Annotated in this window: 196 protein-coding genes and 1 tRNA gene (2 of these 197 running past the window's edge); 103 read left to right on the forward strand and 94 right to left on the reverse strand. The window is 61.8% G+C overall.

The features are described 5' to 3' along the window. Positions 1-375 carry the 5' portion of a methylmalonyl-CoA mutase family protein gene (locus BMY67_RS03790; RefSeq protein ID WP_092768412.1) on the reverse strand. 1,416 nt of this gene lie to the left of the window's left edge, so only the first 375 of its 1,791 coding nucleotides appear in the window; it begins with the start codon at positions 373-375; its stop codon lies beyond the left edge, outside the window. 202 nt (positions 376-577) lie between these two features. On the opposite strand from BMY67_RS03790, the gene BMY67_RS03795 reads away from it, so the two are divergent. From BMY67_RS03795 to dnaA, 4 genes are all read left to right on the forward strand, one after another. Continuing rightward, positions 578-1,834 carry an outer membrane beta-barrel protein gene (locus BMY67_RS03795; RefSeq protein WP_177189674.1) on the forward strand — a complete coding sequence of 419 codons (1,257 nt, stop codon included), beginning with the start codon at positions 578-580 and terminating at the stop codon, positions 1,832-1,834. 132 nt (positions 1,835-1,966) lie between these two features. Continuing rightward, positions 1,967-2,731 (forward strand): 5'-nucleotidase C-terminal domain-containing protein, encoded by a 765-nt coding sequence (locus tag BMY67_RS03800; RefSeq protein WP_092768416.1) that lies wholly within the window; start codon positions 1,967-1,969, stop codon positions 2,729-2,731. Positions 2,732-2,949: 218 nt separating this feature from the next. Further along, positions 2,950-3,882 (forward strand): bifunctional metallophosphatase/5'-nucleotidase, encoded by a 933-nt coding sequence (locus tag BMY67_RS03805; RefSeq protein ID WP_092769592.1) that lies wholly within the window; start codon positions 2,950-2,952, stop codon positions 3,880-3,882. A 178-nt stretch (positions 3,883-4,060) separates the two neighbouring features. After that, a complete protein-coding gene (dnaA, locus tag BMY67_RS03810; protein ID WP_092768418.1) occupies positions 4,061-5,560 on the forward strand; it encodes a chromosomal replication initiator protein DnaA in 1,500 nt (499 codons plus the stop codon). A gap of 162 nt (positions 5,561-5,722) precedes the next feature. Here the strand turns inward: dnaA and BMY67_RS03815 are convergent, their stop codons facing one another. Together BMY67_RS03815 and BMY67_RS03820 are read right to left on the reverse strand one after the other, a co-directional pair. After that, positions 5,723-6,196 carry a hypothetical protein gene (locus BMY67_RS03815; protein WP_143069685.1) on the reverse strand — a complete coding sequence of 158 codons (474 nt, stop codon included), beginning with the start codon at positions 6,194-6,196 and terminating at the stop codon, positions 5,723-5,725. 145 nt (positions 6,197-6,341) lie between these two features. Continuing rightward, positions 6,342-6,770, reverse strand: coding sequence for an OsmC family peroxiredoxin (locus BMY67_RS03820; RefSeq protein ID WP_092768422.1), 429 nt, complete (start codon positions 6,768-6,770; stop codon positions 6,342-6,344). 164 nt (positions 6,771-6,934) lie between these two features. Here BMY67_RS03820 and BMY67_RS03825 point away from each other — a divergent pair, with 164 nt between their 5' ends. The 3 genes from BMY67_RS03825 (at position 6,935) to BMY67_RS03835 (ending at position 13,485) form a co-directional block, all read left to right on the forward strand. After that, on the forward strand, positions 6,935-8,428 hold the full coding sequence (locus BMY67_RS03825; protein WP_092768424.1) for a GH3 family acyl-acid amido synthetase: 1,494 nt from the start codon (positions 6,935-6,937) through the stop codon (positions 8,426-8,428). A gap of 233 nt (positions 8,429-8,661) precedes the next feature. Next, on the forward strand, positions 8,662-11,883 hold the full coding sequence (locus BMY67_RS03830) for a SusC/RagA family TonB-linked outer membrane protein (protein WP_092768426.1): 3,222 nt from the start codon (positions 8,662-8,664) through the stop codon (positions 11,881-11,883). A 12-nt stretch (positions 11,884-11,895) separates the two neighbouring features. Next, positions 11,896-13,485, forward strand: coding sequence for a SusD/RagB family nutrient-binding outer membrane lipoprotein (locus tag BMY67_RS03835; protein ID WP_092768428.1), 1,590 nt, complete (start codon positions 11,896-11,898; stop codon positions 13,483-13,485). A 122-nt stretch (positions 13,486-13,607) separates the two neighbouring features. Here BMY67_RS03835 and prfB read toward each other — a convergent pair. The 8 genes from prfB to BMY67_RS03875 form a co-directional block, all read right to left on the reverse strand. Then, positions 13,608-14,685 (reverse strand): peptide chain release factor 2 gene (gene prfB, locus BMY67_RS03840; RefSeq protein ID WP_143069686.1). Its coding sequence is split into 2 segments (ribosomal slippage): positions 13,608-14,624 and positions 14,626-14,685, totalling 1,077 coding nucleotides; the frame shifts between segments, so codons are not numbered across the junction. 178 nt (positions 14,686-14,863) lie between these two features. Further along, positions 14,864-15,928 carry a branched-chain amino acid aminotransferase gene (locus tag BMY67_RS03845; protein ID WP_092768430.1) on the reverse strand — a complete coding sequence of 355 codons (1,065 nt, stop codon included), beginning with the start codon at positions 15,926-15,928 and terminating at the stop codon, positions 14,864-14,866. Positions 15,929-16,169: 241 nt separating this feature from the next. Next, on the reverse strand, positions 16,170-16,718 hold the full coding sequence (locus tag BMY67_RS03850; RefSeq protein WP_092768432.1) for a cob(I)yrinic acid a,c-diamide adenosyltransferase: 549 nt from the start codon (positions 16,716-16,718) through the stop codon (positions 16,170-16,172). A gap of 132 nt (positions 16,719-16,850) precedes the next feature. Further along, positions 16,851-17,570, reverse strand: coding sequence for an ABC transporter ATP-binding protein (locus BMY67_RS03855; RefSeq protein WP_092768434.1), 720 nt, complete (start codon positions 17,568-17,570; stop codon positions 16,851-16,853). Positions 17,571-17,588: 18 nt separating this feature from the next. Further along, positions 17,589-20,609 (reverse strand): hypothetical protein, encoded by a 3,021-nt coding sequence (locus tag BMY67_RS19260; protein ID WP_177189675.1) that lies wholly within the window; start codon positions 20,607-20,609, stop codon positions 17,589-17,591. A 156-nt stretch (positions 20,610-20,765) separates the two neighbouring features. Further along, positions 20,766-21,053: an Asp-tRNA(Asn)/Glu-tRNA(Gln) amidotransferase subunit GatC gene (gene gatC / locus BMY67_RS03865; RefSeq protein WP_092768438.1), complete on the reverse strand. Its 288-nt coding sequence runs from the start codon at positions 21,051-21,053 to the stop codon at positions 20,766-20,768. Positions 21,054-21,128: 75 nt separating this feature from the next. After that, complete coding sequence (locus BMY67_RS03870; protein WP_092768440.1) at positions 21,129-21,968, reverse strand: lysophospholipid acyltransferase family protein; 840 nt, start codon at positions 21,966-21,968, stop codon at positions 21,129-21,131. 59 nt (positions 21,969-22,027) lie between these two features. Beyond that, positions 22,028-22,597: an NUDIX domain-containing protein gene (locus BMY67_RS03875; RefSeq protein WP_092768442.1), complete on the reverse strand. Its 570-nt coding sequence runs from the start codon at positions 22,595-22,597 to the stop codon at positions 22,028-22,030. Positions 22,598-23,056: 459 nt separating this feature from the next. On the opposite strand from BMY67_RS03875, the gene BMY67_RS03880 reads away from it, so the two are divergent. Together BMY67_RS03880 and BMY67_RS03885 are read left to right on the forward strand one after the other, a co-directional pair. Beyond that, a complete protein-coding gene (locus tag BMY67_RS03880) occupies positions 23,057-23,320 on the forward strand; it encodes a hypothetical protein (RefSeq protein ID WP_092768444.1) in 264 nt (87 codons plus the stop codon). A 178-nt stretch (positions 23,321-23,498) separates the two neighbouring features. After that, positions 23,499-24,074 carry a ribonuclease HII gene (locus tag BMY67_RS03885; protein ID WP_092768446.1) on the forward strand — a complete coding sequence of 192 codons (576 nt, stop codon included), beginning with the start codon at positions 23,499-23,501 and terminating at the stop codon, positions 24,072-24,074. Between the two features lie 133 nt (positions 24,075-24,207). Here the strand turns inward: BMY67_RS03885 and BMY67_RS03890 are convergent, their stop codons facing one another. The 3 genes from BMY67_RS03890 to BMY67_RS03900 are packed head-to-tail and all read right to left on the reverse strand — an operon-like array spanning position 24,208 to position 26,620. Further along, positions 24,208-24,651, reverse strand: a complete 444-nt coding sequence (locus tag BMY67_RS03890) for a response regulator (RefSeq protein ID WP_092768448.1) — start codon at positions 24,649-24,651, stop codon at positions 24,208-24,210. A 28-nt stretch (positions 24,652-24,679) separates the two neighbouring features. Beyond that, positions 24,680-26,221, reverse strand: coding sequence for a sensor histidine kinase (locus tag BMY67_RS03895; RefSeq protein ID WP_092768450.1), 1,542 nt, complete (start codon positions 26,219-26,221; stop codon positions 24,680-24,682). Positions 26,222-26,257: 36 nt separating this feature from the next. Further along, positions 26,258-26,620, reverse strand: coding sequence for a CZB domain-containing protein (locus BMY67_RS03900; RefSeq protein ID WP_177189676.1), 363 nt, complete (start codon positions 26,618-26,620; stop codon positions 26,258-26,260). Between the two features lie 184 nt (positions 26,621-26,804). Between BMY67_RS03900 and gcvT the strand changes: the two genes are divergently transcribed. After that, positions 26,805-27,911: a glycine cleavage system aminomethyltransferase GcvT gene (gene gcvT / locus BMY67_RS03905; protein ID WP_092768454.1), complete on the forward strand. Its 1,107-nt coding sequence runs from the start codon at positions 26,805-26,807 to the stop codon at positions 27,909-27,911. A 117-nt stretch (positions 27,912-28,028) separates the two neighbouring features. After that, a complete protein-coding gene (locus BMY67_RS03910; RefSeq protein WP_092768456.1) occupies positions 28,029-28,778 on the forward strand; it encodes a 2-phosphosulfolactate phosphatase in 750 nt (249 codons plus the stop codon). A 157-nt stretch (positions 28,779-28,935) separates the two neighbouring features. Here the strand turns inward: BMY67_RS03910 and aceA are convergent, their stop codons facing one another. Next, entirely contained in the window at positions 28,936-30,225 is a 1,290-nt protein-coding gene (gene aceA / locus BMY67_RS03915; RefSeq protein ID WP_092768458.1) for an isocitrate lyase, read from the reverse strand. Positions 30,226-30,422: 197 nt separating this feature from the next. Then, positions 30,423-32,048, reverse strand: coding sequence for a malate synthase A (aceB, locus tag BMY67_RS03920; protein WP_092768460.1), 1,626 nt, complete (start codon positions 32,046-32,048; stop codon positions 30,423-30,425). A gap of 290 nt (positions 32,049-32,338) precedes the next feature. Here aceB and BMY67_RS03925 point away from each other — a divergent pair, with 290 nt between their 5' ends. The 5 genes from BMY67_RS03925 (at position 32,339) to mltG (ending at position 36,923) form a co-directional block, all read left to right on the forward strand. Continuing rightward, positions 32,339-33,823, forward strand: coding sequence for a helix-turn-helix domain-containing protein (locus tag BMY67_RS03925; RefSeq protein ID WP_092768462.1), 1,485 nt, complete (start codon positions 32,339-32,341; stop codon positions 33,821-33,823). A gap of 319 nt (positions 33,824-34,142) precedes the next feature. Further along, positions 34,143-34,835, forward strand: coding sequence for a carboxypeptidase-like regulatory domain-containing protein (locus BMY67_RS03930; protein ID WP_177189677.1), 693 nt, complete (start codon positions 34,143-34,145; stop codon positions 34,833-34,835). A 70-nt stretch (positions 34,836-34,905) separates the two neighbouring features. Then, on the forward strand, positions 34,906-35,328 hold the full coding sequence (locus BMY67_RS03935) for a roadblock/LC7 domain-containing protein (RefSeq protein ID WP_092768466.1): 423 nt from the start codon (positions 34,906-34,908) through the stop codon (positions 35,326-35,328). 52 nt (positions 35,329-35,380) lie between these two features. Further along, positions 35,381-35,743 (forward strand): hypothetical protein, encoded by a 363-nt coding sequence (locus BMY67_RS03940; protein ID WP_092768468.1) that lies wholly within the window; start codon positions 35,381-35,383, stop codon positions 35,741-35,743. Positions 35,744-35,888: 145 nt separating this feature from the next. Then, positions 35,889-36,923, forward strand: a complete 1,035-nt coding sequence (gene mltG / locus BMY67_RS03945) for an endolytic transglycosylase MltG (protein WP_092768470.1) — start codon at positions 35,889-35,891, stop codon at positions 36,921-36,923. A 27-nt stretch (positions 36,924-36,950) separates the two neighbouring features. Here the strand turns inward: mltG and BMY67_RS03950 are convergent, their stop codons facing one another. After that, the gene (locus tag BMY67_RS03950) at positions 36,951-38,462 is read right to left on the reverse strand and encodes a hypothetical protein (RefSeq protein WP_092768472.1); all 1,512 of its coding nucleotides are present in this window, start codon (positions 38,460-38,462) and stop codon (positions 36,951-36,953) included. Between the two features lie 89 nt (positions 38,463-38,551). Here BMY67_RS03950 and dtd point away from each other — a divergent pair, with 89 nt between their 5' ends. After that, on the forward strand, positions 38,552-38,992 hold the full coding sequence (dtd, locus tag BMY67_RS03955) for a D-aminoacyl-tRNA deacylase (protein ID WP_092768474.1): 441 nt from the start codon (positions 38,552-38,554) through the stop codon (positions 38,990-38,992). 44 nt (positions 38,993-39,036) lie between these two features. Then, complete coding sequence (locus BMY67_RS03960) at positions 39,037-39,363, forward strand: nucleotide pyrophosphohydrolase (protein ID WP_092768476.1); 327 nt, start codon at positions 39,037-39,039, stop codon at positions 39,361-39,363. A gap of 80 nt (positions 39,364-39,443) precedes the next feature. Here BMY67_RS03960 and BMY67_RS03965 read toward each other — a convergent pair whose 3' ends face one another. After that, positions 39,444-40,613 (reverse strand): ribonuclease D, encoded by a 1,170-nt coding sequence (locus tag BMY67_RS03965; protein WP_092768477.1) that lies wholly within the window; start codon positions 40,611-40,613, stop codon positions 39,444-39,446. Between the two features lie 282 nt (positions 40,614-40,895). Between BMY67_RS03965 and BMY67_RS03970 the strand changes: the two genes are divergently transcribed. Beyond that, a complete protein-coding gene (locus BMY67_RS03970; protein ID WP_092768479.1) occupies positions 40,896-43,904 on the forward strand; it encodes a SusC/RagA family TonB-linked outer membrane protein in 3,009 nt (1,002 codons plus the stop codon). Positions 43,905-43,922: 18 nt separating this feature from the next. Further along, complete coding sequence (locus tag BMY67_RS03975) at positions 43,923-45,413, forward strand: RagB/SusD family nutrient uptake outer membrane protein (RefSeq protein WP_092768481.1); 1,491 nt, start codon at positions 43,923-43,925, stop codon at positions 45,411-45,413. Positions 45,414-45,490: 77 nt separating this feature from the next. On the opposite strand, the gene BMY67_RS03980 is transcribed toward BMY67_RS03975, so the two are convergent. Further along, a complete protein-coding gene (locus BMY67_RS03980; RefSeq protein ID WP_092768483.1) occupies positions 45,491-45,970 on the reverse strand; it encodes a hypothetical protein in 480 nt (159 codons plus the stop codon). A 171-nt stretch (positions 45,971-46,141) separates the two neighbouring features. Between BMY67_RS03980 and BMY67_RS03985 the strand changes: the two genes are divergently transcribed. Further along, on the forward strand, positions 46,142-46,402 hold the full coding sequence (locus BMY67_RS03985) for a hypothetical protein (protein WP_092768485.1): 261 nt from the start codon (positions 46,142-46,144) through the stop codon (positions 46,400-46,402). A 112-nt stretch (positions 46,403-46,514) separates the two neighbouring features. On the opposite strand, the gene BMY67_RS03990 is transcribed toward BMY67_RS03985, so the two are convergent. Continuing rightward, positions 46,515-48,458 (reverse strand): CocE/NonD family hydrolase, encoded by a 1,944-nt coding sequence (locus BMY67_RS03990; protein WP_092768487.1) that lies wholly within the window; start codon positions 48,456-48,458, stop codon positions 46,515-46,517. Between the two features lie 175 nt (positions 48,459-48,633). Between BMY67_RS03990 and BMY67_RS03995 the strand changes: the two genes are divergently transcribed. Continuing rightward, positions 48,634-51,303, forward strand: a complete 2,670-nt coding sequence (locus tag BMY67_RS03995) for a M14 family metallopeptidase (RefSeq protein ID WP_092768489.1) — start codon at positions 48,634-48,636, stop codon at positions 51,301-51,303. Positions 51,304-51,426: 123 nt separating this feature from the next. On the opposite strand, the gene BMY67_RS04000 is transcribed toward BMY67_RS03995, so the two are convergent. The 4 genes from BMY67_RS04000 to BMY67_RS04015 all read right to left on the reverse strand — a co-directional run bounded on the left by BMY67_RS04000 (position 51,427) and on the right by BMY67_RS04015 (position 54,438). Then, entirely contained in the window at positions 51,427-51,801 is a 375-nt protein-coding gene (locus BMY67_RS04000) for a hypothetical protein (RefSeq protein WP_092768491.1), read from the reverse strand. Between the two features lie 137 nt (positions 51,802-51,938). Continuing rightward, on the reverse strand, positions 51,939-52,160 hold the full coding sequence (locus BMY67_RS04005) for a hypothetical protein (protein ID WP_092768493.1): 222 nt from the start codon (positions 52,158-52,160) through the stop codon (positions 51,939-51,941). 127 nt (positions 52,161-52,287) lie between these two features. Continuing rightward, positions 52,288-53,514: an S-adenosylmethionine:tRNA ribosyltransferase-isomerase gene (locus tag BMY67_RS04010; protein WP_092768495.1), complete on the reverse strand. Its 1,227-nt coding sequence runs from the start codon at positions 53,512-53,514 to the stop codon at positions 52,288-52,290. 147 nt (positions 53,515-53,661) lie between these two features. Beyond that, positions 53,662-54,438, reverse strand: a complete 777-nt coding sequence (locus BMY67_RS04015) for a class I SAM-dependent methyltransferase (protein ID WP_177189678.1) — start codon at positions 54,436-54,438, stop codon at positions 53,662-53,664. 222 nt (positions 54,439-54,660) lie between these two features. Between BMY67_RS04015 and BMY67_RS19265 the strand changes: the two genes are divergently transcribed. Further along, positions 54,661-55,263, forward strand: a complete 603-nt coding sequence (locus BMY67_RS19265; RefSeq protein ID WP_092768497.1) for a hypothetical protein — start codon at positions 54,661-54,663, stop codon at positions 55,261-55,263. A gap of 84 nt (positions 55,264-55,347) precedes the next feature. Here the strand turns inward: BMY67_RS19265 and priA are convergent, their stop codons facing one another. From priA to rpsF, 6 genes are all read right to left on the reverse strand, one after another. Then, positions 55,348-57,897 (reverse strand): replication restart helicase PriA, encoded by a 2,550-nt coding sequence (gene priA / locus BMY67_RS04025; RefSeq protein WP_092768499.1) that lies wholly within the window; start codon positions 57,895-57,897, stop codon positions 55,348-55,350. Between the two features lie 297 nt (positions 57,898-58,194). Next, positions 58,195-60,906, reverse strand: a complete 2,712-nt coding sequence (locus tag BMY67_RS19270) for a GSCFA domain-containing protein (protein ID WP_092768501.1) — start codon at positions 60,904-60,906, stop codon at positions 58,195-58,197. A gap of 309 nt (positions 60,907-61,215) precedes the next feature. Continuing rightward, entirely contained in the window at positions 61,216-62,466 is a 1,251-nt protein-coding gene (locus BMY67_RS18800) for a toxin-antitoxin system YwqK family antitoxin (RefSeq protein WP_143069687.1), read from the reverse strand. Between the two features lie 102 nt (positions 62,467-62,568). After that, positions 62,569-63,012: a 50S ribosomal protein L9 gene (rplI, locus tag BMY67_RS04035; protein ID WP_092768503.1), complete on the reverse strand. Its 444-nt coding sequence runs from the start codon at positions 63,010-63,012 to the stop codon at positions 62,569-62,571. Between the two features lie 96 nt (positions 63,013-63,108). Beyond that, complete coding sequence (gene rpsR / locus BMY67_RS04040; RefSeq protein ID WP_019947036.1) at positions 63,109-63,360, reverse strand: 30S ribosomal protein S18; 252 nt, start codon at positions 63,358-63,360, stop codon at positions 63,109-63,111. Between the two features lie 10 nt (positions 63,361-63,370). After that, on the reverse strand, positions 63,371-63,742 hold the full coding sequence (gene rpsF, locus BMY67_RS04045; protein WP_092768505.1) for a 30S ribosomal protein S6: 372 nt from the start codon (positions 63,740-63,742) through the stop codon (positions 63,371-63,373). Between the two features lie 388 nt (positions 63,743-64,130). Here rpsF and BMY67_RS04050 point away from each other — a divergent pair, with 388 nt between their 5' ends. The 19 genes from BMY67_RS04050 to BMY67_RS04140 all read left to right on the forward strand — a co-directional run bounded on the left by BMY67_RS04050 (position 64,131) and on the right by BMY67_RS04140 (position 89,987). After that, positions 64,131-65,486 (forward strand): cytochrome c3 family protein, encoded by a 1,356-nt coding sequence (locus BMY67_RS04050; protein WP_245744868.1) that lies wholly within the window; start codon positions 64,131-64,133, stop codon positions 65,484-65,486. 164 nt (positions 65,487-65,650) lie between these two features. Further along, the gene (locus BMY67_RS04055) at positions 65,651-68,680 is read left to right on the forward strand and encodes a TAT-variant-translocated molybdopterin oxidoreductase (protein WP_092768507.1); all 3,030 of its coding nucleotides are present in this window, start codon (positions 65,651-65,653) and stop codon (positions 68,678-68,680) included. A gap of 112 nt (positions 68,681-68,792) precedes the next feature. Next, the gene (nrfD, locus tag BMY67_RS04060) at positions 68,793-70,247 is read left to right on the forward strand and encodes an NrfD/PsrC family molybdoenzyme membrane anchor subunit (RefSeq protein ID WP_245744869.1); all 1,455 of its coding nucleotides are present in this window, start codon (positions 68,793-68,795) and stop codon (positions 70,245-70,247) included. Further along, on the forward strand, positions 70,240-70,764 hold the full coding sequence (locus tag BMY67_RS04065) for a DUF3341 domain-containing protein (RefSeq protein WP_092768510.1): 525 nt from the start codon (positions 70,240-70,242) through the stop codon (positions 70,762-70,764). Before nrfD ends, BMY67_RS04065 begins: the two co-directional genes overlap by 8 nt. Before the next feature lie 2 nt (positions 70,765-70,766). After that, entirely contained in the window at positions 70,767-71,507 is a 741-nt protein-coding gene (locus tag BMY67_RS04070; RefSeq protein ID WP_245744870.1) for a c-type cytochrome, read from the forward strand. Between the two features lie 9 nt (positions 71,508-71,516). Further along, entirely contained in the window at positions 71,517-72,845 is a 1,329-nt protein-coding gene (locus tag BMY67_RS04075; protein ID WP_317040320.1) for a quinol:cytochrome C oxidoreductase, read from the forward strand. 95 nt (positions 72,846-72,940) lie between these two features. Continuing rightward, on the forward strand, positions 72,941-74,017 hold the full coding sequence (locus tag BMY67_RS04080) for a cytochrome c oxidase subunit II (RefSeq protein ID WP_092768514.1): 1,077 nt from the start codon (positions 72,941-72,943) through the stop codon (positions 74,015-74,017). 24 nt (positions 74,018-74,041) lie between these two features. After that, on the forward strand, positions 74,042-75,892 hold the full coding sequence (locus tag BMY67_RS04085; protein WP_245744871.1) for a cytochrome c oxidase subunit I: 1,851 nt from the start codon (positions 74,042-74,044) through the stop codon (positions 75,890-75,892). A 267-nt stretch (positions 75,893-76,159) separates the two neighbouring features. Beyond that, complete coding sequence (locus tag BMY67_RS04090) at positions 76,160-77,242, forward strand: COX15/CtaA family protein (protein WP_092768516.1); 1,083 nt, start codon at positions 76,160-76,162, stop codon at positions 77,240-77,242. Positions 77,243-77,299: 57 nt separating this feature from the next. Then, the gene (cyoE, locus tag BMY67_RS04095; RefSeq protein ID WP_092768518.1) at positions 77,300-78,151 is read left to right on the forward strand and encodes a heme o synthase; all 852 of its coding nucleotides are present in this window, start codon (positions 77,300-77,302) and stop codon (positions 78,149-78,151) included. Between the two features lie 161 nt (positions 78,152-78,312). Next, positions 78,313-78,900: a cytochrome c oxidase subunit 3 gene (locus BMY67_RS04100; RefSeq protein WP_092768520.1), complete on the forward strand. Its 588-nt coding sequence runs from the start codon at positions 78,313-78,315 to the stop codon at positions 78,898-78,900. A gap of 25 nt (positions 78,901-78,925) precedes the next feature. After that, on the forward strand, positions 78,926-79,699 hold the full coding sequence (locus BMY67_RS04105; RefSeq protein ID WP_092768522.1) for a cytochrome c oxidase subunit 3: 774 nt from the start codon (positions 78,926-78,928) through the stop codon (positions 79,697-79,699). Positions 79,700-79,771: 72 nt separating this feature from the next. Continuing rightward, the gene (locus BMY67_RS04110) at positions 79,772-80,101 is read left to right on the forward strand and encodes a cytochrome C oxidase subunit IV family protein (RefSeq protein WP_092768524.1); all 330 of its coding nucleotides are present in this window, start codon (positions 79,772-79,774) and stop codon (positions 80,099-80,101) included. Positions 80,102-80,104: 3 nt separating this feature from the next. After that, positions 80,105-80,761 (forward strand): SCO family protein, encoded by a 657-nt coding sequence (locus BMY67_RS04115; RefSeq protein ID WP_092768526.1) that lies wholly within the window; start codon positions 80,105-80,107, stop codon positions 80,759-80,761. Beyond that, complete coding sequence (locus BMY67_RS04120) at positions 80,748-81,305, forward strand: DUF420 domain-containing protein (RefSeq protein ID WP_092768528.1); 558 nt, start codon at positions 80,748-80,750, stop codon at positions 81,303-81,305. Before BMY67_RS04115 ends, BMY67_RS04120 begins: the two co-directional genes overlap by 14 nt. Positions 81,306-81,376: 71 nt before the next feature. Beyond that, positions 81,377-81,652, forward strand: a complete 276-nt coding sequence (locus BMY67_RS04125) for a hypothetical protein (RefSeq protein WP_092768530.1) — start codon at positions 81,377-81,379, stop codon at positions 81,650-81,652. Then, positions 81,639-82,052, forward strand: a complete 414-nt coding sequence (locus BMY67_RS04130; RefSeq protein WP_245744872.1) for a DUF983 domain-containing protein — start codon at positions 81,639-81,641, stop codon at positions 82,050-82,052. The genes BMY67_RS04125 and BMY67_RS04130 overlap by 14 nt, the downstream gene beginning before the upstream one ends. A 119-nt stretch (positions 82,053-82,171) precedes the next feature. After that, complete coding sequence (locus BMY67_RS04135) at positions 82,172-85,921, forward strand: sensor histidine kinase (RefSeq protein ID WP_143069688.1); 3,750 nt, start codon at positions 82,172-82,174, stop codon at positions 85,919-85,921. A 175-nt stretch (positions 85,922-86,096) separates the two neighbouring features. Further along, on the forward strand, positions 86,097-89,987 hold the full coding sequence (locus tag BMY67_RS04140; RefSeq protein WP_092768534.1) for a hypothetical protein: 3,891 nt from the start codon (positions 86,097-86,099) through the stop codon (positions 89,985-89,987). 541 nt (positions 89,988-90,528) lie between these two features. On the opposite strand, the gene BMY67_RS04145 is transcribed toward BMY67_RS04140, so the two are convergent. Beyond that, complete coding sequence (locus BMY67_RS04145; protein WP_092768536.1) at positions 90,529-92,625, reverse strand: beta-N-acetylhexosaminidase; 2,097 nt, start codon at positions 92,623-92,625, stop codon at positions 90,529-90,531. Between the two features lie 145 nt (positions 92,626-92,770). Here BMY67_RS04145 and BMY67_RS04150 point away from each other — a divergent pair, with 145 nt between their 5' ends. After that, the gene (locus BMY67_RS04150; protein ID WP_143069690.1) at positions 92,771-94,564 is read left to right on the forward strand and encodes a hypothetical protein; all 1,794 of its coding nucleotides are present in this window, start codon (positions 92,771-92,773) and stop codon (positions 94,562-94,564) included. Between the two features lie 178 nt (positions 94,565-94,742). On the opposite strand, the gene BMY67_RS04155 is transcribed toward BMY67_RS04150, so the two are convergent. The 6 genes from BMY67_RS04155 to BMY67_RS04180 all read right to left on the reverse strand — a co-directional run bounded on the left by BMY67_RS04155 (position 94,743) and on the right by BMY67_RS04180 (position 101,981). Then, positions 94,743-96,095, reverse strand: coding sequence for a DUF58 domain-containing protein (locus tag BMY67_RS04155; protein ID WP_092768542.1), 1,353 nt, complete (start codon positions 96,093-96,095; stop codon positions 94,743-94,745). Positions 96,096-96,292: 197 nt separating this feature from the next. After that, positions 96,293-97,408 (reverse strand): AAA family ATPase, encoded by a 1,116-nt coding sequence (locus tag BMY67_RS04160; RefSeq protein WP_262490341.1) that lies wholly within the window; start codon positions 97,406-97,408, stop codon positions 96,293-96,295. A gap of 147 nt (positions 97,409-97,555) precedes the next feature. Continuing rightward, positions 97,556-98,851, reverse strand: coding sequence for a DUF4350 domain-containing protein (locus BMY67_RS04165; RefSeq protein WP_143069691.1), 1,296 nt, complete (start codon positions 98,849-98,851; stop codon positions 97,556-97,558). A 138-nt stretch (positions 98,852-98,989) separates the two neighbouring features. Beyond that, entirely contained in the window at positions 98,990-99,832 is an 843-nt protein-coding gene (locus tag BMY67_RS04170; protein WP_177189679.1) for a DUF4129 domain-containing protein, read from the reverse strand. A gap of 85 nt (positions 99,833-99,917) precedes the next feature. Beyond that, a complete protein-coding gene (locus tag BMY67_RS04175) occupies positions 99,918-100,943 on the reverse strand; it encodes a hypothetical protein (protein ID WP_092768551.1) in 1,026 nt (341 codons plus the stop codon). 87 nt (positions 100,944-101,030) lie between these two features. After that, positions 101,031-101,981 (reverse strand): stage II sporulation protein M, encoded by a 951-nt coding sequence (locus tag BMY67_RS04180; protein WP_092768554.1) that lies wholly within the window; start codon positions 101,979-101,981, stop codon positions 101,031-101,033. Positions 101,982-102,076: 95 nt separating this feature from the next. Between BMY67_RS04180 and BMY67_RS04185 the strand changes: the two genes are divergently transcribed. After that, positions 102,077-102,814, forward strand: a complete 738-nt coding sequence (locus tag BMY67_RS04185; protein WP_092768557.1) for an RDD family protein — start codon at positions 102,077-102,079, stop codon at positions 102,812-102,814. A gap of 215 nt (positions 102,815-103,029) precedes the next feature. Here BMY67_RS04185 and BMY67_RS04190 read toward each other — a convergent pair whose 3' ends face one another. The 3 genes from BMY67_RS04190 to BMY67_RS04200 form a co-directional block, all read right to left on the reverse strand. Continuing rightward, positions 103,030-105,066 carry a DUF4394 domain-containing protein gene (locus BMY67_RS04190; protein ID WP_092768560.1) on the reverse strand — a complete coding sequence of 679 codons (2,037 nt, stop codon included), beginning with the start codon at positions 105,064-105,066 and terminating at the stop codon, positions 103,030-103,032. A 255-nt stretch (positions 105,067-105,321) separates the two neighbouring features. After that, entirely contained in the window at positions 105,322-106,554 is a 1,233-nt protein-coding gene (locus BMY67_RS04195; RefSeq protein WP_092768563.1) for a DUF4394 domain-containing protein, read from the reverse strand. A gap of 168 nt (positions 106,555-106,722) precedes the next feature. After that, positions 106,723-108,366, reverse strand: coding sequence for a bifunctional GNAT family N-acetyltransferase/carbon-nitrogen hydrolase family protein (locus BMY67_RS04200; RefSeq protein WP_245744874.1), 1,644 nt, complete (start codon positions 108,364-108,366; stop codon positions 106,723-106,725). Positions 108,367-108,547: 181 nt separating this feature from the next. On the opposite strand from BMY67_RS04200, the gene BMY67_RS04205 reads away from it, so the two are divergent. Continuing rightward, on the forward strand, positions 108,548-109,021 hold the full coding sequence (locus BMY67_RS04205) for a hypothetical protein (RefSeq protein WP_092768569.1): 474 nt from the start codon (positions 108,548-108,550) through the stop codon (positions 109,019-109,021). A gap of 320 nt (positions 109,022-109,341) precedes the next feature. Here the strand turns inward: BMY67_RS04205 and BMY67_RS04210 are convergent, their stop codons facing one another. The 9 genes from BMY67_RS04210 to BMY67_RS04250 form a co-directional block, all read right to left on the reverse strand. Continuing rightward, positions 109,342-109,998, reverse strand: a complete 657-nt coding sequence (locus BMY67_RS04210; protein ID WP_092768572.1) for a 3-oxoacid CoA-transferase subunit B — start codon at positions 109,996-109,998, stop codon at positions 109,342-109,344. 58 nt (positions 109,999-110,056) lie between these two features. Beyond that, a complete protein-coding gene (locus tag BMY67_RS04215; RefSeq protein ID WP_092769607.1) occupies positions 110,057-110,395 on the reverse strand; it encodes a four helix bundle protein in 339 nt (112 codons plus the stop codon). A gap of 105 nt (positions 110,396-110,500) precedes the next feature. Further along, positions 110,501-111,196, reverse strand: a complete 696-nt coding sequence (locus BMY67_RS04220) for a CoA transferase subunit A (protein ID WP_092768575.1) — start codon at positions 111,194-111,196, stop codon at positions 110,501-110,503. A 147-nt stretch (positions 111,197-111,343) separates the two neighbouring features. Next, complete coding sequence (locus tag BMY67_RS04225; RefSeq protein WP_092768578.1) at positions 111,344-112,288, reverse strand: bifunctional riboflavin kinase/FAD synthetase; 945 nt, start codon at positions 112,286-112,288, stop codon at positions 111,344-111,346. A gap of 66 nt (positions 112,289-112,354) precedes the next feature. Next, a complete protein-coding gene (gene truB / locus BMY67_RS04230; protein WP_317040321.1) occupies positions 112,355-113,227 on the reverse strand; it encodes a tRNA pseudouridine(55) synthase TruB in 873 nt (290 codons plus the stop codon). Next, positions 113,224-114,030, reverse strand: a complete 807-nt coding sequence (locus tag BMY67_RS04235) for an undecaprenyl-diphosphate phosphatase (protein ID WP_092768581.1) — start codon at positions 114,028-114,030, stop codon at positions 113,224-113,226. The genes truB and BMY67_RS04235 overlap by 4 nt, the downstream gene beginning before the upstream one ends. A gap of 161 nt (positions 114,031-114,191) precedes the next feature. Then, positions 114,192-114,521 (reverse strand): DUF3098 domain-containing protein, encoded by a 330-nt coding sequence (locus BMY67_RS04240; RefSeq protein ID WP_092768584.1) that lies wholly within the window; start codon positions 114,519-114,521, stop codon positions 114,192-114,194. A gap of 149 nt (positions 114,522-114,670) precedes the next feature. After that, positions 114,671-115,558, reverse strand: coding sequence for a cell division protein FtsX (locus tag BMY67_RS04245; protein ID WP_092768587.1), 888 nt, complete (start codon positions 115,556-115,558; stop codon positions 114,671-114,673). Positions 115,559-115,771: 213 nt separating this feature from the next. Continuing rightward, a complete protein-coding gene (locus BMY67_RS04250; protein ID WP_092768590.1) occupies positions 115,772-120,379 on the reverse strand; it encodes a translocation/assembly module TamB domain-containing protein in 4,608 nt (1,535 codons plus the stop codon). A 137-nt stretch (positions 120,380-120,516) separates the two neighbouring features. Here BMY67_RS04250 and tsaD point away from each other — a divergent pair, with 137 nt between their 5' ends. The 6 genes from tsaD to BMY67_RS04280 all read left to right on the forward strand — a co-directional run bounded on the left by tsaD (position 120,517) and on the right by BMY67_RS04280 (position 125,471). Further along, complete coding sequence (gene tsaD, locus BMY67_RS04255) at positions 120,517-121,518, forward strand: tRNA (adenosine(37)-N6)-threonylcarbamoyltransferase complex transferase subunit TsaD (protein WP_092768593.1); 1,002 nt, start codon at positions 120,517-120,519, stop codon at positions 121,516-121,518. A gap of 171 nt (positions 121,519-121,689) precedes the next feature. Continuing rightward, positions 121,690-122,100, forward strand: coding sequence for a thioesterase family protein (locus BMY67_RS04260; RefSeq protein ID WP_092768596.1), 411 nt, complete (start codon positions 121,690-121,692; stop codon positions 122,098-122,100). Positions 122,101-122,196: 96 nt separating this feature from the next. Continuing rightward, the gene (gene smpB / locus BMY67_RS04265) at positions 122,197-122,661 is read left to right on the forward strand and encodes an SsrA-binding protein SmpB (protein ID WP_092768599.1); all 465 of its coding nucleotides are present in this window, start codon (positions 122,197-122,199) and stop codon (positions 122,659-122,661) included. 184 nt (positions 122,662-122,845) lie between these two features. Beyond that, positions 122,846-123,832 carry a CgeB family protein gene (locus tag BMY67_RS04270; RefSeq protein ID WP_092768602.1) on the forward strand — a complete coding sequence of 329 codons (987 nt, stop codon included), beginning with the start codon at positions 122,846-122,848 and terminating at the stop codon, positions 123,830-123,832. Positions 123,833-123,909: 77 nt separating this feature from the next. Further along, positions 123,910-124,716, forward strand: a complete 807-nt coding sequence (locus tag BMY67_RS04275) for a C40 family peptidase (protein ID WP_245744877.1) — start codon at positions 123,910-123,912, stop codon at positions 124,714-124,716. Between the two features lie 260 nt (positions 124,717-124,976). Further along, positions 124,977-125,471, forward strand: coding sequence for an HNH endonuclease (locus BMY67_RS04280; protein ID WP_019947081.1), 495 nt, complete (start codon positions 124,977-124,979; stop codon positions 125,469-125,471). Positions 125,472-125,630: 159 nt separating this feature from the next. Here BMY67_RS04280 and BMY67_RS04285 read toward each other — a convergent pair whose 3' ends face one another. Beyond that, entirely contained in the window at positions 125,631-126,497 is an 867-nt protein-coding gene (locus tag BMY67_RS04285) for an alpha/beta fold hydrolase (RefSeq protein ID WP_092768605.1), read from the reverse strand. A 148-nt stretch (positions 126,498-126,645) separates the two neighbouring features. On the opposite strand from BMY67_RS04285, the gene BMY67_RS04290 reads away from it, so the two are divergent. Then, positions 126,646-127,947 (forward strand): DUF3298 and DUF4163 domain-containing protein, encoded by a 1,302-nt coding sequence (locus tag BMY67_RS04290; RefSeq protein WP_092768608.1) that lies wholly within the window; start codon positions 126,646-126,648, stop codon positions 127,945-127,947. 317 nt (positions 127,948-128,264) lie between these two features. Next, positions 128,265-129,329, forward strand: a complete 1,065-nt coding sequence (locus tag BMY67_RS04295; protein ID WP_092768611.1) for a fatty acid desaturase family protein — start codon at positions 128,265-128,267, stop codon at positions 129,327-129,329. 361 nt (positions 129,330-129,690) lie between these two features. Here the strand turns inward: BMY67_RS04295 and BMY67_RS04300 are convergent, their stop codons facing one another. Beyond that, positions 129,691-130,614 (reverse strand): DUF58 domain-containing protein, encoded by a 924-nt coding sequence (locus tag BMY67_RS04300; RefSeq protein WP_092768614.1) that lies wholly within the window; start codon positions 130,612-130,614, stop codon positions 129,691-129,693. A 317-nt stretch (positions 130,615-130,931) separates the two neighbouring features. Here BMY67_RS04300 and BMY67_RS04305 point away from each other — a divergent pair, with 317 nt between their 5' ends. The 5 genes from BMY67_RS04305 (at position 130,932) to BMY67_RS04325 (ending at position 133,427) form a co-directional block, all read left to right on the forward strand. Continuing rightward, complete coding sequence (locus BMY67_RS04305; RefSeq protein ID WP_092768617.1) at positions 130,932-131,273, forward strand: DUF3276 family protein; 342 nt, start codon at positions 130,932-130,934, stop codon at positions 131,271-131,273. A 225-nt stretch (positions 131,274-131,498) separates the two neighbouring features. Further along, positions 131,499-132,596 carry a redox-regulated ATPase YchF gene (gene ychF / locus BMY67_RS04310; protein ID WP_092768620.1) on the forward strand — a complete coding sequence of 366 codons (1,098 nt, stop codon included), beginning with the start codon at positions 131,499-131,501 and terminating at the stop codon, positions 132,594-132,596. A 134-nt stretch (positions 132,597-132,730) separates the two neighbouring features. After that, on the forward strand, positions 132,731-132,940 hold the full coding sequence (locus BMY67_RS04315) for a zinc ribbon domain-containing protein YjdM (protein WP_019947089.1): 210 nt from the start codon (positions 132,731-132,733) through the stop codon (positions 132,938-132,940). A gap of 12 nt (positions 132,941-132,952) precedes the next feature. Continuing rightward, positions 132,953-133,210, forward strand: coding sequence for a hypothetical protein (locus BMY67_RS04320; RefSeq protein ID WP_092768623.1), 258 nt, complete (start codon positions 132,953-132,955; stop codon positions 133,208-133,210). A gap of 25 nt (positions 133,211-133,235) precedes the next feature. After that, positions 133,236-133,427, forward strand: coding sequence for a hypothetical protein (locus BMY67_RS04325; protein WP_092768626.1), 192 nt, complete (start codon positions 133,236-133,238; stop codon positions 133,425-133,427). A gap of 166 nt (positions 133,428-133,593) precedes the next feature. On the opposite strand, the gene BMY67_RS04330 is transcribed toward BMY67_RS04325, so the two are convergent. The 4 genes from BMY67_RS04330 to BMY67_RS04345 form a co-directional block, all read right to left on the reverse strand. After that, the gene (locus BMY67_RS04330) at positions 133,594-134,208 is read right to left on the reverse strand and encodes a DNA-3-methyladenine glycosylase family protein (protein WP_092768629.1); all 615 of its coding nucleotides are present in this window, start codon (positions 134,206-134,208) and stop codon (positions 133,594-133,596) included. Between the two features lie 22 nt (positions 134,209-134,230). Further along, positions 134,231-134,893 (reverse strand): metallophosphoesterase, encoded by a 663-nt coding sequence (locus BMY67_RS04335; protein WP_092768632.1) that lies wholly within the window; start codon positions 134,891-134,893, stop codon positions 134,231-134,233. Between the two features lie 94 nt (positions 134,894-134,987). Further along, positions 134,988-136,250: a cation:proton antiporter gene (locus BMY67_RS04340; RefSeq protein WP_092768635.1), complete on the reverse strand. Its 1,263-nt coding sequence runs from the start codon at positions 136,248-136,250 to the stop codon at positions 134,988-134,990. Positions 136,251-136,427: 177 nt separating this feature from the next. Continuing rightward, complete coding sequence (locus BMY67_RS04345) at positions 136,428-137,453, reverse strand: threonine aldolase family protein (RefSeq protein ID WP_092768638.1); 1,026 nt, start codon at positions 137,451-137,453, stop codon at positions 136,428-136,430. 101 nt (positions 137,454-137,554) lie between these two features. On the opposite strand from BMY67_RS04345, the gene BMY67_RS19275 reads away from it, so the two are divergent. Beyond that, positions 137,555-137,725, forward strand: coding sequence for a hypothetical protein (locus tag BMY67_RS19275; RefSeq protein WP_177189680.1), 171 nt, complete (start codon positions 137,555-137,557; stop codon positions 137,723-137,725). Positions 137,726-137,869: 144 nt separating this feature from the next. Here the strand turns inward: BMY67_RS19275 and BMY67_RS04350 are convergent, their stop codons facing one another. Then, positions 137,870-138,373 carry a metallophosphoesterase family protein gene (locus BMY67_RS04350; RefSeq protein ID WP_092768641.1) on the reverse strand — a complete coding sequence of 168 codons (504 nt, stop codon included), beginning with the start codon at positions 138,371-138,373 and terminating at the stop codon, positions 137,870-137,872. 264 nt (positions 138,374-138,637) lie between these two features. Between BMY67_RS04350 and BMY67_RS04355 the strand changes: the two genes are divergently transcribed. Then, positions 138,638-139,339, forward strand: a complete 702-nt coding sequence (locus BMY67_RS04355) for an NUDIX hydrolase (RefSeq protein WP_092768644.1) — start codon at positions 138,638-138,640, stop codon at positions 139,337-139,339. Positions 139,340-139,355: 16 nt separating this feature from the next. Next, entirely contained in the window at positions 139,356-139,841 is a 486-nt protein-coding gene (locus tag BMY67_RS04360) for a hypothetical protein (RefSeq protein WP_092768647.1), read from the forward strand. 100 nt (positions 139,842-139,941) lie between these two features. Here the strand turns inward: BMY67_RS04360 and coaD are convergent, their stop codons facing one another. From coaD to BMY67_RS04375, 3 genes are all read right to left on the reverse strand, one after another. Beyond that, complete coding sequence (gene coaD / locus BMY67_RS04365) at positions 139,942-140,400, reverse strand: pantetheine-phosphate adenylyltransferase (RefSeq protein ID WP_092768650.1); 459 nt, start codon at positions 140,398-140,400, stop codon at positions 139,942-139,944. A gap of 143 nt (positions 140,401-140,543) precedes the next feature. Beyond that, complete coding sequence (locus tag BMY67_RS04370; RefSeq protein ID WP_143069692.1) at positions 140,544-141,431, reverse strand: DUF3822 family protein; 888 nt, start codon at positions 141,429-141,431, stop codon at positions 140,544-140,546. 88 nt (positions 141,432-141,519) lie between these two features. Continuing rightward, a complete protein-coding gene (locus BMY67_RS04375) occupies positions 141,520-142,026 on the reverse strand; it encodes an NUDIX domain-containing protein (protein ID WP_092768656.1) in 507 nt (168 codons plus the stop codon). Between the two features lie 113 nt (positions 142,027-142,139). Between BMY67_RS04375 and BMY67_RS04380 the strand changes: the two genes are divergently transcribed. The 3 genes from BMY67_RS04380 (at position 142,140) to BMY67_RS04390 (ending at position 144,871) form a co-directional block, all read left to right on the forward strand. Further along, positions 142,140-142,592, forward strand: a complete 453-nt coding sequence (locus BMY67_RS04380; protein WP_092768659.1) for a PaaI family thioesterase — start codon at positions 142,140-142,142, stop codon at positions 142,590-142,592. A gap of 182 nt (positions 142,593-142,774) precedes the next feature. After that, complete coding sequence (locus BMY67_RS04385) at positions 142,775-144,199, forward strand: ATP-dependent DNA helicase (protein ID WP_092768662.1); 1,425 nt, start codon at positions 142,775-142,777, stop codon at positions 144,197-144,199. Between the two features lie 138 nt (positions 144,200-144,337). Next, entirely contained in the window at positions 144,338-144,871 is a 534-nt protein-coding gene (locus BMY67_RS04390; protein WP_092768664.1) for a DUF1573 domain-containing protein, read from the forward strand. A 124-nt stretch (positions 144,872-144,995) separates the two neighbouring features. On the opposite strand, the gene BMY67_RS04395 is transcribed toward BMY67_RS04390, so the two are convergent. Together BMY67_RS04395 and BMY67_RS04400 are read right to left on the reverse strand one after the other, a co-directional pair. Next, the gene (locus tag BMY67_RS04395) at positions 144,996-145,373 is read right to left on the reverse strand and encodes a DUF423 domain-containing protein (RefSeq protein WP_092768667.1); all 378 of its coding nucleotides are present in this window, start codon (positions 145,371-145,373) and stop codon (positions 144,996-144,998) included. A gap of 157 nt (positions 145,374-145,530) precedes the next feature. After that, positions 145,531-146,196 carry a YggS family pyridoxal phosphate-dependent enzyme gene (locus BMY67_RS04400; RefSeq protein ID WP_092768670.1) on the reverse strand — a complete coding sequence of 222 codons (666 nt, stop codon included), beginning with the start codon at positions 146,194-146,196 and terminating at the stop codon, positions 145,531-145,533. A 173-nt stretch (positions 146,197-146,369) separates the two neighbouring features. On the opposite strand from BMY67_RS04400, the gene BMY67_RS04405 reads away from it, so the two are divergent. From BMY67_RS04405 to cphA, 4 genes are all read left to right on the forward strand, one after another. Continuing rightward, positions 146,370-146,873, forward strand: a complete 504-nt coding sequence (locus BMY67_RS04405; protein WP_177189681.1) for a carboxypeptidase-like regulatory domain-containing protein — start codon at positions 146,370-146,372, stop codon at positions 146,871-146,873. Between the two features lie 162 nt (positions 146,874-147,035). Then, positions 147,036-148,853, forward strand: coding sequence for a 30S ribosomal protein S1 (gene rpsA, locus BMY67_RS04410; RefSeq protein ID WP_092768676.1), 1,818 nt, complete (start codon positions 147,036-147,038; stop codon positions 148,851-148,853). 300 nt (positions 148,854-149,153) lie between these two features. After that, a tRNA-Cys gene (locus BMY67_RS04415) sits at positions 149,154-149,224 on the forward strand. Positions 149,225-149,452: 228 nt separating this feature from the next. Continuing rightward, positions 149,453-152,089 carry a cyanophycin synthetase gene (cphA, locus tag BMY67_RS04420; RefSeq protein WP_092768679.1) on the forward strand — a complete coding sequence of 879 codons (2,637 nt, stop codon included), beginning with the start codon at positions 149,453-149,455 and terminating at the stop codon, positions 152,087-152,089. Between the two features lie 149 nt (positions 152,090-152,238). Here cphA and BMY67_RS04425 read toward each other — a convergent pair whose 3' ends face one another. Next, the gene (locus tag BMY67_RS04425) at positions 152,239-153,186 is read right to left on the reverse strand and encodes a hypothetical protein (RefSeq protein ID WP_092768682.1); all 948 of its coding nucleotides are present in this window, start codon (positions 153,184-153,186) and stop codon (positions 152,239-152,241) included. An 85-nt stretch (positions 153,187-153,271) separates the two neighbouring features. Here BMY67_RS04425 and BMY67_RS04430 point away from each other — a divergent pair, with 85 nt between their 5' ends. Both BMY67_RS04430 and kdsA read left to right on the forward strand, forming a co-directional pair. Then, positions 153,272-153,925 carry a methyltransferase domain-containing protein gene (locus BMY67_RS04430; RefSeq protein WP_317040322.1) on the forward strand — a complete coding sequence of 218 codons (654 nt, stop codon included), beginning with the start codon at positions 153,272-153,274 and terminating at the stop codon, positions 153,923-153,925. A 54-nt stretch (positions 153,926-153,979) separates the two neighbouring features. Then, positions 153,980-154,804 (forward strand): 3-deoxy-8-phosphooctulonate synthase, encoded by an 825-nt coding sequence (kdsA, locus tag BMY67_RS04435; protein WP_092768688.1) that lies wholly within the window; start codon positions 153,980-153,982, stop codon positions 154,802-154,804. Between the two features lie 89 nt (positions 154,805-154,893). On the opposite strand, the gene BMY67_RS04440 is transcribed toward kdsA, so the two are convergent. Next, on the reverse strand, positions 154,894-155,727 hold the full coding sequence (locus BMY67_RS04440; RefSeq protein WP_092768691.1) for an O-methyltransferase: 834 nt from the start codon (positions 155,725-155,727) through the stop codon (positions 154,894-154,896). Between the two features lie 97 nt (positions 155,728-155,824). Further along, entirely contained in the window at positions 155,825-156,211 is a 387-nt protein-coding gene (apaG, locus tag BMY67_RS04445; protein ID WP_092768694.1) for a Co2+/Mg2+ efflux protein ApaG, read from the reverse strand. Positions 156,212-156,333: 122 nt separating this feature from the next. Between apaG and BMY67_RS04450 the strand changes: the two genes are divergently transcribed. Beyond that, entirely contained in the window at positions 156,334-156,999 is a 666-nt protein-coding gene (locus BMY67_RS04450; RefSeq protein WP_092768697.1) for a uracil-DNA glycosylase, read from the forward strand. Between the two features lie 196 nt (positions 157,000-157,195). On the opposite strand, the gene lepB is transcribed toward BMY67_RS04450, so the two are convergent. From lepB to BMY67_RS04480, 6 genes are all read right to left on the reverse strand, one after another. Further along, entirely contained in the window at positions 157,196-158,407 is a 1,212-nt protein-coding gene (gene lepB / locus BMY67_RS04455) for a signal peptidase I (protein ID WP_092769611.1), read from the reverse strand. A gap of 171 nt (positions 158,408-158,578) precedes the next feature. Then, positions 158,579-159,298 carry a 4-hydroxy-tetrahydrodipicolinate reductase gene (dapB, locus tag BMY67_RS04460; RefSeq protein ID WP_092768700.1) on the reverse strand — a complete coding sequence of 240 codons (720 nt, stop codon included), beginning with the start codon at positions 159,296-159,298 and terminating at the stop codon, positions 158,579-158,581. A gap of 160 nt (positions 159,299-159,458) precedes the next feature. Next, positions 159,459-160,094, reverse strand: coding sequence for a DUF5683 domain-containing protein (locus BMY67_RS04465; RefSeq protein ID WP_092768703.1), 636 nt, complete (start codon positions 160,092-160,094; stop codon positions 159,459-159,461). 109 nt (positions 160,095-160,203) lie between these two features. Next, complete coding sequence (locus BMY67_RS04470) at positions 160,204-161,145, reverse strand: ParB/RepB/Spo0J family partition protein (protein ID WP_177189682.1); 942 nt, start codon at positions 161,143-161,145, stop codon at positions 160,204-160,206. A gap of 212 nt (positions 161,146-161,357) precedes the next feature. Beyond that, the gene (locus BMY67_RS04475) at positions 161,358-161,768 is read right to left on the reverse strand and encodes a hypothetical protein (protein WP_092768705.1); all 411 of its coding nucleotides are present in this window, start codon (positions 161,766-161,768) and stop codon (positions 161,358-161,360) included. Between the two features lie 141 nt (positions 161,769-161,909). Beyond that, positions 161,910-162,725: a ParA family protein gene (locus BMY67_RS04480; RefSeq protein ID WP_092768708.1), complete on the reverse strand. Its 816-nt coding sequence runs from the start codon at positions 162,723-162,725 to the stop codon at positions 161,910-161,912. Positions 162,726-162,934: 209 nt separating this feature from the next. On the opposite strand from BMY67_RS04480, the gene BMY67_RS04485 reads away from it, so the two are divergent. Further along, positions 162,935-164,584, forward strand: a complete 1,650-nt coding sequence (locus BMY67_RS04485; protein ID WP_245744879.1) for an ABC transporter substrate-binding protein — start codon at positions 162,935-162,937, stop codon at positions 164,582-164,584. Between the two features lie 167 nt (positions 164,585-164,751). Here BMY67_RS04485 and BMY67_RS04490 read toward each other — a convergent pair whose 3' ends face one another. Further along, positions 164,752-165,471: a 3-ketoacyl-ACP reductase gene (locus BMY67_RS04490; protein ID WP_092768714.1), complete on the reverse strand. Its 720-nt coding sequence runs from the start codon at positions 165,469-165,471 to the stop codon at positions 164,752-164,754. Positions 165,472-165,689: 218 nt separating this feature from the next. Between BMY67_RS04490 and BMY67_RS04495 the strand changes: the two genes are divergently transcribed. Both BMY67_RS04495 and BMY67_RS04500 read left to right on the forward strand, forming a co-directional pair. Continuing rightward, positions 165,690-167,543, forward strand: a complete 1,854-nt coding sequence (locus BMY67_RS04495) for a DUF885 domain-containing protein (protein WP_092768717.1) — start codon at positions 165,690-165,692, stop codon at positions 167,541-167,543. Positions 167,544-167,880: 337 nt separating this feature from the next. Continuing rightward, complete coding sequence (locus BMY67_RS04500) at positions 167,881-168,390, forward strand: DUF4126 family protein (RefSeq protein ID WP_092768720.1); 510 nt, start codon at positions 167,881-167,883, stop codon at positions 168,388-168,390. Positions 168,391-168,538: 148 nt separating this feature from the next. Here BMY67_RS04500 and BMY67_RS04505 read toward each other — a convergent pair whose 3' ends face one another. After that, positions 168,539-168,856 carry a hypothetical protein gene (locus tag BMY67_RS04505; RefSeq protein ID WP_092768723.1) on the reverse strand — a complete coding sequence of 106 codons (318 nt, stop codon included), beginning with the start codon at positions 168,854-168,856 and terminating at the stop codon, positions 168,539-168,541. Between the two features lie 94 nt (positions 168,857-168,950). Here BMY67_RS04505 and BMY67_RS04510 point away from each other — a divergent pair, with 94 nt between their 5' ends. From BMY67_RS04510 to BMY67_RS04525, 4 genes are all read left to right on the forward strand, one after another. Then, entirely contained in the window at positions 168,951-169,661 is a 711-nt protein-coding gene (locus tag BMY67_RS04510) for a Dph6-related ATP pyrophosphatase (RefSeq protein ID WP_245744881.1), read from the forward strand. 227 nt (positions 169,662-169,888) lie between these two features. Continuing rightward, a complete protein-coding gene (locus tag BMY67_RS04515; protein WP_092768729.1) occupies positions 169,889-170,281 on the forward strand; it encodes a thiol-disulfide oxidoreductase DCC family protein in 393 nt (130 codons plus the stop codon). A gap of 203 nt (positions 170,282-170,484) precedes the next feature. Continuing rightward, a complete protein-coding gene (locus BMY67_RS04520; protein ID WP_092768732.1) occupies positions 170,485-171,495 on the forward strand; it encodes a zinc-binding dehydrogenase in 1,011 nt (336 codons plus the stop codon). A 104-nt stretch (positions 171,496-171,599) separates the two neighbouring features. Next, positions 171,600-171,887 (forward strand): hypothetical protein, encoded by a 288-nt coding sequence (locus tag BMY67_RS04525; protein ID WP_092768735.1) that lies wholly within the window; start codon positions 171,600-171,602, stop codon positions 171,885-171,887. Between the two features lie 103 nt (positions 171,888-171,990). Here BMY67_RS04525 and BMY67_RS04530 read toward each other — a convergent pair whose 3' ends face one another. Further along, entirely contained in the window at positions 171,991-173,403 is a 1,413-nt protein-coding gene (locus BMY67_RS04530; RefSeq protein ID WP_092768738.1) for an FAD/NAD(P)-binding protein, read from the reverse strand. Positions 173,404-173,533: 130 nt separating this feature from the next. Beyond that, positions 173,534-174,499 carry an ADP-glyceromanno-heptose 6-epimerase gene (gene rfaD / locus BMY67_RS04535; RefSeq protein WP_092768741.1) on the reverse strand — a complete coding sequence of 322 codons (966 nt, stop codon included), beginning with the start codon at positions 174,497-174,499 and terminating at the stop codon, positions 173,534-173,536. A 121-nt stretch (positions 174,500-174,620) separates the two neighbouring features. On the opposite strand from rfaD, the gene BMY67_RS04540 reads away from it, so the two are divergent. The 6 genes from BMY67_RS04540 (at position 174,621) to BMY67_RS04565 (ending at position 180,821) form a co-directional block, all read left to right on the forward strand. Next, positions 174,621-175,550: an ABC transporter substrate-binding protein gene (locus tag BMY67_RS04540; protein ID WP_092768744.1), complete on the forward strand. Its 930-nt coding sequence runs from the start codon at positions 174,621-174,623 to the stop codon at positions 175,548-175,550. Continuing rightward, a complete protein-coding gene (locus BMY67_RS04545) occupies positions 175,547-176,548 on the forward strand; it encodes a FecCD family ABC transporter permease (RefSeq protein ID WP_092768747.1) in 1,002 nt (333 codons plus the stop codon). Before BMY67_RS04540 ends, BMY67_RS04545 begins: the two co-directional genes overlap by 4 nt. 132 nt (positions 176,549-176,680) lie before the next feature. Then, positions 176,681-177,100: a 6-pyruvoyl trahydropterin synthase family protein gene (locus tag BMY67_RS04550; RefSeq protein WP_092768749.1), complete on the forward strand. Its 420-nt coding sequence runs from the start codon at positions 176,681-176,683 to the stop codon at positions 177,098-177,100. 210 nt (positions 177,101-177,310) lie between these two features. Then, the gene (gene lpxB / locus BMY67_RS04555) at positions 177,311-178,420 is read left to right on the forward strand and encodes a lipid-A-disaccharide synthase (RefSeq protein ID WP_092768752.1); all 1,110 of its coding nucleotides are present in this window, start codon (positions 177,311-177,313) and stop codon (positions 178,418-178,420) included. A 207-nt stretch (positions 178,421-178,627) separates the two neighbouring features. Then, on the forward strand, positions 178,628-179,425 hold the full coding sequence (locus tag BMY67_RS04560; RefSeq protein WP_177189684.1) for a class I SAM-dependent methyltransferase: 798 nt from the start codon (positions 178,628-178,630) through the stop codon (positions 179,423-179,425). A 169-nt stretch (positions 179,426-179,594) separates the two neighbouring features. After that, entirely contained in the window at positions 179,595-180,821 is a 1,227-nt protein-coding gene (locus BMY67_RS04565) for an O-antigen ligase family protein (RefSeq protein WP_143069693.1), read from the forward strand. Positions 180,822-181,111: 290 nt separating this feature from the next. On the opposite strand, the gene BMY67_RS04570 is transcribed toward BMY67_RS04565, so the two are convergent. Both BMY67_RS04570 and BMY67_RS04575 read right to left on the reverse strand, forming a co-directional pair. Next, the gene (locus tag BMY67_RS04570) at positions 181,112-183,097 is read right to left on the reverse strand and encodes a hypothetical protein (RefSeq protein WP_177189685.1); all 1,986 of its coding nucleotides are present in this window, start codon (positions 183,095-183,097) and stop codon (positions 181,112-181,114) included. Between the two features lie 111 nt (positions 183,098-183,208). Continuing rightward, positions 183,209-183,781 (reverse strand): hypothetical protein, encoded by a 573-nt coding sequence (locus tag BMY67_RS04575; protein ID WP_092768765.1) that lies wholly within the window; start codon positions 183,779-183,781, stop codon positions 183,209-183,211. A 195-nt stretch (positions 183,782-183,976) separates the two neighbouring features. Here BMY67_RS04575 and BMY67_RS04580 point away from each other — a divergent pair, with 195 nt between their 5' ends. Together BMY67_RS04580 and BMY67_RS04585 are read left to right on the forward strand one after the other, a co-directional pair. Then, positions 183,977-184,975 carry a DUF6624 domain-containing protein gene (locus BMY67_RS04580; protein ID WP_092768768.1) on the forward strand — a complete coding sequence of 333 codons (999 nt, stop codon included), beginning with the start codon at positions 183,977-183,979 and terminating at the stop codon, positions 184,973-184,975. A 7-nt stretch (positions 184,976-184,982) separates the two neighbouring features. Then, positions 184,983-185,168, forward strand: coding sequence for an energy transducer TonB (locus BMY67_RS04585; RefSeq protein ID WP_177189686.1), 186 nt, complete (start codon positions 184,983-184,985; stop codon positions 185,166-185,168). Between the two features lie 43 nt (positions 185,169-185,211). Here the strand turns inward: BMY67_RS04585 and BMY67_RS04590 are convergent, their stop codons facing one another. Then, a complete protein-coding gene (locus BMY67_RS04590; RefSeq protein WP_092769615.1) occupies positions 185,212-185,877 on the reverse strand; it encodes a YiiX family permuted papain-like enzyme in 666 nt (221 codons plus the stop codon). A gap of 232 nt (positions 185,878-186,109) precedes the next feature. Next, positions 186,110-186,859 (reverse strand): 3-oxoacyl-[acyl-carrier-protein] reductase, encoded by a 750-nt coding sequence (gene fabG / locus BMY67_RS04595; protein ID WP_092738985.1) that lies wholly within the window; start codon positions 186,857-186,859, stop codon positions 186,110-186,112. A gap of 132 nt (positions 186,860-186,991) precedes the next feature. Here fabG and BMY67_RS04600 point away from each other — a divergent pair, with 132 nt between their 5' ends. Beyond that, positions 186,992-188,224 (forward strand): geranylgeranyl reductase family protein, encoded by a 1,233-nt coding sequence (locus tag BMY67_RS04600; RefSeq protein ID WP_092768774.1) that lies wholly within the window; start codon positions 186,992-186,994, stop codon positions 188,222-188,224. 184 nt (positions 188,225-188,408) lie between these two features. On the opposite strand, the gene BMY67_RS04605 is transcribed toward BMY67_RS04600, so the two are convergent. Next, complete coding sequence (locus tag BMY67_RS04605) at positions 188,409-189,125, reverse strand: tetratricopeptide repeat protein (RefSeq protein WP_092768777.1); 717 nt, start codon at positions 189,123-189,125, stop codon at positions 188,409-188,411. A 228-nt stretch (positions 189,126-189,353) separates the two neighbouring features. On the opposite strand from BMY67_RS04605, the gene lpdA reads away from it, so the two are divergent. Both lpdA and BMY67_RS04615 read left to right on the forward strand, forming a co-directional pair. Continuing rightward, a complete protein-coding gene (lpdA, locus tag BMY67_RS04610; RefSeq protein WP_092768780.1) occupies positions 189,354-190,748 on the forward strand; it encodes a dihydrolipoyl dehydrogenase in 1,395 nt (464 codons plus the stop codon). A gap of 104 nt (positions 190,749-190,852) precedes the next feature. Further along, complete coding sequence (locus BMY67_RS04615; RefSeq protein WP_092768783.1) at positions 190,853-191,065, forward strand: hypothetical protein; 213 nt, start codon at positions 190,853-190,855, stop codon at positions 191,063-191,065. Between the two features lie 6 nt (positions 191,066-191,071). On the opposite strand, the gene BMY67_RS04620 is transcribed toward BMY67_RS04615, so the two are convergent. From BMY67_RS04620 to argB, 4 genes are all read right to left on the reverse strand, one after another. Further along, positions 191,072-191,602, reverse strand: coding sequence for a TetR/AcrR family transcriptional regulator (locus tag BMY67_RS04620; RefSeq protein ID WP_092768786.1), 531 nt, complete (start codon positions 191,600-191,602; stop codon positions 191,072-191,074). A gap of 581 nt (positions 191,603-192,183) precedes the next feature. Next, positions 192,184-193,500, reverse strand: coding sequence for an argininosuccinate lyase (gene argH, locus BMY67_RS04625; RefSeq protein WP_092768789.1), 1,317 nt, complete (start codon positions 193,498-193,500; stop codon positions 192,184-192,186). 179 nt (positions 193,501-193,679) lie between these two features. Next, on the reverse strand, positions 193,680-194,774 hold the full coding sequence (locus BMY67_RS04630) for a M20 family metallo-hydrolase (protein WP_092768792.1): 1,095 nt from the start codon (positions 194,772-194,774) through the stop codon (positions 193,680-193,682). Further along, entirely contained in the window at positions 194,762-195,544 is a 783-nt protein-coding gene (gene argB / locus BMY67_RS04635) for an acetylglutamate kinase (protein WP_092768795.1), read from the reverse strand. The genes BMY67_RS04630 and argB overlap by 13 nt, the downstream gene beginning before the upstream one ends. 554 nt (positions 195,545-196,098) lie before the next feature. Here argB and BMY67_RS04640 point away from each other — a divergent pair. The 8 genes from BMY67_RS04640 to BMY67_RS19710 all read left to right on the forward strand — a co-directional run bounded on the left by BMY67_RS04640 (position 196,099) and on the right by BMY67_RS19710 (position 204,635). Then, the gene (locus BMY67_RS04640; RefSeq protein ID WP_092768798.1) at positions 196,099-196,668 is read left to right on the forward strand and encodes a hypothetical protein; all 570 of its coding nucleotides are present in this window, start codon (positions 196,099-196,101) and stop codon (positions 196,666-196,668) included. Between the two features lie 154 nt (positions 196,669-196,822). Continuing rightward, on the forward strand, positions 196,823-198,013 hold the full coding sequence (gene argG, locus BMY67_RS04645) for an argininosuccinate synthase (RefSeq protein WP_092768801.1): 1,191 nt from the start codon (positions 196,823-196,825) through the stop codon (positions 198,011-198,013). Between the two features lie 16 nt (positions 198,014-198,029). After that, a complete protein-coding gene (argC, locus tag BMY67_RS04650) occupies positions 198,030-199,019 on the forward strand; it encodes an N-acetyl-gamma-glutamyl-phosphate reductase (protein ID WP_092768804.1) in 990 nt (329 codons plus the stop codon). Positions 199,020-199,102: 83 nt separating this feature from the next. Then, complete coding sequence (locus BMY67_RS18815) at positions 199,103-199,654, forward strand: hypothetical protein (protein WP_143069697.1); 552 nt, start codon at positions 199,103-199,105, stop codon at positions 199,652-199,654. 34 nt (positions 199,655-199,688) lie between these two features. Then, positions 199,689-200,810, forward strand: a complete 1,122-nt coding sequence (locus BMY67_RS04655; protein WP_092768807.1) for an aspartate aminotransferase family protein — start codon at positions 199,689-199,691, stop codon at positions 200,808-200,810. 281 nt (positions 200,811-201,091) lie between these two features. Beyond that, positions 201,092-202,036 carry a Rossmann-fold NAD(P)-binding domain-containing protein gene (locus BMY67_RS04660; RefSeq protein WP_092768810.1) on the forward strand — a complete coding sequence of 315 codons (945 nt, stop codon included), beginning with the start codon at positions 201,092-201,094 and terminating at the stop codon, positions 202,034-202,036. Positions 202,037-202,147: 111 nt separating this feature from the next. Then, the gene (locus BMY67_RS04665) at positions 202,148-202,450 is read left to right on the forward strand and encodes a hypothetical protein (RefSeq protein ID WP_092768813.1); all 303 of its coding nucleotides are present in this window, start codon (positions 202,148-202,150) and stop codon (positions 202,448-202,450) included. Between the two features lie 379 nt (positions 202,451-202,829). After that, positions 202,830-204,635 carry a glycoside hydrolase family 10-like protein gene (locus tag BMY67_RS19710; protein WP_092768816.1) on the forward strand — a complete coding sequence of 602 codons (1,806 nt, stop codon included), beginning with the start codon at positions 202,830-202,832 and terminating at the stop codon, positions 204,633-204,635. Between the two features lie 325 nt (positions 204,636-204,960). Here BMY67_RS19710 and BMY67_RS04675 read toward each other — a convergent pair whose 3' ends face one another. From BMY67_RS04675 to BMY67_RS04685, 3 genes are all read right to left on the reverse strand, one after another. Further along, positions 204,961-206,253 (reverse strand): hypothetical protein, encoded by a 1,293-nt coding sequence (locus tag BMY67_RS04675; RefSeq protein ID WP_143069698.1) that lies wholly within the window; start codon positions 206,251-206,253, stop codon positions 204,961-204,963. A gap of 86 nt (positions 206,254-206,339) precedes the next feature. After that, entirely contained in the window at positions 206,340-207,929 is a 1,590-nt protein-coding gene (locus BMY67_RS04680; protein ID WP_092768822.1) for a SusD/RagB family nutrient-binding outer membrane lipoprotein, read from the reverse strand. Between the two features lie 106 nt (positions 207,930-208,035). Further along, positions 208,036-211,188, reverse strand: coding sequence for a SusC/RagA family TonB-linked outer membrane protein (locus tag BMY67_RS04685; RefSeq protein WP_092768825.1), 3,153 nt, complete (start codon positions 211,186-211,188; stop codon positions 208,036-208,038). Positions 211,189-211,440: 252 nt separating this feature from the next. Between BMY67_RS04685 and nagB the strand changes: the two genes are divergently transcribed. After that, positions 211,441-213,366: a glucosamine-6-phosphate deaminase gene (gene nagB / locus BMY67_RS04690; protein ID WP_092768828.1), complete on the forward strand. Its 1,926-nt coding sequence runs from the start codon at positions 211,441-211,443 to the stop codon at positions 213,364-213,366. 206 nt (positions 213,367-213,572) lie between these two features. Next, entirely contained in the window at positions 213,573-214,703 is a 1,131-nt protein-coding gene (locus BMY67_RS04695) for an acyltransferase family protein (RefSeq protein ID WP_092768831.1), read from the forward strand. 33 nt (positions 214,704-214,736) lie between these two features. Here the strand turns inward: BMY67_RS04695 and BMY67_RS04700 are convergent, their stop codons facing one another. Next, a complete protein-coding gene (locus BMY67_RS04700) occupies positions 214,737-216,374 on the reverse strand; it encodes a 3-(methylthio)propionyl-CoA ligase (protein WP_092768834.1) in 1,638 nt (545 codons plus the stop codon). 145 nt (positions 216,375-216,519) lie between these two features. Next, a complete protein-coding gene (locus tag BMY67_RS04705; RefSeq protein WP_092768837.1) occupies positions 216,520-219,606 on the reverse strand; it encodes a serine hydrolase domain-containing protein in 3,087 nt (1,028 codons plus the stop codon). Between the two features lie 101 nt (positions 219,607-219,707). Here BMY67_RS04705 and BMY67_RS19280 point away from each other — a divergent pair, with 101 nt between their 5' ends. Continuing rightward, positions 219,708-219,848 (forward strand): hypothetical protein, encoded by a 141-nt coding sequence (locus BMY67_RS19280; protein WP_177189687.1) that lies wholly within the window; start codon positions 219,708-219,710, stop codon positions 219,846-219,848. 147 nt (positions 219,849-219,995) lie between these two features. On the opposite strand, the gene BMY67_RS04710 is transcribed toward BMY67_RS19280, so the two are convergent. After that, positions 219,996-221,228 (reverse strand): carboxypeptidase-like regulatory domain-containing protein, encoded by a 1,233-nt coding sequence (locus tag BMY67_RS04710; protein WP_177189688.1) that lies wholly within the window; start codon positions 221,226-221,228, stop codon positions 219,996-219,998. Between the two features lie 291 nt (positions 221,229-221,519). On the opposite strand from BMY67_RS04710, the gene BMY67_RS04715 reads away from it, so the two are divergent. Further along, positions 221,520-222,269 carry a superoxide dismutase gene (locus tag BMY67_RS04715; RefSeq protein ID WP_092768843.1) on the forward strand — a complete coding sequence of 250 codons (750 nt, stop codon included), beginning with the start codon at positions 221,520-221,522 and terminating at the stop codon, positions 222,267-222,269. A gap of 89 nt (positions 222,270-222,358) precedes the next feature. On the opposite strand, the gene BMY67_RS04720 is transcribed toward BMY67_RS04715, so the two are convergent. The 3 genes from BMY67_RS04720 to BMY67_RS04730 all read right to left on the reverse strand — a co-directional run bounded on the left by BMY67_RS04720 (position 222,359) and on the right by BMY67_RS04730 (position 226,823). Continuing rightward, positions 222,359-222,862 carry a DUF6438 domain-containing protein gene (locus tag BMY67_RS04720; protein WP_092768846.1) on the reverse strand — a complete coding sequence of 168 codons (504 nt, stop codon included), beginning with the start codon at positions 222,860-222,862 and terminating at the stop codon, positions 222,359-222,361. A gap of 138 nt (positions 222,863-223,000) precedes the next feature. Next, a complete protein-coding gene (gene yidC, locus BMY67_RS04725) occupies positions 223,001-224,905 on the reverse strand; it encodes a membrane protein insertase YidC (protein ID WP_092768849.1) in 1,905 nt (634 codons plus the stop codon). A gap of 271 nt (positions 224,906-225,176) precedes the next feature. Beyond that, positions 225,177-226,823 carry a CTP synthase gene (locus BMY67_RS04730; protein ID WP_092768852.1) on the reverse strand — a complete coding sequence of 549 codons (1,647 nt, stop codon included), beginning with the start codon at positions 226,821-226,823 and terminating at the stop codon, positions 225,177-225,179. A 170-nt stretch (positions 226,824-226,993) separates the two neighbouring features. Here BMY67_RS04730 and BMY67_RS04735 point away from each other — a divergent pair, with 170 nt between their 5' ends. Continuing rightward, a complete protein-coding gene (locus BMY67_RS04735; RefSeq protein ID WP_092768855.1) occupies positions 226,994-227,992 on the forward strand; it encodes a hypothetical protein in 999 nt (332 codons plus the stop codon). Positions 227,993-228,061: 69 nt separating this feature from the next. On the opposite strand, the gene BMY67_RS04740 is transcribed toward BMY67_RS04735, so the two are convergent. Together BMY67_RS04740 and BMY67_RS04745 are read right to left on the reverse strand one after the other, a co-directional pair. Further along, a complete protein-coding gene (locus BMY67_RS04740; RefSeq protein WP_092768858.1) occupies positions 228,062-228,718 on the reverse strand; it encodes a hypothetical protein in 657 nt (218 codons plus the stop codon). A 261-nt stretch (positions 228,719-228,979) separates the two neighbouring features. Continuing rightward, positions 228,980-230,368 carry a dicarboxylate/amino acid:cation symporter gene (locus tag BMY67_RS04745; RefSeq protein WP_245744887.1) on the reverse strand — a complete coding sequence of 463 codons (1,389 nt, stop codon included), beginning with the start codon at positions 230,366-230,368 and terminating at the stop codon, positions 228,980-228,982. A gap of 210 nt (positions 230,369-230,578) precedes the next feature. On the opposite strand from BMY67_RS04745, the gene BMY67_RS04750 reads away from it, so the two are divergent. After that, positions 230,579-230,686, forward strand: partial view of a dipeptide epimerase gene (locus BMY67_RS04750; RefSeq protein WP_177189689.1) — the start only. The gene runs 906 nt beyond the window's last position; 108 of the gene's 1,014 nt are visible here — the first part of the coding sequence; it begins with the start codon at positions 230,579-230,581; its stop codon lies beyond the right edge, outside the window.

A 230,686-nucleotide genomic window follows, 5' to 3' on the forward strand; every position in this document is an offset into this window, starting at 1 on the left:
CTGTTGGGCCAGGTAGTCTACGTCGAACTCATCGGCCTGTGCCAGCACAAAGTGGGCGCCCTCGGCCCCAAGCTGTAGTGCGGTGGCGGCCCTATCAATGGCCTCGTGGCCGCGGCTGGCGGCCGGCACCGCGTAGGTGGGCACGTTGCGCCAGGTACCAGCGGGCCGCAGCAGCGGAGCCGGTGCGCCGCCCAGCTGCCCCAGGGCCTCCTGGTGGTAAAAAGGCTCCACTGCGAAGCCGTCGGGCGTTGGCCAGCGCAGCGTAGCCGGGTCCTGGCCCTTCAGGTCGCGGGTCAGGCGCGCCTGCCACTGGGCGGTGGTCAGGGGCTGAAATTCGGGAAAGGAAACCGGCACGGGTTGCGGCGAATCGGCCATGAGGCAGCGGGGTGGGGTGGGAAATAAAGCACCCGAAGGCGCGGGTTAAAGATAGGGGGTAGGGGCCGGAAAATGGGTTTGGCGGTGGCAAATGCCCGCAGTATCTTGCCGCGTTTCGCGGCCGGCTTCGGCTGGTACTACCCATTTATTCGTCGTTTTATTTCTGCCCTGAATGCCGAAAAAATTACTCCTGCTCGCCTTAGTGAGTGTTTCCTGCGCGGCTTCGGCCCAAACCAATTTCCGGCCCGGCTTCGTGCTGACTCCCGCCGGCGACACGCTCCGCGGCGAAGTGGATGCCCGCGGCGCCATCCGCAATGCGCGCCTGGCCCGTTTCCGCGCGGCCCCCGACGCGGCCATTGTGGAGTACCAGCCCCGGCAGCTGCGTGGCTACGGCTTTGTAGGCGACCGGCTTTACCAGGCCGAAACCGTGCTGCTGGCCGATTCGGTGCCGCGCCTGGGCCAGCCCTATACCCTGCCCGATACGCTGGCCCGGCACTCGTTTCTGGAGGTTGTGGTGCGCGGCGAACTGAGCCTGCTGTACCTGCGCGACGAGCGTAGCTTCGAGCATTACTACGTGCAGCTGTCCGGTCAGCCTCCGCAGGAGCTGGTGCAGAAAATTTCGTTCGTTTCAACCAGCACGGGCACTGCCGGGGGCACGGCCGTGCGCCACAAGTCGGACGACTACCGCCGCACGCTGGCCGCCTCCACCCAGCGCTGCCTGGCCGTTCAGCCGGCCATAACCAAAGTCAGCCTGGACCTCAACAGCCTGAGCCGCGTGGTAGCACAATACAACGAGTGCGTGGGCAGCGCCATCATCAAGCCGGCACCTGCCACCCGCCGCAACCACGTGCAGCTGGGCCTTGTGGCAGGCGCCGAAACCAGCCGCCTGACCCTGAACGATAATTTTTTTGGCCGCGACCGAACCCTGAAAACCACCAGCAACCAGGTGAGTCCGGTAGTGGGTCTGGCCCTCAACTTCCGGCTGTCCGGCATCAACAAGGCCCTTTCGGCCCGGCTCGAAGCTTTCTACGAGTCGCAGGACTACCTGGCGCGCCAGGCCCTGGCCACGCCCGGTTTTTACCAGGAATACCGGGTGAAGATGACCAGCATCCGGGTGCCGCTACTGGTGCGCTACACGTACCCGCGCGGCGCCATCCGCCCCTTTGCGCAGGTGGGCTACGGCTTCGCCCAACTGCTCAGAAACGATAATGAAGGCCGGCAGACGCGCACGCCTGCTGTGGCCGGCTACCAGGATGGGGACTGGAAACAGCTGGTGGTGCCACGCAAACTGGAGCAGGGCGTTATTGGCAGCATCGGGGTATCAACTGCCCGGGCCAACCAGCGCAACATGGCGGCCGAGCTGCGCTACGAACGGTCAGACGGCTTCAGCGACTCGTTCGACTTTGGCAGCCGCGTCAACCGGTTCTACCTGCTGCTCAGCTACGACCTGACCAAGTAGCCCAACCGGTTTGCACCACGGCTGGTAGCGAAGGCAGATGCCTTTCCGCCACCGGCCGTTTCGCGTCTGTCCCCGACGATTCCGGCCCCATTGGCGTACCTTTGGGGCCGGCTTTTCTTTTGCTGACTCCCCATGCGTACTCTTCGTTCTTCTATTGCGGCCCTGGGCCTGCTGGCTGCCGTGGCACTCACTCCGGCCTGCCAGCGGGCCGTTTACCAGCCCCAGGCCCGGCTGGCGCCCGTTACGGCCCAGCCCGTCGGCAAATCCATCCCCGACGATGCCCGCGCCACGGCCACCATCGTGCCCTACCGCGAGAAAGTAGTGTCGCAGATGATGACCGTGCTCGGCAACGCGCCAGTGGCCCTGACCAAGAACTCGGGCGAGTCGCTGCTGTCTAACTTCGTGGCCGATTTGCAGCGCACCGAAGCCAGCAAGGCGCTGGGGCGGCCCATTCCGCTGGGCGTGATGACCAACGGCGGCCTGCGGGCCCCCATTCCGGCCGGACCCGTGACGGTGGGCACGGTGTTCGAGCTGATGCCGTTTGAAAATCAGCTGGTCGTGCTCGACGCGCCCGGCCCCGTGGTGCAGCAGCTCTTCGACTACGCGGCCCGCACTAAAATGGCCGTTTCGGGCGCTACGTTCACGGTTACGCCCGAGGGCAAACCCAGCGCCATCCTCATTGGCGGCCAGCCCTTCGACGCCTCCCGCAACTACCCGATTGCCATTTCCGACTACCTGGCCGGCGGCGGCGACGCCATGGCCTTCTTCAAGCCGCTCAAGCCCGAAGGCACCGGCGTGCTGCTGCGCAATGCCATCATGGACTACATCAAACAGCAAACCGCCCAGGGCAAGCCTGTTCAAGCTGCCATCGAAGGACGCGTAAAGCTGAGCCAGTAACCAACGCGCTGGTTTTTGCCCACTGGCTGCGCTGGCGCTGCTGCCGTAATTAGCTGCCCGGCAGGCAACGGCCAACAGCAAAACGCCCGTCCGCTGGAGGGCCGTGAGGTGTCGGATGCCATTCCAGGCACCACCCGCAAAGCCTTTCGGTTCTCTTCTTGTTCTTTATATGCTGACTCCCGAATCAGCGTAATCACCCTAATCAACGAAAATCAGTGATTAACCGGCGCGAATTTCTGAAGTACACCGGCCTGGGCGTAGCCTCGCTGGGCGTGATGGGCGCGGCCTCGGTACCGGCGCTGGCCGGCACCGACGATAAAGCGGTGCGCCTGACCATTCTGCACACCAACGATATGCACTCGCGCATTGAGCCGTTTCCGGACAATGCGGCGCAGTGGGCCGGCATGGGCGGCATGGCCCGGCGCGCCGCCCTCATTGCGCAGGTGCGCCAACAGGAGCCCAACGTGCTGCTGCTCGATTCGGGCGACATCTGGCAGGGCACGCCGTACTTCAACTTCTTTCAGGGCGAGCTGGAGTTCAAGCTGATGAGCCAGATGGCCTACGACGCCAGCACCCTGGGCAACCACGACTTCGATAACGGCCTGGAGGGCCTGCACAAGCAGCTGCCCCACGCCACGTTCCCCTTCCTGAGCGCCAACTACGATTTCACCGGCACGGTACTGGCCGGCCGCTTTCAGCCATATAAAGTGTTCGAAAAGCAGGGTGTGCGCATCGGCGTATTCGGCGTAGGCATTGAAATGGCCGGACTGGTGGAAGACAAGAACTTCGGCGCCACCAAGTACCTCGACCCCGTAGCCGTGGCTCGCGACATGGTAACGCGCCTGCGCGGGGCCGAACGTTGCGATATGGTGATCTGCCTCTCGCACCTGGGCTATAAGTACCAGGGCGACAAAATCGACGACTGTAAGCTGGCGGCCCAGGTGGCCGGCATCGATCTGATACTGGGCGGCCACACCCACACGTTCCTGGACAAGCCCGAGCCCGTGGCCGGCCCCAATGGCCACACTACGCTCATCAACCAGGTTGGCTGGTCGGGCATCAATCTGGGCCGCATCGACTACGCGTTTGCCCGCAAATCGCGTCGGCCTACGGTGGCCGCTACGGTGGTGCTTCCGGTTTCGGCGGCGTAGCGCAGGGGCGGGATGACGGATGTGTTAAAATGGAATGAAATACAAGACCACCAAGGGTTTTTTGTCTCCTGAGTTTTCCACATTTTTGTCTCCCTCTAAAAAAAAGGCGGTGTTGCAGCGCCCAATATATCTGCCCTGTTCTCACCCGCACCCCCGTTGCTTTTGCCCTGCTTAGTTGATGTCGAAGGATTGCCATACGGTCTGGGCTAATTGTCTTCGCGTCATCAAATCAACGATTGGTGAGCAGAGCTACCGCACATGGTTTCAGCCCATTGTGCCGGTGCAGCTGCATAATAATGTGCTCCTGATTCAGGTGCCGAGCACGTATTTCTACGAGTTTCTGGAGGAGCACTACGTCGAGGAGCTCAAGCGCGCCATTCATCAGGAGCTGGGCCTGGAAGGGCGGCTGGAGTACAGCATCGTGGTAGACCAGGGCAATGCCCAGCAGAAGCCGCGCACCCTCAACCTGCCCACTGCCCACCGCGCCGCCGGCCCGGTCGCCTCCACAACGGCCGCGGCCGCCTCGCTGGCCCAAAGCGCCCAGACGTCCTCGGCCCGTAACACGGCCGCCGCCTCCGTGCGGCCCGCGCCGGCCCCCAACATCCTGCGCAACCCTTTCGAGGCCAGCAAAAGCATCGACCGCGACTACCTGAAGTCGCAGCTCAACGCCACCTACACCTTCGAAAACTACATCGAAGGCGACTGTAACCGCCTCTCGCGCTCGGCCGGGCTGGCCGTGGCCAACAAGCCGGGCACCACCAGCTTCAATCCGCTCATGATTTATGGCGGCGTGGGTTTGGGCAAAACCCATCTGGTGCAGGCCATCGGCAACCACATCAAGGCCACCAACGCCGACAAGTTCGTGCTCTACGTGTCGGCCGAGAAGTTCACCAACCAGTTCATTGAAAGCCTGCGCTCCAACCAGGTCCAGGATTTCGCCAACTTCTACCTGCTGGTCGATATTCTGATTCTCGACGACGTGCAGTTTCTGTCGGGCAAGGACAAAACGCAGGAGATGTTCTTCCACATCTTCAACCACCTGCACCAGGCCGGCAAGCAGATTGTGATGACCTCCGACCGCCCCCCGCGCGATTTGGTAGGCCTCGAAGACCGGCTGCTCTCCCGTTTTAAGTGGGGCCTGACGGCTGATTTGCAGAGTCCCGACTTCGAGACGCGCATGGCCATCATCCAGAACAAGATGCAGCAGGACGGCATCGATATTCCGCCGCAGGTGGTGGAGTACCTGGCCCACTCGGTGAACACCAACGTGCGCGAGCTGGAAGGCGTGCTGATTTCGCTGGTGGCTCAGAGCAGCCTCAACCGCCGCGAAATCGACCTCGAAATGGCCAAGCAGGCCCTGCGCCACATTATTGAGGAAGTGGAAGCCGAGGTCAACCTCGACTTCATCCAGAAAACCTGCGCCGAGTATTTCAGCGTGCCGCTGGAGCTGCTCAAGGCCAAAACCCGCAAAAAGGAGGTGGTAACGGCCCGGCAGGTGGCCATGTACTTCGCCAAGGAGCACACCAGCCACTCGCTCAAAAGTATCGGCCACCACTTCGGCGGCCGCGACCACAGCACCGTCATCCACTCGGTGCAAACCGTTTCCGACCTCATCGACTCCGATAAGTCGTTCCGCTCCACCATCGTAGAGCTGCGCAAGAAGTTTGCCGGCCGGTGAGTTCTGGAAAGCTGCAAGCCTCAAGCGACAAGCGGCAAGTCTGACGGCCTGTTACCCTCAATAAAACAATCGACTCAGTTACGATAACAAGGTCATTGTTTTAACAGGATAACAGGCCGTCAGACTTGCCGCTTGTCGCTTGAGGCTTGCAGCTTCCAAGAATCAATCCCTCAGCGGGATGTTGTGTTTGGCGGCGAAGGCCTGTACCTGGTCGCGCATGAGGCGGCGGCGTTTCAGGCCCCGTATCTGGCGCAGGCTCAGGGAGTGCGAATTGCCGTCGGTCAGGCGCAGGCGCAGCTGCTGGCCGCCCAGCTCCAGGGCGCTGATGGTTTCGGCAGCAAAGGCCTGCTTGGCTTTAAACAGTCCTTCCTTGTGCACAATGTAGCCGGGCGTAAACTCCAGATAGCTCTGGGTACCGAAAATGGGCGCGTTGTGCACCAGCACGTAGCCCAGGTACACAAGGCTGAATACCAGAAACACGTAGTGCAGGAAGTACATGTCGGTGGCCCCCGCATCGGTTACAATCAGCGAAACCGTGTAGGCCACCCACATCAAACCCAGAAAAATCTGACCCCAGAAGGGAATGCGCTGCGTATTGGCGGGCCGAAGACGGACTCGGGTAGAATTAGGGTTCATAGGGGGCGGGAGAGAGCCAAAAGAAGCGGTAAAAGTAAGGAGTTGTTTTCAGTTGCCCGGCTTGCTACTGCCCAACGTGCGGCCGCCGGCCGTCGGGAACAAGAGCCCGACGGCCGGCGGCCGCAGAAAAAACGGTTGCTCAGCGCTACTTCAGCTTCGCCGCGGCCAGCTCCATTTCGGGCACCGCCTTCAGCAGCTGCGACATGGGGCAGTTCTCCTTCGCCTTCTCGGCGTACTGCTGAAACTCCTCGGGCGAGAGGCCTGCCACTTCGCCCTCGGTGCTGAGGCTGATTTTAACGACTTTCGGCACTTCGCCCGAGGTATCCAGCGTAACCTTCGACTCGGTTTTAATCTGCTTAACCTGCTTGCCGTCCTTGGTGAGGATGCTGGTCAGGAACATGGTGAAGCAGCCGGCGTGGGCCGCGCCGATCAGCTCTTCGGGGTTGGTGCCCTTCTCGCCCTTGAAGCGGGCCCCCGTCGAGTAAGGGGCTTTCACGGTCCCGCTTTGGGTGGTTATTTCGCCGCTGCCTTTGATGTCGCCGTTCCAGACGGCTGTTCCGCGTTGGTTGATCATGGGTGGTGGGGTTGATAGTGGTAATTACAGGTTGGTAGCTCAGCATACGCGGGCCGGCGGCGAAAGGATAGTCCGTAGCGCCGCTGCTCTTATATATAAGGACGGCGGGTATCTTTGGCTAACTGCCCCCGCTAGCCTGCAGTTTATCTACTTAATCTCCATGTATGGGTCTGAAAGCTACTCTGAGCCGGCCACTGGCCGCCTACATCGTCCGCCAGTACGCCCGCTGGCAGCACGACCCCATCGGCACCCAGCAGCGGGTGCTGCGGGGGCTGCTGGCCCAGGGTGCCCGCACCAGTTTCGGCCGCGCCCACGACCTGGCCGCTGCCCGCACCGCCCCCGACCTGGCCGCCCGCGTGCCCGTGCGCGACTACGAGGCACTGCGGCCCTGGTTCGAGCGGATGAAAACCGGCGAGGCCGACGTGCTCTGGCCCGGCCGGCCGCTGTACCTGGCCAAAACCAGCGGCACCACCAGCGGCGCCAAGTACATCCCGCTCACCCGCGCCAGCATCCCCAACCACCTCAACGGCGCCCGCGACGCGCTGCTGCATTACGTGCAGCGCACCGGTAAAAGTCGGTTTCTCGACGGTAAGCTGATGTTTCTGTCGGGTTCGCCGGCGCTCGAAACGCTCAACGGCATTCACGTCGGCCGGCTCTCGGGCATCGTCAACCACCACGTGCCGGCCTACCTGCGCCGCAACCAGCTGCCCAGCTACGCCACCAACTGCATCGACGACTGGGAGCAGAAGCTGGACCGGATTGTGGATGAAACCCTGCCCGCCCCGATGACGCTCATTTCGGGCATCCCGCCCTGGGTGCAGATGTATTTCGACCGCGTGGTGGCCCGCACCGGCCGGCCGGTAGGGGAGGTGTTTCCCGATTTCGACCTGTTCGTGTACGGCGGCGTCAACTTCGAGCCCTACCGCCGCAAGCTGTTCGATACCATCGGCCGGCCCGTGGATAGCCTGGAGCTGTTTCCGGCCTCCGAAGGCTTCCTGGCGTTCCAGGACGAGCCCGGCAACCCCGGCCTGCTGCTGCTGCTCGATGCCGGTATCTTCTATGAGTTTGTGCCCGCCGAGCGGTTCTTCGAGCCCAACCCGCCCCGCCTCACGCTGGCCGACGTGGAGCTCGACCGGCAGTACGCCGTGGTGCTCACCAGCAACGCCGGCCTGTGGGGCTACAGCCTCGGCGACACCGTGCGCTTCGTGAGCCGCTATCCGTTTCGGGTGGTAGTTACGGGCCGCATCAAGCACTTTCTGTCGGCTTTCGGCGAGCACGTTATTGGCGAGGAAGTGGAGCAGAGTCTGCGCGAGGCCCTGGGGGCCCATCCCGAAGCCGAAGTAACCGAATTCACGGTAGCCCCCCTGGTCAGCACCGACCCGGCCACGCCCTCGCGCCACGAGTGGCTGATCGAGTTTGCGCGTCCGCCCCACAGCTCTGGCGCCTTTGCTGCCGCGCTCGATGCCGGCCTGCAGCGGCGCAACACCTATTATAACGACTTGCGCACGGGCAATATTCTGGCTTCCCTGCAGCTTACCGAACTGCCCGCCGGGGCTTTCCAGCGCTATATGAAGGGCGTGGGGAAGCTGGGTGGGCAAAACAAGGTGCCCCGCCTGAGCAACGACCGCACCCTGGCAGCCGGCCTGACGAGCGTCTAAAGCTTCAGTAATGGCTGAAAAGAAGTTCTGCTACCAGTTTTTGACTGGTTTTCAGGACAAAATGCGCCTATATAGCGGTTCATTTGCAGCATATTTGATGTTAATTGCAATAAATGTTGCGGTAGTTCCTTACTTTTAGCGGAAAGATGGGGCATTGACTGCTTTTTTAGAAGTTAGAAGTTAGTCTTACCTTGTCGCCCAGTTCAAAATCCACCAAACTCTTTTTCACTCACATGCGGAAAGTTTTATTAACTGCGGCTCTGCTCGCGCCCGTCCTGTTGCAGCAGGCGGCCGCTCAGAACCGGCAAATCTCCGGGCGGGTTACCGACCGCGCTACCGGCCAGGGTCTGCCCGGTGTTACGGTGTTGGTTAAGGGTACTACCACTGGCGTATCCACCAACGCCGATGGTACCTACACCATCAGCGCCCCTTCTACTGCAACCGCACTCACGTTCTCCTCTATCGGTTTCGTAGGGGTTGAGCGTCCTATCGGTACGGCTTCTACCATCGACATCGGCCTCTCTACGGATGCCAAGCAGCTGGGTGAAGTAGTCGTAACCGGTGCCCTTGGCATTCAGCGCCAGGAGCAGCAGGTAGGTTACGCCACCGCTACGCTCGACACCAAGGAACTCACGCAGGCTCGCCCGACCAACGTCGTCAACGGTCTGACTGGTAAAGTATCCGGTCTGCAGATCCAGAACGTGAACAACGGTGTGAACCCGAATCCCCGCGTAACGCTGCGTGGTACCCGTTCGCTGCTCGGCAACAACGAGGCCCTGATTGTAGTGGACGGTGTGATTTCGACCAACGATGTGTTGGGTACGCTGAACTCAGATGACGTAGCGTCGATTTCGGTACTGAAAGGTGCTAACGCTGCTGCCCTCTATGGTTCGCAGGCTTCCAACGGTGCTCTGATCATCACCACCAAAAAAGGCTCGAACACCAACCGGGTTACGATTTCGCAGACCTCGCAGTTTGAGTCTATTTCGTTCCTGCCGAAGTTCCAGGACAAGTTTGGCAACGGCGCAAACACGTATACCAATACGCTGCCCGATTTCACGGCCGACAACTCCATCGATAACGATTACAACACGAAGTACCAGAGCTTCGAAAACCAGCAGTACGGTCCTCGCTACGACGGTTCGCTTCGCCCCTTCGGCGAAAAGCTGGCCGACGGTAGCATCCAGATGATCACCTTCGAGTCGCGGCTGGACGAAAAGCGTAAGTTCTTCAACAATGCTTACCAGGCCCAGAACGGTATTTCGTTCGCCGGTGGGGATGAGAAGACCAAGTTCTACGCCTCGTATCAGAACGTTCATAACAACGGTATTGTCCCCAAGGACAAGTACGACCGGAACAGCTTCCGCTTCAACGCTTCGCGGGAGCTTGGCCGCCTGACGGCTGGTTTCAATGTTTCGTACGTGCAGCAGCGTACGGACATTACGACCAACGATGCCCAGGCTAACTCGGTGTATTGGAACATTTTCAATACGACGGCAATGTCGCCTATTACCTCGTACAAAGATTGGCAGAACAACAAGTTCGCCAACCCGAACGGGTACTACAACGCCTACTACTACAACCCGTACTTCATCATCGACACGTACCGGACCAATGATGCCAAGAACACCATTCTTGGTAACCTGGACCTCACGTACAAGGTGACGGACTGGCTGAAGCTGAACTACCGGATTGGTACGACTTCTACCGACCAATCGAGCCTCATCTCCCAGAACAAGTTCAACTTCAACCCCTATATCCAGGCGCTCAACACCAACAAGAGCGGTGCGGGTCTGACGGGTGCCGTGACCGATATCAGCAGCAACCTGACCCGTATCAACTCGGATCTGTTTGCCAGCATGGATAAAACCTTCGGCGACGTTTCGGTGCAGGCAATTGTTGGTAACAACGTGCAGCAGCTAACCAGCCGTTTTAACTCGGTGGGCTCAACTGCTCTGGCTGTACCCGACCTGTTTAACCTGGGCAACCGTATCGGCAACCTGACGGGTGCCAACGCCACGGCTAAGTCGCGTCTGTACGCATTCTACGCCGACCTGACCCTGGGCTACCAGGACTTCCTGTACGTCCACGGCTCGGGCCGCTACGACAACACGTCGGTGCTCGATGCTAACAACCGCAGCTTCTTCTACCCAGGCGTTGACGTTTCGTTCATCTTCACCAATGTAGCGCCTGCTCTGAAGGATCTTGCCTTCCTCGACTACGGTAAAATCCGGGGTGGTATCTCTAAAGTGAGCCAGATCAACCTGGCAGGCAGTGGCCCCGGTGTGTATGACACGGGTGGTGCTTACCGCCTGGCTTCTACCTACTCGCTGGGTACAGGCTTCCCCTTCGGTTCGCTGGCTTCTTTCCAGGCCAACAACGGCCTAGTGCAGCCGGGTCTGAAGCCGGAAGAAACGGTTTCGATTGAAACCGGTCTGGAACTCAGCTTCCTGCAGCGTCGGGTATCGGGTGCCGTTACTTACTACAGCCAGAAGAGTAACAACCAGACTATTCCTACCAGCATCTCGAGCACGACCGGCTACACCAGCCTGTTGCTGAACGCGGGTGAGGTGCAGAACAAAGGCGTTGAAGTTGACCTGAACCTCGTGCCAGTTCGCCTCGAAAACGGTGTTACCTTCACTATCGGTGGTAACTTCAACTACAACCAGAACAAGGTTATTTCCTTGCCTCCAGGTCTGGATCAGTTGAACCTGTCGACGGGTGGTAACGCCCAGTTGTACGCCATCAAAGGCCAGCCTTATCCTATTCTGCGCGGTACTTACTACCAGCGTACGGAGGATGGCCAGATCAAAATGACCAAGGTGAAGGATCCGTTCACCGGTGAAGACCGTTACTTCCCGCTACGGGCTGCCGACAGCAAGGCGTTTGGTAACACGCAGCCTAAGTACCGTTATGGCTTCAACAGCAGCCTGACTGTGAAAGGGTTCACGCTGGCTGGCCAGGCTGAACTGCGCACCGGTTACGTTGTGTACAACTCCATTGGTGAGGACCTCGACTTCACGGGTGGTGGCGAGCGGAGCGTAAAGTACGACCGTCAGGACTTCGTGTATCCTAATTCGGCTATCCTGGGTGCCGATGGCAAAACTTACGAGCCCAACACCTCCGGCCTGACCCCCGGTGGCAGCGAGTTCTGGTCGAGCACTGCCTACAACCGCGGTGTCGCTGAGAACTACGTTACTTCAGGCAAATTCTTCAAAATCCGTGAGCTGACCCTGGGCTATGCCCTGCCAGCTTCTATGGTTTCGAAGGTGGGCTTTGTGAAGGGAGCTACGCTCAATATTTTCGGCCGTAACCTGTTCACGTGGGTACCGAAAGAGAATATCTACACCGACCCCGAGTTCAGCTTCTCGAATAGCAACGCTATTGGTATCAACACCAACCTGCAGACGCCTCCAACCCGTCTCTACGGCGCTACTATCACCGCAACTTTCTAATTTTCTGCAGCAATGAAAATACCATTCAAGATGCTGGCAGCGGTGGCTATGGCTACTGCCGCTACTGGCTGCTCGTCGTTCCTCGATGTGAACGACAACCCGAATAGCCCGACTACAATAACGCCCGATAACATTCTGGCACAGGCGCTTACTACTACTGCCTCCCTCTATACTGGCGGTAACCCCAGCTTCAACCACTACGGCAGCTTTGTAGCTGGCTACTGGGGCCGCTCGGGTGTGGTAAACGGTTATCAGGAAGAGACGACCATTAACTACACCAATACCTTCCAGCAGGCGTTGTTCAACAACACCTACGACAACCTGAATGATTACAACATCATTCAGACGAAGGGAATGGCTGATGGCTATCCTAATCACGCGGCAATAGCCCGGATTATGAAGACCTACCAGTTTCTGTTGCTGGTTGACGAGTACGGCGATATTCCTTATACGCAGGCTCTGCAGGGAGCTGCCGTAACCACGCCGGTTTACGACAAAGCTGCCGACATTTACAAAGATCTGCTTGTCCAGTTGAGCGGTGCCATTTCCGACATCAACGCAGTTGATCCGAACGCTCTGACAGTAGGCAACGAAGATGTCGTGTTCAAGGGCGACATGAAGAAGTGGAAGCAGTTTGCTAACAGCCTCAAGCTGCGCATTCTGCTCCGCCAGTCGCAAACTGAAGCTGGTGGAACTGCCAGTGCTGATGTAAAATCGCAATTGGCTGCTCTGCAGAGCGCTCCTGACGGCTTTATTGCCCAGGACGTAGTTGTGCAGCCAGTGTACGCTCAGGCGGCTGGCCAGCAGAATCCGTTCTACAACCGCTATGGCCTTACGGCTGCCGGTACCAATGCTACGGAGTTGCTGTACCAGATTCCGACCAAGTACATCATAGCCGTGTATGAGAACAACAAGGACCCCCGCGTTGCCCAACTTTATAAGCTGGGGTTGAGAAATGACAGCATTAAGTACATCGGTACCAAGTTTGGGGAGCGTAGCCCTCCTGGCTTCTCGGCTACTCAAATAGCTTCGCGCTTCCTGCCCAGCGGCGGTCTGCTGAAAGGTCCTAGCGCTCCTACGGTGCTTATGCTGCTCTCGGAGCACCTACTCTCTAAAGCAGAGGCGGAAACCCGCGGTTTGTTCACGGCTGATGCTGTTACCGCTGAGAAGGACTACAAAGACGGCATAAAGGCTTCCTTCCTGTACTTCTACCGCCCGGCTGGTGGTGCTATTATTACTCTGGCTGACGCTACGGATGCTACCCCTGGCGTAAAAGAGTACAACCAGTACATCGCCGCCAACCTGACCAACCCTAAGGTTGACTACAAACTGGCGCCTACAAAGCCTGGTCTTGGTAAGCAGGAAGTAATTATTTTCCAGAAGTACCTGGCGCTGAACTCGGTAGGTAGCATTGAGGCTTGGGATGATTACCGTCGCACGGGACTGCCTAAGTTCGACGCTTCTACGCAGTCGCAGTCGCCACGGGCTGATAAGCTGCCGACCCGCTTGCTGTACCCACTTTCGGAAAGCAGCACCAACCAGGCCAACGTACCTGTCGGTGTTGACCAGTACACCAAGATTTTCTGGGACGTAGTAGACTAACCGATTTCGGTATAGTCAGACTAAAAAAAGGGCTACCCAAATTGGGTAGCCCTTTTTATTTGGCCTCATAGCAGCGGGATTTTGAGGATAATATAATCCCGCAGTAAGGGAGAACTACGGGACTAGCTCTGCATCAGATACCCCTTGATGAACTCCTCCAGGTCGCCATCTAGCACGTTCTGCACGTCGGTGCGCTCGATACCGGTGCGCAGGTCCTTGATGAGCTTGTAGGGGTGGAGCACGTAGTTGCGGATCTGAGAGCCGAAGTCAATGCGCTTCTTGCCGGCTTCCACTACGTCGCGGGCGGCATTGCGCTTGTCCATCTCAATCTGGTAGAGGCGCGACTTGAGCATGCGCAGGGCGTGCTCCTTGTTCATGAGCTGGCTGCGCTCAATCTGCACGGCGATAATGATACCGGACGGGGCGTGGGTGAGGCGCACGGCGGTTTCCACCTTGTTCACGTTCTGGCCGCCGGCCCCGCCGGCCCGGAACGTGTCCCAGCTGATGTCGGCGGGGTTGATTTCGATATTAATGGTATCGTCAATCACCGGGTAGGCGAACACCGAGGCGAACGAGGTGTGGCGGCGGCCGCTGCTGTCGAAGGGCGACATGCGCACGAGCCGGTGTACCCCGATTTCGCTTTTCAGGTAGCCGTAGGCAAACTGGCCGTCGATTTCGAGTGAGGCCGACTTGATGCCGGCGCCCTCGCCGGGCTGGTAGCTGAGCTGCCGCACGGTGAAGCCCTGCTTTTCGCCCCACATGATGTACATGCGCATGAGCATTTCGGCCCAGTCCTGGCTTTCAGTACCGCCGGCACCGGGGTTGATGTCGATGACGGCCGAAAGCTGGTCTTCCTCGTCGGAAAGCATGCGCTTGAACTCCAGGCGCTCCACCGACTGCTCGGCGGCGGCAAACTCGCGCTGCATCTCGGCCTCGGGCACATCGCCTTCGCGGTGGAACTCGTAGAGCACCTCCACGTCATCGACCTGCTTTTCCACGGCCTCGTAGTCGTCGGTCCAGACCTTGATGCCCTTTAGCTCGCGCATGGTGGCTTCAGCCTGTTTCGAGTCGTCCCAGAAGCCGGCTGCCGTGGTCTGGGCCTCGATTTCTTCTACTTGTTTTTTGCGGGCATCGTAGTCAAAGATACCTCCTCAGGGCCTCAGCGCGGCCCTTCAATTCCTTCACCTGGTCGTGGGTCATAGGAAAAAAATGTGCGTTCTGAAATAGGAAAACCGCCGGCACAGTGGCTGGGCGAAAGGTAAAGGTCGTGAAAATACCACCGCTGAACGCAACAGAGCCGGTCCTGGCCCAAAAGCCAGCGACCGGCTCTGCACCGGAGTAGCCCCCGCCAGGGAGCTACACGAAAAGCGGACGGTGGCTATACGCGCACCATCCAGCCGTGCGGGTCAGGCGCATCGCCCTTGCGGATGGCGGCCAGCGCGGCAGTGGCGCGGCGCGAAAAGGCGTCGGCGGGCGGCGTGGGCAGCTCAAAATCTTCGCCCTGGTAGCCGATGGTGGCGATGGTGGCAATGGTGGCGGCCGTGCCTACGCCGAAGGCTTCCTGCAGGGTGCCGTTGCGCTGGGCTTCGAGGATTTCCAGGGCCGATACCTTGCGCTCCTCTACCGGCATGCCCCAGTCGCGGGCCAGCTGCAGCACGCTGCGGCGGGTGATGCCGTCGAGGATGGAGCTGCTCAGGGCGGGCGTAACCAGGCGGCCGTCGATGATGAAAATGGCGTTCATCGTGCCCGATTCCTCCACGTACTTGTGCTCGGAGGCATCGGTCCAGATAAGCTGGTTGTAGCCTTCCTGCTGACCCAGCTTGGTGGGGTACATGGCCGCGCCGTAGTTGCCGGCGTTTTTGGCCGCGCCCGCGCCGCCCTCGGCCGAGCGTACGTAGTGCTCCTCGAACCGCACGCGCAACGGCTTGGCGTAATACAGGCCCACCGGGCAGGTTATCACCATGAAGCGGTACGACTCGGAAGGCCGCACACCCAGCATGGCGTCGGTGGCGAACATGAAGGGCCGGATGTAGAGGGCGCTGCCGGGGTCGGTGGGCACCCAGCCGCTGTCGAGGCGGATGAGCTGCAGCAGCCCCTGCATGAAGACTTCTTCGGGCAGCTCGGGCATGCACATGCGGCGGGCCGAAGCGTTGAAGCGGTGGAAGTTGTCGAGGGGGCGGAACAGGGCCACTTCGCCGTCCTGGTTCTTGTAGGCCTTCATGCCCTCAAAAATCGACTGGCCGTAGTGAATGGCCGAGTTGGCCGGACTCACCGTCATGTCGGCGTAGGGCACGATGCGCGGCTCCTGCCACTGGCCGTCGTGGTAATCAACAACCAGCATGTGGTCGGCGAAAGTCTTGCCGAATTCGAGCTGGGCGAAGTCGATGCCGGGCAGGCGGGGCGCCGTGGTGCGCTGGGTGGAAATAGTCAGGGTATCGAGCATGAGGGTGGGATGGATGGGTAGGTGGGGAGAAGAAGCCGGCCGGCCCGCTGGCAAAAGCGAGGAACAGTGCCCGGTGCTGCCTGGCGCAGACCGGCCGTGAAAGTGCGGCGGACCGCCGGTAGCTATAGACGCCAGCCACTTATCGGCTGGCAGTAAATACGAAGGCGCGGCCAGCGGAGTTGAAGATGCGGGTTTCCGGCGTTGCTGCCGAACGTCCGTTAGCCATTGTGGGTTCGCGCAACTACATGCGCGGCTCCCACTTCACTTCCTCGGCTCCCAACTCGTGGGCCATCTGGCGGCTGAGCACGAACAGGTAATCGGAAAGGCGGTTGAGGTACATAATGACCAACTCGGCCACAAACTCGTCTTCGTTGAGATGGATAACCAGCCGCTCGGCCCGGCGGCACACGCAGCGGGCCAGGTGGGCAAACGACACCGACTGGTGGCCGCCGGGCAGCACGAACACCCGCAGCTCGGGCAGGGTCTCGTTCATGCGGTCCATTTCCTGCTCCAGCAGCGCCACATCTTCGGCGTGCAGGTCCGGAATCTTCATCTTCGACTTCTCGGGGTCGGAGGCCAGCGAGGCGCCCACCGTGAACAGGCGGTCCTGGATTTCCTTGAGCAACGACCGGCGCGCCTCATTTACCGGCTGGTCGCGCACGAGGCCGATGTAGGAATTCAGCTCATCGACGGTACCGTAGCACTCGATACGCAGGCTGGATTTGGGCACCCGCGTGCCGCCGATAAGCGAGGTAAGGCCTTTGTCGCCGGTTTTGGTATAGATTTTCATGGGTGGAGGTTGGTGGGTATGGAGGTAAGGAGGTGAGGGGGTAAAAGGTTTACTATCCTTCGCTCCGCAGACGCCGAATAAAGGATAACAAGGAATTTGCCTCCTCCCCTCAGCGCCCCATCGCCCCAAAAATCACCCCTTCGCCAACTGGCCCGAAACCACGTTCTCGTTCACTTCATCCGACTCCACCAGGCCGTCGCGCAGGCGCACGATGCGATGGGCGTGCATGGCAATATCCTCTTCGTGGGTTACCATGATGATGGTGTTGCCGCGGGCATACAGGGCCTCGAACAGCTCCATGATTTCGTGGCTGGTGCGGGTATCGAGGGCGCCGGTGGGTTCGTCGGCCAGAATGATGCTGGGGTTGTTGACCAGGGCGCGGGCAATGGCTACGCGCTGGCGCTGACCACCCGAAAGCTCGTTGGGCTTGTGCATGGCCCGCTCGGCCAGGCCCACGCTGCGCAGCGCCTCGCGGGCCATTTCGTGCCGCTCGCTCTTGCCGTAGCCGGCATAAATGAGGGGCAGAGCCACGTTATCGAGGGAGGTGGCGCGAGGCAGCAGGTTGAAGCTCTGGAACACGAAGCCGATTTCGCGGTTGCGCACGTCGGCCAGCTGGTTGTCGCTCATGTTGCTCACGTCGTGGCCGTTGAGCACGTAGCTGCCGCCCGAGGGCGTGTCGAGGCAGCCGATAATGTTCATGAGCGTAGACTTGCCCGAGCCCGAGGGGCCCATGAAGGCCACGTACTCGCCCCGCTGAATGGTGATGGAAACCGATTGCAGAGCGTGGATTTCCTCGGCCCCCATGCGGTACATCTTGGAAATATCGTCGGTCTGGATAATGGGAGGCTGCATAGAACGAGGGGCTACAGGTTAGTTCCAGGAGGCCTTACGGGCCGCCAGGGCCGCGTCGTACTCCTTGCGAAAGGTACCATAATCCGCTGCCGAAAGCAACGTGCCGAGGCGGTAGAGCGGCGCCTGGGCGTATTCCACCAGGCCCACCGGTACGGCCGCCAGCACGTAGGCCTTCAGCAGCGGCACCGATTGGGGGTTGTACTCGACGCCGCGCAGCAGCACGTCGTAGGCCGCCGGAAACTCTTCGCGCCGGGCATGGAAGGCCGCGGCGGCTACCAGGCCGTTTTCGACGAACGGGGCCTGCTGCACCAGTTGGGCGTAGAGGCGGCCGGCTTCGGCGGGCTGCTTAGCGGCCTCGGCCAGCGCTGCCCGGAAGTACAGCCGCTGGTAGGTGTCGAAGCCGGTAAAAGTGCCCTTCTGCACCAACTCGCGCAGCTGGGGCCACTGCCGGCCGCGTGCGTATAGCTCGCCCCGCAGCACGTTCCAGGCCGAAGCCCCCGCCGCCCCAACGGGTGGCGCCACGCGGGTCAGCGCCGCTCGCACGGCATCCAGCTGGCCGGCCTCCAGGGCGCGGGGCAGCTGGGCCAGCAAGGCAGTGGCTTGCAGCGGCGCAGCCGTTACAGAAACGGCCGCCGGCAGCAGGTCTGATGCCGGCAGCTCGTCGCCGCGCAGCACCAGGTACTGCGTTTTTACCGAGTCCGGGGCCTGAGCGTAGGTGGTGCGCAGCTCGGGCTGCAGCGCGGCCTGCAGCAGCCGAGCGGCCGCCCCGGCCGGCCCCCGGCCCACCACTTGCCGGGCCGAATCGGGCTGGCCGCTCAGCGCCAGGGCATAGGAAAGGGGGAGTACAGCCGAGGAGGCACCATTTTCGCGGGCCTCCTGGAGGCGGGCGGCGGCGGGAGCGGGCAGGCCCTGGTCGAGCAGCCACAGGCCCTGCAACTGCTGGTAGTAGGCCGCGCCCGCCCCCGAGCCGCTGGCCAACGGCAACAGGGCCTGCTGGGCGGCCACGGGCCGGCCGCCGTAGTGCTGAGTGAAGGCCCGCAGCAGCGTCAGCTGGTCGAGGAAGGGGGCGTTGGCGGGGTTGGCAGCCAGGGCGGGCAGCAGCGCCAGCAGCATGGTGTCGTGGCGGGCGGCGCGGCTCAGGGCATTGTGGTAAAGCCGGGCAAAGCGGGCATCATCGAGCGACTGGGTGGTATCGGGCAGCGGCATGGCGGCCGGCGCGTGGCCCGTGAGCTGGGCCAGCAGCAGGGCGTTGGCCTGGAAAGCAGGGGCATCGGCCGGGGCGTCTTTGGCCAGTTCGGCGGCTCCGGCCCAGTCCTGCTGCCGGATGCGGTAGGCCAGTTCGTTGGCGGCCAGCATGGGGTTGTTGGGCTCGGCAGCAGCGGCGCGGGCACGGTAACGGGCCACCGAGTCGGTGAGGGTGGAGCGGGAGTAGAGCTGGGCCAGGTCGGCGTTGAGGGCGGCGTTGGCCGGGTTGGCTTTCAGGCCATCCTGCAGAACGGCCAGGCGGTCGAAAAAGTCCTGGGACTCGTTGTAGAGGGCGGCCAGGCGCAGCGAAATGCGGGGCGAAGGCCGCCGCTCCAGCGCCCGGCGCAGAATGTTGATTTCGTTCTGGCGCTGCAGCCGGAAGCGGTAAAGCGCCGCCCGGCCCAGGCTGGCCTTGTGGTTGTGCTGGTCGAGCACGTCGCTTTCGGCGTAGTAGCGCTCGGCCAGCAGGGCCCGCGACATATCGTCGGGCGTCAGCTCGCTTTCCAGCCGGGCCAAATCACCCAGGTTATTGAAGGAGCCGGCCTGCACCTGGTCGAGCACGAAGAAATTGTTGCGCATGCTCACGCCCACCACGGCCACAATGCCCAGCGCATACATGGCGTAGAACGGAAACCGCCGGGGCTGAAACACCACCCGGTGCACGGCCTTCTTCTGGCGTAGCAGCGGCCCGAAATTCAGCAGCACATAAACCAGAAACGCTCCGCCCACGCCCAGCAGGGCCAGCGCCGTAAAGTCGCGGCCGGCCTGCAGCAGCGGGTCGTTGGCGGTGGCCAGGGCGTAACCGAGCGTACCGGTGGCCAGCAGCGTGAGCACCAGCAGCAGCGTGGCGGCCGCGCCCGGCGGCACCCCATCGGGCAGCGCCGCGGCCCGGCGCTCCTGGCCCAGCCAGGCCACTACCACCGCCGGCAGCAGCAGCAGGTAGGGGTCGAGGTAAAGGCCGGGCAGCACCAGCAGCTGGTTTTGGTTGAGATAGTAAAGCAGCAGGGCGCCCAAGTACAGGAGGCTGGCCAGCAGGAAGGGCCACAAGCCGTAGCGGCCGGCGGGCGTATCGGCCTGGGTGTTCAGCCACAGCAAGCCGTGTACGTTCTCGAAGGCCACCCACAGCACCAGCAGGGCAAATGCCACCGCGCCGGCCGTGGTGAAGTAGGCGCTCAGGTGCAGGGCCGTGTAGTCGGCCGGGTTGGGGTTGCGCAGAAACAGCAGCAGCCCCAGCCCCGTTACCAGCGCGGCAAAAGTGCCCAGCCGGGTGGTAAACGGTACCTCGGGCCGGAAAGCGTGGAAGTAGTAGGCCGGACCCACCAGCAGCGCCAGGCTCAGCAGCAGCACATACTGCCGGCCAACCACAAAGACGCCCAGCAAATCGGCATTGAGCGACATGAGCAGGAAGATGACCAGCGCCATGGCTGCCACAAAATACAGCCGGCTCAGGGGGCTGACGGCCGCCAGAAAGTAGGCCAGCGCCACGCCCAGCAGCGCCACCAGCCCCAGCGCCGCCCCGGGCCGCAGAAACGGGCCGGCCACGTCGTAGGTCTGGGTAACGAGGTAGCCGTTGGCCTGCACTGGCAGCCGCGCCAGCCCCACGGCCACCTCGGCCACGGTCGTGGGCACGGGCGTCAGCTGGGCCACGGGCCGCAGGGGCAGCACCGCATCGGTGGCCGTGAAGTAGTGCCAGCCGGCCAGCCCCACGGCCAGCGCGGCGCACAGAGCCAGCAGGAGCAATGGCCAGGGCCAGCGGCGGGTGGTAGGGGAGGCAGGAGAAACGGGCGAAGTCAAGCGGGGCGGGGGAGTGAATGAAGTTTTGAAACGTCATGCAGAGCGAAGCGAAGCATCTCGCGTGCTGACGTTGCGGTTACGTTGGCAACGTCAGCGCGCGAGATGCTTCGCTTCGCTCTGCATGACGTTTTTTTAGCTAACAGCTAACAGTGGCTTCTACTCCAGCACCTTCGGCACCCGGAAATAGTCGGAATCCTTGCGTGGGGCGTTGCTCAGGCCGGCCGCGTGGCTGACCGTGTTGTGGGCCTCATCGGGGCGCAGCACGTTGATTTCCTGGCTCAGGTGCACCAGCGGCTCCACATCGGTCGTATCGAGCTGGCGGAGCTGGTCCACCCAGTCGAGGATTTTGTTCAGGTCGCCGAGCACCTGCTGCTCGTTGGCGGGGTCGAATTCGAGGCGGGCCAGGTGGGCCAGGCCGCGCAGAGTAGCCAGGTCGGTGCTCATGGGAGCGGGGAGTTCAGAGGTGAAAAAAGCAGTTGATAGCCGCAAGATACGGCCCCCCGGCCGGTTGCGCCCGGCCTACCCCACCGGCTCGGGCCGGGTTGCCGGTACGGTGGGTTGCCCCAGCGGGGCCGCCACCGGCCGCCGCCAGCTGCCGGGGCCCGGTACGCCGCCGGCTTCGGGCCGCAGGCCGCTGGCAATCACGTCGAACACGCGCTGCTGCAGGGCCGGCGCATCGGCGGCCGTGAGGCCCGTAGTGCTGATGGGGGCGTGCACGATGATGGCCAGCCGGGCCCAGCGCACCCGCAAGCCGCCCACATCGGGCAGAAAGTGATGGTTGAGCGGCATGGTGATGGGCACGATGGGCACGCCCGCGGCAATGGCCAGCTGGAAGGCACCCTCCTTGAACGGCTCCAGCTGCTGGCCGGGATGGGCCGAAATCTGCCCTTCCGGAAAGATGATAACCGAGCGGCCGGCGGCCAGCTCCTGCCGGGCCCGCACCATCGAGCGGCCCCGGCTCACGGCACTGTTGCGGTCGACGGTAATGTAGGTGCGGCCGAAAATAGGGCCCCAGAGCGGAATTTTGGCCAGGGAGCTTTTGCCCAGCACGTTGGGCCCGCCGGGCAGGGTGCGAAACAGCAGCGGAATATCAATCAGGGAGCTATGGTTGGCCAGATACAGGCAGGGCTGGCCAGGGGGCACCGTTTCGGCGGCCCGCACGGTTTCCACCGGCACCCCCCACAGTAGAATAAAAAACCGCGACCAGGCTTTGTTAAGGCTGCGCAGGTAGGGCCGGCCGGCCGGCCAGCGGCTCAGGGCCCACTGCAGCGGGTACGTAACCACGAAGGGCGCCGCAAACCAGAACGTAGCCCAGCTGGTATAAAGGCGCTGACCGATATAACGAAGCAAGTGCATCATGGCCGCAAAATTACGCCGTAAAAATGAGCAGCGGATTAAGCGAGGAATCCCAGGGCGGCCTACACGCCCAGCAGGCGCCCCGCTTTGAGCAGGCCGGCTACGCTCACGGCGTCGGTGATGCGGCCGTCCATTACGAGTTGCACGGCGTCGGCCAGCGGGAGCTTCCAGAGGCGCAGGTCCTCGGTTTCTTCGGGCTCCGTTTCGCCCTGCTCCAGCTCCTGGGCCAGAAACACGAAGCCTTCCTCATCGGTCACCGAGTTGGAGGTGTGCAGGCGCATGATGTTGGTCCAGCGGCGGGCGAGCAGGCCGGTTTCCTCGCGCAGCTCGCGCTGGGCCGATTCGAGCACGTCGAGCTCGACCGGGCCGCCGCCCATCGGAATTTCCCAGCTGTACTCGCTTAAGGGGTAGCGGTACTGGCCCACCAGCCAAGTGTTGCCCTCAGCATCGACCGGCACAATGCCCAGGGCCTTGTTTTTCATCGTGACCACGCCGTAGATGCCGGGCGTGCCGGCGGGCGTAGTCACCTGGTCTTCGCGCACCCGAATCCAGGGGTTCTGGTACTTGATTTCGGAGGCCTGCACCTGCCAGGGGTTGTGGGTTTCGTCGAAATCGGTGGCAGCGTCGGCCATAGGAGGGGGGAGTGAGCTGGAAGCAGAAAGGGGGCAAAGATACGACGAAGGCAAAACCGCCGGCCCCGGCAAAACCTTCGCCGGGTAAAAGCGCGCATTGAGCGGGTGAAACTTTCTGTTGGGCCAAAAAATCCACTTGCCCCACCTGGTTCGTATACTTTTGACCTACTAATTATTCAGCGCTGGTAAGGTTTATGGAAAGGAAGGCTCTTACCGCGTAGTATTGGCATCATGGCAGCAATTAGTAGGGTGGATGAATTAACAAGCTGCCAGCCAGTATGACCGAAAAGGCCGCTACCCAGGGTAGCGGCTTTTTTATTGCCCGAATTTTCCGCCCAAGTAGCGGCCGGGGCCGGGCCAGCCGGGCCGTGGGCTGGCCGCCGGGGCCAACCCCGCGCCAAAGCGGTGCGTAGTCTACTACTGCCGGCCGTCCACATTCCGCCCGGCACCTTTCTTACAATGGCTAATCAACCCAACAAGCAGCCCGATAACAAGCAGAACGATAAGTCGCTCCAGGAAGGCGACCCGCTATTCAACCTCAAGCACGCCGAAGCCGAGTCGGCGCTGGCCGAGAAAAACGGCGGCCTGGGCCCCGTAACCAATGTGTACATGACGGAAGCCGAGGAATCCGACATCGACAACGGCCCCCGCGACAGCCAGGGCACCCGCCGCGGCGAGCAGGACCCCGCCCGCGAAGGCTCCAACGCCGGCACCCACCAGTAGATTTTTCGAACCCAGTTAGCACAACATTAGCGCTTAACGCCTGGCGTTCCGCCTGATGAAAGCAGGACCTTATTCTGCTATATGACCACCAAGGTGGCCGTATAGCAGAATAAGGTCCTTTTCTTTGCCAAGATAACGCGCCGACCAAGCGCCAACCTCTAAGCGCTAACTGCTGAAAATGCTACTGGTTTCCTACACTGGCGAGCCGCTCGAAGCCGGACTCGACGAGGCCGGGCGGGGCTGCCTGGCCGGCCCCGTTTTTGCGGCCGCCGTGCTGCTGCCGCCCGATTTCCGGTCGGAGTTTCTCAACGACTCCAAGCAGCTCACGACCCGGCGGCGCGAGTTGGTGCGCACCGAAATATGCCGCGAAGCCGTGGCCTGGGCCGTGGCGGAGGCCTCGGTGGCCGAAATAACCAGCCTCAATATTGCCCAGGCCAGCTACCTGGCCATGCACCGCGCCGCCGACCAGCTCCGGCCCGCACCCACCCACCTGCTCGTCGATGGCAACCGGTTCCGGCCGCACGTCGCGCTGCCCCACACCTGCATCGTGGGCGGCGACGGCCTCTACCGCGCCATTGCGGCGGCCTCGGTGCTGGCCAAAACCTTCCGCGATGACCGGATGCGGGAGCTGGCGGCCGCTTACCCAGCCTACGGCTGGGAGCAGAACGCCGGCTACCCCACCGCCGCCCACCGCGCCGCCATTCGCGAGCACGGCCCCACCGAACACCACCGCATGGGGTTCCGGCTGCTGTAGCGCTTTGCAGCGTATTATCCTGATTATGTTGCGCTTGGAACAAGGACGAAGGACCTATCCGGAAGCTATTCCCTTTTGAGGTTAGCTTCTGGATAGGTCCTTCGCAAGTTCAGGATGACGGGCTTTTAAGCGCTTAGCTTTTCAACTTCAGCAAATCCAGAAACAGGCTGAAACCGTCGACCGTGGTGCCGCCTTCGCCAAAGGTATCGAAGCTCAGGGGCTTGATGATGTAGCCGCTCACGGCCAGCTGCTGGGCCTTGAGGCGGTCGGTTTCGAGGTCGGAGGTGGTGGTGATGAACACGTTCAGGTCCTGGAATTCGGGGTCGGCGCGCAGAATTTCGAGCAGCTCCAGGCCGTTCATGCGGGGCATGTTCAGGTCGAGCATCACCACGCTGGGGGCCGGAATGCGGGTCTGGCCGTTTTCGCCCTTGAGCAGGTCGAGGGCCTCGCGGCCGTTGCGGGCCACGTGCAACGGCACGTTCACGTTGTTTTTGCGCAACTCGCGCTGCACGTTCATGATGTCGAGCTGGTCGTCTTCGACAAGCAGAATGGTTGGTTGCGGGGAGGAGAGGGGCATGGTGGGCAGAGCAGGTGAGGGCGGTGAGTTACTCGGCTATACGGACAACCGGCTCCGAAGGGCGCGCCAGCCGGGCCGATACATGTTTGGGCCAGGTGAAAATGAAGCTGGCCCCGGCTCCTTCGGCCGACTCGACACGGATGGTGCCGCCGCGGCGCTCCACGATCTTTTTGACGATGGCCAGGCCCACGCCGGTGCTTTCCAGCGTGTCGCGCTCGGTCAGGGTCTGGAAGATGATGAAAATCCGCTCGTGGTATTCGGGCGCAATACCCGGGCCATTGTCGGTTACCGAAAAAGTGTAGAAGTCGGATGTCTCGACGCAGCCGATGGACACGTGGGCGTGGGCCGGGTCGTGGTGGTACTTGGCGGCGTTGCTGATGAGGTTGGTGAACACCTGTTCGAGCTGCACCCGGTTGGTATGCAGCGTGGGCAGATAAAACGGCAGCTCCACCTCGAAACCGGCCGGCAGCTCCAGCGAGTCGATGATTTCGCGCAGCAGCTGGCGCACGAATACGGCCTCGTCGGCCTGGGGCGTGCGGCCCACCCGGGCCAGGTCGAGGATGCCGGTAATCAGGTGCTCCATGCGCCGCACCCGCGTGCGCATCAGCACCAGAAACTCGCGGATGTGCTCGGGTACATCCTGGCCCAGATCCTCCTCAATCCAGCGCGAAGCCGTTTCGATGCCCCGCAGCGGCGCTTTCAAGTCGTGCGATACCACGTAGGCAAACTGGTCGAGCTCCTGGTTGCGGCGCTCCAGCTGCCGGATGGTGGTATTGATGGTGTCGGTCATGGTGTTGAGCGAGGTGGCCAGCTTGGTCAGCTCGTCCTGCTCGGTGTCCGGAATGTGGGTGGCGTAGTCGCCGCCGGCAATGCGCTGGGCCTGCACCACCATGCCGCCAATGCGCCGCGAAAACTGCCGCACCAGGTAGGCCGCGTACAGCAGCCCCAGCGCAATGGTGGCCAGCGTAACGCCCACCGAGAGCACGCGGGTTTCGCGGATGCTTTTCTGCAGGCGCAGGCGCTGCTGGTAGCGGGTCTGGGCCTCGGCCCGGTCGAACTCGGCAAACAGCGCCCGAATCTGCTCCATGAGCACCTTGCCCGTGAGGTCGGAGGCCAGGTTGGCGTGCTCCAGGCCGTTGATGCCAACCTGCTCGGGGTTGCGGCGCAGGGCTTCGCGCTTTTCACTGATCAGCAGGTGCGAGTAGGAGTCCCACTGCTCGAACAGCCGCTGCGACTGCCGCAGCCGGTTGAACTGCTGCCCGGCCACCGGCATCTCGTTGCGCAGGCTGGCAAAACGGCCCAGCAGGTTGCGCTCCCCCTCGTAGTAGGGCACCAGCAGCACTTCGTTGTTGAGCAGCAGGTAGCCCCGGAAGCCGGCTTCCATGTCGATGATGTTGCGCAGCAGCGAGGTGGCCTCGTTGGTGATGCGCTGGGAGTTGGCCACCCGCTGCGAGTTGCGCAGCACGGCCCGCGAAAGCTGGTAGTTGAGAAATACCACGGCCGCGAACAGCGCCGAAATTGTCAGAAACCCTGCAAAGAGCTTGGTGGAGAGCTTAAGCTTGAGTTTCATAAGGTCGTAAGAAAAGGGAATAGGGTATCCGGCGGCTTACTTGGCCCGCAGCCGGGCTTCGATGGTGGTCAGCAGGGCCACAATATCGTCGGCGAGCTTGTTGATGTGGCCCAGCCCGCTGGTGGCCGCGTCCGACTGGCCGGCCAGGTGCAGGTCCATCAGGCGGCCGCCCTCGGTATGGATGAGCCGGTGCAGGCGGTCGAGCTCGTGGGTTTCGGGCAGGTGGCCGTAGGCGGGCAGGGCGCGCTCGGTTATCCAGTGGCCCATGGCACACTGCTCGGGGTCGCGGATGGGGCCCTGGGCCGTGTCGCTGCCGTAGAGGAAGGAGCGCAGCTTGGATTTAAAGAGCAGGTGCCGGATGCGGGCCGCGTCGAATTCTTGCTTGAGGTCGTCGGTCATGAAAAAAGAGGCCGGCAGAGGACAGATTGCCGGTGCAATGCACCCGCAGCCGGGGCCGGCCTGAGCCAAAGATAGGCAAGGAACTGCGGACCAGCCGGCCATAATTGGCTACTTTCGCCCCACCATCGGCCGGCCCCGGCAAGCCCGTTGCGGCCGGCCCGTTTCACCTTCCCACCTCACTTCCATGTCCGACACGCTCAAAACCGTTCCGCTCAACGACGTTCACCAGCAGCTCGGGGCCAAAATGGTGCCCTTCGCCGGCTACAACATGCCCGTGCGCTACTCCTCCGACCTCGATGAGCACCACACCGTGCGCCGGGCCGTGGGCATGTTCGACGTCTCGCACATGGGCGAGTTCCGGGTGCGCGGCCCCAAAGCCCTCGACCTGATTCAGCGCGTAGCCAGCAACGACGCCAGCAAGCTCGTGCCCGGCAAGGCCCAGTACAGCTGCCTGCCCAACCAGACCGGCGGCGTGGTCGACGACCTGCTGATTTACATGCTGGCCGACGAGGACTACCTGCTCGTCGTCAACGCCTCCAACATCGAGAAGGACTGGAACTGGATTCAGCAGTTCAACACCGAGGGCGCCGATATGCAGAACGTGTCGGACGAGCTGAGTTTGTTCGCGGTGCAGGGCCCCAAGGCCACCGCCGCCCTCCAGGGCCTCACCGACACCGACCTGAGTGCTATTCCCTACTACTCGTTTGTGCAGGGCACTTTCGCCGGCGCGCCCGACGTTATTATTTCGGCTACCGGCTATACCGGCGCGGGTGGCTTCGAGCTGTACGTGCCCAATGCTCACGCCAAGCAGGTGTGGGATGCCGTGATGGAAGCCGGCCAGCCCTACGGCCTTAAGCCCATCGGCCTGGGCGCCCGCGACACGCTGCGCCTCGAAATGGGCTACTGCCTCTACGGCAACGACATCACCGACGAAACCTCGCCCCTGGAAGCCGGCCTGGGCTGGATTACCAAGTTCACCAAGGACTTCACCAACTCCGAAAACCTGAAGGCCGAGAAAGCCGCCGGCGTACAGCGCAAGCTCGTGGGCTTCCTGATGGATGGCGCCGGCATCCCGCGCAGCCACTACCCGCTGGTAAACGAGGCCGGCGAGGTTATCGGCGAAGTCACCAGCGGCACCCAGTCGCCGAGCCTGAGCAAGGGCGTGGGCCTGGGCTACGTGCAAACCGCCCTGGCTGCCCCTGGCACCCCGATTTTCGTGCAGGTGCGCGGCAAAAACCTGCCCGCCACGGTGGTCAAGCTGCCGTTTGTGCCGGGCACGGAGGAGGCGTAGATGTTAATTATGAATTTTGGATTATGAATTTTGAATTGGCACAGATAGCGCAGCATATCCACGGTCCGCCCACACTAATTCAAAATTCATAATCCAAAATTCATAATTCTAAAAACCATGCCCTCCCTCGATATCTGCTTTTCCCCCGAGCTGCTGCCGCTCTATAACCTGCAAGGCAAAGTGGCGGTGGTGGTTGATGTGCTGCGGGCCACCTCCAGCATCGTTACGGCGCTGGCGGCGGGCGTTACGCACGTGGTGCCGTTCAGCGAGCTGGACGAGTGCCGGGCCCAGGCCGCGCTCGGCTACCTGACGGCCGCCGAGCGCGACGGCCGCCAGGCCGAGGGCGTGGATTTGGGCAACTCGCCCTTTGGCTACCTCGATGGCCAGGTGGCCGTAGCGGGCCGGGCCGTGGCCCTCACCACCACCAACGGCACCCGCGCCCTGCACCTGTCGGCCGCCGCCGATGAAATCGTGGTAGGCGCCTTCCTGAACCTGGGGGCCGTAGCCGACCACCTGCGCCGCCTGAACCAGGACGTGGTGGTCGTCTGCGCCGGCTGGAAGGGCCTGTTCTGCCTCGAAGACACGCTGTTCGGCGGGGCCCTGGCCGCCCGCCTGCAAGCCGATTTCGACACCACCAGCTCCGACGCCACCCTGGCCGCTCTCGACCTCTGGGCCGCCGCCGAACCCGACCTGGCCGGTTACCTGCTCCGCTCGGCCCACGTGCGCCGCCTCAACTCCCTCGAAGCCCACCAGGACATGGCCTTCTGCATCCGTCAGGATGAATACGACCTGGTACCAGTGTTCAAAAACGGCCAGATCACGGATGAGCACGGATTTCAGCGGATCACGGATGAGCACGGATTTTAGCGGATTTCACGGATTTTGTAGACGGTGTGGTCGGCGCGGCTAGCACGTTCGATTAGCCGTGCATCCACAAAAACACAAAGGCCACCTCAACTGAGGTGGCCTTTTTCAATCGTCTACAAAATCCGTGAAATCCGCTAAAATCCGTGCTCATCCGTGATCAGTGATTATTGAATTGCGCCTCCTCGGTGCTGCCGACCAGGGCGCCGGTGCTGGCGAGGCCGGCGGTTACTACGTTCTGCACGGCGTCGAAGTAGCCGGTGCCCACGAAGCTCTGGTGCTTGACGGCCCTGAAGCCCTTCTTCTGGAGGGCAAACTCGCGCTCCTGCAACTCCGAGTAGCCCGCCATGCCCCGCTCGCGGTAGGCCACGGCCAGCTCGAACATGCTGGTGTTGAGGGCGTGGAAACCGGCCAGGGTGATGAACTGGAACTTGTAGCCCATGGCGGCCAGCTCCTCGCGGTAGGTTTCCATTTCGGCTACGCTGAGCTTGGCGGCCCAGTTGAACGAGGGCGAGCAGTTGTAGGCCAGCAGCTTGCCCGGGAACCGGGCGTGGATGGCCTGGGCGAACTGGCGGGCCTGCTCCAGGTCGGGGTGCGAGGTTTCCATCCAGATGAGGTCGGCGTAGGGGGCGTAGGCCAGGCCGCGGGCAATGCCGGCCTCCAGGCCGCAGCGTACCCGGAAAAAGCCCTCCGAGGTGCGCTCGGCCTCTTCGAGCACAAAGGGACGGTCGCGCGGGTCGATGTCGGAGGTGAGCAGGTCGGCGGCGTCGGCGTCGGTGCGGGCCACTACCAGCGTGGGCACGCCCAGCACGTCGGCGGCCAGGCGGGCGGCTACCAGCTTGTTGATGGCTTCCTGGGTGGGCACGAGCACCTTGCCGCCGAGGTGGCCGCACTTCTTGGCTGAGGACAGCTGGTCTTCAAAATGCACACCAGCAGCGCCGGCCTCAATCATCATCTTCATCAGCTCAAAGGCGTTCAGGTTGCCCCCGAAACCGGCCTCGGCATCGGCCACAATGGGCACCAGCCAATGCACGTCGCCCTCGCCCGATACGCTCTGAATCTGGTCGGCGCGCAGCAGGGCGTTGTTGATGCGGCGCACCACGGCCGGCACCGAGTCGGCGGGGTAGAGGCTCTGGTCGGGGTACATCTGGCCCGAGTTGTTGGCATCGGCCGCCACCTGCCAGCCCGATAGGTATATGGCGTTGAGGCCGGCCTGCACCTCCTGTACGGCCTGGTTGCCGGTGAGGGCCCCCAGCCCGGCCACGTACTGCTCGGAGTGCAGCAGCTGCCACAGCCGCTCGGCGCCGTTGCGGGCCAGCGAGTACTCAATGGTCACCGAGCCGCGCAGCTTGAGCACGTCCTCGGCGGTGTAGGGCCGGACGATGCCTTGCCAGCGCGAATTCGTGTCCCAATCCTGTTCAATGGCGGAAATGCGTTGCTGCTTATTCATGGCGGTAGGGGTTGAGGAAAGTGAAAAGTATGGGCAAAGCGAGGCCGGATGGGGCAAAAGCAGTGTTTTGCCCCGGGGAGGGAAACCCGGAAAAGTTGAAGGGAAAGTTGCCCGGCGTAGGGGCGGGGCTTGCCCCCGCCCGCCGTTGGACGGTCCGATTGTGAATCGTTCAACGGCGGGCGGGGCAAGCCCCGCCCCTACGCCAGCTGCTCGTAGGCCGGCAGGGTCAGGAACTCGATGAACTGCTCGCTCATCACCAGCCGGTCGAAGAGCCGGGCGGCTTCGAGGTACTTGCCGCCGGCGTAGGCCGCGTCGCCGATTTCCTGGCGGATGGCTTCGAGCTGGGCCGGCAGTAGCTCGCGATACAGCGCCGTGGTGAGGGCGCGGCCGTCGGCCAGCTGGGTGCCGGGCGTGTGCAGCCACTGCCACACCTGGGCCCGCGAAATTTCGGCGGTGGCGGCGTCTTCCATCAGGTTATGAATCGGCACGCAGCCGTTGCCCCGCAGCCACGATTCGAGGTAGCGCACGGCCACATCGAGGTTGACGCGCAGGCCGGCTTCGGTGATGTCGCCGGTGGGGGCCGCTACCAGGTCCTGGGCCGTTACCTGCACATCGTCGCGCTTGTTGTCGATCTGGTTGGGCTGGGGCATCAGCTCGTCGAACACGGCCAGCGCTACCGGCACCAGGCCGGGGTGGGCCACCCAGGTGCCGTCGTGGCCGGCGCGGGCCTCGCGCACCTTGTCCTGGCGGACTTTCTCCAGGGCCAGCTCGTTGGCTTCGGGGTCGTTTTTGATGGGAATCTGGGCCGCCATGCCGCCCATGGCGTGCACGCCGCGGCGGTGGCAGGTTTGCACCACCAGCTGCGAATAGGCGCTCATGAAGGGCACCGTCATGGTCACGGCGGCGCGGTCGGGCAGGCGGTGCTCGGCGCCGAGGCCCAGCCGCTTGATGTAGCTGAAAATATAGTCCCAGCGGCCGCAGTTGAGGCCTGCCGAGTGCTCGCGCAGCTCCCACAGAATCTCGTGCAGCTCGAAAGCCGCCGGCAGCGTCTCAATCAGCACCGTGGCCTTGATGGTGCATTTGGGCAGTTTCAAGGACCATTGCGCGAAGCCGAACACGTCGTTCCAGAGGCGGGCTTCGAGGTGGCTCTCCAGTTTGGGCAGGTAGAAGTAGGGGGCCGTGCCGCGGGCGCACAGCTCGTGGGCGTTGTGGAAGAAGTAGAGGCCGAAATCGAGCAGCGAGCCGCTGACCGGCTCGCCGTCCACGAGCACGTGCTTTTCGAGCAGGTGCCAGCCGCGGGGGCGCACCATGAGCACGGCGGTTTGCTCGTTGAGCTTGTACTCTTTCTGGGGCGTGCTGATGGAGATGGTGCGGCGCACGGCGTCGCGCAGGTTGCGCTGGCCATCCACCACGTTGGCCCAGGTGGGGGCCGTCGAGTCTTCGAGGTCGGCCATGAACACCTTGGCGCCCGAGTTGAGGGCGTTGATAATCATTTTGCGCTCGGTAGGGCCGGTTATTTCCACCCGCCGGTCGAGCAGGTCGGCGGGCAGCGGGGCCACGGTCCAAGGCTTTTCGCGCAGCAGCCTGGTTTCGGGCAGAAAATCAAAGGCCTCGCCGGCGGCCAGCCGCTGCTGCCGCTCCTGGCGCCGCAGCAGCAGCGCCCGGCGGGTGGGCTCGAAGCGGCGGTGCAGCTCGGCCACGAAGGCCAGGGCCGAGGGCGTCAGGATTTCGGCGTAGGCGGGCGAGTATTCGCCCGTTACCCGCACCCGCTCGGGGGTGCGGTAGGTGGGGGCCAGGGTCTGGGGCTCGGCGAAAGGCGACATGCACGACGGGGTTGAAGTAGACGATAGGAAAGCTGCCCGGGGGCAGTGCATCAAATGTAGAAAAGCGAATTTTATCAAACAAGCGAAAATTCGCTAATTTTTCTGATGCCTCACAAAACCGTAGATTTGCGGTCTTGCAGCCCGTAAATCCGTGGCGAAGCCAACATGAACAACCGCTTCCAACAAGCCCGGAGCTGCTCGCTCCAGCCATCGGGCCCCGGTCAGGCACCATTCGCGCCGCCAGGCTCCGCACCATCAACTCACCACCTCACCATTTCACCACCTCACCTATGCTGAGCCACGGCCAGGTTGTTCGCTTGATTTTTGGCCTGAAGCTGCGCGAACTGCGGCAGGAGCGGGGCCTGACGCCCGCCGAGATGGCGCGGGCCTGCGATGTGTCGGTGTCTTACCTCAACGAGATTGAGAAGGGCAAAAAGTACCCCAAGGCCGACAAGATTCTGAGTTTGAGCAAGGTGCTGGGCGTGAGCTACGACCAGCTCGTGTCGCTGACGCTGAGCCGGCGGCTGGAGCCTATTTCGGAGCTGCTCCAGTCGGATTTGCTCAAGGAGTTTCCGCTGGAGATGTTCGGGCTCGACCCGCTGCGCATCGTGGAGCTGATTGCCAACGCGCCGGCCAAGATGAATGCCTTCATCAGCACGCTGTTTGAAATCGCGCGCAACTACGAGATGCGCCAGGAAAACTTCTTCCTGGCCGCGCTGCGCTCCTTTCAGGAGATGCACGACAACTACTTCGAGGAGCTGGAGCAGGACGCCCGCACTTTTGTAGTGGAGCACGGCCTGACCGCCGCGCCCTTCGACCGGAGCGGGCTGGAGCGGGTGCTCACCGAAAAATACGGCTACACGCTCGATAGGAGCGGACTGGCCGAGTACGCCCACCTGGGGCGGCTGCGGTCGGTGTTTCAGCCCAAGCCGCGGCGGCTGCTGCTGCGGCCCGGCCTGAGCGGGGCGCAGGAGGGCTTCGTGCTGGGCCGCGAGGTGGCCTTCAACTACCTGGGCCTCAAAGACCGGCCCTACGTGAATGCCTCGTTTCCTGTGCGCTCCTTTGAGGAGGTGCTCAACAACTTCAAGGCCTCCTACTTCGCCGGGGCCCTGCTCATGGACGAGGAAACGCTGGTGCGCGACCTGACAGCCCTGTTCGCGGCCCCCACCTGGGAGCCGGCCGCGCTGCTGGCCCTGCTCACGCGCTACGACGTGTCGCCGGAGATGTTCATGCAGCGAATCACCAACCTGCTGCCGCGCCATTTCGGGCTGCAAAGCCTGTTTTTCCTGCGCTTCGACCAGGCCAACGCCTCGGCCGACTACCGCCTGACCAAGGAGCTGCACCTCTCGCGCCTGCACAACCCCCACGGCAACGAGCTGCACGAGCACTACTGCCGCCGCTGGATTTCGGTGCGCCTGCTGGCCGAGCTGCGCCAGCAGCCCCCGGCCGCCGAAGGCCCCGCCTACACGCTCGGGGCCCAACGCTCGCGCTACCCCAACGGCGACGAGTACCTGTGCCTGACGCTGGCGCGGGCCGGCACCGTCACCGAGCCGGCCGTGAGCGTTACGGTAGGCCTGCTCTGCGACGAGACGCTGAGCCAGAAAATCCGCTTCGTAACCGACCCCACCATCATCACCAAGGAAGTAAACGAAACCTGCGAGCGGTGCACCATTCCCGACTGCGAAGTGCGCGCCGCCGCCCCGCTGGAAGTGGAGCGGCGCCAGCGCCAGCAGGAGCTACAGGCTGCCGTAGCGGCGCTGGTGAACGAGGCCTGAACGGCCAGCCGGGCCGACGGGAATAGCGCGCTGAGTGATGGCTGCCTGTGAAGCTCGTCCGTAGCGCATAAATGCGCTTATATCTGGCAGAATAGCAGGGCGATAAGGAGCGAAAAGCCTGCAAAAAGGGCTGAAAAGGGCGAAATTGCTTCAACGGGGAGGAACAGCCGTTGGCCGCGGGATAGGGGAAGTCTGTCGAAAATCTGTAGGACCCGCCTACCCGGTCGAGTAATATTGTATTGGCATAATGATAAAAGCAGCGGGCCTGGCCACTGCTTCAGGCTGCCCTTGCTTACCCTTTACGCTTTACCCTGTACGCATGCCGCTTACCACACACCCCTTCCATCCGGCCACCAACGAACTGCTGCCCACTCACCGCGACGCGTATCTGCGCGGCGACTTGTCGGGCAAGAATACCGAGCTGGTTGATGCTTATCTAAAGGCCAACCCCAAGTACGGTGATGCCGCATTCCAGCGGTTTTATACCATGAAGATGGAAGGCCACCAGGTGCGGCCGGTTGGCTGGCTGCAGCAGCAGTTCGAGCTGATCCGGACCGAGCCGGCCCGGTTCCGCAAGCGCGCCGGCAGCATTGCCCTGGTGGGCCTGCTGATTGGCGGCGCCGTGTTTGCCGGCACCAACCTGCCTACCGAAAATCTGCCTACCGATAACCTGCCTACCGAAGTACCGACTACCCTCGACGCGGCAGTTGCTCCGGTTGGGGCTGAAGCCGCCGTGGCCTTCACCACCCTGCGCGGCCGCATTCTGGACGAGAATGGCCACCCGCTGATTGGCGCCACCGTACTCGATAAACTAAACAAGCGCGGCGCGAGCACCGATGCCAACGGCAACTACGCGCTGCTGGTGCCGGCCAACCGCGCCTCGGAGCTGCAGTACGGCTACGCCGGCTACAGCGAGGAAGAGGTAGCCGTGCGGGGCCGCGTCGGCACCCACAACGTAACGCTGCTGCCGCGTGCCAAAGAGCAGGCCAAGCGCCGCTGGTGGCTTTTCTAAGCCTGCCGGTATTGGCTGGCAGGCTCAACTGTCGAAAAGGCAGAAAAACCTGCCCCATTCCCCTGGGTTCATGAACTTCCCCTTTTTCAACCGGCTACAGGTCCGGAAAATTACGGTAGCCGTGCCCGACGAGGCCGGCCGGCAGGCCAGCACCATCCTGGAAGGGCTGCTGCGGGAGCTGCCGGAGTTGCTGATGAGCTGCGTAGTGGATGTGCAATCGGGTAAAATCATTGCTTCCTACACCACCCACAACAGCTACAACCCCAACCACGTCAGTCTGCGCTACGCCCGGGCTTTGCGCTCTATGCAGGAAGCGCTGGCCCGCAGGGCCTGGCCCGGTGGCCCCCTGACCGATGTTTCGGTTTTGCTCGACGAGCAGCTACACCTGCTGTATCCGCTTGCCAACGGGCAGCGCTACTGCCTGCTGGTCGTGAGCACCACCGACGCTAACCTGGGCCTGGCCAAGGACATCATGCGCCGGTGCGTGGAGTAAGCACCTCCTTTTTTGAATCAACTTTTTTTCAACCTCATTATCATAGTACCTAATGTCAACTGCTAAAGACACCGTTCAGGGCATTATGGCCGAGCTGCCCACGCTGCTGGCCGTAGCCGTAGTGGAAACCGAAACCGGTATGCCCCTGGCCTCGCACGCCAACATTGCCGATTTCGACATTGAAACGGCCGCCGCTTACAACACCGAAGTGGTAAAGGCCAAGCTAAAAGCCATTCAGGCCCTGAAGCTGAACCAGACCGTGCAGGACATCCTGCTCACGCTCACCGACCAGCTGCACCTGCTCAAGCTGTCGGCCGACGGCTCGAAGTTCATCTACCTGGCCGTGAACTCGCGCGACACCAACCTGGCCCAGGCCCGCCAGATCATGAAGGCGCACTCGGCCTCGCTCAACTAAGGCTGCCGACTTCAACGAAGTCTGAAAGTCCTGCCGCCCACTGGGGAGGCAGGACTTCTTTGTTCGCCCCAGGCCGACGTGGCCCAGTGCAAATACTGTTTCTTTGCACTGCAATCCGCCATAACCTCGCTCTCACTTCTGCACTTTGCGCAAAACCTGGCTTATCGTTCTGTTGACCTGCAGCCTGCTGATTCTGGCCGGGCTGGGCGCCGCGTGGTGGCTGCTGCAGCGGCCCAACGTGCGCGAGTCGGCCTTCGGGCCGGCCTACCTGTACATTGCTACGGGGGCTGATTATGAGGCGGTGCTCGATTCGTTGCGCCACTACGAGCTGCTGCAGGACGAGCAGACGTTTGACCGGGTAGCCCGCTGGCAGAACTACCCCGCGCAGGTGCGGCCGGGGCGCTACCAGCTGCGGCCCGGCATGGGCAACCGCGCCCTGGTGCAAATGCTGGCCCGCGGCGAGCAGGACACGGTGGCCTTCACGCTCAACGCTTTCAAGTACAAGCCCCAGCTGGCCCGGCAGCTGGCCCGCGCCTTCGAGGCCGACTCGGCGAGCCTGCGCCGCCTGCTGAACGACAACGCCTACCTGCAGCGCCGCTACCAGCTCGATACCACCACCGTGCTCACGCTGTTTCTGCCGGGGCCTTACCACCTGCTCTGGAACTCCTCGGCCCCGCAGCTGCTCGACTCGGCCGCCGCCACCCACGCCCGGTTCTGGACGCCCGAGCGGCGCCGCCGGGCCGATTCGCTGGGCCTCTCGCCCACCCAGGTGCACGTGCTGGCCAGCATCGTGCAGCGCGAAACGGCCAAGCCCACCGACAAACCGATTATTGCCGGCGCCTACCTCAACCGCCTGCGCAAAGGCATGCGTCTGCAGGCCGACCCCACGCTGCTCTGGGCCATCGGCAACTTCGGCGTGAAGCGCGTGCTCAACAAGGACAAGCTGGTGGATTCGCCCTACAACACCTACAAGCACAAAGGCCTGCCGCCCGGCCCCATCACGTCGGCCAACCGCCAGAGCCTCGACGCCGTACTGCGCCCCACCCGCCACAATTACGTGTTCTTCGTCGCCCGCCCCGACGGCAGCGGCTTCTCCGACTTCGCCGAAACCTACGCCGAACACCTGCGCAACGCCCGCCGCTACCAGCGCCGCCTGGACAGCCTGGGCGTAAAGCGGTGAGGTTAGGAGTAAGTACCGCTCACCATCTCACCTTATACCATACACCCGCAGTTGGGCCGTGTCCTGGCGGGCCTGCTGTTGCCGGTGCAGGGTTTGCTCGTAGCTGAGGCCGGTGAACTCGGAGTGCTCCAGGAAGAGTAGGGGGGAGGTGAGGGCCGGCTCGGGCCAGGCGGCCAATGGCGGGCGGCGGCGCAGCGAGTCGAACTGCTGCACGTTGGTTACGCGCCAATAAGTATCGAGCAGCACGTAGCGGTAGCCCCGGCGGGCCAGGGCAGGCAGGGCAGCCTCGCGCGTTACTGATTGCACTGTATCGGGGTAGAAGGAAGTGAGGCCCAGGCCTACCGTGCTGGCGACGGGCCCGCCGCCATGGGCCGTGAGCCACGCGGCCACGGCCGGGTAGCTGGTGGGCCGGATGTAGGCGTACACTTCGCGCTGCAGCCGGTAGAAGTTGCCCGCCAGCGCCGCCAGCAACAGCGCGGCGAGTAGTGGGGCAGGCAGACGCCGGCCGCGCCAGGGCCGTGCCAGCATCAGCAGGCCCAGCGTGTACCAGAGCCCGTAGGCCCACAGCAGGCCCCGCGGCGCTTTTAGCAGCAGCGACATGCCCGCCAGCAGGCACCAGCCCCACACGGCCAGGTACAACTCGAAGGGCAGCGCCTGGCCCCGCCGAAGCCGCCCGGCCCGCCACTGCAGCCAAAGCAGCCCCAGCGGCCCCAGCAGCCCTACCCACACCAGCCACGACTCGAAATCGAGCAGGAAGCGGAAGTAGTACAGCAGGTCGGGGTGCAGGTTGGCGGTGCGGCCGGCGGCATTGGCGGCTCCCGGAAACAGCACGCTGTAGTACACGGCTCCCCAGGTGTACCAGGGCAAGCCCGCCAGCCAGCCTACCGCGCTTAGCAGGGTGAAAGGCGCGGCCAGCAGCAGAATCACCCGCCACCAATGGCCCCGCCGCCAGAGCAGGCCGTCGGCCTGCCACCATTCCAGCACGGCCAGAATAGGGAGCGTGAGCAGGAATTTGTAGTTGAAGCTCAGCCCCAGCAGCAGCCAGAGCGTGGCCCGGTAGAGGGTGGCCGGGCCGGGCTGCTGCAGCCGCCGGTAGTAGGCGGCCTGCAGCCCGGCAAAGCACAGCAGGCTGCCGGCGCTCATCGTGAAGTCGCGGCCGCCGAACGTAAGGAAGGTGGCCGAACCCATCAGCAGCGTGAGCAGACCGGTTTGCCAGCCCGGCAGCCGGGTTTCGCGGGCCACAAAGGCCGCCAGCATCCCTATCGGTACCAGCGCCAGCAGGGCGTTGAGTACCAGAAACACCCGATAATCAGCGGTGAGCCAGGCCACCGGGGCGTAGAGCAGCATGAACAGCGGGCTGGCGTGCCGAAACAGGTGGCGCAGGTCGCCGGCCGCTACCTCCTGCACAATCTGCCAGTTGCGCACCGAGTCGAAATCGGGCAGGGCCATTTGGGTGAGGCCGTGCAGGCGCACCGGCACCAGCAGCAGGAGCGCGAAGGCGAGGTAAAGAGCCGGCGAAATGGTGGATTTGCTGTTCAACTGGCGCTGGTTGGGGCAAGACGCGTAAAAGTACGCCAGATGCGCAATGACCAGCGTACTTTTACTCACCACTCACCACTCACCACTCCATGCGCCTAGTACTTCAGCGCGTCCGCCACGCCCGCGTTACCGTGGAGGGCCGCGTTACCGGCCATATTGGCCCCGGCCTGCTCGTGCTGGCCGGTTTCGCCCCCGACGACGACGCGGCCATCCTCGACCGGCTGGCCCGCAAAATGGTGCAGCTGCGCATTTTTGCCGACGACGAGGGCAAGATGAACCGCTCGGTGCAGGACGTGGGTGGTGAGGTGCTGGTTGTGAGCCAGTTTACGCTGCTGGCCGACACGCGCAAGGGCAACCGCCCGAGCTACATCGGAGCGGCTCCGCCGCCGCTGGCCGTGCCCCTCTACGAGCAGTTTGTGGTCCTAGTGGCCGGGTTGCTGGGCCGACCCGTAGCTACCGGCGAGTTTGGGGCCGATATGCAGGTAGAGCTGCTCAACGACGGCCCGGTAACCATGGTACTCGACAGCTAGCATAAGCCAAATTTCCCTCTATCACCCCGCAAACTCACTAATCCATGACTATCGAAGAAGCCCAGCAAACCGTAGATGCGTGGATTAAGACTACCGGCGTGCGGTACTTCAACGAGCTGACCAACATGGCCATGCTCACGGAGGAAGTGGGCGAGGTAGCCCGCATCATTGCCCGGCAGTACGGCGAGCAGTCGTTCAAGGAATCCGACAAAGACAAGGTGCTGGCCGACGAGCTGGCCGACGTGCTGTTCGTGGTCATCTGCCTGGCCAACCAAACCGGCATCGACCTCACCGCCGCCCTGCACCGCAACCTGGCCAAGAAAACCCAGCGCGACGCCACCCGGCACAAGAACAACGAGAAGTTGAAATAAGCAGTAAACAGCCTGTCATTCTGAGCGGAGCGAAGAATGACAGACGGTTTATAGCCTCGCTGTCTCACAGGTTTATCAACTCACCGCTCAAACGGCCCGGCTACGCGTGCAAAGTCCAGGTTGTGCTTCTGGGCGGTTTCGGCGAGCAGCTGGTGCTGCCAGGGGCGCAACACCTGGTCGGCGCCCTGCTCGATGATGTCGGTGATGAGACGGTTGCTGAGCACGAGGTTGGCCATGATGGGGCTATGGTCGGCGGCAACGTTGGTTTTGAGCGTGGTCAGCAGGGCTTCGCGGGCGTCGGCCTCGGCGGCTTTGGCCCCGCTCAGGCGGCGGCGCGAGGGGAAGCCGCGGCGGTCGGCGGGCAGGGGCGGCTCGGGGGCGCGGTCTTCCTGGCTCAGGGCCACGAGGCGGTCGGCGAAGGTGCCGCGCTTGAGCTCGGGGTGCAGGCCGTTGGCGTTGCGCAGGTGGCCGGTGCTCGTAACGGGTAGGCGCGTGAGCTCGGCCAGCCGGTCGTTGCTGGCAATCATGTACGAGGGCCGGTCGATGTGGCGGGCTACCTCATCGCGTAGCAGAAACAGGTCGCGGAACAGCGGCAGCTCATCGGACTGAATGCGGTATTTGCCCGCCAGGCGCATGTAGGGCCGCTCGTCGCGAGTGTAGCGCACGGCTTCGAGAGCCTCGTTTTCCTGCTCGGCCCAGGCCGTGCGGCCCAGGGCGGCCAGCTTGGCGCTGAGCCGGTCGGTGAGCTCAAACAAATACAGCACGTCGTTGGCCGCGTACTGCTTCTGCGCTTCGGTGAGCGGGCGCTTGAGCCAGTTCGATTTCTGCTCGCCCTTATCCACTTCCAGCCCCAGCTCTTCCTGAATCAGGCGGCCCAGTGAGATGTTGTTGTCGGCCTCGGCCAGCAGCGTGTGCTGCACGCTGGTATCCACAATGTTGCGCACGTGTACGCCGTAGAGCTCATCGAGCAGCAGAATGTCGGACTTGCAGCTGTGGAACACCGTCGTAATGGCCGGGTCGCGCAGCACGCCCCAGAGCGGTTCCAGGTCCTGGGCCTCGTTTTCGAGCTCCAGGGGGTCAATCAGGTAAACAGTGTGGCCGTCGAACACCTGAATCAGGGCCAGGTGGCGGCCGTAGCGGTGGCGCATGTCGTCGAACTCCAGGTCGAGGGCAATGCGGGGGCTTTGGTGGAGTACGCGGGCGGCTTCGGCCACGGCCGCCGCGTCCGTGATAAACTGAATATCGGGCATTAAGTAAGCAGCAAAAATGACAGCCCGCACCAGTTGGCGGGCCCTGGTAGTAAAGGTAAGAATTGGGGGATAAAGGCCCTGTCAAATAAGAAAATTGATGAATAGTTGCATAACTCGTAGTTGCCGTTGCAAATTGTAGAATCGTAGCAAGCCGATATACTTCGTGGGGCTATTGCAGTGGTCCTGTTTTACGGTTCGTTTAGCGGGTCTAGTTTCCGCTCCTGCTTAACCGGCGGCTTGTTTTTTTTCACTCCAGCCAGATTCTGCAAAGAGTCATCATGTATGAAAAAAAACTATTTACTGCCCCTCGCGGGTAGTCTGCTGATGGCCACCACGGCTTTCGGCCAAACCCGCACCGTAAACGGGCGCATAACCGATGCCTCCGGGGCCGGGCTGCCGGGCGTTACGGTGCTGGAGCAGGGTACTACCAATGGTACCAGCTCGGGCGTGGATGGCAGCTTCTCGCTGGCCGTGCAGCCCGGCGCAACGCTGGTGATAAGCTCTATCGGCTTCGATAGCCAGACCATTGTGGTGGGCAGCCGCAGCAGCCTCGACGTCAGCCTGAAAAGCAACGCCACGCAACTATCGGAAGCGGTGGTAGTGGGGTACGGAACCCAGGCCAAGGCCGAGCTGACGGGGGCGGTAACGCAGCTGTCTGCCCGCGACGTGGAAAACCAGCCGGTGGTTAGCTTCGAGCAGGCCATCCAGGGGCGTACGCCGGGTGTGGCCATCAGCCAGGGCTCGGGCAAGCTGGGCGCGGGCGTGCAGATCCGGGTGCGCGGCTCGGCCTCGGTAACGGCCTCCAACCAGCCGCTGTACGTGATTGACAACATCCCCGTCACGTCGCAGGACGACTCGCAGGCCAACGGCGACCCGGTGAACCCGATTGCCGACCTCAACCCCAACGACATCGAGAGCATCACGATTCTGAAGGACGCCGCCTCGTCGGCCATCTACGGTTCGCGGGCTTCGAATGGCGTTATTCTGATTACTACCAAGCAGGGCCGCCAGGGCAAAACCAAGGTGAACGTGGGCTACTACGTGGGCACCAGCACGCCCACCCGCCAGCGCAAATTCCTGAACTCGGCGCAGTACAAAGAGCTGTTCAGCGAAGCCATTACCAACGTGGGGCTGGTAGGGCCCGACCCCAACACCCAGTACCCGGATGTGGCCAGCGTGTTTGCCGACTACGGCGGCATCGATTTCAATGCGCCCTACGATACGAACTGGGGCGACCAGGCCTTCCGCGACCATGGCGCGGTGAGCCAGTACGATGTGAGCGTGAGCGGTGGCGACGCCAAAACGCGCTTCTACCTCAGCGGGACGTTCAACGATCAGAAGGGCATCATCATCGGCAACCGCTACCGCCGCGGCAGCCTGCGCCTCAACCTCGACCACAGTATTTCGGAAAAGGTGAAAGTGGGCGTCAACCTCTCGCTGACCCGCTCGGTAAACGACCGGACGTCGGACGACAATGCCTTCTCGAACCCGCTGCAGCTCAACGCCCTGCCGCCCCTGCAACCCGTCTACGACCCCGATACCCGCGAGCTGAACACCAACACGCTCTACTACAACAACCTGCTCGACCAGTCGTTGGGCAGCAACCGGGCCGGCAACTACCGCTCGTTCAACAATGTGTTCCTCAACTGGCAACCAGTGAAGGGCCTGGTACTGCGCACGGAGGTCGGCAGCGACTTTCTGAACCTGAACGAAGACCTGGTGCGCGGCGCCGGCACCCAGGACGGCGGCGCTACCGGCTTTGCCTACAACGCCCAGACCCAGACGGTCAACTACACCACCAACAACACGGCAAACTATACCTACACGCTCAACGAAAACCACCGGTTCGAGGCCCTGGCCGGCTACTCTTACCAGCGCTCCGATACCAAGCTGACGGCCGCTGAAGGGCGGGGCTTTCCTACCTCGGAGTTTACGCGCATTGCCAGTGCGGCCGTGAAAACCGGGGGCAACCAGTCGTTCGGGACGGGCTTTTCGTTTAGCTCCTTCTTTGGGCGGCTCAACTACAGCTTCCTCAACAAGTTCCTGCTCTCGGGTAGCGTCCGGCGCGATGGTTCGTCGCGCTTCGGAGCCAACAACAAGTACGGCGTGTTTGGCGCCGGCTCGGTAGGCTACGTGCTGACTGAGGAAAGCTTCCTCAAAGACAACGCCGTGCTTAGTCTCCTGAAGGTGCGCGCCAGCTACGGGCAGACCGGCAACGCCGAAATCGGCAACTTCTCGTCCCGCTCCCTGTTTGGCGCCCTGCCCTACGCCGACCAGTCGGGTACGGGCCCGAGCAACGTGCTGGGCAACCCCGATCTGACCTGGGAGACCACCAAGCAGGCCGATATCGGCCTGGACTATGCGCTGTTTAATAACCGTATTTCGGGCGAGTTCGACATCTACGAGAAGAAAACCACCGGTCTGCTGCTCAACCGGCAGGTACCCTACACCGGCGGCTACAGCATTATCACCGAAAACACGGGTAAGCTGCGCAACCGGGGCCTGGAGTTTTCGATAAACGGCCGCATTCTGGAGGGGCCCGTGGTGTGGACTGTAGGCGGCAACATCTCCTTCAACCGCAACGAAATTACCAGCCTGCCTCAGCCTATTATTCCGGGGGGCAATACGCTCAGCCAGGTGCGCCAGGGCGAGCCCATTGGCGTATTCTGGGGTAAGAAGTATGCCGGCGTAGACCCCGAAAACGGCGACGCCCTCTACTACAACGCCGATGGCAGCACAACCAACAGCTACGCCGCCGCGCCCAACCAGAAACTGGGCAACCCCAACCCTAAGTATACGGGCGGCGTGAACACGACAGCCTCCTTCAAAGGCTTCGATTTAAGCGCCCTCGGGCAGTTTACCTACGGCAACGACCTGTACAACGGCGCCGGCGTTTACCAGTCGGTGAACGGCGACTTCCTCGACAACCAGACCGTGGATCAGCTGCAGCGCTGGCAGAAGAAAGGCGACGTTACCAGTGTGCCCCAGGCCCGTTTCCTGGAAAGCAATGGTACCGGAACCTCGTCGCGCTGGATTCAGAGTGGCTCGTTTTTCCGCATCAAAAACATCACCCTGGGCTACAACCTGCCGGCTTCCCTGGCAAAGCGCGGCTTTCTGCAAACGGCCCGCGTGTACGTAACGGCTCAGAACCTGGCCACCTTCACCAACTATACCGGCTACGACCCCGAGGTAATTTCGGGTCTGTACAACCAAAATACGGTGCTCGGCCACGATTTCTACACGCCGCCGCTGGCGAAGACGTTCCTGGTAGGCGTAAACCTGGGCCTGTAATCTTTGACTTCTGCTGATATGAAAAAGACACTATTGTGGCCTGCCGTCCTGCTTCTGGGACTCAGCCAGGGCCTGACCAGCTGCAAAGATTCGCTGGAGATTCAGCCCCAACAAGGTATCGACTCAAGTGTGGCCCTGACCACGCCCGAAAAAGTGGGAGGAGCCGTGGTCGGCATCTACGCCAAACTCGACGACCCCCGCCTCTACGGCACCGACCTGATTTTGCTGCCCGAGCTGATTGGCGGCGACGGGTATATATTCTGGCAGGGCTCGTTCCAGAACTACCGCCAGATTGCCAACCGCACCCAGAATTCGCTGCTTTCCAACGCGGCCCTGGTGTGGGCCCGCGCCTATGAGGCCATCAACCAGGCCAACCTGGTAATTGATGCCCTGCCGGTGGTAACGGATGAAGAGCTGCGGGCCCAATATGAGGGCGAAGCGCTGTTCATTCGGGGCGACATGTATTTCGAGCTGGTGCGCCTGTATGCCCAGCAATACAAGGCTGGTGGAGGAAACACCCAGCCGGGCGTGCCCATCAATCTGGTGCCCAACCGTACGCTGGAAGAGGCTACTGTGAACCTGCCCCGGGCGTCGGTGGAGGAGGTATACCAGCAGGTAATTGCTGATCTGAAGGCCGCTGCCGACAAGCTGCCCGCCACCAACGGCACGCGCGCCACCAAGTACACGGCCCAGGCCCTGCTGGCGCGGGTGTATCTGCAGCAAGGCAACTACCCCCAGGCACTGAGCTACGCCGATGGCGTTATCAAGTCCAGCAATAAATCGTTGGCGGGCTCGGTGGCCTCGGTATTCGCCAACCGCAACGGCTCGGAAACGCTGTTCGAGATTCAGCAGAACGACCAGAACAACGCCGGCTCGGCCAACGACGGCCTGGCCACCTATTTCGCCAGCGACGGGGGCCTGGGCCGGGGCGATGTGCAGATACTGCCGGCCTTTGCCAACCGCTACGGCCCCACCGATGCCCGCGGCACCGATAACCTGCCCGCTTCAGCCACCAAAAAGCTTATCTATAAGGGCGACGGCGCCCGGCCCGGCCGCCTGCGCACGCTTAAATACCGCGCCTATGGCCAGAATATTCCGGTTATCCGGCTGGCCGAGATGTACCTGATCCGGGCCGAAACAAATAAGCGGTTGGGCAGCACAGTCGGGGCTACGCCCTGGCAAGATGTAAATACTATTCGTCTCCGCTCTCAGGCCGATACCCTTAATCCTGAAAAGATAACGGTAGGAGATAAGAAGGTGAATAATCCGCTTTTTGGAACGGTTACCGTCCAGGATGTGCTCAATGAGCGGCAACTGGAGCTGGCTTTCGAGGGTTTCCATATTTACGACCTCAAGCGCACCAATGCCGTTATTGTGCCCGCTCAGCCAGCTACCGACGACGAGCCGGCCGTACCCGCCGTACTCAGCTCCGATCCGCTGCTGATACTGCCTATTCCGCAGCACGATATCAACATCAACCCCAACCTGGCTCAGAACCCGGGCTACTAGCCTTGCTGAGTTATATGGCACACTAAAAAGCCCGTTCCGGTGTCGGAACGGGCTTTTTGCTTGTTGAGGTAGTCCGGTTATTCGTCATCGTCATCTTCGTCCCGACTGAAATCCAGCGTTGGAACCAGCTGAAGCGCTTCCTCGATAACGTCGTCCATAAGGCGTTGGGTGTCGGCGTCGAGGGTGCGCTCGAACAGGTGCAGCACCTGCTCGCCGTCTTCGTTTACGTAGAGGTTGGCGTAGAGGCGGTCGAAGGTGGTGGCGCCCTTCTGCATGGCCTTGTCGATGCCGGCTACGGAGGGGGCCTGTAGCGCGTTTTTCAGTACGTCGAGCACCTGGCGGGCTTCGTCCATGTCGCCCAGCTCGGCCAGCAGCCGCAGCAGCGCCAGCGCCACGCCCAGCCGCACCCGCTCGAAGCGGTAGGCCAGGTCGGCGGGAGCGGCCTGCCCGAAGGCGTGGTAGGCCTCGCGGGTGGTGGGGGTGAGGTAGCGGTCGGCGGCGGCTGGGTCGGCGGCAAAGGCCAGTTCGAGCAGGCGTTGGTAAGGAGAGGCGGGCATCGGAAGTAGGGGCTGCGCCGGAGCGGTGCGGGCCGGCAGTTCAGGCAGAATAAGGGAACCTTAGCCCGCGAAGGTACGATTACAGAAGCGGCAGTAGTCAAAAAGCCGGCGGGCCGGTTATCTTAGCGGATTCCCGCTCGTTCCGTTCAACCCCGCACTTGTAGCTCGATCATGACGCACAAAGAAAAATGGCTGGCCTTCGCCCCGGCCGGCCTCCTCACAATTGGTCTGGGTACCTGCCTGGTGCAGTGGGCCGCCGACAAAAAACGCCGCCGCGAATCGACCGCCGAATGGGTTTCGGCCGGTACGGCGGCCCTGCTCGTTGTAAACGCCGGCATCAGCCTGTTCGGCCGTGGCGTAGTCGAAAAAGTCAAGCACGACCTGCGCCACCAAATCCCCGAGCCTGACTACGGCAACATCGGCAGGCTGTGAGTTAGTATTGAGTAGTGGGTATTGCGTAATGAGATGACGTTTAACGGTGCCATATAAGGGCTATACCGTTAAACGTCATCTCATTACGCAATACCCACTACTCAATACTAACCTAAAGCACCCGCACTTTCAGCTGCGAGGCCTTTTGGGGCGAGTGGTAGAGGCGGTGGGTAGCCGTCTGGAAATCCTTTTCGTCGGCTTCGTTGATGTTGGGCACAAAGGTCTGGGGGTTGCGGTCGACCATCGGGAACCAGCTGCTTTGCACCTGCACCATCAGGCGGTGGCCCTTACGGAAGGTGTGGCACAGGTCCTGCACCGTGAAGGGCACGGCCGTTACCTGGTTCGGCACGAAGGCCTCGGGCTGGCTGAAGCTGTTGCGGAACCGACCGCGCATCACCTCCGAGCGCACCATCTGCTGGTAGCCGCCCAGCTTCACCGCGGGGTTCAGGCGCGGGTTGTCGGGCGTATCGTTGGGGTACACATCGATGATTTTCACCACCCAGTCGGCGTCGGTGCCGGTGGTAGCCACTTGCAGCAGGGCCTCGATGGGGCCGGCCAGGGTCAGGTCGTCGGTCAGCACGTCGGTTTGGTAGGTGAGCACGTCGGGGCGGCGGCTGGCGAAGCGCTGGTCGTCGGTCATGTACTCGCGGGTCATGCCCGTGGCCATGCCCTCGTTCGACGGCACCGGGTGGGCCGGGTCGCTCAGGTACTGGTCGAATTCGGCGCTGCCGGACGCAGTTGGCGCCTCAAAGCCGAGTTTGCCGTCGGCCTGGAAGTACATCGTACGCTCCCGGGCTTGCTTGGGCGGCCAGGCGTCGAAGGTGCGCCACTGGTTGGTGCCGCCCTCAAACACGGTGGCCTCGGGCACGTTGGGCTTCTTGTTGTCCTTGAGGTAGGCCTTGAAAAACGGCGCCTCAATTTCCTTCTGGTAATACAGCGAGGGCGACTCGCCGTAGGTCACGTTGCCCACCAGCTCGCCGGTGCCGCGGGCCCAGCCGCCGTGCACCCAAGGCCCCATCACCAGACCGTTCTGCATGCCCGGGTTCTGCTGCTCGATGCTCTTGTAGATGTTGAGCGCCCCGAACAAATCTTCGGCGTCGTTGAAGCCGCCCACGGTGAGCACGGCGGTTTGCTTGTTCAGGTTTTTGAGGTGGGGCCGCAGGTTGCGGGCCTGCCAGAACTCGTCGTAGTTGGGGTGGGCCATCATCTCGTTCCAGAACGCCACCTGGCCCTTGTAGTAGCGGGCATCGGCATTCTTGAGCGGGCCCAGCTTCATAAAAAAGTCGTAGCCGTCGGGCGTGCCGTGCTTGAAGCCGGGGTTGCCGGTGGGCGTGGGCGCGGGCCGGGGCAGGCCGAACGAGGCCAGAAAGTTGAAGGCGTGGGGCAGAAAGAAGGCACCGTTGTGGTGGAAATCGTCCCAGAACCAGTCGGCAATCGGGGCCTGGGGTGAGGAGGCCTTGAGGGCCGAATGGCGGCTGAGCAGGCCGGTGGCGGTATAGAAACCGGGGTAGCTGATGCCCCACTGGCCCACCCGGCCGTTGTTCCTGGGGCCCTTCTTCACCAGCCACTCGATGGTATCAAACGTATCGGTGCCCTCGTCAATATCGTTTTTGCCTTTGGGGTTGTCCTTCTCGGGCCGCATATCCACGAACGTGCCCTCCGACATGTAGCGGCCGCGCACGTCCTGGTAGGCGAAAATGTAGCCCTCGCGCATCATCGTGGAGCTGGGACCGAGGCTCTTCTTGTACTTGCCCGCGCCGTAGGGCCCCACCGCGTAAGGCGTACGATTGAGCATAATGGGGTAGCGCACCTTGTCGGCGTCGTTGGGCGCGTACACGATGGTGTAGAGCTTCACGCCGTCGCGCATGGGTATCTGGTACTCGGTTTTGGTGTAGTGCTGCTGGATATAGAGCGTATCGGCCAGCACCTGGGCCATCTGCTGCTTGTCGGCGTCGGAAGGCAGTGGGTACGAGACCGGCTGCTGGGCCTGGGCCGCGAAACAGCCGGCCGAGAGCAGCGCCGCCAGTACGGCGGGGCGGAGGTAGGAGTGGGGCATGGTGGGTGGAATTTGGTGGATAAGGTAGGAGCAGGTGGATTGGTAGCTGGCTTTTCAGCCACTGATCTGTAGTGAAAGATGCTGCTTAGCGGCCAATGTTGCGCCGCTGGCCTGCTCAAATATGCTTTCTTTGAGCCACAATCCCTTCGCCCTCCCGCTTTACTTCCGCTGCCTGATGAAAAACGCTACCCTGCGCATCCTAAGCCTGTTGCTACTGGGGCTAATGTCCTGCTTCAGCGCCCTGGCCCAAACGCCGACTCCGGCCACCGCGGCCTTTCCCAACCCGCTGACCGGCCCGGCCGATGGCCCGCTGCTAACGCCCGCCCAGTTTCTGGGTTATGAGCTGGGCGCCCGCTTCACGCCCCACGCCGAGCTGCTGCGCTACGTGGCCCACGTGGCGGCCCACAGCCCCGGCCAGATGCGGCTGGAGCGCTACGGCAGCACCTACGAAAACCGCCCGCTGGAGCTGGTCTACATTGCCTCAGCTGCCAACCTAGCGCGCCTCGACGATATCCGGCGCGACAACCTGCGGCTGGCGGGCCTCGAAACCGGGGCCGTGAAAGGCGCTACGCCGGCCGTGGTCTGGCTCAGCTACAACGTGCACGGCAACGAGGCGGTGTCGTCGGAGGCCGTGATGCAGGTGCTCTACGACCTGGCTGACCCGGCTAACACTACGGCGCAGGGCTATCTGCAGAATCTGGTCGTCATCATCGACCCCTGCGTGAACCCCGACGGACGCGACCGGTACGCGCAGTGGTACAACCGCGTGGCCAACCAGCAGCCCAACGCCTCGCCCCTGAGCTGGGAGCACCGGGAGCCCTGGCCCGGCGGCCGCTACAACCACTATTACTTCGACCTCAACCGCGACTGGGCCTGGCAGACCCAGCAGGAAAGCCGCCAGCGCATTGCCGTTTACAACCAGTGGCTGCCCCAGGTGCACGCCGACTTCCACGAGATGGGCCCCAACAACCCCTACTACTTCTCGCCCGCCGCCAAGCCCTTCCACGCCGACCTTACAGCCTGGCAGCGGCAGTTTCAGGACATCATCGGCGACTACAACCGCCGGGTGTTCGATAAGAACAACTGGCTCTACTTCACCCGCGAAACCTACGACTTGTTCGCGCCCTTCTACGGCGACACCTGGCCCAGCTTCAACGGCGCCATTGGCGTAACCTACGAGCAGGGCGGCGGCGGCGTGGCCGGCATTGCCTACGTCAAATCCGACGGCGACACGCTCACCCTGAGCCAGCGCATTGCCCACCACCACGCCACCAGCCTGGCCACGCTGCAGGCCGCCGCCGCGCGCCACCAGGACCTGACCCGCGAGTTCCGCAAGTTCTACGACGACGCCCGCACCAAGCCTAAGGGCGAGTACAAGTCGTACGTGCTGGCCGGCTCCTCCGACCCCGGCCAGGTGCGGGCCCTCACGCAGTACCTCGACCGCCAGCAAATCAGCTACGGTTTTGCCGCCAAGCGCAGCCGCCAGGCCGGCTACAACTACGCCACTGGCAAAACCGAAACCGTGCAAATCGAGCCCCAGGACGTGGTCATTAGCATGTACCAGCCCAAATCGACGCTCGTGAAAGTGCTGTTCGAGCCCCAGGCCCAGCTCGAAGACTCGCTCACCTACGACCTCACCGCCTGGTCCTTGCCCTACGCCTTCGGGCTGAACGGCTACGCGCTGAAGGGGCAGTTGTCAGTTGCCAATTCAGTTGTCAGTGGACAGTTGTCAGTTGTCAGTGAGAATAACCGGAACAAACTGACAACCAATAACCGACAACCAACAACTGACAACCAGCAACTGACAACCAACAATGCGCCCTACGCCTACCTGGCCCGCTGGAACAACTTACAGGATGTGCGCTTCCTGAGCCGGCTGTTGCAGCAGGGCGTGAAGCTGCGGGTGGCCGAGGAGCCGTTTGAAACCGAAGGCCAGAAGTACGGCCGCGGCACGCTCATCATTGCCCGCACTGGCAACGAGCGGCTGGGGGCCCGCCTCGATCAGCTGGTGCGCGCCCAAGCCGATTCGGCGGGCGTGCTGGTGCAGGCGGTGCAGTCGGGGCTCTCCACCACCGGCGGCGACCTGGGCTCGCGCTCGGTGCGGCCCCTCAAAATGCCCAACGTAGCCGTGCTGGCCGGGCCGGGCGTCGATGCCACGGCCTTTGGCGAAGTCTGGCATTTCTTCGAGCAGCAGGTAGGCTACCCCGTCACGGTGCTCGGCACCGATTATTTCGGCAGCGTGCCGCTCAGCAAGTTTGACGTGCTCATCCTGCCCGATGGCCGCTACGACGACGTGCTGAACGAGAAAACGCTGGCTTCCGTGAAAACCTGGGTACGCGCCGGTGGCCACCTCATTGCCCTCGAAGGCGCCTCGCGTTTCCTGGCCGGCCAGAAGGACCTGCTGCTCAAAACCAAGCCCTCCGCCGACTCGACGGCCACCGCCGCGGCCCGCAAAAAAGACCCCTACACGGCTCTGCGCCGCTATGCCGACGCCGAGCGTGAGAGCATCGGCGAGCGGGTGCAGGGCAGCGTGTTCCGGGTTCAGCTTGATAATACGCACCCGCTGGCCTTTGGCTACGGCAACACGTACTTTGCCCTGCTCCGCGAGGTGCCCAATTACAAGTTCCTGCCCGAGGGCGGCTGGAACGTGGGCGTGCTCAAAAAGGACAGCTACGCCGCCGGTTTCGCCGGCCGCCGCACCCGCCTCGGCCTCACCGATACCTTCGTGCTCGGTACCCAGGACCTGGGCCGTGGCCAAATCGTGTATCTGGCCGACAATCCACTGTTCCGGGCTTTCTGGCAGGGCGGTAAGCTGCTGTTCGGCAACGCCGTGTTCATCCTCTGATCAGTGGTTTTCGCCGGCTGGTTGCGCTGCAGCTTCGCCGTCCTCTGGTTCGCTGATTGTGGGCGTAAAAAAAGAGCTTGCCTTCTGGGCAAGCTCTTTTTTGTGTGAAATGCTGGAGCCAATTTAGTTGACGACGTCTACGGCTTTGTTTTTGACGGCTTTACCGGCCTTTTTCGTGGCGCGGGCGGCCTTTTTAGCGGCGCGGGCCGTCTTCTTTGCGGCTTTCGTGGCGAAGTTGCCGGTTGCCTGAGCGCCGGTTTCTACGGCGTCGCCGGTTGCGCGGGCACCCTTCTTCACGGCGTGGCCGGTTTTCTCAGCGCCGGTTTCCACGGCGTTGCCGGTTACCTGCGCGGCGTGCTCGGTGCCTTCCTTGGCGTCGTGGATGACTTCACCGGCTTTGGTGCGGTCTTCGGTGGTGGTAGTGGTTTGGGTGGTCTGGGCAGAAGCGGCGGCCGTGGTGAAAGCAAAGGCGGCGGCTAGCAGAAATATCTTTTTCATGATCGAAAGTCAAAAAGGAAAGCGAATGTAGTTGGGGCCTTATACGGTAGAATGCGGAAAGCAGCGGGAAAGTGCCCGCATAAAAAAGTGCCGCTCCTCTTCCTGAAAAGAGAAGCGGCACTTCCGGCCTCGTGGGGCTACATCGCCGCCCGCTTGCTGCTGTGCATCTTGTGAGCCATGTGGGCTGTGTGGGCCTTAGGAGCCGCCTTGGTAGTGCGGGTTTCCTTTTGGGTCGTTTTCAAAGTGCCGTCGGTAGCCTTTTCGGTCTTCTTCTCGGCTTTGGTTTCAGTTTTCACTCCCTGGGCGAAAGCCGGAGCGCAAACGATGGCCAGCGCGGCCACAATTGCCAGATTTTTCATGAGATGAGAAGGTTGAAATGGAAGAAATTACTATTCCAAAGATGCCATCTCATCGGTGAAGATGCGGTGAGCATTTCCGCTCCTTCCACCACTTATTTGTACATAATTCTGACTGTTAGTCAGTTGCTTACGGCAGCAGCAGCGACGAGTCGCCGTAGCTGAGGAAGCGGTAGTCGTGGGCCAGCGCGTGGTCGTACACGCGCCGCCAGTCGGGCCCGAGCAGGGCCGCTACCAGCAGCAGCAGGGTGCTTTCGGGCTGGTGGAAATTGGTGATGAGCCCGCGCACCACCCGGAAGCGGTAGCCGGGCGCAATCAGCAGCTGGGTGGTAGCGTGCAGCGTGTCGGAGCCGGTAAGCGCCAGCTGGTCGAGCAGCGCCGCCAGGGCCTGCGGGGTTGATACTTCTGCCCCGGTCTCGTAGGGCTGCCACTGGCTTACGTGCCAGCTGGGCAGCCGCGCCGGCTGCTGCACCAGCGCCGCGCCCAGCCAGTACAGGCTTTCGAGCGTGCGCAGGCTGGTAGTGCCCACTGGAATAAGCGGGTGCCCTTCCGCCAGGTGCGCCAGCAGCCGCCGCAGCGTGTCGGCCGTCACGCTGAACGGCTCGCCGTGCATGGGGTGGTCGGCCATCTGCTCGGCCTTTACCGGTTGAAACGTACCCGCGCCCACGTGCAGCGTTACGCGGGCGGCGGCGGTGCGGCGCTCGGCCAGCTCGGCCAGCACGGCTTCCGAAAAATGCAGCCCGGCCGTAGGAGCCGCCACGGCACCCTCGTGGGCGGCGTACACCGTTTGGTAGCGCACGGCGTCCACGTCGGTATCGGGGCGGTTGAGGTAGGGCGGCAGGGGCAGGTGGCCAGCGCCGCGCAGCACTTCGGCAAACGGCAGCTCGGCCGGCTCCCAAATAAAGGCAATCAGGGCGTAGCCGTCGTGCTGCTCGGTGCGCTCGGCGTGCAGGGTGGCTGGCTGGCCATTGGCCTCAAAGTCCAGCGTTACAGGGCCATCCTTCCAGCGGCGGCCATTGCCCACCAGGCATTTCCAGACGCAGGCGCCCGTTTGCTGCATGGCCGGCTCAATGGCCCGGTGCGGCGCCACCGGCTCCAGGCAAAACAGCTCGACCATGCCGCCCGTGGGCCGCCTAGCAAACAGCCGCGCCCGCACCACTTTGGTATCGTTGAACACTAGCAGGCTGTTTTCGGGCAGCAGCGCGGGCAGGTCGCGAAACGTTCGGTCGCCCAGCAGCCCCTGCTGATACACCAGCAGCTTCGACTGGTCGCGGTTGGTCAGCGGCTCGGGGGCAATGCGCTCGGGCGGCAGCTGGTAGGTGAAATCGTGAATGGAAAGCCGGCGCGGGTCAGTCATGGTGTTTGAGCTACAAGCCGCAAGCTACAAGCTGCAAGCTTTTTTGACGCCCTGGCAATCCATAAAACAGCCAAATAAGGCATAATAGCAGGAGTATGCTCCTGGAACATACTTGCAGTTTGTGGCTTGCAGCTGGCAGCTCAAAAATCACTTTTGAAAAAACAGCAAATGCTGCTGGGGCAGGGTTTCGACCGAGTCGGTGAGGCGCAGGCCCACGGCGGCCATTTCGCGGCGGGCCTGGGCTACGCTCATCTTGTGGATGCGCTTGATGGGTACGTTGGGGTCTTCGGCCCGGTACTCAACCAGGGCCAGCCGGCCGGTGGGCGAGAGGGCCTGCCGGATGGCGCGGGCCATTTCGCGCGGGTAGTCGAACTCGTGGTAGGCATCCACAATGAGCACCAGATCGACCTGACCAGCGGGCAGATTAGGGTTTTGGGTGGTGCCGCGCACCGGAATGACGTTGTTGGCCCCGAGCTTCGTTTTGGTTTCGCGCAGGCTGGCCAGCATTTCGGGCTGAATATCGACGGCCAGCACCTTGCCCTGGGGCACCAGTGGGCTCATCTTGAAGGTGAAGTAGCCCGTGCCGGCCCCGATATCGGCCACTACGTCGGTGGGCTTGAGCTTCAGCTCGCGCAGCAGCTGCTCGGTCCCTTCCTCGCTCGACCTCGCCGAGCGGTCGAGCCAGGCGGCCCCTTCGTGGCCCATTACGTGGGCAATCTGGCGGCCCAAGTAGTATTTGCCGATGCCGTTGAGGTCTTGGGGGGCGCGGCGCTCGTAGCCGCTGCTATCGGGCGCGGCGGCCCGGCGCTGCTCGGTAAGCTGGGCCGTGGTACCCTCGCTCATCGACTGGGTACAGGCGCCAGCCGCCAGCAACAGAGCTCCCAGCGCGCCGAGAGGCAGGAAAAGTCTTATTTGGTTGACCATAATCAGAAGGCAAATAACGGACTTGCGGCTAACAAAAAGCCCGGCGGAACGGTTCGGGGCGGCCCCAATTGCCAGCCGGTAGCGGCAGTAAGGCCCTGACTGGCTGGACCAAGTCGCGCCACTGCCGCGGGCAATTCAACAGTTTGTCTGGTTTTATAGGCTTATTTTATAATTTAGCCCGTACAAATTGCTATCACATCTTTCACTTTTCTTTCTTTCCTTATGAAACACCTGTCCAATCTGTTGCGCAAACTCACCGCGGTAGCGGCAGTAGGTATTGCCCTAACGAGCTGCAACCGCGCCGAGTATGCGATGCTGCCCAAAACGGGCGCTTCGGCCTACCATGGCACCCAGCGTGCTACCATCATCAAGCCCGCTCCGGCTGCTGAGGTGGCTGTAGCGCCGCAGGTTGCTCCTGAGGCCGTAGCTGCGCCCGAAGTTGTTGCTGCACCTGTGGCCGCCCCGGCTGCTAAGCCCGTAGCAGTTGCCAAAGCTGCCCCCGCTACGGCTAAGGCTGCTCCGGTAACTGCCGCTACTCCCGCCAAGGCCCCGAAAGCAAGCTTCATGCAGAAGGCGCTGGTGCAGAAAATTGCCAAGAAGGCCGATAAGCTGGCTGCTAAAGCGCAGTTGAACAAGGGCTCGGAAACGGCCGCCGCCAACCGCCTCGAAGGCAAGCTACGGCAGGGAGTTATTCTGCTGCTGGCCGGCCTGCTGATTGAGGTGCTGGGTGCCATCACCGGTATCGGCATCATCTACGTGCTGGGTGCCATTGTTGCCCTCATCGGCGTCGTGCTCATCATCCTCTACCTGCTCGACGAAATCTAAGCATCATCACTTCAATGCAAAACGCCCCGGTTGCCAGTTGGCAGCCGGGGCGTTTTGCGTTGGAGTGATGATGCTATGTGTGTTCTACATCGGGTCCACGTCGGCGGCCAGGCGCACCTGCTTGAACTCCTTCTGGTCGCGCACTACGTCGAGGGCAGCCATAATATCGGCCTTGGCGGCTTTGAGCACGGTGTGTTCGCGGCTGAGCTTAACGGTTATTTCCTGGAGGTAAAAGTTGCGGATGCGGAAGATGTAGGGCGCCTCGGGGCCCAGCACGGCCTCGCGGCCCAGCCGGTCGACCAACTCCTGGGTCAGCAGCAGCGCCGCCCGCTCGCCCACCGTCACGTCGACGTGCTTTACGGTAAGGCGGATGATGCGCATGAAGGGCGGGTAGCCGTGCTCCCGGCGCTGCGTTATTTCGTACTCGTAGAACTCCAGATAGTCGTTGCGCATCACCTTGTCGAAGATGACCTGCTCGGGGTCGGCCGTCTGGATAATCACGCGGCCCTTCTTGCCCTTGCGGCCCGCCCGCCCGCTCACCTGCACAAACATCTGGAAGGCCCGCTCGTGGGCCCGGAAGTCGGGATAGTGAATAATAGAATCGGCATTGATAATGCCCACCAGGCTCACGTTGGCGAAGTCGAGGCCCTTGGTGACCATCTGGGTGCCCACCAGAATGTTGGTTTTCTGCTGCTCGAAGTCGGAAATAATCTGCTGGTACGAGTTCTTGGCGCGGGTCGTGTCGAGGTCCATGCGCTGCACCTGGGCGGCGGGCAGCATCACTTTCAGGTCGTCTTCGATTTTCTCGGTGCCGAAGCCCACGGTTTTCACGTTGCGCGAGCCGCAGGCCGGGCACTGGGTGGGCATCCGGTCGTGGTGGCCGCAGTAGTGGCAGCGCAGCTCGTGGGCCTGCTTGTGGTAGCTCAGGCTCACGGCGCAGTTGGTGCACTTGGGAATCCAGCCGCAGTCGAGGCAGTTGATGAACGGGGCGTAGCCACGGCGGTTCTGGAACAGAATTACCTGCTCCTGCTGGGCCAGCTTGCTCTCCATTTCAGCCATCAGTTCGGGCGTGAAGTGGTTGAGCATGGTTTTCTGCTCCCGGCTCTTACGGGTGTCCACGAGCACGATTTCGGGCAGGCCGGCCTCGCCGAAGCGCTTGGTGAGGCTCACCAGCCCGTAGCGGCCGGCTCGCGCCTGGTAGTAGGTTTCCACGGCCGGGGTGGCCGAGCCGAGCAGGGTTTTGGAACCCTGGAAGTGGGCCATCATCAGGGCCACCTCGCGGGCGTTGTAGCGCGGGGCCGGGTCGTACTGCTTGTAGCTGCTCTCGTGCTCCTCGTCTACAATCGTGAGGGCCAGGTTATCGAACGGCAGAAACACGGCCGAGCGCACGCCCACTACCACCTGAAACCGGCCCGAGAGTACCCCGTTCCACACTTCCACCCGCTCGTTGTCGGAGAATTTGGAGTGGTACACGCCCAGCCGCGAGCCGAACACCCGCATAAGCCGCGTCACAATCTGGGCCGTGAGGGCAATTTCGGGCAGCAGGTAGAGCACCTGCCCGCCGCCATCCAGCGCCTGCTTGATCAGGTCGATGTAGATTTCGGTTTTGCCCGCACCCGTTACGCCGTGCAGCAGCACGATATCCTTGGCCTGGAACTCGCGCATCACCGCGTCGCGGGCCTCCACCTGCGTGTCGGTCAGCGTGAAGTGCATGTTGGCCTCGGCGTCATCCTCATCCAATGGGAAGCGCGACACAATCTGGTCGAACTGCTCCAGGATGCCGTTTTTGATGAGCGTGTTGACGGCGGAAGGCGACAGGTGCGGGGCCGAGGTGAGAGCCGCCTTGTCCATGCCGCGATGGTTGGCGTGCTCGTTCTGGTACACCGGCACCCGCTGCAAATAGCGCATCACCACATCGAGCTGCTTGGCCTTGCTGGCCAGCTGCCCGAACAGCTCCTCCAGCGCCGCCTCGGCCACGTAGCGGTGCGCCAGCCGCACTTTCTTCACCACCTTGGGCGCGTACTTGTCCTTGAGGTGCTCAAACAAAAACACCACGTCCTTCTGCATCAAGGACTTGATGTATTTGTGGAACGAGGCAATGCCCAGCACCTCGCCCACCTCGGTAAACGTCAGCGACTTGCCTTCCTCCTGGCCCGAACTCAGCGCATCCACCACCTTCTGCTCCTGCTCGCCGAGCGGGTAGGGGTGGGTATCGGGCTCGAAGGCCGGATGCAGCTGAACCCGGCTCTCGGAAGAAAGCTTGAGGGCCGAGGGTAAGGCCGCGTTAATGACCTCGCCCAGGGTGCAGAGGTAGTACTCGGCAATCCAGGCAAACAGCTTCAGCTGGGGCTGGGTCACAACGGGCGCGTCGTCGATAAACTCCAGGATGTACTTGGCCTGGTAGGCGGCGGGCGGCGTCTGGTGCACGGCCGCTACAATGCAGCTCAGCGTGCGCTTGGCCCCAAACTGCACCAGCACCCGGCCCCCAATCACCACCTGGTCGTTCAGCTCGAACGGCACGCGGTAGGTGTAGAGGCGGGGCAGCGGCAGGGGCAGAATAACGTCGGCAAACAGCGTGACGCGGTCGGCCGCTGCTTCCGGCGCGGGCTGCACAAAATCAAACGAAAGACTCAACAGAAGGCAAAAACAGAAAGAAGAACACCAACCGACGGGCGGCAGCCAACGGCGGCGGTACAGTTAGTAAAGATACAGCACCGGCCGCCCCCGCGGAAACCAAACCCCCAAATTCCGGCCGCCGCTACCGTCGAGCCAGTTGCTGGGGTGGCGGCGGAATATCCGGTTGGGCCCGCCAACACCAGCGCAGCGTCCGGAGGCAAGCGGCCGCAGCAGTGCACGGTACCGCACGGATTGCGTTGCCGATCCAGTTCGCTTTAAAAACGAAACCCAGCCGGCTGGGCTGGGTTTCGTTTTCTAGTTGTCTTCCGGAGTTTCGGCCCCGGCCTTTTTGGCTGGTTTGGCCGCCGCCCTGCTCCGCGGCTTGGTCGGTGCCTTGGCCGGAGCCGCTGGAGCCTCCGACGCTGCCTCGGTATCGGTAGCAGCCGGTTTCGCAGCCGGTTTAGCTTTGGCCGGCGCTTTTTTAGCGGCGGGTTTTGCCTTCGCCTTTGGGGCGGGCTTGGCAGCCTCCGGTGCCTGAGCATCCGGCGTAGCAGCCGAAGCCGGCGCTGAAACGGCTGTTGGAGCTACAGCAGCGGCTTTTTCGGGCTTGGCGGCAGCCTTGGCCTTTGCGGGTGCTTTGGCTGCTGCTTTGGGCTTGGCCGCCGGCTTGCGGGCCGGCGCTTTGGCCGGCTCGGTCAAGGCAGTGGTAGATGGTTCGCTGGCGGCTTCCGTGGTTACCGCAACCGTGGCAGCAGCAGAGTCAGCAACCGCGGGCTTGGCCGCCGGCTTGCGGCGGGCCGGTTTGGCGGGAACTGCTTTCGTTGCTGCCGGTTCGGCAGCGGCTGGGGCAACCGGGAGGGCTTCGGCAGGTGCCGGAGCAGTTGCCGCCGCCGGCTCGTCTATCGGTTCCTGGTTGGTTTGGGCTTTTGATGGCCGCTTTCTGGCAGCCGGTTTTCTGTCAGCAGTGGCGGGGGGAGTTGTAGCGGCCGGTACAACCGTAGCCGCCGGGGTTGCCACAACCGGAGTCGGCAGCACTGCCTCTGTAGTAGCCGAAGGAGCGACAGCAGCTGCCTCCTGCGGTACCGGGGCGGCCTCGGTAGATGGGGTTATCGTTTCGGCGTCAACCGCGAACAGCGGCTGGCGACCGGGGCGGCCACCGTAGCGCGGGGCCTGCTCGCGCTTGCTGCCCCGGCGGTTGTTGCGGCTGCGGCGGGCTTCCGGCGTCGCTTCGTCCGCTTCCGGGGTGACCTGCTCGGCTTCGTCGGTGCTGGCTGGCGTGGCCGGGGTGCTGGCGGCCGTGGGCTGAGGCCGTGGCTGACGCAACTGGGCCTCCGTTACGTAAACCACTTCCGATGCCGGCTCATCGTCGGAGTCGGCAATATCAGTCGGCGCAGCGGGCCGCGCTTCATCGGGCAACGGCGCGGGCGCAGTGGCCACGGCGCTGGTTTCGGGCTGACCTTCGGAGCCGCTCTGCTCGGCGGCGAGGCGGGCGTGCTTGCGCTTGGTGCGCTTGGCGCCACCCCGCGAGCGGCGCTTCTTGCGCCGGGCCGCTTCCTCGGCCGTTTCCGGCTCGCCCGATGCCTCGTTTTCGGCACTTTCGTCGCTGTCATCTTCCGTCTCGTCGGTCAGGTCGGTAACGGTAGGCGAGTAGGCATGGTCGTAGGCCGAGTCGCCCGACACAGTCGTTTCGTCCGTATCGGTGTCTTCCGTTTCCGGTTCCGTGTCTTCGGCATCCTCCACCAGCAGGCCGGCCCCGGGCCGGATAAGGCTGGCCTGGGAGGTAAGCCGGGTTTTGGCAAATACCGCCCGGTTGATCTCCTTCTTCCCGTCCGGCTTCCTGCCCGCGTCCTGCTTGGGTGCGGCCGGCTCCGTAGCGGCCACAGCGTCCTGCTTGGGAGCAGCCGATTCCGTAGCGGCCACGGCCACCTGCGCGGCGGCTACGGGCTGCGCTTCGTCCAGCGCGGCCTGGTCGTCGAACGAGCCAATATCAATGCGCTCCTCACCGTCATCGTAAACCTCTTCCTCCACCGGAGCTGTGCTCCTGGGGTCGGGCAGGTTGGCCAGCTCGCGCTCTACGTGCAGCAGCTCCATGCGGACATCGGCCGTGCCGCCGAGCTTGCGCAGGCGCTCCAGGGTGCTTTCGAGGAAGGCGCGATGCTCGGGCGCCGCCGGGTGCAGCGGCTTATGGCCCAGGTTCTGGCGGATACCTTCCCACTCCTTCTTGAAGCGGCCGAAAGCGGCGTCGAAGTAGGTGCGGGTAAACTTCTCCCACACGTAGTTCTCGCCCGTTTCCGAGAGGTGCAGCATGTCGGAGGCGTAGAAGCGGTAGTCGCGCAAGTCGTCCATCAGCAGCTCGTAGGCCGGGAAGTACGTTACGTCGGGCAGCAGCTCGCTCAGGTAGTGGCAGGCCACGCGCAGCATGGCCTTGCTGGCCGAGTTGAGCACCAGCGTGTCCTTGAGGTGGCGCACCGGGCTTACCGTGAGCACAAACCGCAGCTTGGGGTTGATGCGCCGCAGATACGCATGGGTTTCGGCCACGGCCGCAATTATCTCGTCGGCCGTCAGCAGCTCCTTATCGAACTGGTCGGCCGGAATTTTATGGCAGTTGCTCACCAGCTCGCCGGTTTCGCGCAGGCGGTAAGCGTAGGCCGAGCCCAGCGTGAGCACCACCACATCGGCCGTGGCCAGAAACACGCCCACCTCGCGGGTGAGCTGCTGAATGTGTTGCAGCAGCTCGACCGGCGAATCGGCCCCGATTTCGGCGTGCAGGTCGTAGCTCTGCCAGCGGCCGCGGGCCTCCACCAGATGCTGCTGCCAGTCCATATCCTCGCCGGCCGCCGCGCGCAGCAGCTTGCAGGCCGAAAGGGGGTTGAACACGGTGCCAAACGGATTGACCAGCGTCGCGACCTTGAACTCGGTCAGGCGCACGCCGATGGAATCCGAAAAACAGGACCCCAGCGTGAGCACCCGGGCCGAAGGCGGAAGCTGGTGGGGGAGGGGCGTAAGCGGGATTTCAGTACGAAACATTGGGCTGGATAGGGCCCCGGAGTGGGCCGGCGGGCGGCAGACAACCAACCAAACGGCCCGCGCCCGGCCAAACGGGCCGGTCAGCGGGGCGCATCACTGATAACAGGACGCGGCTCAGTTGCTGCTTTGAAGATGGGAGAGAAACGCCGCCGGCCGCCCCGGAAAGGCAGCCGACTCAGCGGTTTTACGAACAAAGGTCGTAATAAGTGCTGCAGTATACGGCACGGCCAACAAAGAAAACGCCCGGCTGCCAAAGCAAACAATGCAAAAGCACATTGCGTCCTAGGCGGCTATCGGGGCTGCGAGGTATCAGGGGCGTCCACCAAGGTTAGTGGGGTAACCCTGGCGATGTTCCTCTGCCGGGGCGCCAGCAGCAGAAGGCGTGGTTGCCATTGTACGTAATTCTACCAGCACATTACCGCTTTTATTGAAAACTAATACGATAAATCCTCCTGCTACATAGTTACTCTGATAAGTGGCAGGAGTCCAGTGGGGCATTGCTTTAACTGCCTCCAGGACAACGCTTCTCAATGCAACGTCACTGCTAGTGGCTTCTTTAATATTTCCCGCTGAGTCAAGCTCACATCGCACTACAGTTTCAGATGGTAACCGCTGATACCAAGGCTGGCCGGAATAACGGGCTAGGCTGCGTCGTAGTTTCGCTGCATACTCAGGAAGCGATAATGGATTGGTTGGAAACCGTAGCCCGGCCATTAACTTTTGCTGCTGCTCAAAGTGCTGGCGGGTTTCGCAGGACAACCCTATGTCAAATATGTCAGCGAATTTGCTTGGGCTTTCCAATGCAAACACCATACGTGGGGCAGTTAATGCTGCATTACCATAAACCGGTTTAGTTGCCAGCCGCCCACTGCGAAATTTACCCTCTACAAAATTTTCGATGGTGAAGGGCTTTCTATTGTGCCGCTGCAAACTCTGCCACTGGCCGTTTGGCACACCATTCACTATTTCGCCCTGAAAAATAAGGTTATTGGTATTACGTTTCACCTTGCCCCCGGGCAAAGTTGTGTAAGAAGAGGCCAGCGTGCCTTCCCAGCTACCATTACCGTTGGCTACTCTCTGAGTCCCGGTAGAATCCCAGTAAGATTCTATTCGTAAGTGACCATCCGGCGAGAACTGCACCACTTGCCGAAGCTGTGCGTTATCATACCAGTAACGCCACTCTCCGGTCGGATTGCCTGCAACAAGCTGCCCGCGCAGTTCCATCGCGCCGTTGGCGTGAAATTGCTCTATAAGGCCGTTTGACCGGGCATTTTCATACTGCAGACGCATCGCTAAATGGCCGGTGTCCATCCAATAGTCAAGCACCTGGCCCTTGAAGTCACCGTCAGCCGTCAGACGGGTGTGGCGACGGATGCTAGCGCATTGGGGAGGGGTAAGTATATAATTCGTATCGTAGTATAGTATAACACTATCATCCTTTATTATACGGTAGCAATCTTTCAATTCTGCGCTTGTATACAATACAGGGGTTGACTTCAGATGCTGAGTCTTGGCTACAAAAGGTAGTGTAAGCAATAAAAGCAGTAGGGTAGAGCGCATACAGGCAAAAGCACGACGATTGGAGCCGGGAAGATAAACAAAACGCCCGGCTGCCAAAGCAACCGGGCGTTTCGTGGGCCTTGATGGGGTTTCTGCGGCAGCTTACTCAGCTACTACGTTGAAGCGAATCTTGTGCTTCACCTCGCGGTGCAGGTCGGCCGAAGCAGTGTACTCGCCTACCGACGTGGGGTCGGAGTCGAACGAGAGACGCTTGCGGTCTACCTCGATGCCCTTCGCCTTAAGGGCGTCGGACAGCTGTAGCGTGGTCACGCGGCCGAAAATCTTGCCGCTTTCGCCCACCTTGGCCGGAATGTCCAGTACCATGTCACCGATCTGGTCGGCCAGGCCCTGAGCATCGCCTTTCACCTTGTCAGCTTTGTGGGCTGCCTGGCGGACGTTTTCAGCTACGATTTTCTTGTTGGTTTTGTCGGCCAGTACGGCCAGGCCCTGGGGCATCAGGTAATTGCGGCCGTAGCCGGGCTTTACCGTCACGAGGTCGTTCTTGTAGCCGAGGCCCTTAACGTCGTCTTTGAGAAATACTTCCATGTCTTTTTTGAGTTGCTAGTTGTTAGTTGTCAGTTGTTAGATTCACAAGGCCTGCTTCAGCTAACAACTGACAACTAACAACTAAATATCAACAACTTATTTCAACGAGTCGGTTACGTAGGGCATCAGGGCCAGGTGGCGCGCCTTGGCAACGGCCTGGGCTACTTTACGCTGGAACTTGAGGCTGGTGCCGGTGATGCGACGGGGCAGAATGCGGCCCTGCTCGTTGACGAACTTCAGCAGGAAGTTCGGGTCTTTGTAGTCGACGTACTTGATGCCGGCCTTCTGGAAGCGGCAGTACTTCTTACGGGCGTCCTGCTTGTGCAGACGCTCGTTGGCGAGACTCATTTTACGTTGCTTAGCCAACTGCTTCGGACGTTTTAGGTTTGGGTTGATTCATTTCGCCTTTGCGACGACGGCCCGCGTACTCTACGGCGAACTTGTCGAGCACCGTGGTGAGGAAGCGGATAACGCGCTCATCGCGACGGAAGGCCAACTCCAGCACATCGACGATGTTGCCTTCGCCGGTGAACTCCACGAGGAAATAATACCCGGTGTTTTTTTTCTCGATCGGGTAGGCCAGCTTTTTCAGGCCCCACGATTCAAGGTTGATGATGTCGGCGCTATTTTCCTTAAGCACCTGCGAGAACTTCTCGACCGTCTCTTGCACCTGGCTCTCGTTCAACACGGGAGTCAGAATGAAGACCGTCTCGTAATTTCTTACTGCCATTACGACGGGGTGGAATGTGATGTGAAAAAATAAATGAGGTGCAAAGGTACGTTTTTATACCACAATAACCACCTATATAAAAGGGCTTTGCCTTAAAAGATTTGCGGCCTGCTATTTTGATGGAGCCTGCCCAAACCTTCTCCTTATAGTATAGGTTTTTCAACCGGAGAAAATTAGGCCTGGCGCAGCAGAGAGCCGCCAGCGCCGAACGATACGAGTAATAGCGCTTTAGGCCCTGCCGAAGCAGGGTAAAGGCGCATTTAGAATGAATCTAAGCTTGTTAGCAGGGGCGAAAATTAGCCTGTTCAGGTTTGTCGTCTGGCTTTCCCAAGCTACATTTGTGCCCTTGAAGCACCCCCGCGTTTCTTTTTTTTAGCTAATCTGTGCGATGGATAGCATCCGACTACGTTCCCTTCCCCGCCTCTTTCTCGCTCTGCTTCTGTTCTTTGTTAGCTTTGGCTATGCCACGGCCCAGGGAGAACAGCCAGCTGCCGGTGAGGTAGGCACTTCTAAAAACCCCAGCGAGGCCGGCGTAACGCCCGGTGGCGTAGCTGCTGCGGCTCCGGCCGCCGCCGCTGGCACCACCACCGGCGACCCCGCCGCCATTGCCGCCGGCGATGCGCTGTTCAAGTCCAACTGCGCCCAGTGCCACGCCGTCCATGAGGTGGTAGTAGGCCCGGCGCTGGCGGGCGTCAGCAAAAAGCACAACATGCCCTGGCTGATTTCCTGGATCAAGAACTCCAGCAAAATGGTAGCCAGCGGCGATGCGGAGGCCGTGAAAATCTTCAACGAGTACCAGAAGCAGCAGATGCCCAGCTTCCAGCTCTCGGATGCTGAAATCACCTCAATCATTGCTTACGTTGATGCTGAAACGGCCAAGCCTGCCGGTACTCCTACTGGTCTGACAGCTGATTCGGGCGGCAACACCGTCGTAGACGGCACGGCTGCGGCCAACGGCGACTCGGGCAGCGCCATGAACATCCTGCTGATTGTGCTGGTGGTGGTGCTGATTGTGCTGGTAGTAACGCTGGTGATTATCGCCAACATCATGAAGGATGTGCTGCGCGGCCGCAAGGACCTCGACGGCCGCGACCGGGAGCAGATCGAAGAGCGTTTCGACTACAGCCGCATCTACAAGTCGACGGCCGTGCGCGGCATCGTAGGCACCGTGTTCGTGCTGGCCGTGCTCTACGAAACCATTCAGGGTGCCATGGGCGTCGGCCTGAGCCAGGGCTACCAGCCTACCCAGCCCATTGCCTTCTCGCACAAGCTGCACGCCGGCGAAAACCAGATCAACTGTGCCTACTGCCACACTTCGGTGTACAAGGGCAAATCGGCCAACATTCCGTCGCCTAACATCTGCATGAACTGCCACTCGCAGATCAAGACGGAGTCGCCGGAAATCAAGAAAATCTACCGCGCCATCGAGCGCAAGCAGCCCATCCAGTGGGTGCGGATTCACAACATTCCGGACCTGGCCTACTTCAACCACTCCCAGCACACCCAGGTGGCTGGCCTAGAGTGCCAGACCTGCCACGGTCCGATTGAGAACATGGAAGTAGTGTACCAGTACTCGGCCCTGACCATGGGCTGGTGCATCAACTGCCACCGCGAGACGCCCCTCAATACTAAGGGCAACGGCTACTACGACAACCTCGTGAAGCTGCACGACTCGAAGAACGGCGCCGTACCCTTCACGGTATCGTCGAACGGCGGCACTGAGTGCTCGAAGTGCCACTACTAAGGGTTTAAGCGCCTGGGCTGTTCGGGTTTCTGTTTAGAAGTCTGCTCCCCGGCTGCGCTAGCCGACCAACACATAACTTCCCAAGTCAAGACAAGCACCATCCTGCGGACTGAAGGGCGTCGAATCCAAGACCCCGCCTCCGCAAGAGCCCAAGCCCCCAACAAATGCAAGAGTCGCCTAAGTACTGGAAGGGAATTGAGGAGCTGGAAAACTCACCGGAGTTCATCAAGAACGCCATGACGGAGTTTGCCGACTTCATGCCGGTAAAGGAAACGTATGGTTCGACGGACGCTTCGGTGGCCCCGCGCCGCGACTTTCTGAAGCTCATGGGCTTCGGACTGGCCGCCGCTACGCTGGCCAGCTGCGAGGCGCCCATTAAGAAGGCCATTCCCTACCTCAACAAGCCCGAAGAAGTTGATCCCAGCATCGCCAACTTCTACGCCTCCACGTTCTTCAACGGCCAGGATTACAACAGCGTACTGGTAAAAACCCGCGAGGGCCGGCCAATCAAGCTCGAGGGTAACCCGGAGTCGCCCATCACCCGTGGAGGCCTCTCGGCCCGCGCCCAGGCTTCGGTGCTGAGCCTCTACGACAATGCCCGCCTGCAGTTCTTCACCAAGAAGGGCCAGCGCATTGCCACCGACCAGCTCGACCAGGAAGTACGCGCCGCGCTGGCCGGTGCCGGCCGCGTGGCTATCGTGTCGCCGACCATCATCAGCCCCTCGACCAAGAAAGTCATCAACGAGTTTGCCACCCGCTTCGGTGGGGCCGAGCACGTGATGTACGATGTGAATTCGAGCTCGGCGCTGCTGCGCGCCAATGGCGGCGTACTGCCGGCCTACGATTTCAGCAAGGCCGATGTGATTGTGGGCCTCGATGCCGACTTCCTGGGTACCTGGATTTCGCCGGTTGAGTTTGCCCGCCAGTACGTGGAAAACCGCAAGGTGTCGCGCGAAAAGCGCACCATGTCGAAGCACTACCAGTTCGAAACCAACCTCTCGCTGACCGGCTCCAACGCCGACGTGCGCGAGTCGCTGAAGCCCTCGGCTATGGGCGCGGCTACGGCCGACCTGTATAACGCCGTAGTAGGAGGGGGCGCTGCCCCGGCTTCCAAGAAGCTGGCCGAAGCCGCTGCCGCGCTGCGTCAGGCCGGTTCGCGCGGCCTCGTCGTATCGGGCATTAACGACCCCGGTATTCAGACGCTGGTAGCCGCCATCAACAAGCAGCTGGGCTCAGCCGCCGTTGATACGGCTAACCCTTCGTTTGTCCGCCAGGGCGACGACGCCCGCATGGCCCGTCTGATCAAGGACATCGTCGGCGGCCAGATTGGCGCGGTGGTTTTCTACAACGCCAACCCCGTATACGACCACCCAATGGGGGCCGAGCTAGGCAAGGCGCTGGCGACCGGCAAGGTGAAAACGAGCATCTCGCTCAATGACCGCCTCGACGAAACCGGCAAACTCTGCCTGTACGCCGCTCCCGACCACCACTTCCTGGAATCGTGGAACGACTACGAGCCCAAGCGCGGCTACCTGAGCCTGGCTCAGCCGGTGATTACGCCGCTGTTCGCCACCCGCCAGGCGCAGGATTCGCTCCTGACCTGGGCTGGTAACCCCACTACTTACTACAACTACCTGCGCCAGCAGTGGCAGGGAGTACTGGGCAGCGCCGGCTTCGTGAAGGCCTGGGACAAGGCCGTGCACGACGGCGTAGCCCGCGGCTCGGCTCTGCCCGCCCCGGCCGCGCAGCTCGAACCTGCCATGGATGTGAACAGCGCCATGAGCGCCGTCCGCGCCAACAAGGGCGGTGGCATCGAGCTGGCCATTTACGAGAAAGTGGGTCTTGGCAACGGCACTCAGGCCAACAACCCCTGGCTGCAGGAACTGCCCGACCCGATTTCGAAGGCTACCTGGGGCAACTACGTAACTGTAACCCGTGCCTACGCCATCGAGCAGAAGCTGGAGCAGGGCGACGTTGTGAAAGTGACGGCCAATGGCCAGAGCATTCAGCTGCCCGTCCTGATTCAACCCGGCCAGGCCGCCGGTACCATTGGCATTGCCCTGGGCTACGGCCGCGAGGCGGCCGGCAAAGTGGCCGACCAGATTGGTGCCAACGTGCTGCCGCTGGCTACCATGCGCAACGGTGCCATCAGCTACACCACTGCGGTGCAGATTGAGAAGACCGGCACCCAGTCGCCAATTGCCCAGACCCAGACCCACCATACCATCATGGACCGGGAAGAGGTAGTGCAGGTGGCTTCGCTTAAAGAGTACCAGGCCGACCCCAAGAAGGTAACAGAGTACGTAAAGATCCTCACCCCTGAAGGCCTGGAAGCACCCCAGAAGGTGTCGCTGTGGCAGGATTACGAGTACAAGAACCACCACTGGGGCATGGCCATCGACCTCAACTCCTGCATCGGCTGCGGCTCGTGCGTAGTTGGTTGTCAGGCCGAGAACAACGTGGCCGTAGTAGGCAAGCAGGAAGTGATCAACCGCCGCGAGATGCACTGGATGCGGATTGACCGCTACTACAGCTCCGATGCCACCCGCGAGGATTTCGAAACCAAGGGCAAGCTCGACACCTACGCGGCCATGGAAGATCCGTCGGCCAACCCGTCGGTGGTGTTCCAGCCCCTCATGTGCCAGCACTGTAACCACGCGCCCTGCGAAACGGTGTGCCCGGTACTGGCCACTACCCACAGCTCGGAAGGTCTCAACCAGATGACCTACAACCGTTGCGTGGGTACCCGCTACTGCGCCAACAACTGCCCTTACAAGGTGCGTCGCTTCAACTGGTTCTCGTACTACTCCAACGAGAAGTTCGAAACCGTGAACGGCCACATGTTCACCGATCTGGGCCGCATGGTCCTCAACCCCGATGTAACGGTACGGGCCCGCGGCGTGATGGAGAAGTGCTCCATGTGCGTGCAGCGGATTCAGCTCGGCAAGCTCGAGGCCAAGAAGGAAAAGCGTCGTCCGAAGGATGGCGAAATCGTCTCGGCCTGCGCGCAGTCGTGCCCCACCCAGGCCATCGTGTTCGGCGATATGCGCGACCCCGAGTCGCGCCTCTCGCAGCTGTTGCGCCGCGAGGATGGTGAGCGGGCTTTCCATGCCCTGAGCTCCATCAACGTGCAGCCCAACATCACGTACCTGACCAAGATCCGCAACACGGACCAACTTGATTTCAACGTTTAATCTCGGTGCTTAGCTTGTTGGGGATTTAGGGAGTTGGTTTTTAGCGCCAGTTCGCCCGCCACGAAGCCAAGTCCCCGAGTCCCTGAAGCCCCAACAACCAAATTCAACCACTATGCAGCACGTATCACCTGTACGGGAGCCGCTCGTTACCGGGGGGAAAACGTACCACGACGTTACCCAGGACGTGTGCCGCCAGGTAGAAGCCGCCCCGAATATTCGGTGGATGGCCGCCCTGAGCGTCGCCCTTCTCCTCCTCGGCGTCTTCTTCTATTCCGTTTACCGCACGCTGTGGTACGGCATCGGCGAATGGGGCCTTAACAAAACCATCGGCTGGGCCTGGGACATCACCAACTTCGTGTGGTGGGTGGGTATCGGTCACGCCGGCACCCTGATTTCGGCCGTACTGCTGCTGTTCCGTCAGAAGTGGCGGACCTCCATCAACCGCGCCGCCGAAGCCATGACCATCTTCGCCGTAATCTGTGCGGCTATGTTTCCGGTACTGCACATGGGTCGTCCGTGGCTGGCCTACTGGGTATTCCCGCTGCAGAACACGTTTGGCTCGCTGTGGGTGAACTTCAACTCGCCGCTGCTCTGGGACGTGTTCGCCATCTCGACCTACTTCACCGTGTCGCTGGTGTTCTGGTACACGGGTCTGGTACCCGACTTCGCTACCATCCGCGACCGGGCGAAGGGGCCCATTGCCAAAGTAGCCTACTCGATGCTCAGCATGGGCTGGAAAGGCTCGGCCAAGCACTGGAGCCGCTACGAAACGGTTTCGCTGATTCTGGCCGGTGTTTCGACGCCGCTGGTACTGTCGGTACACACCATCGTATCGATGGACTTTGCTACCTCGGTTGTACCGGGCTGGCACACCACCATCTTCCCGCCCTACTTCGTGGCCGGTGCTATCTTCTCGGGCTTCGCCATGGTACTGACGCTGATGCTCATTACCCGGGTTGTGTTCAAGCTGGAAGACTACATCACCATCGAGCACATCGCCCTCATGAATAAAATCATGATGATCACGGGCTCGATTGTAGGTGTGGCTTACATCACCGAGTTCTTCATCGCCTGGTATTCGCAGGTAGAATACGAGTCGTACGCCTTTATCAACCGCGCTACCGGTCCTTACTGGTGGGCTTACGCGGCCATGATGACCTGCAACGTAATTACGCCGCAGCTGGTGTGGTTCCGCCGGGTGCGCTACAGCATCCCGCTCACGTTCATCCTCTCGATTATCGTGAACATCGGTATGTGGTTCGAGCGTTTCGTAATTATCGTAACCTCGCTGCACCGCGACTACCTGCCCTCCTCGTGGGCCATGTTCTCGCCGACTATCATCGACATCGGCATTTACGTGGGTACGATAGGCCTGTTCTTCACCCTGTTCCTGCTGTTTGCCAAGTTCTTCCCGGTTATCAACATGGCCGAAGTGAAGGCAGTGCTCAAGTACACGGTCGACAACGGCCCGACCTACACCGGTCACGACCCGCACCACGCCCCTCAACCCGTAACCACTCACGGAGTGCCTGCCTCGGCCCCGGTAAACTACGATAAGCATGACTAAGCGCTTCGCTCTCGGTATTTTCGACGACGAGGACGTGCTGCTGCACGCCGTGGAAAACGTACGGGAAGCCGGCGTTAAAATCTACGAAGTCTTCACCCCGTTCCCCATCCACGGCATCGACGATGCTATGGGCATTGAACGGTCGCGCCTGCCTATTGCCGCCTTCTTCTTCGGCCTGACGGGTCTGGCTTTCGCCCTCTGGCTACAGATCTACACGCTGGGCTTCGACTGGCCGATGATTATCGGCGGCAAGCCGCACATTGCGCTGCCAGCCTTTATCCCGGTAGCCTTCGAACTGACCGTGCTCTTCTGCTGCCACGGCATGGTCATTACCTTCTACGCCATCAGCAAACTCTACCCGCGCTGGAAAACGCCAGTGCTGGATGTGCGCTCGACCGACGACAAGTTCGTGATGGCCATTGAGGTAAACGAGAACACCGATATGAACAAGCTCACGCAGATTCTGCGCGAGAACGGCGCATCGGAGGTCAACCAAAAAGAAATGTCCAAGTTCTAATGATGCACTCGCTGAAAATATCGCTGCAGGCGTCGGCGGTGCTGCTGGCCGCAACGCTGGCTACCGGCTGTAATCAAGCCAACGATCCGGGCCTGGAGTACGCTCCTGAGATGTACTCGTCTATCCCTTATGAGCCGCTGAGCCAGGTTGGTGCCAATCACATCAACCCAATGGGCATCAACGAGCGCACTCCGGCCGTAGGCACCATCCCGCGCGGCAAGCTGGCCTATTACACCCACATCGCCAAAGATGATGTGGCTACCGCCGAGGCTACCCTGAAGAATCCTTACGCCTACACCAAGGCGCATCTGGAGGAAGGCAAGGTACTTTACTCGCGCAACTGCCAGCACTGCCACGGTGAGCAGGGCGACGGTCAGGGCCCGGTAGGTATCAAGTTCAAGGGTGTGCCCAACTATTCGGCTGGCGCTTATAAAAACCAGAACGACGGTCACATTGTCCATGTAATTCAGTGGGGCCGTAACCGCATGATGCCGCACGGCTCGCAGGTGAACCCCGAGGAGCGCTGGAAGATTGCCATGTATGTGCGGGCATTGCAGCTCGGCAAGGGCCCCGATGGGCTGGCAGATATGGTGCAGGTTGGCAGCGCCAACGCCAACGTGCCCACGGCCGACTCGACTATGACGTCGGGACAGATGAAAACGAACCCTACCAAGGCTGGCTCAAACGAAATGTCGAAGAACCCCGGTGCGGGCGACCCGGCACGGAACGGCGAAGCTATTTAACCCCCTGCTATGGCAACTCTGACGCATCAGGAAAGCGTTACGGCGGAATACCTGGAGGTAACACCGGGCGCCCGTAAGACCTTTATGCTTATTATCATTGCCGGCGTAGCCGTGCTGATTCTGGGCGTTATCCTCTCGATGCTGGGCATCGGGAGCCACCATGAGGCGGCCGAAGGCGCTGCAGCTGCCCATGGTGCGGCTGCGGCCCACGGTGGTGCGGAGCACCATGGCAGCGCGCCCTGGCTCAAGCGTATTATTATCAGCCTGTGGCACAATAACGTGTTCTTCACGGGCGTGTCGGCTATTGGCACCGTGTTCATGGCCATCCAGTACGTGGCCTACGCGGGTTGGTCGGTAGTCGTGAAGCGCATCAACGAAGCCCTGAGCGCCTGGCTGATTCCTGGTCTGGTAATCATGCTGGTTGCTTTTGGCCTCAACTTCCTCAACCACGACCTGTTCCACTGGACCCTACCCGGGATCATGGAAAAGGGTAACGCTAACTACGACGCCATTGTCGCCGGTAAGTCGGGCTTTCTGAACATTCCGTTCTACCTGATTCGCACGGTTCTGTACCTGGGCCTGTGGATTTTCTTCACCAAGCGCCTGCGCGACCTGTCGCTGGCCGAGGACCTGCAGGGCGGCACCACGTTCTTCCACAAGAGCATCAATGTGTCGGCTGCTTTCCTGGTGGTTTACGCCGTAACCTCGTCGATGGCGGCCTGGGACTGGGTGATGTCGGTTGACGTGCACTGGTTCTCGACTATGTTTGGCTGGTACGTATTCGCCTCGTGGTGGGTATCGGGTATCGCGGCCGTTACGCTGTGTGCTATCCTGCTCAAGCAGGCCGGCTACCTGCCGCTGCTCAAGCCCGACCACCTGCACGACCTCGGCAAGTTCATGTTCGGCTTCAGCATTTTCTGGACCTACGTATGGTTCTCGCAGTTCATGCTGATCTGGTACGCCAACCTTCCCGAAGAAGCTGTGTACTTCAACCAGCGTCTGGGCGGCTTCAACGGGCAGTACACCTGGCTGTTCTTCGCCAACCTGGCTATCAACTTCGTCTTCCCCTTCCTGGTGATGATGACCCGCGATGCCAAGCGCCAGATGATCATGCTCAAAATCGTGAGCATCGCCATTCTGGTAGGCCACTGGTCCGACTTTTATTTGATGTTCATGCCCGGAACGATGAAGGGCGATAACGGGTTTATTATCGAGATTGGTATCGCGTTGATTTTCCTCGGTTGCTTCCTGATTTTGATGACCAAGCGCCTGGCGCAGGCTTCGCTGACTCCGGTACATCATCCCTTCCTCGACGAGAGCGTTCATCATACTACCTAATTTCAGATTTGAGTACTAAGAAGTGAGAAGTTAGACCTGACGGGATAACGAACCCTCACCTCTCATATCTCACCTCTCACTTCTAGATTTCGCTAATGACTACTCTGAGCATTATTCTGGTTCTGGCGTTGTTGCTGGTCGTATTCGGCCTGTTGTTTCGCCTCCAGATTCTGACTTCCATCTTCTCGGGCAGCTCTAATCGGGAAGTTGGCGTCAGCAACCGCGTGAATGCCATTCTGTGCCTGGTTTTCCTGGTAGTAGGTGGCGCTTGGTTTGCCTGGTCGTTCGTTGAGAACTTCGACAAGATGAACCCGCCGATTGCCTCCGTGCACGGCTTGGCCACCGACAAAATGTTCTGGGGTTCCATGAGCATCTTGGGTGTTGCCTTCGTGCTGACGCAGGTGCTGCTGTTCTGGTACTCCTACAAGTACCAGCACAAGGACAACCGCCGGGCTTTCTTCTTCCCGCACAACAACAAGATTGAGATTATCTGGACCCTGATTCCGGCCATCGTAATGGCGGCCCTGGTGTTTGCCGGCTGGAAAGAGTGGAGCCGCATCACCGGCCCCGCCCCAAAGGATGCAGTAGTGCTGGAGATAATGGGCAAGCAGTTCAACTGGCTGGTTCGTTACCCCGGCCGCGACCAGAAGCTGGGCATGGTTAACTACCGCCTGATTGATGCCACCAACGAGTTCGGGTTCGATCTAAGCGACCAGAACGGCATTGATGATTTCACGGCCGGCGAAATCCACATCCCTAAGGGCCACCCGGTGCTGTTGCGCATTCGTTCGCGCGACGTATTGCACGCGGTGTACATGCCTCACTTCCGGGTACAGATGTACGCCGTACCGGGCATGCCGACCAAGTTCTGGTTCACGCCTACCAAGACGACCGATGAGATGCGCGCCCAGACGGGCAACCCCGCTTTCAACTACGAGCTGGCCTGCAACCAGATCTGCGGCCGTGGTCACTTCGCCATGAAGATGAACATCATCGTGGATGAGCCGGACGATTACGTAGCCTGGTTTGCCAAGCAGGAGTCCTTCTCGTCGCAGAACCCGGAAGTATTGGCCAGCTTCAAACAGAAGTCGAATAAATTGGTTGAGAAAGCACCGGTCGCTCCGGGAGCCGCTGCGGTGGTGACTCCTACTGCTGCCAAGGCTTCGCTTTAAACATTTTTACTGCACGTTTTACCTATGGCAGCTAACTTTCCCACGCAAGAGCAGGTGCAGGGTGGCATCGGGGCAACCGAACCGGGCCACGACCACGCGCACCATGACGAGCACCACGAGCAGGGTTTCCTGTCGAAATACGTATTCAGCACCGACCACAAAGTAATTGCCAAGCAGTTCCTGATTTCGGGTATCTTCTGGGCTATTATCGGCGGCACGCTCTCCAGCCTGTTCCGTCTGCAACTGGGCTGGCCCGAGTCGACTCTGGAGTGGCTCACGCCGCTGCTGGGCAAATGGATTGAGGCAGGTAAGCTGAACCCCGAATTCTATCTGGCTCTGGTTACTATGCACGGCACTATCATGGTGTTCTTCGTGCTGACGGCCGGCCTGTCGGGTACGTTCTCCAACTTCCTGATTCCGCTGCAAATTGGCGCCCGCGACATGGCTTCGGGCTTCATGAACATGCTCTCGTACTGGTTCTTCTTTGTTTCCAGCGTGATTATGTTCGCCTCGCTGTTCCTGGAAACCGGACCTGCCGCTGCTGGCTGGACAATCTACCCGCCGCTGTCGGCACTACCCCAGGCCATTCCGGGCTCGGGTGCTGGCCAGACGCTCTGGCTGGTTTCGCTGGCACTGTTCATTGTTTCGCAGTTGCTGGGCGGTGTAAACTACATCACCACGGTTATCAACCTGCGTACCCAGGGCATGAGCATGAGCAAGCTCCCGCTCACCATCTGGGCCTTCTTCCTGACGGCGGTACTGGGTCTGCTCTCGTTTCCGGTGCTGTTCTCGGCTGCCCTGCTGCTGATCTTCGACCGTTCTTTCGGTACGTCGTTCTTCCTTTCCGATATCTACATTGCCGGTCAGGCCCTGCCTAACACCGGTGGTTCGCCCATCCTGTTCCAGCACTTGTTCTGGTTCCTGGGTCACCCCGAGGTATACATCGTGATTCTGCCCGCTATGGGTATGGTGTCGGAAATTCTGGCTACCAACGCCCGTAAGCCTATCTTCGGCTACCGCGCCATGATTGGCTCGCTGCTCGGCATCTCGCTGCTTTCGTTCGTTGTGTGGGCTCACCACATGTTCGTAACCGGCATGAACCCCTTCCTTGGTTCGGTGTTCATGTTCCTGACGCTAATTATTGCCGTGCCTTCGGCAGTGAAGACTTTCAACTGGCTGGCTACAATCTGGCGCGGTAACATCCGCTTTACCACGGCCATGCTGTTCTCCATTGGCTTCGTATCGTTGTTCATTGCCGGTGGCCTGACGGGTATCGTGCTTGGTAACGCCGCCCTCGATATCCAGCTGCACAACACCTACTTCGTAGTAGCTCACTTCCACTTGGTAATGGGTTCGTCGGCTTTCTTTGGCCTGTGGGCTGGTGTTTACCACTGGTTCCCGAAGATGTTCGGGCGCATGATGGACGAGAAGCTGGGCTACCTGCACTTCTGGCTGACCTTCATCGGGGTGTACCTGGTGTTCCTGCCGATGCACTACGTAGGTATTGCCGGCTTCCCCCGCCGCTACTACGCCTGGACTGGTTTCGATACCTTCAGCCAGTTCGCTGACCTGAACAAATTTATCTCGGTAGCTGCCATTGTGGCCTTCCTGGGTCAGTTTATCTTCATCTTCAACTTCTTCTACAGCATCTGGCGCGGCCGTCGGGCCACCGAGAACCCCTGGAACTCGAACACGCTGGAGTGGACGACGCCGGTAATCCCCGGCCACGGCAACTGGCCCGGCGACATTCCGGCCGTACACCGCTGGCCTTACGATTACAGCAAGCCCGGTGCCGAGCAGGACTTCATCCCGCAGAACGTACCCTACTCGCAGACGCAGTCGTCTAACCTGCCCTACGAGAAGGAAATGGAATAGTCGCCGTTTGGCGCAAGCACACAGGAGCAGGCCGCCGTACCAACGGCGGCCTGTTTTTTTGCTCCTCAGCAAGCAAGAGCCACTTCGCTATAAGAGGCTTAATAAGGTAGTTTTGAGGAAGCAATCTGCCGTTTTAATGGTTGTACAAGCAGGGGAGGAGTACCGGGGAAATTGCCCTGCATAGCGGGGTAGTTATCCGGTTGGAATCCGCACCTGCGCTCATCAAAGCTGGGCATCAATGGCCAGCCGCCAACAGTTTCTGAACTCATGGTAATTCCAGCTTTCGTTCGCCGCTTTCGGTTCGTGGGTATTCTGACCGTTGCGGCCGTTTACGTCCTGATTCTGATTGGCGGTATTGTGCGCAGTACCGGCTCCGGTATGGGCTGCCCCGACTGGCCCAAGTGTTTCGGTACCTGGGTACCGCCCACCAACGTCAGCCAGCTACCAGCTAACTACAAGGAAATTTACACGGCCCAGCGCGTTGCCAAGAACAAGAAGCTGGCAACCAAGCTCGAGAGCCTGGGTTTCCACCAGGTGGCGGGCGACATTTTCGCTCACCCTTCGCAGTACATCGAAACCGATTTCAACCCGGTAAAAACCTGGATTGAGTACGTCAACCGTTTGGTGGGCGCGCTGATTGGGGTGTTTGTTTTTGCTACGGTGCTCTTCGCCTTGCCGTACTGGCGGCGCGACCGGCCGGTGTTCTGGCTGGCGCTGGCCTCGTTTCTGCTCACCGGCGTGCAGGGCTGGCTGGGCTCGTTGGTGGTTTCCACCAACCTGCTGCCCATTATGGTAACGGTGCACATGGGGCTGGCCCTCGTGATTGTGGGGCTGTTGCTGTACGCCGTTATTCGCTCGCAGCGGCCCGGGGGCGTGGCCGAGGAGTGGGTGCGGCCTGTGCCGGGCCTGAAGCTGGTGCTGGCCGTAGCGGTGCTGTTTACCTTTGTTCAGATTGTGCTGGGCACGCAGGTGCGCGAGGAAGTGGACTTGCTGGCCTCCGCCAGCCACTACCTCGGCCGGGCTGGCTGGATAGATCAGCTGGGGCTCACCTTCAAGGTGCACCGCTCGTTTTCTATCCTGATACTGCTGCTGAACGCTTACCTCGTGTACCGGCTGTATACGCTGCCCTCGCGGGGGCTGCACCGCTTAGCTATGGCCATTATAGTGCTGATAGGGGCCGAGATTGTGGCGGGCATCACGCTGGCTTATTTCGCCTTCCCGGCCTTCGCCCAACCCATTCACCTTACCCTGGCCACCGTGCTGTTCGGGGCGCAGTTTCAGGCCCTGGTAGTGTATAACCGGGCCACGAAGATGCAGCCGCAGGCGGCTACTCCGGCCGTTGTTGCGTAACTTTGCAGCCCCGTTGGGCGGCGGTTCTTTGCCGCGTATTCTGTTTTTCTCCCGTTAATGAGTAAGGCTAAGGCGTACTTCCAGTTGATTAAGTTCCGGCTGGCCCTCACGGTGGCTTTCTCCAGCGCCATTGGCTACCTGCTGGGGGCCAACGAGCTGCACTGGGGGCGGGCGCTGCTGGTGATGTTGGGCGGGCTGGCCGTTACGGGAGCCGCTAACACCATCAACCAGATTTTTGAAATCGACCTCGACCGCCAGATGAAGCGTACGGCCGAGCGGCCGCTGCCTCTGGGAATCCTCAGTCCGCTCGAAGCCTGGGGTTTTACGTTCGTGCTGGGTGGGGCCGGGCTGGCGCTGCTGGCGCTGCTGTTCAACCCGCTGTCGGCGGCCCTGGCGCTGCTGTCGCTGATCCTGTACGGGTTTGTGTACACGCCGCTTAAAACCATTTCGCCTATTTGCGTGGCCGTGGGCGCCATTCCGGGCGGCCTGCCGCCGCTGATTGGCTGGGTGGCCGCTACCGGCTTCCTGGGTTTGCAGGGCTGGATTCTGTTCGGCATTCAGTTTATGTGGCAGTTCCCGCACTTCTGGGCTATTGCCTGGGTGCTGGATGATGACTACAAGAAGGCTGGTTTCAAGATGCTGCCCTCGCCCGGCAAGAAGGATCTGCGCACCGCCTTCCAGATAATGACCTACACGCTGGTGCTTATTCCGCTCAGCCTGCTGCCTTTCTACTTCGGCATGACCGGCACCGTGTACCCCATGGTGGCGGCCGTGTGCGGGGTGCTGTTCCTGATGCAGACGTTCTACCTGATGCGGACTGTGAGCAAAAAAGCCGCCATGAGCATCATGTTCGGCTCCTTCCTGTATCTGCCCATCGTCCAGATTGCGCTGGTGCTCGATAAAATGTAATTCCTGCTTAAGAAGTGAGATTTGAAACATAAGAAGTGAGACAAAAGGCCTCTCGCTTATGTTAAAAACCAGTACGCTCCCGGTCCGGCAACGCCAGCATAGCATGGCCGGCAAGGAGCGTCCGTCTCACTTCTCCTATCTCACTTCTCATTCCTAAAAATATGCTTGCTAACGAAGCCTTGAATACCAAGGAGCCGGCCACCGGAATACATCCGACCCGGTTTCTGCTCATGCTGATGATGGTCAGCATTTTCATGATTTTTGCCGCCTACACCAGTGCCTACATTGTGCGGCGCAACGAGGGCAACTGGCTTGAGTTCGATTTGCCGGCCGGTTTCCTCTACACCACCATTCTGCTGGTACTAAGCTCGGCCACGGTGCAGTGGGCCTGGCTGGCCGCGCGCCGCAACGACCTGCGGCAGGTGCGGCTGGCGCTGGTGCTCACCTTCGGGCTGGGCCTGGCATTTCTGGTGGGCCAGTGGCTGCTGTGGGGCCAGCTGATCGACCAGCGCGTGTTTTTTGCGGGCACCGATTCCAACCCTTCCGGCTCATTTCTGTATGTATTAACCGGAGTGCACGGTTTTCACCTGATTACCGGGCTTATCTTTCTGCTGATTGTGGTGCGGAAAAGCTTTAAGTATCAGGTGCATTCCCGCGAAATGCTCTCTATTGGTAACGTTACTATCTACTGGCACTTCCTGGGCGTACTTTGGTTGTACCTGTATTTGTTCTTACTTTTGAACCACTAGATTGTTGTAAAATCCCCCGCACGCTATGTCCACCATTTCCCCGACGACGCAGGCAATCCCCGACTCCGCCCTGGACAAGCCGCGCACCGGCACCTGGGACGGCGGCAACGAGCCCCTGAATGCCAGCTATGGTAAGCTGATGATGTGGTTCTTCCTGCTGTCGGACGCCTTCACGTTCGCTGCCTTCCTGACCACTTACGGCCTCATTCGCCACAAGTACCTGGCCTACACCGGCTCGGCCGAGGCGTTCAAGTTTTCGACGGCCTACTGGCCCATTCCGGAGAAGGTATTCAACTCCTTCCCTGGCCTGCATGGCGTCGATCTGCCGCTGGCTTTCGTGGCCCTGATGACGATGATTCTCATCTTCTCGTCGGTAACGATGGTACTGGCCGTAGAAGCCGGTCAGCGCTTCGACAAGCAGGATGTGCAGAAATGGCTGCTCTGGACGATTCTGTTCGGTACCATTTTCGTAAGCTGCCAGGCCTGGGAGTGGAGCCACTTCATCACCGGCACCGATGAGGGCACGCTGATGAACGACGGCACGGTGTTCCATGGCGCCAACCTAGCCGTGAACCAGTACGGACCGGTGCTGTTTGCCGACCTGTTCTTTTTTATCACCGGTTTCCACGGCACGCACGTATTCTCGGGCATCTGCCTGCTGATCTACTGCTTCATTGCCACCACCAACGGCACGTTCGAGAAGCGCGGCCACTACGAGATGGTGGAAAAGATTGGCCTGTACTGGCACTTTGTGGATCTGGTGTGGGTGTTCGTCTTCACCTTCTTCTACTTGGTTTAATTTTCCTGACCCGGTCGCCGACTGGTACCCTTAGGGACTACCAGTCGGCGGCCGCGTTTTTCCTCTCTACTCATGGCTAACCACACCACCCAACTACCGGCCCATCCCGGCGAGATTCCGAAGCCCAACACGGCCTGGATCTGGAAAACCTTCTGGGTTATTACGGCCATTACGGCGCTGGAATTCCTGATTGCCTTCACGATGCCTTCGAGCACGTTCCGCAATTCGATTTTCATCATCCTGACCATCTTCAAGGCCTTCTTCATTGTGGCCGAGTTCATGCACCTCAAGCATGAAACCAAGGGGCTGATCTGGACGATTATGATTCCGATGGGCCTGCTGATCTGGCTGCTGGTGGCTCTTATTACCGAAGGCAACGCCATCCATAGCGCCATCTTCTAACTCATGCGGCCCCAACAAGTTCTGCTGTTGGGCCTGATGTTGCTGGTACCGGTCCTGGCTTTTCTGTTTCTGAAAAGCTTCGGCACCAACCGTTACGCGCTGCCTTTTTACTTGCCCGAACGCGTCGATTCGACGTTGGTGGCCGGAAAATGGCAGCGCGATACTGTTTTCCACCAACTCGGCTCGTTTCAGCTGCGCGAGGGCGCGGGCGGCCGCGAAGTGTCGGAGCAGGAACTGCGGGCCCAGGGGCTGTACGTGCTGAGCACGCTGCCGCCAAACTGCCCCCCACAGTGCCAGCGCCAGACGGCCCAGCTGGTCCGGGTGCAGGAGAAGTTCCGGCAGGAGGCCCGGGTGCGGCTGGCCTCAGTACTCATCAGCCCCGACTCGGTGACGGCCGCCGCTGGCTATGCCGAGCAGGCGGGCGCCATTGCCGGCAAATGGTTTTTTCTGACCGGAAACGAAAGCGCGGTGACGCGGTTGTTAGAGCAGGAGCTGCGTCTGCCGTCCTTCGCGGCGGCGGCCGGCGCTTATCCCCTGGTAGTGCAGCTCGTCGACCGCGACGGGTATGTGCGCGGCCGCTACGACGGAACCAGTGAGCGGGATATGAACCGGCTCATCACCGAAATCGACGTATTACTGTATATCTATGACCACCCCTGACCCTGTTGTTAACCCTGCCGGTACGGCCAAGTACAAGCTGCTGGCCGCGGTATTGGGCGCCGCGGTGCCCCTGGCTGTGGCGGGGCTGTACTACTTTCCCGGTGTCTTTACCATTCCGGGCCTGAATGTAAAGGCCCTGCCCGCCGTGAATGCCGTGCTTAACTCGCTCACGGCCGTATGCCTGATGCTGGGCTACTACTTCATCCGGCGCAAGCAGGTGGCCCGGCACCGCGCCATGATGGGACTGGCGTTTCTGCTGGGCTCGTTGTTTCTGGTGTCGTACGTGGCGTACCACTCGCAGGTCGCCAGCGTTAGTTTCGGGGGCCAGGGGCTGATTCGGGGAGTCTACTTCTTCCTATTGCTGACCCACATTGTACTGGCCGCCGTTACCGTGGGTTTGGTGCTGTTTACGCTGTATTTCGCCCTTACCGAGCAGTTTCAGAAGCACCGCCGCATTGCCCGCTGGACCTATCCGGTGTGGTTGTACGTATCGGTAACGGGCGTGATAGTGTACCTCATGATTTCGCCCTACTACACCTCGTAGAAGTTGCCGCGGCCGAACCTTCGGGGCCCGGTTTGCGGTTATCAAGAAAACCCGCTTAACCCCTTTTCGCCATGAAAAAACTTGCCATAACGGGGCTACTTGCCCTGCTCGTAACCCTGCTGCTGAGCGTGCTGGTACCGGAACCCGCCCAGGCCCAGTGCACGCTGTGCAAAACCCAGCTGGTAGCAGGGGGTAAGGACAAGGACAGCTACGACACGACCGGCCTCAACAAGGGCATCGTGTACCTGATGACCATTCCGTACATTCTGATTGGCAGCGTGGGCTTTTTCTGGTACCGCCACACGCATCAGCAGAAAAAGAAAAAGGCGGCTGATGACCGACTCTAGCACATACCCCGCTCCGGCCGGCTCGACGCTGATGGGCATTCTGCAGCAGCGCTGCCCGCGCTGCCGCCGGGGCCCGCTGTTCACGCACTCGGCGCTCAACCTGGCGCATTTCACCGAAATGCCAACCAACTGCCCGGTATGCAACCAGGTTTACGAGCCCGAGCCGGGCTTTTACTGGGGCGCCATGTACATCAGTTTCGGCTTCTCGACGGGCATGATGCTGGTTATTGGCTTTCTGGTGTACCACCTGCTCGGCGACCCCGATACGTGGGTGTACGTAACGGCCGTAGCCGTTATAGCCGTGCTGATGACGCCCTTCAACCTGCGCTACTCCCGCACCCTGATGATTTACACGTTTGGCGGGGTGGATTACGACCCCCGCTACGCCGCCGGTACCTGATACTTTGGGCAGGGTAGGACACCCGTTTAAGCAACTGAAAAAAGCGCCGCCTTCGGGTGGCGCTTTTTTTGGCCCCAAGGTTGTAGGTTTACAGTAGCGCCTCACTAGCGGCCTTTTGTTTGAAACTTCGTCGTCATTTTCCGCTTCTGCTGTTGCTGCTGGGTTTGCAGTGCTTCGTGGCGGCTTACGTGAGCAACCGCTTTGGCCAAGACCCGCAGGTGGTACTGCGGACGTCGGCGTCGCGCCTGCAGGAGGTGCTGATGGAGGCCGAGTTCACCGGGGAGCGGGAATCGACTGATATGCTGCAGCGGCTGGCCACCGGCCGCGTGGATTTCCGCAGCCTGACGAGCCACACCACGTACCCGACCTTTGTGTTCCGGGGCGAGGAGCTGCTCTACTGGTCCGACCACTCCGTGCGCCCCGATGTGGAGCAGGCCACCCAGCGCTACCACGAGCGGCTGCTGGAAACCCGCTTCGGCCGGTTTCTGGTGCTGCGCCACGCCGAGGGCCCCTACGTGCTGCTGACCTACATTCCGCTCGAAATCAGCTACGGCATCAGCAACCGCTACCTGCGCGACGGCAACGGCCAGGGCATTTTTCAGGGCCAGAATGTGCGGCTGGTGGTGGAGAGAACCGACACCGGCCGGCCCCGGCTTGTATCGAACGAGGGCAACTACCTGTTTTCGGTGGAAAGCCTGCAGGCCGACGCCATTACGGGCAAATACCTGCCGCTGGGGCTGCTGCTGCTGGGCGTGGGCAGCTACGTGGCGGCCTGGCTGCTGTGGGCCCGCCGCCGGTTTGCCCGCGGCCACGCCCTGGCCGGGGTGCTGCTGGTGCTGCTGCCGCTGCTGGCCCTGCGCGGGGCGATGCTGCAGCTGGGCCTGCCTTTCTCCCTGCTCGAATTCCGCCTCTTCGACCCGCGGGTGTACGCCGCCTCCTGGTTGTCGCCCTCCCTCGGCGACCTGCTGCTGAACGCGCTGCTGCTGGCCTTGGCAGCCTGGTACGGGCTGCGGCTGTTCCGGCGCTACGGGCTGCCGCGCCGGGTGCAGCGGCTGCGGCGCTGGCCGCTGCGCATGGCGCTGGGGGCCGGCGTCGTGCTCAGCTTCTACGCGCTGCTGGAGCTGCTCTACGATTTCTACACCAGCAGCTTCAGCAACTCCCAACTGCTGCTCGACATCACCCAGGACATCCAGGTGAGTCCGTTTAAGGTGCTGCTGGGGCTGGCCATTGTGCTGCATACCGGCAGCTACGCGGTGGGCTTTTACCTGCTAGCGCAGCTGTTCGTGCGGGTGGTACGGCCTTCTACCCGCTACCTGGGCGCGGGGCTGTTGCTGCTGTCGGCCGTCGGGTTTCTGACGGCGGGGCTGGGCTGGCATCAGGTGCATTTTACGCTGCTGGGGCTCACGCTGGCCTTTTTTCTGGGGCTGCGGGTTACGGGGCTGGGGTCGGCCGCGGCGGCAGCACTGCCCTACCAGCTCTACCTGTTTGTGTTTGTGCTGCTGGGCCTGAGCTCGGCCGTGGGCGCGCTGGCCCTCTACGAGCATTTCAACCGCCAGCTGACCCTCAACAAGCAAAGCCTGGCCAGCAACCTGCTCACCGACAACGACCTGCAGGGCGAGTACCTGCTGGTGGAGCGCGGCCGCGAAATGGCCCGCGACCCGGTGCTGCGCACCATGCTGGCCAGCCCCTTCGTCAACCTCGACCTCATCAAGCAGAAGGTGGTGAAATACTACCTGCGCGACTACTTCGACAAGTACGAGGTGCGGGTGCTGCTGTTCCGGCCCGAGGGGCGGGGCGTGGCTATTGGGGGCAACCTGCAAACCACCCGCGACTACCTGCTGCGCAACGCCAGCCCCACCGACTACCCCAACATTTACTTGGTGCGCGACGGCAGCCGCGCTTTTAACTCGCGGCGCTACGTGGCCTTTATTGCCGTGCCCGCGCCCGAGGCCGAGCAGGGCAGCAGCACCATTGCCCTGGAACTGACGCTGAAAAAGCTGACGGCCAACAGCGTGGTACCCGAACTGCTGGTCGATCAGAAGTTCTTTCAGCCCCAGCTGGGTACCGACCTGAGCTACGCGGGCTTCGAGAAGGGCCAGCTGGTGTACAGCGAGGGCGACTTCGACTACATCAACGAGCTGCTGCCCCGCTTCTTCGACGACCCGCGCCTGTACTCCGCCGGCCTGTCAATCAATGGCTACCACCACTTGGCCGTGCGCAGCGCCGGCAACACCGACCGCCTGGTCGTGGTGACGACGGCTACGTACTCGTTTGCCGACTGGCTGGCCAACTTCTCGTTTCTGTTTCTGCTCTACAGCTTCTGCTGGCTGCTGCTGATGGGGGCCGTGCTGCTGGCCCGGGGCCGGTACCGCTCCATGCTGCGCACCAATTTCAGCACCAAAATTCAGGTGTTTCTGAACCTGGGCGTGCTCGTGCCGCTGGTGGTGGTGAGTGCCGCCATTGCCGGGCAGGTAACCAACTCCTACAAGCGCGACCTGCTGCGCTCCTACCTGCGGCGGGGCCAGGCCGTGCAGGAAAACCTGCTCAAGAACCGGGCGCTGCTGGCCGAAGATGCCAACCGGGCCGACCTCGTGGAGCTGGCCGAAAACGTGTCGGCCCTTACCGAAACCGACCTTAACCTCTACGATGCCCACGGTGAGCTGCTCGTTAGTAGCCAGCCGACCATTTTTGAGGCCAGCCTGCTGAGTACGCTCATGAACCCGCGGGCCATTACGGAGCTCAGCGAGGACGGGCAGCCGCGCGCCCTGCTCACGGAGCGGGCCGGCACGCTTTCGTTTAACGCGCTGTACCTGCCGCTGCGGGCCAGTGCGGTGCAAAGTGGCCGGCCCGGCCCGGTGCTGGGCTACGTGGGTATTCCGTTTTTCGATTCGGAAAAGGACCTCGACAACAAGCTGACCGAGCTGGTGAGCACCGTGCTCAACATCTTCACGCTGATGTTTATTCTGTTCCTGGGGCTGGCCTTCGTGGCCTCCCGGCTGCTCACCGAGCCGCTTAAGCTGCTCACCGAAAAGCTGCGCCAGACCACCCTGACGGGCCAGAACGAAATGCTGGCCTACGAGTCGGAGGACGAAATCGGGCTGCTGGTGCGCGAGTACAACCACATGCTGCTCAAGCTCGATGAGAGCAAGGAGGAGCTGGCCATTCAGGAAAAGGAGGCGGCCTGGCGCGAAATGGCCCGGCAGGTGGCCCACGAAATCAAGAACCCGCTCACGCCCATGAAGCTGAGCCTGCAGTTTCTGCAGCGCGCCATCCAGGACCAGCGCCCCAACCTGGAGGAGCTGCTCACCAAAGTATCACAGACGCTCATCACCCAGATCGACGTGCTGACCGATATTGCCACCTCGTTCAGCAACTTCACCAACCTGCCCGCCATGCGGCCCGAGCGGCTCGATGTGGTGCCCATTTTGCGCCGCTGCGTGCACCTGCACCAGAGCCGGCCGGGTGGTGGCGGCATCCGCCTGGCGCTTCCCCCCGCTATGGCCCCCGACCAGTACGTGGTATTTGCCGACGAAAGCCTGCTGGTGCGAACTTTCAACAACTTGCTTATCAACGCCCTGCAAGCGGTGCCTGAAGGCCGCGTGCCCGAAGTAGTGGCCATCCTGGAACCCCTGGGCGACGAGCCGGGCCAGGGCCGGGTGCGCATCTGCATTGCCGATAACGGCACCGGCATTCCGGCCGAGGTGCAGCCCCAGATATTCGTGCCCAACTTCACCACCAAAGAAACCGGCTCGGGCATCGGGCTGGCCGTGGCCCGCCGCGGCATCGAAAGTGCCGGCGGCCACATCTGGTTTGAAACCGAGGAGGGTGTGGGCACCCGCTTCTACATCGAGCTGCCGCTGGCGGGGTGATTCCGAATTGGAAATTAAAAGTGAAAAATTGAAATAGGGGTGATTGAAGGCGGGCCGGTGCTTTTGCAACGGAGAAAGGAATCCGGCGCGGCGCCGGATTTTATCCGGAGCAGCAGACGTTGCGGCTGAACCTGGCGTTGAGGAAAGGTCGAAAAAATGATTTCCGCTGGAATGGATGACGTTTAAGTTTTCGCTTTTACTTTTTAACCTGCTGCTGCTGTTGCTGCCGGCGGCTGCGTGGGCCCAGCAGCGGCCCGCGCCCGCCGCCGATGCGCCGCCCAGCACCCGCCGCTGCGTGTGGGTGCGGCTGGCGGTGGGGCAGGACACTACGCTTTTCAGCCTGCCCGATACGCTGACGGTGGTGCCGGCCTCGGTGAGTTTGAACGGCCGCTCGGTGGCCTACAACCCCGCCACCAACCAGTACCGCTATGTGCGGCCCAGCTCGCGCTTCCCCAGCCCCGAGCCCGGCCGGCCCGATATTGTGCTGCCGCCCGCCGGGCCCGACTCGGTGCGGGTGTGCTACCGGGTGCTGCCGCTGCGGCTGGCCGAGCCGCGCTTCCGGCGGCCCCGCAGCCTGCTCGACACGCTGCAGCTGTGGCAGCGGCCCGCGTTCGGAGAGCAGGATTTCTCGGTGAAGGAGCAGATTCTGAGCACGCCGGGCATCAACAAAACGGGCAACCTGTCCAGGGGCATCTCGTTCGGCAACGCCCAGAACGTGTTCGTCAACTCCTCGCTCAATTTGCAGCTCGAAGGCAAGCTCACCGACAACATCGACCTGACGGCGGCCATTTCCGACCAGAACGTGCCCTTCCAGCCCGAGGGCAACACCCAGCAGCTGCAGGAGTTCGACCGCATCTACATCACCCTGACCAACCCGCGCTGGAGCCTGACGGCCGGCGACGTGGTGCTGCGCAACAAGCCCGATTACTTCCTGCGCTACTACAAAAACATCCAGGGCGGCGCCGGCGAGGTGAATTTCGGGCAGTTGCCGGCCGGCGGTTTCGGGGGCGGGGCCGGGGCGGGCATCAGCAACCAGCAGCTGTTTCAGTACCCCAACGCGGCGGGCGGCAGCACGGGCACGTTCATCACTACTTCGCCCACCATTGCCCCAGCGGCCGGCTCGGGCCAGCAGCCCGGCCCCGGCACCACCCCCGACCCCTACGGGCCCACCGGCACTTCGGGTGGCGCGCTCACGCCCAACGGCCTCGGGCCCAACGCCAGCCAAAGCGTAACCACCCGCCGGCCCCCCGGGGCACGGGCGCCGCTGCTGTCGGTGGCGAAAGGGGAGGTCTTTGCTACCACTTCGGTGGCGGCGGGCGGGGCCAAGGGCAAGTTTGCCAGCATTGATATTGCGCCGCTCGAAAACGTGCAGGGCCCGTACCGGCTGCGCGGGCCCAACGGCGAGCAGTTCATCATTGTGCTGGCCAACTCCGAGCGCGTGTACCTCGATGGCCGGCTGCTGGTGCGCGGCTTCGATGCCGATTACATTATCGACTACAACCAGGCCGAGCTCACGTTTTCGCCCCGGCACCTCATCACCAGCAACACCCGCATCAAGGTCGATTACGAGTACTCCGACTTCAACTACGCCCGCTCGCTGGTGCAGGCCAGCCACTACCAGCAGCTGGGCCGCCTGCAGGTGCACGCCAATTTCTACCGCGAAGCCGACAACCCTGACAACTCGCCCAACCTCACCCTGAACGACGGCCAGAAGGCCCTGCTGCGCCGCAGCGGCAACGTGAGCCGCGTAACGGCCCCCGGCGACACGCTCGTGCCCTACGACCGGCGCCAGATTCAGTACCGCCGCGAAACCCTGCCCGACCCCGCCACCGGCCTGCCCACCCCCGTGTTCGTGTACCCGCCGCTCGATACGCTCAGCCTGGTGTACAACGTGCAGTTTACCAACCTGGGGCCGGGCCGGGGCTCCTACAACCTGGGCACCACGCCCGGCGAGGCCAACGCCAACGGCCGGGTGTACACCTTCGTGGGCACCGGCCGGGGCGCCTACGAGCCGGTGCGGGTGCTGCCCACGCCGCTTAAAAAGCAGCTCATCACGGCCGGGGCCAGCTACGCCCTCGACTCGACGGCCACCGTGTTCGTTGATGTGGCTTCGTCGGAGCTGGAGTTGAACCGCTTTGCCGCCGACGGGGCCACCGGCCAGGCTATGCGCGTGGGCTACGTGGTGCAGAACCGCCCCGTGAACCTGCCGGGCCTTGCCGGCTACCGGCTGCGCAGCCACGTCGATTACGAGTACACCAGCCGCCGCTTCACGCCCATCGACCGCTACCGCGACATCGAGTTCGACCGCAACTGGAGCACCGATAACACGCTCATCAGCAACAACCAGACACCCCGCGAGGAGAATATCTTCAATGCCGGAATCGGGCTGATTAAGGACGCCGACAACGCCCTGGGCTACCGCCTGAGCCGCCGCTACCGGGCCGGCGAGGTAAGCGGGGTGCAGCACTGGCTTGATGCGGCCCGGCAGTTTGGCCGGGTGCAGCTGCGGGGCAATCTGTTTTTGCTGAACTCGCAGGCCGGCCGGCGCGCGTCGGACTGGGCGCGGGGCGAAGCCTCGGCCCGCTACGTAGGCGGGGCCCTGGAGCCCGGCTACGCCTACCGCTTCGATAAAAACCGCGTGGCCCGGCCCGAGGGCGACTCGCTTACCTCGGCCAACTACTACGACGAGCACGCCCTGTTCGTGCAGAGCCGCGATACGGCCCGCCTCCGTTTCCGGGCCGATTACAGCTTCCGCCGCGACCAGACGCCCAACGCCGAACGCACCGGCCTGCGCGAGCGGGGCCGGGCCCACACCTGGCAGGCCACCCTCAACGCGCACCTGAGCGCCACCCAGGACCTCAATATTCTGGCTACCTACCGCGACCTGAGCGCCCGCGACACCACCGGCCAGACCCGCCCCGGCGCGCCCGCCCCCGGCTTCGTGCGCGACCGGACCGTGCTGGGCAAACTCGACTGGAACGCCAGCTTCTGGCAGAATACCCTGCGCTCGGAGCTGAGCTACGCCGTGGCTACCGGCCGCGAATTGCGCCGCGACTTCGCCTACCTGGCCGTGCCCAACGGCCAGGGCACCCACTACTGGAACGATTTGAACGGCAACAGCCGCCAGGAGAAAAACGAGTTTTTCGAGGCCCAGACGCCCGACGCGCAGTTCCGTACCTACATCAAGGTGTTCCTGCCCACCGACGACTACCTGCCCGCCTTCACCAACCGTTTCAGCTACCGCCTCACGCTCTCGGCCCCCCGCGAGTGGCGCGAGGCCACCGGCTGGCGGCAGCTGCTGGGCCGCTTCAGCACGCTCACCACCGTCACGCTCGACCGCAAAAGCACCGAAAACACGCTCAACGCCCGCCTCAACCCCTTCGCCTTCCAAACCGCCGATTCGCTGCTGCTGAGCCTGAACAAGCTGCTGCGCAACACGCTCTACTTCAACCGCTCGAATCCCATCTTCGGGGCCGAATTCACGGTGCAGCAAACCCAGCAGAAGGTGCTGCTGACCCAGGGCTTCGACACCCGCAACCTGGCCAGCCAGAACCTGCTGCTGCGCCGCACGCTGGCCCAGTCGTTTACGGGCCGGCTCAACGGTACCCGCGCCATCCGCGAAAACCAGTCCAGCTACCTGGAAACGCGTAATTTCCGGGTCGAGCAGTACGAGGTAGCGCCCGAAGTAAGCTACCAGCCGTCCACCGTCTGGCGCTTCACCACCACCTACCTGTTCACCACCAAGCGCAACCTGGCCGGCGCCGACGTGGGCACAAAGGGCACTTTCCACGAGCTGGGCCTCGAAACCCGCATCAGCCAGGTGGGCAAGCGCACGCTCTCGGCCACCGGGCGCTACGTGGGGGTGGGCTTCGCGGGAGACCAGAGCAGCCTCGTAGGCCTGGAAATCCTCAATGCCCTGCGCCCCGGCACCAACTTCACCTGGAACCTGAATCTGGAGCAGCGCCTGAGCAACGGCCTCAACATCACGCTGGCCTACGACGGCCGCAAACCTCAGGGCCTGGCCCCCATCCACACCGGCCGCATGCAGGTAGCGGTGCTGTTTTAGCAGCCAGTATAGCATTGTCAGCTTCTCGAACTAATTCAATTTTTCGGCTAAATAGTTCAAGAATTACATAGTCTTTTGTTATCTGAAATGTATGTTATTGTATTTTTCCGGCTAAATATACGACTGTAAAACCTACTATAATGGATGCGAAATACATAAGCAAAAAATCTGTCTTTTTGTAACTTGAATCGAGTTTTGCATTTAGTATTAAATATCTTTTACTTGAAATGAAGTACTTAAAGAGAAATATATAAGAAGTGCATATGCTGATACCGAACATAAAAATAAAGAACAAAATACCTGGGTCTTCTTTCTTGAATATAAGAGATGTTATAATCGTTAGAATACCCACTAAAATAACGCTCACTATCGTCGTTAGAAGTGTTAAAGCTCCCTTAGCTGTCAATAGTTTGTCTGGCCTTGCTCTTAGGTCAACAGCAGTTAAAGCATGTACATATAACTCATCTAATGCTTTCATGACTATCTACTGCAAATCAAGTTGAGGAATATTGCGAATTGCGAAAATGCTATAATCTATAAATCACTTCAACTCTACCAACCGCCGGATAGCCGGCAGCACGGCCAGTTCCGTCTGGCCGGCGGGCTTGTTTAGCGCATCCAACTGCTTCAATGCGCTGGCCTGCCACTCGGCGTCGGGCTTCTGCTGTTTTTTGAGCAACGCCAGCCGCTCCAGGCCCAGAGCGGCGACGGCGCTTAGGGTGGCCGAGAGCGGGGCATACTCGGTGAGGCTGGGGGAGGAGCCCAGTCGCGGAATCAGCCGGGAGTGGTTGGCCTGCCAGGTTTGCAACTGCTGGCGCATGGCTAGGGCAGTTCGGCGGCTGTCACCGACTAAGAAGATGGGCCCATAAGAGTCAGACTTTGCATATATGGTCAGGCTATCCACCATACAGTTGAAGTCGCGGGCCACGTCTGATTCGGCCGGGGCGGCATCGACGAGGCGGTTGAGGGGGGTGCCGGGTGTGTAGGTGAAGCCCTGGAAGTGGCGTTTGTACTCCTTGACGGGCTCCAGCACCTGGGCCAGCGTGCGCAACGGGGCCACATCGGTGGGGCCGGCCAGTTGGCGCAGCAGCTGTTCGGGGGCGCTACGGTGCTGCAGCCCCAGCCCCTCCAACTGCCGCGACACGATGGCCAGGCGGCGGTACATATCGGCGGAGTTGTTCACGTCGCGGGCCGACCACAGCCGCTCGGCCACAGCCGCGGCGCGGGGCCAGATGCGCGAATCGACAATCACGCTGTCGGCAAACTCGCTCCACATGGTGGCCTCGCCGCCCAGAATCAGCTTTTGCTGCGCCGGGGTCAGCGGGTTGTCGGCGGGCAGCGGGTCGGTACCGTAGGCGTTGGCGGCCGACAGGTACAGGTCGAGGTAGTAGCCGTTGGACAGGATGGCGCGGTTGCCCGCTTTGGCCGCATCGTAGAGGCCCTTTTTACCCCGCCAGCTCTGGATGATGGCGTTTTTGGGCAGGCCCGGACCCAGGATTTCGTCCCAGCCCACCATCTGCTTGTTGTACTTGGTGAGGATGCTGAGCACCCGGCGGTTGAAATAGGTCTGCAGCGCGTGCTTGTCGAGGGTTTTGCCATCCGGCTTCAGCATCTTTTTCGCCTTGGCGAAAGCCATGATGCGCGGGTTGCCCCGCCACTGCCGCCCGTCGTTTTCGTCGCCACCAATGTGGAAGTAGGGGTCGGGAAACAGGGCCGTCATCTCGCCAAACAGCGTATCGAGCAGCTTATAAGTGGTTTCCTTGGTGGGGTCGAAAGCGACGTTGGCCAGCCGCCAGCTCTGGTACACGGTTTTGTACAGTGTGTCGCCGGAGGCCAGAATGGGGTAGGCGGCCTGCCAGGCAATGGTGTGGCCGGGCACGTCGAATTCGGGCACCACCCGAATGCCGCGGGCGGCGGCGTAGCGCAGCACCTCGCGCACCTGCGCCTGGGTGTAGTACTGCCCGCTCACCTCGTGCAGCCGGGGCAGGGTTTTGCTTTCCACCCGAAAGCCCTGGTCGTCGGAGAGGTGCCAGTGCAGCACGTTGAGCTTGGTGGCGGCCATGGCATCGAGGTTGCGCTTGATGACGCTCACGGGCATAAAGTGCCGGGCCGCGTCAATCAGCAGCCCCCGCCAGGCAAAGCGCGGCTGGTCCTGAATATCGACTTCGGACAGCACCAGATGGCGGCCGGCCGCTTGGGGCAGCTGCTCCAGCGTGGCCAGGGCCCGCAGCACGCCCAGGCTGGTAGGCGCGTCGATGGTGACCCCGGTAGGCGTTACGCGCAGGCTGTAGCGCTCCTCATCGAACTGCTCGGGCCGCCCCACCTTGCCGTAGTTGATTTGCAGGGGCAGTACAGGAGTCGACTTTGCGCTTGCCTGCACCCCCATGCGGGCCAGCGTGCGGGTGACGGCGGCGGTCGTAACTGAGTCGGGCGGCCCCTGAAACAGCGGCCGCAACACCGTTTTGGGCTTCAGCGTGGCCGTACCCCAGCGGACCGTGGTAGGCACGGGCAGCAGGTTGCGGGTGTCGGCCGTAGCGGCGGGCTGGGCCAGTACGGCGGAGGTGGCCAGCAGCAGGGCCGCCGCCAGCAGGGCCGAAAACCGGCGGAGCAGCGCCGTCAGGTGAGGTATACGTAGCATTATAAAGGGGCAACAGGTGGAATGGCAAGGTACGCACGAGTGCCCAACGGTGTAGTGTATGTCTGGAGTTGCGCAGGGCGAAATCTGCACCAGGGAAAACTGCTGCTGCCCGGCCCGATTCTTTTCCCGGTTGTATTTTCAGGCCATGAAATCTGTTTCCTGGTGGGCCTGGATTGCGTGCGTGGCCCTGATTGTGGGCTGGGGCTGGTGGTATTACCCGCCGGCCCAGCCCCACCAGTCGCGGGTGCTGCAGTGGGATGCGGCCGGTTATTACCTCTACCTGCCGGCCATTTTCGTGCACCACGACCTGCGCGACCTTAACTTCCGCCACCAGCTCGTGCGCGACTACGCGCCCTCGGGCTCCGGCTTCGATTCGGCCTTCCCGCACCCCAGCGGCCATATGGTGCTCAAGTACCCTGCCGGTCTGGCCCTGCAGGAGCTGCCGTTTTTTCTGGTGGCCCACGCCCTGGCCGAGCCGCTGGGGTACGCCCCCGACGGCTATTCGGACCCCTACCAGCTGGCCATGAAGCTGGCGGCGCTGCTGGTGGCCATCCTAAGCCTGTGGCTGGTGCGCCGGGCACTGCTGCCGCGCTTCGGCGAGTGGGCCACGGCCGGCACCCTCCTGATTCTGGTGCTGGGTACCAACTACCTCAACTACAGCGCCGGCCAGGGCTCCCTCACGCACAACTGGCTGTTTGGCTGGTACGCGGCGCTGCTGCTGCTCACGCCCGCCTACTACGACCGTCCCACGGCGGGCCGGGCGGCCGCTATCGGGGCAATTATCGGGCTGATGACGCTCACGCGGCCCACCGAGCTGCTGGCCGTGCTGCTGCCGCTGCTGTGGGGGCTACGCTGGTCGCGGGCCGGCCTGCGGGCGCAGCTCGGGTTTTGGCAGCAGCATGCCGGGCACCTGCTGCTGGCCGCGGCCCTCGGGGCGGCAGTGCTTAGCATTCAGCCTTTGTACTGGTACTACGCCAGCGGCCAGTGGGTGGTGTACAGCTACCAGGAGCAGGGGTTTAGCTGGCTGAAACCCCATCTGTTCGACGGCATTTTCAGCTTCCGCAGCGGCTGGCTGATGTACTCGCCCCTGCTGATTACGGCCCTGGTGGGCTTCGGGCCGTTGCGCCGGCAGCAGCCCGCGGCGTTCTGGCCCATGCTGGTGTTTATGGGGCTGTTCGTGTATGTGGCCTTTGCCTGGGACGAGTGGACCTACGGCGGCAGCCTGGGCCAGCGGGCCATGGTGCAGACCTACGCCGTGCTGGCCTGGCCGCTGGCCGCCGCCCTGCGCTGGCTGCTGGCCCGGCCGGTGTGGGCCGCCCTCTACGGGGTGCTGGCCGTGCTGGGCTGCGCCTACGGCTTCTGGCTAAGCCAAATGGCGCAGGGAGGCGGTCTGCTGGCGGCCGGCGAGATGACGCGCACCTACCTCTGGCGCATCCTGTTCCGCTACCAGGTGCCGCTCGAAACCCGGCTGCTGCTCGACAGCAACTCCGACTTCACCGGCACGCCCCGCAACCTGCGCGTACTCTGGCAGCAGGATTTCGAGCAGCAGCCCGCCGCTACCTGCGGTACGCCGGCGCTGGCGGGCAACTGCTCGCTGCACCTGGATGCCGCCCACCCCAGCAGCTCCGAACACCGCCTGCCCGTCCGGCCCGGTACGTTCACCTGGCTGCGCGCCTCGGCCCTGGCCGGTGCCCCCGACTACGAGTGGGATGTTGGCCGGATGACCCAGTACGTGGTTCGTTTCTGGGACGGCCCCACCATCGTAAAAGAGCGCACCGTGCGCCTGCAACGGGCGCTGGAGCCCAACTTGTCCCGCACCCTAAGCTTCACCATCCGCCCCCCGCGCCAGCCCTTCGACCACGTTTCCATCGTGTTCCTCTACTACGGCACCACCACCAACCTGCGGCTCGATAACGCCCGGCTGGAAGCGTTCGACTGATCACGGATGAGCACGGATTTTAGCGGATTTCACGGATTTTGTAGACCATCAAAAAAGCCACCTCAGATGAGGTGGCTTTTTGATGAGGTAGCTTTTTTGGTATGTGATAAACCGAAAGCGGATAACCGGACCAGCTACAAAATCCGTGAAATCCGCTAAAATCCGTGCTCATCCGTGCTCAGATGAGCCCCCGGGCCTTGAACTCCAGGTATTTGTTGATGGTGTTGGCCGTGAGGTGCTGGGGGGCGGTGAGCAGGGAGTGGATGCCGTACTGGTTCAGCTCGCGCACGATTTGCCGTTTTTCCTGGGCAAATTTCTCGGCTACGGTCTGGTTGTACACGTCCTGCGTGGTGGTGGCGGGGGCCGTCAGGTAGGCGTTCAGCTCGGTGTTTTCGAAGAACACAACCAGCAGCAGGTGGCTTTTGGCCAATCGGCGCAGGTAGGGCAGCTGGCGCTGCATGCCGTAGAGCGTCTCGAAGTTGGTAAACAGAATCAGGAGGCTGCGCTGGCGGATCTGGTGGCGCACCGTAAGGTAGAGCCGCTCGTAATCGGTTTCGAGGTACTTGGTTTTCTGCCGGTACAGCACCTCCAGCAGCTTGCGCAGCTGCCCGCTGCGGCGGTCGGCGGCCACCATGGCGCCGGGCTGGTGCGAGAAGGTGATGAGCCCGGCCTTGTCGTGCTTGATAAGGGCAATGTTGCTGACGACCAGCGTGGCGTTGATGGCGTAGTCGAGCAAACTCAGGCCCTCGAAGGGCATGCGCATCACCCGGCCCTTATCAATCAGGCAGTATACCTGCTGGGCGCGCTCGTCCTGGTAGTGGTTCACGGCCAGCGCGTCGGCGGCGCCGGGCGTAGTGGCGCGGCGGGCCGTGGCCTTCCAGTTGATGCGGCGCGGGTCGTCGCCGGGCACGTAGGGCCGAATCTGGTCGAACTCCAGGCTCTGGCCCACCCGCCGAATACGTTTCACGCCCACTTCCGTGAGGCGGTTGCTGGCGGCCAGCAGCTCGTACTGGCGCATCTGCAAAAACGACGGGTACACCGGCACCATGCGGTTTTCATCGAACCGGAACCGCCGCCGCACCAGCCCCAGCGGCGAGGCGGCGTATACGTTCAGGGCCCCAAACTCGTACTCGCCCCGCTTGGTAGGCCGCAGCTGGTAGCGAATCACGCTGGTCTCACCCGGCCGCACCACGGCCCGAAACAGCACGTCGCGGCGCTGAAACTGGTGGGGCACCTCGTCAATCGTCTCGGTGCGTAGCGGAAAGCGGTAGCGGTTTTCGAGGTACACGGCCACGTCGTTGTCGGAGCCGTTGGCCAGCTTGTCGCCCAGCACTCGCCGCCCGAACACGTTGCCGCCGGTGCCATACAGCAGGGCCACATCGAGCAGGGTCAGCAGCCCCAGCAGGGCCAGCAGCAGCTGCAGCGGCACCAGCCAGGCCGGCAGGAAAAACGCCACAGTCAGCCCGATAACCAGCGCCGTAAGGGCCAGGAAGAAGCGGCGAGTCAGGAAGAAGCTGCGCAAAATGGGCATGATTAGAAACTAGAGCCAGAAGCTAGTTCCCCTCCTTGGAAAGGAGGGGCTAGGGGTGGTTGATGCTGCCAGAACGATGCTGTGGCAAGTTGTTCAACCAAACAACATCAGCAACGAGCCAACCACCCCAGCCGCCGCTTTGCGGCGGCGTCCCCTCCTCAGTTGAAGAGGGGAGTGAAGTTCAGGCAGTTTCCCGCCTATCTCGGAACATCCACGCTCTGCAGAATCTGCTTTACCACGTCGTCCGGGGTGCCGCCTTCCATCTCGCGCTCGGGCGTGAGCTGGATGCGGTGGCGCAGCACCACGGGGGCCAGGTACTGGATGTCTTCGGGCGTGATGAAGTCGCGGCCGCGCAGGGCGGCCAGGGCCTTGGCGCCGTTGAGCAGGGCCAGCGAGGCGCGGGGCGAGGCGCCCAGGTACAGGCCCTTGTGGGCGCGGGTCTGGCCCACGAGGCGGGCAATGTACTCCAGCAGCTTGGGCTCGACGTGCTGCCGGCCCACCTGCTCGCGCAGCTGCCGCAACTCGTCGGCCGATACGACGGGCTTTACGGCCTCCAGCGGGGTGCCGCCGAAACCGGCGTGGTGGCCCTGCAGAATGGCTATTTCCTCCTCCACCGTGGGGTAGCCCACGCTCAGCTTGAACAGGAACCGGTCGAGCTGGGCCTCGGGCAGCCTGTAGGTGCCCTCCTGCTCGATGGGGTTCTGGGTGGCCAGCACCACGAACGGCGCGGGCAGCGGGTAGCGGACGCCATCCTGGGTTATCTGCCGCTCCTCCATCACCTCAAACAGCGCCGACTGCGTTTTGGCCGGAGCCCGGTTGATTTCATCAATCAGCACCACGCTGGCGAAGATGGGGCCGGGCCGGAACTCAAACTCGCCCTTCTGGGGCCGGAATACCGAGGTGCCCAGCACGTCGGAGGGCATGAGGTCGGGCGTGAACTGCAGGCGGCTGAACGGGACGCTGAGGGTGCGGGCGAGCAGCTTGGCAGTAAGCGTTTTGGCCACGCCCGGCACGCCTTCGAGCAGCACGTGGCCGTCGGCCAGCAGGGCCGTGAGCAACAGCTCGGCCAGGTCGCGCTGGCCCACAATCACCTTGCCCAGCTCGGCCCGGATGGCATCGGCGTGGCGGCTCAGGGCACTCAGGTCGGTACGCGGGGTGAAGGCATCAGACGAGGTTCCGGAAATGGCCGTAGCCGCTGTGCCCACCGAGGCAGGCGTTGCGGCGGGGCTTTCGGCGGCGAGGGGCAGGCTGTCGGAAGTCGGAACCGGAGCGTTCGGTTGCTCAGCAGAATCCATGTGGAAGTTATTCTCCATATTGAGGCTTGATTGGCAAAGTGAGGACTTTATAATCTTAATCTGTTTACTTAATTATTGTATTGAAAAGGGTAATAAATCGTTGTAAAAAACATTATTGGAATAGTTATAAAGAAGAAAAATACAATTTTAGCTGATAGTGCAATTCTAGGCAGACTGCTTCCGGAACCGGCTGATGGCCCGGCTCAGCGCCAGGAGCTCCTCGTCGGAAACCTGGGGGGCGGTGAGGGTGCGGTTCATGCGGCGGACCAGCTCATCGAGCTCGGGGCGCGGTACGCCGGCTTTCTGGGCCAGCCGTTCGCGGGTGGGTTCGTCGCTCAGGTCGAGGCCCGGCTCGTGGTAGCGGGTGCGCAGGAAGTCCTGAAACAGCCCGATTTTCTTCTCGGCAATCAGCGCGTGGTTGCTGCCCTGCTGGTAGAGGCTGGCCACGGTGCTCGTGAACAGCAGCGTGGTGTTGGGCAGCGGCCGGATGATGGGAATGATGCGCTGCCTCCGCCGGGCCTCAAACAGCACAAACAGCGCCAGCCCCGCCAGCCCGACCCACAGGGCCCAGCGCAGCGGCTCGTGCGCCGCCAACACCCGCAACAACGACTGCTCGCCCAGCGGCCCCTGCTTCTGGTACTCGTCCCAGAACACCGGCTGGCCCGCCGGCAGCCCCGACAGCACCGCGAAGGCGAAGCCCGCCGTGGCCGGCCGCAGCAGCCGCAGGTTGCTGAAGGCAGCCGGCGTCGAGCTCAGCAGGATTTCGCCCCGGCCCACCGGCACGCGCACCAGCACCGGCCGGCGGCGGGCGTCGTGGGCCAGCACCGTAGCCCGGCTGCCAGTGGTGGCCTTAAAAAAGTACGCTACCTCGGCAGCCGGAAACCGGTAAGCTTTGGCCGCCCCGGCCGGCGGGTTTACCAGCGTAAGCGTAGTAGTGCGGGCCCGGGCACTTCCGCCCGCCGGCAGCCCGCCGCGCCGTAGCCGCCGCAACAACAGCAGGCTATCCAGCTCCAGCACCGGGCGCAGCTGCAGGTGCAGCGAGTCGAGCAGCGCGCCGCCAATGTTTTCGGCCGTTATCAGCACGTGGCTGCCGCGGGCCACGTAGCGCAGCAGCGCATCCTGGTCGAGGGGCGAGCAGAAGAAGCCGTCGTTGATGAACAGGTAGCTGGCCCGCCCGGGGCGCAGGGCGGGTGCGTCGCGGCCGATGGTGGTGTCGGGGTTTACATCGACCCCCAGGCCGGGCAGGAGCTGGTTGGCAATGGGCAGGCGTACGGTGCTGATGGGCTGGCCCGGAAACAGGGTCGGCAGCTGGTCGTAGAGCGCGTAGGTGCCGTAGGGAATTTTGTCGCGGTTGATGAACGTGGGGCGCCAGTCGGTAGGCTCCGGCCGGAAGTACTCCACTGCCACAAACGCCACGAACAGCGCCACCAACCCCAGCAGTAAAGCACGAAAACGAGTCATTTATTTGAGCTGTTAGCTGACAGCTTTTAGCCGTTAGCTTTTGTTCTGGTAGGCGAATGAGAAGTCAGGCGTGAAGAAAATGTACTCCTCTGTATAAAAGGATAGTGATTCAGTCGCCTAAAAATGCCAGAGAAGCTGTCAGCTAGTGGCTAACAGCCTGGAGGAAACCTGCCCGATAAAGCTCAACTGCTGCTCGCGCAGCTCCGGATACTGGCCGGCAGCCAGCGGCAGCTCGCCGTACCAGACGTATTCGAACTGCCGGGTGAGGGCGCGGAAATCAGGGGCCAGGCGCGTGCCGGCCAGCTCGCGCAGGTAGTCGTGGTTGGTTTTGTCGGGCTGCCACTGAATCAGGTTGCGGTCGGTGAGGTGGCGCAGGGTTTGCAGGTAGCCCAGGCGCAGGGCCAGACGGTAGTTGCCGGCCTGCTCGGCGCGTGCCAGCTCGGTCGCGAAATCAATGCCGCGAATGTCCTCGGTCAGCGCTTCGTAGGGGAGGGGGAGGGCCCGGCCGCGCCGGCCCAGCAGCCCCGTAACATCCAGCCGCAACAGACGCAGCAGCACGTAGCCGAAAGCGGCCGCAAACAGGGCGTACACCACGTAGCGGCCCCGGGTTTCGTAGGTTTCCCCCGAAAACAGCCCCGCTATCCGCCGCCATAGCTCCTGCCAGAATCGCGACCACAGGCTGTCGGAGGCGCTGCTGGGCTCGGGCTCCACATACTGAAACTCGGGCTGACGGCGCAGCTCGGCCAGCCGCGCGGCCGCCGGCTGCCGCAGCGTGCCGGCCGGGGCCGTATCGGCCCGCAGGCGCACGTAGCGCGGCGCGGCCGATACGGCCAGCGAGTCGGGGGCGGGCGGCAGCACCGGCGAGCGGGGCGCCGCCGGGCCCTGGGCGTAGCCGCCGCCCGCTGCCAGCAACAGCGCCAAGCCCAGCAGCCCGGGCAGCGGGGCGGGGCAGGAGCGGCGCAGGAGGCAGGGCTGGGGCATAAGTAAGGAAGAGCCGGCGCTAAACGCGCCGCTAGCGGCCTGATTAAGCGGGCGGCGACGAAACGGACCGCAAAGGCCGGTAAGGCTAGTACTCGCCCTCGTCATCGGGGCGCAAGGCCTGGGGGGCCAGTACAGGAGCCGGCTCGCCGATGGCATCGACCATCAGGCGGGTGCCGGTGCCATCGTGGCGCTCGACCAGGTTGAAGTACTGGAAGCTGAGGGCAATGAGAATGAACGGGTAATAAATCAGCGTAATCAGGCTCTGCAGAATAGAATATACAATCATCAGCACCCGCATAGATCCGGAATCCAACTCGCCGCCCATCATCCCGGCAAAGGGCAGGCCCAGCGCCGACAGCAGGGCGATGGACAGGAGCAGAATCAGGTACATAATGAACGTAATCACCATCAGCAGCCCGAACGTAGACCACCACTTGCCCCACGCCAGCCGGAAGCTGCGGGTGAGGCTGCCGAAGAAGCCCCGCCGCTCCCGCAGCCACACAATAAAATACAGGCTCAGCGGCACAATAGAGTAGAACATGGCGAAATAGAGCAACAGGACGAGGGGAAAGATAACCCAGGGAGACGAGCTCATCATTGACCCCAACCCGAAGAGTACGCCCCCGATAACCATGCTTCCTACCATAAACAGGAACCCCAGCCCAATAAACGAGCCCACCATGCCCAAGAACCGGGATTTCACCACCTCCCAGACCTCACCGGCCGTCACCGGCTCGTCGGTGGTGCGGTCGGCCTGCAGCACTACGTAGCCAAACACTACCAGATGCACCACCGCAAACAGCAGAATTCCCGAGAGCATCGTCAGCCAGAAAGTCGACGAGGTGAACACGTCCGGTACGATTGCACTGTTTAAGGTGCTGTCGGCGCTGGTGCGCTGTTTAAATACGCTCATCGTGCTCAGCATCTGGCCCTGCAGCACGCTGGTGCCAATGCCCGTGAGCAGCGCCAGTGGCAGCACCAGCAGCACCAGCACCCGCACCAGCGGCGTGGCGTGCGCCCGGATGAAATCGAAGGTGGCTTCCATTTTCTGGCTGAAGTCGCGGCGACGCAGAAAATCGGTGGGCCGGTTGAAGGCAAGGTGACGGCGCATAGGTTTTTGAGCTGATAGCTATTAGCTGCTGGCTGTTAGCTTTTTACGTTTGGTGATGGATGCAATGGAGTCGGTTTCGTTTTCCAGCTAACAGCTAACAGCTCGTCGCGAAAGCCACCAGGGGTAAGCCACGAAGTAGCCCAGGATGAAGGTAGCGGAGGTGCCGATGATGCTCAGGCTGGCGTAGAGCGGCATTTCGGTGTGGCGCGTCACGAAGCCTTCGAGGAAGCCGGCTACGATAAACACCGGCACCAGCGCCAGCACCAGCTTCATGCCGTCGCGGGCGCCACGGCGCAGCGAGTCGCGGCGCGAGTAGGTGCCCGGAAACAGCAGGCTTTGGGCCATAATAGCCCCGGCCCCGCCGGCCAGCACGATGGCCGAAATTTCGAGCGTGCCATGAATCCAGATGGTGAGCACCGAGGGCAGCAGCAGGCCTTTCTGGTGGAAGAAGAACTGAAAGGCCCCCAGCATCACGCCGTTGCGAAACAGCATAAAGAACGTGAACAGCCCCGCCGTAATGCCCCCGGCAAAGGCATACAGCGCCACCCGCACGTTGTTGAGCGTGATTTGCAGGAACATCAGGCTCTCGTCGGTGCCCTTGTAGATGGCCATGGGGTCGCCCTTTTCAATGTTGGCCAGCGTCCGGTTCACGTAGTCGTCGCCGAGTACCACGCGCACAAACGAGTCGTCGTAGGCCGCCGAAAGCGCCCCGATGAAGCAGGTAATCAGGAAGAAAACCAGCGTGGCCAGCAGCACCCGGTGGTGGCGAATAAGGATGAAGGGCAGCTCGCGGAGCCAGAAATCGGCGAAGCGGCCGGCCTCCTGCTTTTTGTTTTTATAGAGCGACTGGTGTAGCTTGCCCGCCAGCGCGTTCAGGTAGGCCGTAGTGGCCGACTCGGGGTAAAAGGTGCGGGCGTAGGCCAGGTCGTCGGTCAGCTCCACGTAGCGCCGGGCCAGCTCGTCGGGGCCGGCGGGCGGCTGGGCTTCGTAGCGTTGCCAGCGGGCTTCGTTGAGCCGCAGAAAGACCGTTTCGCGCATTACTTGTTCTGCTTGAAGAATAGGCAGACCCGGTCCGCCGGGCTAAATATACACGATTCCTGTGGGCCGTTGCGGCTCTTTTTTTACGCTTTTTTATGAGTACGATCCGCATCCAGACCACCCAGAACGTGGTGCTCGAATACGAGGCCGCCAGCGTGGGCGACCGGGTGCTGGCCCAGGTGCTCGATGTGCTGGTGATGATTCTGTGGGCGGCGGTGGTCAGCTTCCTGATTTCGGAGGCAACCAACTCGGGCGATGAGCGGCAGATTGCTTCCTACGTGCTGATTGGTATTCCGCTACTCATCTACCATCCGCTGTGCGAAATATTCTTTAATGGCCAGAGCCTGGGCAAGCAGGCCCGCAAAATCAAAGTCACCCGCCTCGACGGCACCCGCCCCAGCCTCGGCGACTACGCGTTGCGCTGGCTGATTGGCCTGTTTGAAATCGGGATGACCATGGGCTCGGTAGCCCTGGTAGCCACCCTGTTCAACGGCCGCGGCCAGCGCCTCGGCGACATGGCCGCCGGCACCACCGTCGTGAGCCTGCGGCCGCGCGCCCCCGATGTGCACACGCTTACGGCCGAAACCCAGGTGCCGGCCGGCTATCAGCCCGTCTTCCAGCAGGCCCGCGAGCTGTCCGACCACGACGCGCGCCTCATCCGCCAGCTGTTCCGGCAGGCCGGCGCCCAGGGCGACTATGCGCTGCTCAAAGAGCTGGCCGGCAAGGTCAAATCCGTCACCACCATCACCACCGACCTGCCCGACGAGCCCTTCATCCGCACCGTGCTGCGCGACCACGCCTACTTCGCCGCCCAGGAAAGTCCGCACGGCTAGCGGCGGTGATGGGGTGAATGCGTGAAAAGCAACCGTATTGCCAGCGACGCGCAACGCAATCCGGGGAAGCAAATCACCCTCATCTACGCGAAAAGCCCCTGACGCCAGCACGGACGTCAGGGGCTTTTCGCGTAGATGAGCTTATGGTTTGGGAGGAACATCATTGCGCGTAACGCAAAGCAACGACGTTCCTTTTCACCCATTCATCAAGGCATTTACTGAACCATGATGCGCTGCACGCCGGCCAGCTGGCCATCAACGAGCAGGCGCAGCAGGTAGATGCCGGCGTGGCGGTTGGCGGGCTCCCAGCTCAGCGTGTGGGGGCCAACCGCCCGGTTGCCCAGGCTCCGGCGCTCCACGGTGCGGCCCAGCGCGTCGGTCAGTACCAACTCGGCGGCGCCGGCGCTCGGCAGCCGGAAGCTCACTTCGGCCCGGCCCGCTACCGGGTTCGGGAACAGCAGGAAGCCGGTGGCAATGGCCGGGTTGCGGGTGCCGGTAGCCACGCCCGCGCCGGCTGCAATGGCCAGGTCGCGCACGGTCAGGCCCAGGCCAATCTGGCGGGGGCCGGTGGCCGCGCCGGTGGTCAGGTTGAGGTTGTAGAGGCTGGAGCTGGCCGATGTGCCGGTGGTTGCCACCAGGTAGGCCGTGTTGGTGCCCTCGGCGGTGCTGTAAATGTCCATGTCCACGTTCGGACCGGCCACTACGGTCACGCCCGAGGTGCCCACGGTAGCCAGCGTGCCGGCATTGGCGGGATTCTGGTTGGCTACAATGTTCAGGACCTCATCGTAGGCATAGAGCTGGGTGGTGCGGGTGGTGGTATTGGGCGGGTTGCCCGGACCGCTGTAGCTGTTGGTGTAGGCTACCGAGCCAATGGCCGGGGTGGCCGCGGCGTTGGCGTCGCCTGTTGCATAGGCCAGGGTGCCATCAATGATGGGGGCGGCGGCTCCGTCGTTGGGGTTAAGGCGGAAGTTGGCGCGGTTCACGCCCTCCACCCGAATCCGGTCGACGGTGGGGTTGAAATCAAAGGCCACGCTGCCCGTTCCCAGTGGCAGGTCCAGGTTGGTGGTGCCGCTGAGGTTGGTGGCCACGCCGGTGGTGGCGTTGATGGTGTAGAGCTGGCCGGTTTGGGTGGTGGCATTGTAGCCCAGCGCGTACAGGGCATTGTTGAGGGGCCGCACATCCATGCCCACCAGCGTCTGGCCGGTGGCCACACCCGTCACGCTCACCGAAGTACGGATGGTGCCGGGCAAATCGGTATCAAAGGAGAGCAGGTTGCCGCCGGCCAGCGCGTAGGCCAGGTTGCCGGTAATGGGGGCCAGCGTAGCGGGCCGCACAATCTGCAGGGCAATATCGGTAACGGCTACCAGCGGACCGGTACCCACGTTGCCCGCCAACGTGGCGGCGCCACTCGTCAGGTTTACCGTGTAGAGCTTGGTGGTGGCCGAGAAAGTCGCCACGTTGATTTCCGCCACCGTCAGATACGTTGTCTGAACGCCGTTGGTAGGGTTGAGGTAGATATCGAGGTCGGAAACGGTGGTGGCACCGCTCGTTGTAACGCCCAGCGGCCCCACGGTTACCAGCTTGCCTTCGTTGGGCGGGTCCTGCTTTACGAGGCGGTTATTGGCCTCATCGAGCCCGTAGAGCGTGGTAGCGGTGGTGCCGATGTAGCTGTTGGTGTAGGCCGAGGAGCCCACGCCGGGCGTCTGGCCGAAGTTGGCGTCGCCAGCGGCGTAGGCCAGCCGGCCGTCGGTGGCAGCCAGCGCACCGTCGTTGGGGTTGAGGCGGAAATCGGCGCCGTTGCCCGCCGTCACCCGAATCCGGTCAACGGTTGGGTTGAAGTCGAAGCCGATGCGGTTGAGGTCGGTGCCCAGATCGAGGGTAATGGCCGGTCCGGCGGGCGTTGCTACGGCCGTGGTGCGGCTGAGGCGGTACACCTGGGCCTGGGTGCCGGTGGCGTTGTAGCCCAGCCCGAACAGCTCGCCGGTATTGGGCCGGAAATCAATGCCCACCAGGTTCTGGCCAGCCGTGATGCCCGTAACCGGCAGGTTGGTGAGGAAAACCCCTGGGGCTGTCATGTCAAATGTCACCAGGCTGGTTGTCAGGCTGCCAGTTGGGCTGGCGGTCAGCGATAGGCCGAAGGCGGTGGTGGTAACGGTTTGGGCGGCCACCGGACCGGCGGCCAGCAGGCCCAGGGCGGCCAGCAACAGGCCATTGCGCCGACCCTGGGGCCGGAGAGTAGAGAAGGAGTGCATACGCGGGTAAAGGTTGGTGAATGGAGTGGACTGAAAAGCCTGCGGAACGGCCCGCCGCTTTTTTCACCTACGTGCCCGCGCGTGGCAGAGGATTGAGGGACCATGCTATTTAATCCGGCTTTAATCTAAACTCAGCGTCCGGCCCCTTTTTCAGCCAACCAGCCCCAAATTATGTTCTTCCCGATGAACTGAAAACCACAAAAGCCGCCCGCCATTAAATTGGCAGACGGCTTTTATGGTATGCCACCCGGCGCCTTACTCAACCACCATGCGCTGCACGCCGGCCAGTTGGCCGTCAACAAGCAGGCGGAGCAGGTAAATGCCGGCGCGATGGCTGGCGGGGGTCCAGTTGAGCGAGTGTGCCCCGACCGCCCGGTTGCCCAGGCTATGGCGCTCCACGGTGCGGCCCAGTGCGTCGGTCAGCACCAGCTCGGTGGCACCGGCGCCGGGCAGGCGGAAGCTAACCTGGGCCCGGTCGGTTACCGGGTTCGGGAACAGGCTGAAGCTGGTGGCAACGGCCGGGTTGCGGGTACCGGTAGCCACCCCAACGGGCTGAATGGCCAGCGCGATATCCGTTAAAACGGCCTTTGTACCCGTAATTACCCGGCCAATGATCGTACGTGTGCCAGTGGCTAAATCGAAAATCAAAATATGAGTTGTAAAATTGGCAAAGTCAGGGTCCGAAATACACATATATGCCGTATTCGCGCCGGAAATAGGGTCAGTGTAGATGTCCAGGTCGGCGGACGAGGAAGTGAAGATGTAAGGGCCTGTCCCGACGGTGCGTAACGTACCGGTGCTTGTAGTAGGCTGGACAGCTATTGTGGTGTATCCAGGGATGGGTTCGTCGAGGTGATAAAGCCTGACACCAGGGTAGCTCTGGTCGTTGATGTAGGCCGACGAGCCCACAAATGGCTGGTGCCCCGCATTAGGGTCGTCCGCAGCGTAAGCCAACGAACTGCCTGCGTCAGTAAGCAGTTTAAGGCCGTTTTCGCTGGAAAAGAAGAGGGCAGTTCCATTACTACCCGTTACCCGAATCATATTGTCCGAAGAAAAATCGAACCCAATACGGTTACGGTCGGACCCTAAGTCAATTTTTTGTACTGGCCCAACCATCGTGGCGGCAGCCGTGGTGGGGTCGAGGCGGTAGAGTTGAGCCTCCTGCCGGGTAGCATCATAGCCCAGTGCAAACAGTTGGCCACCCAGCGCTGCTAAAGCCCCTGTTGCGGGGCGCGAGTCGAGCCCTGCCAGAAACTGGCCGCTGGCAACCCCGGTAACCGGCCGGTTGAACGTGACTTTACTGTAGGCGACTGGGTCCGGCTGGCCCAGTTCGAAGGCTATCAGTACGGTTTTATCGTCTCCATAATCGGAGCCCAGCCCGTATACTTTTGTCTGGGCCTGAGCGGCCGCGGCTGTCAGGCCCAACACCAGGGCGCCTAATAGCCCGGCCCGGCTTGGTAGCAATTGTCGAATAAAAGTAGGAAGCATACACTTGACTAAAAAGGGTGGAAGAAGGAACCGGAGAGCCTGCTGTACCGGCTATAAACAATGGCGTAACTGACTGGAAATGTACAATTAAAAAAACCGCCTGCCAATTGCTTGACAGGCGGTTTGCTTCGAAGGTTGCGCGGGCCGAAAAGTAATTCGGCTCCAACGTTATGCCACCGTAATGGGTGGGTGCAGAGCCGAGGTTTTGGGGGCGCGCTCTTCGCCCTGGCTCAGCAGAGCATCGTCGCGCTCGGTTTTCTTCACCCAGCTCACCGAGTACAGGTCCTTGCGCCGGTCGCGCAGGTTGCGCACGGCTCCGCTGGTGTTTAGGTCCTTCAGCAAATCCAGGTTGAGGTCGGCAATGAGCGTCATCTCGGTGTTGGGCGTCGCTTCGGCCACAATGGAGTCGTGGGGGAAGGCGAAGTCGGAAGGGCTGAACACGGCGCTTTGCGAGTACTGAATGTCCATGTTCTCGACGCGGGGCAGGTTGCCCACCGAGCCGGTAATGGCCACGTAGCACTCGTTTTCGATGGCCCGGGCCTGGGCGCACAGCCGCACGCGCTGGTAGGCGTTCTTGGTGTCGGTCCAGAAGGGTACGAACAGGATTTTCATACCCTCGTCGCTCAGCATGCGGCTCAGCTCGGGGAACTCCACGTCGTAGCAGATGAGGATGCCGATTTTGCCGAAGTCGGTGTCGAAGCAGCGCAGCTGGTTGCCGCCGCGCATACCCCAGTAGCTGGCCTCGTCGGGCGTAACGTGCAGCTTGTACTGCTCGTCCACAGTGCCGTCGCGCCGGCACAGATAGCTCACGTTGTGCAGCTTGCCGTCCTCGTAAAGCGGCATCGAGCCGGCAATGATGTTGATATTGTAGCTCACGGCCAGTTCCATCATCTTGATTTTGATGGGCTCGGTGAAGGCCGACATCGAGCGGATGGCCACCGAGGGCGACTCCTCGTTGGTGAGAGCCATCATGGGCGCGTTGAAGAACTCGGGGAACAGCACACAGTCGGACTTGTAGCCCGACACGGTATCGACGAAGAACTCCATCTGCTGGAAAAAGTCCTCCAGGTCTTTGGTGGCGCGCATCTGCCACTGCACAATGCCAATGCGCACGTTGGATTTCTGGTTGCCGATGAGCTTGTCGGTTTCCTCCTCGTGGTACACGTTAATCCACTCCAGCAGCGTGGCGTAGGCCTTGCTCTCGGAGTCATAAGGCAAATAGCCGCGGATGATTTTGCGGACGTAGAAGTCGTTGGCCAGCTGGAAGGTGAGGATGGGGTCGGTGAGCTCCTTGTTACGCACCATCTCCACGTACTTGGCGGGCGTCATCTCGTTGGCGTAGTTGCTGTAGCCCGGAATCCGGCCGCCAGCCACCATGGCCCGCAGGTTCAGGTTTTCGCACAGCTCCTTGCGGGCATCGTAGAGGCGGCGGCCCAGGCGCAGGCTGCGGTATTCGGGGTCCACGAATACGTCCACGCCATACAGTGTGTCGCCGTCGGAGTCGTGGGTTTCGAACTTGCCGTTGCCGGTAATCTTGGCGTAGGTGTGTTTGTCGCCGAACTTGCTGTACTCCACGATAATGGCCAGGGCAGCGGCTACGATTTTGCCGTTGTCCTCGATGCAGATCTGGCCCTCCGGGAATTTGCGAACCAGGGCATTGTACTCGTCCTGGGCCCAGGAGCCCTCCATGTTGGAGTACACCTTGTCCATGATGGTTTTCACCTCCTTGAAGTCGGCCCGGCGCAACGTGCGCAGCACCAGTTTGTGGGAAGGTTCGGGCGTAGGCGTAACCAGTTCGGGATGCGCCGGCATCCCGGGTAAGGTATTCTTTTTGGCGGCTTTACCGCCGGATTTTCCGTGTGAACTCGCGGGCATATACTCAGTTTAATGATGCAGTAGAAACTATACAAAGGTACGGAAGCAGCGGCGAGGGGTTGGCGGGGCCACGAAACCATGGCCCGACTCCCTCCCTCGCCGTGCGTACCTTTGCCCCATGCCGCTGCCCTCGGAACGCCGTTTGCAAACCCTGGCCGCCGTGCTCGCAGACCCGCAGCGGTTTCCGGCCACGGCCTGGCTGTGCGCGCCGCCCCAGCTGCTGGGCTGGGCGCCCGAGAGCCCCGCGGCCGTGCTCATCACCGCCGCCCCCGGCCAAGTGGTGCCCTGCCCGCCCGGCCTGGCGCGCCTGCTGTTCATGGATGAAGTGCAGCTACTCATGGAGCGCCTGACGCGGCAAGTACCGGGCGCCACCGCCGAGCTACGCGTGCAAACCCTCTACCGCTACAAAACCCAGCACGAGTTTCCCGCCCTCACCAGCCACCCCGACGAGCTGGCCGCCCACCTGGCCGCCGCCGTAAAAGCCGGCTCCCTGCCCGCTCCCGAAGCCCTGGCCCACTTCCAGAAGTGCTTCTCCCACTTCACCCTCGAAGCCGCCCGCCACATCCTGGCCCAGGCGATGCTAAGAATTTAAGCTGTTAGCTGAAGAAACGTCATTCTGAGTGCAGCGAAGAATCTCGCGTGCTGACGTTAGGTTACCTACAACATCAGCACGCGAGATTCTTCGCTGCACTCAGAATGACGTTTCTTCAGCTAACAGCTAACAGCTAACAGCTAACAGCTAACAGCTAACTGAACTGACAGGCTAATTTGGTGTACAGAACGTCATTCAGAGCGCAGCGAAGAATCTCGCTCGAACAGACGTTGGACGAATTCAGGCGAGATTCTTCGCTGCGCTCTGAATGACGTTCCGCATACCAATTTATCTTGTCAATTCAGCTAACAGCTAACAGCTCAGATAGCCATTTCCGGCACTCCCCCTTCGGGAACAACCAGCTTGCCGGCGGTGGCGGCCTGGATTTGCTCCACGCTCACGCCGGGCGCCCGCTCGCGGAGCACGAAGCCCTCGGGCGTCACGTCGAGCACGGCCAGCTCGGTTACGATTTTCTTCACGCAGCGCAGGCCGGTGATGGGCAGCGTACAGGCGGGCAGTAGCTTGCTGGCGCCATCGCGGGAAGTGTGCTGCATGGCCACGATGATATTCTTGGCCGAAGCCACCAGGTCCATGGCGCCGCCCATGCCCTTCACCATCTTGCCCGGAATCTTCCAGTTGGCAATGTCGCCGTTTTCCGACACCTCCATGGCCCCCAGAATGGTCAGGTCCACGTGCTCGCCCCGGATCATGCCGAACGAGTCGGCCGAGCTGAACAGGCTGGAGCCGGGCAGCGTGGTGACGGTCTGCTTGCCGGCGTTGATGAGGTCGGCATCCACTTCGTCATCAGTAGGGAAGGGGCCCATGCCCAGCAGCCCGTTCTCGCTTTGCAGCTCCACGTTGATGCCTTCGGGGATATAGTTGGCCACCAGCGTCGGGATGCCGATGCCGAGGTTGACGTACGAGTTGTTTTCTACTTCCTGCGCAATGCGCCGGGCAATACCGTGTTTGTCGAGCATGGGGTAGGGCTTAGGAACTTAGGTCTTAGGGCTTAGGCCGGCAGACGTTTTTTTAGAGTTACAATGAACTGAGTAAGCATTTTCCGGATTTCCGTGAGCTCCTGCGCAATTGGCCGCCATTCCTGGTCAGACAGATCTGCAACTCATGCGATAAGAGCAACTGATAATCCAGTTCACTGGCTGAACCAGATGCAATAGTGAGAAAACGAGCCAGCTCCGCGTCGGAATTGCGGCCGCAGCCTTCCGCAATATTGGTTGGGATAGAAGCCGCCGCCCGCCGCATCTGGCTAACAAGGCCGAATAATTCTTCCCGAGGGAAGTTCTTTGTCAGCCCATACAACTGCAGCGTGAGTTGGTGACTGCGTTGCCAGATTTGCAAGGAACGGTAGTCTAGCATGAGGCAGGAGCCATGGCTTAGAGACCAGGGGTTCAGGTAGTAGGCCTTAGAAGCCAAGGAGGAAAATAGAAGTGCAAAAAAGCCTAATCCCTAAAACCTAAGTCCCTAAGACCTAACTGTTCTTTGTTCGATGCGCTTCTCGTAGTTCTTGCCTTCGAAAATGCGTTGCACGAAGATGCCGGGGGTGTGGATATGGTTGGGGTCCAGCTCGCCGGCGGGCACCAGCTCCTCTACTTCGGCCACCGTTATTTTGCCGGCCGTGGCCATCATGGGGTTGAAGTTGCGGGCCGTGCCCTTGAAGATGAGGTTACCGGCGGTGTCGCCGCGCCAGGCCTTTACAAAGGCGAAATCGGCGTGCAGGGCGTGTTCGAGCAGGTACATCTTGCCGTTGAACTCGCGGCTTTCTTTGCCCTCGCCTACCTCCGTGCCGTAGCCGGCCGGCGTGTAGAAGGCCGGAATGCCCGCGCCGCCGGCCCGGCACCGCTCGGCCAGCGTGCCCTGCGGAATCAGCTCCACTTCCAGCTCGCCGGCCAGCAGCTGGCGCTCAAACTCGGCGTTTTCGCCCACGTAGCTGGCAATCATCTTGCGTACCTGCCGGGTCTGGAGCAGCAGCCCGATGCCAAAATCATCGACGCCGGCGTTGTTGCTGATGCAGGTCAGGTTCTTCGCGCCCCGGCGCAGGATTTCCTGGATGGAGTTCTCGGGAATGCCGCAGAGGCCGAAGCCGCCGAGCATGAGCGTCATGCCGTCGGTGAGGCCCTCCAGGGCCGCCTGGGGGCCGCTTACTGTTTTGTTGATCATAGAGGTGGGTGGAATTTGGATTGGCAAGGTAGCATTTCCCGCAGAGGTGCGCAGAAGGACTCGCGGAGGCCCGCAAAGCTGTTCTGATATCGTTGAACGGCTCTGCGGACCTCCGCGAGTCCTTCTGCGCACCTCTGCGGGAAATGATTACAGCGCCGCCCGTGCTGCTTCGGCATCCTGGGCCAGCTGGGCCTTCAGGGCGTCGAGGCCGTCGAATTTCTGCTCGTCGCGCAGGCGGGCCACGAACTCCACGGTCAGGGGCTGGTCGTACAGGTCGCCTTCGAAGCCGAGTAAATGCGCTTCTACGGTCTGGGCCAGATTGCCGGCCACGGTGGGGCGCACGCCGATGTTGAGCATGGCGGGCCAGGTTTCGCCGGCCGCGGTGGTGGCGCGCACGGCGTACACGCCCCGGGCCGGCACCAGTTTCAGCTTTTCGGGGCACTCGATGTTGGCCGTGGGCCAGCCGATAGTGCGGCCCAACTGCCGGCCCTTTACTACAGTGCCCGTGAAGGGGTAGTCGTAGCCCAGGTAGCGGTTGGCAGTATCCACGTCGCCGGCCTCCAGGGCCCGGCGGATGCGGGTGCTGCTCACGCCCACCGCGTCCACGTCCTCACGCGGAATCTCCTCCACGCTCATGCCGTAGCGGCCCGAATGCGCGCGCAGGTACTCGAAACCGCCCTCGCGGTTGCGCCCAAAACGGTGGTCGTAGCCGATAACAAGCTTGCTGGTGCCCACCGTATCGAGCAGAATGCGCTGAATAAACTCCTCCGACGACCAGGACGCAAACTCGCGGGTGAACGGGATAATGAGCAGGTAATCGACTCCGAATTCGGCCAGCTTGGCGGCCCGCTCGTCGAGGGTATTGAGCAGGTAGAGGTCGAGCGGCTCGGGGTGGGAGGGCGGCGGGGCCAGCACCAAGCGCGGGTGGGGCCAGTAGGTGATAACCACCGCCGGGCCGCCGCTGGCCCGCGCCACCTCGCTGAGCCGCGCCAGAATCTGCTGGTGGCCCACGTGCACGCCATCAAAGGTGCCGCTGGTCACCACGGCGTTGCCGAGGTAAGGAAACTGGGCCGGGTCGTGAATTACCTCCATTTAATCACTGATTCGCACTGATTTTATTGATTACGCTGGTTCCTGCCAGAGAGGCGAAAGTACCAATTAAGCTTCAGTCGAACCTGGTTCAGCGGCGGGCGGATTGTTCGAATCGGAGCTGGTAGCTGAATCGGTGGGTGGGGCGGCGTGCGTGTTCTGAAAGTACTCCAGGCCGGTGCGGCGCTCGGGGCGGGGCTGCCGCTCGCGGCGGGGCGGCCTTACTTCGCGGCCCGCCGACTGTTCGCCCTCGGGGCGGGGCGGGCGCAGGGCCTCAATCCGGGCCATGGTGAGGGCATCTTCCAGGCGGTACTCGCCGATGCGGGTGCGCACGAGCTTGGTCAGGTGGGCGCCGCAGTGCAGGGCCGCGCCCAGGTCGCGGGCCAGGCTCCGGATGTAGGTGCCCTTGGAGCAGGCGATGCGGAAATCGATTTCGGGCAATTCCACGCGCGTCAGCTCAAACTCGGCAATGGTTACCTGCTTGCTTTTGATAACGGCCTCCTCGCCGCGGCGCGCCACCTCGTAGGCCCGTTCGCCGTTCACCTTCACGGCCGAATACAGCGGAGGCGTCTGGGTGATTTCGCCCACGAACTGCGCCACGGCGGCCCGGATGTCGGCCTCCGTGAGGTGCTCGTAGGGCCGCTCGGCATCCACGGGCGTTTCCAGGTCGAAGCTCGGCGTTGTCTGGCCCAGGCGGAACGTGCCGGTGTATTCCTTCTGCTGGGCCTGAATCAGGTCAATCTGCTTGGTTTTCTTGCCGGTGCACAGAATCAGCAGGCCGGTGGCCAGCGGGTCGAGGGTGCCGGCGTGGCCGATTTTACGGATGCGCAGCGCGTTTTTTACCTTGCGCACCACGTCAAACGACGACCAGGTGAGCGGCTTATCCACGAGCAGCACCTCGCCGGTTTCAAAATCAAAATCGGCCAACGTTTTCTCGCTCATATCAACTGTAAATCAATGCCCAGGCCAATCATTACCAGCAGAATGCCGCCCACGATGATGCGGTAGATGCCGAAAGCGCGGAACCCGAACTTGGTAACGAAGCCAATGAAGAGCCGGATGGCCAGCAGCGCCACCACGAAGGCCACCACGTTGCCGAACAGAATCAGCTTGACTTCGGCCCCGGTGAGGCGGCCGCCGTCCTGGTAAAAATCGAGCAGGTCTTTGGCGGCGGCAGCGGCCATAGTAGGCATGGCCAGGAAGAAGGCAAACTCGGCGGCGGCCTTGCGGGTGAGTTTCTGGGTGAGGCCGCCGATGATGGTGGCCGCCGAGCGGCTGACGCCCGGCACCACGGCCAGGCACTGGAACACGCCAATCACGAGGGCCTGCCGGAAGCTGGGCATGGTAACCGGGTGGCCGCCTTCCTCGGTGCTTTCCTGCGGAAACCACTTATCAACGAACATCAGCACAATGCCGCCCAGCAGCAGCATCAGCCCCACGGTCGTCACCGACTCCAGCAGAATGTCGATGTATTTTTTGAGCGTGAGGCCCACCACCACCACCGGCAGAAAGGCCACCAGCAGCTTGAGGTAGAAATCGAAGCTCTGCAGGAAGCGGCGCCAGTAAATAACGAGCACCGACAGAATGGCGCCGAGCTGAATAACAACCAGGTAGAGCTTGGTGAAGGCAGTAGCCGGAATGCCCATCAGGGCCGAGGCAATAATCATGTGCCCGGTGCTGGAAACCGGCAGAAATTCGGTCAGGCCTTCGACGATAGCCAGAATCAGGGCGTGCCAGTAGGTCATTTCAGGGGCTGAAAACGGGGTTGGGGGGCAAAAGTACGGTCATCCTGACGAAGAAAGGGCCTTATCATGCCAGAACAGTCGTCGCGACGACCGGTGCCAGCATCATAAGGCCCTTCGCCGGCCGGCGCCGGATGAGGGAAAAGCAGGATTCGAATGCCCGGCTACCGCTTGTAGGTAGGAGCCGTGGGGGCCGCAGGCGCAACGGGCGCGGTGGTGGCGGGCGGCACGGGCTGCGAGGGTACGGTGGTTACCGTGGCTTCGTCGCGGGCCACGGCGGCGGTGGCGCCGGGGCGGGCCATAATGGCCCAGAACTCGATCAGAAAGCCCACAGCCAGCAGAATCGGGCCCAGCGTAATGCCCAGAAATCCTTCGCCGTACTGTTCGGAGTCGAGCGTCATGGTGATAAAGCCGGCGGCCAGCACGGCCAGCCCGATAAACATAAGGCGGTAGTTGCGCGGCCCGAAGGCGAAACGGGGAGTAGTCGGTTCCATAGAAGCAAAGGTAGCGGAGTTGCGGCAAGCCGCCGCCGAAATTCAACCAATGAGGGTTTTGAGGGAACGAAGCGGGGGCTGGGGGGAAGCACTGTCGTCCTGAACGGCGCGAAGGACGACAGTACTTCCCCCCAGCCCTCATTATCCAGCTAATACAGCTCATCCAGCGACATGCCGGTGTATTTGCGCACGGCGCGCCACGAGCTCAGAAAGCCAATGCCCATACCCAGCACCACCAGCAGAATCCCCAGCGCGGCAAACAGACGGTTATCTTCGAGCAGGCGCAGCTCGTTGAGCTGCAGGTAAGCGTATTGCATGAGCGCGGCCAGCAGCAAACCCGCCAGAATACCACTCACCAGGCCCTGCCACACCGCCCGGCGCAGAAAGGGCCATTGAATGAAGCTGGGCGTAGCGCCTACCAGCTGCATGCTGCGGATAAGGAACCGCTGGGAAAACAGGGCCAACTTGATGGTGTTGTTAATGAGTACCACCACCACAAACGTGAGGATGGCCGCAAAGCCCAGCAGCACGAGGCTCACGGTGCGCAGGTTCTCGTTCACCGACGTAATCAGGCTCTCCACGTAATCCACCTCGAACACGCCCGGCATCTGACCCAACTCCTTTTTAATGCGGCTCAGGTTTTTGGTATCGGCGTAGTCGGCGTTGAGCTTGAGCAGGTAGGCGTCGCGCAGGGGGTTGTCGCCCAGAAACTGCTGGAAATCCTCGCCGGTCTGGTCGATGAGCTGGCGCGCGCCTTCTTCCTTGGAGAGAAAGCGCACCTGGGGCTCGTTGTTTTTGCGGGCCACGTAGGGCTTGCGGGCCAGGTCCTGCTGCAGCTGCAGCAGCTGGGTTTCGGGCAGGTCGCGCTGCAGGTATACCTGCATCTCCAGGTTCTCCTTCACCAGCGTCGACACCTTGTGGGCATGGATCAGCAGCAGTCCGAACAAGCCCACCACCAGCAGCGCCAGCGTAATGCTGAACACCACCATCAGGTGCGGATAACTACCGAGCTTCTTTTTGCGGGTGGGCTGCTTCACGAGGTGAGATGGTGAAATGGTGAGATGGTGAGTTGCCGTGTTGGCGGGCGCCTCACCCCCTAGCCCCTTCTCCGAAAAAAGAGAGGGGGGACTAGTTTTTAGATTTTTAGCGCTAGATGAAAGCTAGGATACTAGATACAAAGTTAGAAACTAGTTCCCCCTCTCCTTTTCGGAGAGGGGACTAGGGGGTGAGGCGCCCGCCAGCACGGCAACTCACAGCACCGTGCGCGGGTCGTTATCGACCTGTAGCTCGCGGGCTTTGCGGGCGTCCCGGTCGCGGCGGCTCAGGCGCTTGCGGGCAAACAGCTCGCGGAAAGTGTCGAACTGCTCGGTGTGCAGCAGCGAAATGCCGGCGCGGGCCTGGTTTACGCCCTGGCTCAGGCCCGTGAAGTCGCGCGGGGTGGTTTCGTAGCGCAGCTTGGCCCGGAACTTTCCGTCGGGCCGCAGGTAGTATTCCAGGCTCAGGTCGCCGATAACCGAGTTCTGGCCCGAGCCCACCGGCACGCCGCCGGGGGTGGTGCCCGAAGTGGTGTTGCTGCCGAAGCTGCCGTCGCGGGTGATGCGCAGGCGGCCGTTGAGGAAGGAGTAGCTCAGCCGCAGCTGCAGGGCCGCCAAATCGTCGGCCGAGAGGCCGTTGATGTTGAAGCTGATTTCCAGATTGGGGTCAATCTGCGAGGTAAGCAGCCCGAGCTGGGTGCTCAGAATCTGGCCCAGGCTGTTGCCCAACGCATTGTTGCCACCCTCCAGGCGGGTAACGGCCAGCGAGCCGGGGGGCGTGAGCTGCCGGAACACCACCAGGCTGAATACCTGCCGGTTCAGCTCCTGCTCGTCGTTGCGGATGGCCGACAGGAAGGGCGCCAAATCGCCTTCCAGCGATGAGGGAATGTCGTTGAATTCGAGGTTGAGCTTGATAATGGGCTGCAGAATGGGCCCGGTCAGGTTCATGACGGCCGTAACGGGCACCTGGGAGGTGTTGGGGTTAGTGCCGGCGGTCTGGAACAGCACGGGGGCCAGGCTGGTGCGCTGGGTGTAGGTGGCCGTCACGTTCAGCTCGCCGGCCAGCGGGTCGCCGTTCCAGGCAATGGTGCCGCCGGGCCGCACCACGAACTCCTTGTTTACCAGCCCCTGCAGCGTGAAGTTGTAGGCACCGCGCACAATCTCAATCTGCCCGTACATGTTGAAGTCGCCGCGGGTGTCGATGTTAAGCCGCAACTGGCCGGTAGCGGTGCCCCGCATAATGTCGCCGGTGCTTTCATCGAGCAGCAGCTCCACGTAGGCATCGGGCGTGATGTCGAGGTTCATGTTCAGCCGCAGACCCGACAAATCGACCTTGCCGGTGGTTTCGCCCTTGGGGTTGCGGGCCGCCAGCGCCGCCCGGGCCGAGTCGGAGAGGTTGCGGTTGACAAACTTGATGTAGCTGGCCTGCTCCGCTTTGGCGGCGTTATCAAACGGCAGCGACATGCGCGTGCCGGCCTCGCTGCGGGCCGTTACGTTCACGAACAGGTTGTCGGCCGGGCCGCGCACCACGGCCGTACCGGTGGCGTAGGCCTGCCCGAAGTACAGCTCGTTGTCGCGGCGGGTGGTATTGAGCACCTGCAGCCGGCGGAACGAGGCGCTCAGATCCAGCCGCGTATCCTGAAAGCCGCGCTCGTAAATGTTGCCGTTGATGACGCCCGTATTGCCCTGCAGGTCGCGCACCGTGATGTTCTGGAGGGCAATGCGGTCTTCCAGAAACCGGATGCGGTCGGCGAAGGTGTAGGTGGTGTTCAGGTAGATAAACGTAAGCTGCCCGTCCGACACGTCAATGTTGCCGGTGAGCACCGGGGCCGCAAACAGCCCGCCCACCCGCAGCGTACCCACGCCGGTGCCGCTCACATCTTTAAACAGCGTATTGAGGAAGGGCTCGGCCAGTTTTATCGGGGTTTTTTCCAGCACCCCGTTCAGGTTGAGCTGCTGGGTGTCGGAGCCGGGCGCGATGTAGCCCGTTACGGCCAGCACCCGGCGGGCGTCGCGGGCCACATTGAGGTTTACATTGAGCCGGTCGAGGGTGTTGTCCCAGTCGCCGCGGCCCTGCACGTCGCCAATCAGCGTCTGGTCCAGCGTCAGCGAATCCACCTTCAGCGTCGAGTTGATAACCAGCGGGCCGTACACGCCGCTGATGGTGCCCAGCGCATTCACCCGGCCCCCGAATTTCTGGTTGCCGGTGAGGCCGTTGAGGGTGGCCAGCTCGAAGTTGGTGACCGTAAGGGCCAGCGGCCTGGTGGGGTTCTGCGACACGAAGCCCTGGGCACTCACGCTCTGCTCGCCGTTGCTGAGCGTTACGTTCTGGAAGTCCAGCTCGCGCCCGCCACCCGAAATAATGAGCGAGTTATCGGGCGCAATCGTCCAGTTCTTGCCCAGCAGGTTCACGCCCGACTGCCGGAAAATGATTTTCACGGCATCCTCCAAAAACACCAGCGCCCCGTTTATCTGGGCTTTGTTGGTGGTGCCGGTCTGGGCCAGCGAGGTCGAGAAGTTGATTTTCTCCTGGTCCCACACGCCTTCCACGTAGAAGTTCTCGGTGTCGCCGAGCCCCGGCAGCCGCTGCCGCTCCGACGTGACACCGGCCTGGGCCAGGATTTCGGGCTGGTAGGGCAGCTTGGAGGTGGTCAGGTCGATGTTGGCGTCGAACACCTGCACGCTGTCGTACTGCACGCTGGCCACTTTTCCGCCCAGCTGGAAAATGGAGGTTTGCCCGTTGCGGAACGAGCCGTCGATGTGGGTGGAATCGGCAATGGTAAGCTGCGGCACAAACAGGTGCAGCACCGGGTTGGGCCGCTTGAGGTAGAGGTTGAGGCCAATCTGGTAGTCGGGCAGCGGCTGCTGGCGCTTGCGGCGGTAGTAGGCGGCAATGGCCTCGTCGTTGCTTTCGAAGTTGAGCCGGTACTCGTGCACCAGCGTCTTCACGTCGCGGATGACGGTAGTGGGCGTGAAGTCGCCGGCCAGGCGCAGGTTGAGCACTTCCGAGCGCACCTGCACCCGCCGCTCGCCCGCCTCCAGCTGGCTCAGCACATCGAGCGTGTCGATGGCCACGGTGCGGCCCGCGTAGCCCACTTTCGAGTTGCGCAGCCGGGCGTAGCCCAGCAGCGCGTCGAGGCGCAGGCCCTGGAACTTCACGTCGGCGGTGGTGGCGATAGTGACGCTTTCGTTGGTGAGGCCCAGGGCCCGCAGATCGGCTTTCTGCACCCGGGCCCGCAAATCGAAGGCCTGCTCGCGGGGCCGCAGGTTGATAGTGCCGTCGGCATCAAACTGCAGATTGGGGTCGTTGGCCGCGATTTTGCCCGTAAACGAGCGGCGGCTGAACACGCCGTTGGTGGTGATGTTGCGGTAGCGGTAGCCGTTGAGCCAGATGCTCTGCACGTTGGCGTTGGCCGTGAGGCGCAGGCTGCTGGCCTCGAAGCCCACGCCCTGCACCTGCCCGTTGAAGGCCACGTCGCGCACTACGCTTTCGTCGCCGAGCAGCTTGCCCAGCTGGAAGCCGCTGGTGCGCAGCTTGCCCTCGTAGGTTGAGTAGCGCGGGTTGTCCTTGAGCTTGATGTTGACGTCGGATACCACGTTGCCCAGAGCGGTCTGGAACGAGCCGTTGGCCACAAAGTCGTTGTAGAAACCCAGGAACTGGCCCTGCAGCTTCACCGTGCCCAGCCGCTGCACGTAGGGCCAGCCCTGGTCGGGGATGTAGCGCCGCAGGTCGGGGCCGCGCAGCACCGAGGGCTGCAGGCGCATCACAATAAAGCTTTCCTTGAAATTGGGCAGCCCCTCCACGTTGATGTCGCCGCGCACCTGCGTGCCCTGGCCGTAGCGGATATCGAGGTTTTTGGTGGTGAAGTTGCGCACGTAGCCCTTCGCCTGGCCCGAAATGAGCACGGTTTCGTGCAGGTCGCGCACGCTGGGCTGGGGCGCGAACTTGGCAATGTCGTCGGAGTAAATCCGGCTGGGCTGCAGCCGGGCAATAACTTTCACCGAGTCGTTGAAATCGGTGAAGTTGAGGAAGCGCCGGAACTCAAACCGCAGGTAGTCATGAATTTTACTGTCCTGCACCCGCAGCATCAGCTTATCAAACTCCCAGAACTTGTCGGCGTAGGTCATGTTGGCCGTCAGCTCGCGCAGGCGGGTGCCGGAAGGCGTATCCACGGTGCGCAGGCCGCTGATGTTGGCGTGGATGGAGTCGCCCCGCAGCCAGAGCTGGTCGGCATCGGCGTAGATGCTGTCGAGCTGCATGTGGGCGTAATCCATGGTGCGGCCGTACTCCGGAATGCGCGGCACGTCCTGGCGCTCCAGCACGAACTGCCCGTTGCGCAGGCTCAGGGCCTGAATCTGGAAGTCGAACGGCTTGCTGACCTTGGTGGTATCGGACGGCCCCAGCAGCCGCTTGACCGAGCTGATAAACTGGTCGAGGGTGGTGGAGTCGGGGTTGTTTTTATAGGTGACCAGATGAAAGCGCGGTTCCTCCAGCGTGAGCCGGCCCACGTGCAGGTGGCTGGGGTCGAAGATGCTGAAGAGCTTGATATCGGCATCGGCCCGGCCGATGTTGAACAGCTCGTTGCCACGCTTGTCGAGCACCCGCACCCCTTCGAGCAGCACCCGCGAGAAGGGCCGCACGTCCACCCGGTTCACCAGCACCTGCTGGCCGAGCTTTTCGGTGAGCACCCGCGCCGCCCGCTGGGCCAGGTTGGTTTGCACGCTGGGCACCCGCAGGGCCACCAGCGCGCCCACCACGGCCAGCACCAGCAGCAGCAGCAGGCCAAACAGCACTTTGAGAATAATAGACAGAAACCGGGGCACGGGACAAAGATAGGAGCTAGAAGCCAGGAGTTAGGAGCTAGAATTGGATAGGAACGACGTAGGGCTGGCCTGCTTCGTTGTAATTTTGCCACCAGCCAATTCGAACTTCTGGCTTCTATCTCCTAACTTCTCACAACATGACCATCCTCGCCATCGAATCTTCCTGCGACGATACCTCGGCCGCCGTGCTCATCGACGGGCAGATGCGTTCCAACGTGGTAGCCACCCAGAAAGTACACGAGCAGTACGGCGGCGTAGTGCCCGAGCTGGCCTCGCGCGCCCACCAGCAGCACCTGGTGCCGGTGGTAGAGGCGGCGCTCCGGCAAGCAGGCATCCGCAAAACCGACCTCGACGCGGTAGCCTTTACCCAGGGGCCGGGGCTGCTGGGCTCGCTCCTGGTGGGGGGCATGTTCGCCAAAACCCTGGCCCTGGCCCTGGGCAAGCCCCTGATTGCCGTCAACCACATGCGGGCCCACATTCTGGCGCATTTTATTGAGGAGCCCCGGCCCGAGTTTCCGTTTCTGTGCCTCACCGTGAGCGGCGGCCACACCCAGCTGGTGGTAGTGCGGAGCGCGCTGGAGATGGAAATCATCGGCCAGACCATCGACGACGCGGCCGGCGAGGCCTTCGACAAAACGGCCAAGCTGCTCGGCCTGCCCTATCCCGGCGGCCCCCACCTCGACAAGCTGGCCCGCCAGGGCGACCCGCTGCGCTTCCCGTTTCCGGTCGGCACCATGCCGGGCTACGATTTCAGCTTCAGCGGCCTGAAAACGGCGGTGCTCTATTTCATCCGCAAGGAAACGGCCAAAAACCCCGACTTCGTGGAGCAGAACCTGGCCGACCTCTGCGCCAGCATCCAGCACACCATCATCCAGACGCTGCTGCGCCAGCTGCGCCGCGCCGCCGCCGACCAGCACCTGACCCAGATTGCCCTGGCCGGCGGCGTAGCCGCCAACTCGGGTTTGCGCCAGGCCCTGCAGGACGAAGCCGCCGCCCAGAACTGGCAGGTGTTCATCCCTGCCTTCCAGTACTGCACCGACAACGCCGCCATGGTGGCCCGCACCGCCCAGTTCCAATACGAAGCCGGCGACTTCGCCACCCAGCTCGTCAGCTCCGACCCACGCCTGAAGCTGGGGTAAATCGAGTTGCCAGTTGTTAGTTGCCAGTTGTCAGTGGGAACGTCATGCTGAGCGTAGTCGAAGCATCTCTACCGCTTCGTTGCAGCCGACAGAGTTAGTGTTGCGGTAGAGATGCTTCGACTACGCGCTGAATGACGTTCCCACTGACAACTGGCAACTGACAACTAAAAAATGACCAACCCCTTCCGGCCCGGCGATGAGCAGACGTACCAGCTGACCGTGACGGCGGCTGATTTTGCGGTGCTCAACGGCCAGCTGATTCATCCGGTGCTCAGCACGTTTGCGCTGGGGCAGGCGCTGGAGTGGACCAGCCGGCAGTTTGTGGAGCAGATGCTGGAAGCGGGGGAGGAGGGCATCGGCACGCTGCTGACGGTGGAGCACCGCGGCCCGGCCTTCGAGGGCGAAACCGTGGAATTTAGGGCTATTTTTGAGCAGCTCAACGGCGCCGAGCTGCTGTGTCGCGTAGAAGCCCGGGTGGGTGCGCGGCTGGTGGCCACGGGCCGCACCGGCCAGCGCATCGTCAGCCGCGAAAAGCTGCTGGCCAGGTTCCGGGAGCTGCGGGGCGGAGCCAAAGGCGCGTAACCCGCGTCCGCTCCTCCTCAGTTGGCGGGAATAGCCGCCCAGTTTCGGCAAAACGATAATCAGCGAAATCAGCGCAAAAATCAGCGCCAATCAGTGATGAAGGAAGAAAAAGTCAAGCACATCAATATCCAGAACCGCCGCGCCCGGTTCGAGTATGCCTTTCTGGTTAACTACACCGCGGGTCTGGTCCTGAAGGGCACCGAAATTAAGAGCATCCGCGACGGCAGCGTGCAGCTCGGCGACGGGTTCTGCGTGTTCCACCCCGACGGCAGCCTCTGGGCCCACAACATCACTATTGCCCAGTATACCGAGGGCACCTACAACAACCACGAGCCCACCCGCGCCCGCAAGCTGCTGCTCAACAAGCGCGAACTCAAGCAGCTGGCCGCCAAAAACCAGGAGCAGGGCCTCACCATCGTGCCCGTGCGCCTGTTCGTGAGCGACCGGGGCTTTGCCAAGCTCGAAATTGCGCTGGCCAAAGGCAAGAAGCTCTACGACAAGCGCGACGACCTTAAGGCCAAAGACCAGAAGCGCGAAATGGACCGCGCCCGCGACTATTAAGCACGCCTTGCCCCTGATTTTTTTGAGTGCGCCGATTTCCTGATTGGTAATTGAGGCAGCCTTTTTTAAGCGGGTTGATTTGATATAGCCGCGCAAGTAAGGGCTTGTGCGCTGGCAGCGTGTACTTTTGACGCCGGATGACGCCCGCATCTGCGTCATCCATCATCTGCGCCATCTGTGATTTATGAAGTTTCTGCTTTCGATTCCGGCCTACACCCGCACCAACCCCATGACGCACTTTGCCGCCACGGCCCTGCGCCTGATGGGGCACGAGGTGGTGGCGTTCAACTACGAGCGCGAAAACCAGCTGGAGCGCATGCGGGAAAAGCTGGGCAAGGCAAAATTCCACGCCTATAAAAACCGGCAGCTGCTGGAGCTGGCCGACGAGGTGAAGCCCGACGTTTTCTTCACCGTGTACGGCCGCTACCACGATGCTGCCACGCTGCGCGAGCTGAAGCGCCGGGGCCTGCCCACCATCTGCTGGTGGCTCGATGATCCTATTTCGCTGGCCCACAAGTATATTCCGCTCGAAGAGTACGACTTCTTTTTTTCCAACAGCCACGGTACCCAGGCCGTGTACCGGCACTACCACGCCCGCGAGCCGCACTACCTGCCCGTCGCCGTCGACCCGGCCATTCATCGGCCCCTGGAGGGTGTGGAGCAGCAGTACGACATTGTGTTTGCCGGCGACTGGCACCCGGTGCGCGAGCGGGTGCTGCTGGAGCTGGCCCGCCACCACCGCCTCACGATTATCGGGCCCTGGCAGCGGAACCTGGCGAAAAACTCGCCGCTGCGGGAGCATTTCCTGCGTTTCGGCTACTTCACGCCGGCCGAAATGGCGCTGCTCTTTAACCAGGCGCGCATCGTGCTCAATGTGCACCAGTGGTATCAGCGCTGGCCCTACGGCATCAATCCGCGGCTGTTCGAGGCCAGCGGCTGCCGCGCCTTTCAGCTCAGCGACAACAAAACTGAAATTGCCGATTTGTACGTGCCAAGCGAGGAAATCGGGCTGTATGAGGATGCGGCCGAGTTGCCCGAGCTGTGCGCCCACTACCTGGCCAACCCGGCCGAGCGCAACCGCATTGCCGCCAACGCCTACGCCCGCACAATGCGCGACCACACCTACGTGCACCGCATGACCCACATGCTCCAGGTTTGCGGTTTAAGCTGAACAGGGCGCCCAGCCCGCCGCCAGCCGGCCCTGTGCAACGTCAAACTCACCATCTCACCATTTCACCACCTCACCTCTTGAACCACGGAATTTGTGCCCTGAGCGCCGTGCCGGTACGGGCGGAGGCCACCGATAAGGCCGAAATCGTTACCCAGCTTATTTTTGGGGAGTGCTACTCGGTGCTGCTCGTGCAGGGCAACTGGCAGCAGGTACGCCTGGCCGCCGACCAGTACGTGGGCTGGATGGACACCAAGCAGCACCGCCCCGTATCGGCCGACTACTTCCGGCGCTGGCAGGCCGAAGACCACCCGCGCACCCTCGACGTGGTGCAGATGGTGAGCGACGACAGCACTAAAATGCCCGTCACGCTGGGCACCCGGCTGCCATTTTTCGATGGCATGACGCTGCAGCTGGGCGAGCAGGCCTACTTCTACAACGGGGCGGCCACCAACCCGCGCAACGGCCACGGCCCTCAGGGCCCCGCCGAGGTGCGCCTGCGCCTGCTCCAGAAAATGGCCCTGCAATACCTGAAAGCGCCCTATCTGTGGGGTGGCAAAACCCTGTTCGGCATCGACTGCTCGGGCCTCGTGCAGCAGCTCTACGGGCTGGTGGGCGTGCAGCTGCCGCGCGATGCCCACCAGCAGATTGAAGTGGGCCAGCCGGTGCATTTCGTGGCCCAGACCCGCCCCGGCGACCTGGCCTTCTTCGACAACGCCGAGGGCCGCATTGTGCACGTGGGCCTGCTGCTGGAAGACCAGCAAATTCTGCATGCCAGCGGCGAGGTGCGCATCGACCCGCTCGACCACAACGGCATCTTCCGCCGCGACCAGCAGCGCTACAGCCACAAGCTGCGCCTGATCAAGCGCATCCTGAGCGAGGAGTAGATAGGAAGAACAGGGTAGATAACCGTCATTCTGAGCGAAGCGGAGCGTAGTCGAAGCATCTCGCGTGCCACGGTTATTCCTGATGACAGGGTTACTATGGCACGCGAGATGCTTCGACTACGCTCCGTTTCGCTCAGAATGACACGTTCTTCTCAACCGCTTTCTATTTCACCGTCTGCAACCAGAACCTTCGCCCGCTTGTTAATGCGCTTAGAATCATCTAGCTTTCTGGCAGAGTAGGTTCTTTTTCTTCGCGCTGTATGGACCACAAAGTGCTTGTACTAAACGGCGACTACACGGCCATTACGCTGTGCAGCGTCCAGAAAGCTTTCGTGCTGCTCTACCTCGAAAAGGCCGAGCTCATTGCCAAATCGGAGCACGGCGTGCTGCGCACCGTGAGCCGCTCGTACCCCAAGCCCAGCATCATCCGGCTGCAGCGCTACGTGCGCGTGCCCTACAAGGGCATTGCCCTGAGCCGCCACAACGTGATGAAGCGCGACAATTTCGAGTGCCAGTACTGCGGCTCGACCAAAAACCTGACGCTCGACCACGTGATACCCCGAAGTAGGGGTGGCGATTCGAGCTGGAGCAACCTACTCACGGCCTGCTCGCGCTGCAACCACGCCAAGGGCCACCACACGCCCCAGGAGGCCGGCCTCACCATCCGGCAGCAGCCCAAAAAGCCCACCCTCACCGGCTTCCTCAAACTCAGCGCCGGTACCCTCGACCAAAACTGGCATCCCTACCTACAATAAAACCCGGCAGCCTTGCGGCTACCGGGTTTTTTAGTGATTAACGGGTAGTACTTAGGGAGCCCCGGCTTTGCTGGCAAAAACAGCCGTCCTGTCAAATCCGGCCGGATTATGCTTTGGCTTTTGGCCCCAGCAATAGCCGTTCTCGTCTCCTACCACTCCCTAATACCTGTCGGCCGTTTTCTGAATGTCGCCGCCGTGCACGAAGGTGATTAGGTCGCGGTTGAGGCGTTCTTTTTCGGGAATGAACAGGCCATGCGGGGCGCCTGCATACTCGATGAACTCGGCATGGGGCACGAAATGCGTCATCCGCTCGCCGCTTACTTTCGGCGGCACCAGTGCGTCGTCGCCGCCGTGGATAACCAGCGTGGGCACCTGAATGGTGGTCAGGTCCTGGCGGAAATCGGTTTCCGACCAGGCGCGGACGCTCAGGATGGTGGCCCGCGGGTCGGCAATTTCGCACATGTGCTGGGTCCATTCGAGGGCGGCTTCGCTGACGGGGTTTCGCAGCAGGCCCACGCCGTAGAAGTTCTTGCCAAAGCTTTGGAGGAAATCGAACCGGTCGTCTTCCAGGCCGTCCACCATCTTGTCGAAGGTTTCCCGGTCGACGCCTTCGGGATTGTCGGCAGTTTTGAGCAGGAAGGGGGTAACGGCCGACACGAAAGCCACGCGGCTGACGCGGGCGCCGCCGTGGCGGCCCATGTAGCGGGCCACTTCGCCGCCGCCCATCGAAAAGCCCACCAGCGTCACGTCCTGCAAATCGAGCTGGTCGAGAATGGCCTTTAGGTCGTCGGCGTAGGTGTCGTAGTCGTGGCCCTCGAAGGGTTTGCTGGAGTTGCCGAAGCCGCGGCGCGTGTAGGCCACCACCCGGAAACCCTGCTCGGTGAGGGCCGTGAGCTGGTACTCCCACATTTTGTAGGTGGCCGGCCAGCCGTGGATGAGCACCACCGGTTTGCCCTGGCCGTGGTCGATGTAGTCGAGCTTGATGTCGTTGCCATGGGCGTCCTGCCCCGTAATGATGTGGTTCATAGGAAAGTGCGTTGAGAAGGAAAAGGAGCCGAAAAGGCCGGTCAGAATCGTGTCTGTACATACGCAGGGCGAAGCTGAACCGGTGAAATAATGCCAAGAAAATACACGGCCCCGGGCGAGTGCCGGCAATCTGTTTTCTTTGTAGACTATGAACGACCTTTCCCGCTTTCGTCCTTCCTCGCTGCTGCGGCAGCTGCCCGCTCCGCTGGCCCTCGGCCTGCTGCTGCTGAGCGCCTGTAATTCCGGCACCGAGCAATCGGGGGCAACTACCGATACTGCCGTTGCCGCGCCCGAGCCCACCAACGACACCGGCTCGTGGTACCGGCAGTACCGCGGCCTGCTGCCCGGCACCACCGACAGCGTAACGCTGCACCTGCAGCGCCTGGGTTCCGAGCCCGGCGCCGCCACCCCGGGCCGTATTGTGGGCTTCTACGCCGGCCGCGACGGCCACCCCTACGAGCTGGGCGGCGACACCGGCAGCCAGGGCGACAGCCTGAACCTGAGTGACCTAGCCAAAGGCCTGGCCGCCGCCGTAGCCAGCGGCAACGGCGCCGCCGCCGACGACGAGGACGAGCCCCTCGAAACCGGCCCCGAATGGCTGCTAAAGGAAGAAGCCAACCAGCTGGTGGGTACCCACAAGGGCCAGCCCGTGCGGCTGCGGCAGCTGCGGCCGGCCCAGGGCATCCGCTTCGCCGCCCGCAACTTTGTGGCCGATGTGGTGCCCCGTCCTGATCATCCCGAAGACAGCATCCGCGGGCACCGCGTGATGCACGCGCTGGTACCGTTTATGGCGCCCAACCAGGAGGTGCTGGCGGCCAACATCCTGCGCGGCCTGCACGGCGACACGCTCGATACCGCCCCCGTTCCGGCCCTCGATTCCATCTGGCACGAGCAGCTGCGGGCCTTCACCAAAGACTACCGCTCCGACGCGGCTCCGCTGCTGGCGGCCGCGGCCAAGGACAAGACCAAGGAGTATCGCCCCATCGAAACCCTGGCCTACGAGCAGGAGGTGAACACCTACGTGCTCTGGAACGAGGGTAACCTGCTGAGCATGGGCTTCTTCGGCTACGATTATTCGGGCGGCGCCCACGGCATTTACGGCACCTACGTGCAGAGCTACGACACGCGCACCGGCAAGTCGTTGCGCTACGACGACATTTTCCTGGCCAGTGCCAAGCCGAAGCTGGAGAAGCTGCTGGGCCAGTACGCCCGCCCGAGCCTGGGGCTGGGAGCCAACGAGCCGCTCTCGAAAACCCTGCTGGTGAAAACGCTGCCCGTAACCCGCAACGTGTACCTGACCAGCGGCGGCGCCGTTTTCGTGTACCTGCCCTACGAAATTGCCGCCTACGTATATGGGCAGATCAGCATATTCGTGCCGTTCTCTGAAATGCAGGGCCTGCTCAAACCGGGCCTGCCAGTGGGCGAAACCCGGGCCGTAGCCGCCCGCTAGTTCCTTTACCGGCAAACCGCGCAAGTCCGCGGCCCTCCGACCCGGGCAGCAGCCGGCCCCCGCGCCGGAGTTGCCTCGTCTGGAGGGCCGCGGCCTTCGGCGTTGCGGCTCTTGCTGTTTGTGCCGGGTGGCGGCGGAGCGTTGTGTAAAATACCGGGCTTTACCGGCCGAATGGCAACAAGCGCGGGGCTTGGCTGTATCTTTGTAGAGCTGGCCGTAGCCCCTGGGTGTCCCGGTCCAATCCGGCGTAACTGCCCTTCGCCAATCGGCTGGTTGCCGGCTTGGCAGCTTATTTCCTCCTCCCCATTCCCCCCCTCATGCACGCCCCCAAATTTGCGGCTTCCCGCTCCTTTCATCAGGAGCTGAAGCGGCGCACGGCCGCCTATTTTGCCGAGGCCGGCAAAACTACTACCGGTGGCAAGTCCCTGTTTTTTAAGGCGCTGCTGCTTACCAGCGCCTTTGTGGGTGTTTACCTGCACCTAGTGTTCTGGACGCCGCCGGCGCTCATCGGCATGCTCGAAGCAGTAGTGCTGGGCCTGCTGGGCGCGGCCATCGGCTTCAACGTGATGCACGACGGCGCCCACGGCTCGTTCAGCAAGCGCAAGTGGATGAATCAGTTCGCCTCCTTCACGCTCAACGTGCTGGGTGGCAATTCCTTCATGTGGAATGCCAAGCACAACCTCATCCACCACATGTACACCAATGTGGAGGGGGTTGATGACGACCTCGATGCCCAGCCCTGGCTGCGCCTGAGCCCCGAGCAGCCCCGCCGGCTGCTGCACCGCTTCCAGCACCTGTACTTCTGGTTCTTCTACGCGCTGCTGTTCATCGCCTGGATTTTCTTCATGGATTACCAGAAGTACTTCAAGGGTAAAATCGGCGACATAGCCATCAAGAAAATGACGGCTTCCGACGAGGGCGTGTTCTGGGGCTTCAAGGCGCTGCACCTGATTCTGTTCGTCGTCCTGCCCATCTGGACGGTTGGTTTCGTGGGCTGGCTGGTGGGCTTCCTGCTTTTTGCCGCAGTAGCCGGTTTCACGCTCAGCATTGTGTTCCAGCTGGCCCACACCGTCGAGCAGACCTCCTTCGTGGTGCCCCACGAAACCACCCGCAAAATCGAGGACGAGTGGGCCATCCACCAGATTCGGACCACCGCCAACTTCGCCACCGACAGCAAGCTCATCAGCTGGCTGGTGGGCGGGCTCAACTTCCAGGTTGAGCACCACCTGTTCCCCAACATCTCCCACGTGCACTACCCGGCCCTCAACAAAATCATCCGCCAGATGTGTACCGAGTTTAACGTCGAATATAACGAGTACCCCAAGATGCGCTACGCCGTAGCCTCGCACGTAGCCCACCTGCGCGAGTTGGGCCGGCGGTAGTGTTTTGATTTCAGGAAATTGTAGGGGCATCCGCTCCTGTTGTCGGCGCTGGAGCGCTGACGGCAGGAGCGGATGCCTCTTCAGTTACAGGCTGGGAAACTGTCCGTCTGGCGGCCCGCTCGGCTGCATACCGCTCGTCATCTTCCCGCTCCCGACGGCGACTTTCCGGTAGAACTACCAGTATGACAAGTAGCGTGGAAAGAAGCGGCAGAACCACAGCCGGCACTACCCACCACCACGTCCGGTTATAGGCTCGGGCAATGTAAATAGTGGTTAACGTTGAAAACAACCACCCGGCTTTCAGCATGTATATTTCCATCGGCAGGAGGAAATTTGCAATTGGAAGAACACCTGCAAAAACCTACCCCCGCACCTTGCCGCGCTTTACCAGGTAGGCGTGCAGCACTTTGTCGAACGGCTCGCGGATATCGACTGGCACGAAGTCGATTTTGTACTGGCCGCAGCGCAGGGCCAGCTCCTGCTCGTAGTGGCGCATGGCGGCCTGGTACTGCTCGCGCACCTGGTTGGGCTGCAGCTTCAGGGTCTGGCCGGTTTCGAGGTCTTCGAACAGGTAGGGGCGGTCCTGGAAGTTGAAATCGGCTTCGGTGGCGCGGTCCATCACGTGAAACAGCAGCACCTCGTGGTGCTGGTGGCGCAGGTGCTGCAGGGCGGCCAGGGTTTCGTCCTGCTCGGCGGGCGCCCGGCCGAGCATGTCGGAAAACAGGACCACCAACGAGCGTTTCGGGATTTGCTGGGCGATGGCATGGATGACGCCCGCCACGTTGGTGCCCGCCCGCCCGGGGCTGGCGGGCCGCTCCAGCAGCTGTTGCAGCGTGAGCAGCAGCGTGTGGCGGTGGGTGCTGGTCGAGCGCACCGGCGTCTGCAGCTCCACGGTATCGGCAAACGTGACGAGGCCCACGGCGTCGCGCTGCTTTTGCAGCAGCGTGGTGAGGGCCGCCGCGCACAGCACCGCAAACAGCAGCTTGTCGTGGCCGGGGGCGGGGTAGTACATGCTCGGGCTCACGTCGAGCAGCAGGTGGCAGCGCAGGTTGGTTTCCTCCTCGTAGCGCTTCACAAACAGCTTATCGGTGCGGGCAAACACCTTCCAGTCGAGGTGGCGGGTGCTTTCGCCGGGGTTGTAGAGGCGGTGCTCCGAAAATTCGACCGAGAAGCCGTGGTAGGGCGACTGGTGCAGGCCCGTAATAAAGCCCTCCACCAGCTGGCGGGCCAGAAATTCGAGGTTGGTAAAGGAGCGGACGGCGGCTAAATCGAGCGGTTGGGCCATAGCAGAAAGGGCAGGAGCAGGATGCAAGGCAAGGTACGGCCGAATCGGGTGCAACGGGAGCGGCAGCCGCGCGGCGAAACGGCCGGCGCGGGGACGAGGGCAGCCGGCCTACTCAATATAATCTTGTTTTCGCAGCGCGCCGACGTTGGATGACGTTCTGGAAAAAGCCGGTAGAATTCAATATAACGTCTCTTTTTTGAATTCCTGTCCCACAATTGGAAAATTACGGTCCTAAAACTTCCTAATATTGCGGTAACTCCGTATTTTGCGTTCAACTTCAATCATCTTGGAAAAACCAAACTTTAACGGATAGGCCAGTGGAAGACCGCTACGAACAGGAAGAAATTTACTCCCAACGCATTAAAGCCGGCAAGCGCACGTACTTTTTCGACGTGAAGGCCACGCGGGGGCAGGATTACTACCTCACCATCACGGAGAGCAAGCGCCGCCTGCGCGACGACGACACTTTCTCCTACGAGAAACACAAGATTTTCCTGTACAAGGAAGATTTCCTCAAGTTTGTCGATGCCCTGCAGGATGCAGTGGACTACGTGCGCGAGGAGCTGCTGACGGCCGAGGAAGTGGCCGAGCTCGACCGCCCGCGCCCCGCCTACGACGAGCGCGACGGCCGCGACAACCGCCCCGACGCCACTTACTAACCGCTCCCCTAAAGCCGCGCCTACCGAAACAAGCTTTACCCATTGCCCGCTTACCGCAGCGCGTGCCCGGCCTTGGCCGCGGCACGCGCTGCCGGTTTATGGCCGCCTCGTTTGGCCCGGCCCATACATTCCCCCAAAAAGCCCCGTACCTTTGCCCCCGAATTGCCGTTCGGCCTGCCCGTCCAATTCCAAATTCTTACTTCTCCATTCTTTAACGTACAGACCATGGGTCTCCGCTGCGGTATCGTCGGCCTGCCGAATGTTGGCAAATCCACGCTTTTCAACGCCCTTTCCAACGCCAAAGCCGAATCGGCCAACTACCCGTTCTGCACCATCGAGCCCAACGTGGGCGTGATTACGGTGCCCGACGAGCGGCTGCAGATTCTGGAGGAGCTGGTGAACCCCAAGCGGGTGCTGCCTACCATCATCGAGTTCGTGGATATTGCCGGCCTCGTGAAAGGCGCTTCCAAGGGTGAGGGCCTGGGCAATAAATTCCTGGCCAACATCCGCGAGGTCGATGCTATCATCCACGTGGTGCGCTGCTTCGACGACCCCAACATCGTGCACGTGGCCGGCGGCGTCGATCCGGTGTTCGATAAGGACGTGATTGATACCGAGCTGCAGATCAAGGACCTGGAGAGTATCGATAAGAAGCTGGCCAAGTCGGAGCGCTCGGCCAAGAGTGGCGATGCGGCTGCCAAGAAGGAAGTGGTGGTGCTGCAGAAGTTCAAGGACGCTTTGGAGGCCGGCCAGAACGCCCGCGCCCTCGACGCCACGCCCGAAGAGCTGGAGGCCGTGGCCGATTTGCAACTGCTCACCATCAAGCCCGTGATTTACGTGGCCAACGTGGACGAGGGCAGCATCCAGAACGGCAACGCCCACGTGGCCGCCCTGCAGGCCCACGTGGCCCAGGAAGGCGCCGAGGTGGTGCTGGTGTCGGCCGCCATCGAGTCGCAGATTGCCGAGATGGAGGACCCCGAGGAAAAGGAAATGTTCCTGGGCGAGTACGGCCTCACCGAGTCGGGCCTTAACCGCCTCATCCGCGCCTCCTACTCGCTGCTCAACCTGATTACCTACTTCACGGCCGGCGTGCAGGAAGTACGCGCCTGGACCGTGCACCGCGGCGACAAAGCTCCCGCCGCCGCCGGCGTCATCCACTCCGACTTCGAGAAGGGCTTCATCCGCGCCGAAGTCATCAAGCTGCCCGACTACCAGCAGTATAAAACCGAAGCCAAAATCAAGGAAGCCGGTAAAATGGCCGTCGAAGGCAAGGAGTACGTGGTGCAGGACGGCGACATCATGCACTTCCGCTTCAACGTCTGATCACAGATGTTGCAGATAATTGGATGCCGCAGATTGCGGTAGGCCTTATATCAAATGGGGTGGTGCCACGAATCGCCCGCAGGGCTTTGTGGCACCACTATCGTTATTACACATCCAGCTCAACAGTTAATTCCATGGACGTAAAGGACAGCAACGGCAACCTGCTCGCCGAGGGCGACTCGGTGACCCTGATCAAGGATTTGAAGGTGAAGGGCTCCTCGCTCACGCTCAAGCGCGGCACGGTGGTCAAAAACATCCGCCTCACCAACAGTCCCGCCGAAATTGAAGGCCGGGCCGGCGGCAGCACCATGGTGCTGAAAACCGAGTTCCTGAAGAAGGCCTAACGGCCCCGCGCCATGCCGCTGTGGTTTTGCCGCGTGTGCGGCCTGGATTACGACGAGTCGCCCTGGGGGCCCGATGAGCATACGCCCGACCATACGCTATGCGGCTGCTGCGGGGCCGAGTTCGGGTATCATGATGCCACGCCCGCCAGCGCCCGGCAGTTTCGGGCGCAGTGGCTGGCTTCCGGTGCCGGTTGGTTCTACCCCAACCTGCGGCCTGCTAGCTGGCAGCCCGCCGAACAGCTGGCCCAGATTCCGGTTGCTTATCAATAAGCCATAATTACCGCCCCGCTTCCTCATGGGAATTATTGATAACCTGCTGTTTGCCCTGCCCGTCTGCCTGCTTTCGGCGGTGATTACCGTCTACATTGCCCACATGTACGGGCGGCGGTTCTGGCCCTGGCTGCTGTTCGGCTTCTTCGTGCCGCTGCTCTCCACCTTCATTGCCATTGGCCTTGGCATCCGCGACGCCCGCCGCAATGGTGAATAGTCGGTGACTTGGTGAACTAGGAATACACAAGAACGTCATTCAGAGCGCAGCGAAGAATCTCGCGTGCCATGGTAACCCTGTCGTCAGGAATTACTGTGGCACGCGAGATTCTTCGCTGCGCTCTGAATGACGTTCTTGCGTATTCCTAGTTCACCAAGTCATCACTTCACTCCAACGACTGCCATAGGTACTTACTGGCCAGGGTGCGGTAGGGGCGCCAAGGCTCGGCCAGTTCCGTCAGGCGGCGCAGCAGGGCGCGGCCGGTTTCCTCGAGGCCGTAGTGGCGGCGCATGGCGTTCTGGATGCCCAGGTCGCCTTCGGGGAATACGTCGGGCATATCCAGCGCGAACATGCACAGCATCTGGGCCGTCCAGCGGCCCACGCCTTTTATTTGGGTGAGGTGTTGGGTCAGCTCTTCCTCGTTGAGCTGGCTGAGGTGGGCGTGGTCGAGCTCATCGCGCAGGGCGAAATCGGCAATGGCGCGCAGATAGCCGGCTTTTTGATGCGAGAGGCCAGCCGTGCGCAGTTCCTCATCGGAAAACGCCAGCAGCGCCGCCGGTTCGGGGTAGCCCTCGGGGCCGAACAGGGCTTGAAACTTGCGCCAGATGGCCGCCGCCGCCTTGGTGGAAATCTGCTGGCTCACGATGGCCCGCAGCAGGCCCAGGTACAGGTCTTCGTGGGCGGCCGGGGCAATGGGTCGGCCGGCATCAATCAGGCGGGCCAGCACCGGGTCGGTGGCGCGCAGGTGGCGCAGGGCGGCTTCGGTAGCGGGGGTAGGCATAGGGCAAAAACGTAGGCAGAGACTAATCCAGGTCGATATCGAGCGGCGAAGTGGGCACCGCGAATTCGGCCAGCACTTCGCCGGCCGCCGAGAGGCGCACCCCCGTCAGGCCCCGGTTCAGGTAGGCCCCGGTATCGACGTACAACGCGTTGGCCAGCGGGTCGAGCAGGATTTCGCCGTCCGGCGTGGGCGTGTGGCCCACCACCTGCCGCCGGTCCGCCAGGTTCAGCAGCGGCCCGCGCCGCCACAGCACACCGTCGTAGTCGTCGGGCTCCAGGGGCGTGGGCGTATCGGCAAAGCCGGCGTGGCTGATGACCAGATGGTCGTTGGCCCAGAACAGCGGGCGCTCGTGCAGCCAGGCCAGGTGCTCGCGCAGCATCTTGGGCCGGCCCCGGTACTGGTCGGCGGTGGCCTGGCCGCCCCAGCTCAGCCAGGCGCGGTGCGGACCCTGCGGGCCGTAGTGGCGCAGCATGGAGTGCTCGTGGTTGCCCAGCAGAAACACCGTGCGCCCAGGATGCGCGGCCTCCAGCTCGCGGGCCAGCGCTACGCACTCGGGTATGCCATGGCCCCGGTCTACCAGGTCGCCCACCTGCACCAGCAGCTCGTGCTGCGGCCGCCAATGCCGCAGCACTGCCCGAAAGGTGTGGTAGCACCCGTGCACATCACCGATGACGAATAGATCCATCTTTTTTGAGCTGTTAGCGGAGAGCCATTAGCTGATAGCTTCTCCGTTGAACGAAAGCTGTCAGCTAATGGCTCTCCGCTAACAGCTTCTCAACTCAATGCATTCCCGGCTCGGCTTCGGTGCTGAGGCCGAGTTTCTTAACCAGCGGCCCGATAGTGAGGCCCTGCACGATGATGCTGAAGACGACCACTACGTAGGTAATGCCCACAATCAGGTCGCGGGGCATGGTGGGAGGCAGCGACAGGGCCAAGGCCACCGAAATACCGCCCCGCAGGCCGCCCCAGCTTAGTACGCGCAGGGTGGGGGCGTTAAACGTTGTGTAGCGGCGCAGGAAGCTTAGCGGCAGGGCCACCGATACGAACCGGGCCAGCAGCGTGAGCACAATGGCGGCGGCCCCAACCAGCAGCACAGCATTGCTGATATCGAGCACCAGCATTTCGAGGCCAATGAGCACGAACAGCACCGCGTTCAGGATTTCATCCAGCATCTCCCAGAACTTGTCGAGGTACTCGCGCGTCAGGTCCGACATGCCCTTCTCGCGGCCCTTGTCGCCCACAATCAGGCCCGCCACCACAATGGCCAGCGGCCCCGACGTGTGCCAGGCCGAGGCCAGCGCCGTGCCGCCCATCACCAGGGCCAGCGTTATGAGCACCTCTACTTTGTAGTTATCAATGGTGCGCAGGGCCCAGTACGCGGCGTAGCCCAGCCCCACGCCCAGCAGAATACCGCCCAGCGCCTCGCGCAGAAACAGCTCGCCGATAAAGGCCGGGGTGGCCTTGTCGGTACCGTACACGGCAATTTCATAGAGGCTGATGAACACGACCACCGCAATGCCATCATTGAAAAGCGACTCGCCGACAATCTTGATTTCCAGGCTCTTGCTGATGCGGGCCTGCTTGAGAATGCCCATAACGGCAATGGGGTCAGTGGGCGAAATCAACGCCCCAAACAGCAGGCAATAGATGTAGGGCGTATCGAAGCCCATCAGCGGCAGCAGGTAGAAAATGCCCGTAGCCACGAGCAGCGTCGAGAGCAGCGTGCCCACCACGGCCATGGTGCCCACGGCCCAACGCTCGTTGCCCAGCGTGCGCACATCTACGTGCAGGGCGCCGGCAAACAGCAAAAAGCTCAGCATCACATCCATGAGCACATCATGAAAGTCGATGTTGCGCACGAGTTCGCTGGCGCTCATCACCCAGGGTACCCCCAGCCGCCCCAGGGCAATGGCCACCAGCGAGGAAACCAGGGCCAGAACCATCAGGCCAATGGTAGCGGGCAGGCGCAGGAAGCGGTGATTGATGTAGCCGAAAGCTGCCGCTATTACCAATAGCAGCGTCAGGGTATTATATAATTCCATGCGGTGGAAAAGGGAGGAAGAGGGTAGTAAATGACGTGAATTCAGAATAAATAGGCGAGGCAGTGCCGAGCTGTAGAGCAGCAGTTGATAAATCGCAGCTGATAAAAGTGCGTCATTCTGGGCATGCTGCGCTTAGAGCAGCATGCTCAGAATGACGTTTCTTCACTACTCACTACTCTACAGTTCAGCCAGCGCCGCTTCTACCCGTGTCAGCATGGCGTCGTCGATGTCGAGGTGGGTTACGAAGCGAATCAGCTGGGGGCCGAAGGAGGAAGCGCGGATGCCGCGCTGCTCCAGGTGGGCCAGAAACTGCTCGGCGGGCAGGGTGTCGGCGAGGCGGAAGATGACGAGGTTGGTTTCGACGGGCAGCACCTGCGTTACGTAGGGGCGGGCGGCCAGCGCCTGGGCCAGCTGTTGGGCGCGGCGGTGGTCGTCGGCGAGGCGCGCCACGTGGTGTTCGAGGGCGTAGAGGCCGGCCGCGGCCAGGTAGCCGGCCTGCCGCATGCCGCCGCCCATCACCTTGCGGATGCGCTTGCACTTCTCGACAAACGCCCTGGAGCCCAGTAGCACCGAGCCCACCGGCGCACCCAGGCCCTTGCTCAGGCACACCGAAATAGTGTCGAACAGGCGGCCGTACTCGCGACCGTCCTGGCCGGTGGCCACCAGCGCATTGAACACCCGGGCGCCATCCAGGTGCAGGGGCAGGTGGTGGCGGCGGGCTACGTCGGCCAGCGCTTCCAGTTCGGGCAGAGCGTAGCAGCTGCCGCCGCCGCGGTTGTGGGTGTTTTCGAGCGAAATAAGGCGGGTAATGGGGTAATGCACGTTTTCGGGCCGGATGGCGGCTTCCACCTGCGTGGCCGTCAGGCGGCCCCGGTCGCCGGGCAGCAGGGCCACCGAAGCGCCCGAGTGGAAGGCAATGCCGCCCACTTCCCACAGATAAATGTGCGAAGTCTGCTCGCAGATTACCTCGCTCATGGGCTCGGTGTGGGCCTTGATGGCCACCTGGTTGGTCATGGTGCCGGAGGGGCAGAACAGGCCGGCCTCGAGGCCGAAGCGGGCGGCCGTTTCGGCCTCCAGGGCCCGCACAGTGGGGTCTTCGCCGTACACGTCGTCGCCGACGGGGGCGCGGAACATGGCCTCCAGCATGGCCGGGGTAGGGCGGGTAACGGTGTCGGAGCGCAGGTCGATGGGGGGCTGGGTCATGGGAGGTAGAAAGGGTAAAATCGGAGAAAGGTTTTCGGGTGTCAAATTTAGTCGTTACTTTTGCCCCTCAATTACCGAAAGACTTAACCGACCCGGAAAAAATGAGCGTTACCCGTCTGAAGCGGAAGCACCGCAAGAACATTGCCCGCGCCAACAACAAGCAGCGCATCATCAAGCAACTCCTCCTGACCCCCGTTCTCAAGAACGTGGACCTCGACGAGCTGAAGTCGCGCTTCGGCCAGAGCGAAGCCAAAACCGAAGCCGCCGCCTAAACCGCGCCGCCGTTGGCTGCCCGTATCCCGGCGTCGGTGGGTTTGCACGCCAGCTTTATCAAAGTGCCTTCTCTGTTCTAGAGAAGGCACTTTTTGCTTGTTGGGACTGCCAGCAAGCCCCAGCCCCCGGAGGGGCAGTGCGCCTCACTCGGCCCCGCGGGGGCCCAGCTCCACGGCCCGCAATTGCTGCACTTTGCCGGCTTCTACCTCAAACAGCAGCAGGGTGCGCACCTTATGAAACCCGTGGCGGCCGGCCGCGCCGGGGTTCAGGTGCAGCAGGCGCCGGGTCTTGTCGGGCATCACCTTGAGAATATGCGAGTGGCCGCTGATAAACAAACCCGGCCGGTGCTGCTCGATGAGGGCGCGGCCGGCGGGGCTGTAGTGGCCGGGGTAGCCGCCAATATGCGTTATAAGCACTTGCAGGCCCTCCAGCTCGAAGCTTTGCACCAGCGGCTGGCTCAGGCGCACGTCGCGGCCGTCGATGTTGCCGTACACGCCCCGCAGCGGCGCCAGCTTCTCCAGCTGCTCCACTACGGCCGCGTTGCCGAAGTCGCCGCCGTGCCAGATTTCGTCGCAGCCGCGCAGGTGGTGCAGAATCCGGTCGTCGAGGTAGCCGTGAGTGTCGGAGAGCAGGCCGATTTTTTTCATGGAGCGAAGGTAAAAGGTGAAATGGTGATATAGTGAGCTGGTGAGTTTGACGTTCCGGGGGCCTGATTGCGCCACCTGCGCCGGTAGGGCCCCGGAACGTCAAACTCACTATTTCACCAGCTCACTATCTCACCTTTTGTCGAACCCAACCGGCAACTTCGCGTATCTTGCCCGGCCCGGCCGCCTTTTCGTTTCCGGAGAAATATGCTGTGCTTTGCAGCCAGACGCTTTCGTTTTCATTTGCCTCCTGCTCACCCCGCCGCGATGAACGTTTTCATCAACGACATTCCGCTGATTATTAAAAAAAACAGCGAAAAGATTTACAAGCACAAGTACGACCTGATTCTGAATCCGGAAGACGAATTCTCGTCCAAGGACCTGATTGGCGACGTGCTGGTGCGCGACGTAACCGATGGGTTCGTCGACCGGCTGCTGCGGCTGATGGAGGTGAAAAAGCTTAAAAAGCTGACTTCCCTCACCCTGCTGGCCCGTAAGAAGAAACGCCTCATCCTGCACCTCAAAGACCAGTTCCGCATCGTGAAAGCGGCCGGCGGCCTGGTCGAGAAGGATGGCATGGTGCTCATGATTTTCCGCCTCGGTAAGTGGGACCTGCCCAAGGGCAAGCTCAAGAAGGACGAGGACCCGGCCCTGGGGGCGGTGCGCGAAGTGGAGGAGGAGTGCAATGTGAAGATTGAGCTGGGCGAGAAGCTGCCCAGCACCTGGCACTCTTACGCCTACAACGGCAACAAAATCCTCAAAAAAACGAACTGGTATATCATGCGCTGCCTCGACGACACGCTCATGAAGCCCCAGGCCGAGGAGTACATCGAGGAAGTGCGCTGGATGACGCCCCAGGAGGCCTTGGCCGTGCTCGACAACTCCTACGCCAGCATTGCGCTGGTTATGCGCCATTACCTCAGCAAAATGGCCGGCCAGACTTCGCCCAGCCCCGAAAAAACCTCTTAGCCTTAAGCTTTTGCCCATGCGCCCGAACCTGTACTTTGCCTTGGCCCTTCTGACGGCTCTCACCAGTGCCTGCAGCGGCTCGCAGATGGCCGGCGGCGAAAAAAGTGGCCCCTCGACCGGCACCACCGAAGCCGGCCGCAACGCCACCGTCGACGTGCCGGCCCTGGTGGGCCGCAACATTGATCAGCTGCGCCGTACTATGGGCGCCCCCAAGGAAACCCGCGAGCAGGCCATCGGCCTGGAGCCCACCGCTGCCCAGATGAAGGCCACCAAGGGCCAGGATTGGATTAATACCTTCGAGCGCAACGGCACCACGCTGGTGGTAACCTTCGACGCCAGCACCCGCAAAGTGCGCGACATTGTACTGCTCGGCAGCGACGAGGATACGCTGCTGCGCGAGGCCAACCTAAGCCTGACTTCGCCCGAATACCTGGTGCTGCCCGTCATGAGCCCCGGCAACAGCACCGAGCTCATCGGCATGCGCGTGGTAGCCCGGCGTTAATTTCTGAATATCAAGGAGAAAACGTAAAAAGTGAAAGCCGTTCAGTTTGCCCATTAGGGTAGCTGAACGGCTTTCACTTTTTACGTTTTCTCCTTGATATTCAAGGTTTAGGCAGGGTGTAGGGCACGAAATCATCAACGTTGCCGCCGAAGCGGTGAATTTCGCGGATGATGGTGCTGCTGATGGCCGCCAGGGTGGGGGAGGTGATGAGGAACACGGTTTCGAGGGCCGGGTTGAGGTGGCGGTTGGCCTGCGCAATGGTGTTCTCGTACTCGAAGTCGGTGGTGTTGCGCAGGCCGCGTAGCAGAAACCGGGCATCTACCTCGCGGGCAAAATCGGCCGTCAGGCCCTGGTACTCCCGCACCGATACCCGCGGCTCGTCGTGGAATACGCCCTCAATCAGCTCTGTCATCCGCTCCACGGGCAGGTAGCGCTGCTTGCTGCTGTTGTTGCCAATGGCAATGATAACCTGATCGAACAGCGCCGTACCCCGCCGCACCACATCGAGGTGGCCGTTGGTAAACGGGTCGAAGGAACCGGGAAACAGGGCGATGCGCATAAGGCGGTGATTTGGTGAGTGGTGAGATGGGGATTTGATGTTCGAAAAGCCTTCTTGGTGCGTAAGCGGCGCGAATTAAATCAAAGCTGCCAGCCGCGCACATCGCGCAGTCAGGCTTCCTGGACATCAACTCCCTATCTCACCTACTCGCAGAGATGCAGGGCGAACAGCTCGAAGTAGCGGTACTCGAACAGGTCGTTGAGGCGGTAGCTGTAGCCCAGGTCGAAGGGGCGGTTGCCGAAGCGCAGGTGGCGGATGTACTTGCGCAGAATCGTGAACAGCTCCGAGTCGTGCATCAAATCACCCCAGATAACTACCGGGTCCTGGTCGGGGTCGAGCTGCAGCTCCTGCATCACCAGAATCACGTAGTAAATGAGGTCTTCGGGGGTGCTGAAGGGGTACACGTTGCACAGGCGGGGCTGCTTGCCCTGCATTACGAGTACCGTAAGCTGGCCGGGGCCGATGCTGAGGTAGATGCGGCTGGCCCCGCTGGCCTCGCTCTGCTGCACCACGCCCTGCAGCAGGGGAGTGGTGCCGTGCACCAGCCGGCCCGCGGGGTACGTGTGCCCGAACCAGTCCGTCAGGTCGCGGTCGGCGGCAAACAGGCTCACGATATCCAGCCCGCTGTGCGCATAGGCGTGCACCGACTCGCGGCCGGGGTTCAGGGCGTGATGCAGGCTCAGGTAAGCCGTTTCGTCGCCGGGGCGGAACAGGGCGGCGGGCAGTAGCGTGAAGGCGCGGTTGTGCACCGCCAGGCGTACGCGGTGCCAGCCACTGCGGCCCAGCAGGTCGTGCTCGGCAGCCAGCGCCGCCAGCTGCTGCGCGTAGCTGAGGCCGGCCTCGGGGGCAGCATACTCTTCGAGGGCCAGAAACTTATTGCGCCGCGCATCGGCCACGCCCAGGCGCAGGCTGGCCGGGCCCGCCGTGATATACAGGTTGTAGGCCGCTAGCTGCTCGGGGTCCAGCGTTTCGTCGCGCAGGCGGTGCAGGGCCGCCGGGGCCAGAGAAGCGGGAGCAACAGAAGACAGCATGAGCAGCAATAAAGAAAAGAGAAGCTAAAAAGGCCCGGCGCGCCGTTCAGGCAACGTTCCGGCCCTTAAAGGTACAAAGGGCCGGGTTTTACTGAAACCGGATTTGCGGAATGAACACATCGTCGGGGCTGATGAGGTCGCGTAGCACCGGATGTACCTGCCGCGGCAACAGCAGCCCCAGCTGCCGCGGGCTCACGAACTCCAGGTGGGTCAGCAGCTGCTCATCGGGGCCGTGCTCGGGGTCGCGGCCGAGGCGGGGCACGGCGGCGGCATCGAGCGGGAGCACCTCGAAGAACAGCTCCAGCGCCTGTAGCCCCGGCCCCTGGTACTCGTGCAGGTGCAGAAACCGGCCTACCGTTACGGCCAGACCGGTTTCTTCGGCAAACTCGCGCTGCAGGCCCTGGTGCAGGGTTTCGCCAAACTGCCAGCCCCCACCGGGCGGCGACCAGAACGGCAGCCCGTCGGGCAGCAGGCCCCGGTGGGCCGTGAGCAGCAGCGCGCCCTCGCGCATCAGCAGGCCGCACACCCGTACCCGGGCCCGGCCGGCGTAGGCCTCCAGCAGTTCGGTGGGCGGGGTAGAAGAAAGTGCACTCATAGAACGGGCAAAGCTACAGTACGCGGGGTAAACGCATCTGCCCACCCAATATTTCGCCCGCCCTTCACCACCGCCGCCGCCGCGCAACCCGCCGAAACCCCCAACTTTGCTCCATGAACCCGACGACGACCCCCGACGCTCCCAATTCTCCCGAGCCCCTCGAAGCCCTGCAAAGGCGCATCCGCCGCAAGCTGGTCCGCCAGCACTTCATGCACCACATCGGCGCCGACCTCACCCTGATTGAACCCGGCCGCATCGAGGCCGAATTGGTGCTCGAAAAGCAGCACCAGCAGCACACCGGCTTCGCCCACGGCGGCCTGGTAGCCACGATGGCCGACTTAGTTGCCGGTTTCGCAGCCGTTACGCTGGTGCCCGATGGCACGGGCGTGGTGACGGTGGAGCTCAAAACCAGCTACCTGCACCCCGGCATTGGCCAGCGCCTGCGGGCCGTGGGCTGGGTGCTCAAAGCCGGCCGCCGCCTGCACTTCTGCGAGTCGGAGGTATGGTGCGACGACAAGTTGATTGCTAAGGCCACCGCGACAATGGCCGTGGTAGAGCCGCATTAGCAGTTCGTAGCCCGACGTAGGGGCGGGGCTTGCCCCCGCCCGCCGTTGGCACCGTGTAAACCATTCCGTTTAACGGAGGGCGCGGGGCGGGTGTCCGCACCATTTCAACGACAGTCGTTTAACGGCGGGCGGGGGCAAGCCCCGCCCCTACGTCGGGCTGTAATAAGGTATCTTTGTAGAGTATGCTAAGTGTCAGAACTCCGTCCGTCCGCGACTATTTTCCCTTTGAGCCCACTCAGGACCAGGCCGCCCTGTTTCAACAGCTTGATGGGTTTTTGAAGGACGATTTACCGGGCCGCAAGGCGTTTGTGCTGCGGGGCTACGCCGGCACCGGCAAAACCACCGTGGTAAGCGCCCTCGTGCAGTGGCTGCACCAGATGGGCCGCAAATACGTGCTGATGGCCCCTACCGGCCGCGCCGCTAAGGTGATGGGCACCTACTCGGGCGTGGCGGCCAGCACCATCCACAAAAAAATCTACCGCCAGACCAGCGGCCAGCCGACCCAGGGCCTCACCTTCCAGCGCCAGCCCAACCGCGCCCAGGATACGCTGTTTATTGTCGATGAGGCCTCGATGATTTCCGACGAAAAAGCCTTCGGCTCGACCGGCCTGCTCGACGATTTGATGAGCTATGTGTTTGAAAAAACGTCGAACCGCCTGCTGCTCATCGGCGACACGGCCCAGCTGCCGCCGGTGGGCCAGCTGCTCAGCCCCGCCCTCGACCCCGACCTGCTGCGCGACCGGTTCCGGGCCGAAGTGGGCTCGGTGGAGCTGCGCCAGGTGATGCGCCAGGCCGAGAAATCGGGCATCCTGATGAACGCCACCGTGCTGCGCGAGGAGCTGCGCCAGGATAATCCTAACATCCAGTTCTTCACCAAAGGCTACCCCGATATCTTTTCGATGGGCACCGATAAGCTCGAAGATGGCCTGCGCTGGGCCTACAAACACTTCGGCTACGAGAACAGCACCATCATCTGCCGCTCCAACAAAAACGCCAACCAGTACAACCAGTACATCCGCCGCATCCTGTTCGAGGCCGAAGACGAGATTGAGTCGGGCGACTACCTGATGGTGGTGCGCAACAACTACTACTGGCTGCCGCGCGACTCCGATATCGGCTTCCTGGCCAACGGCGACTTCGTGCAGGTGGTTAAAATCATCCGGCTCACCGAGGAGTTCGGCTTCCGCTTCGCCGATGCCCGCGTGCGCCTCGTGGATTACCCCGACGAGCCCGACCTGGAAGTAAAGCTGCTGCTCGACACCCTGCACACCGAAAGCCCCGGCCTGCCCGCCGACCGCAATAAGGCCCTTTATGAGGCCATCAGCGAAGATTACAACCACCTCACCACCAAGAAGGAGAAGAGCGCTGCCCTGCGCAAAGACCCCTTTCTGAACGCGCTGCAAGTCAAGTTCGCCTACGCCCTCACCTGCCACAAAGCCCAGGGTGGCCAGTGGCAGGCCGTTTTCGTCGACCACGGCTACCTGAAGGAGGACATGGTGAACTCCGAATTCGCCCGCTGGCTCTACACGGCCGTCACCCGCTCGTCGGAAAAGCTGTTTCTGCTCAACTTCAACCAGAAGCTGCTCGGCGACCCGGCCGAAGAGTAAGGACGGGCTCCGCCTTCTCCCGATGAACTCCACGGCCCGTTGTGCGCGTTAGGCGGGGGCCAGATTGGCCCGAAACTTGGCAGGTTGCGCTCCGGTAGAATCTTTCGTACTTTTAACTGTCATTTACTCACTTGTCTTATGAAAAATGTTCTTTTCCTGGCTCTGTCGCTGTCGGTGATGGGCCTGAGCGCGCAGGCGCAATCCGTGAAGCCGGCCAATGCCCAGGCAAAAGTGGCGGGTCCGCAAATTCAGTTTGAGGAAAGCAAGTACGAGTTCGGCGCCGTGCCAACTGGTGCCGTGGTCGACCACACCTTCAAGTTCAAGAACGTGGGCACCCAGCCGCTGGTTATTTCCAACATCGGTGTTACCTGCGGCTGCACCACTCCTGAGTGGACGCGCGAGCCCATTATGCCCGGTAGGTCGGGTACGGTAGTGGCTAAGTTCAACACGGCCGGCAAGTACGGCATGCAGAACAAGGTGCTCACCATCGAGTCGAACTCGGTAGGCGGCAACGCCATGGTGGCGCTGGTAGGCGACGTGAAGGAAGCCGGCGCTGCTGTTCAGGCCGCGCCCGCCAATGCGGCCGAGTCGGCTGTGAATCAGGCGGCTCCCGATGGCAAGCAAAAAATGAAAATGGACGACAGCAAGATCAAGGTAAAGAAGAAGTCGTAAGGCTGCTTTGACTGAACAGAAAAAGGCGCTTCCCTGCAAAGGAAAGCGCCTTTTTTATGGTCATTAGTAACTATCAGAACAACAGCTGTCAGCTAAAAGCCAATAGCTAACAGCTTGCCAAAACCTACAGCTGCCGGGCGGCCAGCAGCAGCATAATCCAGCCGGCAATGAAGAGCACGCCGCCAATGGGCGTAACGGCGCCGAGCTTGGTGATGCCCGTCAGGCAGAGCACGTAGAGCGAGCCACTGAAGATGATAATGCCGCCCAGCCACAGCCAGGCCACGGTGCCCAGGCTCTTCAGCTCCGGCCGCAGCACTAGCAGCACCCCAATACCCAGCAACGCCAGCGTATGGAAGAATTGGTAGCGCACGGCCGTTTCAAACGTCTCGAAGCGCCCGGAAGCTTCCAGCATTTTGCGCAGCCCGTGCGCCGCAAAGGCTCCGATGCCCACGCTCAAAGCGCCCAGCAGCGCCGCCAGTTGAAGGATGATTTTAGCAGTCATGTTGGTTGGTTTTTGGCTGACGTTCGATAGGAAAAGGTTCGGAAAAAGCCTGTCATCCTGAGCGGAGCGAAGGACCTTATCACGCCTGAACAGGTCGTTGTGGCGTGATAAGGTCCTTCGCTCCGCTTAGGATGACAGATGGACTCATAACTAACACCTAGCGGCGCCCAAAAATAGCGCTGCCCACCCGAACCAGGGTGCTACCCTCGCGCAAAGCCAGCGGGTAATCGGCGCTCATGCCCATCGAAACTTCTTTAAATGCAGGCTCATCGGCAAAATACAGGCTTTTGAGCTTGTCGAAGTAGCCCCGCAGCTGCCGGAACTCGCGGCGCACCTGGTCCTCGTCGTCGGTGTTGGTGGCAATGCCCATGACGCCGGTCAGGCGCACGTGGCGCAGGGCGCGGTACGCCTCGGAGCGCAGGATGTCCTCGGCTTCGGCCAGCGTGAGGCCGGTTTTGGTATCCTCGTCAGCAATATGAAACTGGAGCAGCCCTTCAATTACCCGGTCGTGCTTGGCGGCCTGCTTCTCCATTTCGAGCAGCAGCTTCAGGCTGTCCACACTCTGAACGGTGTGCACGAAGCCGGCAATGTACTTGACCTTGTTGGTTTGCAGCTGCCCGATGAGGTGCCACTGCACGTCGGCGGGCAGCTGGGGCTGCTTGTCGGCCATTTCCTGGGCCCGGTTCTCGCCGAACAGGCGCCCGCCGGCGTCGTAGGCTTCCTGTAGCAAGGCTACGGGGTGGGTTTTGGTAACGGCCACCAGCCGGGCGTTGGTGCCGGCCAAGGTTGCTTCGATGCGGTGGAGGTTTTCAGCAATAGACATGCGGGCAAGTTCGGGGTTTCGGTGGGAAAGGGCGCTGGGGCGGTCCGGGGGGTATTCTGAGCGCAACTGCTTCATAAGCAACCAGAGAAGTGGCGAATCGGTTGAGAACGTGGGTTAACAGCTCTAAAATTATTTGTTTAGATTGGGCTATGGAAAGACGTCATACTACCCAGTTGAAGACGCTGTTTATCATAGTATTGCTTTGTGTTTGGGGGCAGAACGCTTCGGCGCAACAAGGCACAATTGAGGGCGTCTTATTTAACAAAGCCGAGCAAACAGGCTTTGGAGGCAGAGCGACGGTACTGTTACCCGAGTTAAAAAACGGTGCTACTTCGGACGAGAATGGTAGCTTCCGTATTCTTAATATACCTGCTGGCACTTACCAGCTAAAAGTAGAATGCATCGGATATCAGGACACAACATTTCAAGTGAACGTGGTTGCTGATGAGGTTACGGCACTTAATGTTAATTTCCCGATAGGTTGTCACGTCCTAAATCATAAAGGAAAAACTTGTCCCTACTGCCACAAGAGCGACGAAGCTATTCCAGTGGTATATGGTATGCCAGATGAGCGAACCTTGCGGCGGGCGAAAGCAGGCAAATTGAAGCTAGCAGGCTGTAATATGACTGGTTGCGACCCAAAATGGTACTGCAAACGCGACGAAAAGAAATTCTGATAATTCCTGTCTAAAAGCAGTTCGCAACTCTGCCTCAAACTCCGTATCTTTGCGGCCCTGCCAGGGTGGCAGGCCGGCGCTTTAGCGTTGGGTATCAAGCAAAAACGCGTTCCGGGGGTGGGCCCTGCGCCGGACGTGTACATAAGGGCCACTGCAACCATCATGGCAGAATTAGTTGACAATTTCGACTGGGACAACGTAGACGCCAGCGGCTTCGGAGGTAACTATACCGCTGAGCAGCGCGCCGAAATGGAAGAGATGTACAGCGGTACACTCACCACCGTTCAGGAAGAAGAAGTAGTAACCGGCACCGTAGTTGGTATGACCGACCGCGACGTGATCCTGAACATCGGCTTCAAGTCCGATGGTCTGGTGCCCCTGTCCGAATTCCGCGACCTGCCCGACCTGAAGGCCGGCGACACCGTCGAGGTATTCATCGAGGAGCAGGAAAACGCCAACGGCCAGCTTATCCTGAGCCGCAAGAAAGCCAAAATCAAGCAGGCCTGGAAAGCCATCTACGACGCACTGGAGAACGATTCCGTACTCGAAGGCGTGGTAAAGCGTCGCACCAAAGGCGGCCTGATCATGGACCTCGACGGCGTAGAAGCCTTCCTGCCCGGCTCGCAGATTGACGTGAAGCCGATTCGCGACTTCGACATCTATGTGGGTCGCCGCATGGAAGTGAAAGTGGTGAAAATCAACGCCGCTTTCGACAACGTGGTGGTATCGCATAAGGTGCTCATCGAGAAAGACCTCGAGAAGCAGCGCGAAGCCATCCTCAACAACCTGGAGAAAGGCCAGATCCTGGAGGGCGTTATCAAGAACATGACCAACTTCGGCGTGTTCATCGACCTCGGCGGTGTCGACGGTCTGCTGCACATCACCGACATCTCGTGGGGCCGCATCGCCCACCCGAGCGAAGTATTGCAGCTCGACCAGAAGCTCAACATCGTGGTGCTCGACTTCGACGAAGCCAAGAAGCGTATCAGCCTCGGCCTGAAGCAGCTGACCCCACATCCGTGGGATTCGCTGCCCGAGGACATGGGCGTGGGCACCAAGGTGAAGGGCCGCATCGTGAACGTAGCCGACTACGGCGCGTTTATGGAAATCATCCCCGGCGTAGAGGGCCTGATCCACGTGTCGGAAATGAGCTGGAGCCAGCACCTGCGCAACCCGCAGGACTTCATCAAGCAGGGTGACGTAGTAGAGGCGCAGATTCTGACCCTCGACCGCGAAGACCGCAAGATGAGCCTCGGCATCAAGCAGCTCAGCGAAGACCCCTGGACCCGTGGCGACTTCGCCGACAAGTACGCCATCGGCAGCAAGCACAACGGCCTGGTGCGTAACCTCACCAACTTCGGCCTGTTCGTGGAGCTGGAAGAGGGTGTCGACGGCCTCGTACACGTTTCCGACCTGTCGTGGACCAAGAAGATCAAGCACCCCTCCGAAATGGTGAAGGTGGGCGACCGTCTGGACGTGGTAGTACTGGAGCTGGACGTGAGCAACCGCCGCCTGGCCCTGGGCCACAAGCAGCTGGAGGAAAACCCCTGGGATACGTTCCAGACGGTGTTCACCCCCGGTTCGGTACACACCGCTACCATCATCGACAAGAACGACCGCGGCGCGGTGCTCGAGTTGCCCTACGGCATCGAAGGCTTCGCTTACCCCAAGTCGCTCCAGAAGGAGGATGGCTCGATGGCTGAGAACGGTGAGTCGCTCGAATTCCGTGTGATTGAGTTCTCGAAGGACGACCGTCGCGTAGTTCTTTCGCACCAGGCCGTGTACAACAAGCAGGCGGAAGAGGAAGGCCGTTCGGCTAAGTTCGCCAAGAAGAAGCCGTCGGCTACCGGCGCTGCTGCTTCGCAGGGCGAAGGCAAGCTGAGCGACATGAAGAAGACCACCCCGGCCGAGAAATCGACCCTTGGTGACCTCGACGCCCTGTCGGCTCTGCGCGACAAGATGATGGACAACGAGTCGTAAGCCAACCCGGCTTATGGCAAGTAAAAGAGGCCCCGGCGCAAGTCGGGGCCTCTTTTTTTGCTTCTGGCGAAGTACTGTCATTCCGAGCGAAGCGAAGAATCTCGCTCGCAATCGGTGAGTCGCTACAACAACTGCGCGCGAGATTCTTCGCTTCGCTCGGAATGACGTTCTTCCTCGTCACTAATTCCCAAAAAGAAGCCGCACGGCCCCAACGACTTACCAGCGTTCAGGCCGAAAAAGCAGCTCAGGCTTTGGCCTGCTTCGGATAAAGGCGTATGTTTGCATCCTCAAAGCCCCTATGGTGACGTGACCGAGCGGCTAGGTAGAGGTCTGCAAAACCTCCTACGGCGGTTCGAATCCGCCCGTCACCTCTGTTCTGAGTTATTGCCCGAACCCCGGTTGATTTGTTTCAATCGGGGTTTTTTGCGTCGAAATAAATCTGGCCGCCGGAGCCCGCCGGAAGTTGGAAGTTGAGGCTTTGCGGGCTTAAATTGTACGGGATTTAGCGGCCCTGTCGTGGTTGAACCGTGCTTTATCCCTACATTCCGTTTCCGCGTAGCCCGCGTCCCTGACCCGTATTTCCTCTTCTCTCTTCCTTTATGAAAATTGTGAACCTGCGCACTATGCGCGGCCCCAGCTTCTGGTCTGTTAAGCATTACCGTCTGATTGTAATGAAGGTGGATCTGGAGGAGCTGGCCGATAAATGGTCGAGCAGCATTCCGGCGCTGGCCGAGCAGCTACCCCAGCTGCTGCCCCGGCTGACCGATGCGCCCCCCTCCGACGCCGACAAGGCCATCCTGAAGAAACCCCCGCTCACGGCTGCTTTGCTGAGCGATGGGGAGCCGCTGGGCTACGTGATTCAGCACGTGGCGCTGGCGCTGCAGCGGACCGCTGGTATGCCCGTGTTCTGGGGCAAGTCGTATCCGGCCGAGCACGAGCCGGGCGTGGAGTTCGTGGTATTTGCCTACCAGGAGGAGCGGGCCGGCCGCGTGGCCGCCGAGGCCGCCGTGCAGCTCGTCGACGACCTCTGCCAGGGCCGGCCGGTGAACATCGAGCGCACCATTGAGGAGCTGCACGAAATCCGGGAAGAGGAGTTCTTCGGGCCCAGCACCTGGAGCATTGTGTCGGAGGCGGCCTCGCGCAACATTCCGTACATCCAGCTCAAAAACAGCAATATTATTCAGCTGGGCTACGGCGTCAACCAGAAGCGCATCTGGGCCACCACCTCCAGCTACACCAGCCACGCCGGCGTGGAGGTGGCCGGCAATAAAAACCGCACCAAGGCCATGCTCGACGGGGCCGGCGTGCCGGTGCCCAACGGCACCACCGTGTATTCGGAGGACGAGCTGCGCGAGGCCATCGAGGAGCTGGGCTTCCCCATCGTCACCAAGCCGCTCAACGGCAACCACGGCCGCGGCGCCACCATCGGCATTAAGAGCTGGGCCGAGGCCGTGGATGGCTTCCAGGCCGCCCGCGAGCATTCGCGGGCCGTTATCGTGGAGCAGCTGGTGCAGGGGCACGATTTCCGGATGCTGGTGGTGAATGGCAAGCTGATTGCCGCCGCCAAGCGCACCCCGGCGGCCGTAACCGGCGACGGCCAGCACACCGTGCAGGAGTTGATTGACCTCGTGAATCAGGACCCGCGCCGCGGCGTGGGCCACGAAAAGGTGCTCACCAGCATCAAGGCCGACCAGCACACCCAGGATTTGCTGCTCACTCACGGCCTGACGCTGGAGTCGGTACTGCCCGAAGGCCAGGAGCTATACCTGAAAACGACGGCCAACATCAGCACCGGCGGCACGGCCACCGATGTAACCGACCTCGTGCACCCCTACAACGTGCTGATGGCTGAGCGCGTGGCCGGCATCGTGGGCCTCGACATCTGCGGCATCGATTTGTTGACCTCCGACATTGCCATTCCGCTCAACGAAACCCGTGGCGCGGTTATCGAGGTAAACGCCGCCCCCGGTTTCCGCATGCACATTTCGCCCACCCAGGGCCTGGCCCGCAACGTGGCTGCCCCGGTTATCGACATGCTGTTTCCGGCCGGCAGCAAGGCCCGGATTCCGATTTTTGCCGTTACCGGCACCAACGGCAAAACCACCACCACGCTGCTGCTGGCCCATATTGTGGCCTCCAAGGGCTATAAGGTAGGCCACACCACCACCAACGGTATCTACATCCAGGGCGTGCAGCTGCAAAGCGGCGACTGCACCGGTGGCCAGAGCGCCGAGTTCGTGCTCAAGGACCCCACGGTGAACTTCGCGGTGCTCGAAACGGCCCGCGGTGGCATGCTGCGCTCGGGCCTGGGCTTCCATACCTGCGACGTGGCCGTGGTTACCAACGTAGCCGCCGACCACTTGGGCCTGCGCGACATTTACACCGTGGAAGACATGGCGGCCGTGAAGGGCGTGCTGCCGCGCACGGTGCGCAAAAACGGCTGGGCCGTGCTCAACGCCGACGACGACCTGGTGTACGCCATGCGCGAAAAGCTCGACTGCCGGGTGGCACTCTTCAGCATGGACGAGCACAGCCCCCGTATCCGCGAGCACGCCGAGCACGGCGGCCTGGCGGCCGTGTACGAGGAGGGCTACATTTCCATCTACAAGAACAGCTACAAGCTGCGCATCGACCGGGCCGCCGAGTTCCCGGTTACCTTCGGCGGACGGGCGACCTTCAACATCGAAAACGCTATGGCCGCTGCCCTGGCCTGCTACTGCTACGGCTTCGATAAGGACGAAATCAAGCAGGCGCTGCGCACGTTTGTGCCTTCGAGCGTGAAAACGCCGGGCCGCATGAACGTGTACAAATTCCCGCAGTTCGAAGTGATTGTGGACTACGCCCACAATGCCCACGGCATGGAGAAGTTCGCCCAGTTCCTCGACGCCACCGAAGCCACCCACAAGGTAGGCGTGATTTCGGGCCTCGGCGACCGGCGCGACGAAGACACGCTGGCCTTCGCCCGCATCGTGGGCCGGGTGTTCGATGAGGTGATCCTGCGCCAGGACCGCGACCTGCGCGGCAAAACGGCCCAGGAACTCAAGGACCTGATGACCGAGGGCCTGCGCCTCGACGCCCCCGATATCCCCATCACCTACATCGAAAACGAGATGGATGCCATGGATCACGTGCTGCAAACTGCCCGCCCCGGCTCGCTCATCGCCATGTTCACCGAGGACATCAAATCGACGCTCCAGAAGCTCGACGAATTCGAATCACTGATTAGCGCTGATTAATCGTGATTACGCTGATTTTTACGTTCTACGACTGAATGCACAAAAAAAGAGCCGCTCCTATCAGGAGCGGCTCTTTTTTTGTGAACGGATTCTGATTACCGAACATAGAAATCAGTGTAATCACGATTAATCAGCGCTAATCAGTGATTTTATTTGAGCGTGAAGGTCGTCTTGCCGATCAGCACGCCGCCCTCGTAGAGCTCGACGGTGTGGAGGCCGGTTTTGTAGGGGGCTCCTTTGGCGTACACGAACTGCACGGGCTGGCGGGTGTTATCGTACACGAGGTCCTGCTTGGCGGTGTAGAAGGCCTCCGAGCCGTCAATCATGAACGTGCCGCCGCCGGTGCTCAGGTTGTAGAGCGCGGCACCATCGGGCTCAATCAGGCGCATCATGATTTCCTTGGTTTCCTTGGGCGACACGTCGTTGCGGCCCAGGTTGAAGGTTACCTTAATTTTCTCGACGCGCTTGGCTTTGAACTCGTTGTCGGAGTCTTCCTTCTCCTTTTCGCGGCTGTTGATAACGCCCACGCGGATGTTCTCGGCCTGCAGGCGCGAGGCCACGGCCACTTTCTGGCTCAGCTCCTGGTTGGAGCGCACCACCGACGAAATGGTGTCGGTCAGCTTGTTCTGGCGCTCCTTGAGGGTGGTAGTTTCGGTGTAAAGCGCTTCGTTATCGGCCTTGAGCTGGGCAATTTCTTCGTCTTTCTTGCGCAGCTGGGTTTCGAAGTTGGCGGCCCGCTGCTTGAAGCGACGCTGCTCGGCCACGCTGAAGCTGCTGGCGCGGAAGGAGCGAAGCTTGAGCAGGTCGGAGTTGATCTGGGCCAACTTGGCCACCAGCGAGTCGTTGGCCAGGCCCATGCCCTGCACTTCCTGGCTCTGGCGCTCGTAATCGGCCTTCAGCGACTCGTACTGCTTGATCTGGTCTTCCAGCTTGGCATCCTTGCTGACCACATCAGCCTGCAGTTTTTCATTCTGCTGGCTCTTCTGCTGATTCATGTAAAACAGAAACCCGTTGATGCCCAATAGCACCAGAATGAGGGCCCCAATGAGCAGCAGGCGGTTGTTGTTCTTTGGTTCGGGGCTCTGATCTTGTTCCATACAGAAGGGGTTTTGGTGGAGGTCCGGACAGTCCGGACACGGTAGTACCTTTGGGCAAAAATAACGGAGTTTGCCACCCCGGCAAGTGCCGAAGGTACAACCCCGCCACGAAATGCAGCCCGTCCCGCCCCTCGACACCACTTACTGGCAGCAGCGCTACGAAATCGGCCAGACCGGCTGGGACACGGGCGCTATAACGCCGCCGTTGCGCGATTATTTCAACCAGCTGGGTTTGCCCGACTCGCGCCGCATCCTCATTCCGGGGGCCGGCCGCGGCTACGAGGCCGAATACCTGCACCGCGCCGGCTGGCCCAACGTGCTGGTAGCCGACCTGGCCCCGGCCGCGCTGGAGGCTTTGCAAACCCGCGTCCCCGGCTTCCCGGCGGCCCATCTGCTGCTGGCCGATTTCTTCGCCCTGGCGCCCACCCCGCCCTTCGACCTCATCGTGGAACAGACCTTCTTCTGCGCCCTCGACCCCACGTTGCGGCCGGCCTACGCCCGTCAGTGCGCCCGGCTGCTGCGGCCCGGCGGTACGCTTATGGGCCTGCTCTTCGATACCGAGTTTTCGCAGCCCGGCCCGCCCTTCGGCGGCTCGCGCGCCGAGTACCGCGCTTACTTCGAGCCCTACTTCGATTTCGTGCATTTCGATACGGCTACCAACTCGCTGCCGCCCCGCCAGGGCCGGGAGCTGTTTATCTGTTTGAAACGGAAGGCCGTGTTGGCTCAGGATGACAGATAAGCCAGCTTCAAGCTCATTCAGACCTCATTCCAGTCTCTTAACAACCCGATCCTCATGCTAGACGCCCTCGCCAATGTGCTGCCGCACTTCCGTAATACCAATTCCGGTCAGTTTTTTCTGATGGCCGGCCCCTGCGTGATTGAGGGCGAGGACATGGCCCTGCGCATTGCCGAGCGCATCCGGCACCTCACCGACAAGCTCCAGATTCCGTTCATCTTTAAGGGCTCGTATCGCAAGGCCAACCGCTCGCGTCTTGACTCCTACACCGGTATTGGCGACGAAAAGGCCCTGCGCATCCTCCAAAAAGTAGGCCGCGAAATCGGCGTGCCCACCGTCACCGACATCCACGAGTCGGATGAGGCTGCTATGGCCGCCGAGTACGTCGATGTGCTGCAGATTCCGGCGTTTCTGTGCCGGCAGACCGATTTGCTGGTAGCCGCCGCCCGCACCGGTAAGGTGGTGAACGTAAAGAAAGGCCAGTTTCTGAACGGCGAAGCCATGCAGTTTGCGGTGGACAAAGTGCGCCAGTCGGGCAACGACAACGTGCTGCTCACCGACCGGGGCAACTCGTTCGGCTACTCCGATCTGGTAGTCGATTTCCGCAACCTGCCCGCCATGCGCGAATTTGGTGTGCCCGTAATTATGGATGTCACGCACTCGTTGCAGCGGCCCAACCAGAGCAGCGGCGTAACCGGCGGCCAGCCGGCGCTCATCGAAACTATTGCCAAAGCCGCCATTGCCGTGGGCGCCGACGGCCTGTTCATCGAAACCCACCCCACCCCCGCCACGGCCAAATCCGACGGCGCCAACATGCTCCCGCTCGACCAGCTGGAAGATCTTTTGGTGAAGTTGACCCGGGTGCGCGAGGCAATTCGTTGAGTTGTCAGTTGCTAGTTGTCAGTTGTCAGTTGTCAGTTGTCAGAACTGCCTGACAACTGACAACTAGCAACTGACAACTGACAACTAAATCACGCCCCAAACACGCGGCTTAGCTCCAGCAGCTTATCCAGCGGGTTATCGAAGCGTAGGGTGAAATGCTGGCGGGGCAGGCTGGGCCGGAAGAATACCAGGCCGATGTAGAACAGGTCGATAGTGAGCCTAACATCCGGGTGCCGGCGGATAACCTCCCAGGCCTGCTCCATTTCCCGCGACCAGTGGATATCGTCGAGCACGAACACGCTGTCGGGGGTGCGGTGGGCATTGAGCTGCTCGAAGTAGCGCAACGTGGGCTCGTAGCGGTGGTTGCCGTCGAAGAAGGCGAAATCGACGGGAGTAGGCAGGGCCGCCAGGGCAGGGGCGAGGGTGTCGTCGAGGTTGCCTTCGACGAGCTCGACGTTGCTGGCGCCCACGGCCCCGAAGGTCTGGCGGGCGACGGCGGCCGTGGCGGGGCAACCCTCGAAGGTGAGCACCCGGGCCCGCGAGTCGGCCCGGGCGAGGTAGGCGGTGGTGAGGCCCAGGGAGGTGCCCAGCTCCACGATGGTGCGGGGGCCGAAGTGGTTGACGAGCCGGAACAGCAGTTGCCCCAGCTGCGGGGGCTTGGCGGCGGTGCGGGCAATGTCGCGCAGGCGGCGCAGGCGGCCCGCCCCGGCCACCCGCGAGCCGGCCCCGAAGTCGCGCACCGTAATGGCGGTAGCATCGGCGAGTAAGGCGGCCCGGCGGGCCTCTACAGCCTCATAGGCCGCAAACCGGCCCGAGTGGTTGACTACGTGCGCGTACAGCCCGAACACGAAAGGCGAATGCAGCCCGTGGGCATTGCCCGAGCGCCCCAGGAAACGGAGGTAGCTAAGAATCTGGAAAAGCAAAACGCAGTTGCGGGAAAGGAGGGTTGAAGCCGGAAAGGTAGAAACAAAAAAGCCGCCCGAAGGCGGCTGTAAGCAACTCAAAACGTAACCTGCCCCGCTAATTCAGGCGGTAGGGCACGATGAGGGTGAACTCGGGAATCTCCACGTCGAACTCGCTGCCGTCCATTACGCGCTCCATCTGGTAGGTGCCGCTCATCTTGCCCACGCCCGATTTCAGGTTGCAGCCCGACACGTACTGGTGCGACTCGCCGGGTTCGAGCACCGGTTGCTGACCCACTACGCCTTCGCCTTCTACTTCGCGCACCACGCCGTTGGCATCCGAGATAAACCAGTGGCGGCGCAGCAGCTTCACGGTATATTCGCTGTTGTTGCGAATATCAATTTTGTAGGCAAAAACGTAATGCTCCTGACCCGGGCTCGAATAGTCGGGCAAATAGTTCGTAGTAACGCTGACGGTTACGCCCTGAGTGGTGGTCGTATTCATAACGGCGGAGTTCCAAAAGAGAAAAAAGCTAACAGCAGGGGCCCGGGTTTGGTTTACTTCCTGGACTTTACGCGGGCCGGGTTGCCAATGTCGTCTCAAACTAACAAATAATCTTGGTTCCTATGTCGGTTAAGATGGAAGAAAGCTGGCGGCAAGCGCTGGCTCCCGAATTCGAGAAGCCTTATTTCCAACACCTGATTGCCTTTGTGAAGGGCGAATACGCCACGGCCGAGGTGTTTCCGCCCGGTCCACAGATTTTTCATGCCTTCGAGGCCTGCCCGTTCGATGAGCTGAAAGTAGTGATTCTGGGCCAGGACCCCTACCACGGCCGCGGCCAGGCCCACGGGCTGAGCTTCTCGGTGGCCGAGGGTGTGCGCACCCCGCCTTCCCTCCAGAATATTTTCAAAGAGCTGGCCACCGACCTGCCCGACACGGCCCCGGCCCCCAACGGCAACCTCGACCGGTGGGCCCAGCAGGGGGTGCTGCTGCTCAACGCCACGCTCACGGTGCGCGCCAAGGAGCCCGCCAGCCACCAGAAAAAAGGCTGGGAGCAGTTCACCGACGCCGTTATCCAAACCATTTCCGACCAGAAAGAACACGTTGTGTTCATCCTCTGGGGCGCCTCAGCCCAGAAAAAGGGCGAAATCATCGACGCCCGCAAGCACTTGGTCCTTAAAGCCGCTCACCCCTCGCCCTACGCCGCCGACCGGGGCTTCTTCGGAAGCCGCCCCTTCAGCCAGACCAACGCCTACCTGGAGCAGCACAACGAGGCCCCGATTAATTGGTAAATCACAGATGGTGCAGATGAAAAGGATGCCGCAGATGATGTGCAATGGCAGATTTGCTCGTTGTTGAGAGGCGAGGATTAAAAACACCAACGCCAGCCCGGATAGGCTGGCGTTGGTGTTTTCAGAAGCCTGCAAAGTCACTCAGTAGTTGCTGAACGTCATCTGTGGCATCCTTTTCATCTGCAACATCTGTGATCTAGTGGACCAGGTTGAACAGGCGGTTCCAGCGGATTTTGCTCAGGAAGCTGCCGTTGGGGTCGACCGACATCCAGATGAGCACGGCCTTGCCCACGATGTGGTCTTTGGGCACGAAGCCCCAGAAGCGCGAATCCAGCGAGTTGTGGCGGTTGTCGCCCATCATGAAGTAGTAGTCCTGCTTGAAGGTATAGCTCGTGAGCGGCTGCCCGTTCTGCAGAATCCGGCCCGCGCCATCGACGGTGATGCCCTCGTTGTGCTCGTAGCGGGTGATAATTTTCAGGTATTGGGGCGTGTTCTGGGCCGTCAGCTGCACGGTCTGGCCTTCCTTAGGAATCTGCAGGGGGCCGTAGTTGTCCTTGTTCCAAGTAGGGTAGGGCGGGTTCTGCAGGGCCTGGCTGTAGGGGTAGTCGGGGTTGTTGGGGAACACCTCCTGGCCCTCGCGCTGGCCCACGGGCGTTTGCAGGTTGATGATGCCCTTCACGTAGGGCTGCTGCTTGAAGTAGGCATAAGCCGCCGGGGTCATGCTGATGAGGTAGCCGGGGCCGTATTCGGCGCTGTTTTCCTGGTAGGGCATGCCGTCGGGCGTGTTGTACTCCACAATGCCGTGCTCCTTGAAGGCCGTCATCAGGTCGTCGTTGGCCTGGGGCACCTGCAGGTAGTAGCTGCTCTGCATCTCGGGGAAATTCTCGGCGGGCTTCCCATTGATGAACACCTGGCTCTGGCGCACCTCCAGCACGTCGCCGGCAATGCCGATGCAGCGCTTGATGTAGTTGGTGCGCAGGTCGGCGGGGTGCTCGGCCTCGAAGGGCACGTTGAACACCACCACGTCGTTGTTTTTCACTTCCGAAAAGCCCGGCAGCCGGTAGCTAGGCAGCTGAATGGCATCGGAGTAGCTTTTCAGGTTGGTCCCCCAGATGGTCTGGTGCGTGAGCGGCACCTGCAGTGGCGTCTGGGGCGTGCGCGGGCCGTAGTGCAGCTTACTCACGAACAGGTAGTCGCCCACCAGCAGCGTGTGCTCCATGCTGGGCGTCGGGATGGTGTAGGCCTCAAACGTGGCCCAGCGGATGAGCGTGGCCGCAATAACGGCGAACAGAATAGCGTCGCCCCACTCCCGTACGGGGCCCTTGCGCTTCTTGGGCACGGGCGCGCCGGCCGGAGGCGTACCCGCCGGATTCTTTTCGAGGTATTTCTCCCAGGATTGTACTGCCATGATGCAAATGAGCCAGAAAAAGCGCAATTACCGGCCAGAACCGGGGCGCTGCGGTTTAAACGTTGGAAGATGCGAAATAATGCGCGAACTGTGATTTGGCGGTTTGGTGATTTGGCGAATGGCAGAACGATCAACCAATTCATTGAGTCGCTAAATCATCAAACCACCAAATCACAGCCCCAACAAATCCTTCATGCCAAATACGCCCTGGCGGCCGGGCAGCCACTCGGCGGCCAGCAGCGCGCCCTGCACAAATCCTTCGCGGGTGTGGGCTTCGTGTTTCAGCTCGATGGTGTCGGCGGAGCAGGAGTAAGTAACGAGGTGGGTGCCGATAACCGCGCCCTCGCGCTCCGAGAGCACCGCCAGCTCGTGGGCCTCGGTGGTGGCTTCGTTGCGCCAGGTGGTTTTGCCGGGGAAGTGGCGCAGAATGCCTTCGGCCACCGTCAGGGCCGTGCCGCTGGGCTGGTCGACCTTCTGGGTGTGGTGGATTTCGCGCACCTGCACATCGTAGCCGCCGAACTGGTGCATTTTGGCCGCCATGTACTCGCTGAAGTGGAAAAACAGGTTCACGCCCACGCTGTAGTTGGAGGCGTAGAACAGCGGCGTGCCGGTTTGCTGGCTCAGGGCCCGGGCCTCGCCAAAATGGTGCAGCCAGCCCGTCGAGCCGCACACCACCGGCAGGCCGGCCCGCAGGCACGCCGCCACGTTCTGGAAGGCCGCGTCGGGGTGGGTGAACTCGATGGCTACATCTACCTGGGCGGGCGTGAAATCGGTGATGCTGGCGCCGGGCCGCGAAGGGTCGACGATGCCGGCAATCTGGTGGCCGCGGGCCCGGGCCTGGGCTTCGATGGCCCGGCCCATTTTGCCGTAGCCAATCAGGAGAATATTCATGTTGTGGAAGAAGCTAGGCGTTAGAAGCTAGTAGATAGGAGGTAATGGGGGAGAATGTGATGGGGTGGGAGGTAATGAGGTCGGTTCAGAAGCTCAGTCAGGTAAAAGCACCGGCAGAACAGTATCCCCATTCTAACTCCTGGCTCCTGGCTCCTAACTTCTATCTGACAGACAGCGTGAGGGCCAGGCCGGCGCGCGGGGCTTGGCCCGGAGTGGGCAGCAGGGCCGGGTCGAGGCGCAGGCTCAGGTCGTCGCTGATGTCGAAGTTGCGCAGGTGGGCATCTACCAGCGCATCGAGAATGGTAATGCCGTACACCACGGCCGTATAGGCGATAAACGTGTCGCGGTTGCGGCGGTAGAAGTTGATGCCCCGCTGTACGTTGGCTTCGCTGGTTTCCTGCCGCACATCCTTGCCACTCAGCTCGCCGAGTTTTTTGCCAGCAATCAGCTCGTTCTTGCCATCCACGTATTCGCGGTAGAGGGTCTGGTAGTGGTATAAGCCGTAGCCCACGCCGCCCAGCCCGCCATACACCAGCGGCAGCTTCCAGTAGCGGTGGTTGTACACCTGGCCCGCGCCGGGCAGCGCCAGCGCCAGCAGCGCCGCCTTCTGAGGCCGCGTAACGCGCATGCCCAGCAGCCGCTCCGTGCGCCGCGTCGAGTCGGCCGTAACTGGCCGACTGGCTACCTGCACCGAGTCGGTGCCGGCCGTAACCACCTGGGCCGAGGCCACCGACGGGGCCAGGCCAGCCAGCGGCAGGCTTAGGGCGAGAAGCAGGGAATAGCGGAAATCAGGCATACAAACAGAGCAGGAAAAGGCCGCGCGGGCCAGTGGAAAACCGGACCAATAGGGCCGGCTCCTGAGCAACGCGCCGTGCCGGGGCCTTGGTATAAACTACCCGCCGCGGCTAGGAGGGCTGCAGAATGTGCAAAATGCGCTGCATATCCTCCACCGAGTCGAAGGCAATCTTGATTTCGCCCCGGCCCTGGGGCCCCGGCTTCACCATCACCCGGCTGCCAAAGCGCTCCGACAGGTGCCGCTCGGTGCGCTTGATTTCGGCCACCGGCACCACCGGCTCGGTCGGATTTGTGGTTTTCTTCTCGGTTTCGCCCCCCGCGCCGCCGCGTACCAGCTGCTCCACCTTGCGCACCGACAGCTCCTCGGCCACAATGCGGCGGAACAGGGCCAGCTGCTGGTCCATGCTCTCGATGCTGATGAGGGCGCGGGCGTGGCCCATGCTGATAACCGTGTCGCGCAGGCCAATCTGAATATCGGGCGGCAGCTTGAGCAGGCGCAGATAGTTGGTAACAGTCGAGCGGTTTTTGCCCACCCGCTCGCCCAACTCCTCCTGCTTGAGGTTGCACTCGCTCACCAGGCGCTGGTAGCTGAGGGCAATTTCGATGGCGTTGAGGTTTTCGCGCTGAATGTTCTCAATCAGGGCCATTTCCAGCATCTGCTGGTCGTCGGCCTTGCGGATGTAGGCCGGAATGGCATCGAGGCCCGCCAGCTTGGAGGCCTGCAGGCGCCGCTCGCCCGAAATGAGCTGGTAGGAGTTGGTGCCCGTCTGGCGCAGCGTAACAGGCTGAATGATGCCCTGCACGCGGATGCTTTCGGCCAGCTCCTGCAGCGCATCCTGGTCGAAGTGGGTGCGGGGCTGGTAGGGGTTGGCCTGGATGTGTCCGACCGGAATCAGGCCAATCGAGTTGACGGGGTGGGGCACGAGGCCCAGCCGCTCGCTCTTCTTCTCGTAGCTGCCTTCAATCAGGGCGTTCAGGCCGCGGCCCAGGCCACCTACCCGGCGCTTGGGAGTTGCCGCGGCAGCGTTTTTCTCTTCGTTTTTTTCAGACATACCAGCAAGCCGCCCTCACCCAATAGCACGGAGCAAAAGCGGGAGTCAAAAATACACAAACAAGCGGGAAGCCGGGATAAAAATGTTCCACGCGAAGAGAAAAACCGTGAAACACGCGGCCACGAGCCACTTACCCCGCAAAATTTGCCGGCCGCTACGGTCGAGGTTGCAACCCAGCCAGGAGAAAAACCGCCCGCCGGTGCGGCCCGGGGCTACGGCTGCCCGAAGGGCCGGCGCTTAAAGCTGACGTTGCTCTGCAAATCCTTCTCGTACACGGCCAGGCACTTAGCCTGGAGCTCGGGCGCGAAGGGCACCGGCCCGGGTTGCAGCGCCCGGGGTGCGGGGCCGGCGGCGGAGAAGAAATACACCCGGGTGTTGCCGTACTTAGTGTGCGGCATGTACTCGCCGTACTGCTGCATCTCGGCCCAGCGAACGGTGTCGGCCACCGTAACGGCATAGATGCGCTGCACCGGGCCGGTGTTGTTCTCGTTGCGGTACAGTGCCACTTCGGTAAAGTCCCCATCGAGGTCCTGGGGGCCGGGCTGCGTCAGCGCATCAAACACGAACCACAGCAGGAGCAGGGCGGTGGCCGCGCCCAGCAGGTATTTTATGCGTGGCTGCATGCTTGTAAAGCTTAATGGTTTCTGTTTTCTGAGGCGGGTTGTAGGGGCGGGGCTTGCCCCCGCCCGCCGTTCACGCCGTGTCAACGGATTCGTTCAACGGCGGGCGGGGGCAAGCCCCGCCCCTACAATTTCGTGCGTTTCCTACGCCGCGGCGTCTTCCGGCTCCTCGTTGCCGGTGCCGTTGAGCACCTCGATGTTCTTTTCCACGATTTCGCGGGCCAGGTTGAGGTAGCTGATGCTGCCCTTGCTTTCGGCGTCGTGCAGAATGACCGGGATGCCGAAGCTGGGCGACTCGCTCAGCTTCACGTTGCGCGGGATGATGGTGTCGAACACCAACTGCTGAAAGTGCAGCTTTACTTCCTCGACCACCTGATTGCTCAGGCGCAGCCGCACGTCGTACATCGTGAGCAGGATGCCCTCGATTTCCAGCTCCTCATTCAGGCGGCTCTGGATGATTTTGACGGTGTTCAGCAGCTTGCCCAGGCCCTCCAGCGCAAAATACTCGCACTGCACCGGAATGATAACCGAGTGCGCGGCCGTGAGGGCATTAACCGTAATCAGGCCCAGCGAGGGCGAGCAGTCGATGATGATGAAGTCGTAGAGCTCGGCCAGCGGGCGCAGCGCGTCCTTCATCTTCTCCTCCCGGTTGGGCAGGTTGATCATCTCCACCTCGGCGCCCACCAAATCGATGTGCGAGGGCATCAGGTCGAGGTGGGGCAGAATGTTGGTGGGCAGGATGATATCCTGGGCATTGATGCCGTCCACCATGCACTCGTAGATGCTGTTGCTGATGTCTTTGGGGTCGAAGCCCACGCCGGAGGTGGCGTTGGCCTGCGGGTCGGCGTCTACCAGCAGGGTCCGATATTCCAAAGCGGCCAGCGAGGCAGCGAGGTTGATCGAGGAAGTGGTTTTGCCCACGCCGCCCTTCTGGTTGGCTACGGCAATGATTTTGCCCATGAGGTCGAAATAAAGCTGTTAGCTGATGGCTGCTAGCTGTTAGCTTAGTTCAGGTAGCGGCGGCCGGATTGGCGCAACGCGGGAAAGCGGCGCCGAAGCAAATCCCGGCCGGGAAGATACCTTTGGCAAATATACACGGTTTGATGGTTACCCTGCTTCCAATTCTGCCCCGCGCCGCGGGATTTGTGCGTTTTCAGCGGCTCAGGCCGTTGCTGCTGGTCCTGCCGCTGCTGCTGGGGCTGGGCGCCTGCACTGGCCCCGGCACCACCACCGATGAGCGCCGGGTGTTCCGCTACAACCAGCCCGAAAGCCTCACCTCCCTCGACCCGGCCTTCGCCCGCAACCAGGCCAATACCTGGGCTACCACCCAGTTGTACAACGGGTTAGTGGAGCTCGACGACAGCCTGCGCCCCGGCCCCGGCCTGGCCCGGCGCTACGAAATTGCGCCCGACGGCAAAACCTACACCTTCCGGCTGCGCTCCGACGCCCGCTTCCACGACAACGCCGTGTTTGCCGGCGGCCAAGGCCGCCGCGTAACGGCCCACGATTTCGTCTACAGCTTCCGGCGCCTGCTCGATGGGGCCACCGCCAGCCCCGGCGGCTGGATTTTCCGGGGCAAGGTGCTGGAGCAGGCCGGCGGCGAGCCCTCGGATACCTGCTTCGTGGCCGTGAACGACTCCACGCTGCGCATTCACCTGAAAGAGCCGTTCATCCCGTTCCTGGGTATCCTGACCATGCCCTACGCCTACGTGGTGCCCCGCGAAGCCGTGCGCAAGTGGGGCAAAGACTTCCGGGCCCATCCGGTGGGCACCGGCCCGTTTATGTTCAAGGAGTGGGACGAAGGCAACGCCATCATCTACCACCGCAACCCCAACTACTGGAAGAAGGACGCGCAGGGCCGCCGGCTGCCCTACCTCGACGCGGTGCAGATTACCTTCATTCAGGACCGCAAAACCGAGTTCCTGACCTTTATGCAGGGCAAGCTCGACTTTCTGAGCGGTATCCGCGCCGGCTCGCGCGACCTGATTATGTACCCCGACGGCACGGTGCGCGAGGATTTCCGGGGCAAGTTCCGGCTCCAGAAAGTGCCCTACCTCAACACCGAGTACATCGGCATGCAGCAGGACCTGACCAACCTGCGCGGCGACAATCTGGCCACCGGCCGCGCCTTGCAGGACCTACGGGTGCGGCAGGCGCTCAACTACGCCCTCAACAAGCCCGAGCTGCTGGCCTACTTCCTCAACAACGTGGGCCGGCCGGGCAATTCGGGCTTCGTGCCGGCCTCGCTGCCCTCGTTCAGCGCCGCCAAAGTGCCCGGCTACAGCTATGAGTTGGCCAAGGCCCGGAAGCTGCTGGCGGCGGCCGGCTACGGCCCAGGCAAGCCGCTGCGCCTGCGCCTGAACACCGTGGCCGAAACCAAGGAGCTGTGCGAGTACTACCAGAAAAAGTGGGCCGAGGTGGGCGTGCTGGTCGATATCGACGTGAACCAGGGCGCCGCCCACGGAGAAATGATTGACAACGGCCGCGCCGCCTTCTTCACCCGCAGCTGGCTGGGCGACTACCCCGACGCCGAAAACTACCTGGCCCTGTTCTACAGCCCCAACTTCGCGCCCGCCGGCCCCAACAAAACCCACTTCAAAAACGCCGCCTACGACCGCCTCTACCAGCAGGCCAAACTCGAACAGAACGACACCCGGCGCTACGCCCTCTACCAGGCCATGGACCGTATCATCGTGGCCGAATGCCCCGTTATTGCGGTGTACTACGATGAAGTGGTGCGCCTGACCCAGAACAACGTGCAGGGCCTCACGCCCAACCCCATGAACCAGCTGGTACTGGAAAAAGTAAGTAAGAATTAGGAATTACGTCCTCCCGTAGCGCCTCACCCCCTAGCCCCCTCTCCGAAAAGGAGAGGGGGAACTAGCTTTTAGTCTTCTAGCAATAGATCAGCCACCACTAGGCTAAAAATTAGTATCTAGTTCCCCCTCTGCTCTTCGGAGATGGGGCTAGGGGGTGAGGCACCCTCCTAGGGATTCGTGCTCCACATGCTGGCTTCCTTGATGAAGATGCGGCGGTTGAGGCGCAGCTGGCTGATGACGATTTCGGCCAGGTCTTCGGGCTGCATCACTTTCTCGGGGTTGCCGTCGGTGAGGTTATTGGTGGTGGCCAGCTCGGTGGCCACGGTGCTGGGCGTGAGGGCCGACACGCGGATGTTCTGCTTGCGCACTTCCTGCATCAGCGCCTCGGTGAGGCCCATTAGGCCGAACTTGGAGGCGCTGTAGGCGCTGGAGCCGGCCGAGGCCCGCAGGCCCGAGGTAGAAGCCACGTTGATAATGTCGCCGGTCTGGCGCTGCTGCATCTGGGGCAGCACGGCGCGGGTCACGTAGTAAGTGCCCAGCAGGTTCACCTGAATGATGTGCTCCCAGTCGGCGGGCTCCATGTCCATGAACTTGCCGAAAGTGCCGATGCCGGCGTTGTTGATGAGGATATCGATGCTGCCCAGCTGCTCCAGGGCCTGGGCCACGGCGGCGTCCACGGCGGCGCGGTCGGCCACATCGGCCGTTACCACCACGGCGGGCGGGCCGCCGGCGGTTTCAATTTCGTGGGCCACGGTTTGCAGGTCGGTTTCGGTGCGGGCCAGCAGGGCCACGCGCACGCCCTGGGCGGCCAAGGCCAGCGCAATGGCGCGCCCGATGCCTTTGCCCGCGCCCGTTACCAGGGCCGTTTTGCCGGTTAAGTCTTCCATAAGAGTTGCGGTTGGTTGAGTGAGGCTTTATAACTCAGGCGGCCGGCAAAGGTTGACTTAGCCCTATAGTTCTGCTTCAAAACGTGCTTACCTTTCCGCAGCAAAAAAGGCTTGTCTAGTGGGTGATTCAGGGTAGCACTACCCCGCCCACCGAGCCTCCGAAGGGGCGCCTACGAAATCCGTGCAATCCGCTGAAATCCGTGCTAATCCGTGATCCGATGAAGAACCTTATCCTCCCCGCACTGCTGGCCGCCGCGCTGCTGAGCGGCTGCGACCAGCAGCAAAAAGCCGCCGACGAATCGGCCGCTTACACCGCGCCCAACCTGAAAAACGTAAAGGATATCAACAAGCTGTTTGACTACTACTGGGAGGAAAATTCCCGGCTGTTTCCGTTGGAAGCTACCACCCAGGGCGACAACCGTTTCAACGACCAGCTGCCCAACGACGGTACCCGGGCCTTCCGGGAGCAGCTGCGCGCCTTCTACCAGAAATACCTCGACGGCCTGCACCAGTTCAAGCGCGAAAAGCTGTCGGTGAACGACAAAACCAGCTACGATATGCTGGAGTACGACCTGCAAAACAAGCTCGAAGGCCTCAAGCTCAATACCTGGATGATGCCGTTCCAGCAGTTCTGGGGCCTGCCGCTGAGCATGGGCCAGTACGGCTCGGGCGAGGGTGTGCAGCCCTTTAAAACGGCGCAGGACTACGACAACTGGCTGGGCCGGGTGCACGGTTTTACGGCCTGGACCGATACGGCCATTGCCAACTTCCGGCAGGGCATGGCCGCCGGCGTGGTGCTGCCCCGGGCGCTGGTGCTGAAAATGATTCCGCAGATGCGGGCCATGGAAACCAAGGACCCCACCCAGAGCCTGTTCTACGGCCCCATCAAAAAACTGCCCGCTAACCTGCCCGCCGCCGACAAGCAGCGCCTCACGGCCGCTTACCAGACGGCCATTCTCACGGAGCTGGTGCCGGCCTACAAGAAGCTGGGCGACTTCCTCGAAACCGAATACTTGCCCAAAGCCCGCGCCAGCACCGGTATTTCGGCCATTCCGGGCGGCCCGGAAATGTACCGCTACCTGGTAAAGACGTGGACGACCACCGACAAAACCCCGGAAGAAATCTACCAGACCGGCCTGGCAGAAGTGGCCCGCATTCGGGGGGAAATGGAAAAGGTGAAGCAGCAGGTAGGGTTCAAGGGCGACCTGAAGGCCTTCTTCGCGAGCCTCAAAACCGACCCTAAGCTAATGCCCTACAAAACGCCTGAGGAGGTGCTCGATGGGTTTCGGGCCATTCAGGCCAAAATGGAGCCCAACCTGAAAACCATGTTCGGCCGGGTGCCCAAAACGCCGTTCGAAATCCGGCAGACCGAGGATTTTCGCGCCGCCTCCGCCTCGGCCGAGTACAACCAGGGCTCCCCCGACGGCTCGCGGCCCGGTGTGTTCTACCTCCCGATTCTCGACGCCACCAAGTTCAACATCACCTCGGGCATGGAGTCGCTGTTTCTGCACGAGGCCATTCCGGGCCACCACTACCAGATTTCCTTGCAGCAGGAAAACACCGAACTGCCCAGGTTCCGGCGCTTTGCCTGGTACGGGGCCATGGGCGAAGGCTGGGCGCTGTACGCCGAAAGCCTGGGCAAGGAGCTGGGCCTCTACACCGACCCTTACCAGTACATGGGCTCGCTGGGCGACGAGATGCACCGCGCCGTGCGCCTGGTGGTAGACGTGGGCATGCACACCAAGAACCTGACCCGCGAGCAGGCCATCAGGTACATGATGGCCAACGAAGCCATCAGCGAAGACGGGGCCACGGCCGAAATTGAGCGCTACATGGCTATCCCGGGGCAGGCGCTGAGCTACAAAATCGGGGCGCTTAAAATCCGGGAGCTGCGCCAGAAGTACGAGCAGCAGCTGGGCGGCAATGCCCACCGCCTGCGCGAAGAGTACGCCGGCCAGAACCGCGCCCATTTCAGTCTGAGCGACTTCCATGATGAGCTGCTGCGCGACGGGGTGATGCCGCTGGCCGTGCTGGAGCGCAAAATGGACACCTGGGCGGCGAATGAGAAATGAGGTTTTGAGAAGCTAGATGAACTGACAGGCTAATTTGGTGTACAGAACGTCATTCAGAGCGCAGCGAAGAATCTCGCTCGAACAGCCGTTGGACGAATTCAGGCGAGATTCTTCGCTGCGCTCTGAATGACGTTCCGCATACCAATTTACCTTGTCAATTCAGCTAGCAGTTAGAAGATAGAAGCGGCCGTCGGCCGTGCTGGGCCGGCCCCAAGAGCTGTTTCGTTGAAATGCTTCGTTGTTACGGCCGGTTTTGCGTAGAAAGGTTTTTCGGCGAAGTAGAGCGGCAGACGTTTGCTTCTATCTACTAGCTCCTAACTTCTAGCTTCTTTATATCATGACCAAATACCAATGGCAAACCATCGGGCTGGGCACGCTGGCGGGTTTCCGCAGCATGACGGCCCCGGCGCTGCTGAGCAGCAACCTGCTTACCTATCACCCCAAAGCCCTGGCCGGCTCGCCGCTGCGCTACCTGCAAAAAAACTGGGTGGCCCAGGGCCTCAAGCTGCTGGCCGCCGGCGAAATGGTGGGCGACAAACTGCCCGCCACTCCCGACCGCATTGCGGCCCCGGTGCTGCTGGGTCGGATGGTATCGGGGGGCCTGGTGGGCGCCACCATTTTCCGTATCAACCACGATAAAACCCTCAACGGGGCCGTTTTAGGCGGTTTGGCCGCTATTGCGGGTACTTACCTAAGCTTCTTCCTGCGCAAGCAGGCAACCCAGGAATCGGGCCTGCCGAGCGCAGTAACCGGCGGCTTCGAGGATGCCCTGACAGTGGGCATGGGCCTGGCCCTGACCAAGGGCACCGACGTCGGCAAGCCCCAACCCCGCGCCTGGGATTTATAAGCGGCCGCCTACCGCTACTGTTCTTCAACTCAAATGCCCCGCCGGATAGTCCGGTGGGGCATTTAAGTTACTAGTGGCGGAAAGGAGAGCGGATAGGTAGGGCGGTAGAGCCGGAAAAATCCGGTAAGCGGGTGCGGCCGGGCCGCGGTTAGTTTTCGCGGGTCGTGGACTTGGCTTCGTCGTTGGTCTGGGGCATCGAACCGGTAGGCGAGGTGCCGGCAGCGGCCTCTACAGCCGAGTTCGTAGACGTTTTCTGGTCGGCGGCCGAGCCTTTGCCGATGGGCGTGTAGGCATTCTGGCTCTGGCTCACGCTGTCGAGGTCGGTATCGGCGGCGGTGGCTTCGGGGCCGTTGGTGAAATCCTGGCTGAACTGGGGCTCCTTGCCGGGGCCGTTATCGTAGTCGCAGGCGGTAGTGAGGCCGAGGCCCAGGGTGGCAAGCAGGCAGAAAGAAAACAGGCGGTTCATAGGACGTAAGGTCAGGGGAAGAAAGTAAGAAGCGGCTACCCCCGGCAAACGTGCCGCATGGGCCCGGGGTTGCATTGGGCCGTACCTTCGCCCGATGGCAATTCCGACGCTGATGAACTGGAGCGGGGGCAAAGATTCGGCCCTGGCGCTCTACCACGCCCTGCGCGACCCCACCCTGCATATAACCGATCTGCTCACGAGTGTAAACGCCCACCACGGCCGCGTTTCCATGCACGGGGTGCGCACGGCGCTGCTCGAAGCCCAGGCCCGGCGCATCGGCCTGCCCCTGACGCAGCTGCTGCTGCCCGAAACCCCCGACATGGCCGCCTACGAGCAGCTGATGCGCGCCACGCTGGCCCCGCTGCTGGCGCGGGGCGTCGCGCGGTCGGTATTCGGCGACATTCATCTGGAAGATTTGCGCCGCTACCGCGAGCAGCAGCTGGCCGCGCTGGGCCTGGAAGCCGTTTTTCCGCTCTGGCAGCGGCCCAACGCCGAGGTGCTGGCCGAGTACCTGGCGCTGGGCTTCCGGGCCGTGGTGGTGTGCATCAACGAGCGGCACCTCGACCGCAGCTTCTGCGGCCGCGAGCTGAACCAGGAGTTTCTGCGCGACCTGCCGCCCGGCGTCGACTCGTGCGGCGAAAACGGCGAATACCACTCCTTCGTGTACGACGCACCCTACTTCAGCAGCCCCCTTGCAGTGCAGCGCGGCGAGCAGGTGCGCCGCACCTACCCGGCCCCGGCCGGCAGCGGGGCCCCAGAAGCCGCCTTCTGGTTCCAGGATTTGTTGTTAACCGAGAACACATAGCTATTAGCTGACAGCTTCCGTTCATTCAGCTAACAGCTATACTCATTACAAGGTGGTTAGCGGGAACGGGGTAGAGACACAATATTCTGTGTCTCCTCGTTGAACGGCTACGCTGGAACCGTCAAGGCATATCGTTCAACAACGAGACGCAAAATGTTGTGTCTCTACAAAAGCCCTGATTTTCGCCAACCAATCTGCAACGACTATAGCAGCTGAAAGCTCAGAATATGGTGATTCTCTTTGATGGCGTTTGTAACCTGTGCAACGGCTTTGTGCAGTTTGTTATCCGGCACGATGCGGCCGGGCAGTTCCGGTTTGCCGCGTTGCAGTCGGCGGCGGGGCAGGAGTTGCTGCGGGCCCACCGGCTGCCCGCGCCTCCCGAGCCCGACTCGGTGGTACTGCTGGCCGACGGCCGGGCCTACACCCATTCGGCGGCGGCGCTGGAGATTCTGGCCCGGCTGGGCGGGCGCTGGACCGCATTGGCCCGGGCCGGCCGTTGGTTTCCGCGCCCCCTGCGCGACGCCGTGTACCGCCTCATCGCTCGCCACCGCTACCGCTGGTTTGGCCGCCAGGAAAGCTGCTGGCTGCCCACCCCGGCGCTGCAAAGCCGGTTTCTGTAGCTGATCCGTAGAAAAGAACGCCATGCTGAGCCCCGCAAAGCATCTCGCGTGCTGACATTGCGGCTAAGTTGATCAGCCAGCAGTAGAGATACTTCGACTCCGCTCCGGTGCGCTCAGCATGACGCCCGTATTTTTACTCACTACTCACTACTCACTACTCACTACTCACTACTCACCATCTCACCATCTCACCATCTCACCTCATGCAAGCTCTCGTTCTTTCTGGTATCAACCAGCCCGTAACCCTGCAAAATGTGCCTACGCCCACGCCCGGTGCCGGGCAGGTGCTGGTGCAGCTGCACGCCGCTGCCCTCAACCACCGCGACGTCTGGATTCAGAAGGGCCAGTATGCCGGCCTCAAATTCCCCATCATCCTCGGTTCTGATGGCGCCGGCACAGTAACGGCCCTGGGCGAGGGCGCGCCCGCAAGCCTGCTGCACCAGGCCGTGCTCATCAACGCGGGCCAGGGCTGGGGTTCCGACTCCCGCGCCCAGGGCCGCGACTTCCGGATTCTGGGGCTTCCCGACGATGGGACGTTTGCCGAGTACGTGGCCGTGCCGGCCGCGGCCGTACGGGCCAAACCGGCGCACCTGAGCTTCGAGCAGGCCGCCACCCTGCCATTGGGAGGCCTCACGGCCTACCGGGCCGCCTTCACGCGGGGGCAGGTGCAGGCCGGCGAGCGGGTGCTTATCAGTGGCGTGGGCGGTGGCGTGGCGCTGCTGGCCCTGCAGATGGTGGTAGCCGCCGGTGCCGAAGCCTGGGTAACGTCGGGCTCGGAAGAAAAAATTGCCCGGGCCGTGAAGCTGGGCGCCAAGGGCGGCATCAGCTACAAAACCGAAAAGTGGCCCGCTACGCTTACCAAGCAGGCCGGCGGTGGCTTCGACCTTATCATCGACAGCGCGGCCGGCCCCGGCTTCAACGACCTGATTGACGCCGCGGCCCCCGGCGGCCGCATCGTGTTCTACGGCGCCACCCAGGGCGACGTGCCCGAGCTGGCCGCCCGCAAGGTGTTCTGGAAGCAACTTTCGCTGCTGGGCTCCACCATGGGCACCGAGCAGGATTTCGCCGATATGGTCGACCTGGTGGAGCAGCACCAGCTGGTGCCGGTGGTTGACGAAACCTTCGCGCTGGCCGAGGGCGAGCAGGCCCTGCGCCGCATGGACGAGGGCGTGCAGTTCGGCAAAATCGTGCTAAAAATAAAGGCCGCTAAGTAGCGGCTGAATGTATCTTTACGGCCGGAAATAACGTCTATGGAAGGAATTAAATAGCTGCTAATTTAGTTAGCTTTACATCCGCTAACCACGAAGTTTTCTGCCCTATGAAGATGCCCGCCGAATACCTCGCCTGCCCGGTTTTTGAGCTGACCTACCCAACCGGTGAAGCTGCCGAATCGGTGCCGGTAGTGGCCTACACCGATGCGCTGCAGGCCGTAGAAGCTGCCCTGGCTGATGCCGAGAAATACAAGTACCTGCTCATGCGGGCCCTGCGCCGTAGCACCCCGGTTGCGGCCCAGCAGTATCCCGAGCTGCCCACGCTGCCCTTCCCCGAGCCCGGCACCGATACCCGCGTGCTGCCCCTCTACCCGCCCAGCGAGCTGGCGGCCTGAGGTAGCTGCCCGGATGCAGTAATTCACGGGTTTCAGCCATGAAAAGCCCCGCTCCCTATCGGTTAGGAGGCGGGGCTTTTTGCGGATGAAGATTAATGGGACGCTACACCCTGGCGTGCTCCAGCTGCCGCAGCCGCTGGCCCAGCAGCCGCGCCAGCGTTACGGCCTGGGCGCGTAGCTCGGGCACGGCCGTCGACTCGAAGTAGGCGGGGCGGCGGCTGGGGCCCAGGGTGAATAGTATTTCGGAGGGCTGACCATCTGCGTCGAGCAGGGCGCCGTCGGCATCAGTCAGCATGCCCAAACCCAGCGGATCGGGCACCAGCTGGCCGGCTTCGCGCAGCTGCACTACCAGCGGCTCCTGAATGCGGCTGTAGTTAAGCAGCGGGCCGGTGCAGGTGATGACGTGCCGGGCTGTAATCGGCTGATCGGGGTAGCCGGCGCGGCTTACCGTTACCAGCAAATCCTCGTCGGCCGGCACAATTTCGCGCGCCCGGCCTCGCAGCTGCTGCACCCGCCCCGAAGCCAGCAGCTGCTGAATAATTGCGGCGTTGCCGGGGGGGCTGCGGTGGCGCAGCACCGACCAGATGCCGGCCAGATGCCGCAAAAACCGCGACTGCTCGGCCAGCGGCCAGCCGGCCCAGATGCGCGGCAGATCGGGGCGGAGCGAGTCGAGCACGGGCTGCCAGGGCAGGCCCTGCGCCCGGGCAGCCGCCACGTGCCGGCGCACGACGCGCAGCACCGCACCCACGCTGGCCAGGCCGGCCAGCTCGGGGGCCCAGAAACTGGGGTAGGCGCGCGCGCCGGGCACAGCGGCAGTGGGCCAGCGGCCGTGCTGCGAAACCACCGTCAGGCGGCCCTGGTGGCCATCGGCCCGCAGGCCCAGCAGCACATCCACGGCCGTCAGGCCCGAGCCGAGCAGCAGCACATCATCGGTGGGCTTGATGCTCGATAGCGCCCCGGCGGCCCAGGGGCTGCCATGGTAGCCGGGGTGGCTGACGTAGTCGTGGGGCAGGGGCGTGGGCACGGCGGGCGGGAAATTGCCCAGTGCCAGCACCACCAGATCGGAGCGGAGAAGCTGGCCGTTGCGCAGCCGCACGACGGCACCCGGCCCGCTGGGGTCGGGCTCCACGCTCAGGGCCGACGAATTGTGCCACTGGCAGGTCATGCCATTCATGGCGGGCCACTCCAGCACCTGGCCCACCAGCTGCTGCAGGTAGCGGCCGTAGCTCTGGCGGGTGCAGAAACCATCCTGGCAATCCTGCTCAGCTCCGGTAATGCGCAGCCAGTTCTCGAAGTGGTCGGGCTGCTCGGGGAAGGCACTCAGGGCCTTGGCGGGCACATTCAGCAGGTACTCCGACCGCCGGGCAGTATAGGCCAGGCCCGGGCCCGGCGCGGGCCGGGGCTCCACCAAATGCACGTCGCAGTGAAAGGGTTGCCCCGGCAGCTGGGCCAGTTGTACGGCCAGCATGGAGCCCGAAAATCCGCCCCCAATGATTGTAATGCTCCTGCGCTGCATGGCCCGATTGTTTAGGAGCTTTTAAGATAGTACTCTCGCCGGAATGTTTGGTAGAAAAAGTCTGGCGGCCATTGATAAGCGCCAGAAACGGTGGTGATTCACAAGCCGGCCACCAGCGGCCGGCTTGTGCTTAATAGTAGGTGCCGGGCACCAGGTAGTTGCGCACGTAGTCGTTGATGCCGTCTTCGAGGCGGGTAAAGGGCCGCTCGTAGCCGATGCCGCGCAGCTTGCTCATATCGGCCTGCGTGAAATACTGGTAGGTGTCGCGGATGTCTTCGGGCGTGTCGCGGAAGTGGATATCGGCGGTGCGGTCGAGGGCGGCGAAGGTGCTCAGCGTGAGGTCGAGGAAGGTGCGGGCCTCGCCGGTGCCCAGGTTGTAGATGCCCGAGGCGCGGCGGGTCTGCATCAGAAACATGCACACGTCCACCACATCCTTCACGTACACGAAGTCGCGCTGCTGCTCACCGTCGGCAAAGTCGGGGTTGTGCGAGCGGAACAGCGTCATCGAGCCCGTTTCCTGAATCTGGCGGAAGGCGTGCAGAATCACGGAAGCCATGCGGCCCTTATGGTACTCGTTGGGGCCGTACACGTTGAAAAACTTCAGTCCGGCCCAGAAAAACGGCTTCTCCGGCTGCTGCACGGCCCAGTTGTCAAAGTCGTTCTTCGACTCGCCGTAGGGGTTGAGCGGGCGCAGCAGCGGCAGCAGCACGTCGTCGTCGGAGTAGCCCAGCGTACCCGAGCCGTAGGTGGCGGCCGACGAGGCGTACACCAATGGCAGCTGGTAGCGGCAGCAGGCCAGCCACATCTGCTTGGAGTACTCCAGGTTGAGGATGTTGAGCAGGTCGCGGTTGGTTTCGGTGGTGTCGGTGCGGGCGCCGAGGTGGAAAATAAACTCCACGTCGGCGTGGTGGGCATCGAGCCAGGGAAAAAACTCTTCGCGGTCAACGTACTCGGTCAGGTGCTTGCCCGAGAGGTTGAGCAGCTTCCGCTCGTTGGTGAAGTTATCGACCACCACGATTTCGTTGAAATTGGCGGCATTGAGGCGGGCGACGAGGGCACTGGCAATAAAGCCGGCCGCTCCGGTAACGACGATCATAAGGTAGAGTGTTTAGGTCCAAAAGTAACCAGCAGACCGCGAATGGCCGGCAAATGGCGGGGGCCGGCGGAAGATAGCAGGTAGAGAACGGGCATCCTGCGCAGCGGTTACCTTTGCGCCCATGCTCCGCCATTTCGTCTGCCGCTTCGCCGGCCTCAGCCTGCTGCCCCTGCTGCTGGCCACCTGCCGCCCCGATACGTCCGAAACCACCGCTCCGCCCACGGCGGCAGCTGCCACCCAGCAGCTGCACGACGATCTGGGCCGTTCCCTGACTGTGCCGGCCAACCCGCGCCGCATCATGGCCCTGGCGGCTTCCATGACGGAAATGCTCTTCGCCGTGGCCGATACGGCGACCATCGTGGCCCGCACCCAGGTCTGCGACTACCCGGCGGCCGCGCTGCGCAAACCCGTCGTCAACAGCTACCCACTCGATCTGGAGCGCCTCGTAGCCCTCCGGCCCGATATCGTGTTCACAACCACCGGCATCACCTCCGAGGCCGATGCCCAACGGCTGCAGGAGCTGGGTATTCCGGTCTATTATCAGCAGTACGAGAAGGTGGAGGATATTTTCCGGGGCCTCACCGACCTGGGCCGCATTCTGGGCCGCGTGCCTCAGGCCCGGCAGCTGGTCGATTCGCTGCGGGGCGAGCTGCGGACGCTGGAGGCGCTGCCCAAACCGTCGCCGGCCCCCACGGTGCTGGCCATCACCTGGACCGACCCGATTTACGTGTACGGCCAGAACACGCTGTTCACGGATAAAATCCGGCTGGCCGGCGGGCAGAACGCGGTAACGGAGCAGTTCGCCCAGCCTTACCCGGCTCTCACCCGCGAATACATCCTCAAGCTCAACCCCAAGGTGCTGCTCGGCGGCTCGTTCGGCAAGCTCGATAGCACCTTTTTTCGCCTTTACCCCGAACTCAAACGCATCAAAGCCTACCAGACCCGCCGCATTTACGACCCCGCCGGCGACCTGATGGCCCGCCCCGGCCCGCGTGTAGTGGAGGGAGTTCGGGACCTGCGGCGGCTCATCTGGGCGCCGCCCGCACCATGAGCCGCCCCGCGCTGCCCTACATTCTGGCCAGCCTGCTGCTGACCGTGGGCCTGCTGGCTGTGGGTCTGCGGGTGGGCAGCTACGAAACCGACTACGCCCTGATTGGTCGGGCGCTACTGCACTACGACGCCCGCGACCCGGCCCAGCTGGTGCTGCTGGAGCTGCGGCTGCCGCGGCTGCTGCTGGCGCTGCTGGCCGGCGCGGGGCTGGCCCTGAGCGGCTACGTAATGCAGGCCATGGTAAACAACCCACTGGCCGACCCTTACCTGCTCGGCACGGCCTCGGGCGGGGCGCTGGGCGCCAGCCTTACCTTCCTGTTTCTGCCGGGCCTCACCCTATTCGGCCTGTACGCGCCTCCGCTGGCGGCCCTGCTCGGGGCGCTGGGCGTTACGCTGGTGGTGGTGGTGATTGGCAGCCGCCGGGGCCGGGTGGTGCCCACGCTGCTGCTGCTGGCCGGCGTGGCCATGGGTTCGTTGGTGACGGCCGTGGGCGGGCTGCTCACGTTTCTGGCCGCCACCGAAGAAAAGCTGCGCACCATCACGTTCTGGTCGCTGGGCGGATTCGAGCGGGCCAGTTGGGCTACGCTGCCTTACCCGGCCGCGGCCGTAGTGCTGGGCCTGGGGGCACTGGCGCTGCTGCGCCCCCGCCTGAATCTGCTGCTGCTGGGCGAGGAGCGGGCCACGGCCCTGGGCCTGCCGGTGGCCCAAACGCGCTGGCTGCTGCTGCTTATTGCCTCGGGCCTGACCGGGGCCGTGGTAGCGCTGTGCGGGCCCATTGGGTTTGTGGGGCTGGTGGTGCCGCACATTACGCGCTGGCTGCTGGGCACGGTAGGAGGGGGCAATATGCTGTTCTGCGCGCTGCTGGGCGGCAATTTCCTGGTGCTCTGCGACCTGCTGGCCCGGGTGCTCTACCCGCCGGCCGGCCTGCCCGTGGGCCTGGTCACGGCCCTGTTCGGCGTACCGTTCTTCGTATATTTGCTGCGCAAACAAGGAACTTAGGGGCTTAGGGATGTAGGGACTTAGAGACGGTTTGACGGTGTATTTCCGCTCCAAAATCCATCTGCTCAGGCCCCACATTCTTATTTAGAACATCATCTAGGGCCCTAAGCCCTAAGTACCTAAAACCTACAAATGATTTACATCAGCCGCCAGGAACACTTCAACGCCGCCCACAAGCTCCATAATCCCAAGTGGAGCGACGAGCGTAACGCGGAAGTGTTCGGCCCCTGCGCCAACGTCAACTGGCACGGCCACAACTACGACCTCATCGTGACGGTGAAGGGCCGCCCCGACCCGGATACCGGCTTCGTCATCGACCTCAAGCAGCTCAGCACCCTCATCCGCACCCACGTTATCGACCAGGTCGACCACAAAAACCTGAACCTCGACGTGCCCTTTATGGCCGGCCAGCTGGCCAGCACCGAGAATCTGGTGGTGGCTTTCTGGAAAATACTGGCCCCCGAAATCGAAGCCATTTCCCCGGGCCGCCTGCACTCGCTCAAGCTCTACGAAACGCCCCGCAACTTCGTAGAATACTTTGGGGAGGAATAATTATGAATTATGAATTATGAATTATGAATTATGAATTATGAATTATGAATTATGAATTATGAATTATGAATTATGAATTATGAATTATGAATGCACTTTTCTGAAAGCTGAAGAAACGAAAACGAATTATGAAGCTGAATAATGGATGGAACGGCGCAACCTGCCTGGTCCAATTCATAATTCATAATTCATAATTCATAATTCCAAAGAATGAAGTACTACCTGATAGCGGGCGAGCGGTCCGGGGATTTTCATGCTTCCAGCCTGATGCAGGAGTTGCGCCGGCAGGACCCGGAGGCCGAGTTTCGCTTCTGGGGCGGCGACCTGATGCAGGCCGAGGGCGGCGAAATGGTGCGCCACTATCAAGAAATGGCCGTCATGGGCTTCTGGGAGACTGCTACCAGCGTGCTCAAGTTCCGCGGCTACCTCAAGCAGGCCCAGCGCGACCTGCTGGCCTGGCAGCCCGACGTAGTGATTCTGGTCGATTACGCCGGCTTCAACATGCGGGTGGCCAAGTTTGCCAAAGCCGCCGGCCTGAAGGTGTTCTATTACATCTCGCCTAAAATCTGGGCCTGGAACCAGGGCCGGGTCCACCAGGTAAAAAAGGTGGTCGACCGCATGTTCGTCATTCTGCCTTTCGAAAAGGAATTCTACCAGGGATTCGATTACAAAGTCGACTACATCGGCAACCCCATTGCCGACAGCGTGGGCGAGCACCAGAAATCGGCCGATTTCTACCTGCGCAACCAACTCGACCCCGAGCGCCCTATTATTGCGGTGCTGCCCGGCTCGCGCAAGCAGGAAATCGAGGAAATGCTCTACGAGATGCTGGCCATCCTGCCGCCCTTCCTCGACTACCAGTTCATTGTGGCCGGCGTCGATAACCTCGACCGCGGTTACTACGCCCACTTCGAGCGCAACAACGTGCGTATCCTTTTCGACCAGACCTATGACCTGCTGGCCCACGCCACGGCCGCCCTGGTTACCAGCGGCACGGCCACCCTCGAAACGGCCCTGTTCCGGGTGCCGCAGGTGGTGTGCTACCGCACCAGCGCTGTATCGTACGCCATTGGCAAGGCCGTTATCAAGGTGCCCTACATTTCGCTGGTAAACCTGATTGCGGGCAAGGAAGTCGTGAAGGAGCTTATTCAGAGCGACTTCAACTCCCGCAACCTGGTGGTGGAGCTGAAGAAAATCACCGCCGACGAGGAGTTCATTGCCCGGCAAAAGGCCGGCTACGAGGAGCTATGGGAAAAGCTGGGCCAGCAGAAATCGGCCGAGAAGGCCGCGGCCCTGATGGTGGGCTACCTGCAAGGCTAGCGTTGCCTGTATAGCCTACGGCCCGTACGTACCAGGGACTTGAAGAGGCATTGTCCTTACTTCTACTAACCCAACGCGCCTTGGCCGGGAAATTTCAAGTACCATCTCAGCTATGTTGTATTATACCGCTTAATTCTTTCCTAGATGATTCGCTTTTCGGCTCCTTTTTTTTCCGGTAGTAAGAACATAAAAGATCTGCTGCCCGCTATGTTGCGCCGTCGAAAGTCGGAGTGGGTTGGGAAAGCTATTCTGGATGTGCCCGCTGGCAACGGTGATACCTCGCACCTGCTGCTGGAATTAGGAGCCGAGGTAACGGCTTCGGACCTATACCCGGAGTTCTTTCGCTATCCTAATATTTCCTGTGTGAAGGCAAACCTAAATGGCACTTTGCCCTTTGCGGCGGCCAGCTTCGATGTAGTCATCTGCCAGGAAGGTATCGAGCACATGCCGAACCAATTGCATTTGTTTCAGGAAATGAACCGGGTGCTGCGGCCTGGCGGACGGGCCATTATCACCACGCCAAACTACTCCAACCTGCGTACCCGCTTAAGCTACTTGCTGTTAGAAAGTGAGGCCTACCGGCTGATGGCTCCTAACGAGGTAGATTCGGTCTGGGCCTCGGAGCAGGCCCAGACGATCGACGATGTGTATTTGGGGCACATCTTTTTCGCCAACGTAACCAAGCAACGGGTGCTGGCTGCACTCTCCGGCCTGCACATCGTCGAAGTTCACCCGACCCGGGTGAATTACACGTCGCTGCTGCTACTGCCTTTTTATTATCCCTGGATGCGGCTGGCCGGCTGGCTGGCTCGTCGGCGGGGATTACGGCGGAAGCCTTCTACGCCCAAGCGGGCCGCGGCGTACGCCGAACTGGCGCAACTCAACCAAAGCCTAACCGTGCTCACGGGTGGGCACCTAATAGTGGAGTATGAAAAATGCGCGGAGGCCCCTGAAGTGGTAGCTGGGCTGAGAGGAAACCTCGACTTGGCAACGGCTAAAACCTAAGATAGGAAGTTTTCCGGCCTCATTCTCGGAAACCCCGGGGCCAATTGCCGCCATTCAGCATTGGTATTACAGGCAATGCCACACCTGCTGCTTACGCTCGTAGCCATTTGCAAACGCCCTAACCTACGTTCCTTTGCTTCTATCGGCGCAGTACTATCATTCCGGCCGTTTGTCGCAGCATTTATTGTGGCTGGCCTCACTTGCGGGAGTCGTAGGGCTGCTGTCTGCTAGGGCCTTGGTGGCACTCAGCCCCCTAGTAGGAGTGCTGGCGGTGCTGGCTAACCCGAACCTGCGCCACGATATTAAAAACTACCTGCGCAATGCGGCCGCTATGCGGGCCGCGGCTTTAGTTGGGTTCTTACTGGTAAGCGGCGTTTACACCAGCGAATGGGCCGTGTGGCGTCACGAGCTATTTCGGAGCCTGACGTGGCTGGGCGTGCCGCTGGCCTTCGCCGTGGCTACGCCTCTGTCGGCAGCGCAACGCCTGAGCGTAGGCCTGGCCTTCGTTGGCGGCACGGCACTGGTAGCCCTGGCCACGCTGGCCCAGTACTTTGCCGACCCAGCCGGTGCTAATGCCGCCATCAGCATTGGCCAGAACATGCAGGCCATCACGCGCATTTTTCATGTTCATTTTGGGCTGATGCTGTCGCAGAGTTTCTTCTGGGGGCTACTGCTGGTGCGTCACCCTCTGGCCCGGGTCTGGATGAAGGCCCTGATGCTGCTGGCTAGTATTGTGGCGGCTCTTACATTGCATATTCTCGCCTACCGTACCGGGCTGCTGGTGTTTTACACTGGGCTGGTGGCCTACACCGTGTGGCTGCTGCTGCGAGGAAGCGTAGTACTAGGAATCGGGCTGGTGCTGCTGTTGGGTATGGCACCTTTGGGCGCATATTATACCTTGGATTCAGTACGTGACCGAGTAGCTTCTACGCACTATGACATCGAGCAGTATCAATACGAGAAAGATATCAATACTTACTCCCTGTCACGCCGGCTGGTGGCCGTAAAAACGGCCAAAAATATTATTCAACAGCATTGGCTGCTAGGGGTGGGGCCCGCCGATGCTGCTGCGGCTATGAAGAGACAGTATAGCTGGCGGGATTTTGGTTTACGACCTGAAAACTTAGTGTACGTGCACAACGAGTACCTCAGTGCGATGTTGGGTGGGGGCCTGGTAGGGCTGAGTATTTTGCTTGCTATTCTCTGCTGGCCCCTCACGCAGGCTGTGCTACGGCGTAATCCCTACGTTTGCTTTTTCATTCTGACCCAAGCCACTGTAATGATGGTCGCCGATATTCTAAGCCTACAAATTGGCCTGAACCTCTTCGTTTTCGGTTACGGTTTCCTGGTGGTAGCAAACGAACGCAATGTCAAGCTAACGTCTTCTCCCACCTGACGATACCATTCTGCCTGCCAGGTATTCGTTTCCTGAATTTACCGTCTGGCTACTACTGCTAAACAAAGGCCGGCTACGACGAAATCTGGGAAAAGCTGGGCCAGCAGAAATCGGCCGAGAAGACGGCGGCCCTGATGGTGGGTTACCTGCGCGAGCCGAAGACGGCGTAGTAAACCCTGCACGTTAGTGAGCTCCCGACACTATTTGGGCCACTCAATGGAATTTGCCTTAAACTAAAACGGGCAAGTGGCTTCCCCGAAATTTCAGGGAAGCCACTTGCCCGTTTTAGTTTACGACGACTTGTCAGCCAGAGCCAATTCGAGCATGTAGGCCACCGAACTGCTGTAGCCGTTGGTATTGGCGAGCAGTGTGGTAAGGTCGGCGCGGGCGGCTTTGCGCCAGGGAGCGTGCTGGCTCAGGTGGCCCAGCAGCACCACGGCCCACTGTCGGCCTAGTTCGGTAGCTTGGTCGTCTTGGGCTATCTGCACCAGTACGCTTCGCAGCCGGCTGATGAGAGAGGCGGGCAGGGGCGCGAGCAAAGCCAGCAGAGCGGTCCGCCCCACCGGGTCGTCTTCGCCCCGGCCCACAGTTTTCAACATGTCTTCCAAGTGCCGCCGCACCTCGTGCGAGTGCTTATTCATCTCAAAGAGGTTGTATTCCTCCCAACGCGCCGCCAGCGCTTCCTGCTTCTCAAACCCCGTTACCAGATACTCCACAAATGCCTCTGCCGATCCAAAATACGCGGTGGCTCCGCGCTTGGTAAATCCCAGGCGCGAGCCCGGGTCGTTGGGAGTGCCATAGTACCAGCTGGTCAGTTTGTTGAAAACCTCCTTCTGAATTTTAGGGGGAGCATCGCCCACCTGCACAATGTCGCGCAGAAACTGATGCAGCCGTAACCGCTCGGCGTGGGGCGCCGCCGCGAGCCAGTACGTAACCATGTTTAGCAGACCAGGACAGGCTCCTTCGGGGGCGGTGCGCAGGTTATCGAAAAGCAGCTGCATAGGCAGGGCCTGTTGCTCCAGCAAGGCCCGGAGTGCCGGCAGCTTATCAAACAGGAACAGGTCACGCTCAATCAGGTCCTGGGCCAGCTCCCGAACATCGCCGGGCGGCAGTGCAGGCCAGCCAAGGATAGAGTTGATGTAGGAGCAGTCCTGCCCAAACCTGTATGTGCTGGGGTCGGCTACCGTCTCGCGTAGTAATTCGCGGGCATCGCCGGGCTCCAAGTTGAGCACCCGCATATTTTGCAGCGCCCCCCGCAGCTCTTCCGACAGGTCGGTGCGCCGCCGCAGCGGCTGCAGAAAGGGCCGGAGTCGCAGGTGCGGCAGCCCGCGGCGCAGCATAAGGCTGAACAGCGTGACCAGCCGTTGGTCGTCGAATTCTGCTAATAGAGGGCCCAGTTCAAATTCCTGATCTGTTTTCAGCAGCACCAGGGCCGCGGCAAACTGCCGGCGGGGGCTGCGCAAGGCCGCGTGCAACGGGTCGGGTAGGGCCGCTGCCAAGGCCACTCCAAAGGCCAGGTCGTCGTCGCCGGTGGTCAGCGCCTCGGCCGGAATGGGTTCGGATTGCCGGCCCCAAGCCGTGGCCAGCAACGCGAGCCCTACCGCCGCTTCGAGCGGCAGCTGATCCTTTATCGCGTAAAGGGCGGAGCGGAGCTCAGTATCATAAACTCGAAAATGCAGGTTGGCCAGAAAGTGCCAATGGCTCATAACCAGGGCTGCTTCCAGGCGCAGGGCTGCATCGTCCAGCGTCAGGGCCGCGTGCGCCAGCTCAATATCAGGGTGGTAAGCCTCGTCGTAGGCAGTTGGCTCCAGGGCCCAGATGCGCAGGCGGGCCAGCGCGGCCAGCGTCCGGGTTCTACTGAAGGGCGAGTTGAGGCGAGTTTCAAGTAGCTTTTCGGCCTCGGTAGTGCCTTGGTGCGGCGGTAGCTGCAGGGCCTGCAGCTGGTCGTCGGGCAGAGGCAGCAGGGGTAGCAGGTGCGCTTCGAGTGCCTGGGCCCAGCCCCGCTGCCGGAGTTGGCTTTCGGCCCGCACGAGGTCGTCGATATGGCGCTCGATTATTATTGCGTGGCGCTGGTAGAGGCGGTTGAAATGGTCGGCCTGCTCGGCAGGCATGGCCGCCAGCCGCTCGGGTATCACAAACTGGTCAGAGCCCAGATGCTTGAGCCAGCGGGCGGCTCCGTACCGCTCGTCGGGCACTAGGCCGGCCCCACACTGGCGGCAGTAATTGCCCTCGGGCGTTAGTTCGGTGCACCAATGGCAGCGTTTTTCGCGGCGCACAGCGTGGCCACAGCGGCCGCACAGGTCGCCGGGTTTCCAGTCGGGGGGCTGTACCTGACTGCAATTCTCACAAGTAGCACGCATTATATTCCGGGCTTCAGCTGCTTAACATCAGATGCGGGCCCGGCGGACGCGACCCCACATCTGGTCTTTGTCTTCGGCCGTAGCTTCGGCCAGCCGGCGCGGAATATCATCCTTGGCCAACCCGTCGCGGCGTAGCAGCAGGGCCAGGGGCAGTTCGGCTACCGGCACGAAAACGGCCCCGCAGTTGCGGCAGCGGCGCCCGGGGCCGCTGGCCCCGCACCAGAAGCACTGCTCTATTGGTTCGGCCTGCCGGCCGCAGTTCACGCACAGGTCGCCGGGGGTGTAGTCTTTGGGCTGCTTGTAGTTGCAGCTGGCGCAAAACACGGCATCGGAAGAGTCCACGTTGATGGTCGGGGTCACCACCGCAGTCGGTATTGGGGCTTCGGTGGCTACGGCCGTTGGCACGGCCCACTCCAGTACCCGCGTGGCCACGGCCGGATCGAGTTCGGGCAGCAGTTCGAGCAGCGTGAGCACGGTGCCCACTTCGGCGAAACTGGCGCGGCTGCTAACGCCCATTCCGACCAGGCTGGTGAGTTGGTCGTCAGTCAGGCCTTTGGCCTTGAGAATGTTGCGTTCTAGTAGGGTGAAATCGGAATCCATAAACAAGATAAATACTAGGTGGAAGATCAGAAAGGTAGGTAAAAGCAGGTCAGCAGCAGATGCCATCTTTCAGCTAAAATTGGCCGGAGCCATGGCAGCGGGCTTGGCATTTAAAGTTTGTCGTTGCGGGTGAAATGGGAGCGCCCTATCTTGTTGACCACTTGCTGGTTCAAGCGGCTGTGTAATTACTCGTTTATGAAGGCTTTCTATCTGCTTTTGGCCCTGGCCCTGCCGGCCGCGCCTACGGCTACGGCGCAAGGCCTGGCTTCATCAACAAGCCTGAAAAATACTCCGCCGCACTCCCCCAAAACTACCAACGAGCTGTACCGGGCGGCGGAAGAAGCGGCCCGGCGCAACGAGCCACGACTAGCGCTTCGACAGTTGAAGCAGGCCGTAGCCAGCGGGTATATCAAGGCCGGGAGTATCGAAGAAAACCCCATTTTCGCGCCGTTGCACAACCAAAGCGCTTGGCCCCGCCTGCTCAACCAGGCCCGCGTCCGCCAGCAGCAGCACGAGGCGACTTTCGACCCCCAGCTGCTGGCGCTGATTAAAAAAATCCACTACCAGGACCAACACTACCGCAGGATAGCCACGGCGGCCGAGCGGCAGTACGGCGTGGATTCGCCCCAGGCCCAAGCGGCTGACCGCGAACAGAGTAAGCTTGACCCCCAGCTTATCCGGCAAGTCGACAGCCTGATTGCTATTCACGGCTACCCTGGGAAAAGGCTGGTGGGTGGTTACCAAACTGATGTAGCCTTTTTCGTTATACAGCACAATCCCGATGAAAAGTATCTGCCGCTGCTTACTGCTGCCGCTGAGAAAGGTGATATCAGGCCATCGGAGCTAGCCATCTTCACCGACCGCATCAGGGCACGGAAAGGAGAAAAACAGATTTATGGCTCCCAATTAGGGCCGGCCGTGAAGGGCAAGTACACGCTCGACCCCATCGAAGACGAACCCAACGTAAACGGGCGGCGGGCGGCGGTGGGTTTGGAGCCGCTGGAAGACTACTTGAGCAAATACTACAACATAGCCTACCAGGTGCCCACCGCCACCCATAACCCCAACCCGCCCGAACTTTACACCCAGCCCCACACCGACAAGTCGCCGGTGGAGCCCATTGGCGGCTACGAAGCCATCTATGCCCGCCTGCAATACCCGGCCGAAGCCACGCCAGAAAAACATCAGCGGTAAGATTACGGTGCAACTTACCATCGACCCCCAGGGGGTGCCGCAGAACGTAGCCGTGGTGCAGGGCCTCGGGGCCGGCTGCGACGAAGAAGCCCTGCGCGTTATGCATGCCGCCCGCTTCACCAACACCAGTGGCCAGGACCATGAGATTCGGATGCGGCTCCCGTTTCCGTACGTGGCGGCGGCGGGAAAGTAAGCCGTTTTGGTTGGGTGGCCCCAGTAGTCACCCGACCTGCTTGCTACCGCACCGTTACCAGCTCCGGGCTTTCCAGCATCCGGACGGGCGAAATCGCCCGCTCATTCAGCGGCAGCTGCCTGCCGTACCGCTCGCGCATTTTGGCCTGCACGGCCGGGTGAGAGAGGTCGAACTCGCGGAGCCGCTGGAGCTGGCCGATTTCGCGGCCAGTGGCCTGCTGGTACATCTTCCAGATGAGTTCTGAACAATAGATGCGCTCATCCGACCAGCCGAAATACAGGTCGTAGTCGCGGCCCCGGTACTGCTCGCCGGCAGCCCGCAACTTGCGCAGTACGGGCGGCGTGAGCACCGTTACGGCGTCGCGCAGGCGCTTTACCACGAACTGCCCGTCTTTTCCCCGGGCCACCCAGGCCGCCAGAGACGTTTCGCTCACCGGCTGCACGGCCTCGAACACGCGCCACTCGCCGTTTTTTTGAAACAGGATGCCGCAATGGCTGTAGGCCGAGTGCGTAGCCAGTTGAATAGCTTTACTCTGGGCGGATTGGGACGTCTGGAAAATCAGGTCGCCATCGTGCAGCCGGGGAATGATGGTCGCTACAGTTTGGGTCGCAGCTTCAGTAGTTTGATAACGCTTAAAATGGCGCGCGGCGCGTGGGTAAGCGGCCACCGCAAGGGCGAATAGCAAGGACAGCAGTAACACTCGGCGCATGGTGGTTTGGATAAAAGTGAAGAACGGGCAAGTGAAATCCGGCAAATTTTACAAGCTTACTCCTCAGTATCGGCGCAATAGTTAGGGGTTTTTGCTTTAAAGGCGGCTATCAATCTCACACTACTGATAGGGGCTTTCAGCCGTGATTCAAATGCTCGAAGTCGCCGCTAAAAAGTAAACCCGATGCCGGCCTCACGGCCAACATCGGGCAAAAAACCAGGCTAACACTCGCTTACGTCAGCATGCCGCCATCCACCTGCAACACCTGGCCCGTGATGTAGGCCGAGTCGTCGGAGGCCAAGAAGGCGGTGGCTTTGGCTACGTCTTCGGGGGTGCCGCCGCGGCGCAGCGGGATGGCCTTACGCCACTCATCGACCTGCTTGGCGTCGAGGGCGTCGGTCATTTCGGTTTCGATGAAGCCGGGGGCCACCGCGTTGCAGCGGATGTTGCGCGAGCCCAGCTCCAGGGCCACCGATTTGGTGAAACCGATGATGCCGGCCTTGGAGGCCGCGTAGTTGGCCTGCCCCGCGTTGCCTTTCACGCCCACCACCGACGACATATTGATGATGCTGCCGGCCTTGGCCCGCATCATGGGCTTGGTGGCGGCCTTGGTCAGGTTGAACACCGACTTCAGGTTCACGGCCATTACCTGGTCCCACTGCTGCTCGCTCATGCGCATCAGCAGCCCGTCCTGCGTAATGCCGGCGTTGTTCACCAGAATATCGAGCTTGCCGAACTCGGCCACTACGTCTTCCACTAGCTTTTCGGCCTCAGCATATACTGAAGCGTCGGAGCGGAAGCCTTTCACCTTGGTGCCCGAGGCGGCCAATTCTTGTTCCAGCTGCTGGCCTTTCTCCACGCTGGAGAGGTAGGTGAAAGCCACCTGGGCGCCCTGCTGGGCAAAATACGCGGCAATAGCGCGGCCAATTCCTTTAGATGCGCCCGTAATCAGGGCCACTTTTCCGTCGAGCAGTTTTGTCATTTGTTTGGAGCTACAAGCTTTAAGCTGCAAGCTACAAGCTTTGCCGTATTTGAACTGAAGGTTGCCGGCTGTAAGCTACTGCCAGAACCTAAGCTTGCAGCTTGTAGCTTGCAGCTTGAAGCTTTATTAAAAATGACCATCTGCATTCTCGGGGCGGGGCCGGGCGGGGCCACGGCGGCCCTGCACCTGGCCCGTGCCGGCCACCGCTGCCTGCTGCTCGACCGCGCCACCTTCCCGCGCGACAAAGTGTGCGGCGACGCGCTCAGCGGCAAGGTGCTCAGTGAGTTGCGCCGCATTGATGAGGCGTTGCCTGCTAAACTGGCCGCCGAACCCGCCCAGCTGCCCAGCTGGGGCATCGATTTCTACGCCCCCAACGGCCGCCGGCTGGCCGTGCCCTTCAAGCCCCACTACAACCCGGCCACCGACCGCGCCGCCGGCCACATCAGCAAGCGCATTGATTTCGATAATTTCCTCATCGAAGAAGTGCGCCGGCGGCCCGAAATCGACTTCCGCGAAAACACCGATGTGGCCGCCCACGAGCAGCTGCCCGACGGCCGCTGGCGCCTGCTGGGGCCCGATAAGCAGGAAATTGCCACCGCCGACGTGCTGCTGGTGGCCAACGGGGCCCAGTCGAACTTTGCCCGGGTGGTGGGCGGGCACGTGCTGGAGCCGGCCCACCACTGCGCCGGCCTGCGCGCCTACTACCGCGGCGTAACCGGCCTGCACCCCGACAACTTCATCGAGCTGCACTTCATTAAGGAGTTTCTGCCCGGCTACCTCTGGATTTTTCCGCTGCCCGACGGCCAGGCCAACGTGGGCGTGGGCATGCTCTCCGAAGCCGTAGCCAAGAAAAAAGTAAAGCTGCGCGAGCGGCTCGACGAAATCTTGCGCACCCACCCGGCCCTGAAGGGCCGCTTTGCCACCGCCGAGCGGCTGGGACCGGTGCGCGGCTTCGGGCTACCGCTGGGCTCGAAGCGCCGCCCGCTCTCGGGCCCGAGCTACCTGCTGCTCGGCGACGCCGGCTCGCTTATCGACCCGTTTTCGGGCGAGGGTATCAGCCACGCCATGGTGTCGGGCCGCCACGCCGCCGACTGGGCCGCCCGGGCCGTGGCGGCCCGCAACTTCACGCCGGAGTTTCTGAAGGGCTACGATGCGGCCGTGTACAACCGGCTGTGGCAGGAGCTACGCCTGAGCCGGGCTATGCAGTGCCTGCTAGGCTACCCCTGGCTGTTCAACTTCATTGCCAACCGCGCCGCCAACAACCCCACCCTGGCCGAAACCATCAGCAACATGTTCCTGGATTTAGACCTGCGCGAGCGGCTGCGCCAACCCAGCTTCTACCTGAAACTGCTGCTGGGAAAATAGGGGAGGAAGTAAAGGGTGCAGAGGTGATAGTGTAAGAAGGTTGTTATTCAGAGCGGAGCGAAGAATCTCGCGTGCCATAGTAACCCTGTTATCAGGAATTACTATGGCACGCGAGATTCTTCGCTCCGCTCAGAATGACAGGTGCTTTTTACCTCATCACCCCATCACCTCCTGCCCTCATCACCTACTTATCCTTATTACCCACATAGCGGCGCAGGCTTTTTTCGGCGGCGGGGTTGAGCTGGGCGGCTTTTTCGAGGTCGATGCGGGCTTCTTTAAACTTGTTGATCGACGCGTAGCTGATGCCGCGGTACTCGTAGGCGTCGGCGTAGTTGGGGTCGAGGGCAATGGCCTTGGTGAAGTCGGGAATGGCTGAGCGGTAATTAAATATCTGCATCTTGGCCGAGCCCCGGCCGAAGAACGCGTCGCGGTCCTGCGGGTTGTACTTGGTGGCCTTGCCGAAGTCCAGAATGGCGCCGCTGTAATCCTTGGTTTCCAGGCGGTTCAGGCCCCGGTTGTAGTATACGTTGCTGTTGGTGGGCTCCAGCTGAATGGCCGCATTATAGTCGACCATGGCCGCTTTGTAGTCTTTCAGCTCGCTTTTGGCCCGGGCCCGCATCAGCAGGGCCTCCACGTTGCGGGGTTCGGCTTCCAGCGTGGCGTCGGCCAATTTAATGTCCTTGCGGTGGTCGGGGGCCGTTTTGCGGGCCGCCGGATCGATGTAGGCCGAGGAGCCGGACGATGAGGGTACACTGGCGCCCGCGTCGGTTTCGGCAGTGGTACCGCGGGCCGAAGGACGCTCGATGTCGGCGGTGCTGCTGCGGGCACAGGCGCCGGCCAGCAGCAAAGTGGTACCGGCAAGTAGGGAGAGGAAGTGTGCTTTCATGAAAAAGTGATGCATAGCGGGTGGAAATGGCCACGCTAACCGGCAGGCTAAAGTGGCGGCGCGCCTTTGTACGGCCGCCGCCGCCAAAGGGGCAAAGACGGGGCCGTAATTTTGAGCCGTCCATTTCAGGCTCTCTTACAAAGCACCCCGCGCCCGACTGCCCCGCCCTGCCTATCTTTGCCCGGCCGGCCGCGGGCGTTGCCCGGGGGCAGGTTCTTCTTTTACTCTTCAACCGAACACAATATGGCATTGCAATACGACCTGGTCGTTATCGGCAGCGGCCCGGGCGGCTACGTAGCCGCCATCCGGGCCTCGCAGCTGGGCTTGAAAGTAGCCGTGATTGAGCGCGAGTCGCTGGGCGGCATCTGCCTTAACTGGGGCTGCATCCCGACCAAAGCCCTGCTCAAGAGCGCCCAGGTATTCGAGTACCTCAACCACGCCGCCGACTACGGCCTGAGCGCCGAAAACGTGAGCTACGACTTCGGAGCCGTTATTCAGCGCAGCCGGGGCGTGGCCGATGGCATGAGCAAGGGCATCAACTTCCTGTTCAAGAAGAATAAGATTGACGTGCTGATGGGCACCGGCAAGCTGCTGGCCGCCGGTAAAGTGGAGCTCACCAAGGCCGACGGCGGGAAGGACACGGTGGAAGCCAAGTCCATCATTCTGGCCACCGGCGCCCGCTCGCGCGAGCTGCCGGCCCTGCCCATCGACGGCAAGAAAATCATCGGCTACCGCCAGGCCATGGTGCTGCCCGAACTGCCCAAGCGCCTCGTGGTGGTAGGTTCGGGCGCCATCGGCGTCGAGTTTGCCTACTTCTACCGCACGATGGGTTCGGAAGTAACGGTGGTGGAATACCTGCCCCGCATCGTGCCCGTGGAGGACGAGGAAGTGTCGCGGCAGATGGAAAAGTCGTTCCGCAAAATCGGCGTGAAGGTGCTCACCAGCGCCGAAGTAACGGCCGTTGACACCAGCGGCGCGGCCTGCCAGGTAACCGTGAAAACGGCCAAAGGCGACCAGCAGATTGAGTGCGACGTGGTGTTGAGCGCCGCCGGCGTAGTCACCAACCTCGAAAACCTGGGCCTCGAAGAGCTGGGCATCAAGGTGGAGAAAGGCCGCCTCGTAGTCGACGACTTCTACCAGACCAACGTGCCGGGCATCTACGCCATCGGCGACATCGTGCCCGGCCCCGCGCTGGCCCACGTCGCCTCGGCCGAGGGCATTATCTGCGTGGAGAAAATTGCCGGCCACCACCCCGAGCCGCTCAACTACCAGAACATCCCCGGCTGCACCTACGCCTCGCCCGAAATTGCCTCCGTGGGCATGACCGAAGCCGAAGCCAAGGAGCAGGGCTACGACGTGCTGGTGGGCAAGTTCCCGTTCTCGGCCTCGGGCAAGGCCTCGGCCGCCGGCGTGAAGGACGGCTTCGTCAAAGTTATCTTCGACAAGAAGTACGGCGAGTGGCTGGGCGCCCACATGATTGGCGCCAACGTGACGGAAATGATTGCCGAAGTGGTGGTAGCGCGCAAGCTCGAAACCACGGGCCACGAAATCATCAAGGCCGTGCACCCGCACCCCACCATGAGCGAGGCCATTATGGAGGCTGCCGCCGCCGCTTACGGCGAAGTGATTCACCTGTAAGGCAAAATCCCTTACATAACGGACTGAAAAAGCGTCCCTTCCGTTAGTCGGAAGGGACGCTTTTGTATATTGGGGCTCCTTCCACTTAACTACCGCCCCCTGCTATGAAATGGCTGCCCTCCTTCGTCCGCTTGTTTATGCTATTTGTTCTTGGCCTGTTGCTGACTTTTTTCGGCACGATGGGCTTTATGAACAATCTAGGCGGAGAGTCAAGCACCTTGTATAGTTTTGCCCGGATTTTTGGGCTGGTCCTAGTTGTAGTCTCCCCAATCTTGATTGGGCTGAAGTTTTTCAGCCGGCTTGATCAGAAAAGCTAACGCAGCCTACTGCGCCTGGTACTTGCTCTTGATGAAGCCGGGCATATCCTGGCCGTAATCCTCGGTTTTGGTGGCTTCGGTTTTCCAGAGCGCTTCTACCAGCAGCAGCAGTAGCGCCGTTTCCTTGTCGGGGTCGGCGTATTCGAGCTGCTCGAAGGCCTGCCGGAGCCGGACCGGCAGCGGGCGCATAAACCGCTCGTGCTGCTGGCGCGCCATGTCGGAATCGGCCAGGCGGTATTGGAGCTTCCAGAAAAACGGCTCGTCGCGCACGAGCTTGAAGGGTAGCTCGATAACGCTGTGGATGAACGTAAGCGGGTCGGGCTCGGTGAGGCCGCCGCGGTTGGCTTCGATGATGCGCTTGTAGCCGCTGCGGATAACGAACTCCAGCAGCAGGTCCTTGGAGCCGAAGTGCTTGAAAATAAGTGCTTCCGAAACGCCGGCCTCGCGGGCAATCAGCTGGGTGGAACTGTTGTCGAAGCCCCGCTCCCCAAAGAGCCGCAGGGCCACGTCGGCAATGTGCTGTTTGCGGTTGGTCATGGCAGGCGGGCAGGGAAGGCGTCCGGGGTGATTGAACCCGCAATTACGGGCGCAAAAGCCTAAATTGGTACAGCCGCCGCAAAATAAGTGGCTGCCGGAAGCCCAAAAAGAAGCCGGCCGATTCGGGGATTCCGAATCGGCCGGCTGCGTTTGTTCCGAAAGCCAGCGGGCGGCAGCGCCGGGGCAGGGCCGCGCGGCTTTCGGAGAAGTCCGGCTGTGGGTGGGAGTACAGCCGGGTAATCGGGGCGGGGAATTGGCTTACGGTGCCTAGTGGGAGTCAGCAGCCGTTAGCGAGAGCAAACTTACGCAAACATTCCGAAAGCCAGTAAGTGTTAGCTCACTTTCGGAGGGTGAGCAAACACTCACTCTATGAAATGAAGTGATAAGCTACTGACTGCGGAGCGTTTACCGGCAGGTGCAAAATTTTGGCCCAGGTGAGTTACACCGGTTTTTAGGTCAGTATAGAACTTGCGGGACCGGCCGGTAGTAACGCGAACTACAAAGTTCGCGTCGTCCCCGAACGGCACGCGGCCGCGAACTGCAAAGTTCGCGCTACATCTCCAACGACCGGAAAAACTCTTCTAGTTGCCCACCGGTGCCTCGCGGAGGTGACTATCGGCCCGAAACCGCGCCACTTTGCCCCGGATTTCGGCCAGCCCCAGGTTGTGCACGCTGCCCAGGTGCGTAGTCTGGAACTCGCGGTGGGGCTGGTAGGAGCCATCTTCCACGGCCCGGCCCACCTGCTGGTAGGCCTCGCGGAACGGCACCCCGGCCTGGATAAGCTGATTGATGTTTTCGACCGAAAACACGGCATCATACTTGGCCTGCTTCAGCAAATCGGGCTTGATGCGCAGCTCAGGCAGGGCAAACAGCACGATGTCGAGGATGTCGAGCAGCTGCGTCATGGGGCCGAACAGGGTTTCCTTGAGTAGCTGAAAGTCGCGGTGGTAGCCGCTGGGCAGGCCGGCGGTGGCCAGCAGCAGCGTGTTGGGCAGGGCCTGGAGCACCTGGCAGCGCCCCCGAATCAGCTCGAACACGTCGGGGTTTTTCTTGTGGGGCATGATGCTGGAGCCGGTGGTAAAGGCGGCCGGCAGCTCCACGAAGGCTAAATCCTGGGAGTTGTAGAGCACCAGGTCGTAGGCCATTTTGGCCAGCGTGGTGGCCATGCCGGCCAGGGCGAAGGCGAGAGTGCGCTCGGTTTTGCCGCGCAGCATCTGCGCTCCCACGCTGCTCACGGCCAGGTTGCCGAAGCCCATTTCGCGGGTCGTCATTTGGCGGTCGATGGGGAAGGAGGAGCCGAAGCCCGCGCCCGAGCCCAGCGGGTTCTGGTCGGCCACGGCGTAGGCGGCCTCAAACAGCGAAAGGTCGAGCAGCAGGTGCTCGGCGTAGGCCGAGAACCAGAGTCCGAACGAGCTGGGCATGGCCGCCTGGAAGTGGGTGTAGCCCGGCATCAGGTCGGTCTGGTGCGCTTCGGCCTTGATCAGCAGCACCTCCACCAGCTCCAGCGTGCGGGCGGTAGTGCGGCGGCAGTAGTCTTTGATGAACAGCTGGAGCGCGGTGAGCACCTGGTCGTTGCGCGAGCGGGCGGTGTGGATTTTCTTGCCCGCGTCGCCAAAGTGCTCGGTCAGGTAGGCCTCGATTTTGGAGTGCACGTCCTCGTACTCGGGCTCGATGACGAAGGTGCCGGCCTCCAGCTGTTGTTCCAGCTCGCCCAGGCCCTGCTGGAGCTGCGCGTTTTCATCCGCTGATAATAAGCCCGCCGAGGCCAGCATGTTAGCCTGGGCCCGCGAGGCCCGCACGTCGAACGGCGCCAAATACAGGTCCAGCTCCCGGTCGTAGCCCACGGTGAACTGTTCAATCTTCTTATCGACGGCAATGCCTTTATCCCAGATTTTCATAGAGGAGTGTTAAGCTTTTAGCTGACAGCTGCTAGCGGTTAGCTGATGTTGCTGCGGGTTGGGCTGAATGCCTGACCGTTCAAACGGGTTTTCTCGCAGAGGTTCGCGGAGGTATGCGCAGAGGTTAAAAGGAGGTCGGGCAGCCGGTGCTCATAAGGTTTCAAGCACGAAGCTAACGGCTAATAGCTGTCAGCTAACAGCTCAAAAGAGGCCAGCAGCTCCACGTAGCCGCGTACGCCGGCCCGGATTTCGCTGAGCAACACGTACTCATCGGGGGTGTGGGAGCGGGCCGAGTCGCCGGGGCCAATTTTGACGGTGGGGAAGGGCATCATGCTTTGGTCGGAGAGCGTGACCGAGCCGAAGGTACGGCGGCCCAGGGCCAGCCCGCGCTGCACCAGCGGGTGGTTGGGGGCGATGCGCGAGGAGTTGAGGTGGGTGGAGCGCGGTACTACATCGGCGCCAATCAGCCCGCGCACTATCTCCACCACCTCCTGATTGGTGTACAGCTCGTTGGTGCGCACGTCGACCACGAAGGTGCAGCGGTCGGGTACCACGTTATGCTGGCTGCCGGCCTCAATTTGCGTCACCGTCAGCTTCACCGGGCCCAGCAGGTCGGAAACCCGCTCGAACTGGAACTCGCGAAGCCGCTGAATATCGTCGAGGGCTTTGTAGAGGGCGTTGTCGCCCTCGTCGCGGGCGGCGTGGCCGGTGCGGCCATGGGCGGTGCAGTCGAGCACCACGAGGCCTTTTTCGGCAATGGCTAGGTCCATCTGGGTTGGCTCGCCCACGAGGCCGAGGGTAATTTCGGGCAGCAGCGGCAGCAGCCGGCGGATGCCGTTGGGGCCCGAAATTTCCTCCTCGGCCGTGATGGCGCAGATGAGGTTGAAGGCGGGCGGGTGCTGCTCGAAATACAGAAACGTGGCCAGCAAACTCACGGCCGCCGCGCCGGCGTCGTTGCTGCCCAGGCCCGTGAGCTTATCACCCTCTAGCGCGGCCCCGAACGGGTCGGCGGTCCAGCTGGGGCCGGGCTGCACGGTGTCGTGGTGGGAGTTGAGCAGCACCGTGGGCCGCTGGGGGTCGTAGTGCCGGCTCACGGCCCACACGTTGTGGGCGTTGCGCTCGGGCCGGACCCCGTGGAAGGTCAGGAAGCGCACGATATGAGCGGCCGTCTGGTCTTCCTGCCGCGAGAAGGAGGGCGTCTGAATCAGCTGAGTCAGCAGCTCGATGGCGTCGTTGGTGAGCTGGGTCAGCAGCGGTTCATCTAGCTCCGGCATAGCACGGTTTTTACGGGTTCGTTGAGGCGGAGCGCGTTTTCGATGACCACGCGCGCCACGCCGGCTTCCAGGGCGGCAAAGGCATTATCGAGCTTGGGCACCATGCCGGCGGCCACCGCGCCGGCTGCTTTCAGCTGGGCGTATTCGGCGGCCGTGAGGCGCTCAATTACCGAGTTGTCGTCGTTGACGTCGGCCAGCACGCCATCTTTCTCGAAGCAGAAATGCAGCTCCACGGCGCGGCGCGGCGCCAGGGCCACGGCTACGGCGCGGGCAATGGTGTCGGCGTTGGTGTTGAGCAGCTGGCCCTGGCCGTCGTGGGTGATGGCGCAGAGCACGGGCAGCAGGCCGGCGCGCAGCAGCAACTCCAGCAAGCCGGTGTTCACGGCGTCGGCCGGCAAATCGCCCACGAAGCCGTAGTCGATGGCGCCCACCGGCCGGCGCACGGCCCGGATGGCGTTGCCATCGGCCCCCGACAGGCCCAGCGCGTTGGCCCCCGCGGCCTGCAATCCGGCCACGAGCTGCTTGTTGGTTTTGCCGGCGTAGAACATCGTCACGATGTCGAGCGTGGCCGCGTCGGTGATGCGGCGGCCCTGCACCAGCTGGGGCTGCTGGCCCAGCTGCGCCAGCAGCTGGCTGGCCCCGCGGCCGCCGCCGTGCACCAGCAGCTTGGGGCCGGCAACCTGGGCCAGCGCGGCCACGAAGCGGCTCAGTTGGGCCGGCTCATCGAGAATGGCGCCGCCGATTTTAAAGATTTTCAGGGTTTCAGCCATAACAAGGGTACAAACGGGAGGGCGAAGCAGCGGACGGGAGCCGCCTTGCGGAGCCGCATCTGCCGGGACCGGCAAAAAAACTTGCGCGGCCACTGGGGCAAAGTTTCCGAAAAAAGATTTACGTTTGTCTCGCTTTCCAATCCTGTCATTGCTGAAAGCCAACCTGCCGCCCCGCGGCCCGCACATGATTCACCTCTCTACTACTGCGCTGTTGCGACGACCAAACCTGGTCGTGCGAATTATGCCAGCTTAAGCTGGCCGCACTGGTATTTCCGTGTTCTTCGTCGCCGAAGAGCCGGTTCGGAGCCCGCCCAACGGCCCGCCCCCGAGAAAATTTCTGAATCAACTGCCCTTAGTCCGAGTGTAATCTTTCGCGTGTTTTCTTTCGGCCCGGTGTCGGAATGCGCTGCCCTCCCGGTTCGCCGCTACCGCGCCCGCTACCCGAGCGTTGCGGCTGGTTGTTTTTGGCGCCTGCCCCGCCTACGGGGCCCGCGCCGTCTGCTTTTCGTGTTTCACGCCTGCTGCCTTGTTGCGCAGCTAACTTCTCCTCCGTCATGTTGCTCCGAGTTGCCGAAGCTGCCGATGCGCAGCACGCCGAAACCCTATGCCAATGGTACGCCGAATCGGCCCGGCAACGGGGTGTTGGCATTGCCAAGCGCCAGCCCGAGTACCTGATTAACAAGATGTTGAAAGCCGATGCCATCATTGCCTTTGTAGAGGGCCAGCTGGCGGGTTTTTGCTACATCGAAACGTTCGAGGACGCCAAGTTTGTGGTGAATTCGGGCCTGATTGTGAACACCGAGCTGCGCCAGGAGGGGCTGGGGCGCGCCATCAAGGAGCGCGTGTTCGAGCTGTCGCGCACCAAGTACCCCCAGGCCAAAATCTTCGGCATCACGACCAGCGCGGCCGTGATGAAGATTAACTCCGAGCTGGGCTACCGGCCCGTTACCTTCCCCGAGCTCACCCAGAGCGACGACTTCTGGAAGGGCTGCGCCAGCTGCAAGAACTACCCGATTCTGCAGGAAAATGAGCGCCGCATGTGCCTGTGCACCGGCATGGTCTACGACAAGCTGAACGACCGTTTCAGCCAGCAATCCATCTCAGTATTGAGTAATGAGACGTGAGTAGCGAGACAGAACGTCATTCAGAGCGGAGCGAAGAATCTCGCGTGAAGTCGTCCAACGGCTGTTCTAACAAGTTCGAGCGGGGTTCTTCGCTCCGCTCTGAATGACATTCCATCTCACCTCTCACTTCTCATCTCTCACTTCTCATCATCTCATGTCTACTAAGAAGAAAGTAGTTCTTGCCTACAGCGGCGGCCTCGATACCTCATTCTGCGCGGTTTACCTGACCCGCGAGCTGGGACTGGAGGTGCATACGGTTATCGTGAATTCGGGCGGGTTTTCGGCTGCCGAGCTGGCCACCATTGAGGCGCGGGCCTACGAGCTGGGCTCCAGCCAGCACGAAGTAATTAATGTGACGACGCGCTTTTACCAGCAGTGCCTGCGCTACCTGCTCTTCGGCAACGTGCTCAAAAACGACACCTACCCGCTGAGCGTGAGTGCCGAGCGCATGTTTCAGGCTTTGGCCCTGGCCGAGTACGCCCGCGAGCACCAGGCCGACTACATCGCGCACGGCAGCACCGGCGCCGGCAACGACCAGGTGCGCTTCGACGTGGCCTTCGCCGTTATTGCGCCCGACACCGAAATCATCACGCCCATCCGCGAGCTAAAGCTGAGCCGGCAGCAGGAAATCGACTTTCTGCAGCAGCACGGCTTCGAGATGAGCTGGGAGAAGGCGAAATACTCCATCAACAAAGGCATCTGGGGCACCAGCGTGGGCGGGGTCGAAACCCTGACTTCGCACGAGGCCCTGCCGGAAAGTGCCTACCCGTCGCAGTTGCAGCGCCAGGATTCGGAGCGCGTGGAAATCACCTTTGAGAAAGGTGAGCCGGTGGCCCTGAATGGCGAGACGCTGGACCCGGTGGCGCTGATTCAGCAGCTGAACGAACTGGGCGCGGCCTTCGCCATCGGCCGCGACACGCACGTGGGCGACACCATCCTGGGCATTAAGGGCCGCGTGGGGTTTGAGGCGCCCGCGCCGCTCGTGCTCATCAAGGCCCACCACTTGCTGGAAAAGCACACCAGCACCCGCTGGCAGCTGCTGCACAAAGACTACATCGCCAACTGGTACGGCACGCTGCTGCACGAGGCCCAGTACCTCGATCCGGTGATGCGCGACATGGAAGCCTTCCTCGAATCGTCGCAGCAGCACGTTTCGGGGACGGTATTCGTGCAGTTGCGGCCCTACCGGTTCGAGCTGCTCGGCATCGAGTCGAAGTACGATATGATGCAGTCGAAGGTGGCCACGTACGGGGAGGAGAACAATGCCTGGGATTCGCGGGATGCCCAGGGCTTTATCAAGATTTTCGGCAATCAGCTGAAGATTAGTGCGAGTTTGAACGGGTGAGGTGAACTAATAGCACATGCAAGACACCAAAATCAAAGTAGGCATCGTGGGCGGGGCCGGCTACACGGCCGGGGAGCTGCTCCGCATTCTGCTGCACCACGAGTTCGTGGAGCTGGGCGGTATCGTGAGTTCTTCGAACGCCGGCAACCCCGTGCACCAGGTACACGACGACTTGGTGGGCGACACCGAGCTGCGGTTTGCCTCCGCGCTGGCGGGCGACGAGGACGTGGTGTTTCTGTGCCTGGGCCACGGCAATTCCAGGGCCTGGCTGCTCAAAAATGTCCTTTCCGAAAGCACCGCCGTTATCGACCTGAGCAACGATTTCCGGCTGGCGGCAGATGCCGAATTTGAGGGCCGCGAGTTCGTGTACGGTTTGCCGGAGCTGAACCGGAGTCGCATCCAACAGGCCCAGAGCATTGCCAATCCGGGCTGCTTTGCCACGGCTATTCAGTTGGCGCTGCTGCCGCTGGCCCAGGCCGGCCGGCTCACCGACGACATCCACGTGTCGGCCATCACCGGCTCGACCGGCGCGGGCCAGAGCCTGGCCGAAACGGTGCATTTCTCGTGGCGCAGCAACAACGTGTCCGTTTATAAGCCCTTCACGCACCAGCACCTGGGCGAAATCAGCGAGAGCCTGGCGCAGCTCCAGTCGCAGTCGGACGTCGAGCTGCACTTCATTCCCTACCGCGGCAATTTCGCGCGGGGCATTTTCGCCACCGTCTACACGCCCTCGGAGTTGACGCAGGACGAGGCGCAGGCGCTATACCAGCAGTTTTATGCCGACGCGCCGTTCACCACGGTCTCGGATAAGGAAATTCACCTCAAACAGGTGGTGAACACCAACAAATGCTTGCTGCACGTGCAGAAAGTCGGCAAGCAGCTTTTGATTACTTCGGTGATTGATAACCTGGTGAAAGGCGCCTCGGGCCAGGCGGTGCAGAATATGAACCTGCTGTTTGGCCTGCCGGAAACGACGGGGTTGGGGTTGAAAGCTTTATTTTTTTAAGCAAAATGTGATGCTTCATCTGGTATTCACCTGTCGATGTGTCTCTGCCTATTTGCTAACTAGTTAATCAAAAATATATAATAATGCGTGTTCTGAATTTAGGGGTATTTATTATGATGTGCTGGGTATTTTTTGCCTGTAAAAGGCAAAGTAATTCCGGCGTAGATGCTTCTACATGGGTTGTATATGAGCTTGATGATGTTTGGACGTTCAATGCGCCAAAAGGCACTAGGTTAATCTATGAGAGAGGAATAGATTCGACTCCTGGATATATCATCTTAGCTACAAATGATTCCTTGAATCTAGAGTTTGATAGTGGTTTCGAGTCCGCTGCTATGGATACAGTCTGCAATTTAGGTAGTGAGATGGTATATGCTAAACAACGAATTGCGCGAGGTAATTATAAATATCTGGATAAGCCAGATACGTTGCATCAAGCAAGGGTTGATACAATTAATGGCTTGGCGGTAATTATGATTTTGCCTGAGAAAGCCGGGACTGGAACAACTGAAGTATCTATTTCAAATTGTAATTCTAATAGATGGCTTGCTATCTACGGTAAAAACATTCCTGCTGATAAGCAGGAATTGGTTCTAAAAATATACGCAAGTATACGGCAGGCAAAGATAAAATAAGGTCTTTTTTTGGAGCTTAAGCGCTTAAATCAATATGGAGCTTTTCAACGTTTATCCCCTCGTCAATATCACCCCCGTGAAGGCGCTTGGCGCGAAGCTGTGGGACGACCAGGGCCAGGAATACCTGGATTTCTACGGCGGGCACGCCGTTATTTCCATCGGCCACAGCCACCCGCACTACGTGCAGCGCCTCACCGAACAGCTGCAGCGCATCGGCTTCTACTCTAACTCGGTGCAGATTCCGATTCAGACGGAGCTGGCCCGCAAGCTAGGCCGGGTGTCGGGCTACGAGGACTACACGCTGTTTCTGTGCAACTCGGGGGCCGAGGCCAACGAGAATGCGCTGAAGCTGGCCTCCTTCCACACCGGCAAAACCCGCGTGGTGGCGTTCAAAGGCGCGTTTCACGGTCGCACCAGCGGCGCGGTGGCGGCCACCGACAACCCCAAAATCGTGGCCCCCTTCAATGCCGGCCACGCCATCAGTTTCCTGGAATACGACCTGGCGGCGGTGGAAAACGCCCTACAAGGTGGGGACGTGTGCGCCGTCATTATCGAGCCGATTCAGGGCGTGGGCGGCATCATCAGCCCTTCCGATGAATTCCTGCAAGGACTGGCGGCGCTGTGCCGGCAATACGGCGCGCTGCTGATTGCCGATGAGGTGCAGAGCGGCTACGGCCGTAGCGGCAGGTTTTTCGCGCACCAGCACGCCGGCATCCGGCCCGCTATTATTTCCGTGGCCAAGGGCATGGGCAATGGCTTTCCTATCGGCGGCATCCTGATTGCGCCCGAGCTGCAAGCTTCCTACGGCCTGCTGGGCACCACCTTCGGCGGCAACCACCTGGCTTGCGCCGCCGCCCTGGCCGTGCTCGAAGTCATCGAAGACGAAAACCTGCTCACCCACGCCACCGAGCTGGGCGACTACCTCCGCCAGGAATTACTGGCCCACGCCGGGGCCAAAGAAATCCGCGGCCGCGGCCTGATGGTGGGCATCAAATACCACTTTCCGGTGAAAGAGCTGCGCGATAAGCTGCTGGCGGAGCACCACATTTTCGTGGGCAATGCCTCCGACCCCACAGTGCTCCGGCTCCTGCCGCCGCTCAATATTACCAAGGCAGAAGTTGACCGGTTTTTGGAGGCTCTGTATACGTTACGTTAGTGTTTTCACCGCAGAGGACGCAGCGGGTTTCCCAGCAGAAACGCAGAAGAACATGCATGAGAACGAAGTTTCCTTTTCGATTCGGCAGGCGGCTTACACGGTGCATGTGGCACTGGGCCAGGGCTGCTGGAATCGGCTTAGGAGGCGGCACTTATGCATGAGCTGCGGCTGACGGGGCTACCGGCGTACCCGGCCAGGAGCTGTACTCGCACCGCCCGTGCCCCTTGTTCTTTCGTAGTGTCGCTTAACCAATCGGACGCAGACCAAGCGCCTTACCCCAAATGAAAAATTTTACCTCCTTCGCCGATGCGGGCGACTATCACGCCCTGCTCAAGCAGGCGCTCGAAATCAAGGCCAACCCCTATGGCTACCAGCATATTGGGCGTAACAAAACCGTCGGGCTGATTTTCTTCAACCCCAGCCTGCGCACCCGGCTTAGCTCGGTGAAGGCGGCCTACAACCTGGGCGCGCAGGCCTGGGTGCTCAATGCCGGCACCGATTCCTGGACCCTGGAAATGGCCGACGGCGCGGTAATGAACGGCTCCAGCCAGGAGCACATCAAGGATGCCATTGCCGTCATGAGCCAGTACTGCGACGTGCTGGGCGTGCGCACCTTCCCCACGCTGACGGACCGCGAGGCCGATTATGGCGAAGTGTTTTTCAGCAAGATTATGACCTACGCCACCGTGCCCGTCATCAGCCTCGAAAGCGCCACACTGCACCCGCTGCAAAGCTTCGCCGACCTGATTACGGTAGCCGAAACCAAGCGCACCGAGCGCGTAAAAGTGGTGCTCACCTGGGCCCCGCACGTGCGGGCGCTGCCCCAGTGCGTGCCCAACTCGTTCTGCGACTGGTTTTCGGAAGTTGATTGGGTGGACCTCGTTATCACCCATCCCGAAGGCTACGAACTGGACCCCAAATTTACCCGCGGCGCCCGCATCGAGTACGACCAGCGCAAGGCCCTCGAAGGCGCCGACTACGTGCAGGCCAAGAACTGGAGCAGCTACTACGACTACGGCCAGGTGCTCAGCACCGACCCGGGCTGGATGCTCACGCCCGCGCACATGGCCCTAACCAACGACGCCCGGTTCCTGCATTGCCTGCCCGTGCGCCGCAACGTGGAAGTGTCGGACGCCGTGCTCGACTCGCCCAACTCGCTTATCATCCAGGAAGCCGGCAATCGTACGATTTCCATGCAAACCGTGCTGCACGAGCTGCTGAAGTAGCGTGCATAATTCGGGTAAAATACAACGGTAGGCCGGGCATCTCGTTGAAGTCCTGAATTCGAAATAGCTGGTCAGTTATTTCGCAATCTTCACGCTAATTCCTTCCTGCTCATGAAAAAGTTATTTGTTCTCGCTGCTGTATTCGTATTGGGTGCTACTGCCGCTAACGCACAAACCACCAACACCACGACGACCACAACCACGCCGCCCCAGCAAAGCACGACTACGCAGACGGATCCTGCTACGGGCACCATCAATTCTACCACGACTACGACTCCCGCTGCCACGACCACCGTGGAAACGAAGTCGGATGCCAACGTAATGTCTTCAACCGATGCCGATAAAATGCCGGCTGATGTGAAGGTGAAAGACAAGAAGAATAAGACCAAAAAGAAGATGAAAGCCAACGACTAATGGCGCAACGTGCGGACCACCGCATGCTATAAAGAAAGCCTGATTGCCCTAGCGGTAGTCAGGCTTTCTTTTTTCGCTTCATTGAAGGTAAAGTGATGCGCGAATAATGCCGGGAGACGACCCTGCATATGTAGCAATGCCCTGTTTAATGCTGGCTTGACTCCCAGTTTACTAGCAGCAAGACCTCAAGCCAGCAGCCAGAAGCCGATGCCCTGCTGAAGCTGAAAGCCGCCTAAGTTACTTTCGCTTACTGCAAAACAAGCCAGCAGATTAACTCGTAACGCCGGGTGGCTTCCCTACCCGTTGTAGGTCTGCACTAAAGAGCAAACAGCCGGCCGAAATGCCCTGGTGTCGGCTTTTTAGGCCTAGATTTGCGGTAATGCTCGTATTGCCTGCCCCCGCCCGCCCGCTTGTTCTGTTACTGATTGCCTGCCTGCTGACTGGTTTGCCGCTGGCCTCCTGGGCCCAGGAGGCCGGGGTGCCGCCAAAACGGGAGCTGCGGGGGGTGTGGATTGCGACAGTGGAAAACATCGACTGGCCCAGCAGCCGCAACCTGAGCCCCGAGCAGCAGCGCCGGGAGTACCGCCGCATCCTCGACGACCACCAGCGCACCGGCATCAACGCCGTGTTTGTGCAGGTGCGGCCCGCTTCGGATGCTTTTTACGCCAGCGAGCTGGAGCCCTGGAGCAAGTGGCTGACCGGCACCCAGGGCAAGGCCCCGGCGCCCTACTACGACCCGCTACCCTTCCTGATTGAGGAGGCCCACAACCGCGGCATGGAGTTCCACGCCTGGTTCAACCCCTATCGGGCCACTATGGACACGCTCACGCGCCGGCTCGCGCCCAACCACCCGTTCCGGCAGCATCCGGAGTGGTTTCTGCGCTTCTCGGGCAAGCTGCTCTACAACCCCGGCCTGCCCGAAGTGCGCGCCTACATCAACCGCGTAATCATGGACGTGGTGCGCCGCTACGACATCGACGGGGTGCATTTCGATGACTACTTCTACCCGTATCCGGAGGCCAGGCGCGTGATTGAGGACCAGGACGCCTACGCGCGCTTCAACCCCGACAACCTCAAGCTGGCCGACTGGCGGCGCCAGAACGTGAACCTGCTCATCCGCGACCTGCACGACTCGATTAGCAGCACCAAACGCTGGGTGAAGTTCGGCATCTCGCCCTTCGGCGTGTGGCGCAACCAGCGCACCGACCCCAACGGCTCCGATACCCGCGCCTTCGAGGGCTACGACGGCCTGTACGCCGACGCGCTGGAATGGACCCGCCAGGGCTGGGTGGATTACGTGCTGCCGCAGCTATACTGGAGCACCGGCTTCGCGGTGGCCCGCTACCCCACGCTGGTGGAGTGGTGGGCCCGCAACGCCAACGGCCGCCACGTGTACATCGGCCACGGGGCCTACCGCATGCTCGAAAACACTAAGGCCGATACCGTGTGGCGCAACCCCCGCGAGCTGCCCCGGCAGGTGCGCCTGAACCGCACGTTCCCTTCCGAGCTGCAGGGCAGCGTGTTCTTCAGCTCGAAGTCGCTCCTGGCCAACCCGCTGCGCACCACCGATTCGCTGCGCCAGCACGAGTTCCGCTACCCGGCCTTGCCGCCCGCCATGCCCTGGATTGACGCCGTGCCGCCGCTGCCCCCGGCCCGCCTGGCCCTCACGGCCAGCCCCGCCGCCAACGTGCTCACCTGGCAGCCCGCCCCGCCTGCCCCCGACGGCGACCGGGCTGCCTACTACGCCCTCTACCGCTTCACGCCCGAGCAAACCCCGCGCCCCGACGACCCGCGTAACCTGCTGGCCCTGGTGCGCCCGCGCCCCGGCACCGGCCTCGTTTTTGCCGATACCACCGCCCGCCCCGGCCAGGCCTACGCCTATTACCTCACCGCCCTCGACCGTCTGCACAACGAAAGCCGCCCGGTGTGGGTGCGCACCACCGGCCGCGCCGCCGAAGTAGTGGTAGCCCAGGCCCCGCCCGAGCCAGCGCCCGCGCCGGCCCCGGAGCCAGTAGCTGCGCCTGCACCCCAGCCAGCCACGGTTCCATCCGGCGAAAACCCGCCGCCGCGCCCGCCCGTTGCGCGGCCCGCTCCAACTACTCCGGCGCCTACGAAAGTTAAAGTGAAAACCAAGACCCGCAAGCGCGGCGGCTTCTTCGAACGCATCTTCGGCGGCCGGCGGTAGCTTCTTTGGGGAGCTGATAGCTGTTAGCCTTCGTTCAGGAAAATCGTCAGCCCGCATGAAAAAAAAGGGCGCCGCAATCAGCTGAGTGCGGCGCCCTTTTCGTTTTTTCAGCTAACAGCTAACAGCTAACAGCTAACAGCTAACAGCTAACAGCTAACAGCTAACAGCTAACTGACAGGTTAAGTTGGTGTATAGAACGTCATTCAGCGCGCAGCGAAGAATCTCGCGTGAAGTCGTTCAACGGCTGTTCGAGCGAGATTCTTCGCTCCACTCTGAATGACGGTCTGCCTACCAATTTAGCTTGTCAATTCAGCTAACAGCTAACTTACAGGGTTTTCACAGCCAGCGTGACGGCTACATCGGTAGTTGAGGTGCGGTTTATGCCGGTGACGGTGAAAATGGCGTACTGGTCGAGGCCGCGCAGGCGGGCGATGATGACGTCGCCGACGAGCACGTTATCTAGTTGGGCTACTTGGTTAGCGGCGGCCGTGGCCTGGTAGGCCTGGCGAATGCTGCTGAGCGTAGCGTTGGTGTAGGCCGCCGCGCCGCCGCTGGCTACGCGCACAAACCTGGTGGTGTTGAGGGCCTGCAGGCGCACGGCGTTGCCGGCCGTGCTGGTAATGGCTACGTCTTTGGCCGTTACGGGCTCCGCGGCAGCCACTGGCGCGAAGGTTGTCAGGTCGAAGGCGGCCAGGTCGCCGCCGGTGGTGCCGGTGTAGCTAAGCGTGGCAGTGCGGGCCGCCGCCAGGGGCGTAGCGGCTACGGGTGTAATAGCCGGCGCGGTAGCCGAGGCGGTGCGGAAGCTAGGGGCCAGCGGCGGGATGCGGTCCTGAAAGCGGCTCTTGGCCTCGAAGCGGTAAACGACCGACTGGCCCGCACTGCCCGCGGGCAGGGCCACATCCACGTTTACGGTGGTGGCGGCCCCGCTTTGGGTGCCGGCTACCGGCACGCGCTGGCGGGCAAAGCGCCGCTCGGCCGCCGTGCCCACCTTTACGTAGGTAATCAGGCTGTCGATATTGTTGTAGAGTGTGCCGGTGGCCGTGAGCGAGGTGGCCGCGTTGATGCCGCCCTCATTAAGCAGCACCGGAAAGCGCACCACGTCGCCGGGAGCCGGGGCGGCCCCCGCGGGCAGCGTGACGTTGCTGGAGGCTTTCAGGCTGATGGTAGGCGTGGCTTCGGCCAGCCGGAAGCTGAAGCTGCGGTCCTTGGTCTGGCCATTATCGCTCACCAGCACGGCATCCACCTTCACGTTGGCTTTGTTGGCACCGGCCGGAACCGTGTAGTTTACCACCAGCGTATCGCTCTGGCGGATGCGCGAAAAGGCCGCCGCGTACGGAATGGTGCGTACCAGTGTCGAGTCGCGGCCGGGCTCCACTTTCTGGTACAGCCGGATTTCCTTCAGCGGGGCGCTCTGGGGGGCAAAGCGCAGCTCGAACTGCACCACCTCGCCGGGGGCGTATTTGCTGGCCGTGCCTAGGGCGTTGGCCGTGAAGGTGGGCAGCTGGGCCCCGACTTCGGAATAGTACGTATCCAGCTCCTTCTCGCAGCTGCTCAGCAGCAGCACCGCCGCCAGCGGCAGCAGCCGGGCCGGGCGGGAAAACAAGGATGTAGGGTTCATATCAGCAGGGAAAATAGCGGGGAGAAAATAGAGGAGGGCCGGTTATCCGGAAAAGCCCGGCCCGGGCGGTTAGCGGGCCGCAGGCCTTAGGGCCGGTCGAACCACAGCGGCTTACCGATGTAATCGTCGTTGGTGGTGGCGCCGGCTTCGGCGAACTGGCGGGCCACTTCCTCGGGGTTGTAGAGGGTTTCGGTGGCGCCCGGCAGCAGGCGGCGCGGGAAGCGCAGCTTGGGGTCGGGGTTGGCCGACAGAACCGGATTTACGCTGTTGCCGGTGGGGTACTGGAAGTTCACGTACACGTCGGAGCTGAAATCGTAGCGCCGCATATCGGTCCACGATTCGGGGTTGAGGAATAGGGCAATGTACTTCTGCTCCATGATGGCGCGGGGTACGGCGGGGTTGCTGGTCGAGGCCAGCTGCTCGGCCGTCTGGGCCACAGCGCTGCTGCTCAGGTAAGCCGTAATCTGGGCCGGCGTGATGACGGGGAACGTCACGGCTGGCGCGGCAAAGGTGCCACCTACCCCAATTTTGGCCATGTGCGCCCGGATGCCCTCCTTGTAGGCCGTCAGGGCCCGGGCCTTGTTTCCGGCCTTGAAGGCGGCTTCGGCCTCAATGAACTTGAGCTCGTGGTAGGTAATCACCTCGAAGTAGCCCAGGTCGCGGGCGTACCAGCTGGCGTAGAAATCGGTGATGGTGCTGCCCGGCGTGAGGTTGGTGCCGGCCGGCGTGCCTGCCCCGGGGGCCGCCCCGGTGCTGGTAGTGGGGGCCATAATGCCGAAGCGGGGGTCGGTTACGCCCGGGAAGGTGGTGCCGTCGAGGTAATCGATGAAGTTGTTCGAGAACGTGGCCGTGCCGAAGTTGGCGCGCGTGGTGCCGAAGATGTTGGTGGTGTTCACCAACGGAGCCACGGCCGTCTGGAACTGCAGCTGGGCATCGTCGGCACTGCTTTTAAAGCCCTTATCAACCAGCGCCAGCACGGCGTTGGGGTCGTAGCTGGCCTTTTTGGTGAGGTGGTTGAGCTGCCGGGCCTTGAGCGAATAGGCCAGTTTAACCCACTTGTCGGTTATGCCCTTATACAGAATGTCGCCACTCTCGCTGGGTGAACTGCTGTAGAAAGCCCGCTTGTTTTCGCTTGCCGGCTTGCTCATCTCCACAATGCCCTCATCAAGCAGCTGGTTGATGGTGGCGTAGAGCTGCTCCTGCGAGTCGTACTTGGGCTTGAAGTTGGCCCCGCCCTGGTACGCTTCCGAGTAGGGCACGTCGCCCATCATGTCAGTGAGGTGGGCCAGAATCAGGGCCTGCATAATCTTGCCCGCGCCCACGTAGTACACCGAGCCCTCGGCCTCGGCCGCTTTTATCATAGGCGGAATGTTGCCGCCCGACTGAAAGTAGGAGTAGTTGAACGTGTTGGTGCTCTGGGCGTTGGTGAAGCGGTACTGGTCGTTGCCGCCGCTGTTCACGGTGCGGCTCACAATGTACTGCTCGATGTAGGGCGTGCGCAGACTGGTGAACATCTGCGTTTGAATACCATTGCTGATGATGTTGGGCAGCAGGAAGTTGGGCGTAGTATCGGAGGGGTTATTGGGGTTGTCGTTCACGTCGAGGAAACTCTCGCACGAACTCAGTGCCCCGGCTCCACCCACGAGCAGCCCCAGAAACAAAAGATACTTTTTCATCGGTTAAATCAATTTTAAAGCTAATAGCTGATGGCTGGTAGCTTTCAGCTGCTGGCAGGGGCTTTTCCATAGAAAAGCTAATGGCTAACAGCTAAAAGCTAACAGCTTAAAAAGTGACGCGCAGGCCCATGTCCACGCCGCGGGTGGCGGGCACGTTGCCGTAGTCGAAGCCGTTGGAGCCGCCGCCGCGTACGCCCGAGCCGGCCGCGGCCGTTTCGGGGTCGGCGCCGCTGTACTTGGTCAGCAGCAATAGGTTGCGGCCGGTTACGTTCAGCTCCAGGCCCTTGATAACGCCGGTGCGCTCGAGCAGCGCGGCTGGCAGCGCGTAGCTGAGCGTGGCGTAGCGCAGGCGCGTCCAGGAGGCATCTTCAATGAAGGGCGTACCTACGGCGCCCAGAATGTTCTGGTAGTAGCCCTGGGTTAGCTCGGCGGGGCGGGTGTTGGGCGAGTAACTGCCGTCGGCGTTGGTTACTACGCCATCAAACACCACTTCCTTGTAGCGCTCGGCCGTGCGGGGGCTGGTGCCGGTGCCGGTGCTGTACAGGTCGTTGCCATTCACCACTTTGCCACCCACCCGGAAATCAAGCAGGAAACTCAGGCCCAGGCCCTTGTAGCTGAACGTGTTGGTGAACTGGGTAGTGAAGCGCGGCGCCCGGTTGCCCACGTAGGTAAAGGTGGTGCCCGGAATGGGGTAGCCGGTAGTGGGGTTGATGAGCAGCTTCCCGTAATCGGGGCTGCTGGGGTTGCTTACGCGCTGGAAGTCGTAGGCCGCAATGCCCGTAATCGGGCGCCCCAAAAAGGCGCCGCCCTGGTGCACATTGGTAATAAAGGCATCCGACTGGAACACCACCGTCAGCGGGAAAGGCAGCGACTCGGTTTTGTTGGTGTTGTGGTAGAAGTTGGCCAGAATATCCCAGTTGAAACCCGAGGCCGAGCGAATGGGCGAGCCGTTGAGCGTAATTTCCTGGCCTTCGTTGGTCACTACGCCGCCGTTGATGTACTGCAGAATAAAGCCCGTGGCCTGGCTTACGCGCGGCGCAATGAGCTGGTCTTTGGTGCGCGAGAAGTAGTAGTTGAAATCGAGGCCCAGCCGGTTTTTAAGGAACTGCAGGTTGATGCCGGCCTCGTAGGAGCGGGTCTGCTCGGGCTTGAGGATGGGGTTGGAGCCGAAGAAGTCGTTGCGCGAGCCGCCCCCGATGTAGGTGTTGGTCGTCAGCGGCGACTGTACCCGGTAGGGGCCCGTGTCGCGGCCCACCTGGGCTACCGAAGCCCGCAGCTTGCCGTAGTTGAGGATGTTGTTCTGCTCCAGGCCCAGCGTGCGGGTAAACTCGTAGCCCAGCGCCGCCGAGCCGTAGCCAAACCCTTTGCCGAAATTCTTGCCCTCATCGGGCCGCGGCAGCGTCGAGGAGCGGTCGTAACGGCCCTGCAATTCCACCGTCACCTGGTCGAGGAGGGTGGCGCTGAGTTGGGCAAAGTTGCCAATCAGCCGCCGCATGGCCACGCGTTGCAGCGCGCCCCGGTTCACGGTGTTGTTGATGCTGATAAAGTCCGGGTTCTGAAAAATCAGGCCCGTGTAGTCCACCGCCTCGTCGCGGCTGTGCTCGATGGTGTTGCCCAAAACCAGCGAGCCGCGCAGGTTTTCGCTGAACGTGTGCCGGAACGAGGCCAGGGTGGTGGCCGTAATCAGCCGGTTCAAATCCACGGTTTCGGCAATGCCACCGTTCTGGTTGCCCACCTGCGAGGTGCCCACCGCCCGCACCGAAGTCGAGTGCGTGCTGGCCACGTCGGTGCCGATGTTGTGGCTGAGCGTGAGGAAGGGCAGCACCTTGAAGTTGAGCTGCGTGTTGCCCAGAAAGCGGTTGGTGCGGTCGGTTTGGGGGTTAAAACGGGCCGACCAGTAGGGGTTGTCGGCGTCGACGTCGGTGCCGTTGTTGGGCGGTAGCAGGCGGCGGCGGGTGCCATCGGCATTCAGGTAGTTGCGGGCGTCGTCGTTGCCGGGCCAGTTAAGCAAGCTCAGCAGAAAGCCGCCCGACGAGCCGTACAGGCCCGGCCCCTGCAGGGTGCGCCGCCCGCCCGAGTTCAGGTACTGGGCCGAGGCCGAAACATCAAACTTGGGCGAAAGCTGGGCCGTGCCCGACAGACGCACCGTGGTTTTGTCGTACTTGTTTTCGGGCGTCACGCCGCTCTGATCGAGCCGCGAGGCCGACACGAAAAACGTGGCCTTCTCGGTGCCGCCCGACATATTCAGGAAGTTCTGGAAGGCGTAGCCCTTCTCGAAGAAGTTCTCCACGTTGTCGTAGCGCGGCTGGCCCGGCGTAAAGCGCGGCCCCCACGAGTTGCGGGTGGTGGCGTCGAACACGCCGCCCGAACCCTGCTGGTACTGGTCCTGGATTTTGGGCAGCCGGTTCACCTCATCCACCGAAAACTGCGTGCGGTAGTTGATGGTGGTGCGGCCGGCGGTGCCTTTTTTGGTGGTGATAACTACCGCGCCGTTAGCGGCCCGCAGGCCGTAGAGGGCCGCGGCGGCCGGGCCTTTCAGCACTGTCATGCTGGCAATGTCTTCGGGGTTGAGGTCGCCGGCGCGGTTGGGCGTGCCCACCGAGCGGCCCAGCAGGCCGTTGAACTGCGAGCCCCCGCCCGGCGCCGTGCTCTCCTGAAACGACGAGTTGTCCATAATCATCCCGTCGATGATGAACAGTGGCTGGTTGTCGCCGTCGAGCGAGGTGCCGCCCCGGATGACGATGGCCGTGCCCTCGCCCGGCGAGCCGCCCGAGGACGTGATGTTGACGCCCGCCACCTTGCCCTGCAGCGCATTCACGATGTTGGTCTGGCGCGAGTCGATGATGTCCTTGGCCTTCACCTCCTGCACCGCCGTCACGATGTCGCGCCGGTCCTGGGCAATGTTGTAGCCGGTAATCACCACATCGTTGAGGGCCGTGGTGTTTTCCTTGAGGGCAATGCTGATGGGGCCGTCGCCGGCCTCCACGGCCCGCTCCTGGGTGGTGTAGCCGATAAAGCTGAACGAGAGCGTGCTGCCCGCCGGGGCTGCCACCGAGAAGCGCCCTTCGGCGTCGGTAGTGGCGCCAACGGTGGTGCCCTTCACGAGTACCGTGACGCCGGGCAGCGGCGAGCGGTCGAGGGCGGCCGTCACGACGCCGGTTACGGTGCGCTGCGCCGTTGTCTGAGCCCAGGCCGCCTGGAGCGGCGACAGAGCCAGCGCGGCCCCCAGGGCAGGGGCCAGCCAGTAGAGTTTTTGCATGGTGCAGGGAGAAATAGTGGGAAAGCGGGAGGAGCGGACTGCGCGGCCGGTTGCGGGGCCGCGCCAACTGGTGCCCGGTGTGCTGCGGCCGGAGCGTAGTCCGAAAATAGCGAAATGGATTAAAGCAGCACCGAAAGTTGTGAAATTGCCATTAAAGTTGAAAACTGCCTAATGTCAAATTAGCTATATTCGGTGGTATTCTCCCTGCCGGTTTGGGGTTGCCCGGGCCAGCGCTTTCTGTAACAACTGCTTATGTCTGCTGCTGCCACCCCGCCCGTGCCCCACGTGCCCGTCCGTATTTTCCCCGATTCTGAAGCCGCTTCGGTGCAGGTTGCCCGCGAGCTGGCCACGTTCATCCGCGAGCGGGCCGCCCAGGGCCGGTCGGCAGTGCTGGGCCTGGCCACCGGCTCGTCGCCGACGCGCGTGTACGAGGAGCTGGTGCGCCTGCACCGGCAAGAGGGCCTGAGCTTCCGGAACGTCATCAGCTTCAACCTCGACGAGTACTACCCGATGGCTCCCGACTCGCTGCAGAGCTACGTGCGCTTCATGCACGAGTACCTGTTCGACCACGTGGATATTGCGCCCGGAAACATCCACATTCCCGACGGTACCATCGCCGCCGACCAGGTAGCCGACTTCGGCCGCCACTACGAGGAGCAGATCCGGGCGGCGGGCGGCATCGACTGGCAGCTGCTGGGCATTGGGCGCACCGGCCACATCGGCTTCAACGAGCCGGGCTCGGGCCCGGCCTCCCGCACCCGCCTCATCACCCTCGATCACATCACCCGTACCGACGCGGCTTCCGACTTCTACGGCGAGGAAAACGTGCCCCGCCGGGCCATTACCATGGGTGTGGGCACTATTCTGGAAGCCCGCCACGTGGTGCTGCTGGCCTGGGGCGAGGGCAAGGCCGCCGTGGTGAAGCGCCTGGTGGAAGGCGAGCCCACCGACTCGGTGCCGGCCACCTACCTGCAGCACCATCCGGCCGTGCAGGTAGTGCTCGACGAGGCCGCCGCCGCCGAGCTGAGCCCCCGCAAAACGCCCTGGCTGGCGGGCGAGCCCTGCAACTGGCAGCAGCCGGCCCTGGTGCGCAAGGCCGTTACGTGGCTGGCCCGCGAGCTGGAAAAGCCCATCCTCAAACTCACCGACGAAGACTACAACGAAAACGGCCTCTCCGACCTGCTGGCCAACTCGGGCGAGGCCTACACCATCAACATCCGGGTTTTCAACGAGTTGCAGCACACCATTACGGGCTGGCCCGGCGGCAAGCCCAATGCCGACGACACCTACCGCCCCGAGCGGGCCACGCCCTTCCCCAAGCGCGTGCTCATCTTCTCGCCGCATCCCGATGATGACGTGATTTCGATGGGCGGCACGCTACTGCGCCTCGTCGAGCAGGGCCACGAGGTGCACGTCGCGTACCAGACCAGCGGCAACATTGCCGTGTTTGATGAGGACGTTATCCGGTTTGCCGAGTTCGTGGCCGACTACGACGAACTGTTCCGGTTCGATGAGCAGCCGGCCGAAAACCTGTACCAGCGGGTGGCCGATTTCCTGCGCAACAAGCAGCCCGGCCAGGTCGATTCGGAGGAAGTTCAGCAGATCAAGGGGCTGATTCGGCGCGGCGAGGCCAAAAGCGCCCTGCGCTACGCCGGCCTCGACCCCGACACGCGGGCACACTTCCAGGATTTACCTTTTTATGAAACCGGCCGGGTGCGCAAAAAGCCGCTGGGCGAAGAGGATATCCGGCTGACGATGGCCCTCCTGGAGCAGCTGCAGCCCCACCAGATTTTCGCCGCCGGCGACCTGAGCGACCCCCACGGCACCCACCGCGTATGCCTGGCCGCCATTATGCAGGCCGTGCAGCGCCTGCGGGCCGAAGGCTGCGCGTGGCTTTCCGATTGCCGGGTGTGGCTCTACCGCGGGGCCTGGCAGGAGTGGGACATCGACCAGATTGAAATGGCCGTGCCGCTGAGCCCCCAGGAGCTGACGCGCAAGCGCCGGGCCATTTTCAAGCACCAGAGCCAGAAAGACCGGCCGCTGTTTCCGGGGGCCGATCAGCGCGAATTCTGGCAGCGCGCCGAGGCCCGCAACCGCACCACCGCCCGCCTTTACGACCAACTCGGGCTGCCCGAATACGAGGGCATTGAGGCCTTTGTGGAGTGGATCACGGATTAGCACGGATTTTAGCGGATTTCACGGATTTTGTGGACGGACCTGTCCTGCCGTAACCGTAGTATTCTTATCCCTATCATTGCCGAAGTTGCGACGACAGCGTTACTGACAGCTGCTGTCAGGGGCTTTAAGGCCGCGCGCGGACCAAGTCATATGTCCGTGCGTAGTACCTGTTTCGTCCACAAAATCCGTGAAATCCGCTGAAATCCGTGCTAATCCGTGATCCACTGCCTGAGCCGGCCCGCCTCATCAGCCTCGATGTGTTTCGGGGCCTCACGGTGGCGGCCATGATCCTGGTGAACAACCCCGGCGACTGGGGCCACATCTACGCCCCGCTGGAGCACGCCGAATGGCACGGCTGCACGCCCACCGACCTGATATTCCCGTTTTTCCTGTTCATCGTGGGCGTCAGCATCAGCTATGCGCTGAGCGCGGCCCGGCAGCAGCCGGGCACCCACGCGGCGGCTATGTGGCGGGTGCTGCGGCGGGCGGGCGTGCTGTTCGGGCTGGGGCTGCTGATGGCCTTGTATCCGAAGTTCGAGTTTGCTACGGTGCGCATTCCGGGGGTGCTGGCCCGCATTTCGTGGGTGTTTCTGGCCTGCGGAATCCTGTTTCTGAAAACCAGCCGCCGCCAGCAAATCGGACTGCTGGTGGGGCTGCTGGTCGGTTACAACGTGCTGCTGCAAGTGGTGCCGGTGCCCGGTTTTGGGGCGGCCAACCTGGCGCCCGAAACCAACCTTGGCGCCTGGCTCGACCGGCTCGTGTTCGGCGAGGCGCATCTTTGGAAGAACAGCCGCACGTGGGACCCCGAGGGCCTGCTGGGCACGCTGCCGGCCATTGCCACCGGCCTGCTCGGGATGCTGGTAGGCCAGCTGCTGCGCCGCCGCGAGCTGGAACCCGCCGTGCGGGTGGCCCGGCTGTTCGTGGCCGCTATGGGCCTGACTATCGCGGGGCTCGTCTGGAATGAGTGGTTTCCCATCAACAAAGCCCTCTGGACCAGCTCCTACGTGCTGTACACCGGCGGGCTGGCCACGGCCACGCTGGCGGCCCTCTACTGGCTCTGCGACGTGCGGGGCCACCGCGGCTGGTGGACCAGCTTCGGGCAGGTGTACGGCGTAAATGCCATCACCGTGTTCTTCCTCTCGGGCATCGTGGCTAAAACGCTGAACGCGGTGCACGTGGGGGCCGATGTGCCGCTCAAAACCTGGCTTTACAACACGTTTTTCACGCCCTACTTCAGCCCCGTAAATGCCTCCCTGGCCGGCGCGCTGGTGTGCGTGCTGATTTGGTTTGGGGTGCTGTGGCTGATGTACCGAAAGGGCGTTATTATCAAGGTGTAGTCGGGGAATGAGGCAACCCCGTCCCCCAGTCCCTCAGTCCCCCGCCCCCCCGAACGAATACCCCGCGAAATCCTCACGCAGCTGGGTTTTGCGGACTTTGCCAGTGGCCGTGTGGGGCAGCTCCTCCACAAACTCCACGGCCTCGGGCAGCCACCACTTGGCCACCTTGCCTTCGTAGAACGCCAGCAGCTCCTGGGCTGACACCTCGTGGCCGGGCCGGCGCACTACTACCAGCAGCGGCCGCTCGCTCCATTTGGGGTGAGGCCGGCCAATCACGGCGGCTTCGGCCACGGCCGGGTGGCCCACGGCCAAGTTTTCCAGCGCGATGCTCGAAATCCACTCGCCGCCCGACTTTATCACGTCCTTGCTGCGGTCGGTTATCTGCATGAAACCGGCCGCATCTATGGTGGCTACGTCGCCGGTGCTGAACCAGCCGTCGGGCGTGAGCTGGCCGGGCGTATCGGTGCCGAAGTAGTCGGCCACCACCCAGGCGCCGCGCACCAGCAGGTCGCCGAAAGCCACGCCGTCGTGGGGCAACTCCTGGCCGGCGTCGTCCACAATCTTCATATCTACCCCGTAAATTACCCGGCCCTGCTTGGCCAGCAACTCGGCCTGCTCGGCTGGGCTCAGGTTTAGCTGCTGAGGTTTGAGGGTGCTCACGGTGCCGAGGGGTGAGGTTTCGGTCATGCCCCAGGCGTGGCGAATTTCCACGTTCAGCTCGTCGCCAAAGGCTTTGAGCAGCGCCGGCGGGCAGGCCGCGCCGCCCACAATCATCTTGCGCAGCGTGCTGAACTGCCGCTCCTGGTCGCGCATGAAGGCCAGCAGCCCCAGCCAGATGGTGGGCACGCCGGCCGAAAACGTTACGCCTTCCCCCTCAAACAGCTCGTAGAGGCTGGCCGCATCCAGCCCCGGACCCGGCAGCACCAGTTTGCAGCCCAGCATGGGCGCCAGGTACGGAATGCCCCAGGCATTGACGTGGAACATGGGCACGACGGGCAGAATCACGTCCTGGGCCGAGCAGTTGAAACAGTCGGGCAGCCCGGCGGCCAGCGAGTGCAGCAGCGTGGAGCGGTGGGAGTAGAGCACCCCCTTGGGCTCGGCGGTAGTGCCCGAGGTATAGCATAGCGAGGAGGCCGTATTTTCATCGAACTCGGGCCACGCATACTCGGCCGATTCGGCGTCGAGCAGGTCTTCGTAGCAGTATAAATCGGGCAGCGTAGTCGTTTCGGGCATATGGGCCCGGCCCGTCAGCAGCACCCAGGCCCGCACGCCGGGGCAGGCGGGGGCCAGCTTTTCGGCCAGCGGCAGAAAGGTCAGGTCGAAGAAAATGGCCTGGTCCTGGGCATGGGCTATGATGTAGGTGAGCTGGCCGGCAAACAGGCGCGGGTTGATGGTATGGCACACCGCGCCCATGCCCGACACGGCGTAGTACAGCTCCAGGTGGCGGTGGTTGTTCCAGGCCAGCGTGCCCACCCGGTCGCCGGGCTTTATGCCCAGGCGGGCCAGCACATGGGCCAGCTGCCGGCTCCGGCGGCCCAGCCCGGTGTAGGTGTAGCGGTGGAAACCGCCCTCGGCCAGTCGGCTCACGATTTCGGTGTCGGCGTGCCACTTTTCGGCGTGTTCGAGCAGCCCGGCAATGCGCAGGGGCTGGTGCATCATGAGTCCTAGCATTGATTTCGGCGCTTTTGTGGAGCTTTAAACTAACGATTTTTCCCGCAGAGGAGCGCAGAGACTAAACGCAGAGGTTCGCAGAGAACAGCCTCCACGAACCTCTGCGTCTAGTCTCTGCGCTCCTCTGCGGGAGCCCGGCCCATACCTACTCCTCCACGCTCGTCTCCACCGACACCCGCCGGATGCTCTCTAAGGCCACCTGCAGCACATTGGTGCGCACATTGAGGCTGGAAATCTTGTTGTTGCGGCGCGTCGGGTTCACGCGGTTGGTGAGCACGATGCAAATCAGGTCTTCCTTGGGCTCCACCCAGAACATGGTGCCCGTGAAGCCGGTGTGGCCGTAGCTGGCCGGCGAGGCACTTTTGGCCGTGTTCAGGCCGGGGTCGGTGGCGGGCCTATCGAAGCCCAACGCGCGGCGGTTTTCGGGGCAGAACTGGCAGCGGGTGTACTCGGCCAGCGTGGCCGCTTTGAGGAGTTGCTGGCCGCCGTAGCGACCCTGCCAGGCGTAGAGCTGCACGAGCTTGGCCAAATCGTTGGCCGAGCCGAACAGGCCCGCGTGGCCCGACAAGCCCCCGAGCAGGGCCGCGCCCTCGTCGTGCACCGTGCCGTGCAGCTGGCCGTGGCGAAACAGTGAATCGTACTCGGTGGGCGCGATGCGGCTAAGCGGGAAGCGCCGGGTGGGGTTGAAGCCCAGCGTGGTGGCGCCCAGCGGCCGGTACAGCTCGTCGCGCACAAACTGATCGAGCGGCTTGCCGGAGGCCGCCCGCACGAAGCGCGGGTACATGATGAACGACAAATCGGAATACACGTAGCCGGGCTTCTCATTGAGCGGCGACTCGGCAATGGCCTTGGTAATGCGCTCCGGAAAATCCTGGCGGGCCCACAGCCCCGGCCCGGCCGGCAGCGGGAACCGGGCCGACGAATCGGGCCGGAAGTAGCGGCGGCTCATTTCGGCGGGCTCGGTAAGCGAAACCTGGCTGGCGGCCGGGCTCTTGCCGAAGAGGGCGTTGAACAGGCCGCGGGGTTTGGTGTAGTCTTTCCAGAACGGAATCCAGGCCTTGAGGCGGGCCTGGTGGGTGAGCACATCGCGCAGCTTGAGGTCCTGCTTGTTGGTGCCCCGGAACTCCGGGAACAGTTGGCCCAGCGTCATGTCGGGCGAGAATTTGCCCTCGTCCTGGAGCTTCATCAGGGCGGGCAGGGCGGCGCTTACTTTCGTGAGCGAGGCCAGGTCGTAGAGGTCGTCGTTGCGCACGGGGCGGGCGGCGGGGCCGTAGGTTTGGGCGCCGTAGCTTTTGCGCAGCACCACCGTGCCGCGGCGGGCAATGAGCACCTCGCCGCCCGGAAAGGCCCCGGCCGCCAGCGCCCCGTTCATGATCGAGTCGACCCGGCTTTCCAAATCGTTGCTCATGCCCACGGCCTCCGGGAAGCTGTAGCGCAGCCGCGTGCCACCCGCGGTGGCCAAGCCGGCCCCGTAGCCGTAGGTGCGCGACACGGTAACCGGCAGCTTGCCGCGGGCCGAAACGCCGCCAAAAATGGCCTCGGCAGCCACTTCCTGGGCGTTCTGGCTTTCCTGATAGGCCAGCACCACGGCCCCGGCCCGACTCACATCGCGCAGCCGGTCCACGGCGTAGGCCGTGCCAAACACGCTCACCACCAGCTGCTGACCCTTGCCGCCCAGCTCACGCAGCAGCACGTTCATTTCGGGCGTTACACCGAAGCCGGTGGCGGACTGCCGGCCCAGGTTGTTCACGCCCACCAGCACCAGGTTGTAGGCTTTCAGGGTTTCACGCATCTTCGTCAGCTCATCGAGCGAAGGCGTGGCGGGCAGCCAGAAGTGGCGCACCGGCGCGTAATCGGCCACCCGGCGCTGGAAGGCGGTGGTATCGGTGGTGCCGAGCGTGAGCGTGGCCAGCCGCAGCGTGTCGAGGCGTTGCAGCGGCAGCAGGCTCTGCTGGTTGCGCAGTACGGTTACGCTCAGCTCCGAGAGCTGCCGGCTCAGGTACTGGTCGTGGGGCATGTTGAGGTCGGCAATGAGGTTCTTTAACTCGATGGGCCGGTAGCGGTCCAGGCCTGCCCACTGCTTAAGGGCCAGCACCTTGCGGCAACGCCGGTCAATTTCGGCTTGCGAAATTTGCCCCTTGTTGATGGCCTCGCGCACCATGCGCAGGGCCAGCGGAATGTTCTCGCTGAACTCCAGAATGTCGTTGCCGGCCAGCAGGGCCCGTACGTCGGCCTCGCCGGCGGGGTACTTGCTCGTCACGCCCTTCATGTTCATGGCGTCGGTGAAGATGATGCCCTCAAAGCCCATCTTCTGGCGCAACAGGCCTTCGATAATCGGCTTGGAAAGGGTGGAGGGCACGCCCGTGGTGTCGAGGGCCGGAATGTTGAGGTGGGCCACCATCATGCCGCCTAGGCCTTTCGCCATCAGCTCCCGGAAGGGGTACAGTTCCAGCGTATCGAGCCGCTGCTTATCCACGCGCAGCAGGGGCAGGGCCAGGTGCGAGTCCACGTCGGTGTCGCCGTGGCCGGGGAAGTGCTTGGCCACGGCCAGCACGCCCGCGTCCTGCATGCCCTGCATGTATTGCAGGCTCTTGGCCGTTACGTTCTCGCGGTCTTCGCCCCAGCTTCGGAAGCCAATGACCGGGTTTTGGGCGTTGTTGTTGACATCGACCACGGGCGCGAAGTTGACGTGCATGCCCAGCCGCTTGAACTGGGCGGCCACCTGCCGGCCCATCTGGTAGATGGGCGCATTATCCTGCAGCCCGCCCAGGCTCATCTGGTACGGGAAGCGCACCACGCTGTCCAGGCGCATGCCCACGCCCCATTCGGCATCCATAGCCACCAGCAGCGGCACCCGGGCCTGGCTTTGGTAGCGGTTCAGCAGCCGGCTCTGGCGCACGGGCCCGCCCTGGAAAAAAATCAGCCCCCCAATGCCGTACTTCTGGATGAGCGCCGACACCGAATCCTCGTCGGCGCGGGTGCGGTTGGAGTAGGCGGCCACCATAAACAGCTGAGCCACCCGCTGGTCGGGCGTGAGCGTGCTCATCACCGAATCAACCCAGCGCGAGCCGGCCATTTGCCCCGCAAACGGCACCGGCTGGTTGCGCGGAGCGGCCGGTTTGGTAGCCGGGGCGGCAGCTTGGGCAGGGCGGGAAGCCGCACGGCGCTGGGCGGCAGCGGGCGGAGTAGTGAGCAGCAGAAGCAGCAGCGGAAGCGGCAGAAATCGGAGCACGGCAGCGGGGGTTAAGGCGCCAATTTACGGTATGCGCCCGTAGGCCGGTAAATTTCCTGCCGCCCGGCCTCACTTTTTCTGGCCCGACCGGTTACTTGCCCATGCCTGAAACTCCTGAGCCCCGCCGCGCCTATCACTCCAACAGCGACGTGCGCCTGTTTAAATTCATGGGTATTGGTCTGGGCTGCGCCTTCCTGGCCGGCCTGGTGCTGCTGGGAGTGGTACTGTATTTCAGTCTGTAAGATAGGGGCTGAGGGTCTGAGAAGGCCGTCATTCAGAGCGGAGCGAAGAATCTCGCGTGCCAAAGTAATTCCTGACGTCAGGTTTACTTTGGCACGCGAGATTCTTCGCTCCGCTCTGAATGACGTTCTGCTCAGTTCATCAGTCCCCTACTTCCGCCCCTTTTTCACCATCGAGCCGAAGGCGCCCTTCTTCTCGAAGGCGGCTACCACTTCATCCTCGGCGGGCGTGCGCTTTACCACCGGGTTGTTGGCCCAGAACTCGGGGTCGTAGGGCTTGGCCCGGATGGCGTCCAGGTCGCGGTCGGTGAGGCTGGCGCGGGCGTAGGGAATGCGCTGGGGCGTGGTGCTCTGGTCGTAGAAGTACGTGAACGACGACACGTTAACGGCCAGCGGCTCCTTGCCCGGCTCGGTCAGGTCGGTGGTCAGGTCCATTTTCATCAGCTCCAGCGGGGCCACGCCGGCCGTGCCGGCCGATTTGAAGGCCATTTCGATGGTCAGCTTGGCATTGGCGAATTTCTGGCGCGGGTTGCTGGTGCTGCCCGTAAAGCTGGGCTGCACCACCCGGTAGCGCACTACCTGGTTGGTTTCCAGGTCAATCCAGACGGTTCCCTGGGCCCGGTACTTAATTTCGGGGCGGGTTTCGAAGCTGATTTCAGCTACCCCGCCGGTCGAGTCTTCGCCCAGAATACCCTTGAGCTCCAGCAGGTAGTTTTTCTCCACGTTGGGGCTGAACAGGGCGAGCGAAGTGGTGCTGTCCTGCTGAATGTCGAACAGGCCGTAGCGGCGGGCGTACACCGAGAAGTTGCTCAGGCTGATGGGGGCCTGCACGCCGGCGTAGCGGCCCTGGACCAGCGTGGTGCCTTCTATGCGGGCCGGGTTCGACTTCACGTTCCAGACCACTTCCTGCAGCTCGGTGGGCTCGTCGTCGATGCGCGTAATCTGGCGGTAGAAGGCGCGGCCGTAGTAGGTGCGGCGGTAGTTGCGGGCCAGGTTGCGGAAGGCCCGGTCTACGAGCTGGAACGGAAAGCTGGCCACCTTCACCTCGGGCAGCGCCACGGCCGCCGAAGCCAGCGTAATCGTCAGCGGCTCGGCGCCCGATGTTACGCGCACCGTGTCGCGGATGTGGCCCAGCTCCGACACCAATAGTTGTGCGGGCAGCTGCTTCACCACGAGCGTAAACTCGCCCTCCAGGTTGGTGGTAGTGCCGTTGGTAGTGCCCAGCACGGCAATACTGGCGAAGGGCAGCACTTCCTGGGTTTCCCGGTCGCGCACCACGCCGCGCAGCTGCACCTGGGCCTGGCCCAGGTGAGCGAGGCCCAGCAGCACCAGCAGCAAAGTCAGAAAACGAACGGAAGGCAGCGAAAAACGGAAAGTCGACATACGCATAGTAAGGGGAGAGGCCGCCGGGCAGCAGCCAGAAAAAGGGTAACGCGGGCCGCTCCCAAAACCGTGCCCGACGGCGCAAAAGTACGGCCAAAACCGAACCAGCGGCGGCAGTTATGGTTAAGCACTGGTATATTGGTCCGATGTTGGCCCCGCACGGCCCGGGTTTGGGAGCCGGTTTTTGGGCCGGCCCCACCCGACTCCGGCAGCCGATTGGCGGCCTTCGGAACGAACCAATTGGCGCCGGAAAACGAATAACAACCTACGAAACCCGAAAAGCCCCTTCCTATGATCAAGCGTGATTTCCTCAAAACCGGCCTGCTTACTGCCCTCGGTGCGCTGGTAAGCCCCGCCCTGCTGGCCGCCGCTCACGACGAAAAGCTGCTGCGCGAAGCCCGCGCCATGCCCATGGCCGACGGCCCCTTCACGCTGCCGCCGCTGCCCTACGCCTTCAACACCCTGGAGCCCCACATCGACGCCCGCACGATGGAAATACACCACGACGCCCACCACAAAGGCTACGTGAGCAAGCTGAACGCGGCCGTAACGGGTACGCCGGCCGAGAAAATGAGTCTGGCCGAGCTGCTGGCTTCCGTCAGCAAGCAGTCAGAAGCCGTGCGCAACAACGCCGGTGGCCACTGGAACCACTCGTTTTTCTGGCAGATTATGGCGCCCAAAGGCGGCGGCCAGCCCACCGGCACTCTCAAGGCGGCCATCGACAAAGACTTCGGCTCGTTCGACAAATTCAGCGAGGCGTTTACCAAGGCCGCGAGCAGCCGTTTCGGCTCGGGCTGGGCCTGGCTGATTGTGGACAGCAAAACCGGCAAGCTGGCCGTTACCTCAACTCCCAACCAGGACAACCCGCTCATGGACCTGCCGGGCATGCAGCGCGGCCTGCCCGTGCTGGGCCTCGACGTGTGGGAGCACGCCTACTACCTCAAGCACCAGAACAAGCGCCCCGACTACATTGCCGCCTTCTGGAACGTTGTGAACTGGAACGAAGCCGGCGGCCGCTACGACGCCACCAAGAAAGGCTAACCGAACCCGGCCAACCCATAAAAAGAGGAGCCCAAGCGCACGCAATGCGCTTGGGCTCCTCTTTTTATGGGTTGTTGCTAGCGGCCGACTTACCGGTCGGCCGTCGTGCCCACGGCCTTCTGCACTTCCCGGTCGAGGTGGTCGAAGAGCTTCTGCAGGCCTTCGGGGCCGCCTTCATCCACGCGCACACTCTTTTGGCCCTTGGCAGTAGTGATGGTGAGCATGGTGGACGGCAAATCGAGCGTGCCTTTCGAGTACACGTCGCGCATTTGGTAGAAGCCGATCTGGTCGGCCTCACGCAACAGCTTCTGCACCACGGCCGGGTTGAGTTTTACCGAGCGGTTGCCCTCCACCGGAGCGTGCGTGCGGCCCTCATACTCCAGCCGGCCATCGGCAAAAAAGCGGGCCGTGTAGTCGGGGCAGGTGCCGAAACAGGCGGTGCGGCCGAATAGCAGAACCGGCTCCTGCTGCTGGGGCTGCGGGCTATCGGCGGTGGCAGCAGAGGCAGTGGCAGCAGGGCGGCCGGCTTTGCAGGCGGGCAACGCGGGCAGGCTTAGGAGCAGCGCAAGGAGGGGAAACAGGAAAACGCGCATGGGCAGGGGAGAAGCAGGGAAGAAAAGCAGGCCAATATAGTAATTCGACAATGCCAAAGTTCGGGCCAGAAGCCACCAAAAAGCCCCGCGACCGTAACGGGCGCGGGGCTTAAGCGTAAATACGACAGTTCTGAATGCTTACGAGCGACGGGTTTTGCGCGGTTTCTTGGGGTTGGTTACATCGTCGGCGCCGGTGCCGGGTTCGGCTTCGTCCGCGTCGTCGTTGCTGGCGGCCAGCTTCTTGCTGCCGCCGGGCTTGGTCTGGGCGTCGCGCTCCTGGGCAGCCTTCATGGCATCGGCCAGGCGGGCCGAGAAGCCGCTGGGCTTCTTGTCCTTGTTCTTCACCTTGTTGGCTTCGAGCTTGGCGCGCACCTTGTCGTCGTCGATGAAACGGCGGGTAATAGCTATCTGAGCCAGTGTTACGAGGTTGGAAACCAGGTAGTACCAGGTCAGGCCGGCAGCGAAGCTATTGAGGACGAAGAAGAAAATCAGCGGCATCAGGTAGCTGTAGAACTTCATCGGGCCCTGCATGGCCGAGGGGTTGTTCTGGTTCGTCTGGTAGGTCATGGCCAGCGTCGAAAGCGTCATCAGCACCGTGAACAGGCTGATGTGGCTACCCATGAACGGCAGGGCGAAGGGCAGGATAATCGGGTTGTCGTAGGTGCTCAAATCCTTGGCCCACAGAAAAGCTTCCTGCCGCAGCTCAATGGCGTTGGGGAAGAACTGGAACATGGCGAACAGAATCGGCATCGTCAGCAGCGTGGGTATGCAGCCACTCAGCGGGTTCACGCCCACGCTCTGGTTGAGCTTCATGGTCTCCTGCTGCTGCTTCATCTGGTCGTCGGGGTACTTCTCCTTGATGGCGTCGATTTCCGGCTTGAGCACCTTCATCTTGGCCTGGCTCTCGTAGGTTTTGTACGTCAGGGGCCAGGTAACCAGCTTGATGAGCAGCACCAGCAGCACGATAATCAAACCGTAGGAGCTGATGTACTGCTGCAGGAAGTGGAACACCGGCAGCACCACAAAGCGGTTCACCCAGCGGAACAGACCCCAGCCCAGGTACACGTTGCGGTCGAAATCGGGCGCCACGGTTTTGAGCAGATTGAACGAGTTAGGGCCGAAGAAAAACCGGAAGTTGGCCTTGCCCTGCTGCACATCCGTCACCGGAATTTTCAGCGTGCTGCTCAGCGTCTTGATATAAGTCGAGTCGTTCAGGTCCACCGTCGAGTTCAGCTGGCCCGAGGTGAACTCGTGGTCGGCAATGATGCCGGCAATGAAGAAGTCGTGCTTGTGGGCCGCCCATTTCAGCGGCTCCTCTACCTTAAGCTCCTCGGGCTTCTCGCCGGTTTCAACCAAAGCGGTGTGGTCGCCCGATACCAGGTAGCGGTTGATGGTGGTATGGTTGCGGTTCTGGGTGCGGTCCTGCTCGGTCTGGCGCACGTTGTCGACGAACGTGAACGTGAGCGGCTCCTGGGCCAGCGTCTGGCTCAGGCCGTTAAAGCGCAGCTGGTAGCCCACCTCGTACGAGCCGGCGGCCAGTGTGTAGGTCTGCTCAATCTGCCCGCCGGCCACGTCGGCCACGAAGCGCAGGGCGTTGCTGCCCTGGGGCTCAGCCCGGAAGTAGAGGTCCGACAGCTTCACCTGCTGGCCACTGATGGTACGGAAGCGCAGATCCATCCGGGCGCTCTTCGCATCGAAAATATCGAGCGGCTGGCCTCCGAAGGTTTTGTACTTGTGCAGGCGCACGGCCTGGGGCTGGCCGCCCTTCGAGGAGAAGGTGACGGTCAGCAGCTCGTTTTTCAGCTCCGTGGTCTGGGCGGTGCCTTGGGCGGCGGCGGCAAACGAGCCCAGCTGCTTGGCCAGCTGCGCCGAGTCGGGCGCTACGGGCGCGGCGGCCGCGCGGGCCGAATCGATGCCCGCGGTGGCCGACTTGGTCGTTTTGGCCAGCTCGACGGCGGCGGGCTCGGGTTTGGGCGCGAACTGAAGGTAAATCAGAAGCAAGGCCGCCATCAAAAACAGGCCGATTGCTGAATTTCTGTCCATTTACTAGAAAGTGTGCGGAGTCGCGCCGGGGCGCTTCCAACGGAAAATAAAGAGCCGGGCGCCCGCCGAAGCCAGTCACCCGGCCGCAAAGGTCGGACTTACGCGCCGAATATTTTTCGGCGGCGGGATTTTGCGTGAGGATAGTTGTAAAACGCCTGTCTCCTGAGCGCAGCGAAGGACCTGAACAGAAGCCATATCTATTGATTAGCTTCTGCTCAGGTCCTTCGCTGCGCTCAGGATGACAGACGTTTTTTACGCACTAAACCTTGCCCTACAGCCCCTTGCGGTACTGGATGGCCGCTTTCACGAAGCGCACGAACAGCGGGTGGGGATTCTGGACGGTGCTTTTCAGCTCGGGGTGAAACTGTCCGCCCACAAACCAAGGGTGGTCCGATAGCTCGACCACTTCTACCAGTCCGGTTTCGGGGTTGCGGCCGGTGGCCTGCATGCCGGCGGCCTCGAAGCGCTCCAGGTACTCGTTGTTGAACTCGTAGCGGTGGCGGTGCCGCTCGCTGATGTGGTTGCGGCCGTAGGCTTTGGCCGCCTTGGAACCCCGGCGCAATTCGCAGTCGTAGGCGCCCAGGCGCATGGTACCGCCTTTCTGGGTGATGGTTTTCTGCTCCTCCATCATGGCAATAACGGGTTCGGGCGTCTGGGCGTCCATTTCCGTCGAGGAAGCCTCTTTGAGGCCCAGCACGTTGCGCGCGAATTCCACTACGGCCACCTGCATGCCCAAACAGATGCCGAAGAACGGAATGCCGTTTTCGCGCACATATTTCACCGCGGCAATCTTCCCCTCGAAGCCCCGCTCGCCGAAACCGGGCGCCACCAGCACGCCATGCACGCCAGCCAGCTGCTGGGCCACGTTATCGGCCGTCAGGTTGTCGCTCTGAATGCTGCGCACCGTCACCTTGCACTCGTTCTGCGCCCCGGCATGAATGAACGACTCGATGATGGACTTGTAGGCATCGGGCAGCTCCACGTATTTGCCCACCAGCGCAATCGTCACCTCCTCGGTCGGGTTCTTGAGGCGCCCCAGAAAGTCCTTCCAGGCCTCCAGGTCGGGCTGGGCGGCGCCGCCTTTCAGGTTGAGCTTCTTGATCACGCGCTCATCGAGGTGCTCCTTGAGCATGAGCAGCGGCACCGAGTAGATGCTGTCGGCGTCGAGGCTCTCGATAACCGAGTTGATGTTGACGTTGCAGAACAGCGCGATTTTGCGGCGCATATCAGCCGGAATCGGATATTCGGAGCGGCACACCAGAATATCGGGTTGCAGGCCGGCGCTACGCAAATCGCGCACCGAGTGCTGGGTGGGCTTGGTTTTGAGCTCCCCGGCGGCCTTCAGGTAGGGCAGCAGCGTAAGGTGAATCACGAGCGAGCTGCTCTCGGGCAGCTCCCAGCGCAGCTGCCGCACCGACTCGACGAAGGGCAGGCTTTCAATGTCGCCAATCGAGCCCCCGATTTCGGTAATCACCACGTCGAACTGGCCCGTCTGGCCCAGCAGCAGCATGCGCCGCTTGATTTCGTCGGTGATGTGGGGCACGACCTGCACGGTTTTGCCGAGGTAGGCGCCCTCGCGCTCCTTGGTAATCACGTGGTCGTAAATGCGGCCGGTGGTGACGTTGTTGGCCTGCGAGGTGGGCACGTTCAAAAACCGCTCGTAGTGGCCCAGGTCGAGGTCGGTTTCGGCCCCGTCGTCGGTCACGTAACATTCGCCGTGCTCGTAGGGGTTGAGCGTGCCGGGGTCGATGTTGATGTAGGGGTCGAACTTCTGGATGGTGACCCTAAAGCCCCGGGCCTGCAGCAGCTTGGCCAGCGAGGCCGAGATGATGCCCTTACCCAATGACGACGTAACGCCGCCCGTTACGAAAATGTACTTGGCCGTTGCAGCCGCGGAAGTGGAATTTCGGTCTGGCATAACGGGAAACAAAGTTAGGCTTTATCTCCGGCCGCCGGCCGTTGCATTTTGTTTTCTTTTGACTTACGGATGCGCTGCACCGGGCGCAGAGCAGTAGAGAAACAAAAACAGCGTAGTGAATCAGCAGGAAGTAGCCGCTATCTTATGGGCTGCATACTTATTGGTAGTAAATGAAACGTTGGCAAATTGAGTGGATCACGGCTATTTTAGTAGTTCTGGCACTGTTAAGCACCGACAGTCGGGCGCAGTCAGTTGTGTTGCGCGGCACGGCCACTGCCACGGGTGGCCGCTCGGTTCAAATTGAAGTGAACGATACCCTACGTAAAATATGGCAGGCAATACCAGACCAGCCGGTATTTTCCCAGCACCAAAAGGAATTGGCAGATCAGGCACTTAAGCAGATCCAAACGATTATAACTACAGGCCGATACGTGCTGGCTACCGACTCGGCTGGCCAGTTCAGCCTAACCGTCCGGCTGCGCGACTCCGTGCAATTTTCCGCGTATCGGCATTTTCCGCAGAGGTTTGCGGTGCGTGATCTGCAAAGTCAACCTCAGATTCGCATTCAACTAGTTCCACAGCCGTGCAAGGAATACATGCCTTGCCAGGAAGATGCCCCGGCAACTTTCGTATTCATTGGCCGGAAAGTTCGGGTGAATCGTGCTGAGCAGCCCTACTACTGCAACCGCATTTCTATGGACAGCAAGTTTGTGGGGCGGTACCAGGTCCTCTCCAATGTGTCTGGATTGCTGCCTGACTCCGTACTGGAATTCACGGCATACGACCACTATGGCTGGCCCGGTTTCAGCCGCTACGAAACTGTACTACTATTTGTGAGTCGGTATTGTGGGGAGTATGTACAGCAGAAATACATGTATTATCCACTGTACAAAACCATCGACGGTCGGTGGGCTTCACCGGTAATGGCCAGCGACCTGAAGCATCCGATGGCCAAGAAAGCGCCCAAGCCGCATAAAATTGCGTTTGCAGCTCCGGTTGAAATAGACATAGCCAACTTTGATGCTGAGTGGGTAAAGGAGCAGTACCCCGCGCCATACTACCGGATAGCAAGTGGGAAGGCTATAGCCGAATACGGCAATTTTGTGGATGAGCTGGTGAAAATTCAGCAACAAACTGTGCTGAAAGCCCGGGGCGTTAAACTAAAATAACCCAGACCATCACTGACCTGGGTTATCGTATGCAGTTTCTTGGATAGTTACTCGTGCTGGCCGCTACCGCTACTCCACCGACGACACGCCGATTACTTCCTGAACCGGGCCGGTGCTGAGCAACTGCTGGCGCAACGTATCGGCTGCTTCCTCCAGCTGGGGCCGGATCTGGTCGAGGGCCAGGCGCAGGCTCTGCACGTCGGCGAGGCGGGCGGCGTGGCCGTGGCCCTGGCCGTAGCCGTGGTACATGGCTACGCGCACCTTGCTGCGGCCCCGGCCAGTGTAGGTGCCGATAACCTCGCCGCGGGCGTCGATAATCTGCACTTCGGCCTGTAGGTCGGTGCGGTACCACTCCAGCGGGATACCCAGCAGGCTGGGCGTCATCAGCGTCAGAAGCTGGAAAGCCTGCAGCACCCGGCCCGTGCGCTGTTGCTGGGCCTGCGTAATCTGGAGCTTGGCGTAGCCGTACTGCACGCTGTCGAGGCCCACGTCGAGGCCCGTGGCAGCCGATTCGGCCAGGTGGTAGGACAGTTCCTGCCGGAACACTTTGCCCGGGTCTTCGGGGTAGCCGTCTTCCGAGTTGGTGGTGAGCGGGCCGGCGTCTACCACGGCTTCCAGCTTGGGCAGCGTACCGAGGGCCACCGAGTTATTAGCCCGAATGGTACGGAACACGGCTTTCTCGGTCGATTTGCAGCCGCCCAGACTCAGGCCGGCCAGCAGTAGCATAAGGGTTCCACGGTATAGATTCGGCATACGCACTCTAGTCAGGAAGCTGTGAGTCAGATAGAAATACAAAAATACGGGGAAAGTGAGGGAAATGACTTCGTGTTCCGGAAGAAAAAGAAGCCCTCGATAGCACTCCAGAAACAAAAAATGGAACTGCTGCCGGATAATTCAGCTGCCCCTGTTTTTTGGACAAAAAAAGGCCCGCCGGTTTCGCACCGGCGGGCCTTTGCAATCAAGGAATGGGGAGCTTCGTGGCCAAGGCTAGTGGCCGTGCTGCAGCAGGGCGCTGTCGGCTTCGGCCAAATCGTCAACCGGGTCGGGAGCCACGTAGTTGTCGATGAACTCGCCTTCCCAGCGGGCTACCACGGCCGAGGCCAGGCAGTTGCCGGCCACGTTCACGGCCGTGCGGGCCATGTCCATGAGGGCGTCAATACCCAGAATAATAAATACGGGCCAGGCCGGCAGGTTAAACGAGGCTACCGTAGCCAGCAGAATCACAAGCGAGGCGCGGGGCACGCCGGCCACGCCCTTGCTGGTGAGCATGAGCGTGAACACCATCACCAGCTGCTGGCCCCAGCTCAGGTCGACGCCCGCCGCCTGGGCCACGAACACGGCCGCCAGCGACAGGTAAAGCGTGGTACCATCGAGGTTGAACGAGTAGCCCGTTGGCATCACGAAGGCCACAATGCGGCGCGGCACGCCCACGCTTTCCATGGCTTCCATGGCCCGCGGCAGCGCAGCCTCCGACGAGGTGGTGGCGAAGGCAATGCTCACGGGCTCGGCAATGGCTTTCACGATGCGCATTACGGGCAGGCGCGCAATCAGGGCTACCGGCAGCAGCACCACCAGCACGAATACAATGAGCGCCGCATAAAGCGTCAGCAGCAGCTGGAAGGCGTTGAACAGCGGCCCGAAGCCCATCTTGCCCACCGTGTAGGCAATGGCCCCGCCCACACCGATGGGAGCGAAGTACATCACCACGTTGGTGAACTTGAACATCACCTCCGACAGGCTCTCGGTAACCGTGAGCAACGGCTGGCGGTGGCGCTGATGCACCATGGCCAGGCCGATGGCGAAAATAATGGCAAACACCACCACCTGCAGCACTTCGCCGTTGGCCACCGACTTGGCAATATTCTCGGGGAAAATGTGCAGAATAATGTCGCTGGTGCTCTGCTCCACGGTTTGCAGCTGCTCCATGTCGGCGGCAATGCCGGTGCGGTCGATGCCGGCGCCGGCCTTGGTCAGGTTGATGGCGGCCAGGCCGATGAACAAGGCGAACGTGGTGACTACTTCGAAGTACACCAGCGCCTTGATGCCCATGCGGCCCACCTGCTTGAGGTCGGCGTGGCCGGCAATGCCCACCACGAGGGTGGCAAAAACCAGCGGCGCAATAATGGTTTTCACCAGGCGCAGGAAAACGTCACTCAGCACCTTCAGGTTCACGGCCATAGCGGGGAAATCGTTGCCGATTTCGGCACCCACAAACATGCTGATGACGATCCAGAACGTGAGCGAGCGGCGCTGCCAGGCCATGTAGGTGAGGGCGACCAGAAACAGCCAGCGGGCGGCCAGTGCCACCGTGGGGTCGAGCAGGGGCGGGGTGCGGCTGGCCAGCACCGTGAGGCCGGCCGCCAGCACGAGCAACACGAGAACGAGAAGAGTGAGTCGGGATATTTTCATGCAACAGTGGTGGCGCGGGGCACGCGCCCGCCGGTTTGGTGGGAGGAGAGATGGAGCGCAATAAGTGTGGTGGCCAGTAAAGGCCACTTCCAACAAATATAGGCGGCCCAGCCGGAGAAACGCGCCCGAACCGTTAGCTTCGGCCGCGGCTTGCCCACCACCCGGCCGCCCCGCCCCATGCTTACCTGGACGCTCACGCCCCTGGTGCTGCCGCTACGCTTCACCTGGAAAATTGCCCGCAACGCCTCCACCACCAAAACCAACCTGCTGGTGGCGGTGGCGGGC

This window comes from Hymenobacter actinosclerus (assembly GCF_900111515.1).
Lineage (GTDB): Bacteria > Bacteroidota > Bacteroidia > Cytophagales > Hymenobacteraceae > Hymenobacter > Hymenobacter actinosclerus.

Bases quoted from the DNA above. Each gene is read 5' to 3' on its own strand.
- BMY67_RS03800 (WP_092768416.1), top strand. From the start codon at position 1,967: ATGCGTACTCTTCGTTCTTCTATTGCGGCCCTGGGCCTGCTGGCTGCC.
- dnaA (WP_092768418.1), top strand. From the start codon at position 4,061: ATGTCGAAGGATTGCCATACGGTCTGGGCTAATTGTCTTCGCGTCATC.
- BMY67_RS03815 (WP_143069685.1), bottom strand. From the start codon at position 6,196: ATGAACCCTAATTCTACCCGAGTCCGTCTTCGGCCCGCCAATACGCAG.
- BMY67_RS03820 (WP_092768422.1), bottom strand. From the start codon at position 6,770: ATGATCAACCAACGCGGAACAGCCGTCTGGAACGGCGACATCAAAGGC.
- BMY67_RS03825 (WP_092768424.1), top strand. From the start codon at position 6,935: ATGGGTCTGAAAGCTACTCTGAGCCGGCCACTGGCCGCCTACATCGTC.
- BMY67_RS03830 (WP_092768426.1), top strand. From the start codon at position 8,662: ATGCGGAAAGTTTTATTAACTGCGGCTCTGCTCGCGCCCGTCCTGTTG.
- BMY67_RS03835 (WP_092768428.1), top strand. From the start codon at position 11,896: ATGAAAATACCATTCAAGATGCTGGCAGCGGTGGCTATGGCTACTGCC.
- BMY67_RS03845 (WP_092768430.1), bottom strand. From the start codon at position 15,928: ATGCTCGATACCCTGACTATTTCCACCCAGCGCACCACGGCGCCCCGC.
- BMY67_RS03850 (WP_092768432.1), bottom strand. From the start codon at position 16,718: ATGAAAATCTATACCAAAACCGGCGACAAAGGCCTTACCTCGCTTATC.
- BMY67_RS03855 (WP_092768434.1), bottom strand. From the start codon at position 17,570: ATGCAGCCTCCCATTATCCAGACCGACGATATTTCCAAGATGTACCGC.
- gatC (WP_092768438.1), bottom strand. From the start codon at position 21,053: ATGAGCACCGACCTGGCTACTCTGCGCGGCCTGGCCCACCTGGCCCGC.
- BMY67_RS03870 (WP_092768440.1), bottom strand. From the start codon at position 21,968: ATGATGCACTTGCTTCGTTATATCGGTCAGCGCCTTTATACCAGCTGG.
- BMY67_RS03875 (WP_092768442.1), bottom strand. From the start codon at position 22,597: ATGGCCGACGCTGCCACCGATTTCGACGAAACCCACAACCCCTGGCAG.
- BMY67_RS03880 (WP_092768444.1), top strand. From the start codon at position 23,057: ATGGCTAATCAACCCAACAAGCAGCCCGATAACAAGCAGAACGATAAG.
- BMY67_RS03885 (WP_092768446.1), top strand. From the start codon at position 23,499: ATGCTACTGGTTTCCTACACTGGCGAGCCGCTCGAAGCCGGACTCGAC.
- BMY67_RS03890 (WP_092768448.1), bottom strand. From the start codon at position 24,651: ATGCCCCTCTCCTCCCCGCAACCAACCATTCTGCTTGTCGAAGACGAC.
- BMY67_RS03895 (WP_092768450.1), bottom strand. From the start codon at position 26,221: ATGAAACTCAAGCTTAAGCTCTCCACCAAGCTCTTTGCAGGGTTTCTG.
- BMY67_RS03900 (WP_177189676.1), bottom strand. From the start codon at position 26,620: ATGACCGACGACCTCAAGCAAGAATTCGACGCGGCCCGCATCCGGCAC.
- gcvT (WP_092768454.1), top strand. From the start codon at position 26,805: ATGTCCGACACGCTCAAAACCGTTCCGCTCAACGACGTTCACCAGCAG.
- BMY67_RS03910 (WP_092768456.1), top strand. From the start codon at position 28,029: ATGCCCTCCCTCGATATCTGCTTTTCCCCCGAGCTGCTGCCGCTCTAT.
- aceA (WP_092768458.1), bottom strand. From the start codon at position 30,225: ATGAATAAGCAGCAACGCATTTCCGCCATTGAACAGGATTGGGACACG.
- aceB (WP_092768460.1), bottom strand. From the start codon at position 32,048: ATGTCGCCTTTCGCCGAGCCCCAGACCCTGGCCCCCACCTACCGCACC.
- BMY67_RS03925 (WP_092768462.1), top strand. From the start codon at position 32,339: ATGCTGAGCCACGGCCAGGTTGTTCGCTTGATTTTTGGCCTGAAGCTG.
- BMY67_RS03930 (WP_177189677.1), top strand. From the start codon at position 34,143: ATGCCGCTTACCACACACCCCTTCCATCCGGCCACCAACGAACTGCTG.
- BMY67_RS03935 (WP_092768466.1), top strand. From the start codon at position 34,906: ATGAACTTCCCCTTTTTCAACCGGCTACAGGTCCGGAAAATTACGGTA.
- BMY67_RS03940 (WP_092768468.1), top strand. From the start codon at position 35,381: ATGTCAACTGCTAAAGACACCGTTCAGGGCATTATGGCCGAGCTGCCC.
- dtd (WP_092768474.1), top strand. From the start codon at position 38,552: ATGCGCCTAGTACTTCAGCGCGTCCGCCACGCCCGCGTTACCGTGGAG.
- BMY67_RS03960 (WP_092768476.1), top strand. From the start codon at position 39,037: ATGACTATCGAAGAAGCCCAGCAAACCGTAGATGCGTGGATTAAGACT.
- BMY67_RS03965 (WP_092768477.1), bottom strand. From the start codon at position 40,613: ATGCCCGATATTCAGTTTATCACGGACGCGGCGGCCGTGGCCGAAGCC.
- BMY67_RS03970 (WP_092768479.1), top strand. From the start codon at position 40,896: ATGAAAAAAAACTATTTACTGCCCCTCGCGGGTAGTCTGCTGATGGCC.
- BMY67_RS03975 (WP_092768481.1), top strand. From the start codon at position 43,923: ATGAAAAAGACACTATTGTGGCCTGCCGTCCTGCTTCTGGGACTCAGC.
- BMY67_RS03980 (WP_092768483.1), bottom strand. From the start codon at position 45,970: ATGCCCGCCTCTCCTTACCAACGCCTGCTCGAACTGGCCTTTGCCGCC.
- BMY67_RS03985 (WP_092768485.1), top strand. From the start codon at position 46,142: ATGACGCACAAAGAAAAATGGCTGGCCTTCGCCCCGGCCGGCCTCCTC.
- BMY67_RS03990 (WP_092768487.1), bottom strand. From the start codon at position 48,458: ATGCCCCACTCCTACCTCCGCCCCGCCGTACTGGCGGCGCTGCTCTCG.
- BMY67_RS03995 (WP_092768489.1), top strand. From the start codon at position 48,634: ATGAAAAACGCTACCCTGCGCATCCTAAGCCTGTTGCTACTGGGGCTA.
- BMY67_RS04000 (WP_092768491.1), bottom strand. From the start codon at position 51,801: ATGAAAAAGATATTTCTGCTAGCCGCCGCCTTTGCTTTCACCACGGCC.
- BMY67_RS04005 (WP_092768493.1), bottom strand. From the start codon at position 52,160: ATGAAAAATCTGGCAATTGTGGCCGCGCTGGCCATCGTTTGCGCTCCG.
- BMY67_RS04010 (WP_092768495.1), bottom strand. From the start codon at position 53,514: ATGACTGACCCGCGCCGGCTTTCCATTCACGATTTCACCTACCAGCTG.
- BMY67_RS04015 (WP_177189678.1), bottom strand. From the start codon at position 54,438: ATGGTCAACCAAATAAGACTTTTCCTGCCTCTCGGCGCGCTGGGAGCT.
- BMY67_RS19265 (WP_092768497.1), top strand. From the start codon at position 54,661: ATGAAACACCTGTCCAATCTGTTGCGCAAACTCACCGCGGTAGCGGCA.
- BMY67_RS19270 (WP_092768501.1), bottom strand. From the start codon at position 60,906: ATGTTTCGTACTGAAATCCCGCTTACGCCCCTCCCCCACCAGCTTCCG.
- BMY67_RS18800 (WP_143069687.1), bottom strand. From the start codon at position 62,466: ATGCGCTCTACCCTACTGCTTTTATTGCTTACACTACCTTTTGTAGCC.
- rplI (WP_092768503.1), bottom strand. From the start codon at position 63,012: ATGGAAGTATTTCTCAAAGACGACGTTAAGGGCCTCGGCTACAAGAAC.
- rpsR (WP_019947036.1), bottom strand. From the start codon at position 63,360: ATGAGTCTCGCCAACGAGCGTCTGCACAAGCAGGACGCCCGTAAGAAG.
- rpsF (WP_092768505.1), bottom strand. From the start codon at position 63,742: ATGGCAGTAAGAAATTACGAGACGGTCTTCATTCTGACTCCCGTGTTG.
- BMY67_RS04050 (WP_245744868.1), top strand. From the start codon at position 64,131: ATGGATAGCATCCGACTACGTTCCCTTCCCCGCCTCTTTCTCGCTCTG.
- BMY67_RS04055 (WP_092768507.1), top strand. From the start codon at position 65,651: ATGCAAGAGTCGCCTAAGTACTGGAAGGGAATTGAGGAGCTGGAAAAC.
- nrfD (WP_245744869.1), top strand. From the start codon at position 68,793: ATGCAGCACGTATCACCTGTACGGGAGCCGCTCGTTACCGGGGGGAAA.
- BMY67_RS04065 (WP_092768510.1), top strand. From the start codon at position 70,240: ATGACTAAGCGCTTCGCTCTCGGTATTTTCGACGACGAGGACGTGCTG.
- BMY67_RS04070 (WP_245744870.1), top strand. From the start codon at position 70,767: ATGCACTCGCTGAAAATATCGCTGCAGGCGTCGGCGGTGCTGCTGGCC.
- BMY67_RS04075 (WP_317040320.1), top strand. From the start codon at position 71,517: ATGGCAACTCTGACGCATCAGGAAAGCGTTACGGCGGAATACCTGGAG.
- BMY67_RS04080 (WP_092768514.1), top strand. From the start codon at position 72,941: ATGACTACTCTGAGCATTATTCTGGTTCTGGCGTTGTTGCTGGTCGTA.
- BMY67_RS04085 (WP_245744871.1), top strand. From the start codon at position 74,042: ATGGCAGCTAACTTTCCCACGCAAGAGCAGGTGCAGGGTGGCATCGGG.
- BMY67_RS04090 (WP_092768516.1), top strand. From the start codon at position 76,160: ATGGTAATTCCAGCTTTCGTTCGCCGCTTTCGGTTCGTGGGTATTCTG.
- cyoE (WP_092768518.1), top strand. From the start codon at position 77,300: ATGAGTAAGGCTAAGGCGTACTTCCAGTTGATTAAGTTCCGGCTGGCC.
- BMY67_RS04100 (WP_092768520.1), top strand. From the start codon at position 78,313: ATGCTTGCTAACGAAGCCTTGAATACCAAGGAGCCGGCCACCGGAATA.
- BMY67_RS04105 (WP_092768522.1), top strand. From the start codon at position 78,926: ATGTCCACCATTTCCCCGACGACGCAGGCAATCCCCGACTCCGCCCTG.
- BMY67_RS04110 (WP_092768524.1), top strand. From the start codon at position 79,772: ATGGCTAACCACACCACCCAACTACCGGCCCATCCCGGCGAGATTCCG.
- BMY67_RS04115 (WP_092768526.1), top strand. From the start codon at position 80,105: ATGCGGCCCCAACAAGTTCTGCTGTTGGGCCTGATGTTGCTGGTACCG.
- BMY67_RS04120 (WP_092768528.1), top strand. From the start codon at position 80,748: ATGACCACCCCTGACCCTGTTGTTAACCCTGCCGGTACGGCCAAGTAC.
- BMY67_RS04125 (WP_092768530.1), top strand. From the start codon at position 81,377: ATGAAAAAACTTGCCATAACGGGGCTACTTGCCCTGCTCGTAACCCTG.
- BMY67_RS04130 (WP_245744872.1), top strand. From the start codon at position 81,639: ATGACCGACTCTAGCACATACCCCGCTCCGGCCGGCTCGACGCTGATG.
- BMY67_RS04140 (WP_092768534.1), top strand. From the start codon at position 86,097: ATGACGTTTAAGTTTTCGCTTTTACTTTTTAACCTGCTGCTGCTGTTG.
- BMY67_RS04145 (WP_092768536.1), bottom strand. From the start codon at position 92,625: ATGCTACGTATACCTCACCTGACGGCGCTGCTCCGCCGGTTTTCGGCC.
- BMY67_RS04150 (WP_143069690.1), top strand. From the start codon at position 92,771: ATGAAATCTGTTTCCTGGTGGGCCTGGATTGCGTGCGTGGCCCTGATT.
- BMY67_RS04155 (WP_092768542.1), bottom strand. From the start codon at position 96,095: ATGCCCATTTTGCGCAGCTTCTTCCTGACTCGCCGCTTCTTCCTGGCC.
- BMY67_RS04160 (WP_262490341.1), bottom strand. From the start codon at position 97,408: ATGGAGAATAACTTCCACATGGATTCTGCTGAGCAACCGAACGCTCCG.
- BMY67_RS04165 (WP_143069691.1), bottom strand. From the start codon at position 98,851: ATGACTCGTTTTCGTGCTTTACTGCTGGGGTTGGTGGCGCTGTTCGTG.
- BMY67_RS04170 (WP_177189679.1), bottom strand. From the start codon at position 99,832: ATGCCCCAGCCCTGCCTCCTGCGCCGCTCCTGCCCCGCCCCGCTGCCC.
- BMY67_RS04175 (WP_092768551.1), bottom strand. From the start codon at position 100,943: ATGCGCCGTCACCTTGCCTTCAACCGGCCCACCGATTTTCTGCGTCGC.
- BMY67_RS04180 (WP_092768554.1), bottom strand. From the start codon at position 101,981: ATGCGCGAAACGGTCTTTCTGCGGCTCAACGAAGCCCGCTGGCAACGC.
- BMY67_RS04185 (WP_092768557.1), top strand. From the start codon at position 102,077: ATGAGTACGATCCGCATCCAGACCACCCAGAACGTGGTGCTCGAATAC.
- BMY67_RS04190 (WP_092768560.1), bottom strand. From the start codon at position 105,066: ATGCACTCCTTCTCTACTCTCCGGCCCCAGGGTCGGCGCAATGGCCTG.
- BMY67_RS04195 (WP_092768563.1), bottom strand. From the start codon at position 106,554: ATGCTTCCTACTTTTATTCGACAATTGCTACCAAGCCGGGCCGGGCTA.
- BMY67_RS04200 (WP_245744874.1), bottom strand. From the start codon at position 108,366: ATGCCGGCGCATCCCGAACTGGTTACGCCTACGCCCGAACCTTCCCAC.
- BMY67_RS04205 (WP_092768569.1), top strand. From the start codon at position 108,548: ATGCCGCTGCCCTCGGAACGCCGTTTGCAAACCCTGGCCGCCGTGCTC.
- BMY67_RS04210 (WP_092768572.1), bottom strand. From the start codon at position 109,998: ATGCTCGACAAACACGGTATTGCCCGGCGCATTGCGCAGGAAGTAGAA.
- BMY67_RS04215 (WP_092769607.1), bottom strand. From the start codon at position 110,395: ATGCTAGACTACCGTTCCTTGCAAATCTGGCAACGCAGTCACCAACTC.
- BMY67_RS04220 (WP_092768575.1), bottom strand. From the start codon at position 111,196: ATGATCAACAAAACAGTAAGCGGCCCCCAGGCGGCCCTGGAGGGCCTC.
- BMY67_RS04225 (WP_092768578.1), bottom strand. From the start codon at position 112,288: ATGGAGGTAATTCACGACCCGGCCCAGTTTCCTTACCTCGGCAACGCC.
- truB (WP_317040321.1), bottom strand. From the start codon at position 113,227: ATGAGCGAGAAAACGTTGGCCGATTTTGATTTTGAAACCGGCGAGGTG.
- BMY67_RS04235 (WP_092768581.1), bottom strand. From the start codon at position 114,030: ATGACCTACTGGCACGCCCTGATTCTGGCTATCGTCGAAGGCCTGACC.
- BMY67_RS04240 (WP_092768584.1), bottom strand. From the start codon at position 114,521: ATGGAACCGACTACTCCCCGTTTCGCCTTCGGGCCGCGCAACTACCGC.
- tsaD (WP_092768593.1), top strand. From the start codon at position 120,517: ATGACCATCCTCGCCATCGAATCTTCCTGCGACGATACCTCGGCCGCC.
- BMY67_RS04260 (WP_092768596.1), top strand. From the start codon at position 121,690: ATGACCAACCCCTTCCGGCCCGGCGATGAGCAGACGTACCAGCTGACC.
- smpB (WP_092768599.1), top strand. From the start codon at position 122,197: ATGAAGGAAGAAAAAGTCAAGCACATCAATATCCAGAACCGCCGCGCC.
- BMY67_RS04270 (WP_092768602.1), top strand. From the start codon at position 122,846: ATGAAGTTTCTGCTTTCGATTCCGGCCTACACCCGCACCAACCCCATG.
- BMY67_RS04280 (WP_019947081.1), top strand. From the start codon at position 124,977: ATGGACCACAAAGTGCTTGTACTAAACGGCGACTACACGGCCATTACG.
- BMY67_RS04285 (WP_092768605.1), bottom strand. From the start codon at position 126,497: ATGAACCACATCATTACGGGGCAGGACGCCCATGGCAACGACATCAAG.
- BMY67_RS04290 (WP_092768608.1), top strand. From the start codon at position 126,646: ATGAACGACCTTTCCCGCTTTCGTCCTTCCTCGCTGCTGCGGCAGCTG.
- BMY67_RS04295 (WP_092768611.1), top strand. From the start codon at position 128,265: ATGCACGCCCCCAAATTTGCGGCTTCCCGCTCCTTTCATCAGGAGCTG.
- BMY67_RS04300 (WP_092768614.1), bottom strand. From the start codon at position 130,614: ATGGCCCAACCGCTCGATTTAGCCGCCGTCCGCTCCTTTACCAACCTC.
- ychF (WP_092768620.1), top strand. From the start codon at position 131,499: ATGGGTCTCCGCTGCGGTATCGTCGGCCTGCCGAATGTTGGCAAATCC.
- BMY67_RS04315 (WP_019947089.1), top strand. From the start codon at position 132,731: ATGGACGTAAAGGACAGCAACGGCAACCTGCTCGCCGAGGGCGACTCG.
- BMY67_RS04320 (WP_092768623.1), top strand. From the start codon at position 132,953: ATGCCGCTGTGGTTTTGCCGCGTGTGCGGCCTGGATTACGACGAGTCG.
- BMY67_RS04325 (WP_092768626.1), top strand. From the start codon at position 133,236: ATGGGAATTATTGATAACCTGCTGTTTGCCCTGCCCGTCTGCCTGCTT.
- BMY67_RS04330 (WP_092768629.1), bottom strand. From the start codon at position 134,208: ATGCCTACCCCCGCTACCGAAGCCGCCCTGCGCCACCTGCGCGCCACC.
- BMY67_RS04335 (WP_092768632.1), bottom strand. From the start codon at position 134,893: ATGGATCTATTCGTCATCGGTGATGTGCACGGGTGCTACCACACCTTT.
- BMY67_RS04340 (WP_092768635.1), bottom strand. From the start codon at position 136,250: ATGGAATTATATAATACCCTGACGCTGCTATTGGTAATAGCGGCAGCT.
- BMY67_RS04345 (WP_092768638.1), bottom strand. From the start codon at position 137,453: ATGACCCAGCCCCCCATCGACCTGCGCTCCGACACCGTTACCCGCCCT.
- BMY67_RS19275 (WP_177189680.1), top strand. From the start codon at position 137,555: ATGAGCGTTACCCGTCTGAAGCGGAAGCACCGCAAGAACATTGCCCGC.
- BMY67_RS04350 (WP_092768641.1), bottom strand. From the start codon at position 138,373: ATGAAAAAAATCGGCCTGCTCTCCGACACTCACGGCTACCTCGACGAC.
- BMY67_RS04355 (WP_092768644.1), top strand. From the start codon at position 138,638: ATGAACGTTTTCATCAACGACATTCCGCTGATTATTAAAAAAAACAGC.
- BMY67_RS04360 (WP_092768647.1), top strand. From the start codon at position 139,356: ATGCGCCCGAACCTGTACTTTGCCTTGGCCCTTCTGACGGCTCTCACC.
- coaD (WP_092768650.1), bottom strand. From the start codon at position 140,400: ATGCGCATCGCCCTGTTTCCCGGTTCCTTCGACCCGTTTACCAACGGC.
- BMY67_RS04370 (WP_143069692.1), bottom strand. From the start codon at position 141,431: ATGCTGTCTTCTGTTGCTCCCGCTTCTCTGGCCCCGGCGGCCCTGCAC.
- BMY67_RS04375 (WP_092768656.1), bottom strand. From the start codon at position 142,026: ATGAGTGCACTTTCTTCTACCCCGCCCACCGAACTGCTGGAGGCCTAC.
- BMY67_RS04380 (WP_092768659.1), top strand. From the start codon at position 142,140: ATGAACCCGACGACGACCCCCGACGCTCCCAATTCTCCCGAGCCCCTC.
- BMY67_RS04385 (WP_092768662.1), top strand. From the start codon at position 142,775: ATGCTAAGTGTCAGAACTCCGTCCGTCCGCGACTATTTTCCCTTTGAG.
- BMY67_RS04390 (WP_092768664.1), top strand. From the start codon at position 144,338: ATGAAAAATGTTCTTTTCCTGGCTCTGTCGCTGTCGGTGATGGGCCTG.
- BMY67_RS04395 (WP_092768667.1), bottom strand. From the start codon at position 145,373: ATGACTGCTAAAATCATCCTTCAACTGGCGGCGCTGCTGGGCGCTTTG.
- BMY67_RS04400 (WP_092768670.1), bottom strand. From the start codon at position 146,196: ATGTCTATTGCTGAAAACCTCCACCGCATCGAAGCAACCTTGGCCGGC.
- rpsA (WP_092768676.1), top strand. From the start codon at position 147,036: ATGGCAGAATTAGTTGACAATTTCGACTGGGACAACGTAGACGCCAGC.
- cphA (WP_092768679.1), top strand. From the start codon at position 149,453: ATGAAAATTGTGAACCTGCGCACTATGCGCGGCCCCAGCTTCTGGTCT.
- BMY67_RS04425 (WP_092768682.1), bottom strand. From the start codon at position 153,186: ATGGAACAAGATCAGAGCCCCGAACCAAAGAACAACAACCGCCTGCTG.
- kdsA (WP_092768688.1), top strand. From the start codon at position 153,980: ATGCTAGACGCCCTCGCCAATGTGCTGCCGCACTTCCGTAATACCAAT.
- apaG (WP_092768694.1), bottom strand. From the start codon at position 156,211: ATGAATACGACCACCACTCAGGGCGTAACCGTCAGCGTTACTACGAAC.
- BMY67_RS04450 (WP_092768697.1), top strand. From the start codon at position 156,334: ATGTCGGTTAAGATGGAAGAAAGCTGGCGGCAAGCGCTGGCTCCCGAA.
- lepB (WP_092769611.1), bottom strand. From the start codon at position 158,407: ATGGCAGTACAATCCTGGGAGAAATACCTCGAAAAGAATCCGGCGGGT.
- dapB (WP_092768700.1), bottom strand. From the start codon at position 159,298: ATGAATATTCTCCTGATTGGCTACGGCAAAATGGGCCGGGCCATCGAA.
- BMY67_RS04465 (WP_092768703.1), bottom strand. From the start codon at position 160,094: ATGCCTGATTTCCGCTATTCCCTGCTTCTCGCCCTAAGCCTGCCGCTG.
- BMY67_RS04470 (WP_177189682.1), bottom strand. From the start codon at position 161,145: ATGTCTGAAAAAAACGAAGAGAAAAACGCTGCCGCGGCAACTCCCAAG.
- BMY67_RS04475 (WP_092768705.1), bottom strand. From the start codon at position 161,768: ATGCAGCCACGCATAAAATACCTGCTGGGCGCGGCCACCGCCCTGCTC.
- BMY67_RS04480 (WP_092768708.1), bottom strand. From the start codon at position 162,725: ATGGGCAAAATCATTGCCGTAGCCAACCAGAAGGGCGGCGTGGGCAAA.
- BMY67_RS04490 (WP_092768714.1), bottom strand. From the start codon at position 165,471: ATGGAAGACTTAACCGGCAAAACGGCCCTGGTAACGGGCGCGGGCAAA.
- BMY67_RS04495 (WP_092768717.1), top strand. From the start codon at position 165,690: ATGAAGAACCTTATCCTCCCCGCACTGCTGGCCGCCGCGCTGCTGAGC.
- BMY67_RS04500 (WP_092768720.1), top strand. From the start codon at position 167,881: ATGACCAAATACCAATGGCAAACCATCGGGCTGGGCACGCTGGCGGGT.
- BMY67_RS04505 (WP_092768723.1), bottom strand. From the start codon at position 168,856: ATGAACCGCCTGTTTTCTTTCTGCCTGCTTGCCACCCTGGGCCTCGGC.
- BMY67_RS04510 (WP_245744881.1), top strand. From the start codon at position 168,951: ATGGCAATTCCGACGCTGATGAACTGGAGCGGGGGCAAAGATTCGGCC.
- BMY67_RS04515 (WP_092768729.1), top strand. From the start codon at position 169,889: ATGGTGATTCTCTTTGATGGCGTTTGTAACCTGTGCAACGGCTTTGTG.
- BMY67_RS04520 (WP_092768732.1), top strand. From the start codon at position 170,485: ATGCAAGCTCTCGTTCTTTCTGGTATCAACCAGCCCGTAACCCTGCAA.
- BMY67_RS04525 (WP_092768735.1), top strand. From the start codon at position 171,600: ATGAAGATGCCCGCCGAATACCTCGCCTGCCCGGTTTTTGAGCTGACC.
- BMY67_RS04530 (WP_092768738.1), bottom strand. From the start codon at position 173,403: ATGCAGCGCAGGAGCATTACAATCATTGGGGGCGGATTTTCGGGCTCC.
- rfaD (WP_092768741.1), bottom strand. From the start codon at position 174,499: ATGATCGTCGTTACCGGAGCGGCCGGCTTTATTGCCAGTGCCCTCGTC.
- BMY67_RS04540 (WP_092768744.1), top strand. From the start codon at position 174,621: ATGCTCCGCCATTTCGTCTGCCGCTTCGCCGGCCTCAGCCTGCTGCCC.
- BMY67_RS04545 (WP_092768747.1), top strand. From the start codon at position 175,547: ATGAGCCGCCCCGCGCTGCCCTACATTCTGGCCAGCCTGCTGCTGACC.
- BMY67_RS04550 (WP_092768749.1), top strand. From the start codon at position 176,681: ATGATTTACATCAGCCGCCAGGAACACTTCAACGCCGCCCACAAGCTC.
- lpxB (WP_092768752.1), top strand. From the start codon at position 177,311: ATGAAGTACTACCTGATAGCGGGCGAGCGGTCCGGGGATTTTCATGCT.
- BMY67_RS04560 (WP_177189684.1), top strand. From the start codon at position 178,628: ATGTTGCGCCGTCGAAAGTCGGAGTGGGTTGGGAAAGCTATTCTGGAT.
- BMY67_RS04575 (WP_092768765.1), bottom strand. From the start codon at position 183,781: ATGGATTCCGATTTCACCCTACTAGAACGCAACATTCTCAAGGCCAAA.
- BMY67_RS04580 (WP_092768768.1), top strand. From the start codon at position 183,977: ATGAAGGCTTTCTATCTGCTTTTGGCCCTGGCCCTGCCGGCCGCGCCT.
- BMY67_RS04590 (WP_092769615.1), bottom strand. From the start codon at position 185,877: ATGCGCCGAGTGTTACTGCTGTCCTTGCTATTCGCCCTTGCGGTGGCC.
- fabG (WP_092738985.1), bottom strand. From the start codon at position 186,859: ATGACAAAACTGCTCGACGGAAAAGTGGCCCTGATTACGGGCGCATCT.
- BMY67_RS04600 (WP_092768774.1), top strand. From the start codon at position 186,992: ATGACCATCTGCATTCTCGGGGCGGGGCCGGGCGGGGCCACGGCGGCC.
- BMY67_RS04605 (WP_092768777.1), bottom strand. From the start codon at position 189,125: ATGCATCACTTTTTCATGAAAGCACACTTCCTCTCCCTACTTGCCGGT.
- lpdA (WP_092768780.1), top strand. From the start codon at position 189,354: ATGGCATTGCAATACGACCTGGTCGTTATCGGCAGCGGCCCGGGCGGC.
- BMY67_RS04615 (WP_092768783.1), top strand. From the start codon at position 190,853: ATGAAATGGCTGCCCTCCTTCGTCCGCTTGTTTATGCTATTTGTTCTT.
- BMY67_RS04620 (WP_092768786.1), bottom strand. From the start codon at position 191,602: ATGACCAACCGCAAACAGCACATTGCCGACGTGGCCCTGCGGCTCTTT.
- argH (WP_092768789.1), bottom strand. From the start codon at position 193,500: ATGAAAATCTGGGATAAAGGCATTGCCGTCGATAAGAAGATTGAACAG.
- BMY67_RS04630 (WP_092768792.1), bottom strand. From the start codon at position 194,774: ATGCCGGAGCTAGATGAACCGCTGCTGACCCAGCTCACCAACGACGCC.
- argB (WP_092768795.1), bottom strand. From the start codon at position 195,544: ATGGCTGAAACCCTGAAAATCTTTAAAATCGGCGGCGCCATTCTCGAT.
- BMY67_RS04640 (WP_092768798.1), top strand. From the start codon at position 196,099: ATGTTGCTCCGAGTTGCCGAAGCTGCCGATGCGCAGCACGCCGAAACC.
- argG (WP_092768801.1), top strand. From the start codon at position 196,823: ATGTCTACTAAGAAGAAAGTAGTTCTTGCCTACAGCGGCGGCCTCGAT.
- argC (WP_092768804.1), top strand. From the start codon at position 198,030: ATGCAAGACACCAAAATCAAAGTAGGCATCGTGGGCGGGGCCGGCTAC.
- BMY67_RS18815 (WP_143069697.1), top strand. From the start codon at position 199,103: ATGCGTGTTCTGAATTTAGGGGTATTTATTATGATGTGCTGGGTATTT.
- BMY67_RS04655 (WP_092768807.1), top strand. From the start codon at position 199,689: ATGGAGCTTTTCAACGTTTATCCCCTCGTCAATATCACCCCCGTGAAG.
- BMY67_RS04660 (WP_092768810.1), top strand. From the start codon at position 201,092: ATGAAAAATTTTACCTCCTTCGCCGATGCGGGCGACTATCACGCCCTG.
- BMY67_RS04665 (WP_092768813.1), top strand. From the start codon at position 202,148: ATGAAAAAGTTATTTGTTCTCGCTGCTGTATTCGTATTGGGTGCTACT.
- BMY67_RS19710 (WP_092768816.1), top strand. From the start codon at position 202,830: ATGCTCGTATTGCCTGCCCCCGCCCGCCCGCTTGTTCTGTTACTGATT.
- BMY67_RS04675 (WP_143069698.1), bottom strand. From the start codon at position 206,253: ATGAACCCTACATCCTTGTTTTCCCGCCCGGCCCGGCTGCTGCCGCTG.
- BMY67_RS04680 (WP_092768822.1), bottom strand. From the start codon at position 207,929: ATGAAAAAGTATCTTTTGTTTCTGGGGCTGCTCGTGGGTGGAGCCGGG.
- BMY67_RS04685 (WP_092768825.1), bottom strand. From the start codon at position 211,188: ATGCAAAAACTCTACTGGCTGGCCCCTGCCCTGGGGGCCGCGCTGGCT.
- nagB (WP_092768828.1), top strand. From the start codon at position 211,441: ATGTCTGCTGCTGCCACCCCGCCCGTGCCCCACGTGCCCGTCCGTATT.
- BMY67_RS04700 (WP_092768834.1), bottom strand. From the start codon at position 216,374: ATGCTAGGACTCATGATGCACCAGCCCCTGCGCATTGCCGGGCTGCTC.
- BMY67_RS19280 (WP_177189687.1), top strand. From the start codon at position 219,708: ATGCCTGAAACTCCTGAGCCCCGCCGCGCCTATCACTCCAACAGCGAC.
- BMY67_RS04710 (WP_177189688.1), bottom strand. From the start codon at position 221,228: ATGTCGACTTTCCGTTTTTCGCTGCCTTCCGTTCGTTTTCTGACTTTG.
- BMY67_RS04715 (WP_092768843.1), top strand. From the start codon at position 221,520: ATGATCAAGCGTGATTTCCTCAAAACCGGCCTGCTTACTGCCCTCGGT.
- BMY67_RS04720 (WP_092768846.1), bottom strand. From the start codon at position 222,862: ATGCGCGTTTTCCTGTTTCCCCTCCTTGCGCTGCTCCTAAGCCTGCCC.
- yidC (WP_092768849.1), bottom strand. From the start codon at position 224,905: ATGGACAGAAATTCAGCAATCGGCCTGTTTTTGATGGCGGCCTTGCTT.
- BMY67_RS04730 (WP_092768852.1), bottom strand. From the start codon at position 226,823: ATGCCAGACCGAAATTCCACTTCCGCGGCTGCAACGGCCAAGTACATT.
- BMY67_RS04735 (WP_092768855.1), top strand. From the start codon at position 226,994: ATGAAACGTTGGCAAATTGAGTGGATCACGGCTATTTTAGTAGTTCTG.
- BMY67_RS04740 (WP_092768858.1), bottom strand. From the start codon at position 228,718: ATGCTACTGCTGGCCGGCCTGAGTCTGGGCGGCTGCAAATCGACCGAG.